This window comes from Pseudomonas izuensis (assembly GCF_009861505.1).
Lineage (GTDB): Bacteria > Pseudomonadota > Gammaproteobacteria > Pseudomonadales > Pseudomonadaceae > Aquipseudomonas > Aquipseudomonas izuensis.
Map to the genome: position 1 here is coordinate 73,751 of NZ_WTFT01000009.1, position 229,307 is coordinate 303,057.

The following is a 229,307-nucleotide window of genomic DNA, read 5'->3' on the forward strand; positions in this document are numbered from 1 at the left end:
CGCTGTAAGAGCGGAACCATAGGTGGCCGTTACCGCAGGAATGGATATGTACTCGGTCAGCAAAAGGCAAGTCGGCTGTCAGGCCGCCTTCGCGAGCAGGCTCGCTCCCACAATTGGATCGGATCTATCCGCAAAATACTGGCCAATCGTTATACCGCCATCGCGGGCAAGCCTTGCTCCCACAACGAATATCCGATAACCGCCCAATAAAAATGCCCCGATCTCTCGACCGGGGCATTCTTTTTAACGCAGCTTATATATAAATCGCTGAAGCCTTAGTGCGAAACCGCCCCACTCGCCCCCAGACCGGTCTGCGAGCGAACGAATTGCGGGAAGAACAGCGCCCGCTCATTGTCAGCCGCCGTCGACTTGTCGGTGATCGAGAAGAACCAGATCCCGATAAAGGCAATGATCATCGAGAACAGCGCCGGGTACTCATACGGGAAGATCGCCTTCTCGTGATGCAGGATCTGCACCCAGATGGTCGGGCCGAGCACCATCAGGCCCACGGCACTCACCAGGCCCATCCAGCCGCCGATCATCGCGCCGCGGGTGGTCAGCTTTTTCCAGTACATGGAAAGCAGCAGGACCGGGAAGTTGCAGCTCGCCGCGATGGAGAACGCCAAGCCCACCATGAACGCAATGTTCTGGCTTTCGAACAGGATGCCCAGCCCGATCGCCAGCACCGCCAGCGCGATCGTGGTGATCTTCGAAACGCGGATTTCATCCTTCTCGTTGGCCTTGCCCTTCTTGATCACGCTGGCATACAGGTCGTGGGACACCGCCGATGCGCCGGCCAGGGTCAAACCGGCAACCACTGCCAGAATGGTCGCGAACGCCACCGCCGAGATAAAGCCCAGGAAGATACTGCCACCGACCGCGTTGGCCAGGTGCACCGCCGCCATGTTGTTACCGCCCAGCAACGCGCCAGCAGCATCTTTAAAGGCCGGGTTGGTGCTGACCAGCAGGATCGCGCCGAAGCCGATGATGAAGGTCAGGATGTAGAAGTAGCCAATGAAGCCTGTTGCGTACAGCACGCTTTTACGAGCTTCTTTCGCGTCACTCACGGTGAAGAAGCGCATCAGGATATGTGGCAGGCCAGCGGTACCGAACATCAGTGCCAGACCGAGGGAGAACGCCGAGATCGGATCTTTCACCAGGCCGCCCGGGCTCATGATCGCTTCAGCCTTCGGGTGAACCTTGATGGCTTCGGAGAACAGCGTGTTGAAGTCGAAGTTGACGTGCTTCATCACCATCAGCGCCATGAAGGAGGCGCCGGACAGCAGCAGGACCGCCTTGATGATCTGCACCCAGGTGGTCGCCAGCATGCCGCCGAACAGCACGTACAGACACATCAGAATACCGACCAGGATCACCGCAACGTGGTAGTCGAGACCGAACAGCAGCTGGATCAGCTTGCCGGCACCCACCATTTGCGCAATCAGGTAGAACGCCACCACCACCAGCGAACCGCAAGCGGACAGCGAACGGATCTGGGTTTGCCCCAGGCGGTATGACGCCACGTCGGCAAAAGTGTATTTACCCAGGTTACGCAGGCGCTCGGCGATCAGGAACAGAATGATCGGCCAGCCCACCAGGAAGCCGATCGAATAGATCAGGCCATCGTAGCCGGAGGTGAACACCAGCGCGGAAATACCCAGGAAGGACGCCGCGGACATGTAGTCACCGGCAATCGCCAGGCCATTCTGGAACCCGGTGATCTTGCCACCCGCCGCATAGTAGTCGGCTGCCGACTTGTTGCGCTTGGAGGCCCAGTAGGTAATGCAAAGGGTTGCACCGACGAACACCACGAACATCAGGATCGCGGCAACGTTGAGCGGTTGTTTGTGTACTTCGCCGGTCAGGGCATCAGCGGCCCAGGCGCCAGGTGCAAAGGCTGCGATGCTCAAAAGAGCCATTAGACGCCGGATCATTGCTGAGCCTCCTTGAGAATCGCATTGTTCAGGTCGTCGAATTCGCCATTGGCGCGTCGTACGTAAATACCGGTCAGGACGAAGGCTGAAACAATCAGCCCGACACCGATCGGTATGCCCCAGGTAATCGAAGACTCGGGACTGATCTTCGCCCCCAGCACTTGCGGCCCGTAAGCAATAAGAAGGATGAATCCGGAGTAAAGCCCTAGCATGATCGCCGAAAGTATCCAGGCGAATCGTTCCCTCTTGCTAACCAGCTCCTTGAAGCGCGGGCTGTTTTGAATCGAGAGGTAAATGCTGTCGTTCATTGTTTTTATCCTCGCAGCACAGATTGAGTTGGAACGGTATCCACTCTATGCGGCTGCGGGGCAGGTTCCAGACGACCTTAGTCTTAGAACCACATGGCGTTTTCGCCAATTTCAAGCATGCACAAAACAACTGTAGGAGCGAGCCTGCTCGCGAAGGCTTTGTGTCAGCTGACATCTCTGTCAACTGGCAGGCCGCTTTCGCGAGCAGGCTCGCTCCTACAAGGTAAAGCGAGGTGGCTATTATTTAGTCCAGTCGGCTACACGCTCAGGGTGCTTGGCAACCCAATCCTTCGCCGCGGCGTCAGGCTTGGCGCCGTCCTGAATGGCCAGCATGACCTGACCGATTTCGTCCTTGGATTCCCACTGGAAGTTCTTCAGGAACTTGGCCACTTCCGGCGCCTTGGCCTCCAGGCCTTTGCTGCCGATGTTATTCACGGTTTCAGCCGCGCCGTACACGCCTTTCGGGTCTTCGAGGAAGCGCAGTTTCCACTTGGCGAACATCCAGTGCGGCACCCAACCGGTCACGGCGATGGATTCGTTTTTCTTCTCGGCACGGGTCAGCTCGGCGATCATGCCGGCGCCGGAACTGGCCTTGTTTTGATACCCGGTCAAGTCATAGTCCTTGATGGCCTGATCGGTCTTGATCATCACACCCGAACCGGCGTCGATGCCGACGATGCGTTTCTTGAAGCTGTCGTCGGTTTTCAGGTCTTCGATGGTCTTGGCTTTAACGTACTCCGGCACGATCAGGCCGATTTTCGCGTCCTTGAAGTTCGGGCCGTAATCGACGACCTGGTCCTTGTTCTTCGTCCAGTATTCGCCGTGGGTCACCGGCAGCCAGGCCGACAGCATGGCGTCGAGTTTACCGGTGGCCACGCCTTGCCACATGATCCCGGTAGCGACCGCTTGCAGCTTCACGTCGTAACCGAGTTTCTGTCTGATCACTTCTGCGGCCACGTTGGTCGTGGCGACGCTGTCCGACCAGCCGTCGACATAACCGATCGTCACTTCCTTGCCGGCGGCACTGGCCACGGTAGAACTGATCGCCAGCACCAAAGCGGCACCTGCGCCCAAGAGTCGTCGCATCTTCATCGTTACTTCCCCGAAAGTGCTGCGCTCGACGGATGCCGAGTCGCTTAAACGTATTGTTATGGTGCACAGCGCCCCCATCACGCCTCACCGCAAACTCTTTCGATCATCAGCGCGATTTATCAACGAGGGTACTGACGCCTTCGATAATCAACCTGACGCTCATCGCGACCTGCTCTGCCAGCGACCTCAAGGCATCGAGAAACGACATCAGAACGCCATTAAACTGTTGTTCAACAACGGTGCTGGCCGATCCGCCCGAACTTTGCATGTCAAAATCATGCAGGCCCCCAAGCGCGGGGCAAATGCAGGTAACATGCGCCGCTTTGCTCCCAGACGGCCTGACCATGCCCGCGACATCCCGCTTTCCTTTTTCGGCTTATCTTTTCGCCTGCCTGCTGGGGCTGTTTGCCCTTGGCGGCTTCTGGTATGGCATTGGCAAACCGGTGATCCTGCCGGACGCGGCCAGCGCGACGCACAAGCTGCAATGCGCCTCCTACACCCCATTCGACAAGGACCAGTCACCCTTCGATGTGCCGTTCAACTTGCGCCCCGAGCGCATGGACGCCGACCTCGCACTGCTGGCCAAAAGCTTCGAATGCATCCGCACCTACTCCATGTCCGGCCTCGGAGCACTGCCCGACCTGGCACGCAAGCACGGGTTGAAGCTCATGATCGGCGCCTGGGTCAACAGCAATCCGGTAGACACCGAGAAAGAAGTCGACCTGCTGATCGCCTCGGCCAACGCCAACGCGGACGTGGTGAGCGCGGTGATCGTCGGCAACGAAACCCTGCTGCGCAAGGAAGTCACCGGCGCCCAGTTGGCCAGGCTGATCAACAAGGTCAAAAGCCAGGTCAAACAGCCCGTCACTTATGCCGACGTCTGGGAGTTCTGGCTCAAGCACCCGGAAATCGCGCCGGCTGTGGATTTCCTGACCATTCACTTGTTGCCGTACTGGGAAGATGACCCGTCGAACATCGACGCGGCCCTGCAACATGTGGCCGAAGTACGCCAAGTGTTCGGCAACAAATTCGCGCCCAAGGACGTGATGATTGGCGAAACCGGCTGGCCGAGTGAAGGCCGCCAGCGCGAAACCGCCCTGCCTAGCCGGGTCAACGAAGCCAAATTCATTCGTGGTTTTGTCACCATGGCCGAGCAGCACGGTTGGCACTACAACCTGATCGAAGCGTTCGACCAACCGTGGAAACGCGCCAATGAAGGTGCTGTCGGGGGTTACTGGGGATTGTTCGATGCAGATCGCCAGGACAAGGGCGTGCTGGCCGGCCCCGTGTCCAACGTACCTTATTGGTCGCAGTGGCTGATGGTGGGCGGTTTGATCTTCCTCGGCACGCTGATCCTCGGCGGTCGTGTGCGCAACACCCGCGCAGCGCTGGTTCTGCCGTTGCTGGGGGCACTGGCGGCTTGCTCGATCGGCGCCTGGGGTGATCTGGCACGGGTTACAACCCGCTTTACCAGCGAATGGTTGTGGGTCGCTTTGTTGACGGCGCTGAACCTGTTGGTACTGGCTCATGCCGCACTGACACTGAGCCCTCGAAACGGATGGCGTGGACGAGCCTTCAATGCCCTCGAACGTCGGTCAGGCTGGTTATTGGCGGTGGCAGGGTTTGCCGCGGCGGTGACGATGCTGGAGTTGGTGTTCGACCCGCGCTATCGCAGTTTTCCAAGCGTGGCCTTCATCGTACCGGCGCTGGTCTACCTGTGCCGCCCGGTGAGCGTGCCACGCCGGGAAATCGCCCTGCTGACCTTCATCATCGGCGCGGGCATTGCGCCGCAGTTGTTTCGTGAAGGTTTGGAGAACCAGCAGGCCTGGGGCTGGGCGCTGGTGAGTGTATTGATGGTGGCTGCGTTGTGGCGCAGTTTGCGAGTTCGCAAGGCGTAATTTTCAGCGAGCCTGCTGGCCTCTTCGCGGGCAAGCCTTGCTCCCACAGGATTTAAGTCGCACACACTTTGTGCGATCGACACAATTCCTGTGGGAGCAAGGCTTGCCCGCGAAGGCGAACTATCAGGCGCTACGGGATGCCCTGACCAACCGCAACCCCGCAATCACCACCGCAAACACCGCCAGCGTCGTGTTGTACAACGCCAGTGCCGGAAACCCGAGCACCAGCGCCAGCACCGCCAGCCCCCACCCTGCCCGTCCTGGCAGCACAAAGCCGATCACCGCCGTTGCCAACGCAGCCCAGCCCAAAACCGCAAAGTGAATCAACAGGCCCAGGTTCGAACGGACCTGGCATTCCCAGCGGTTCGCCTCATCCACGCAGATGCCCACCCACTGCGCATCTTCCATGAACCCATAACGCGCGCCATAACTGGCGGCCAGCCATAACGGCAGCAAAACAAGCAGCAGAATCACCGGCAGACGACGGGACATGAAGCACTCCAATTAAGCGAAAACGGCGGCCAGCTTAATCGCCCGGCCACCTTAAGCAAGCGCTAACAACAGTTAACTGGCCATCCAAACGCTGCAAAGTGTATCGTCCAGCTACTATTACTTTCGAGTTCAGGCCAGTTTGGTGCCGATGCGTGGCACTTTGGCGCAAATCCAGTGGTCATAGCCTGCGAACTTCATTCGGCACCATCCTCTAAGGGATCCAGTCATGCTCCGTTCCTTGCGCTTTGCCGCCCTGTTTGGCGGCCTTATCTTGAGTGCGTCCGCGCTGGCGCGGGATATCGACGCCGCCAGTTATGGCTATCCGCTGACCAACCCGTTCGAGGCAACCATCGCCACGACGCCGCCGGATTTGCGCCCGGAACTGCCGCTGGACGATGACATCAATCAATCGGATCGCAGCGTCACGTTGCGGCCTGAGCGTCAATTCGACTTGCCCGACAACTTCTGGCCGGTGAAAAAACTCACCTATCGCATCGCCTCCCAGGATAAAGCCGCACCGCTGATCTTCCTGATCGCCGGCACCGGTGCGCGCTATGACAGTAACCTGAACGAATACCTGAAAAAGCTTTACTACAAGGCCGGCTATCACGTGGTGCAGTTGTCATCGCCCACCAGCTTTGACTTCATGAGCGCCGCTTCGCGCTTTGCCACCCCCGGCATCACCAAGGACGACGCCGAAGACATGTACCGGGTGATGCAGGCGGTGCGGGCGCAAAATCCGAAACTGCCGGTCACCGATTACTACCTGACGGGCTACAGCCTCGGTGCACTGGATGCGGCATTTGTGGCGCACCTGGACGAAACCCGCCGCAGCTTCAATTTCAAGAAAGTGCTGCTGCTCAATCCTCCGGTCAATCTCTACACCTCGATCACCAACCTGGACAAGCTTGTACAAACGGAAGTCAAGGGCATCACCAATACGACCACTTTCTATGAGCTGGTGCTGAACAAACTGACCCGCTACTTCCAGCAGAAAGGCTACATCGACCTCAACGATGCGCTGCTCTACGATTTCCAGCAGTCCAAGCAGCACCTGACCAACGAACAGATGGCCATGCTCATCGGCACCTCGTTCCGTTTCTCCGCCGCCGACATCGCCTTCACTTCGGACCTGATCAACCGCCGCGGCCTCATCACTCCACCGAAAACGCCTATCACCGAAGGCACCAGCCTCACGCCCTACCTCAAGCGTGCGTTGCAGTGCGACTTCGACTGCTACATCACCGAACAGGTGATCCCGATGTGGCGCGCCCGCACCGACGGCGGCAGCCTGCTGCAACTGATCGACCAGGTGAGTTTGTATGCACTGAAGGACTACCTGCACGACAGCCCGAAAATCGCCGTCATGCACAACGCCGACGATGTGATCCTCGGCCCCGGGGACCTCGGTTTCCTGCGCAGGACCTTTGGCGATCGCCTGACCGTTTACCCGCTGGGCGGCCACTGCGGCAACCTTAACTACCGCGTCAACAGCGACGCCATGCTGGAGTTCTTCCGTGGCTAAATACCTCCTGCTTATCGCCGCGTTACTCTGCGCAACCGCCGCCAATGCCGACAACAGCAAAGCCAACGCTCCCGTGGTCATCGACGGTGACGGCTTCAAGGAGCCACTGAGCAAACTCAAGTTCAACCCGGGGCTGGATCAGCGCGAGTTCGAACGCTCGACCCTCAGCGCACTGAACGTCTACGACCCGCTGGAACAGTGGAACCGCCGCGTTTACCACTTCAATTACCGCTTCGACCAATGGGTGTTTTTGCCAGTGGTCAATGGCTACCGTTACGTCACCCCGAGCTTCTTGCGCACGGGTGTCAGCAACTTTTTCAACAACCTGGGCGACGTGCCGAACCTGTTGAACAGCCTGCTGCAATTCAAGGGCCAGCGCTCGATGGAAATTACCGGGCGCCTGTTGCTCAACACCACCATCGGCATCGCCGGCCTGTGGGATCCGGCCACCGCCATGGGCCTGCCGCGCCAGAAGGAAGACTTCGGACAGACCCTGGGTTTCTATGGTGTTCCAGGGGGTGCCTACTTCGTGTTGCCGATCCTCGGCCCGTCGAACCTGCGTGACACGGGCGGTCTGATCGTCGATTTCAGTGCCGAGTCGGCCATCAACTTCCTCAACGTTGCCAATGTCAGCGAAAACCATCCGGAAATCTGGATTCTGCGCGGCGTCGACAAGCGCTACCAGACCAGCTTCCGCTATGGCCAACTGAACTCGCCGTTCGAGTACGAGAAGGTGCGCTACGTCTACACCGAGTCGCGCAAGTTGCAGATTGCCGAGTAATTCCGGCGACCACAAAACACTGTAGGAGTGAGCCTGCTCGCGATTGCGGTGTATCAGTCAACATCAAAGTTATCTGACACACCGCAATCGCGAGCAGGCTCACTCCTACAATTGTTACGCGTTTCTGCAGGACTCTGATCTTAGCCCTTAATAGCTTTCCAGACTTTGCCGACCGCCATCACCCCCACCAGCACCACCGCACCCGCCACAATCCCCGCCACCGCATTCAACAAAGTCGGCACGATAAACCCGGCACCACCCGCCCCTGCGCTGACACTTTCGATCCAGTGATGCACCACCGGCACACCGTGGGTCAGGATCCCGCCACCCACCAGGAACATCGCCGCCGTGCCGATCACCGACAGGCTTTTCATCAGATACGGTGCCGCACGCAAAATCCCGCCACCGATGCTCCTGGCCATCTGCCCGGGCTTCTGAGTCAGCCATAGCCCCAGATCATCGAGCTTGACGATGCCTGCCACCAACCCGTAAACGCCGACGGTCATGACGACGGCGATGCCCGACAGCACGACGACTTGCTGGGTCAGCGCAGCATCAGCCACGACGCCAAGGGTGATGGCGATGATTTCCGCCGAGAGAATGAAGTCAGTGCGGATCGCGCCCTTGATCTTGTCCTTTTCAAAAGCCACCAGATCCACCGCCGGGTCCGCCACCGCCTCGACGAGTTCGGCATGCTCGGCTTGATCCTCGGCCTTGCTGTGCAGAAACTTGTGGGCGAGTTTCTCGAATCCTTCGAAGCACAAATAAGCGCCTCCGACCATCAACAATGGCGTAACCAACCACGGAATGAATGCGCTGATGGCCAACGCCGACGGCACCAGGATCAGCTTGTTGATGAACGAGCCCTTGGCAACCGCCCAGACCACCGGAATTTCCCGCTCGGCACGCACGCCGCTGACCTGCTGGGCATTGAGCGCCAGATCGTCGCCCAGCACGCCGGCGGTCTTCTTGGCGGCCATTTTGGTCATCAACGCCACATCGTCCAGCACAGCGGCAATGTCGTCGATCAGCACCAGCAAACTGCTTCCTGCCATGAATCGGGTTCCCTTCTTGAATGAATGGCGTGCAGCATAGCGCGGCCGGGCGCGGCACGGAGCATTCTTGAGCGCCGCCGGAGGCCGGTGCTACCATGCGCAACCGCCAGTACAGGCAAGGAACCACCTGGTTTATGAGCACAATCCGCGAGCGCAACAAACAACTGATCCTGCGTGCCGCCAGTGAAGAATTTGCCGACAAGGGCTTCGCTGCAACCAAAACCAGCGACATCGCCGCCAAGGCGGGATTGCCCAAGCCCAACGTCTACTACTACTTCAAATCCAAGGAAAACCTCTACCGCGAGGTCCTGGAAAGCATCATCGAGCCAATCCTGCAGGCCTCGACGCCGTTCAACCCCGACGGCGTACCCAGCGAAGTCCTGAGTGGCTACATCCGCTCGAAAATCCGTATTTCCCGTGACCTGCCGTTTGCCTCCAAGGTGTTTGCCAGCGAAATCATGCATGGCGCCCCGCACCTGAGCGCCGACCTGGTCGAACAGCTGAATGGCCAGGCCAGGCACAACATCGATTGCATTCAGACCTGGATCGACCGCGGCCAGATCGCCCCCATCGACCCCAACCACCTGATGTTCAGCATCTGGGCCGCCACCCAGACCTACGCCGACTTCGATTGGCAAATCACCGCCATCACCGGCAAGGCCAAGCTGGATGAAGTGGACTATGAAGCGGCGGCGCAGACGATCATCCGGCTGGTACTCAAGGGGTGTGAGCCGGATCGGTAGACCGCAGTGTGCCCATCGCGAGCAGGCTCACTCCTACAGGGAAATGCATTCCAATGTAGAAGTGAGCCTGCTCGCGATCAAGGCGACACGGTTTCAACTCAAACCCAAATGGCATCCCACAGCGGATAGTCGCCAATCTTCTCCACCAAGCCTGCCCTCAATGGATTGGCCACGACATACCGAGCCAACTTCACCAAATCCTCCTCCCGCCGCAGTGCCCGATCATGAAAACCTCTTTGCCAGAGGCTGGTATTTCGACCGGTAATCCGCCGCACCGCTTTGGTACTCATAGATTTGGTCCTTTGCATCAGCTCACTCAAAGATCCCTGCTGCAACTCAATCAACCAATGAAAATGGTCCGGCATGACCACCCAGGCCAGTGAGTTCGCAAGGCCAAGCTTCTGTGCATTTCGAAATTCATCGACGACCAACCTGCCCAAGGCGAAGTCCTTGAAAAACGGTGTCCTGTGAAATGTGTTGGTGGTCAGCAGATAAATTCGACTGGCTTCGGCATAGCGCCCGACTCGCAATCGGTGTGCAGCAGGTAAATCCGGCATTCCTTAGCCCCCCAGATCAGGTCATGAGAAGGCTAGTTCTGTGGATTCAAGTTGATTGGATAAACTTTTGGCTGGATGTGTCTGGTAGATAGATATCGCGAGCAGGCTCACTCCTACAGGGTTTCAGCTGTTCAGACATTTTGTGTCTGACACCGATCCTGTAGGAGTGAGCCTGCTCGCGATAGCGGTTAATCAGTCACTGAAGATCAAGCAGCTACCCCCGCATCCGCCCTCAACCCCAACGCCTCGATCGCATTGATCGCGCACTGCTCGTCAACATCCGACAGATCCCCGCTGATCCCCACCGCCCCTAGCACGTTCCCGCCCTGATCGCGAATCAGCACACCACCCGGTGCCGGCACGACACTGCCCTGCCCCAGGCTGTTCAAAGCGGCGATGAACGCCGGGCGTTGTTGTGCGTCCAGCGCCAGCAGGCGCGAGCCTTTGCCCAGCGCGATGGCGCCCCAGGCCTTGCCGATGGCGACCTGCGGGCGCAGCAGGCTGGCGCCGTCTTCACGTTGCAGGGTAATCAGATGCCCACCGGCATCCAGTACTGCGATGGTCAGGGGCGCCGCGGAAATCGCGCGCCCTGCGGTGATGGCCTCGTTGACCAGGTTGACTGCGAATTTCAAGGTTAAAGCGCTCATGGTGCCGTCCTCATTTTGTTTTTTGGAAAGCCGGTGGACTGCTTCTTTGCGCCGCAGTCCGATGCAACAAATAGAACACAATGAATTATTTTTTTGTATACAATAATTATCGAAAAGCGCCACATGCGACGAAAAGCCACAGTAGATCGGGCTTCCGACGAATGAAACAACCGCTTGAGAAAATGGATTGACCTGCGCCGTCCGCCGTGAATACACTCTGCGCAAAGCCACTTGTATACAATTACAAAACGTAAAGAGGCACAAAACCATGAGCAAAATGAGAGCAATCGAAGCCGCCGTTCTGGTGATGCGCCGTGAAGGGGTTGATACCGCTTTTGGCATCCCGGGTGCTGCCATCAACCCGCTGTACTCCGCCCTGCAAAAGGTCGGCGGCATTGATCACGTCCTCGCTCGCCATGTTGAAGGCGCGTCGCACATGGCCGAGGGCTACACCCGCACCAAAGCCGGCAATATCGGCGTGTGCATCGGCACCTCCGGTCCGGCCGGTACCGACATGGTCACCGGGCTGTACAGCGCCTCGGCCGACTCGATCCCGATCCTTTGCATCACTGGCCAGGCGCCCCGCGCCCGCATGCACAAGGAAGACTTCCAGGCCGTCGACATCACCAGCATCGTCAAGCCGGTGACCAAATGGGCGACCACTGTTCTGGAACCGGGCCAGGTGCCTTACGCGTTCCAGAAAGCGTTCTATGAAATGCGCTCCGGCCGTCCAGGCCCGGTGCTGATCGACCTGCCGTTCGACGTGCAGATGGCCGAAATCGAATTCGACATCGACGCTTATCAGCCGCTGCCACTGGCCAAGCCGAGCGCAACCCGCATTCAAGTTGAAAAAGCGTTGGCCCTGCTCGATCAGGCCGAGCGTCCATTGCTGGTGGCCGGTGGCGGCATCATCAATGCCGATGCCAGCGACCTGCTGGTGGAATTCGCCGAACTGACTGGCATTCCAGTGATTCCGACCCTGATGGGCTGGGGCACCATTCCTGACGATCACCCGCTGATGGTCGGCATGGTCGGCTTGCAGACTTCGCACCGCTACGGCAACGCGACCCTGCTCAAGTCCGACGTGGTGCTGGGTATCGGTAACCGTTGGGCCAACCGTCACACCGGTTCGGTCGACGTCTACACCGAAGGCCGCAAGTTCATTCACGTCGACATCGAAGGCACTCAAATCGGCCGCGTGTTCACCCCGGACCTGGGCATCGTTTCCGACGCCGCTGCCGCGCTGACCGTGTTCATCGAAGTCGCTCGTGAATGGCAAGCCGCCGGTAAACTGAAAAACCGTAGCGCCTGGCTGCAAGACTGCCAGCAGCGCAAGGCCAGCCTGCAGCGCAAGACCCACTTCGACAACGTGCCGGTCAAGCCGCAGCGGGTTTACGAAGAGATGAACCAGGTGTTCGGCAAGGACACTTGCTACGTCAGCACCATCGGTCTGTCGCAGATTGCCGGCGCGCAGTTCCTGCACGTCTACAAGCCGCGTCACTGGATCAACTGCGGTCAGGCCGGCCCGTTGGGCTGGACCATTCCGGCGGCGCTGGGCGTGGTCAAGGCTGACCCGACCCGCAAGGTTGTCGCACTGTCGGGCGACTATGACTTCCAGTTCATGATCGAAGAGTTGGCGGTGGGCGCGCAGTTCAAGCTGCCGTACATCCATGTGGTGGTGAACAACTCGTACCTGGGGCTGATCCGTCAGGCACAGCGCGGTTTCGAGATGGACTACTGCGTACAGTTGTCCTTCGATAACCTGAACGCTCCGGAACTCAACGGTTACGGCGTCGATCACGTCGCGGTTGCCGAAGGTCTGGGCTGCAAGGCACTGCGGGTTTTCGAACCGGCGGACATCGCCCCAGCCCTGCGCAAGGCCGAACAGATGATCGAGGAGTTCAAGGTTCCGGTGATCGTCGAGATTATCCTGGAGCGCGTGACCAACATTTCCATGGGCACAGAGATCAACGCCGTCAACGAATTCGAAGACCTGGCGCTGGTCGGCAACGACGCACCGACGGCGATTTCGTTGCTCGATTAACTTATCACTCCCCCTGTAGGAGGCGGCTTGCTGGCGATGGCGGTGAATCAATCAACATTGATGTAACTGACAGTTCGCTATCGCCAGCAAGCCGGCTCCTACAGAGGGCAGCTGACTCAAATTTGGGAGACCACCATGCCGCGTTTCGCAGCCAACCTGTCCATGCTGTTCACCGAACAGGACTTTCTTGCCCGTTTCGAAGCGGCCGCCAAGGCCGGCTTCAGTGGTGTCGAATACCTGTTTCCCTACGATTTCAGCTCCGCCGAAATCAAAGCCAAGCTCGACGCCAACGGCCTGACCCAAGTGCTGTTCAACCTGCCGGCCGGTGATTGGGGCAAGGGTGAGCGCGGTATCGCCTGCCTGCCGGACCGGGTCGAAGAATTTCGTGCCGGTGTCGATCTGGCGATCGCTTACGCGCAAGTACTGGGCAACACCCAGGTCAACTGCCTGGCCGGCATCCGCCCGCAAGGCGTCGACGATGCCACCGTGGAAAAAACCTTCGTTGCCAACCTCAAGTACGCGGCCGACAAGCTGCAGGCGGCAGGCATCAAACTGGTGATGGAAGCGATCAACACTCGCGACATCCCCGGCTTCTACCTGAACAACACCGCGCAAGCCCTGTCGATTCGCGAGCAGGTCGGCAGCGCCAACCTGTATCTGCAATACGACATTTATCACATGCAAATCATGGAGGGCGACCTGGCCCGCACCATGGCCGCGCACCTGGGCGAGATCAACCACATCCAGTTGGCCGACAACCCTGGGCGCAATGAACCTGGCACCGGTGAAATCAACTACCGCTTCCTGTTCGAACACCTGGACCGCATCGGTTATCAGGGCTGGGTCGGTTGCGAATACAAGCCGCTGACCACCACCGAAGTAGGCTTGGGCTGGCTCAAAACCCATAACGCGATCTGACACAGAACCCTGTAGGAGCGAGCCTGCTCGCGATGAGGCCCGCACATTCAACATTGATGTTGTCTGGGCCACCGCTATCGCGAGCAGGCTCACTCCTACAAAAAGCTATGCACCTATTTGCTTGAGCAAGACAAAAACAAGAGGATTTTCTCATGGCTAAAATCGGATTTATCGGCACCGGCATCATGGGCCACCCAATGGCGGCGAACCTGCAGAAAGCCGGTCACAGCCTGTTCCTGTCCGCGCACCACGACGCTGCGCCTGCCGACCTGGTCGCCGCTGGCGCCGTCGCCCTGGCGAACCCGAAAGAAGTCGCGCAAGAAGCCGAATTCATCATCGTCATGGTGCCGGATACCCCGCAGGTCGATGACGTGCTGTTCCGCGCCGATGGCGTTGCCGCCGGCGTCAGCAAAGGCAAGGTCGTGATCGACATGAGCTCGATCTCGCCCACCGCCACCAAGGCCTTCGCCGCAAAAATCAACGAAAAAGGTGCGCAGTACCTTGACGCGCCAGTGTCCGGTGGTGAAGTCGGTGCCAAGGCCGCAACCCTGAGCATCATGGTCGGCGGTGATGCCGATGCCTTCGAACGCGCCCTGCCGCTGTTCCAGGCCATGGGCAAGAACATCACCCTGGTCGGTGGCAATGGCGACGGTCAGACCGCGAAAGTGGCGAACCAGATCATCGTTGCGCTGAACATCCAGGCCGTGGCCGAAGCCCTGCTGTTCGCTTCGAAGAACGGTGCCGATCCTGCCAAGGTGCGTGAAGCGCTGATGGGCGGTTTCGCTTCCTCGAAGATCCTCGAAGTACACGGCGAGCGCATGATCAAGGGCACCTTCGATCCGGGCTTCCGCATCAGCTTGCACCAGAAGGACCTGAACCTGGCCCTGCAAGGCGCCAAGGAGTTGAACATCAACCTGCCGAACACCGCCAACGCCCAGCAAGTGTTCAGCACCTGCGCGGCCATCGGTGGCAGCAACTGGGACCACTCGGCGCTGATCAAGGGCCTGGAGCATATGGCGAACTTCTCGATTCGCGATAAGAAGTAAGTCCCTGCCCTCGCCCCTGTAGGAGCAAGGCTTGCCCGCGATTGCATCGCCTCGGTGCAGCAGAAACACCGCAGCGTCTGCATCGCGGGCAAGCCTTGCCCCCACAGGGGCTATGCAAGCCTCGACATCCCAATAACAAGAATTCCGGGAGCCCGCCATGTCGGTCGATCCGCAACAATTCCTGCGCGAGCTGTTCGCCACAGCCATCGACGCGGCCCATCCGCAGCAAGTCCTCGAAGCCCATCTGCCTGCCGATCGCAGCGGTCGGGTGATCGTTATCGGTGCCGGTAAAGCCGCGGCCGCCATGGCCCAGGTGGTCGAGCGCTGCTGGCAGGGTGAAGTGTCCGGTCTGGTGGTCACGCGCTACGGTCACGGCGCCCCCTGTGAAAAGATCGAAGTGGTCGAAGCCGCGCATCCAGTCCCCGATGCAGCCGGTCAAGCCGTCGCCAAACGGGTGTTCGAACTGGTCAGCAACCTCAGCGAAACCGACCGCGTGATCTTTCTGCTGTCCGGTGGCGGCTCGGCGCTGCTCGCCCTTCCGGCCGCCGGCATCACCCTGGCCGACAAGCAGTCGATCAACAAAGCCCTGCTCAAATCCGGTGCCACCATCGGCGAGATGAACTGCGTGCGCAAGCACCTCTCGGCGATCAAGGGCGGGCGCCTGGGCAAGGCCTGCTGGCCTGCCACCGTGTACACCTACGCGATTTCCGATGTACCGGGTGACCTCGCCACGGTCATCGCCTCCGGCCCCACCGTGGCCGACCCGAGTACGTCGGCGGAAGCCTTGGCGATTCTCAAGCGCTACAACATCGACGTACCCGCCTCCGTGCGCACCTGGTTGCAAAACCCGGAATCGGAAACCGTCAAACCCGGTGACCCGAGCCTGGCTCGCAGTCACTTCCAGTTGATCGCACGTCCACAGCAATCCCTTGAAGCAGCGGCCGTGAAATGCCGTCAGGCCGGATTCAGCCCGCTGATTCTCGGCGACCTGGAAGGCGAGTCCCGCGAGGTGGCGAAAGTCCACGCCGGCATCACCCGTCAGGTGGTGCAGCACGGTCAGCCGTTGGCGGCGCCTTGCGTAATTCTCTCCGGCGGTGAAACCACGGTCACCGTGCGCGGCAATGGCCGGGGCGGACGCAATGCCGAGTTCCTGCTGAGCCTGACCGACAGCCTCAAGGGCCTGCCCGGCGTCTATGCGCTGGCCGGCGACACTGATGGTATCGACGGCTCCGAAGACAACGCCGGCGCCATCATGACCCCGGACAGCTACGCCCGCGCCACCGCCCTTGGCTTGAGCGCCAGCGACGAGCTGGACAACAACAATGGCTACGGCTATTTCGAGGCGCTGGACGCACTGATCGTCACCGAGCCGACCCGCACCAACGTCAATGACTTCCGCGCCATCCTGATTCTCGAGAGCCCTAAACATGACGCCTGATAAAAAGGTCAAAATCCTCGCCACCCTGGGTCCGGCTATCAACGGTATCGACGACATCCGTGAGCTGGTGCAGGCCGGGGTCAATATCTTTCGCCTGAACTTCAGCCACGGCGATCACGCCGATCACGCCCAGCGCTATCAGTGGATCCGTGAAGTCGAGCGCCAGTTGAATTATCCGCTGGGCATTCTGATGGACCTGCAAGGTCCGAAGCTGCGGGTTGGCAGGTTTGCCGAGGGCAAGGTGCAACTGGTCCGCGGCCAGGCCCTGCGCCTGGACCTGGATGTCACGCCGGGCGATGAACGCCGGGTCAACCTGCCGCACCCGGAGATCATCGCCGCGCTGGAGCCGGGCATGGACCTGCTGCTGGACGACGGCAAGCTGCGACTGAGGGTGGTCACCAAATACGCCGACGCCATCGACACCACGGTACTCAACGGTGGCGAGTTGTCGGACCGTAAAGGGGTTAACGTGCCGCAAGCCGTGCTCGACCTGAGCCCGCTGACCGCCAAGGATCGCCGCGACCTGAACTTCGGTCTGGAACTCGGTGTGGACTGGGTGGCGCTGTCGTTCGTGCAGCGTCCGGACGACATCCGCGAGGCCCGTGCGCTAATCGGCGACAAGGCTTTTCTGATGGCCAAGATCGAGAAGCCCTCGGCCGTTGAACAACTGCGGGAAATCGCCGAATTGAGCGACGCGATCATGGTCGCCCGCGGCGATCTGGGCGTGGAAGTGCCGGCCGAAAGCGTGCCGCAGATTCAGAAGAACATCATCAGCACCTGCCGCCAGCTCGGCAAACCGGTGGTGGTGGCAACGCAGATGTTGGAGTCAATGCGCTTCTCTCCGGCGCCCACCCGCGCCGAAGTCACCGATGTGGCCAACGCCGTGGCCGAAGGGGCGGACGCAGTGATGCTGTCGGCGGAAACCGCATCCGGTGAATACCCGCTCGAAGCCGTGCAGATGATGAGCAAGATCATCCGCCAGGTGGAAAACGGCCCGGACTATCAGGCCCAGCTCGACGTCAGCCGGCCGAAAGCCGAAGCCACGGTATCCGATGCGATCAGTTGCGCGATCCGCCGTATCAGCAACGTGCTGCCGGTGGCGGTGCTGGTGAACTACAGCGAATCCGGCACCTCGAGTTTGCGGGCGGCGCGGGAACGGCCGACGGTGCCGATCCTCAACCTGACGCCCAATCTGCAAACCGCGCGTCGCTTGACCGTGGCCTGGGGCGTGCACTCGGTGGTCAACGATCGACTGCGTCAGGTGGATGAAGTGTGCTCGACAGCGCTGGAAATTGCCCAGGCTCAGGGCATGGCGCAGCGTGGCGACACATTATTGATCACCGCGGGTGTGCCGTTTGGGCAGCCGGGGTCGACTAACTCTTTGCGTATCGAGACGTTGATCTAGAGCGCCCATACCGGCCTCTTCGCGAGCAGGCTCGCTCCCACAGTTGATTTGTGTACACCACAAATTCAATGACTGAACAAAGATTCATTGTGGGAGCGAGCCTGCTCGCGAAGGCGGCGACACGGTCTAACTGACTTTTTAGAACTGCCATGCCTGCCAATCACTTCAACACCCACTGCCCCGACTGGGCCGAGGCTTTGCTCAACGGTTTCAGTCAAATATTCCTTCAGCGCCATCCGCTCTGCGGCTTGCTGTGCCTTTCAGCCATCCTGTTCACGGCGCCGGCGCTGCTCGGCGGTGCGTTGCTCGGCGGTGTCGCCGGATTACTCACCGCCCAACGGCGCAACTATGCAAAGGCCGATCGCCAGGCTGGCTTGTTCAGCTACAACGGCGTGTTGCTTGGCCTGTTGCTGAGTCTGTACTTCCCGTGGTCGGCGGTGATGCCGCCGCTGATTCTGGCTGCCGGCGGCTTGAGTGCGATGATCACTCAACAGTGGCTCAAGCGCACCCGCGTCAACCAATACGTGCCCGCCTACACCGCGCCATTCGTGGGCCTGAGCTGGTTGCTGCTGTGTTTCGCCACGCCATCGCTACCGACACCCCTGATCGAAATGAACACACCGAACCTGTTGGCCGCATCGCTCATGGGGATTGGCCAGGTGATGTTCCTCGACCATCCACTGGCCGGGGCGATGATTGCCGCCGGTTTGCTGATTGCCGATCGCCGTGCGTTCTGCTGGGCACTGATGGCCTCGATCCTCGGCCTCGGCTCCAGTCTGCTGCACCACGAGACCGGCACCGCCCTGCTCGGGCTGGGTGGCTACAATGCCGTGCTGGCCGCCCTCGCCTTCAGCGCGCAACGCCAGCAACCGTGGCTGCCACTGCTTGGCATCGTATTGGCGCTGTTGCTGACGCCCATCTTTGCAGCCGCTGGTCTGGCCACGCTTACCGCACCGTTTATTCTCGCCTGCTGGCTGATCCGCACCGGCATTCAGATGTTCGGCAAAACCACGGTTGACACCGCGCCTTGCGCTCACGGGGACAATCAACCTAGGCTGCGCTGATCTTCGAGTCAGGCGTTATCCATGGACAGCAGCAAACACTGGCGTGAACAGCTTTACGTCATGATTTTCCAGAGCGACACCAAGGCTGGCCGGCGTTTCGATGGCATTTTGCTGTTGATCATCCTCGCCAGCCTGGTGGTCGTGATGCTCGACAGCATCAACACCATTCACCAGAACTACGCCGATGTGCTGGCGTACATTGAATGGGGCTTCACGGTCATCTTCCTCGGCGAGTACATCCTGCGGCTGTACTGCTCGCCCAAACCGCTGCGTTACGCCTTCAGTTTTTATGGACTGGTGGATTTGCTGGCGATCGTACCCGGCATCCTCGCCCTCTATTACGCCGATGCGCAGTACCTGCTGATTATCCGGATCATCCGGATGCTGCGGATTTTCCGCGTGCTCAAACTCAGCCCTTACCTCAAACAAGCCAATTACCTGATGTCGGCGCTGCGCGGCAGCAAGCAAAAGATCGTGGTGTTCCTGGTCAGCGTCTGCACCCTGGTGACGGTATTCGGCACGCTGATGTATGTGATCGAAGGCCCGGAGCACGGTTTCACCAGTATTCCCAAAGGCATCTATTGGGCGATCGTGACCCTGACCACCGTCGGTTTCGGCGACATCGTGCCGAAGACGCCGCTGGGCCAAGTGATTTCGTCGCTGGTAATGATCACCGGTTACTCGATCATTGCCGTGCCGACCGGGATCTTCACCGCCGAACTGGCCAACGCCATGCGCGGCGAACAGCTGCAACACGACTGCCCGGTATGCCGGAAAAACAGCCATGAACATGGCGCCGCGTTCTGCTCCCGTTGCGGCAATGCATTGTTCAAGAAAATGGAATAAGCAAAGAGCTTTTTAATCTTTAAAGGCCTATGCGAGCCCGGCTATAGTCGCTGGCAAAATGGTATCCCTCTCTACACGTTACCCCCCTGTAGGAGCGAGCCTGCTCGCGATGGTCTTTAACGATAACGTGGGCTGTCTGAATGCCCGCGTTGTCTTGACGTTTTTCGCGAGCAGGCTCGCTCCTACAGGGGGCGGCAGCTCCTACACACATAGAACAAGGAATTCGCAGTGAAAAAACTCTTTGGCGCCTCACTTCTGGCCGCTGGCCTGGCTCTGACCAGCATGGCTCAGGCCGCACCGACCCTGCTTAACGTTTCCTACGACGTGATGCGCGATTTCTACAAGGACTACAACACTGCGTTTCAGAAACACTGGCAAGCCGAGCACAACGAAAACATCACCCTGCAAATGTCTTTCGGCGGTTCCAGCAAACAGGCACGCTCGGTCATCGACGGCTTGCCCGCTGACGTCATCACCATGAACATGGCCACCGACATCAATGCCTTGGCGGACAACGGCAAACTGGTCCCGGACAACTGGGTCACACGCCTGCCGAACAACAGCGCGCCGTTCACCTCCGCCACCGTGTTCATCGTGCGCAAGGGCAACCCCAAAGCCCTGAAAGATTGGCCGGATCTGCTCAAGGATGGCGTACAAGTCATCGTGCCGAACCCGAAAACCTCGGGTAACGGTCGCTATACCTACCTGTCGGCGTGGGGCTACGTGCTGAAGAACGGCGGCGACGAAAACAAGGCCAAGGAGTTTGTCGGCAAGCTGTTCAAGCAAGCACCCGTGCTCGACACCGGCGGCCGCGCCGCTACGACCACCTTCATGACCAACCAGATCGGCGATGTGCTGGTGACCTTCGAAAACGAAGCGGAAATGATCGCCCGCGAATTCGGTCGCGACCAGTTCGAAGTCATCTACCCAAGCGTCTCCGCCGAAGCCGAGCCGCCGGTGTCGGTGGTCGACAAATCGGTCGACAAGAAAGGTACCCGCGCCGCCGCCGAGGAATACCTGAAGTACCTGTGGTCGCCGGAAGGCCAGGAAATCGCTGCGGCCAACTACCTGCGTCCACGTGATCCGGCGGTATTGGCGAAGTACACCGACCGCTTCCCGAAAGTAGACTTCCTGTCGGTCGAGAAAACTTTCGGCGACTGGCGCACCGTGCAGAAAACCCATTTCAATGATGGCGGGATTTTCGATCAGATCTATGCGCAGTAAGCGCTGAAAATGAAAAGGCGACCTGAAGAGGTCGCCTTTTTTGTTGGTAAAACACCGAACTACTGTAGGAGCGAGCCTGCTCGCGATGGACGTCAACGATAACCCTGGGAGACTGACGCCCCGCGGTGTCCTGTCGTCTATCGCGAGCAGGCTCGCTCCTACAGGGTTCAGCTCAGGTTGCCGCAAAAAATGGCCTGGTGACCATCCGCCGGGCTTTCACGCACCACCAACGCATAGCCCCCCGCTCGAAGCGTCTCGACCGCTACCGGTGCACTTTTCCAGAAATACTGCATCGACGCTTGCGAATAGAACCGCGCATTCGGACCGTCGTTCATGTCATAGGCCGGTTTTGCACCCAGGCTCCCACAGCTTCCCTGATAGATGTAGGCCTGCAAACGGCCTGGCAATGCGCTGCCCTGGGGTTCGCCACTGACAGCAAACCAGAACACGGTTGCATGACCATCGGGTATCATGATTGGCCGGGCGATATTCCCGGCATTGATGGAAGTAGCGTTCAGGGGAACGTTAGTGACTTGACTGTCGGGCACTGTCGAGCACCCGGAGATCGTCCCAACCGCTACCACCAACGCCAGCGAAGATACGATTTTCATCGTGAGACTCCCGCTTTGTAAGGACGCGTTGAAGTGATCCCCCTGTAGATTTTAGCTGGCACGCGAAAGCTGGCATTTCTTCGGATGGTCGGTCGCCTGGTGAGCATTACATTGGCGGTGTCACCCCATCCTTACCTGCCGAAATCGACTGTGCCGTGAGCGCTCCATCCGCACTTTGAGTCACGAACGTGACAATTTTCACGCCCACCTTCAGCAAGCTGCGATCCCCTGGCACCAGGTTGACGATAGGGACATCTTCCGGCACCAGAATTTTCTGCTGGCCACCCTTGTAGTTGACGGTCAACACCCGGCCATTGCTGACGACCAGATCACCGACGCTGCCGTTGGTCATACTGCTGCCCTTGGCCAGATCAAAGGGGCGATGGCCGTCGCCACTGCCCGCCAGTTCCGGCGGAAAGACATGGACCTCCAACGCCTTCAGGCTGCCATCCTCTTGAGGAATGGCTGCCGAACCGATGTAGCTGCCGGGCTTGATGTCTTCGATGTTCGCCACGGTAACCGCGCGGATTTTGGTGTCATTGGTCAGGTTGATGACCACATTTTCGCCACTGTTGGCGTGGACTTTCAGAACGTCCGGGCTCACGCCGGTAATCTCGCCACGTACGCCAATGCGCATGCCGGGTGCATCTTGTGCCTGGGCCGGGCCTGCGGTGAACAAGCCGATCAGGGTGACCATTGAAACGCCGCGTATAACGTGACGAAACATCGGATTCATGGGAGTGACTTCCTGTGATGAAACGTGAAAAGAGAACATAAGCACGCTATCGAACAAGATGTAAGTGAATGTATCATCAGCCCCTGAAATTTTGACGCAACGCTCATCGGCGAACGGCACGCGCGTTCGTCACTCATTCCGCAATGGAATGATTGCTATCACTCCAATCTCTCTTCTGCCGTATTGGCCAGGCCATTAGCCTGCGCGCATTCCCTTTTGTTCAGCGAGACACGTTATGAACCCAGCGACCCAGGTGCCCCACGGCGCCGCAACAATGACCCGAGGCATGGTGCTGCTATTCGCCTTCTGTTGCGGGGCGATCGTGGCCAACATCTACTACGCGCAGCCGATCATCGGCCTGATCGCGCCGGACGTCGGCCTGAGCAACACCCTGGCCAGCTTCATCGTTTCGCTGACCCAGATTGGTTACGCGTTGGGCCTGTTCTTCCTGGTGCCCCTGGGTGACCTTCTGGAAAACCGCCGATTGATGATCATCACTACCGTGGTGGCAATTGCCAGTCTGCTGGGCGCAGCCTTTACCGATCAGCCGAATGTATTTTTGCTGATCTCGTTGCTGGTGGGATTCAGTTCGGTGTCGGTGCAGATCCTGATTCCGCTGGCTGCACACCTGGCGCCGGAAGAGTCTCGCGGCCGCGTGGTCGGCGGGATCATGGGCGGTCTTCTGTTGGGAATCCTGTTGGCACGACCAGTGTCCAGTGTGGTGGCCGATCACTTTGGCTGGCGCGCGATGTTTGTGATTGCGGCGCTGTTAATGGCAGCGATCAGCATCGTGCTGGCGGCGACCATTCCCAAGCGCCAGCCTGATCACAGTGCGTCCTATGGACAGTTGCTCGGCTCGCTGTGGACGCTGCTGCGCCAGCAACCCGTGCTGCGACAACGCGCGTTTTACCAGGGTTGCATGTTCGCCACGTTCAGCCTGTTCTGGACCGCGGTGCCGCTGGAGCTGGCGCGCAATCACGGCTTGTCGCAATCACAGATCGCAATTTTCGCGCTGGTCGGCGCCATTGGCGCCATCGCCGCGCCCATCGCCGGTCGCCTCGCAGACGCCGGCCATACGCGCATCGCTTCCTTGCTGGCACTGCTGTTCGCCAGCCTGAGCTTCCTGCCAGCGTTCATTCATCCGGCCTACAGCGTTATCGGTCTGGCGGTGACCGGCGTGGTACTCGACTTTTGTGTGCAGATGAACATGGTCCTCGGCCAACGCGCGGTCTACGCCCTCGATGCCAAAAGCCGCAGCCGCCTGAATGCGTTGTACATGACCAGCATCTTTATTGGCGGTGCGTTTGGCTCTTCGGTGGCCAGTGCGGTGTATGAACAGGGCGGCTGGCTGTGGATCGTGGTGGTGGGTAGCGCGTTTCCACTGGTGGCGTTGGTGCGGTTTTTGATTGTTTCAGAGAAGCGTTCGCTGGCGACTGCGTAATTCCTAAAAAGCATCGCGGGCAAGCCTTGCTCCCACAGGTTATGCGTTAACCCTGTGGGAGCAAGGCTTGCCCGCGATGACGGTGTTGCTGACACCCCTCAATACCGAGCCAGCTTCTCCATCGCCGCATCCGCCAGAAACGACGAACGGCTTTTGACGTTGTGTTCCCGCACATACCGGTCGATGCGCTGAATCACATAGCCCGGCAGCGTCACATTGACCTTCTCGGTCTTGCCCATATAGGGCGAAATGTCGATTTCGAGCAGACCCCAACCCATTTCGACGAAATCGAGATTTCCAAGATGGTCAGCCATGGATGTCGGCATCGGAATCGGCTCTCCACTCGCCGCAATCTCTTGCAGCATGATGTGGGCAATCTCGACCGCCGCATTGTAGGCATCTTCAAAGGTATCCCCGGCGGTTACCGCGCCTGGAATATCGGGGATCTGAATACCGATGGCGGTGTTCTCATCGCCCCACTCGATACAGATTGGATATTGCATTATGGATCTCCTGCGTAACTGGCCAGCGGGCAAAAAAGCCCGGCTCGCCTCCTGATGCTCTTGACCGTCCCCACCGGCAAATCCTTTTTCGGGTGAGGAACGGGAATCGTGTATGGGTTGTAGCGGTGAATGAAGAGGTGATGACTGCCAGTGACCCTGTCCAATGTCCAACCTGCCTCTATCAACTCCTTGATCAGTAACCTGCTCTGCACCACCAGCCTCCTTGCTCCGACCCGAATAAAAGTAACTCCAGAGTTATATTTACTCAAGCATAGAAATTGGCGACGCGACGACAGGTTGGTTTACCGCGTGTGAAATGAGGAGGCTTCTGAGGTTCATAACTCACCTGACAACATCAATCCATTTTGGGAGTGGGTCTGTTCGCGGTGGAAATTTTGTGGATACCTTTCGACAGCTGAGAAAAACGTCGGACATTTCCCAATTTTTTGTGCAAAGCGCTCCTTCAGAAGACGCGTCTGTCAGACGTATTACATGCGAGCGGCAGCTGTTTAATCGCGTTTAGTTTCACTTCCTGTAAGCCACGCAAGCTTGCGTCGTTGCCTACGGTTACGCCAGACTCCGCCGGCTTGTGCAGCCTGACCACGGGTTCTATCGTTGCCCGGCCACTGCTCATCAGTGGTCGGGTTTAGCGGCCTGCGGTTCATCGTTGCACGTGCATCCATTCCAAAGGTGTTCTTCCAAACCTGCGGCTTGATGGTGGCTGTACGTAGGGCGCCTTCGGGCGCGCCGGCTTTGCAACATTCCCCGGTCCGCTAACCTGCGTGCAGCTGCCTCCCTCTTCGTTTTAGCGGCGACGGGGATGGCACCCAAAGGGAATGTTGACATGACTAAAGTAACGCCCGATCCCCCCAATGCGGACGACGCATCCCCACACCAAAACCCCAATACAGAAAAGCCCGACGACGCTCTCCTCTCCTACGCCGACATCCGAGCCCTCCCGCGCACACCTTGCAAGACATACAGCGTCAACCCGCAAGTCGACGTTCACTCCCTGCTTGGTGGTGTCAGCGAAACGTTGGCCTCAGCCTGTGTGATCACCATGGACCTGGCAGACCAGGAAACAGGACCCAGCCGCAACACCCTGCTGGGCGTTCACCTGATCATGAGCGTGGCGGAAATCTCGGTGAACCATGCACTGGACCTACTCGACCCCGCTGAGTAATTCGGCCACAGAGGCCAGCTCCCACAGGTTATCGTGTCGACTGCAATATTCATGAACGACACAAAATCCTGTGGGAGCGTGCGATGCGGCGACCCGACTTGCCTGCGATGGCGTCAGGTCAGCCAGCATCTAAATTGAATGCTCCAGCCTCTTTGCGAGCAATCCCGCTCCCACACTGAATCTGCACAAGGACTTGAGATGGATCGTTTGGCCGCAATGGAAACCTTTGTCTACGTGGTGGAAACCGGCTCGTTTTCCGCGGCAGCACGGCGCCTGAATATCGGCCAGCCCGCCGTGTCTAAAACCATTGCTCAGTTAGAGGCGCGGCTTGCCGTCCGGCTGTTGCTGCGCTCGACCCGAGGCCTGACGCCCACCGAAGCCGGCCTGGCTTTTTTCGAGCGCGCCAAGCGCGCCATCGAAGAAGCCGATGAGGCCGACAATGCCGCTCGCGGTACTGCCAGTGGTCTGAGCGGCAACCTGCGCATCTGCGCCGCCGTGACCTTCGGCCGGATGCACATCGTTCCTCACCTCGGCCCGTTTCTTGAGCAGAACCCTGAATTGACCATTGACCTGATACTCGACGATCGCAACGTCAACCTGGTGGAGGAAGGCGTCGATGTCGCTCTGCGCATGGGCTCCCTGAGCGACTCCGGCCTCACCGCCCGCAAAATCGCCGAATGCCGGCGCGTGGTACTGGGCACACCAGCCTATTTTGAAAAACAGGGCGAGCCCGCCTGCCCGGCAGACCTGAGCCAACACCAGGCAGTTGTCTATAGCCTGGGCGGAGGTGCCAATTGGCAGTTCAACAAGGGTGGCGAAGCACAACCGGCAACCATCAGCGGCCGCATCCGCGTCAATGCCGCTGAGGCGCTGCGTGAATCAGTGCTGGCTCACCTCGGACTGACCATCGCGTCGCAGTGGATGTTTGCGCCAGAGCTGGCCAGTGGCATGGTCAGAGAGGTCATGAGCGATTGGGCGTTGCCGAATCAAGACCTTTGGGCGGTGTTTCCGACGGGAAGAATGGCCAGCGCGAAGGCGCGGGCGTTTGCCGATTATGTCCAGGCCTTGATGGCGGCCAACACCAGCCAGAAAGCGATGATGCTTCTCGCCGAGCAGGCTAAGGCGTTGAAGATGGGTTATGAGTAAGGCGGTCTGCGTTCAGATCACCTGTCCATCAACCCCCACACTCACATTCCTCGGCAATTCACCACGATGTTCGATCAACCACGCATCCAGCGTATGCCCCACATGGGTCAATACCGCCGACTCAGGTTGCAATTCTTCAATGCACTGCAAGGCCAGGTTCAGGTCATTGTGATTACGCGGTGCCAGTGGCTGCGGCGGCATTGAGCAGTCGAGGACCAGCAAATCCAGTGGCTGACGTTTCAGCCAGGCCGTAGTGGCTGGTGGCAGGCCCACGGTGTCGGTCAGGTAGGCGATGCGCCGCCCCTCGCCTTCGAGCAGATAGCCGAGGGTCGGTCTGGAATGCAGCAGGGGCAATGCTGTGACACTCAACGCGCCGAAAGAACGGGTTTCAAACGCCTCGAACGGCTGGCTGAAGTCGAGAATCCCCGGATGCTTGTAGAGGTCCGCCAGGCCTTCCGGGTCCGCTGGTCCGTGTACCGGAATCACCAGCCCCTGACCCCAACGCAGATGCAGCAAACCCTGGGCATGGTCAGCGTGGTAGTGGGTCTGGAAGATGCCGGTGAAACTGCGCGGCGGGAAGCGTTCGGTTAGGTTTGGCAGGCCGCTGTCGATCAGCCAGCGCTGATCGCCGCATTCGATCAATGCGCAGCAGGGTTGTCGTCGCCAACGTGCATCGATGCCCGCACGTGCACAGGCCTGACATTCACAGCCGTACACCGGCACTTGCCGGGCATCGCCAGTGCCCAACAGCGTCAGGCGCATGGGTTGGACTCGTCGATGCAGGCCAGCAGGCCTTCGACTGTACGTTCCAGCGGCCCGGAATTGTCGAGCAGGTGCACGGTCGGGTCTTCGGCGATCAGGCGTTCGCCAAAACGGGCATTGCGCGCCAGCCGCTGGTCGATCTCGGCCACGGACTCACGCCCCCTCGCCAGCAGGCGCTGGCGCAACACGGCCTCGTCCACGGTCAACAACACCACCAGCACGTTCGGATAGCGTTCGCGGGTTTGCGGTAGATGCCCGCGCGAGCCATTGACCAGCACGTCGTCCCCTGCCGCCAGCCAATCGTCGATCTCCCGCGGGATGCCGTAGGCCAGGCCATTGGCCTGCCAGCTCAGGGCAAATGCGCCCTGGGCCTGCATCTCGGTGAACTGTTGCATGCTGACACCCAGCGCCGCTTCCCCCACGGCTTCCGCCGAACGAGTGATGACCCGCCGCACGATGCGGCAGCCGCGTTCGGCCAACCGCGTGCGTGCGGCATCGAGCAGGCTGTCCTTGCCCGAACCGGAAGGACCGATGAGATAGATCAACCTGCCTGACATCAAAACACCCTCTTCGCTTGTCGCCATACTTGCTGGATCACCGGCAATCCATCCTGACTGCGTGCCTGCACCAGATCGGCACGCAGACCCGGAGCGATTTCGCCGCGATCACTCAGTCCTGCGGCATGGGCCGGGGCCAGGCTGACCATGCGCATCGCTTCGGGCAGGCCGATCCGCTCGCTCTGCGCCGCCAGTGCAAAGGCGGCCTGCAACAGGCTCGCCGGATAGTAGTCACTGGACAAGATGTCCAGCAGCCCTTCTGCCGCCAGGTCAGCGGCCGCCACGTTACCCGAGTGCGAACCGCCGCGCACGATGTTCGGCGCGCCCATCAACACTTTCATGTTCCGCTCCTTGCAACCGCGCGCCGCTTCGGCAGTGGTCGGGAACTCGGCGATGGTCATGCCGTAGCGCGCCGATTCCTCGACGTGGGCCAGGGTCGCGTCGTCATGACTGGCCACCGACAGGCCGAGCGCCAGGCAATGCTCGACAATCGCGGCCCGATAGCGGTCGCTGTACTCACGAGAGTTGGCCATTTGCAAAGTGATGAATTCGTCCATCTGCGTGGTCGTCAGGTGATATTTGCCCATGTAGTACTCACGGTACTTGGACTCCAGCACAAATTGGCGCTGACCCGGCGAATGGTCCATCACCGACACCAGTTGCACCAGCGGATGCTCCACCAGATCGCGGAACACAGTCAGGGTATCCGGGTGACACAACTCACAGCGCAGGTGCAGGCGGTGCTCGGCGCGGGTCAGGCCGGCGTCGGAGGCACTGGAGATCGCTTCGAGCATCGCCGGCAGTTTCTGCATGCGGTTGCCCTTGGGATTCACGTCGCCGATGGACACCGCGTCGAACACCGTGGTGATGCCCGCCGCGACGATCTGCGCATCGTGGCTGAGCACCGCCGAGCGCGACGGCCAGTCCACGCCGGGGCGCGGGGTCATGTGTTTTTCCAGGTTGTCGGTGTGCAGCTCGACAAGGCCCGGCAGCAGGTAATCGCCGTTGAGATCCTGGGCCTGGGGCAACCGGCTCGGGCCTTCGGCCACATCAGCGATCACGCCATCGCGCAGCAGTACGGTGCCGTAGAACACGCGGTCAGCGGTGACCAGTTGGGCATTGCTGAGGATCTGTTCAACGGGCATTGGCGTATTCCTCTTGGTTCACTGCGGCAGGCGTCATGTCGAGATGGCGGTCGGCAACCGCCTCGCGGGCGATGCGATCGTGGAAGATGCCGATCAGCGCGGCACCGGCTTGCTTGGCTTCGTTCATCAGTTCCAGCACCACCTGACGGTTGTTGTCGTCGAGTGAGGCCGTCGGCTCGTCAAGCAACATCACTGGCCACGCCACCATGAAACCGCGGGCGATGTTGACCCGTTGCTGCTCGCCACCGGAGAAGGTGCCCGGTGCCAGTTGCCACAGGCGTTGCGGAATGTTCAGGCGAGTGAGCAGCAGTTCGGCCCGGGATTGCGCCAGGTGTCTGGACCAGCCACGGGCCAGGGCCGGCTCCATCACCACGTCCAGGCACGCCACCCGAGGAATCACCCGCAGGAACTGGCTGACATAACCCAGGGTGCGTTGGCGTACCTGAAGAATGTCCCGGGGCTCGGCGCCCACCAGCTCTAGCCACTGGCCGTCGTGCTGTACGCGAATGCTGCCGCCTGCCGGCAGGTAGTTGCCATACAGGGTGCGCAACAAGGTGCTTTTACCGGCGCCGGACTGGCCGTGCAGCACCAGGCATTCGCCGCCCGCCACGCTGAAATCCACCCCGCGCAGCACGTTGAGAACCACGCCGTTCTGCTGATGCAGGGTGAAGGTTTTCGAGAGGTCACGGACCTCGATCAAGGTATTCATCATGGCTGCAACACCGAAGACACCAACAGTTGAGAGTAAGGGTGCTGCGGATCGTCGAGGATCTGGTCGGTCAGCCCGGTTTCCACCACCCGCGAGCGACGCATCACCATCAGCCGGTCCGCCAGCAACCGCGCCACCGCCAGATCGTGGGTGACGATCACCACCGCCAGATCCAGCTCACGCACCAGCCCCCGCAAGAGGTCGAGCAAGCGCGCCTGCACCGACACATCGAGGCCACCAGTCGGTTCGTCCATGAACACCAGGCGCGGGCTCGACACCAGGTTGCGGGCGATTTGCAGGCGCTGCTGCATGCCGCCGGAGAAGGTCCGGGGCAAGTCGTCGATGCGCTGGGGATCGATTTCCACCTGGCTCAACCAGTCCAGACCCGCTCCACGCAGTTGCTGGTAATTGCGTACGCCTTGGGCCATCAAGCGCTCGCCGATGTTGGCACCGGCTGAAACACCCATGCGCAAACCATCCCGCGGGTTCTGTTCGACGAAGCCCCATTCGGTGCGCAGCAAGGTGCGGCGTTCGGCTTCGCTGGCGCTGTACAAGTCGAGCCATTGGCCCTGCTTGTCGCGGTAACCGATGCGACCGTTTTGTGGCGGCAGGCGCCCGCTGAGCAGCGAAAGCAAGGTCGATTTGCCTGAACCGGACTCGCCGACAATCCCCAGCACTTCGCCGGGATAGAGGTCGAAACTCACGTCCTGACAGCCCTTCTCCGGGCCGTACAACAGCGACAGGTTTCGCACTTGCAGCAAGGGTTCGGTGGACACGGACAGTTCGTTTTTCAGCGCCTGGTTCATTGGCCCTGCTCCTGCTGGCTGACGCGCTGGGCGCAGTAATAGGTGTCGGAACAGACAAAGCTCTGGGTGCCGGCGTCGTCGAGGATCAACTCGTCGAGGAACGACTCGTGGCTGCCGCAAATGGCGCAGCACTCGTCCCATTGCTGGGCTTCGAAGGGGTGGTCCTCGAAGTCGAGGCTGACGACTTTGGTGTACGGCGGTACCGCGTACAGGCGCTTCTCGCGGCCGGCGCCGAACAACATCAGCGCCGGGCTCATGTCGAGTTTCGGGTTGTCGAATTTGGGGATCGGCGAGGGGTCCATCACATAGCGTTCATCGACCATCACCGGGTAGGCGTAGGCGGTGGCGATGTGACCGAAGGTGGCGATGTCCTCGTAAAGCTTGACGTGCATGACCCCGTAATCGTTGAGGGCATGCATGGTCCGGGTCTCGGTTTCCGACGGTTCGATAAAGCGCAGCGGCTCGGGAATCGGCACCTGATAGACCATGATCTGATCGGCGTGCAGCGGCGTTTCCGGGATGCGGTGGCGAGTCTGGATCACCGTCGCGTCCGGGGTGATTTCGGTCGTCGCGACGCCGGCAGTGCGGGCGAAGAAGCGGCGGATCGACACGGCGTTGGTGGTGTCGTCGGCGCCCTGGTCGATGACCTTGAGCACGTCATCATCCCCAAGAATTGCCGCGGTCAGTTGCATGCCGCCGGTGCCCCAGCCGTAAGGCAACGGCATCTCGCGACCGCCGAACGGCACCTGATAGCCGGGGATCGCCACGGCCTTGAGCAAGGCGCGGCGGATCATGCGTTTGGTCTGTTCATCGAGGTAGGCGAAGTTGTACGCCGCATCGCGTACCGGCGCCTTCAGGTCATTCATGGCTTTGTCCTTCGGCAGGCTTGCGCAGTTTGCGGATCAGTTCCAGTTCGGCCTGGAAGTCCACGTAGTGAGGCAGTTTGAGGTGCGAGACGAAACCGGCGGCCTCGACGTTGTCGCAGTGCATCAGCACGAATTCTTCCTGCTGCGCCGGGGACTCGATCTCTTCGTTGAACTCCTTGGCGCGCAGTGCGCGGTCGACCAGCGCCATGCCCATGGCCTTGCGCTCGGCATGACCGAAGGCCAGGCCATAGCCGCGGGTGAACTGCGCCAGCTCCGTGGACGAGCCGACGAACTGGTTGACCATCTCGCACTCGGTCACTTCAATGCTGCCCAGGCAGATCGGGAAACCCAGCTCTTCAGGATCGATCCACACCTCGACATCACCGATGCGGATTTCCCCGGCGAACGGGTGGTTGCGGCCATAACCGCGCTGGGTCGAATAACCCAGTGCCAGCAGGAAACCTTCATCGCCACGGGCCAGCGCTTGCAAGCGTTCGGCACGGCTGGCGGGCAGTTCCAGCGGATCGCGGGTAATGTCGGCGATGCTTTCGTTATTGTCGGATTCGTTCTTGATCAAGCCTTCCTGCGCGAGCAAACCGAGGACTCTCGGGCAGGCATCAAGAATGGCATTCGGGGTGGTTTGCGGCCCCGGATATTCGCCTTCGGCCAGCAGGGCAAAGTCGAGCAGGCGATGGGTGTAATCGAAGGTCGGCCCCAGCAGTTGTCCGCCGGGCACGTCCTTGAAGGTGGCGGACAGGCGTCGACTGAGCAGCATATTCGACGTGTCGATCGGCAGGCTCGGGCTGAAGCGCGGCAACGTGGTGCGATAGGCGCGCAGCAGGAAAATCGCCTCCACCAGATCCCCCGCTGCCTGCTTGATCGCCAGCGCAGCGAGTTCTTCGTCGTACAGCGAGCCTTCGCTCATCACCCGCGCCACCGCCAACGGCAGTTGCTGGCGGATCTGTTCAACGCTCAATTCAGCGACCGAGGTATCGCCCCGGCGCTTTTTCGCCAGCAGGCGGTGTGCATTGTCGATGGCCTGTTCGCCACCCTTCACGGCTACGTACATCAGACTGGCTCCTGTGCGATGCGGGTGCTGCGCGGCAGGCCGATCAGGTCATGATCGGCGGCGAAAAACAGATCCAGCCCACGAGGGAATTCGTTGCGGCGTTCACGTTCGCCCCAGAAACCATCGGCCACCGGCAACGCGACGGTGTGCTCGGTTTCGATCCCCGGCCCGCGCCAGCTCAACCTTGCCCCGCCAGCGAGGCCGGGCAACTGAACCAGCAAGGTGCAGGACTGATCGGGGTAGCGATCGTTACCGTGGTCGAAGCCGCTGAGGTCTTGCAGATCGTCGGCGGCGAGTAAGGCAAAGCGTGCGTCTTCACGTTTAGCGGTCAGCGGGCAGCCACAGTGGAACGCCAGGTTGGCGCGGATCAGCGGCGTGTCGAACGACGGCGCCAGCCACAGCGGCGTGTCCACATCCAGCAGCGCCAGGCACAGGGCGTAGGTCGCAGGCATAAGACCTTCCAGGCTCGGCGTGGCGTGCAGGGTCTGGATCAGACCGGGGCCGGCCAGTGCCTTGAGTGCCGCGCGAAAACCGCGCTGGGCATCCAGCACCGGGTCGGCAAACGCCGGTTGCAACAACTGTGCGCTCATCAGTTTTCTCCTCGCACGAGGGTGAAGAATTCGACTTTGGTGGCGGCGGTGTCCGCCTCTTTTTGCGCGCGACGTTCGGCCTGGGCGTTGGCCAGCGGCGTGATCACCTGATCGAGCCAGTGGCGCTGCTGCGCGCCTTGCAAATGTGCGTCGGCGAGCGCCGCCAGTTCGGCGTGGACCTTGTCGCGACCCGCCAGGTAGCTGTAGCCGGTGCGGCCATCGGCCAGGCGCACCACGCAACGGGTCACGCTCATTTCGCCGACATTGAATGGCGCGCCGTTGCCGCCCATGCGGCCACGCACCAGGGTCATGCCGATTTCCGGGGCGCGGATCAGTTGGTATTCAACATCCCGCAGCGCCGCTTCGTGGGGCTGCAATTCGCTGCGACGGGCGCGGGCCAGCACGCCGATCCAGTGCTGGCGCGCAGTGTGAGAAGCAGGGTTCATCGGTTGGTTCTCCATCAGGTGATGACCTGGTACTGGAAGCGATCCGAGCGGCTGGTGGACTGCGCGAGCTCCACCGCACGGCCGTCGCGATCGCGGGAAAGGGTGAACACACTCAGCGCCGGCAAGTGCCGGGGCATCATCAGCAGCGCGGCTTCTTCGCGGTTGGGCAAGCGGGCGCCGATCAGGCTCTGGGTGCGGGTCAGCGGCAGATCGCGTTCACTGAGGTACTGACGCAGGGAGCCGCCGGTGTAGTCCGCCAGCAACGGTGCGTGGCTGGCGCAGTAGCGATGGCGGATCAGGCTGACCGGTTGCCCGTCGAGCTTGCGCAAGGTCTGCAATTCGATCATCGGTGCCATCTCGGCAAGCCCCAGATGCTGCGCTTCTTCACGGCTGGCGAAGCAGTAACGGCGCTTGAGCAACACCGCCTCGACACCCAGCCCCTGGGCGGACAACGACTGGCTGTAGGCACTGTCGGCAGCCATCGGATAAATCAACGGGCGCTCCAACACCTGGGTGCCCTTGCCCTGGCGGCGCAGCAGGCTGCCTTCGAACACCAGTTCATCGATGGCGCGGCGCAGGGTGTGGCGGTTGACGCCGAAGCGCTCGGCCAGTTGAACCTCGGCTGGCAGGAAGTCTCCAGCGCTGTAGTCCGCCAGTTCCCGGCGCAGGATGTCGGCCAGTTCGCGGTACACCGGTTCGTCTTGTCTAGACAACTGCATGCTTAAAAAAAAGCGCCCTGGGGCACCCCTCCGAAGATCAGATGAACTGCTTGCGCAGGCGTTGCGACAGGATGTCGATCAGGCTGACGACGACGATGATCACCAGCAGCACGGCGCAGGTTTGAACGAACTGAAAGGCGCGGATGTTCTCCCAGAGGATCACGCCGATGCCGCCGGCACCGACCATTCCCACCACCGTCGCCGAACGCACGTTGGCTTCGAAGCGGTACAGCGCATAGGAAACCCACAGCGGCATCACTTGTGGAATCACACCGTAGATCACCTCTTGCAAGGCGCTGGCACCGGTGGCGCGAACGCCTTCGACGGGACCTGGATCAATCGCTTCCACCGCTTCGGCGAACAGCTTGGCGAGTACGCCAGTGGTGCTGATCCACAGCGCCAGGACACCGGCGAACGGCCCGAGCCCCACCGCCACCACGAACAACATGGCAAAGACCATTTCGTTGATTGAACGGAAGGCGTCCATCACCCGGCGCAACGGTTGGTGAATCCACCAGGGGGTGATGTTTTCCGAGCAGAGAATGCCCAGCGGCACCGAGCAGACAATCGCCAGCACCGTGCCCCAGAGGGCGATTTGCACGGTGACGATCATTTCCTTGAGGTAGGCGCGCCATTCATGGAAGTCCGGCGGGAAGAAATCCGCGGCGAAAGTCGCCATGTTTCCCGAATCGCGGTACAGCGCCAGCGGGTTCATTTCGGCGCCGTGCCAGGCCCAGGCCAGCAGGACCAGAAACAGCCCCCAACCGGCGTATTGCGGCCAGGTACGCTTGCCGACAGCTTCAGCGTGGAAAGTGGTCATAAGGGTTCTCTAAATATGCCTGGTACAAAAACCTGTAGGAGCGAGCCTGCTCGCGATGGTCGTCAACGATGACGCGGGAAACCGGGATATATGCGGTGCCCTTACGTTCATCGCGAGCAGGCTCGCTCCTACAGGGGGTTAGCCGTTGGTTGCGGTCTTTTTGTCAGTCTTCTCGAGCAAGGTGATGCGCTCTTGCAGCTTGGCCAGCTCGGCATCGATGTCGGCGAGTTTCTTCGCCTTGTCCGCCGCTTCGAGCTTGGTGTCGGCACTGATCGTGGTGCGCTGCTTGAACAACTCAAGCTGACGGATCGGCAGCAGCTGGTCGTCGCTGGATTTCAGGAACTTGCCCAGTTGCATGCCCGCGAGCACGGCTTTCTCGGAATCGGTGTCGCCGTAGCTGAAGATGAAATCGCGGATCTTCTGCTTCTCGCTGTCGCTCAGGGCTTTGCTCCACACCAGCGGGTCGGCGGGGATCAGCGGCGATTTCCAGATCACCTTGAGCATCGCCGCCTTGTCAGGCTGGGTGACTTCCAGGCGATCCCAGCTTTCGGTGTTGAAGGTCGCCACGTCCAGTTGCCCCTTGGCCACGCTCAAGGCGTTGACCTCATGGCTGGAGTTGAGGGTGCGTTTGAACGCGGTGGCCGCATCGACGTTGTTCTTGGCGAACACGTAGTAGCCCGGCACCAGATAGCCCGAGGTGGAGTTCGGGTCGCCATTGCCGAAGGTCAGGTTCTTGGCGTTTTTCAGCATGTCGTCGACGGAGTTGATCGGGCTGTCCTTGCGCGCGATCAACACGCTCCAGTAGCCGGCAGCGCCACTGGCGGCCGCGGTCTGGGCGAAGACTTCGCCGTTGGAACGGTCCACCGCTTCAATGGCGGCCTTGTTGCCCAGCCAGGCGACGTCAACCTTGTGGAAGCGCATGCCCTGGATCAGGCCGGCATAGTCGGAGGCGAAGGTGGCGTTGATTTTCAGGCCGGTTTTTTTCTGCATGTCATCGAGAAACGGCTGCCAGATACTCTTGAGGTTCTGCGATGACTCGGTGGACATGATGCCGAAGTTGATGGCTTTTTCTTCAGCCTGGGCGGTGCCCAGTACACAGGTGGCGAGCAATGCTGCGCCAGCAAAAACGCGACCGATACGGTTCAACATGGAAAGGTTTCCTGAGGGTGAACGGTTGGGAATCGAGGGGTGTTTACGCGCGCGCCAATACCAGCCGGGGCGCGGCTTCGGCGGTGCGAATCTGGTCGGAACACATCAGGCTGGTGTCGATGTCGGCACCGTACAAATCATTGAGGAACTGACTGCTCAACTCGGCGGCGCGGCCATCGAAATGAATGCGTCCGCCCTTGAGCGCCACGGCACGCGGGCAATAGCGCGTGGCGTAGTCGACTTGATGCAGGGTGACGACCACGGTCTTGCCGTCCCGGCGGTTGATATCGGCGAGGATCTCCATGACCTTGCGCGCCGACTCCGGGTCGAGCGAGGCAATCGGCTCATCCGCCAGAATCACTTCGGCACGCTGGGTCAGCGCCCGGGCAATCGCCACGCGCTGCTGCTGGCCGCCGGACAGGGTCGAGGCGCGCTGCGCTGCCAGATCGGCCAGGCCGACGCGATCCAGCGACTCCAGGGCAAACTGTTTTTCCTCGGCATTGAACAGGCACAAATTGCCGCGCCAGCGTGGCATGCGGCCCAGGCAACCGAGCAGCACGTTGTCGAGTACGCTCAGGCGATTGACCAGGTTGAACTGCTGGAAGATGTAGCCGATATCGGCCCGCAAGCGCCGCACCTTGCCATTGAGCCGTCCGCTGGCCTGCACTTCCCGCCCCAGCACCTTGACGCTGCCGCCGTTGTTGCGATCGCAACAGGCCAGGCCCGCGAGATGCCGCAGCAAGGTGGATTTGCCGGAGCCGGACGCGCCGATCAGCGCGACCATCTCACCGGACGCGATGGTCAGCTCGAGGTCGACCAATGCGGTTTTACGCGCAAAGGTCTTGTTCAGATGATCGACATGGATAGCTGCGTTCATGGGCTTCTCTGTCTGGTTGAACGGCCGTCCGTGGCCGTATTTGAGTTCAACCGACTTTAGGCACGGGGCATGTCAGCCCTATGACTCGCACATGTCGCTGGATTAACTATTTGATGAAGGTTTTGTGAAAGGTTGAGACGTGCCCCCTGTAGGAGCGAGCCTGCTCGCGATGGAGGCCAACGATGACGCGTGCTGCCTGAATGCGCGCGTTGTCCGGACGACCATCGCGAGCAGGCTCGCTCCTACAGGGAAACGCGCGCCCGCAAACGCGGCGCTACAAAATCAAGAAATGCACGCAGCTTCAGTGGCAACGGGGTTTGCCCCTTATGCACGAGGCTGACCGGCAAGGGCGACGACTCGTAGGGCTCGAGCACTACCCTCAGGGCGTCTTTGCCAAGGGCGTCTGCAACCTGATAGGACAACACCCGTATCACGCCCACCCCAAGCATCGCCGCATCGATGGCCGCTTCCGCCGTATTGACGGCCAGCCGCGAACGAACCCGCACGGACGTCTGCGATTTGCCCGTCTCGAACACCCAGGCGCCGACAGACTCGAGGACCTCGAAGGTAATGCAGGCGTGTTCGGCCAGATCCGCAGGCCGGGTGGGCACACCATGGGTCGCCAGATAATCCGGGCTTGCGCAGACTACGCGGCGCACCGCTCCCACCTGCGTGGCCATGAGCGAACTGTCGGGCAAATCGCCAATACGCACCGCGGCGTCGCAGTGTTCTTCCATCAGATGCACCACGCGATCGGTGAGCATCAGGTTGATCTCGATCTCGGGATAGTGCGCAAGAAATTCGGCAACCACCGGCACCAGATGCAAGCGTCCGAACACCACCGGCGCCGTAATCACCAGCTCACCTTTGGGCGAGGCGTATTCGCCGGTCGCCATGCGCTCGGCTTCACCGATGTCCTCAAGAATGCGCCGGCACGCCGCCACATAAGAAGCGCCGGCTTCGGTCAGTGACAGTTGCCGGGTGGTGCGATGCAGCAAGCGGGTATTGAGGTGCGACTCCAGCTCCGCCACTTTGCGGCTGACGGTGGCCAGCGGCATGCCGAGCCTGCGCGCGGCGCCCGACAGACTGCCGGCATCGACCACGGCGATCAGTACAGACATGGATTCAAGGCGGTTCATGGCGCTCTATCAAATTATGGAAGGATGATTCCCGATCCTAGGGGATTATCTACATTTATGCGAATGCGTAAGGTGGGGCACTCAACTCCCGCGCGCGATATCCCGTCGCACCTGCCGGAAGCCAACCCTGGAGAGTGCCGTGAGCGCCCTGCCCCTATCCTCCGAAAGCACAACAGCACCCGCGCTGGCGTCACGCGGGAAGATCATCATGATGGCGATCATCGCTGGCGCGGTGATCACCAACATTTACTGCACCCAACCGATCCTGCCGTTGATTGCGTCGGACTTGGGCCTGGACCTGACGACAGTCGATCTGGTGGCCGGCGCGGCGCTGCTGGGTTTCGCCACCGGGCTGGCGCTGCTGCTGCCCATGGGCGACCGTTTTGATCGGCGCAAACTGGTGCTCGGTCAGATTGCCCTGGCCTTCTGCTTCGCCATTGCGGCAGCCGTCTCGCCCAGTGTCGGTACGTTGATTGCCGCGTCCTTCGGCCTCGGCATCGTCAGTTGCGTGCCCCAGCAGTTGGTGCCTTTCGCTGCGGTCATGTCAAAGCCCAGCGAGCGTGGGCGTAACGTCGGCACGGTGGTCAGCGGCATCATGGTCGGCATCCTGCTCGGGCGCACCATCGCCGGTGTGGTGGGTGAGACCTTGGGTTGGCGTGCGGTGTATGGCGTGGAAGCGGCGTTCATGATTCCGGTGTGGTTCGCTGCGGCTGCACTGCTGCCGCAAGGCGTGCCGAGCACCAATCTGTCCTACCCGCGTCTGCTCGCTTCGCTATGGCCGCTGATGCGTGACAATGCGCCGATTCGCCAGTCGATGATCGTCCAGGCGCTGTTGTGGGCCTGCTTCAATGCGTTTTGGGTGAACCTGGCGGCGCTGCTGGCCCACGGTCCCTGGCAGTTGAACAGTGCCTGGGCAGGCGGCTTCGGCATCATCGGCGCCGCCGGTGCGCTGGCTGCGTCGCTCGGCGGTCGCGCTACCGACCGGTTAGGCTCGCGCAGTGTTATCGGCGCCAGTATCGGTATTGTCACGCTGGCCTACCTGCTGCTTTCCGGTGCGCAAACCTCGATGGCATTGTTGGTGCTCGGCGTGATCGTGCTGGATATCGGTGTGCAGTCGGGACTGGTGTCTAATCAGACTCGCGCGTTTGCGGTGGATCCGAAAGCACAGGGCCGCATCAATAGCCTGTACATGACGGCGACGTTCTTTGGTGGGGCGGTGGGTGCGGCGGTCAGCGGCTGGTTGATGACGCGCTATGGTTGGTCCGGCATCGTGGTTTTTGGTGTCGTCCTCGGGCTCATTGCACTGGCCATCCACTGGATCGGCGCGCCTCGCCAGGCAGCCGCAAAGTCGACCTGATTTTTGCGGCTGCAACCAATCCCTTGTGGGAGCTGGCTCGCCAGCGATGACTTAATGTCAGGCGATGCATTTCTTGATGGTGTACATATCCATTCCTGCGATAACGGCCACTTATGGTTCCGCTCTTACAGCGGGTCACTTGGAAATCGGAACGCCGCCCGGCCCCAAGTAACCAAACGCTCTTGCCCCACCACTCGGTGCCTCGCTTAGGCTCGGCATGCCCTCTCTCCGGCATTGCTCCGTGGGTCGCCGCGATGGGCCGTCCCTGGCCCAGCGCGGCTAAACCGGCGTCCTGCCGGTTTCCCCACTGCGCAACGCCTGCGTTCGGCCAGCGTGGTTTAATGGGGCGCCCAGATCAAAAACCAAGCGAGGCGGCCTGACAGCCGACCTGACTTTGGCAAATGCCCCGATCCCCTGTAGGAGCGAGCCTGCTCGCGATGGGCGTCAACGATAACGCGTGCTGTCTGGATGAACGCGTTGCCTGGGCGTCCATCGCTGGCAAGCCAGCTCAGGGGATCGAGTACATCCCCGAAACTCAGGTCGGCTCATAGGCCGCCTCGCCAGCAAGCCGGCTCCTACAGACATCTGCTGCAAGCAAGGTTGAGCGGTGTTTCTGTGCCCACAAAAAAGGCGACCCTCGAAGGTCGCCTTTTGCGTTACTGCCCGAACTGTCGCCCCAGACCGCCCGGCACGCCGTGAATATCGGTCTCTTCCCACGGTCCTTTCGGGCTGATCGACCGGCTCCAGCCGTTATCCCAGCGGTAATAGGTCCGCTGGCGATAGAAGGTATTGGGCTGATCGTCGAGCACATAGACCCCCAGTTTCGGGTCCCAATGGCTGTTGCCCCCCGGTGGCGGCGCGAAGCTCGCGGAGGTGCGCGGCAGCGGTTTGGCGGGTTTGGCCGGGATGCCCGGTTTGCTCGGACTGGGCGAGGTAGACGGCGTGGGTTTGGGCTGCGAAGGCGGAATCGGCGGCAGGTGCGTCGACTCGGGCTGTTGGACCGCACAAGCGCTCAGCCCCAAAACAACGCTGAGCAAAGTGATACGAGCAATGGCGGTCATGGTGGCGTTTCCTGTCATTTGTCCGGGCTGTCGATGGTCAGTGTTTGCGGCGCGGTGGTGCTGCTGGCCAGTGGCTGGCTGCGACCGATCCACTCACCTGCTGTCGGTTTGCCAGCACGGGAGATGCGCGCAACCAGTTGGACTTCAGGAAAGTTCGACAGTTTCAATTGCGGCATCATCGCATCGGCATCGCCCAGTTCGACGGTGGCCGGCAGGTCGGCCACGGTCAGGCGCTTGGCCGCCAGGGGTGCAGGTGGGCCGGAAGTGGCGCGGGCGAAAATGAACACGCTGTCACCGGGCTGGACCTTGGCCTTGAGGTCGGCCGCCAGATCCACCTGGACCTTGAGCAACGCGCCCGCCTTGGCCACCGGTGCCGGGGCCACCTTGCCACCGCTGGCCAGCAGTTTTTCGGTAGCACGGGCAATACCGCCCTGCAGTGCGATGCGGGATTGGTCTTCCGGTGGCAATTGCTCCAGCAGGCGATTCCAGTAATCGATCGCCTCCTGATAACGCTGGCCTTCGAACGCTGCGATACCCAGAAGACCGAGGCTGGTGACTTCCTTGGGATCGGCTTTCAACGCTTCATCGGTCAGTGCCTGAGTCTTGTCCGACCACTGCTTGCCATCGGCGAAGTACTGGGCCTGGGCCCATTGTCCCAACAGTTCAGGCTGGCGCCCGGCCAGGTTGACGGTTCTTTCGAAGACCTTCGCCGCGTCGGCGGGACGATCCTGAGTCATGTAGGTGCGCCCCAGGAAGTACAGGGCCTCGGCGGAGTCCGGCTGCGCCGCGACCGCACGCTCCAGGCGCCGGGTCATCTCTTCCATCGACTGTGGCGCCTGGGCGAATTCCCGGGTCAACTCGACTTTGTCACTGGCACCAAAATGCAGGTACAAGCCCAGGCCCAACACCGGGACGAGGATCGCCGCCAGCAACGGCGCCGGCTTGCCCAGTCGTGATACCCGTGGCGCAGCAACGCCTTCGGTATCGGCGAGCAACTCACGGGCGGCTTCGGCGCGACCGGCGTCCATTTGCGCGGCATCGAGAACGCCTTCTTCCTGCTGAGTCTGCAACTCAGCCACGCGTTCCTGATACAGCGCCACGTTCAGGGCAGTACGATCCTCTTCGAGCTGGGCGCGACGACTGCGCAGGACGGGGATCAGCAGAAAACTCAGGGCCACCAGAAGCAGCAAACCTGCAGCGAGCCAGAAATCAATCATTCTTGGTTTTTATCCAACAGGTGGTCGAGGCGCTCGCGCTCCTCGGCAGAAAGCGAGCCCGGGGTGCTGACGCGTTGTACGCGACGGCGGCGGACAATCACCGCGATGATCACAAAACCGCCCAGCAGCAGGCCGGCGGGACCGAACCAGAGCAATGCGGTCTTGGCATTGAGGGCCGGTTTGTAGCGGACGAAATCACCGTAGCGATCGACCATGAAGTCGATGATCTGCTGGTTGTCCTTGCCCTCGCCGAGCATGCGGTAAATCTCTTTGCGCAGGTCGGCGGCAATGGGCGCATTGGAGTCGGCGATGTCCTGGTTCTGACACTTGGGGCAACGCAGCTCCTTGGTCAATTCACGAAAACGCTCGCGATCACCTTCCTTGGCAAACTCATAGGTATCGATGGCCGCATGCGCCACCCCGGCCATGCTCAAGCCCAACACAACAGCGGCGAGCCAGCGCTTCATGGTTTGACCTCATCGACCAGTGCCTGATATTTGGCCGCCAGTTTTTCCCGCCAGACCTGTTCGTCGATCACCCCGACGAACTTGTCGCGGATGATGCCCTTGGCGTCGATGAAGAAGGTTTCCGGTGCGCCGTACACGCCGAGGTTCAGGCCCAGGGTGCCTTGATCGTCGCGGATGTTCAGTTGATACGGATTGTGGAATTCGTTCAGCCACTTCAAGGCGTCGGCGTTGACGTCCTTGTAGTTGATGCCGTAGATCAGCACACCCCTTTCGGCCAGCTTGTTCAGTACCGGGTGCTCGACCCGACAGGAAATGCACCAGGTCCCCCAGACGTTGACCAGCGCCGGTTTGCCAAGGATGTCGGCGCGGGCCAGGGTCTTGTCGCCCTGCACTGCTGGCAGGGAAAACTCGGGGAAGGGTTTGCCGATCAACGCCGAGGGCAACTCGGCCGGGTCCAGGAACAGACCGCGATACAGAAAAACAGCGACCACCAGAAAAATCGCCAGTGGCAACAGCATCAACCATCGTTTCATGCAGTGGCTCCACTCATGCCCAGTGCTTCACGCACACGGCTTGTTACCTTGACCCGATAACGCCGATCCAGCGCCGCCAGCAAGCCGCCAAGGCCGGTGAGCAAGCCACCGAACCAGATCCAGCGCACGAACGGTTTGACGTGGACGCGCACCGCCCAGGCGCCATCGCCCAGCGGCTCGCCCAGGGCAACGTAGAGGTCACGGGTGAAACCGGCGTCGATCCCGGCTTCGGTCATCATCGAATTCTGCACGGTATACAGGCGTTTTTCCGGATGCAGCACGCTGACTTCCTTACCATCGCGGATCACCCGGATGGTGCCCTTGTCGGAAGTGAAGTTCGGGCCTTCGAAGTGCTTGGCGCCTTCGAACACGAAGTGGTAACCGGCCAGGTCCATGGACTCACCCGGTGCCAGGCGCAGGTCGCGCTCGGCACTGTTCTGGCTCGACAGCACCACGCCGAGGGCGCAGACCGCGATGCCCAGGTGCGCCAGCTGCATGCCCCAGTAGCTGCGGGTCAGGGTCGGCAGACCTTTGATCAGGCCTTTGTGGCGAGTCTTGTCGAAGATGTCCCGCACGCCGGCCAGCAATACCCAGGCCGCGAGCATGAAGGTTGCCAGTACCGCCCAGTTGAAATCGCCGTAAGCGACGCCGGCCACCACCGCCAGCGTAGCGCTGCCGAGCAGTACCGGGGTCAGCATGTTCATCAACCATTTCACCGGGGTGTCTTTCCAGCGCACGATCACGCCGACCGCCATCACCAGCATCAGCAACGCCATCAACGGGATGAACAGCGCGTTGAAGTACGGCGGGCCGACCGACAGTTTGGCGCCGGTCATCGCATCGAGAATCAGCGGGTACAAGGTGCCGAGCAGGATCATCGAAGCCGCCACCACCAGCACCAGGTTATTGCCCAGCAACAGGGTCTCCCGGGACCAGAGGTTGAAGCCGACCTGGCTCTTGACCACCGGCGCCCGCAGGGCGAACAGCGTCAATGATCCGCCGACCACGAACAACAGGAAAATCAGGATGAACACGCCGCGCTCGGGGTCCGAGGCGAAAGCGTGAACCGACGTCAGCACGCCGGAACGCACGAGGAAGGTACCCAAAAGGCTCAACGAAAATGCAGCGATGGCCAGCAACACGGTCCAGCTCTTGAACACCCCGCGTTTTTCCGTGACCGCCAGCGAGTGAATCAGGGCAGTGCCCACCAGCCATGGCATGAAGGAAGCGTTTTCCACCGGGTCCCAGAACCACCAGCCTCCCCAGCCGAGTTCGTAATAGGCCCACCACGAGCCAAGGGTGATGCCGATGCCGAGGAAGGCCCAGGCAACGATGGTCCACGGACGCGACCAGCGCGCCCACGCGGCATCCAGGCGTCCCCCCATCAGCGCGGCGATGGCGAAGGCGAAGGCCACCGAGAAACCGACATAACCCATGTAGAGCATCGGCGGGTGCACGATCAGGCCGATGTCTTGCAGCAGCGGATTAAGGTCAGCGCCATCGCTGGGTATTTGCGGCAGGATACGTTTGAACGGGTTGGAGGTAAGGATCAGGAACAGCAGGAAACCGGTGCTGATCATGCCCATCACTGCCAGCACCCGTGCCAGCATCACCTGCGGCAACTGGCGGGAGAACACCGACACCGCAAAAGTCCAGCCACCGAGGATCAACGCCCAGAGCAGCAGCGAACCTTCGTGGGCGCCCCAAACGGCGCTGAACTTGTAGTACCACGGCAAGGCACTGTTGGAGTTGCTGGCCACATAAGCGACGGAAAAATCGTCGGTCATGAACGCATAAGTCAGAACACCGAAAGCGAACAGCAGAAAGGCAAACTGGCCCCAGGCTGCCGGTTGGGCCAGGCTCATCCACAAACGGTCACCGCGCCAGGCACCGAGCAACGGCACCACGGCCTGAACCAGCGCAAAGCACAGCGCCAGAATCATGGCCAAATGGCCCAGCTCTGGAATGAAAATGCCGGAAGTCATCGATCAACCCTCCTTAGCGGGTGTTGGGGCGGATTGACCACTGTCTTTCAACGCCTTGGTCACTTCCGGGGGCATGTACTTCTCGTCGTGCTTGGCCAGCACTTCATCGGCCACCACCACGCCATCGGCATTGAGCTTGCCCAGGGCGACGATGCCCTGCCCTTCGCGGAACAGGTCAGGGAGTATGCCGCGATAGGTGATGGTCACGGACTTGTTGAAGTCGGTGACAATGAACTTCACGTCCAGCGAATCACTGGAACGTTGCAACGAACCTTTCTCGACCATGCCACCGGCGCGAATGCGCGTGTCCTGCGGGGCTTCGCCGTTGGCGATCTGCGTCGGCGTGTAAAACAGATTGATGTTTTGCTGCAGGGCGCTCAAGGCCAGGCCAACGGCAGCGCCGACCCCGACCAGAATCGCAAGAATGATGGTAAGACGCTTTTTACGCAGCGGATTCACTTGCCGTTCTCCCGGCGCAGACGACGCGCCTCTTGTTGCAGATAACGCTTGCGGGCCAGGATCGGCGCCGCCACGTTGAGGGCCAGCACCACCAGGCAGATGCCGTAGGCCGACCAGACATACAGGCCGTGATGGCCCATGGCGATGAAGTCGCCGAATGACGCAAAACTCATCGAGCGACCTCCAGGCTGTTCTGTACTTCGGCCTTGACCCAGCTGGCCCGCGCCTCGCGCTTGAGCACTTCCAGACGCATGCGCAGCAGCAACACCGCGCCGAAGAAACAGTAGAACCCCAGCGCCGTCAGCAGCAGCGGCAGCCACATTTCGGCAGGCATCGCCGGTTTTTCGGTGAGGGTGAAGGTCGCGCCCTGGTGCAGGGTGTTCCACCACTCCACCGAGTATTTGATGATCGGGATATTGATCACACCGACAATCGCCAGCACCGCGCAGGCCTTGGCCGCGCTGTCACGATTGCTGATGGCGTTGCCCAGCGCAATGAGACCGAAGTACAGGAACAGCAGGATCAGCATAGACGTGAGTCGTGCATCCCAGACCCACCACGAGCCCCAGGTCGGTTTGCCCCAGATCGCCCCGGTGACCAGCGCCACCGCCGTCATCCAGGCACCGATGGGCGCCGCGCATTGCAGGGCGACGTCGGCCAGTTTCATTTTCCACACCAGCCCGACGACACCGCACACGGCCAGCATCACGTAGATGGACTGCGCCAGCATGGCCGCCGGAACGTGAATATAGATGATGCGAAAGCTGTTGCCCTGCTGATAATCGGGCGGCGCAAAGGCCAGGCCCCAGATCACGCCAATGCCGATCAGCAGCAACGCTGCAATGCTCAGCCACGGCAACAGTTTGCCGCTGATGCCGTAGAACCACTTGGGTGAGCCGAGCTTATGAAACCAGGTCCAGTTCATTACTGTTTCCAATCACGGTTGCTGCCCGTTATCACGAGGCAGCCAAAGGGTCTTTACTGGTCAATTTTTAACCAGACCTCATTATTCGCCGACGCTGATCTTCAGGCCAGCGGCTATTGCAAAGGGTGTCAGGGTTATCGCCAGGGCGGTCAGGCTACCCAGCCACAACAGATAACCGGTCGCCGGCATGCCCTGCAAGGCCGCCTGCAAGGCGCCACTGCCAAGAATCAACACCGGGATGTACAACGGCAGAATCAGCAATGCCAGCAACAGGCCACCGCGCTTCAAACCGACGGTCAATGCCGCACCCACCGCACCGAGCAGGCTCAGCACCGGTGTACCGAGCAATAAGGAAAGCAGCAACACCGGCAGACAGGCGGCAGGCAAACCGAGCATCAACGCCAGCAAGGGAGCGAGCAAAACCAGTGCCAGGCCGGAAAACGACCAGTGTGCCAGCACCTTGGCCAGAACCAGAAGAGGCAGGGGGTGCGGCGAAAGGACCCACTGTTCCAGCGAGCCGTCTTCGAAATCACTGCGGAAAAGCCCGTCCAGCGAGAGCAAAACCGATAAAAGGGCCGCCACCCAGACCAGTCCCGGGGACAAGGCTTGCAACAATTGAGACTCGGGACCGACCGCCAACGGAAACAGCGAAACGACAATGGCAAAAAACACCAACGGATTCGCCAACTCCGCGGGGCGGCGGAACAACAGACGGGCCTCACGGGCGACCAACAGGCCGAACACACTCATACGGCCCATTTCCCCAGATCAATGTCGCGATAGCCAGCCGGCATGCGGCTCAGCGTGTGGTGAGTGGTCAATACCACCATGCCACCGCGTTCGCAGTGGCCGGCCAGGTGTTCTTCCAGCTGCGCCACGCCTTGCTTGTCGAGGGCGGTGAAGGGCTCATCGAGAATCCACAACGGCGGGCTATCCAGATACAAACGCGCCAAGGCGACACGACGCTGCTGGCCAGCGGACAGGGTATGGCAGGGAACATCTTCGAACCCGCGCAATCCGACAGCCGCCAGGGCCTGCCAGATCGCGTCATGGGAGGCCGGTTGATGCAGGGCACAGAGCCAGCTCAGGTTCTCCTCCGGCGTCAGCAAGTCCTTGATCCCCGCCGCATGGCCGATCCACAGCAGGTTGCGCGCCAGCTCCGTGCGCTGTTCGTTGAGTGGCTGGCCATTGAGCAACACTTGACCGGCCGTCGGGTGCATCAGCCCCGAAAGCAGACGCAACAGGCTGGTCTTGCCACTGCCATTGGGGCCGCTGATCTGTACCATTTCGCCACTGGCCAGTCTCAAATCGAGATTTTCGAAGAGCAGCCGAAGGTCTCGCTCACAGGCAAGGGCAACGGTTTGCAGGACAGGACTGGTCAAGGGTTCACGGGCCTTATCGGTTCAAGTCGGCTCTGGCGCGGCCGTTAAAGAGAGCAGAATAGTTGTATTGGCGGCTCCGACTAGAGAGCTGCGTCAAATAATTGCAATGTTTCCAGCACTCTGTATACAACGCGGCGGCATTATACATGCCATTTCCTACTCCAAAGAGCGCATTTTCCCAAGGTTGTGACCGCGTATGACAGGCGAAATCAACATCCTCCCGCTTCCGCAGACCACCCCGGCGGCCACGCGCTCGCTGGCGATCAGTGGCGAGTTGTTGAAGCTGCTGACGCCCATCGAGGGCCTGATCACCACCGGCCAGAATGCCAGGGCCGAAGTGCTGTCACTCAAGCAGGCGGATCAGACTTTTCAGCTGTTGTTGAAGGTCACTCTGGAAAGCGGGCGCCAGACCACGGTTCAGGCCACCAGCAATCTGCCGTTGGCGCAGGGAACCAGCATCGCCGTCACCCAGCCTTCGGCGGGCAATCTGGCCATCACCGTGCAACAGGCCCTCGCCTCCAGTGTTGCCACCCTCACCCGCCTCGATACCGCGCAACTGCCGGTCGGCACGCTGTTACAGGGCAAGGTGCTGACCTCCCAGGTGTTGCCGCAAGTGCCGGGGCAACCGACGGTGTTTCGCTCGATGGTCAGCCTGCTCAATACCGCCCTGAGCGGCAGCACCTTGAGCATCGACAGCCCGCAGCCGTTGCGTATCGGCACCTTGCTCAGCGCCCGGGTGCAGGACACCCAGACCTTGAAGTTCGTGCCCTTGAGCAACCGCCAGGAGCAATTGGCGGTGACCCAGCAATTGGTCAGTCAATCCAGCCGTCAGGGCTCGCTGGATGGCTTGCTCACGCTGTTGCAAAACCTGCCACCGTCTGACCAGACCTCCAGCGACTTGCGCGCGGCCGTGGACAGGCTGCTCGCTGGCCTGCCGGACGTCCAGCAACTGAGCACACCCAAAGGCCTGGCGCAGGCGCTGGCCAACAGCGGCGCCTTCCTCGAAACCAAACTGCTGACCGGTCAGAACCCCACGCTCGCACCCGACATGAAAGCCGATCTGCTGAAATTGATCGCGCAACTGACACCGGGGCTGCCGGCCAGTACCAATCTGAGTGCGATCATCGCCGCCAACACCCTGGCCCAGGCCATGCCGAGCTTCGTGCGCAATGCCCTGGGCATGCTCGGACAGGTCAGCGCCAAACCCTCACCGACCGACTTCCCATTGCCCGAGCGCCTGCTGCAAAGCGCCGAAGGCGAAGACGATCTCGAACACCTGCTGCGTCTGGCGGCGGCAGCGGTTTCACGCTTGCAGAGCCATCAACTGTCTAGCCTGGAGCAGAGCGGCGTGACCAGTGACGGTCGCCTGATGAGCACCTGGCAACTGGAAATCCCGATGCGCAACCTGCAGGACATCGTGCCGTTGCAGATCAAATTCCAGCGCGAAGAAGCGCCAGAGAAAGAACAGCAACATGAACGTCGCGACGAGCAAGAGCCCAGGCAACAACTGTGGCGTGTCGAGCTGGCGTTCGACATGGAGCCGCTGGGGCCGATGCAGATTCAGGCACAGCTGATCAAGGGCAGCCTGTCCAGCCAGTTATGGGCTGAACGGCCGTACACCGCCAGCCTGATCGAAAACAACCTGGCCACACTGCGCCAACGCCTGCTGGCATCGGGCCTGAACGTCGGCGATCTCGATTGCCATCACGGCAAACCACCCCAAGGCCCGCAAACCCGTCTTGAACAACGCTGGGTCGACGAAACCGCATGAAAAACCCCAACGCCCCACGCCAGGCCATCGCCCTCCAATACGACGGCACCCACGCCCCTACCCTTACCGCCAAGGGTGATGAAGAACTGGCTGAAGAAATCCTGCGAATCGCCCGCGACTACGAAGTGCCGATCTACGAAAACGCCGAGCTGGTGAAGCTGCTGGCGCGCATGGAGCTGGGGGACAGCATTCCGGAGGAGTTGTACCGCACGATCGCGGAGATCATCGCGTTTGCGTGGAATTTGAAGGGCAAGTTTCCGGCGGGGCAGGATCCGGATGCGCCCGTGCTCGAGAAAGACATCACCGATCGCGGGGATGACTATTGAGGTTTCGAGGACGCCTTCGCGAGCAAGCTTTGCTCCCACGGGATTGAGGTGTTCGCGGATTATGTGAACACCACCAATCTGTAGGAGCAAAGCTTGCCCGCGATGAGGCCGGTACATTCAACATAGACGGCGCCTGATACACCGCCATCGCGAGCAGGCTCGCTCCCACAGGGGATTGGCGGTGATCACAGATTCTGTGTCCACCCCGATCCATTGTAGGAGCGAGCCTGCTCGCGATGGCGATTTCAGCCGAACTGCAACATTCAGTTCCTGTGAAGCTTACTCATCAACTCCGCCTCAGCCTGGGTCAAGCCGCAGGACTGGGTCAGTTCGTCGACGCTGGCGCCCATGCCCACCAGTCGCGCCGCCTGGGCGAACGACAGGCTGGTAGGGTCGCGTTGTTCCACGCGGGCGAGCCGGTCCGGCAACGGCGCGACGATCGCGCGCAGTTCGTGCAGGTCTTCACCCATGCGCACATTGCCGTTCTGGTAGTCATCGACCCGTTTTGCCAGGTCCTTGATGCGCTGATCACGCAGCGCATCTCCCTGGGCCTGTTGCGCGGCGATCTTGCGTTGATCGCGAATGTACGCCAGAAACATCGCCAGCGTGCCTGCCCAGAACAGGAACAGGACAATGACCGCAACCTCGAGAATCAATCAGATACTCTCCAGTTCCGACCATTCTTCTTCGCTCATCATCTTGTCCAGTTCGACCAGGATCAGCAGTTCGTTGTTCTTGTTGCACACGCCTTGAATGAACTTGGCGGACTCTTCATTACCGACGTTCGGCGCGGTTTCGATTTCCGACTGACGCAGGTAAACCACTTCGGCCACGCTGTCGACCATGATCCCGACCACCTGTTTGTCGGCTTCGATGATGACGATACGGGTGTTGTCGCTGATTTCGGCATTCATCAGGCCGAAGCGCTGACGGGTGTCGATCACGGTGACCACGTTACCGCGCAGGTTGATGATGCCCAGCACGTAGCTCGGGGCACCCGGCACCGGGGCGATTTCGGTGTAGCGCAGGACTTCCTGAACGCGCATCACGTTGATGCCGTAGGTTTCGTTGTCCAGCTTGAAGGTTACCCATTGCAGGATCGGATCTTCGGACCCTTTTGCCGCCGTCGCCTTATCATTCATACCCTGACCCCTCGAAAAACCGCCGTGGCGGTGTGTGTTCTGTGCTGCGGCATTTGAATGCCGTCGCGTGTTTGTTGTGCAGTGTTCATTTCAACTTTGGGGCGGGCTTGCTGCCGCCCATGTGCTTTGCCCCACCGCTGGCGATCAACTCGGCCAATTCGGATACGTCGAGCAACGCACACATGTGTTCAATCACCGTGCCGGCCAGCCATGGCCGTTGACCACGATGGCTGCGCCACTTGATTTCGTTCGGGTCCAGGCGCAACGAGCGGCTGACCTGATGCACCGCCAGCCCCCACTCGTAGCCCTGAACGGAAATGACGTATTGCAGGCCCTGGCGGAAGTCATCGCGATAACGGTCGGGCATGACCCAACGCGCGGTGTCCAGAACCTTCAGGTTGCCCGCCTGGCTCGGCAGGATGCCGAGGAACCACTCCGGCTGGCCGAACAGCGGCGTGAGCTCATGGCCGGCCAAAGGATAAATCGACCCCAGGCACACCAGCGGCACCGCCAGCGTCAATCCGGCAACATCGAACAACAGGCATTCGAACGGTTCGGCTGCCCAGGCTGGACGACCGTCGGTTTCCACCGGTGGCGGCGTGTTGGCGGGTGGCAGGTGAACCTCGACCACCGGAAGCACCAGCGCTTGGTGAACTTCGACAACCGCTGGCTCCGGTGCTGACTCCACCTCGGCGGGTGGAGGCACCAGCGCTTGCAGCAACGGAGCGATGGTCGATACCGGCGCCAGGACAGGTGCCGGTGCTTCGACTACGACAACGGGTGTCTTCGCTACCGGCGTGACCGCTGGAGCGGGAGCGGCCACGGCTTTCTGCGCATCCCGGGCCTGTTCTTCGAGCACTGCCGCCTGGAATTCGTCCAGCGCGGCTTCGACCTCGACCACCTGGGGAGGCGCTTCGACTGAGGGTGCAAACTCCTCGGTGATGTCCTGCAGCAAGCTTTCCAGATAAGACTGAAGCGCCAGTTGCGGGCGGGAAGTGGTTTTCAATGGCCGGTTCATGTGCGCACCCCACGGCTATGGCTCATCTCACGCCACCTGCGGAACGAGTTGTGCCGCCAGCAGATGCTTGAGCAACGCACGATAGGCGAGTACGCCGCGGCTCTTGCCGTCGAATTGCGAAGGCGTCAGCCCCGCACGGCTGGCATCGCGCAGGCGCGTGTCCACGGGAATGTAGCCCTGCCAGATCTCTTCCGGAAACTTGTCGCGCAGCACCCGCAGTGTGCCGAGGGACGCCTGCGTGCGCCGGTCGAACAGGGTGGGCACGATGGTGAACGGCAAGGCCTGCTTGCGTGAACGGTTGATCATCGCCAGGGTGTTGACCATGCGTTCCAGGCCCTTGACCGCCAGGTGTTCGGTCTGCACCGGGATCACCAATTGCTGGCTTGCCGCCAGGGCATTGACCATCAGCACGCCGAGCAACGGCGGGCTGTCGATCACCGCGTAATCGAAGTCCTGCCACAACTGCGCCAGGCTCTTGGCGATCACCAGGCCCAGGCCACTCTGGCCTGGCGACTGGCGCTCAAGGGTGGCCAGCGCGGTGCTCGATGGCAGCAGGGAAATGCGTTCGTCGCTGGTGGACAGCAGCAATTGCCCAGGCAGGCCTTGCGGCACGCTGCCCTTGTGCAGGAACAGGTCGTAGTTGCTGTGTTCCAGGCTGTCGGGGTCGTAGCCGAAGTAGCTGGTCATCGAGCCGTGGGGGTCCAGATCGACCACGACCACGCGCTTGCCCGCCTCGGCCAGCAAACCGGCTAAAGCGATGGAGGAAGTGGTTTTACCGACACCACCCTTTTGATTGGCGACTGCCCAGACTCTCATTCGGATTGTTCCACCCGGCCAACCATAAGGAATCGGCCGAGAAATTGCTCAACGTGTTAATGCCGGTGACGGAGAATTGACGGCGCTCTCTCGTACCGGCGACTTGACCTGGGTCGGTGCAGTTTGTGTGCCAGCACGCTTCAAAGCGGCATCCGGTGTGGTATGGGCGGTTCCGGTCCCGGTCAGGCTGCGGCGCACGTCAAGATTGCGTGACACCACCAGCACCACGCGACGGTTGCGCGCCCGCCCTTCGGCCGTAGCGTTGTTGGCCACCGGCTGGAACTCGCCGTAGCCGACCGACGCCAGACGACCGGGGTTCACCCCCTGCATCGCCAGCATGCGCACGATGCTCGCCGAGCGGGCCGACGACAGTTCCCAGTTGGTCGGGTACTGCGCGGTACGAATAGGCTGATCGTCGGTAAAACCTTCGACGTGGATCGGGTTGTCGAACGGCTTCAGAATGGCCGCGACCTTATCGATGATGTTGAACGCGATGTCGCTGGGCATGGCATCGCCGCTGCCGAACAACAGGCTGGAATTGAGTTCGATCTCGACCCACAACTCATTGCCACGCACGGTCATCTGATTCGAGCTGATCAGGTCGCCGAACGCCGCGCTGATGTCGTCGGCAATGCTTTTCAGCGGATCGCTGGCTCCGGCGATACCGGCGTCGACCTGCTCGGCATCCTTGACCAGCGGCTTGGCCGGGGTCACGGTCTTCGGGCGCTCGTCACCGATCGGGATCGGCTTGAGGGCGCGTTCGGTGTCGGAGAAGACCCCGATCAGCGCCTCGGAAATGATCTTGTACTTGCCTTCGTTGACCGAGGAGATCGAGTACATCACCACGAAAAACGCGAAGAGCAAGGTGATGAAGTCGGCATAGGAAACCAGCCAACGTTCATGGTTTACATGCTCTTCATGCTGGCGACGACGTGCCATGAGGTTATTCCCTTAATCCATGAAGCCCTGAAGCTTCAACTCAATGGAGCGAGGGTTTTCACCTTCGGCGATCGACAGGATGCCTTCGAGCAACATTTCGCGATAACGCGACTGGCGCAGCGCAACGGATTTGAGTTTGGCGGCAATCGGCAGCAGCACCAGGTTGGCACTGGCCACGCCATAGATGGTGGCGACGAAGGCCACGGCAATGCCGCTGCCCAGTTGCGATGGATCGCCGAGGTTGCCCATGACATGGATCAGGCCCATCACCGCACCGATGATGCCGATGGTCGGCGCATAACCGCCCATGCTTTCGAAAACCTTGGCCGCTTCGACGTCACGGCTTTCCTGGGTGTAGAAATCCACTTCCAGAATACTGCGGATGGCTTCGGGTTCGGCGCCGTCCACCAGCAGTTGCAAGCCTTTGCGCGAGTAGCTGTCCGGCTCGGTGTCGGCCACCCCTTCCAGCCCGAGCAAGCCTTCCTTGCGTGCGGTCAGGCTCCAGTTGACGACGCGATCGATGCCGCCGGCCAGGTCGACACGCGGTGGAAACAGAATCCACGCCAGTATCTGCATGGCCCGCTTGAAGGCGCTCATCGGCGATTGCAGCAACGCCGCGCCGATGGTCCCGCCGAGTACGATCAAGGCTGCCGGGCCGTTGGCCAGCGCCCCGAGGTGCCCACCTTCAAGGTAGTTGCCGCCGATGATGGCGACAAACGCCATGATGATGCCGATAAGGCTGAGAACATCCATCAGATACAGGCCTCGACCAGGTGCTTGCCGATGTCGTCCAGGCTGTACACCGCGTCGGCGAGCTCGGCTTTGACGATGGCCATCGGCATGCCGTAGATCACGCAGCTGGCTTCATCCTGGGCCCAGATCGAACTGCCGCCCTGTTTCAACAGGCGCGCGCCTTCGCGGCCGTCGGCGCCCATGCCGGTCAACACCACCGCCAGAACTTTGTCACCGTAGGTTTTCGCCGCCGAACCGAAGGTGATGTCCACGCACGGTTTGTAGTTCAAACGCTCGTCGCCCGGCAGGATTTTCACCGCGCCACGACCGTCGATCATCATTTGCTTGCCACCCGGTGCCAGCAACGCCAGGCCCGGACGCAGGATGTCGCCGTCCTCGGCTTCCTTGACGCTGATGCGACACAGTTTGTCCAGACGCTCGGCGAAGGCCTTGGTGAAGGCTGCCGGCATGTGCTGGATCAGCACGATCGGTGCCGGGAAGTTGGCCGGCAATTGAGTCAGTACCCGCTGCAGGGCAACCGGGCCACCCGTGGATGTGCCGATGGCCACCAGTTTGTAGGCTTTGCGCTTGGGTGCCGGCGACGAGGGTGCGGCGGCGTGAATACGCGCCGGGATCGGCGCCGGACGCACAGGCGCGCTACCGCCATAACTGCCGAGGCTGGAAGGCGCAGGTGCTGGTGCAGGAGCCGCTACAGGCGCCGGGGCACTGTAGGCGCTGACACGACGGTTGCTGCGCGCGATGCTGAGAATCTTCTCGCACAGCAGTTGCTTGACCTTCTCGGGGTTGCGCGAGATGTCTTCGAAATTCTTCGGCAGGAAGTCCACCGCACCGGCGTCCAGCGCATCGAGGGTCACCCGGGCGCCTTCGTGGGTCAGCGAGGAAAACATCAAGACCGGGGTCGGGCAGCGCTGCATGATGTGCCGCACCGCCGTGATGCCGTCCATCATCGGCATCTCGTAGTCCATGGTGATCACGTCCGGCTTGAGGGCCAGCGCCTGATCGATCGCCTCTTTTCCGTTGGTCGCCGTGCCGACGACCTGGATATTCGAATCCGCTGAAAGAATTTCCGAGACGCGGCGGCGGAAAAACCCCGAATCGTCCACCACCAGGACCTTGACTGCCATAAACACTCCGTTAGACGCAGCGGGGTATCAGTCGCCCCGCTGCGCCAGAATCAAATACGCCGTGTGGCGTAACGCTTGAGCATGCTCGGAACATCGAGAATCAGCGCAATGCGACCGTCACCCGTAATGGTGGCGCCCGACATGCCCGGGGTTCCCTGGAGCATTTTGCCCAATGGCTTGATGACCACTTCTTCCTGACCCACCAGTTGATCGACGACAAAGCCGATCCGCTGGGTGCCCACCGAAAGGATCACCACATGGCCTTCGCGCTGCTCTTCGTGAGCGGCGGAGCTGACCAGCCAGCGCTTGAGGTAGAACAACGGCAGCGCCTTGTCCCGCACGATCACCACTTCCTGGCCATCCACCACGTTGGTGGTCGACAGGTCGAGGTGGAAGATCTCGTTGACGTTCACCAGCGGGAACGCGAACGCCTGGTTGCCGAGCATGACCATCAGGGTCGGCATGATCGCCAGGGTCAACGGCACCTTGATGACGATCTTCGAACCCTGGCCCTTGGCGGAGAAAATGTTGATCGAGCCGTTGAGCTGGGAAATCTTGGTTTTCACCACGTCCATGCCCACGCCACGACCCGACACGTCGGAGATCTCGGTCTTGGTCGAGAAGCCCGGGGCGAAAATCAGGTTGTAGCACTCGGTGTCGCTCAGGCGGTCGGCCGCGTCCTTGTCCATCACACCGCGTTTTACCGCGATGGAACGCAGGACGTTCGGGTCCATGCCTTTACCGTCATCGGAGATCGACAGCAGGATATGGTCGCCTTCCTGCTCTGCCGCCAGGATGACCTTGCCGCCACGGGCCTTGCCCGAGGCTTCGCGCTCTTCCGGCGACTCGATGCCGTGGTCGACCGCGTTGCGCACCAAGTGGACCAGCGGATCGGCCAGGGCCTCGACGAGGTTCTTGTCGAGGTCGGTTTCTTCGCCGACCAGTTCCAGAATGATTTCTTTCTTAAGCTGGCGAGCCAGGTCGCGAACCAGGCGCGGGAAGCGCCCGAACACTTTCTTGATCGGTTGCATCCGGGTCTTCATGACCGCGGTCTGCAGGTCGGCCGTGACCACGTCGAGGTTCGACACGGCCTTGGACATGGCTTCGTCGCCACTGTTGAGTCCCAGGCGTACCAGACGGTTACGCACCAGTACCAGTTCGCCGACCATGTTCATGATTTCATCGAGACGCGCGGTATCGACCCGCACGGTGGTCTCGGCTTCGCTGGCCGGCTTTTCCGCTGGCGGTGCCGCCTGGGCACGCGCGGGTGCCGGAGCGGCAGCTGCCGCCGGAGCTTCGGCTTTCGGCTCGGGTGCCTTGGCCGCAGGTGCAGGCGCTGCTGCCTTGGCGACAGGTGCCGCCACCGGAGTGCTGGCGCCGGTGACGGCTCCCGATGCGCTGCCGACTTCGGTGAATTTGCCTTTGCCGTGCAATTCGTCGAGCAGCGATTCGAATTCGTGATCGGTAATCAGGTCGCTACCGGCTGCGGCGGCCGTTGGCGCAGCAGGCGTCGGCACCGAAGCAATCGCCGATTCCAGAGCTTCCACGGCAAAGTTGCCCTTGCCATGCAATTGGTCGAGCAGCGCTTCGAATTCGTCGTCAGTAATGTCGGAGCTGTCGCCCGCAGCTTTCGGTGCTGGCGGCGCGGCAGGTGCCGAAGGGGCCACCACCGCATCCACGGCGAACTGGCCTTTTCCGTGCAACTGGTCGAGCAACGACTCGAACTCGGCATCGGTGATTTCGTCGCTGGCAACGCCATCGGCGGCAGGTGCTGGAACAGCCGCCGGCGCCTCGGCCTGAGCCTTGACGGCGTTCAGCGAGTCCAGCAGTTGTTCGAATTCATTGTCGGTGATGTCACCCGATTCGCTTTGTGCGACAGGCTCTTCAATCACCTCGGCAACAGGCGCAGGTGCAGCCTCGTCAGCCGTTTGCGGCTCGGCCAGACGGGCCAATGCCGCGAGCAATTCAGGTGTGGCAGCCGTGATCGGGCTGCGCTCGCGGACTTCGCTGAACATGCTGTTCACCGCGTCCAGTGCTTCGAGAACCACGTCCATCAGTTCCGAATCGACGCGACGCTCACCCTTGCGCAGGATGTCGAACACGTTCTCGGCGATGTGGCAGCACTCCACCAGCTCGTTGAGCTGGAGGAAGCCGGCGCCCCCTTTTACAGTGTGAAAACCGCGAAAAATTGCATTGAGCAAGTCCGCATCATCCGGACGGCTTTCCAGCTCGACCAGTTGCTCGGACAGTTGCTCTAGAATCTCGCCGGCCTCAACCAGGAAATCCTGAAGGATCTCTTCATCGGCGCCGAAGCTCATTAATGGTGTGCTCCTAACAGGTTTAAAAACCCAAAAAACCTAAAATTCCAAACCCTAAAAACCCAGGCTGGATAGCAAATCGTCCACATCGTCCTGACCGGACACAACGTCTTCTCTTTTATCGGCATGAATCTGCGGACCTTCACCCTGAGAGAGATGTTTTTGTGGATCTTTTTCGGCAAGCATCGCATCACGGTCGTGTTCGATGCCCGCAAAGCGGTCCACCTGGCTGGCCATGAGTACGAGCTTGAGCAGGTTGCTTTCAACTTCGGTGACCAGTTGGGTCACACGCTTGATCACTTGACCTGTGAGGTCCTGATAATCCTGGGCAAGCAGGATGTCATTGAGATTGCTCGACACCGCGCGGCCGTCCTCGGCACTGCGTGTCAGGAAGCCGTCGACCCGGCGCGCCAGTTCGCGGAACTCTTCAGCCCCGACTTCGCGACGCATGAACCGTCCCCAGTCGGTGCTCAGGGCCTGGGCTTCTTCGCTCAGGCGACTGACCAGCGGCGTGGCGTTTTCCACCAGGTCCATGGTGCGGTTGGCCGCGGCCTCGGTCAGCTTGACCACATACCCCAGACGCTCGGTGGCATCGGTGATCTGTGACACTTCCTCGGCTTGCGGCATGTGCGGGTCAATCTGGAAATTGACGATCGCGCTGTGCAACTCGCGGGTGAGCTTGCCCACTTCCTGATACAGGCCGCGGTCACGGGTCTGGTTGAGCTCATGGATCAATTGCACAGCATCGCCGAACCTGCCTTTTTCAAGGCTCGCGACCAGTTCGACGGCGTGTTTTTTCAAGGTCGATTCAAAATCGCCCTGCGAAGATTCGTTATGCCCCATAGCTCCCCCGTGGCGCAGTTCAACCGATGCGTTCGAAAATCTTCTCGATTTTTTCTTTCAACGCCTGGGCCGTGAAGGGTTTGACCACATAGCCGTTTACACCGGCCTGGGCCGCTTCGATGATCTGCTCGCGCTTGGCTTCAGCGGTCACCATCAGCACCGGCAGGTGCTTGAGCTTTTCATCGGCACGCACGTGGCGCAGCAGATCGATACCGGTCATGCCAGGCATGTTCCAGTCCGTTACCAGAAAGTCGATGCTCCCGCTGTTGAGTACCGGAATGGCGGTAGTGCCATCGTCGGCCTCGACCGTGTTGGTGAACCCCAGGTCACGCAACAGGTTTTTTATGATCCGCCGCATCGTTGAGAAGTCATCAACGATGAGGATTTTCATGTTCTTGTCCAATTCGACCTCCAAGCAGACTAAAACGCGCCCAGCACCTGGACGCGCCATTTCAATCAATCTGGCAAAGCACTCGATGACTGTCTGGAGTACAGCGGATCGAGACCGGCGCGGTTCATCACCCCACCAGCCACGTCGCAGTGCCCCCACACTGCCTTCAGCGCGCTCGCCACTCTCCCAAACGCCCCCGCAAACGGGCCGCGCACTGGCTGTGTAACTGGCTGACCCGAGATTCGCTGACCCCCAGGACCTCACCGATTTCCTTGAGATTCAACTCTTCGTCGTAGTACAGCGCCAACACCAGTCGCTCACGCTCCGGCAAATTGGCAATCGCGTCCGCCAGCGCCGCCTGGAAGCGTTCATCTTCCAGATCGCGTGACGGTTCGAGATGAGCACTCGCGCCATCCTCGTGCAGCCCTTCGTGTTCGCCGTCCTGCAACAGATCGTCGAAACTGAATAACCGGCTGCCCAGGGTGTCGTTCAAAATCCCGTAATAATCGTCGAGACTCAATTGGAGTTCGGCCGCAACTTCGTGATCTTTAGCGTCACGGCCGGTTTTAGCTTCAATCGAGCGAATGGCGTCGCTGACCATTCGGGTATTGCGGTGGACCGAACGTGGCGCCCAGTCCCCCTTGCGCACTTCGTCGAGCATGGCGCCGCGGATACGGATGCCCGCGTACGTTTCGAAACTGGCGCCTTTGCTGGCGTCGTATTTGGTCGACACTTCAAGCAGGCCGATCATCCCGGCCTGGATCAGGTCTTCGACCTGGACGCTGGCCGGCAGGCGCGCCAGCAAGTGGTAGGCAATGCGTTTGACCAGTGGCGCGTAACGCTCGATCAGCTCGTACTGCGCGTCACGCGCCGACTTCTTGTAGAGGTTGTAACCGCTGGCTGTCATAGCACCGGTCCTGCCGTCTGTTGCACGAGGCGCTCGACGAAAAACTCCAGGTGCCCACGCGGGTTGGCCGGCAGCGGCCAGGTATCGACCTTTTGTGCGATTGCCTTGAAGGCCAGCGAGCACTTGGAGCGCGGAAAGGCTTCGTAGACGGCACGTTGTTTCTGCACGGCCTTGCGCACGCTTTCGTCGTAAGGCACGGCGCCGACGTATTGCAGGGCCACGTCGAGGAAACGGTCCGTGACCTTGGTCAACTTGGCAAACAGGTTGCGACCTTCCTGCGGGCTCTGCGCCATGTTCGCCAGGACGCGGAAGCGGTTCATGCCGTAATCGCGGTTGAGCAATTTGATCAACGCGTAGGCGTCGGTGATCGAAGTCGGTTCGTCGCAGACCACCAGCAATACTTCCTGCGCCGCGCGCACGAAGCTGACGACCGAGTCACCAATCCCCGCAGCGGTGTCGATCACCAGCACGTCGAGGTTGTCGCCGATGTCGCTGAACGCCTGGATCAGGCCGGCATGCTGCGCCGGGCTCAAATGAACCATGCTCTGGGTGCCGGACGCGGCCGGCACGATGCGGATGCCGCCCGGCCCCTGCAACAGCACGTCGCGCAGCTCGCAGCGGCCTTCGATCACGTCGGCCAGGGTACGTTTGGGTGTCAGGCCCAGCAGAACGTCGACGTTCGCCAGCCCCAGGTCGGCGTCCAGCAGCATGACGCGCCGGCCAAGCTCAGCCAAAGCCAGGGACAAGTTCACTGACACGTTAGTTTTCCCGACGCCACCTTTGCCGCCGGTCACCGCGATCACCTGTACGGGATGCATGCTGCCCATGTTATTTCTTTACCTTGTCTTGCATAGACGGAGGCCACATTACTGGCTGCGCGTTCGCAAATGGAACAATGCATGGCAGACCATCGATGTAGGTACAAAAACTATTCATTTTCACCTCAGCCTACCTGTTTGGTCGGGCTGTGGTAGATATCAGCGAACATGTCAGCCATGGCTTCTTCGCTGGGCTCTTCCTGCATTTGCACGCTAACGGCCCGACTGACCAGTTGATGACGACGCGGCAGATGCAAATCATCCGGAATCCGCGGTCCGTCGGTCAGGTAGGCCACCGGCAATTCATGGCTGATGGCCAGGCTCAACACCTCGCCCAGGCTCGCCGTTTCATCCAGTTTAGTCAGGATGCAGCCAGCGAGCCCGCAACGCTTGTAACTGTGATAAGCGGCGGTTAGAACCTGTTTCTGGCTGGTGGTTGCCAGGACCAGGTAATTTTTTGACTTGATGCCACGCCCGGCCAGGCTTTCAAGCTGCATGCGCAGGGCCGGATCGCTGGCTTGCAGGCCGGCGGTATCGATCAGCACGACGCGTTTGCGCAGCAGTGGATCCAGTGCCTGCACCAGCGATTGCCCCGGATCGACGTGGGTCACCGACACATTGAGAATCCGGCCCAGGGTCTTGAGTTGCTCCTGGGCACCAATACGATAGCTGTCCATGCTCACCAGCGCGATGTTCTGTGCGCCGTATTTAAGCACGTAACGGGCGGCCAGCTTGGCCAGGGTGGTGGTCTTGCCCATGCCGGCAGGGCCGACCATGGCAATCACACCGCCCTCTTCCAGCGGTTCGACTTCCGGTGTAGCGATCATCCGCGCCAGGTGTGCCAGCAACATGCGCCAGGCCTGGCGGGGCTCTTCGATGTCAGTGATCAGCGCGAGCAAATCCCGCGACAACGGACCGGACAGGCCAATGCGTTGCAGGCGGCGCCAGAGGTTCGCCTGGTCCGGGCGGCTGCCTTGCAGCTGATTCCACGCTAAAGAGCCCAGCTGAACTTCAAGCAGTTCCCGCAGGCCGTTGAGTTCGAAGCGCATCGAGTCGAATACGCGCTGATCAACCGCAGGCGCAGCAACAGGAGCCGGCGCAGGGCGACGGGGCTCGGCGTAAGTCGGTTCGATCAGCGGCTCGGCGGCGGTGAGCGGCAGGCCGGCGAACAACTGGCGATTGGTAGCGTTGTCGCTCTCGCCCTCGCTGCGCAGGCTCAATTCGGCCTGGGCGGTGACGATCCGCGACTGAGTCTTGCGCAGCTCGTCTTCGAGTTCCATGTTCGGAACGCGCGGAGCCAGCGCCGACAGTTTGTAATCCAGGGCAGCCGTCAGCTCGACACCACCGGCGATCCGGCGGTTGCCAATGATGGCGGCATCGGCGCCCAGCTCATCACGAACCAGTTTCATGGCCTGACGCATATCGGCGGCGAAAAAACGCTTAACTTGCATAAACCACTACCTCAGCCGTTGGGCCCTACTGTCGCAACGATGGTCACTTGCTTGTTGTCAGGTATTTCCTGATAGGCCAACACATGCAAACCCGGGACTGCCAGCCGGCCAAATCGCGAGAGCATCGCGCGAACCGGACCGGCCACCAGCAGAATCACCGGTTGACCTTGCATCTCCTGACGCTGAGCCGCATCGATCAACGAGCGCTGCAGCTTCTCGGCCATGCTTGGCTCCAGCAGAACGCCCTCTTCCGAGCCTTGTCCTGCCTTCTGCAGACTATTGAGCAATATTTGTTCCAACCTTGGCTCCAGCGTGATGACTGGCAGCTCCGAGTCAGTGCCTACAATGCTTTGCACGATGGCGCGGGAAACGCCGACGCGTACCGCGGCCACCAATGCGGCAGTATCTTGACTCTTGGAAGCGTTGTTGGCGATGGCTTCGGCTATGCTGCGAATATCGCGTACCGGCACCTGTTCGGCCAACAAGGCCTGCAAAACCTTGAGCAATTGCGACAGAGACAGCACGCCAGGCACCAGTTCTTCGGCCAGTTTCGGCGAGTTTTTCGCCAGCAATTGCATGAGTTGCTGCACTTCCTCGTGACCAATCAGCTCGCTGGAGTGCTTGTACAGAATCTGGTTCAAGTGGGTCGCCACCACGGTGCTGGCATCGACCACGGTATAGCCCAGCGATTGCGCCTGGGCACGCTGGCTGATTTCGATCCATACCGCCTCCAGCCCGAAAGCCGGGTCTCTGGCGGTGATGCCGTTGAGAGAGCCGTAGACCTGCCCCGGGTTGATCGCCAGTTCGCGGTCCGGGTAAATCTCCGCTTCCGCGAGGATCACCCCCATCAGGGTCAGGCGATAGGCACTCGGCGCCAGATCGAGGTTGTCGCGTATATGCACGGTCGGCATCAGGAAGCCCAGGTCCTGGGACAGCTTCTTGCGCACGCCCTTGATCCGCGCCAGCAATTGACCACCCTGGTTGCGGTCCACCAGCGGAATCAGGCGATAACCCACTTCCAGGCCGATCATGTCGATCGGGGTCACGTCATCCCAGCCCAGCTCCTTGGTTTCCTGCGCGCGGGCCGGCGATGGCAGCAGCTCTTGCTGACGCTTGACCTCTTGCGCCGCGTGGACCTTGATGGCGTTCTGCTTCTTCCAGAACAGGTACGCGCCACCCGCCGCCAGCGCCGCCATGCTCAGGAAGGACACGTGCGGCATGCCAGGCACCAGGCCCATCACCGCCATCAAGCCGGCAGCCACGGCCAGCGCCTTGGGCGAGGCGAACATCTGGCGATTGATCTGCTTGCCCATGTCTTCCGAACCGGAAGCACGGGTCACCATGATCGCCGCCGCAGTGGACAAAAGCAGTGATGGCAATTGCGCCACCAAACCGTCACCAATGGTCAGCAATGCGTAAACCTTGCCGGCATCGGCGAAGGACATGTTGTGCTGGAAGATACCGACGGCCATGCCGCCGATCAGGTTGATGAACAGAATCAGCAGGCCGGCGATGGCGTCACCGCGCACGAACTTGCTGGCACCGTCCATGGAACCGTAGAACTCGGCTTCCTGGGCGACTTCGACACGACGGGCCTTGGCCTGGTTTTGATCGATCAGACCGGCGTTGAGGTCGGCGTCGATGGCCATTTGTTTGCCGGGCATCGCGTCGAGGGTGAAACGCGCGCTCACCTCGGAAATCCGCCCGGCGCCCTTGGTCACCACGACGAAGTTGATGATCATCAGAATCGCGAACACCACGATACCGACCACGTAGTTACCGCCGATCACCACCTCACCGAAGGCCTGGATCACCTTGCCGGCGGCAGCGTGTCCGTCCTGACCATGAAGCATGACCACCCGCGTGGATGCCACGTTCAGCGCCAGCCGCAGCAGCGTCGCTACCAGCAAAATGGTCGGGAACACCGCGAAATCCAGTGGCCGCAGGGCGTAGACGCAGACCAGCAGCACGACAATCGACAAGGCGATGTTGAAGGTGAAAAACACGTCCAGCAGGAACGGCGGGACCGGCAACATCATCATCGCCAACATGACCAGCAGCAACAGCGGCACGCCCAGATTGCCTCGACTGAGGTCTGCCATGTGCGTGCGTGTACTGTTGAATAACTGAGAGCGATCCACCGGTAATCCCCGTGCCTTTAAAGCAAACTTTTGACGCCTGAAGCGGGCGCACGGGGGCTACTGCAAGAAGCTTTCCAACTTTTGCGGGGGGTTGAAATAGAGGGGTTTACATGAAGATTTGTGTTGCCCGGACGGGCCTCATCGCGGGCAAGCCTTGCTCCCACAGGTTTTGTGGACGACACAATATTGTGGGAGCGAGGCTTGCCCGCGATGAGGCCGGAACTGACAACGAAAGAATCAGGGATCGCGACGCAGATCAGGCGGAATCGGCAAATCATCCTTCAGCGGATCCGGCCGCTTGCCCTTGCCGGCTTTGTACTGGCGAATCTGATAGACATACGCCAGCACCTGCGCCACCGCCAGATACAACCCACCCGGAATCTCCTGCTCCAGCTCCGTGGAGTAGTAAATCGACCGCGCCAGCGCCGGCGATTCCAGCAGCAAAATTTCGTTGGCCACCGCGATTTCACGAATCTTCAGCGCCAAAAAGTCACTGCCCTTGGCAATCAACATCGGCGCACCGCTCTTGTCCGGGTCGTACTTGAGTGCCACGGCGTAGTGAGTCGGGTTGGTGATGACCACGTCGGCGTCGGGAATGGCGGCCATCATCCGGCGCTGGGACATTTCGCGTTGCAGCTGGCGAATCCGCTGTTTGACCTCTGGCCGTCCTTCCTGGTCCTTGTGCTCGTCGCGCACTTCCTGCTTGGTCATTTTCAGTTTGTTGATGCTTTCCCACAACTGAAGCGGTACGTCCACCGCGGCAATGATGATCAGCCCGCAGGCCATCCACAGGGTGCTCCAGCCGACCACTTGCAGGCTATGAGTGACCGCTCGATCCAACGGCTCATGGGCGATGCGCAGCAGGTCGTCGATGTCTCCCGACAACACCACCAGCGCCACGAACAGGACAATGAAAAACTTCGCCAGGGCCTTGAGCAGCTCGGTCAAGGCCTTGGCCGAGAACATGCGCTTGAGGCCCGCGCCGGGGTTCATGCGGCTGAATTTGGGGGCCATGCTGCCGGCGGAAAACAGCCAGCCACCCAGGGAGATCGGACCGATCAACGCGGCCAGCAGCAAGGTGATCATCACCGGCTGAATCGCCAGCAAGGCAATCTTCCCGGAATGCAGCAGGTAGGTGCTCATCGAGCGTTGGTCCAGCACCACGTCCCGCGACAGGGAAAAATTCAGGCGCATCAGGTCCATCAGGTCCTGGGCCAGCGCGCCACCGAAAATCAGCAGCGCGCCAGCACCGGCAAGCATGATCGCCAGGGTGTTCAGCTCTTTGGAGCGCGCAATCTCGCCCTTCTCACGGGCGTCCTTTTTCTTTTTCTCCGTGGGGTCTTCTGTTTTGTCCTGACCGCTTTCGCTCTCTGCCATGACTCAGCGCGCCTGTGCCAGTTCGCGTAAAAACTGCAAGGCCTCGCTGGCCAGCGGTTGATACTGATTGAGAATGTCCGCCAGCCCGACCCAGACGATAAACAGCCCGAGTACCAGGGTGAGCGGGAAGCCGACGGAGAAGATGTTCAGTTGCGGTGCCGCCCGGGTCATCACGCCAAACGCGATGTTGACCACCAGCAGCGCAGTGATCGCCGGCAGCACCAGCAGCAGCGCCGCGCCCAGTACCCAGCCGAGCTTGCCGGCCAGTTCCCAGAAATGATTGACCATCAAGCCGCTGCCCACCGGCAGCGTGGTGAAACTCTCGGTGAGCACTTCGAAGACCACCAGATGGCCGTTCATGGCCAGGAACATCAGGGTCACCAGCATGGTGAAGAACTGCCCGATCACCGCCACCGACACGCCGTTGGTGGGGTCGACCATCGAGGCGAAGCCCATACCCATCTGGATGGCGACGATCTGCCCCGCCACCACGAAGGCCTGGAAGAACAGTTGCAGGGAGAAACCGAGTACCGCGCCGATGAGGATCTGCTCGGCAATCAGCAGCAGTCCGCTCAAGTCCAGCGCATTCACCGGCGGCATGGGCGGCAGCCCCGGGGCGATGACCACCGTAATGGCCAGGGCGAAATACAGGCGAATGCGCTTGGGCACCAGTGAGGTGCCGAACACCGGCATGACCGTCAGCAAGGCGCCGATGCGGAACAGCGGCAACATGAAGCTCGCCACCCAGGTGCTGATCTGGGTATCGGTCAGCTGAAGCAGCGACGACATGGCCTAGCCGATGACCTGCGGAATACTGCCGTACAACTGCAGGATGTACTCCATAAAGGTCTGCACCAGCCACGGGCCGGCCACGATCAGCGTCACCAACATCACCAGCAGGCGCGGCAGGAAGCTCAAGGTCTGTTCGTTGATCTGGGTGGCAGCCTGAAACATCGCCACGATCAGGCCCACCAGCAGACTCGGGATCACCAGCACCGCCACCATCATGGTGGTCAGCCACAGGGCCTCACGGAAGATATCGACGGCGACTTCAGGCGTCATGGCGATACACCACCAAAACTGCTGGCCAGGGTGCCGATGATCAGCGCCCAGCCATCGACCAGCACGAACAGCATGATTTTGAATGGCAGAGAAATGATCAGCGGCGACAGCATCATCATCCCCATGGCCATCAGCACACTGGCCACGACCAGGTCGATGATCAGGAACGGAATGAAGATCATGAAACCGATCTGGAACGCGGTTTTCAGCTCCGAGGTCACGAACGCCGGCACCAGAATGGTCAGCGGCGCCTGGTCCGGGCTGGCAATGTCGGTGCGCTTGGACAGGCGCATGAACAGCTCCAGGTCGCTGGTGCGCGTCTGGGCGAGCATGAAGTCCTTGATCGGCACCTGGGCCTTGGCCACCGCGTCCTGAGCGGTCATTTTTTCCGCCAGATACGGCTGCAAGGCGTCCTGATTAACCCGGTCGAACACCGGCGCCATGATGAACAGGGTCAGGAACAGCGCCATGCCCGTGAGGATCTGGTTCGACGGCGTCTGTTGCAGGCCCAGGGCCTGGCGCAGGATCGAGAAGACGATGATGATCCGGGTGAAACTGGTCATCAGCATGACGAACGCCGGGATGAAACTCAGCGCAGTCATGATCAGCAGGATTTGCAGGCTGACCGAATATTCCTGGGCGCCCTGTGCGTTGGTGCCCAGGGTGATCGCCGGGATCGACAGCGGATCGGCGGCGAACGCCAGCGGCGCGGCCAGCAGCAGGGCCAGCGTCAAGACGATGCGTAGCGCACCCATTACTTCTTATCCTTCTGATCCTTGCCGAGCATCTTCAACAGATGCTGGGCAAACTCCGGAGTAGCTTTGTCGGCGGTGGCCGGCACTTCAATCGGCTCTTTAAGCACATGCAGCGCGGTGATCGTGCCTGGGCTGAGACCGAGCAGGATCTGCTCGTTACCGACCTGCACCAGCATCAAGCGGTCACGCGGGCCGAGGGCGCGGGAACCGATCAGCTCGATCACCTGCCCCTTGCCGGCGGGGCCTGCCTGCTGCACCCGGCGCAACAGCCAGGCGAGGAAGAAGATCAACCCCAGTACCAGCAGCAAGCCGAACACCAGCTGCGTCAATTGCCCGGCCACGCCGCTGTTGACCGCCGGTGCGGCGGCGGCAGTAGCGGCTGTCGCAACAGGCTCGGCCGCCAGCACGCTGAACGGCAACGCCAACAGACCCCAAAGAAGCTTTTTCACTCAGCGCAACTTCTTGATGCGTTCGCTTGGGCTGATCACGTCGGTCAGGCGGATGCCGAACTTCTCGTTGACCACCACCACTTCGCCATGGGCGATCAGCGTGCCATTGACCAGCACGTCCAGCGGCTCACCGGCCAGGCGATCGAGCTCGATCACCGAACCCTGGTTGAGTTGCAGCAGGTTGCGAATATTGATGTCGGTGCTGCCGACTTCCATGGAAATCGACACCGGGATATCGAGGATCACGTCCAGGTTCGGCCCTTCCAGGCTGACCGGATCGTTGTTTCTCGGCACGCTGCCGAATTCTTCCATCGGCAGGCGGCTGGAGCCCGGAACGCCGGAATCGGCGGCCAGCAGGGCATCGATGTCGGCCTGGCCGGCATCACCGGTTTCTTCCAGGGCCGCGGCCCATTCGTCAGCCAGCGCCTGGTCGTCCTGGGTATTCATATCGTTAGCCATCAATTTGTCCTCGACGAGCAACTGCTCGATCACAAGCAGTCATTTCAAATAGGGTTGGAGTACCGGTCAGCGGCGCTCGATCGGCTCGATCACCTGCAACGCGAGGTTGCCTTTGTGCGAGCCCATCTTGACCTTGAAGGCCGGCACGCCGTTGGCGCGCATGATCATGTCTTCCGGCATTTCCACCGGGATGATGTCCCCCGGCTGCATGTGCAGGATGTCGCGCAGCTTCAATTGGCGGCGGGCCACGGTGGCGCCGATCGGCACGTCGACATCCAGTACGTCCTGACGCAAGGCATTGACCCAGCGCTCGTCCTGATCGTCGAGGTCCGACTGGAAGCCGGCGTCGAGCATTTCGCGCACCGGCTCGATCATCGAATACGGCATGGTCACGTGCAGATCGCCGCCACCGCCATCGAGTTCGATGTGGAAGGTCGACACCACAATGGCTTCGCTCGGACCGACGATGTTGGCCATGGCCGGGTTCACTTCCGAGTTGATGTACTCGAAATTCACTTCCATGATCGCCTGCCAGGCCTCCTTCAAGTCGATGAAGGCCTGCTCCAGCACCATGCGCACCACGCGCAATTCGGTCGGGGTGAATTCCCGCCCTTCGATCTTGGCGTGACGGCCGTCGCCACCGAAGAAGTTGTCCACCAGCTTGAACACCAGTTTGGCGTCGAGGATGAACAGCGCTGTACCGCGCAGCGGTTTGATCTTGACCAGGTTGAGACTGGTCGGCACGTACAGCGAGTGCACGTATTCGCCGAACTTCATCACCTGCACGCCACCGACCGCCACGTCCGCCGAACGGCGCAGCATGTTGAACATGCTGATGCGCGTGTAGCGGGCGAAACGTTCGTTGATCATCTCCAGGGTCGGCATGCGTCCGCGGACGATGCGATCCTGGCTGGTCAGGTCGTAGCTTTTGACGGTGCCGGGTTCGGCAATGTTATCGGTCTGTACCAGACCATCGTCCACGCCATGCAACAGCGCGTCGATCTCATCCTGGGACAGCAGGTCCTGCACGGCCATGTCGTGTTCCTACTGCAGTACGAAATTAGTGAAAAGCAACTGTTCGACGACCACTTTGCCGAGTTCTTTCTGCGCGACTTCCTGGACGCTGGCCGTGGCTTTCTGACGCAACATTTCCTGGCCGACCGGCGAGGCGAGCGTGGCGAAGTCCTGTCCGGAGAACAGCATGACCAGGTTATTGCGGATCACCGGCATGTGGACCTTGAGCGCGTCCAGATCTGCTTGATTGCGCGCGAGCATGGTGATGCTCACCTGCATGTAGCGCTGACGGCCGTTCTGATTGAAGTTGGCGACAAACGCCGGCGCCATCGACTCGAAAATCGCCGGCTGCTTGCCCACCGGAGCGATTTCAGCCGCGGCGACAGGCTTGCTCTGGGCGCTGTGCATGAAGTACCAGGTCGCCCCCACGGACACACCGATCGCCAGCAGCAAGGCCACCACGATCAGGATAATCAGCTTGAATCTGCCTTTGGTTGCGGGGTCTTTTACTGCTGCTTCGCTCTTCGCCATGCCAATAATCCGTCACTATTCGGGTTTTCACAGTCGCACGGATAGGCAAGAGCAAGTGTTATGCCAGAACGGTTGGGAGGTATTGGTGGCCGATCAACTGTAGGAGCTGGCTTGCCAGCGAAAGCGGTACATCAGCCGACATTTGAGTTGACTGACGCGCCCTCTTCGCTGGCAAGCCAGCTCCTACAGGGGGGAATTGTGTTTGATCAGGCGTAGTAGTCGACGGCGCTGGAGCCGATCACGCTGGTCACCGGGGCGGCGACTTCGGCGACGCCCTGTACGGCTTCGTCATCCATGCTGTCGAGGCGGCCACCGCTGGCACTGGTTCGCCCGCTTTGTCGCTGTTGAGCCTGCTCCTGCCCCTGCTGCGAACCCCGGGACTGGTCGGACACGTTGACGTCAACCTGGCCCATGCCCTGGTGCGCGAACATGTCACGCAAGCGATGCATCTGACCGTCCAGTGCTTCGCGAACGCTCGGATGCGCACTCATGAATGTCACCTGGGTCTGCTGGTCCGGAACCATGTTCACCCGAATGTCGAGGCGCCCCAGCTCGGCCGGTTGCAACTGGATATCCGCCGCCTTGAGATTGGCGCTGGACAGGTACATGACCCGATTCACGACTTCCTCGGTCCAGCCGCTCTGATGCATGGCAATCGGCTGGTTCACCGGTACCGCGTTGGCAGTTTTCGGCGTGGCGGCCTGGGTCAGCGCCGCCAGACGGTTGGCGAAGTCGTCGACCCGGGTATCGCTGCTGGCAGATTTGAGATCCTTGAGACCGTCGTCGATCAGGCCGCTGAACGCCTTGTCGCCACCCCGGCTGGTGCTGTCCTTGCTGGTTTGCACATCAAGCATGTTGGCCATGCCCGCGGCAAAGTTCTGCGCCGGGGTCTGCTCACCATCGGCCTGCGCCTGGGCAGGCGTTGGTGCGGCTTTGGGTTGTGCCTGGCTGGACGCGGAAACGTGGCCGCTCTGCTCCATGGCCAGGCGCACCGCGGGCAGCGCGTCGAGCGGATCGGCTTCAGGGTCGAAATCGGTGTCGGTGGTGGCGACTGCTGGCGTTGTTGCGGCGACAGCCGCGGCAACCGGTGCCTGGTCCGGTTTCGGTTCGGCTTCCACCACGGGCGTCGTGGCCGGGACTGGCGCGGTGACAACTGGCTGAACGGGCTGAAGCAAGGCAGGATCGAGCGCCGGATCAACAGGCGCGGTGTCAACGACCGGTGTCTGGGGGGTGTCCACCGGATCCTCGCTCGCCGCCTTGTCATCAGCCTGCGCCGGTTTGTCGGCGGGCAAGGTTTTGCCGCTATCGGCAACGACCGGTTCCGGGGCGGCAGATTCGTCGTCGGCGACATCCTTCTTGCCGGTACCGTCCGGGGCTTTGTCACGTACCGGCCTGGCCGAACCATCAGCTGCTACGTCAGGTTTGTTCTGACCCTGCTTGGCATACACTTGAGCGAAGCTTGCGGCCTTGTCCCCGGGCTCGGCGGGCAGCGCCGTGGAATTGGCGGAGGCGGCCTGAGTCTTGGCCTGCGCGGCGGCCTGAAGAAGAATGTTAGGGGTAACGGGCATTTAACGGTCTCCGCTGCACTGGGATCGTAGGTACAGTTGGGAGAGTTGACTGCAAAGGTCGCGCCAGTTTTGCTCGAGTGTGATCAATAAGGCCGAACTGTCGTGATGGCCGAGAGAGAACGCTGCCGTTCTTCTTCATAAAGTGGCCGGACAAGGGCGAACTCACGGGCAACATCAGCGATCAGGGCTTCAATGCCTGAAAGGTTTCGCGCCTTGGCCCGTTGCTCCAGATCATGACACAGCCCGGCCAGGCGAGTGGCGCCCATGTTGCTGCTGCTGCCCTTGAAGCTGTGCGCGGTCTCGAGTATCTGCGTGGCGTCGGCCGCCACGGTCAATTGCTGCAACCGTTCTTCGGAGTCTGCGAGGAAGGTCTCGACCAATGTCGAAAACTCATCCTCCATGACGTCCCGCAACGCGCTCAGCACGTTTGGGTCCAGATGTGTGTCAGCCACTTGTTCACTCCTTGATCAAGAATGCGCGGATTATGCCAGAGCCTTCCAGAAAAACTCCACGCGGGCACTTCGACCATCGTCGGACCAACTGGCGTTACGCCCCAACTGACGGATCAGACTGACGCCGCGTCCCGACAAACGGACAGGATCAATCGGACGCTCCATCACCCGATCGACATCAAATCCCACGCCGCTGTCCTCGACGCGTATCACCAGGCAACCACCCTCGCCTTGCGGCGTGACCTCCAGATGCACTCGCACATAACCGTCCTGCAGGTCGTCCAGACGTGAATTGCGCTGTTGGTAATAACGGGCGAAACCCGCGAGATCGCGCTTGAGGCTGGAATCCAGCCCCAACACGCCATGTTCCAGGGCGTTGGAGTACAGCTCTGCCAGAACGCTGTACAAGGCCCCGCTCTGCGTCCGCAGACCGTGAACCTCGAGTAGCAGTTGCAACAGGTATGGCAGCGGATTGAAACGCTTGAGCGTGGCGGCACGAAACTCGAAGCTCACCGACCAATCCAGCGGACAGGACTGACCACTGTCGGAATAGACCGGAACGGGCGGACTCAGGTGAGCCGGATCCAACAGGCTGATTTCAACCATGCTGACATCGTCCCGGGCTTCACCGCGAAAATCCCGTAGCGCCTGCTCGATTTCCTCGAACAACGCATCGGGCTGACAATTGGCCGCGAACACTCGCTGCAACCGCTGCACGCCAAACAGCTGATCATTGGCATCGCAGGTATCGATCACCCCGTCGGACAACAAAAACACCCGATCACCGAGCGCCATCGGAAACACTTCGGTGCGGTCATCAAAGGTTTGCGGGCTCAACACGCCAAGGGGCAAATGCCGGGCCGACAGCGGTGTGCGCTCCCCCGTGGCGATGCTGTGCAGATAGCCATCCGGCATGCCGCCGTTCCAGACCTCCACCGAGCGACGCTGGAAGCTCAGGCACAGCAGCGTTGCGCAACAGAACATGTCTACCGGCAGGATGCGTTTGAGCTTGGCGTTCATCTCGCGCAGGGTTTCCGCCAACCCATAGCCCTTGGCAGTCATGCCGTAGAAGACTTCGGCCAGGGGCATCGCGCCAACCGCAGCCGGCAAGCCATGGCCGGTAAAATCACCGAGCAGCACGTGCATGTCACCCGCCGGGGTGAACGCGGCCAGCAGCAAATCACCGTTGAACAGCGCATAAGGCGATTGCAGATAGCGAATGTTGGGGGCATTCAGGCAGCCGGAATGGGCCACCTTGTCGAACACGGCCTTGGCCACCCGCTGCTCGTTGAGCAAATAGTCGTGGTGCCGGGCGATCTGGTCACGCTGCTGCAGCACGGTCGCCTGCAGCCGCCGCAATCGGTCCATCGCCTTGATCTTGGCGGCGAGGATCACCTGGTTGTACGGTTTCGCCAGAAAGTCGTCACCCCCGACCTCCAGGCAACGGGCCAAGGCTTCGCTTTCGGACAGCGAGGTGAGAAAGATGATCGGTACCAGGGTTTCCCCGGCCAGTTCCTTGATCTGTCGGGCCGCTTCGAAACCATCCATCACCGGCATCATCGCGTCCATCAACACCAGTTGCGGGCGTTGCTGGCTAAACGCCTCGACCGCTTCGGCACCGTTGGCAGCCGTCAGCACCTGATGGCCCTGGCGCCGGACGATACTCGACAACAGCATGCGATCAGCCGCGCTGTCTTCCGCGATCAATATCGTCAGCGATTCGAGTGCAGACTGCACGGCGATCAACTGATGTCGAACAGTTTGTCGAAATTGGAGATAGCGAGGATTTTCCTCACGTCGGAACTGCTGTTGACCACGCGGATATCGGCGTCGTCGCCGCCGGCGTGATCGCGCAACAGCAGCAGCATGCCCAATGCGGAACTGTCGAGGTAGGTCGCCTCTTTCAGGTCGATCACGACCTCTGCGAGATCCTTGTCTTCGTAGGACTCTCGAAATTCCTGGTGCTTGGCGAAATCGAATCGTCCCTTGACCGATATCGTCAGTTTTTGCCCATCCGGGGAGATTTCAGAAATGACTGACATGTCGTGGCGTCCTTGTCATGGGTAAACCTGCTTGTACAAGGTTTAGCAGTTGGTAGAGGTTGGGGCAAGGTTCGAAATTTGTGGTGCCCGCGATGAACGATAACGCGGACTCAATACTGACTCTGACGCGGCAAGCGCTGGGACAATTCATCCAGCAGCTTCTGCTCGCGCTTGTCCTCCAGCGCCCGCGCTTCATCCATGTACCGCTGAACCAGCTTGCGCAAGCCTTCGACCCGGGCGAACGCCTGCTGCCAAGTGTCCCGCGCCTTGTTCAGGTTGTTCTGGTGCCAGGCTAGGCTCTGGCGCTGCTGATCGATGGCCGTGCCCAATTGTGCGAGGAAACCCTGATACCCCAGCAGCCATTGGCCCGATACGCCGCCGCTGCCGCGTACGATCCACTGTTCCTGATAGTCGAGACGAAAGGCTTCGAGGTCGTCTAGCTTGCTTTGCGCCAGACGCACCTGCCCCTGGAAATGACCCAGGCGCTGGACCGCGGTTTTCTCGGCCTTCTCGGCCATTTCCACCACGGGCGCCAGGCGCCCTGCCCGAGTCTGGGCCATGATCGGTTAACCGCCCGCCGCAGGCGCGAAGATCGACGCGAGATACGCTTCGCTTTCGCCCAGGCTGATGCTGTCGTTGAGGCCCTGACGCAGGTACTTGACCAGTTGCGGTTGCAGGGAAATCGCCAGGTCGGTTTCGCGATCCCCGCCGGCGACGTAGGCGCCAACACTGATCAGGTCCCGGCTCTGCTGATAGCGCGACCACAATTGCTTGAAATACTGCGCGCGGGTCATGTGCTCCGGCGACACCACCGCCGGCATGACCCGGCTGATGGACGCCTCGATATCGATGGCCGGGTAGTGCCCTTCCTCGGCCAGCCGCCGCGACAGCACGATGTGCCCGTCGAGCACGCCTCGCGCCGAGTCGGCAATCGGGTCCTGCTGGTCATCGCCTTCGGACAGCACGGTATAGAACGCGGTGATCGAACCGCCGCCCTTCTCGGCATTGCCGGCCCGTTCCACCAGTTTCGGCAACTTGGCGAACACCGACGGCGGATAGCCCTTGGTTGCCGGCGGCTCGCCGATGGCCAGGGCGATTTCCCGCTGGGCCTGGGCGAAACGGGTCAGCGAATCCATCAGCAACAGGACGTTTTTGCCCTTGTCGCGGAAATACTCGGCGATACGCGTGCAGTACATGGCCGCGCGCAGACGCATCAGCGGCGCATCGTCCGCCGGCGATGCCACCACCACCGAACGCTTGAGCCCTTCTTCACCGAGGATGTGCTCGATGAATTCTTTAACTTCACGACCCCGCTCACCGATCAGCCCGACGACGATAATGTCGGCCTCGGTAAAGCGGGTCATCATGCCCAGCAACACGGATTTACCGACACCGGTACCGGCAAACAAACCAAGCCGCTGGCCGCGACCGACCGTCAACATCCCGTTGATGCAACGGATGCCCACGTCCAGCGGCTCACTGATCGGCTCGCGCTTGAGCGGGTTAATGGTCGGGCCGTCCATCGGCACCCAATCCTCGGCCTTCATCCCGCCCTTGCCGTCCAGCGCACGACCGGCGCCATCGAGCACCCGCCCGAGCATGCTCATGCCCATGGGCAAGCGACCACTGTCCAACAGCGGGACCACCCGGGCGCCGGGCGCAATACCGGCAACACTGCCGACCGGCATCAGGAAGACCTTACTGCCAGAGAAGCCCATGACTTCGGCTTCGACCTGCACTGGGTGATAGCTGTCGTCGTTGATGACCATGCAGCGACTGCCCATGGCCGCGCGCAAGCCTTCGGCTTCGAGGGTCAGGCCGACCATGCGCAGCAGGCGGCCTTCGAGGATCGGTGCGCCTTCCAATTGCGTGGCCTCGGCATAACTGCTTAGGCGCTTGGCGAAACTGGTGCGTTCAAGGCGCATCGGGAATGTCCGCGGCCGGCTTGCTTTCGATGGGCAGTTCAAGGCTCACGTCCGGCGCGGCCGGGTGCAGTGCCTGTTCGTGCAACTGATCGAACAGCTTGTCCATCACCCGCACGACGCGGGTCTCCACCGTGGCATCGATCCGGCTGTGCTCGGTCTCGACCCGGCAGCCACCCGGCAACAGCGCCTCGTCCTCGACGATGCGCCAGGTTTCTTCATGGCGCTCGCGCAGGGCTTTGACCTGTTGGAAATCCTGCGGATTGATGTACAGCCGCACATTGCCCACGCCCAACGGCAGCAGCTTGAGGGCTTCGCGCATGACGTGTTCGATCTGGGTCGAGTCGATGGCCAGTTCGCGCTGGATCACCTGTTTGGTGATGTGCTGCACGAGGTCGACCAGGGACTTTTCAATCAGTGTGTCCTGTTCGGCGATGGGCTCGAACAGGTGCGCCATCAATTGCTCAAGCCCCGCGATCTTGGCCGCCAACGCCACTTCGGCTTCCTGGCGAACCTTGAGCGTGGTGCTGTGGAATCCCTCTTTCTCGCCCACCGCGAAACCTTCGTTGTAGGCTTCCTGGCGAATGCTTTCGAGTTCTTCGAGGGTCAGTGGCTGGACTTCCTCCAGCGGCACTTCTTCCATTTCCGGCGGTTCGGGTTCCGGCTCCGGCTCCGGCTCGGGTGCCGGCGGGTCGAAGCTGGGCAGCGCCCAGGTATCGAAACCACTGACATCCCTGGCCCGGATCAGGTCAGTGGGTTCATCATCATGCTTGGCCATGGTGTTAAATCATTTCCTCGCCGCCTTTGCCGCCGAGAACGATTTCTCCGGCTTCGGCCATACGACGGGCGATGGTGAGGATTTCCTTCTGCGCGGTTTCCACGTCGCTGACGCGAACCGGGCCCTTGGCTTCGAGGTCGTCGCGCAACAGTTCGGCCGCACGCTTGGACATGTTCTTGAAGATCTTCTCTTTGACGTTTTCGTCCGAACCCTTGAGGGCCAGCACCAGCACGTCGGAGGACACTTCGCGCAGCAATGCCTGGATACCGCGATCGTCGACGTCGGCCAGGTTGTTGAACACGAACATGAGGTCTTCGATCTGACCGGACAGGTCTTCGTCGACTTCGCGGATCGAGTCCATGAGCTGGCCTTCGATCGAGCTGTCGAGGAAGTTCATGATGTCGGCCGCGCGCTTGATACCACCCAGGGTGGTGCGCGAGGCATTCGAGTTGCCGGAGAACTGCTTCTCGAGAATCTGGTTGAGTTCTTTCAAGGCAGCCGGCTGTACGGTGTTGAGCGAGGACACCCGCAAAATGATGTCCAGGCGCACCTTGTGGTCGAAGTTGCCGAGCACTTCGCCGGCCTGGTCCGGATCGAGATACGCCACCACGATCGCCTGGATCTGCGGGTGTTCGTAACGGATCACATCGGCGACGGCGCGCGGTTCCATCCATTTCAGGCTGTCGAGACCGCTGGTGTTGCCACCCAGCAGGATGCGGTCGATCAGGCCGTTGGCCTTGTCTTCACCCAGGGCCTGGGTGAGCATTTTGCGCACGTAATCATCGGAGCCGACGCCCAGGCTGGTCTGGTCGCCGACGATGTCGACGAACTCGCTCATCACCTGCTCGACCTGCTCGCGGTGCACGTTACCCATCTGGGCCATGGCCACGCCTACACGCTGGACCTCTTTGGGTCCCATGTGGCGCAGCACCTGGGCGGCGTCGGTAGAACCCAGGGACAGCAGCAAAATCGCGGCTTTGTCGACCTTGGTCAGTTTGGCGGCAATGGCTCGGTTATCACTCATCTGCGTTAATCCACTCTTTCACGACCTGGGCCACACGACCCGGGTCTTCAGCCACCAGACTCTTGATTGCGTTCAACTGAGCGTCATAACCTTCGCTCGGGCTCGGCAGCAGGATACTGGTCGGGCCACCGAGGCTGACGCGGTCGTTGGCCAGTTCGCCGTCCAGGCCGCCCATGCCACCCAGTTCGACGTCGCTGCCGATACCCGCCAGCTGCTTGCCTTTGCCGCCACCGGTGATGTTGTTGAGCACCGGACGCAGCACGCCGAACACCAGCACCAGAATGAACAAGACGCCCAGCACTTGCTTGACGATGTCCCAGAACCACGGCTGGGAGTAGAACGGAATGTCGGCAATCACTTCGCCACGGTCGGCGGAGAACGGCATGTTGATCACGCTGACGCTGTCGCCACGGCTGGCGTCGAAACCGACCGCATCCTGGACCAGGCGGGTGAAGCGCGCCAGTTCATCGGTGGTCCATGGCGCGCGGGTGGTTTCGCCATTGGCCGGGTTGACCTTGACCTGATCATCCACCACCACCGACACCGACAGGCGATTCAAACGGCCCTGCTGCTGCTTGGTGTGGCTGATGGAACGGTCGAGTTCGAAGTTCTTGGTCGATTGGGAACGCTTGTCCGCCGGGTACGGCGCCAGCATTGGCTGACCGGTGGCCGGGTCCATGATTTGCTGGCCGTTGGCATCGATCAATGGCTGGCCTGGCTGCACCATGCCCGCCGACGCTGTGGCGCCACCGGTGGTTTGCGGCGCGGAAGCCGGCGACGGTGGCTGGTTGCTCAAGGCACCCGGCACACCTTGCGGGCCATTGCTGGCGGTGCGCTGTTCATTGACCGACTGCTCGCTGCGCAACGCCGGTTGGTCCGGGTTGAACTGCTCGGAGGTCGATTCGACGGCACTGAAGTCTACATCGGCAGACACTTCAGCCTTGTAGCGGTCGTTGCCCAACACCGGTTGCAGGATGTTGTGCACACGCTGGGTGAGCATGCTTTCCATGCGACGGCTGTAGTCGAATTGCTTGCCGGCCATGGTCAGTTCGGAGTTCTCCGCCTGATCGGAGAGCAAGTTGCCCTTCTGGTCGACCACGGTGATCTGCGACTTGCTGAGTTCGGGAACGCTGGTCGCCACCAGGTTGATGATGGCCACGACCTGGCCTGGCTCCAGCGAACGACCGGAATAGAGTTCAACCAGAACCGAAGCGCTTGGCTTGCGCTCATCGCGCACGAACACCGAACTCTTCGGAATCGCCAGGTGCACGCGAGCACCCTTGACGTTGTTCAAACTGGAGATGGTCCGGGCCAGTTCGCCTTCGAGGCCACGGCGATAACGGGTGGCTTCCATGAACTGGCTGGTACCCAGGCCCTGGTCCTTGTCGAGAATCTCGAAACCGATGTTGCCGTCGCTGGGAGTGACACCAGCGGCCGCCAGTTTCAGGCGCGCACGGGACAAATCATCGGCCTTGACCAGCAAGGCACCGGAATTGGGTTCTACGGTATAGGGAATATCGGCAGAGGCCAGGGTGTCCATGACCTGTTTGGCGTCCATACCGGCAAGGCTGCCGTACAGGGGACGGTAGTCCGGTTGCTGGGACCACAACACCACGGCAAAGCCAATCGCCACGCTCGCGGCCAGGCCGACCAACAGGCCCACCTGACGCAACATGGTCATCTCGGAAAGGTTTTCCAGGAAAGACAACCCGAACAGCGGCGGTTTGCCGTCTATCGGTGTGGCCTTGGCCGGAACGTTATCGGCGACTGCTTCTGCCATGACTCAATCTCGTCCTTAAACCGGCATCTGCATGATGTCTTGGTAAGCCTGAACCAGCTTGTTGCGTACTTGGGTCAACGCCTGAAAAGACACACTGGCCTTCTGCGAGGAAATCATCACGTCCGTCAGGTCGACGCCGCTCTTGCCGATTTCGAAGGCATTGGCCAACTGACTGGACGCCTGCTGGGTATCGTTCACTTTATTGACGGCCTGGCCGAGCATGTCGGAAAAGCTGCTGCCATTCAGTTCAGGGACGGCGGCAGTCGATTTCGGCGCAGACATCGCATCCATTTGCATGGAACGCATGTCCAGCATCAACCGATTGAATTCAATACCTTGGCTCATGGTCTCTCTCTTTGACGAAGCTACGTCGATGGCGACCCGCAATTTTTTTGACACTCACTCGGCGGGTAGTGAGGTGTTAGCAACAAGGGTGCCAGCTCCGTGGCTGCGTCCTACAAAAGCCATTCGCTGCGTTGCCATGACCGTGAATTGCCGCAAATCCATTGTGGGAGCGAGCCTGCTCGCGAAGGCGGTGTGACAGACACACAAATGTCGACTGACATTCCCTCTTCGCGAGCAGGCTCGCTCCCACAGTGGTTTGACCAGCGTCAACTTTCAGGTGGCGAACAGGTAGGCTTCCACGTCCATTCCGGCGTCGCGCATCTGTGCCAGCTTGTAACGCAAGGTCCTTGGGCTGATGCCAAGCTTTTGCGCGGCCTCCTTGCGGCGGCCACGCTCGGTGCGCAGGGTGTCAATAATCATCTGGAACTCGCGGCGACGCAGGTCATCGCCCAATGCCCCGGCAGATTCGGCTTCAACCTCCACGGCCCGCGCCGGCACGAGTGTCGGCAACGGCGCACAGGCAACCGGCCCGGACAGACAGAAATCCTGGGGCTGGATCAAACCGCCCTGCTGCAGGATCAATGCGCGCTGAATCGCGTTGTCCAGCTCGCGCACATTCCCTGGCCACGGATACCCGATCAGGCACGCCTGCGCCTCGGGTGACAACCGTGCCGCGGCATGCTTCATTTTATTGACGTGTTTGGCCAGCAGGCGCTCGGCCAGCGGCAGGATGTCGGCGGTGCGCTCGCGCAGCGGACGCCAGGCCAGCGGAAACACCGACAGGCGATAGTAGAGGTCTTCACGGAAACGCCCCGCTGCCACTTCACCGGCCAGGTCACGGTTGGTGGTCGCGACCACGCGAATGTCCAGGGCGATCGGCTTGCGCGCCCCTACCCGCTCGACCTCGCGCTCTTGCAGCACACGCAGCAGTTTGGCTTGCAGGCCGAGGGGCATTTCGGAAATTTCATCGAGCAGGAGGGTCCCGCCATCGGCTTGTTCGAACTTGCCGGCCTGCGCCGCGATGGCGCCGGTGAACGAACCTTTTTCGTGACCGAACAGCGTGGCCTCCAGCATGTTGTCCGGGATGGCCGCACAGTTGATCGCGATGAACGGCTGGCTCGCACGATGGGAGTGCTGGTGGATGTAGCGCGCCAGCACCTCCTTGCCCGTCCCGGATTCGCCGGAGATCAACACCGTGGAATCACTGCGCGCCACCCGCGCGGCCAATTCCAGCAGTTGCGCACTGGCCGATTCGAAGGCTACCGGCCCTTCGCTGTCGGCGGTGCCGAGGCTGCCCAGGGCATGGCGCGCGACCAGATCGAGCAAGGCCCTGGGCTCGAACGGCTTGACCAGATAATCCGCCGCGCCCTGGCGCATCGCATCCACTGCCCGCTCCACGGCACCGTGAGCCGTCATCAACAACACCGGCAGTTGCGGCTGGCGCGCCCGCAGCAAGGCAAGCAACTGATGACCATCCATGCCCGGCATGTTGACGTCGCTGACCACCAGATTGAACGCTTCGGTTTCGACCGCGACCAAGGCCTCTTCTGCCGAACCAACACTTTTGTAATCGTGGCCGGCGAGCAACAGCGTATCGGCCAGAGCTTCGCGCAACGCCCGGTCATCCTCGACCAGTAGAACCTTGATACCCATGACCTTCACTCCGCTCCCTGAGCGCCACTGAACAACGGCAGGATCACCTGCGCACAGGTGCCGCGACCGAGCCGCGAGCGCAAATGCAATTGTCCCTGATGGGCACGGGCAACCGCCTTGACCACGGTCAGGCCCAGACCGGTTCCGGTGGCCTTGGTGGTGAAAAACGGCTCGCCCAGACGCGCCAGCACGGCGCGGTCGATACCGCTGCCGCTGTCGCTGATGCACACGCGCAGGTTGTTGTCGCGGGTATACAGATGAACCTTCAAGCGCACGTCACCGGCGCTGGCTTGAATGGCGTTTTCGATGAGATTGAGGAGGGCTCCGACCAGGGTGTCGCGATTGCACAGCAACTCGCCGACATGGCTGTCGCACTGCCAGCGGATCGGCAACGCCTGCACATGGGTCAGCGCCGACGCCTGCAGCGTTTGCATAAGTTGTCTGGGGGTTATGCGGTCGGTCAATGGCAGCTCACCGCGGGCGAACACCAGCATATCGCGCACTTGATGCTCGAGCTCATGCAGGCGCTCCTTGAGGCGCCCGGCAAAACGCTGCTGGGTCTCGACGGGCAGTGCCTGCTCGGTCAAATGGCTGGCGTAAAGCAAGGCGGCGGACAAGGGGGTGCGAATCTGATGAGCCAGCGAAGCAACCATCCGGCCCAGGGACGACAAGCGCTCGTGCCGTGCCAGTTGATCCTGAAGATGACGGGTTTCAGTCAGGTCATTCAACAGCACAAGTTGACCCGGTTCGGCATCCAGCGAACGCGTGGCAATCGACAGGCGCCGCCCATCCTTGAGGGAGATTTCATGACCGTCGTCTTCGCGAGGCGCAAAACAGCGGGCAATGACGTGACGCCACAACTCACCTTCGAGCGGCAGACCCAGCAGTTCGCAGGCCGCCGGATTGGCTTCGCGCACGATGCCCTGAGCGTCGATGACGATGACGCCACCAGGCAACAGGTCGAGCAGATTTTGCAGACGGTTGGCCAGGCGTTCTTTTTCCGCCAGCTCCTGCATGCGTTGAGCACTGACCACAGCCAGCTCGCCCTTGAGCTCGGTGACCCGGGCTTCGAGCATGCTGTAGGAACTGGTCAATTGGTTCGACATCTGGTTGAACAGGGCGAAAGCCTGCTCGAGGCCAAGCCGGCTTGCCTGCTCTACGGACGACGGTTGCCCCAAGGTATCTGGAACAGGAGACATCTGGGCGGCTTGGGGCATCGTGCTCTCTCGCTTGGCTGACCGTCAGTGAAACGGAACGTTGCGAGGGACGTAGCAATACCCGTGCCTAAAAAAAACAGCTTATAAATGAAGAGGTTGAAAAACAGGCGTCAATCATCCGCCTGTTCATCTCCGTCACGACGGCTCATGCCGTACTTGCGCATCTTTTCCACCAGCGTGGTACGGCGGATACGCAGCCGTTCGGCAGCACGCGCCACGATACCGTTGGCATCATCCAGCGCCTGCTGAATCAGCCCCTGCTCCAGACCGCCAAGGTAGTCCTTCAGATCCAGGCCTTCCGGCGGCAGCATGGCGCTGGCGGTGAAGTCCGGGGTATGACCATTGATGGCCACCCGCTCTTCGAGATCGCTGCGCAGGCTGTCGACCATTTGCTCGTCTTCATCGTCGACGTAACGGAATTTCTTCGGCAGTTCGACCACGCCGATCACCCCGTACGGATGCATGATCGCCATGCGCTCCACCAGGTTGGCCAGCTCGCGGACGTTGCCCGGCCAGCCATGACGGCACAGGGACATGATGGCCGCGGAGTTGAAGCGGATCGAACCACGCTTCTCGTGCTCCATGCGCGAGATCAACTCGTTCATCAGCAACGGAATGTCTTCGACGCGCTCGCGCAGCGGCGCCATCTCGATCGGGAACACATTCAGGCGGTAGTACAGGTCTTCGCGGAACGTGCCGATCTCGATCATGCTTTCGAGATTCTTGTGGGTCGCCGCAATGATGCGTACATCGACGCTCTGGGTCTTGTTGCTGCCCACGCGCTCGAAGGTGCGCTCCTGCAACACGCGCAGCAACTTGACCTGCATCGGCAGTGGCATGTCGCCAATTTCATCGAGGAACAGGGTGCCGCCGTTGGCCAGCTCGAAACGCCCGGCGCGACTGGTGATCGCTCCGGTGAAGGCGCCCTTCTCGTGACCGAACAATTCGCTTTCCAGCAGCTCGGCCGGAATCGCCCCGCAATTGACCGGCACGAACGGCGCTTCACGGCGCTTGGAATGGTAATGCAGGTTGCGCGCGACCACTTCCTTGCCGGTCCCGGACTCGCCCAGGATCAACACGCTGGCATCGGTGTCGGCGACTTGCTGCATCATCTGGCGGACGTGCTGGATCGCACGGCTGGTGCCGACGAGGCTGCGGAAAAGATTGGGTTCGCGATGACGACCGCGTTCGCGGGCCTGGTCATACATCTCGCGGTAGACCTGGGCGCGGTGCAGCGAGTCGAGCAACTTGCTGTAGCTGGGTGGCATTTCGAGGGTCGAAAGCACACGGCGACGCTGGTCCTCCGGCAGGTCAATGGAAGAATTATCGCCCATTAACAAAACCGGAAGGAACTCATCCCATGTCGAGAGTGTCTTTAGCAAGCCCAGAAGCGCCCCAGGAGCATTGACCGTCCCGATGAGGACACAGATTACTTCGCGACTAGATGACAATGAGCCGACAGCCTGCTGCCAATCGTGGCTCCCGCAGGGCAAATTTTCTTCGCCGAGAAAATTTAAAATCACCGCCAGGTCGCGGCGGCGGACGCTATCGTCATCTATCAGCAGAATTTTGGTTTCACGCCACATGCAATAGCAACTTCCCTAGTCAACTCAATGCCCAAAATGCTGGGGCAAGCTACACGCTTGCAGGCAAGATCATGCCTGAAGACGACTGAAATCTGGAACCAGCCACTAGTTAAGTCAAAAAACCGTGCACAGTCAAATTTATGGCGCACTATGTTTGGATTAACCGGGGATTAATTAACCAAACAGATGGTAAACCTTTGCAGCCTTCTGTGCTTGGGAGATCTGCGACATCTCATCGACTATCGCCTGCCTCTCCCCTGTCGCCGCTTCAAGAAGCTGCTTGTACACCCCCAGCAATTCCTCAAGATTATCGCGCAACTCGACTTCGCTCACCGAAGACTCACTCATGACATCCTCCATGCAGGAACGGCAATCCAGGTCCAATTGACCAATGGCTTCCCAGTTTCGCTCGGCCAATGCATCGACCAGGCCGGCGCGCGCTTGTTCGATTCGCTGCAATACAGGACTCATGGTGTTCTCCTTAAAACTGCGGACCCGGTGTAGCAATAGCGTCCCAACCGTCTTTGACGGTGCGAAGCAAATCGGCGACTTCGTCAAGGATCACTGGATCTGTCTTGAGGTTGGCCTCGGTCAAACGCTTCATCATGTAGGTGTAGAGGTTATCCAGCTCACCCACCGATTCGGCCTGGTTTTCCAGATCCAGTCCCTCACGCAGACCACCGATGATGCCGATGGCCTTGCCGATCAGTATCCCTTTGTTCGGGATATCCTTGCGCTCCATGGCACCCTTGGCCTGAGCGATACGATCCAGACCACCCTCCATCAGCATCTGCACCAGACGGTGGGGGCTAGCTTCGGAAGTCTGCGCCTGGGCGCCAATCTTCTGGTATTGGCGAAGGGCTAACATTGGATTCATGTTGTACCTCATCTGAATTCTTTGGTTCGTATAAACAGCGTATCGACGATGCGTCAAAAAACTTTAGATGCCTATGCAAAAAGCCCGGAACGTTCAAAACGTTGCCGGGCTTTTGGCGCTAACGGATGATCAGCTGTTCTTCTGCTGCGCAGTGATGGCTTCGAACATCGACGTGATGTTGCTGGCCGTGGCCTTGAGCTTACCGACCAGGGTGTCCATGTCGTTGTACTTTTTGGTGAGCACGGCCGTCAGCGTTTCTACACGACGATCGAGCGCCTCCTGATCGGCAGCCAGCTTGGAGGCTGTCTTGTTCAGACTGGTGCTGCGCTGATCAAGAATGCCACCGGTTTGAGTGAACGGAGTGATCGCCTTGGTCATGCGCGACAGCAGGCCGTTAGTGCCTGTGAACATCTCCTGGACCTCACCGCCGAGTTTCTTGTCATTCATCGCGACGTTGAATTTGGTGCTGTCGAAATCCAGTGCACCGGTCTTCTGGTTGGTGGTGATCCCCAACTGCGCGAGTACCGTGAGCTTGTCGCCGGCACCGGTTTCCGACAGAGGTCCGCGAATGGTGGACAGAATCGAGCGACCCAGCGCATCCCCCGTCAATGCCGCCGAAACCGGATTGCCATTGGCATCGACCGAAGGCGTGGTCAACTTCGTGATGCCATTGACGATGGCATTGTAGGAATCAACGAATTTCTGGATCGAAGCCTTCAGGCCATCGTTGTTGCTTGCCACGGAAACCGTCGTCGAACCCGTAGCCGTCAGGTTCAGCGTCAAGCCGGAAACGGCCTTGTCGACCGAATTGGTCTTGCTGGTCAACGCCATGCCGTCAATGGTGAAGTTGGCATCGACAGCCAGCGCCCCGATGGTGCCGGCGGACGTGAGGGACATCGGAGAACCGCTGGTGCCGATGACGTTACTTCCATCGATGGCCAGCTCTGCAATACCGCTAACGGAAATATCCGAGCCCGCCCCGGTATTGGTCGATCCCAGTACCAGGCGCGAACCAAAGGAGTCGGTGACGATGTTGGCACTGACGCCCGCGAGCTTGAGCGAACTGTCAGCGTTGATCGAGTCACGGACCGATTGCAGTGTTGCACCGCTGCCAACACTGACGTTGTAGTTTTTGCCGCTCTGACTGATGGTCAGCGTGCCCGCGTTAATCGCGCTGCTCGCACCACCCACAAAAGCAGCGCTGGCCACTTTGGACGAAGTGGCGAGATTGCCGACGTTAACGTTGTAGGTACCGCCCACGGCCGTGTTGCTGGCGGTAGCCGTCAGGATTTTCACATCGGCGGAAGTCGCGGCATAGCCTGGAAACTGCGGGCTGGTTGTGCTGCCCAGATCAGTCATGGACTTGTTGAACGCAGCCATCAAGGACTTCAAGGTGCCGATACCGGAGATGCTTGCGGTGTTAGCCGAAGTCCCACGGGTAATCTGACCTTGCTTGGCCGCTTTATCAGAATCGACCAGTGCCTTGACGATAGCCGTGGTATCGAGGCCGGAACCTAAGCCCAGACCCGGTAAAATTGGACTTGCCATGTAGATCTCCCTTCAGTGTCTCGCCGGTCTTTTGACCACTACAACGCCCAAAAGAACATAGCAACAAAATTCGTGCCAGCGATCAGACTTTCGCGCTGAACAACAGGCTGCTTGCATCATTCAAACTATTGGCCAGTTTCAGGACTTCTTCGTTGGGGATCTGGCGGATCACCTCACCGGATTCACTGGCAATCACTTTGACTACAACTTTGCCGGAGGGCTCATCAATCGAGAACTCCAGGTTACGCTTGACCGATTGCACGAACTTTTCGATTTCCTGAACGGCCATCTTCAGTTTTTCCTGCTCGACCTGATCGCTCTTGCTTTCATCCTTGACGGCACCCACGGGTGCGGATTCTGCCAGAGACTTATGCGCAGGCTTATCAGCAACAGTTGTCGTCGCCTGCTGGGGCGCCGGATAAGACAAGTTCAGCTTGACGCTCATATCCATGTCCATCACCTCTTAAAGTAAAAAGCGAGAGAGCACGACAAGCGCACTCCCCCGCCAAAAACTAACCCGGCTATTACTGAAGCAGTTTCAGTACAGCGGATGGCAGTTGGTTGGCTTGAGCCAGGATCGAGGTGGAAGCTTGTTGCAGAGTTTGTTGCTTGGTCAGCTGTGCAGTTTCAGCAGCGAAGTCGGTATCTTGTACGCGACCCAGTGCAGCACTGGCGTTTTCGTTGATGTTCTGCAGGTTGGAGATGGTGCTGGTCAGACGGTTTTGGGCAGCACCCAGGTCCGCACGGCTGGTGTTGATGGTTTTCAGTGCAGCGTCGATGGCGACGATTGCAGCGGCGCTGCTGGCTTCTGCAGTGGCGCTGTCGTTACCGGTGATGGCTACGGCGCCGGAGTCAACGCTCAGGGTGGCAGCATCGAAGCCGCTGTCCAGAGTGATGGTGATCTGGTTGGTTGCGCCAGTGTTGGAACCGACCTGGAAGGTCATGGTGCCAGCAGTGCCGTCGATCAGGTTCTTGCCGTTCAGGTTGGTCGACTTGGCGATACGAGTCAGTTCGTCCGACATGGTTGCGAACTCTTTGTTCAGAGCAGCGCGGTCGTCGGTACCGTTGGAGTCGTTTCGGGATTGAACAGCCAGTTCACGCATACGCTGCAGAATGTTGGTCTGCTCTTGCATCGCGCCTTCAGCGGTCTGAGCGATCGAGATACCGTCGTTGGCGTTTTTGATCGCCATGGTCTGACCACGGATCTGCGAAGTCATACGGGTAGCGATTTGCAGGCCGGCGGCGTCGTCTTTGGAGCTGTTGATTTTCAGGCCGGAAGACAGGCGAGTCATCGAAGTCGACAGAGCATCAGAAGCCTTGTTCAGGTTTTTCTGTACGTTCAACGATGTAACGTTAGTGTTTACGGTTAAAGCCATGACGAATTCCTCGTTGGTTGGGTACTGCGGCTTCCGGCCCTGGCAACCGCCGGGTATGGCCTAGAGAACCTTCGTAATAGTTATCGTCGGGTTTGCAACTTGCTTTAGGGGATTTTCAAAAAAAACTGCCATCACGTTGCCACCCCCCGTAAACAAAGGGCTTGGTGGCAATCGAGCAGCAAAAAAATGACGTCATGGAAATGCCGGCGACAGATTGGCGAGGGCTCGCCCGCGCCGGCAGAAGGGAAATTGTTTAAAAGGACAGACTGTCCGTCAGCAACTGGACCAATTCATATTCCAGATAGTCTGCCAGCGCCAACCAGTTTTGCGCTTCCTGACATTCCAGCAGGCTACCGAGCAAGGCCAGCCACTGCCGCTGAACGCCTTCAGGCGCAACGTCGAAGGACGCCTGTATTGCAGTGGCCAGCTCGATCATCGCCAGGCCGGCTTCCACATCACGCCCCAAACGGAACATCACGGCGCAGCGTTGTGCCTCGCTGACAAAGGACTCGACTGCACTCATACCGCCAGCTCCGGATGAAACGACGTGCCAGCGATCATCGCCCCGGCCCGACTGCTGTTATAGAAACGCACCTGAGGATGGCCGGCGATAAATCGCTCCAGTTCGCACAGGTAACTGCGGAAGTTGAGCTGGGTCTTGATGCGCTGCCCGTGACCATCGAGCACCCAATGCCTGGCTGCACCGAGTTGCGGCCCGAGGTCACCGTCGCCCCAGCCGGCATGAGTCTTGTCTCCCGGGAAGGCGAAGTCGGCACCGAACAGGGTAATGTGCGCCGCGCCGATTTTCACCGCCAGGTCCACTGCCGGATGGATGACGCTGCCACCATGATGGAGTTCGCCTCGTGGTAACTGGCGACGCAAGGACTGGTACATCGGGCTGGCGGAATAAGCGGCATACCGTTCGCCCTGCCAGGCCTCCACAACGTGCGGATCGACCATGGGCATATAAACCAGGCGGATATCCGACGTGCCTTCGGGCGGCAGATGCCGAGCCGAGATGCGCTGATCGATGCTGACCACAATGTCAGGGTGAATCCCATGGTTGAGCAGCGGTCGGTAGGCGGTATCGACACAGATGAACAAGGGCCTGTCCGCCTGATTGCGCAGCGCCTTTAATGCTTCGAAATGAAGCTCCAGGCTCGGCCCGGTGGCGATGACAAATACGTCCTGCCCTTGCCGCGTACCAAACAGTTCAGCCACATCGCCATCGGCCGGCAGCCGTTTCAGGCTGGCCTGCAAACGCTCGACGATCTCCGGCGCCTGGGGGTCGAATTCCCGATTATTGAAGGTCAGGTGAGTTTCGCTGATCAACCGGTCGCGAATCTTGGCATTGAAGTCATCCGCCAGCACCAGCTCAGATGGCAAGGCGAAATAAGGCAACTGAATCTCGGGCAGATCCCCCGCAAAAAGCAGTTCCACTCGAGGATCACTGAGCCAGGACCGCTGATCGATCAGTTGCAGCACCAGCGAAAACACCGCGCCATTGAGGATGTGCACGTATAAACGCTCGAGCCCGGTACGCTGCAGTAAATCCATGGGCAGATCGCCAAGGCCCGTTCCGTAGACGTGCAGCATCTGGCTGCCGGCCGGCAGGCTGTCGGCCTGAAGCCTGGCCTCTCGGGTACGGTCATGACGGCTGGTCAGCTGGATCCCGTTGATGCTCAGGGTCGAGCCCAGGCCTTCTACCAGATCAGCCTGCAACGCATTCGTGTCTTCAATCAGCAAACGCGCATACAGCGCCGGCCAGCGGCGCTGTATGACTTGCGCGTTGCGCTCAAAGAACTCGCTCATGGGGCCTCGCTTTTCATTGGGGCAAAAAAATAGCGCTCAAGGTACACCTTGAACGCTTTTTTTGTGCCTGATTTTTATGGCCTGGGTGCCAGTGGCTCAAGGGCGATAGATGATCGCCGAACCCCATGACAACCCGACACCGAAACCACTGATCGCAATGCGATTCCAGTTGGAGTCCAGCACGTGCTTCTCCAACAGCAGCGGGATGCTCGACGACACCGTGTTGCCCGTCTCGACCATGTCTTTGACAAACTTGGCAGGGTCGCCTTCGAAGCGGCGCGCCACGGCATCGACGATCGCCGCACTGCCCTGGTGAATGCAGAAGGCATCGATATCATCAGGGTTCAGCCCGGATTCATCGAGCAATTGGTGCAAGTGCGCCGGGACTTTGAGCAGCGCGAAGTTGAAAACCTGACGGCCGTTCATGTAGAACACCCCGTCCGTGACTTTCAGGTGCGGCGCACCGGAACCGTCGGTACCGAACTTGGCCTTACCCAGCTCCCACACGGGCTCTTCACCCATCCAGGTCACCGTGGCGGCATCGCCAAACAGCATGGTGGTGTTGCGATCTTCCGGGTCGACGATCTTGGAGTATGGATCGGCGGTGATCAGCAAGCCATTCTTCAGGCCTGCGGCCTCCATGAAGCCTTTGAGCGCGTAAATGCCATAGACGTAGCCGGAGCAGCCCAAGGAAATATCGAACGCCGCCACGGTCGTTGGCAGGCCCAGCTTGTCCTGCACGATGGCCGCCGTGTGCGGCAGGCCTTCTTCGTCGCCGTTCTGGGTAACGACGATCAGCGCGTCAATGGATTCACGTTTCAAATCGGGATTGTTGGCGAACAGCGCGTTGACTGCTTCGACACACAGGTCCGAGGTTTCCTGCCCGGCGTCCTTGCGCGGCAGGAAGGCCGAACCGATCTTGCCCAGGATGAATTCTTCATCCTTTTCGAATTTTGCACCTTGTGCGTAATTGTCCACGCCGGCTACAGGAACGTAGCTCGCAATGCTTTTTATGCCAATCATTACGGCTTCCCAATAATAAACAGCCCAATACCACCGCTCGCAAGGAATCGAGGGGCGCCGACAAACAGAGAAAAGCGTCGCCCCCAAGGCAGCGACAAACGGGAAGAATAAAAGGCCATCACTGGGCCAAACAGGCACCAGGCGCCACCTTCCCGAGCAATACAATACAGTGAAGATGCCCGTTATGACTCGCAGGTCACTCTATTTTGCCGAATCAACCCCGAATGGGGTTATTCGACAAGGGGCCAATCCAGCGGCGTGCCACGCTTGATGGCATGGCGGGCGCGGCGTCCCAGAAGGGTTTGCGCGTGCTTGGGGGCCAATCCCAGGCCTGGACGGATAGCGCGCAGGTTCTCGGTGGTGAAGGGCTCGCCGGCAGCCATGTCCCGTGTGACGTACAGCGAACGGCGAAACACCAGGGACTTGCGTTCGGCTTCGGTAGCGCCGTACTGCACCTGCCCCATGGCCTGCCAGGCGCGTTCGGTTTCAATCACCAGGCTGGCCATTTGCTCAGGTTCCAGCGAAAAACTGGCATCCACACCGCCGGCTGAACGGTCGAGGGTGAAATGCTTCTCGACCACCGTCGCCCCCAACGCTACCGCCGCCACCGACACCCCGACGCCCATGGAGTGGTCGGACAACCCCACCTGGCAGCCAAACAAATCGCGCAGATGTGGAATCGTGCGCACATTGCTGTTGGCCGGCGTCGCTGGGTAAGTGCTGGTGCATTTGAGCAACACCAGATCCTTGCACCCGGCCTCACGGGCGGCACGCACGGTTTCGTCGAGTTCGGCGATGCTGGCCATGCCAGTGGAGATAATCAAGGGTTTACCGGTCGCAGCGACCCGGCGAATCAAGGGCAAGTCGGTGTTTTCGAAACTGGCGATTTTGTACGCCGGCACGTCCAGGCTCTCGAGGAAATCCACCGCGCTGTCATCGAACGGCGTGGAGAAAGCCACCATGCCCAACGCCTTGGCGCGGGCGAAGATCGGCGCGTGCCATTCCCATGGCGTGTAGGCCTTCTCGTACAGCGCATACAACGAAGTTCCCGACCAAAGGCTGTCTGGATCCTTGATAAAGAATTCGCCTTCGCACAGGTCCAGCGTCATGGTCTCGGCGGTATAGGTCTGCAGCTTCAAAGCATGCGCGCCGGCCTTGGCCGCGGCCTCGACGATCTGCAACGCCACCTCCAGGGACTGATTATGGTTGCCGCTCATCTCGGCAATGATGAACGGCGGCGCGTCAGCGCCGATCAAGCGGTTGCCGATCTTGAAACTGGTCATGGGCGGTGATCCTTCAATACGCGCGTGAACGCGCAAACACTCTGGGTGAAACCGGCTTCGCGAAAGGTCTTCAGCGACGGCTGGTTGGTCGACAGAATCTCGGCGGCAAGGGTATCCAGTTGCGGCCAGCGGGCGGTGACAAAGTCTTCGCCCCGTGACAGCAGTGCGCGGCCCCAGCCCAGCCCGAAACGGCCTTCGAACAGGTAAATCGAAACCTTGGCTTCATGACCATCCACGTCATAGCGCAACACACCGATCGGCCCGTCTTCGGTTTCGGCGATCAGCAACAGGCGCCGGTCATTTTTCAAACTCGCGGCCAGCCAGGCTTGATGCGACGGCCAGTCAATGACGCCAGAGTCCAGCGATGAATGCCGCACCGCCTCCGCATTGCGCCCTTCGAACAACAACTGCGCATCCTCAAGCGTCGCCGGGCGCAGTTGCAAAACCGCCCCGACCAGCGCTGCGGCCACACGTTGCGCACCACGGCCGTCAACCAGTTGCCGTGAACGATCGGCCAGGCTCTGGCGAAGCCCCTGGTTGCCCGCGATAAAAGCGACGGCCTGACGCAATTGCTCGACGCTGACGTGCTCGCGCGCGCCGAGGAACACATGGGCCCCGCAAGCACCCATCACCTCGCCGTTGGCCTGCTGGTTGTTCGACACCGCAATGCAGATCGTCGGCAGCCCCATGGCCGCCCTCTCCCAACTGGTGCCACCACCGGCACCGATAAACAAATCCGCTTCGGTCATCAGCCTGTAGAAGTCGCTGACAAAACTGTGCAGGCGCCAGTTGGGACGATCGGTCGCCAACACCCGCATCTGTTCCCAGGCCGGATTGTCGGCACCGGCGACGAAATCAACCTCCAGCTCATGGAAATCAGCCAGCGCTAACATCGCGTGGTGGGTCTGCAGCGCCACATCGAACCCGCCGAAATTGACCAGTACCCGCCTGACCCGAGGCTTGATCTCGATGGCCGGGCAGCGAAACTCATCGCGCAGCATGGCAAAGCGTGGGCCCAACAGTGTCCGGCAACCCAATGGCAGCAACGAGCCATAGGCCTGTGGCGTGCCTGACAAGTTCTGATTGAGCAACAGATCGACGTCGTACCGACGGGTCGCGAGATCGTCCACCGCAGCGATGCGAGGTGCCAGGCGACGCGCAGCCGTTTGCCAGTGATGGTCGAGGCCATAGTGATCGACCAGTATCCAGTCAAACACCGAATGATTTTCCAGCAGATGAGCCAACGCATCGAGATCCGCCTGCCAGGGCAATAAGGATTCGATGGCCTGTTGCGGGTCTTCATCAGGATAGCGATCGGGCAGCGCGAAAGTTTCAAAGCCTTCGGCTGCCAGACTGTCCAGCCGATGCCCCGGTAACTGGCGACAGGCGAAAGCCACATGAGCCCCATGTTTGCGCAAGGCCCTGGCCAGTGGCAAGCAGCGGGCAATATGACCGCTGCCAATGGTCGGCGAGGCATCGGAGCGAATCAGCACTCTCATTGCAGCTCACCGCCTCTTTTCAGCGCGTCATAAAGGTATTCGGCGCGCGTCCAGTCTTCTGCGGTGTCGATGTCCTGCACCAGGTGACGCGGCAGAATCACCGGCAGGCTCGCGGGCGAAAACAACGCGTCGCCGCGCAACCAGGCTTCGCTGCGCCCCCAATAGAACTGTCCGGCGTCCTGATACGCCTCGCACAGATCCTGGGAGCGCGTATGGCGAAACTCCGGGTAGAGCGCGGTCAAGGCACCTTGCGCGTCGAGGGTCAGGGCACGTTGCACCGGGAAGCCGAAACCGGCCACGGAAAACGCGAATGACTTGTCCGGATGCTGCATCAGCAACTCATATCCCTGACGCAGAAAACGCGCCTGCAACAGTGGCGCGGTGGCGTAGAGGCAACAGGCGAAATCGAACGTCTCGAGCTGTTGCAAGGCATGGGCGATCACCGCCGCCGTACCGGTGAAATCATCGGACAACGACGCCGGCCGCGTGAAGGGCACTTCGGCACCATGGGCCCGCGCGACCTCGGCGATCTCGGCGTCGTCGGTGCTGACGATCACCCGGTCGAACAGCGCCGACTCCAGCGCTGTGCGAATCGAGCGAACGATCATCGGCACGCCGTCGAACGGTTTGAGGTTCTTGCGCGGAATTCGTTTGCTGCCGCCCCGGGCCGGAATAATCGCAACGCAGCTCAAGACTCTTTACTCCTCAAGGACCAGCCGACGCAGGTGCTCGACCACGTGGTCCTGTTGTTCATCGCTCAGCAACGGGAACAGCGGCAGGCTGATGGCCTGCGCGTAATAATGCTCTGCCTGCGGGAAATCACCCTCGGCAAAACCCTGCTCGCGATAGTACGGCTGTAGATGCACCGGAATATAGTGCAGGTTCACCCCGACGCCGGCCGCCCGCAAGCCTTCGAATACCTGGCGATGACTCAAGTTGATGGCATCCAGGTGCAACCGCACGACATACAGATGCCACGCCGATTCGGCCTCGGGCTGAGCGCCGGGAAGGGTCAATGGCAGATCCGCCAGCAACCGGTCGTAACGGGCCGCCAGTTCGCGACGACGCTCGATGAACCCCTCAAGCTTGCTCAATTGCGACAAGCCAAGGGCTGCTTGCAGGTCGGTGATCCGGTAGTTGAAGCCCAGTTCCACCTGCTGGTAGTACCAGGGGCCGTGGCTGGCCTCGCTCATTTGCTGCGGATCGCGGGTCATGCCGTGGCTGCGCAAACGTTGCAGACGCTCGGCCAGCTCCGGCCGATTGGTCAACACCATGCCGCCTTCGGCACTGGTGATGATCTTCACCGGATGGAAACTGAACACGGTCATCGCCGCGAACTCGCCACAACCCACCGGCCGCCCGGCATAGGACGCACCGACCGCGTGGGACGCGTCCTCGATCACGGTAAAACCGTAGCGCTCAGCCAGTTCGGCAATGCGGCGCATGTCGCAGCTCTGCCCCGAGAACGCCACGGCCACCAACACTTTGGGCAGGGTCCCGTCGCGCTCGGACTGCTCCAGCTTCAACGCCAGTGCATTGGCGTCGAGGTTCCAGGTCAGTGGGTCGATGTCGACAAAATCCACATCGGCGCCGCAGTAACGTCCGCAGTTGGCCGAGGCCAGAAAGGTGTTCGGCGTGGTCCACAAACGGTCGCCCGGCCCCAGTCCGGCGGCCAGACAGGCAATGTGCAGCGCCGCCGTGGCGTTGCACACCGCCACGGCAAAATCCGCCTCGCAACGTTCGGCCATCGCCTGTTCGAAACGCTCGATGGTCGGCCCCTGGGTCAACCAGTCGGACTGCAGCACGGTGACCACCGCATCGATGTCCGCCTGATCGAGGCTTTGCCGACCGTAGGGAATCATGCCGACAGCCCCGCATGCAGCTCGGCGATCTGGCCGACCGAGAGAAACTTCGGATTGGTATCGGAGCGATATTCGAAGTCTTCGCCGACAGGTCGGCCCCGCTCGCCCAGGTTATCCACGGCGAAATCCACGTCGACGCTGGTGAAACGGATCGACGGCTGAATCGTGTAGTGATCGGCGAACTCCAGGGTCATGCGCGCATCATCCAGCGGCACCATCAGTTCATGGAGCTTTTCTCCCGGACGAATGCCAACGTTTTTGTGCGGCAGGTGCTCGGCCATGCCCAGGGCCAGATCGACAATGCGAATCGACGGGATTTTTGGCACAAACACTTCGCCACCGTGCATGCGGGCGAAGCTGTCGAGTACGAACTGCACACCGTGGTCCAGGGTGATCCAGAAGCGGGTCATGCGCTCATCGGTGATCGGCAGCTCTTTGGCGCCCTGCGCAATCAGATGGCTGAAGAACGGCACCACTGAACCCCGCGAACCGGCGACGTTGCCGTAGCGAACCACGGAAAACCGGGTTTGCTGTTCACCGGCAATGTTGTTGGCGGCGACGAACAGCTTGTCCGAAAGCAGCTTGGTCGCGCCGTACAGATTGATCGGGCTGGCGGCCTTGTCGGTGGACAGCGCCACGACTTTCTTCACGCCGTTGTCGATGGCGGCGGCAATGATGTTTTCCGCGCCATTGACGTTGGTGCGAATGCACTCGGTCGGGTTGTACTCCGCCGCCGGCACTTGCTTGAGCGCAGCGGCGTGCACCACGTAATCGATGCCCCGCATGGCCTGGCGCAAACGCTCGGCATCGCGCACATCACCCAGGAAGTAACGCATGCACGGTGCGTTGAACGTCTGCTGCATCTCGTACTGTTTCAGCTCATCGCGGGAGAACACCACCACGCGCTTGGGCTGGTATTGCTCCAGCAAACGGCGGATGAAGTTACGCCCGAACGAGCCGGTGCCGCCGCTGATGAAAATGGATTTACCGTTGAACATGCCTTGAGTCCTATTACCTGTCAGCCAGGCTTAAGCGAGCAACTGCGCCCAGTTCACACTGGAAGCTTCGCGAAGGGTAAAGCCCTTGCCGGTCAGGGCCAGGTTCTGGTTGTAGGCGGCATCCTGCGCGAAGCGTGCCTGCCATTTGTCACGCAGGGCTGCGGCCAATTGAGGTTCATCAGGCAACAGTCCCGGATGGAGCAACTGGGCTTGCGGGCACCAGACGGTCAGGTAGCCGGCGTCGGCGACTTTCAGGCACAGGTCGATATCGGCAAACGCCTCGTCGAAATGTTCTTCGTCCAGGCCGCCTACCGCCTGGTACACATCCTTGCGGATCATCAGGCAGGCACCGGACACCGCCGAATAGTTCTGCTCGACCTGATGGCCGAACAGATAGCCCTTGGCGTCTTTGCGTTCGCCGACAAACGCCGAGCCAACCAGACCATTGAGACCGAGAATCAAACCGGCCTGGGTCGTCACGCCACGAATATCCATCAGTTTGGCGCCGACGATACCGACCTCCGGACGCTGCCCCTGGTTAAGCAGGGCGTCGAGCCAGTTGGCGTTGAACACTTCAGCCTCGGCCGACAGCAGTACCAGGTATTCACCCTTGGCTTCGTTGACCGCCAGGTTGTGCAGCGCCGAAGCGCTGAGGCGCTGACCGCTGCGCAAGATACGAATACGCTCGCCCTTGCCTTCCAGGCTGCTCAACCAGGCCAGCAGCTCAGGTGACTGGCTGTGGTTGTCGGCGATCAATACTTCATGACGCTGATATCGGGTGCGTTGCAGCACGCTGACCAGGGCCCGTTGCAGAGGCTCCAGATTGTCCTGGCTGTGCAGGATGATCGAGACCTGCGGACGCTCGGCGTGCTGGTAATCGATTTGCCAGGTCTGCGGCAACGTCGAGCTGACTTGACCGCGGTAGCCACGGTTCGCCAGATGGCGCGTGAGCACCCGGCGCTCCTCGCTGTTCTCCTCTTCGACCGGCGCATTGGCTATCAGCAATGGCTCGGCCAGGTGCGCCAGACCGTTCAGGCCGCCGTCTTCAATCAAACGCAGCAATAGGTCGAACTCCAGCGCGGCAGGGAACTCTGGCGAGTAACCTTTGGCTTGAACCAGCACATCACGCTTGATCAACCAGTGCCGCGCCATCAAGGACGGGACGGTTTGCAGCAAATCGAGGTTCACTCCCGGACGGAATACATCCGTCAGGGCACCATTGGCCTTGCGCTGGATTTCGTCCATGGCCACTGCACGGATACCTTCTGCCCCGAGCAATTCCAGGCTGGCACGCAGCAAGCCGCCGGGGGTCAGTTGATCACCGGCCTCAGCCAGCAGGATCCAGTCGGCGCTCGACTGATTCACCACCTGGTTGATGCGCTCTACATAGTTCGTGGTGCTGACTTTGACAAAGTGCACGGTGTCGCGCACGGACGTGGAGGCCGGCAACTCGCCCGTGGTGAAGACCATGACCTTGAAGGCCCGGCAATGTCCATTGACCAGGCTGTCGAACGTCGCCTGCAACTTGAACATGTCCGCTTCCAGGTCCAGCAGCACGATGCCGAACTGCGGCCCGCCATCGTGCGCGGCCAGGTGGCTGGCGATCGCGGGTAACTGCCCGGCTTCGGGATTGCGTGCGTCGAGCCAGTCGAGCAGGCGGCCGGACGGCATCTTCTTGAACAGCGCGCGCTCGTCCTGCCTTGGCAACGAATCCAGACGCTCGGCCCAGGCCTGCAGCTTGATCCCTTCGGCCTCTTCCTCGGTCCCCATCAATGATTGGGCAAGACCCTTGACCACCGAACGGTTGAACCGGTTGAGTCCGTAGGCCTCCCACAGACGGGCACGCAGCGTGCGCTCATTGTCATTGGGCTGGACCCGCATCAGCTCGGTCTGGCGAAGCAGGATGCCTTCCAGCTCCTGAAGCTGCAAACGACCGGCGGGCATGGCGTGCAGCAAAAATTCGAACTCGGTCAGCAGGTCGAACATCGGTTTGTTGTAGAACGGCATTTCGACGAACTGCTGGGGCGCGAACGAACGAACGGGCTCACACCCCGGCTCGGTCCACACTGAACGGAAAATCATATTGCCTTTGAGCGAGCGGCCTTCGAGCAGGCACTCGGCCATGGCGGCAAAACTGTCCAGCGCAATCTGTTTGACCCGGACCGGATCCCGGTCGCCCAGTTGCGTCGGCAAGGACGCCAGGAACTCGGCAAACTGGTCACGCTCGGCAACCGATTTTGCGTCCTTGAATGTCAGCACGGTCAGGACGTTGGTGTTGTGATCCGAGGCGCCATAGTTGATTTCGCGCACGGCAAAAGGAATCGGTAGCACCCGCGCCTTGGCACAAGCCAGCAGGAAGTATGTATGACCAATTTCCTGCCACTCGAAACTGGTTCCGGCCGGTAACAGGCTGTACCACTGTTGCAGCAGATCGGTGCGAGTCACGGCATAGAACGGCGGCAGGAACTGGCCCATGAATTCCATGAGCCGAACCTCAGGCTGCTGCGCGTTGTAGTCTTCCTGGACGCGCTTGTCGCGACGGTAGTAATTCACTTCCGTGGCGCGTGCCAGGTACATCATCCCGTAGCCATGGCACAGGCCGTAGTCCGGGTTGGCTTCGAGAAATTCCAGCGACTCGGTCAATGCGCCGTGCAGCAGGAAATCGTCATCGGCGGCAAACACCATGTAGGGCGTGGTGACCTGATTGACGCCGTAGGTGATTTTGTCCTGGAAGCCCTTGTAGGTGTACTGCGGCAAATGGCGATAGTCGACCGACGGGAAATCCGCGGCCATGTGCTCGTCGCCTTCGACCGAGGAGTCCAGCACCAGCACCGAGCAGGGATAGTTGCTGTAGTACTGCAAGGTACGTCGCAGGAACGCGTTCCGGTTGTGGGAAATCACCACCACCGTCAACCGCTCGTCCAGCGGCGCGACATTGTTTTGAGTACTGTTTTGCACTTGCATCTGTCTATCCCCACAACCGGCCAATCGCCAGGAACCTGAACTGTTTTTGATTAACGAACGCGACGCAGGTAGCCGTCCGGCGCCACGGAGATCAGCAGCTTGTTTTGCATTTGCTGGTCGATTTCGAAGTCCTTGTTTTCCTCCAGGTACTTCCACACCGCCGTCTTCGGGTTATCGCCCGGGCCCCACGGACGGTCCGGAAAGAAGTCGGCCGGCATGTCTTCAACCACGGTGTCCATCACCACGCAGTAGCTGTCCACGGAAACCAGGGGTGCGTACAGGCGCAACTCTTCCAGCACGTGGTCGTGGGTGTGGTTGGAGTCGAGTACCAGGATGACTTTCTTGCCTTCGGCGGCGGCGCGCACCTGGGCGGCAATGGCCGGGTCGATGCTCGAGCCTTCGATCATCTTGATGCGCTTGCTCATCGGGTGGCTTTCGATGGCTTCGCGGTTGTGCGCACGGATGTCCAGGTCAATGCCCAGTACTTCGCCGTGACCTTGCAGCTCCAACAGCGAGGCGTAATAGATGATCGAGCCGCCATGGGCGATGCCGCATTCAATCACCAGGTCCGGTTTGACCTGCCAGATGATTTCCTGCATCGCCATCATGTCTTGCGGCAACTGAATGATCGGCCGCCCCATCCACGAAAAGTGGTAGCTGTATTTGTGCTTGGCCGATTCGTTGAAGAAATCCTTGGCCAGACCCACGAGTTTCTGATCGTCGCCCTGACGGGCGATTTCTGCCTGGCACTCGGCTTCGAAGGCTTTATTGATGGTGTTGTCGGTCATTTTAGAATCTCAATAGTCACTGGAACGAAGCGCTGTCGACGGCGTGATAGACGTAGCGTCCATCGGTCATCCGCCTGATTTCTTCGAGGTAGTTGGAATTCATCACAAACAGGTTGGCACCTTCAGGCAAGGCATCCATGGCTTCTTGCGGCGAAGACACGCGCACGCCGCTCAAGGGCAGGTAGCGCCCTTGCTTGGCCGGGTTGATGTCCACTACGCGATCCACCGCCACACCGGCCCGCTGCAGAAACAGCGAATAGATCACGCCTTTGGACGACGCCCCCCAGATCGCCGAACCCTGCCCGGGTGCGGCCTGGATGATCTGCACCGCACGCTCGAGGCTGGCGGTGAAACCCTCGGGCAACACCAGGCGTGGCACCGGTTGCTCCGGGGTCAGGCGCAATGTGGCCAGGTCGGCGACGACGTACAGGTACTGGCCGCCAAACAGGTGGCCGGCCTCATGCACCGTGCCGAACATCCGGCGCAGATCATCGAGGCGGAAATAATTGACGTGTTCGTAAAACAGGTCGAACCAGGCACGGTGCTCAAGAATCCAGTCGAAGCACGGCACTTCGATGTAGATCTGCCCGCCCTGATTGGCCTCGGCCATCTGGGCCAGAAAACCCACCGGGTCCTGGATGTGTTCCAGCACATGACGCAGCACGATGGCGTCCGCCGCCAGACCGAGGCCACGGGTGAAGGGCGCCTTGATCACATCGGCGTTATCGCCTTCGTAGGCCGGATCGATACCGGTGATGCGGTAGCCCAGACCTTTGAGCAGTTCCAGGAAATAACCTTTGCCGCAGCCGACCTCGATCAGTTCCTGGCCCTTGAAGTGACGGCCAATGATGCCTTCGACATCGCTCAGGTGCTTCTGGAACTGGCCGGAGTGCGCCTGCTCGTTCTGATAGTCGGCATCGTAGCTGAGCTTGTCGGCGTCGAACGCCGCGTTGAAGATCAGACCGCTGCGCTCATCCTGCACCAGCAACATGTCGGCACTGGCCGACGCTTTGGCCGATTCCGGATCGGCAAAGGTGCGGTTCTGCAACACCGGCAGGCCGGTGACCCGATACAACTCGTGCCTCATTGCTCTGCTCCCAATAACTGTTGCAAGCGCTCGGTCACCGCCCAGAACGCCAGCGGTTCGTGGGTCGGATACGGGTAGTGGCCGAGGTTCAGGCCGATAGTTGCGCCGCGTTCACGCAAGCGCCGTTCGACCAGCGCCCGCACCGAAACCGGTTGGCCGCTGGCGCAGTTGATCGTGCCGTCGAAATCGCGCTTGTGCAGGATCGCGGCGAGGTGCGCGGTGGCCGTTTCAATCGCCAGGAAGTCCCGCAGCTGTTCACCCGCCGACATGTCGAACGTCACGTCGCCGGCGTCGATCGCCCGGTCCAGCGCCGCCAACAGGCTGTTGGGGTTCTGCCCGGCGCCGTGCAGATAAAACAGCCGCGCCCACTGCAGCGTGAACGGATGCTCCTGCTGCAGATTTTGCAAAAACAGGTGCAGGGTGTGTTTGGCCAGACCGTAGGGATTGGCCGGCTGCGCCTCGCTCTGTTCGCTCAGCGGACCACTCTGCATGCCGTACTCGAAGCAGGTTCCGGTCACCAGCACCTGCTTCACGCCCGCCCTTACCACGCCTTTGATGAAGCGGTAGTCGGCCATCAGGTTGTGCTCGAAATGGAACAGTGCCCGATAGTTCGGCAACCCCGGCCAGGCCAGGTGCGCCAGTGCATCGACGCCCTCGGTCAGTGCGCCGATATCCAGACTCGCCGCGTGAATATCCGCGCTCACGAACTCGACGTCATTGATCCACGGCATGCTCGCGGCGGTTTGCACATTGCGCGCGACCGCTCGCACCGTGCAGCCACGGGCCAACAATGCCGCAACCAAATGGCGACCGACAAACCCGGTGGCCCCGGTGACCAGAACCTTCACAGCACGGTCAACTCAGGCACGGCGATCACGAAACGGCCATCCCACTGCCGTACTTGCGCGAGTTGCCGGCTGACTTCGTGCAGCAGGTTCCACGGCAGCACCAGGACGTAGTCCGGTTTTTCGATATCGATCTGCGCGGGCGAAACGATTGGAATGCGGCTGCCCGGCAAATATTTGCCCTGCTTGTGCGGGTTGGCATCGGCGACCCAGGCCAGCAGGTCCGGCTTGACCCCGGCGTAGTTGAGCAAGGTGTTGCCCTTGGCGGCGGCGCCGTAGCCGACCACACGCTTGCCATCGGCCTTGGCCTGCAACAGGAAGCGCAGCAGCTCGTGCTTGATGCGTTCGGCGGCCGGCGCGAGGGTTGTGTAGTAATCGGGGGTCTTCACCCCGGCGTCGAGTTCGGCCTGCAACTGTTGCCGGACCGCCGGTTGCACCTGACGACGCTCGCCATCCTGACGCTGGACGAAAACCCGCAGCGAACCGCCATGGGTCGGGAGCCGGCTGACGTCGAATACTTCCAGGCCATTACGCTCGCACAACGTCTGCACGGCGGTCAGCGACAGATAGGAATAGTGCTCGTGATACAGCGTGTCGAATTGCTGTCCGGCCATCAGCGTCAGCAGTTGCGGGAACTCGAATGTCGCCACGCCCGTCGATTTGAGCAGGGTCGCGAAACCACCGAGGAAATCATTAATGTCCGGGACATGCGCCAGCACGTTATTGGCGGCCATCAGGTCGGCGCCCCAGCCTTCGCTGTTCAACAGCGAGGCGGTGTCGCGACCGAAAAACAACTCGCGAATCTCCAGGCCTTTCTCCCGTGCCGCTTGCGCGGTGCTGCGGGTCGGCTCGACACCCAGGCAAGGAATCCCGCGCCCGGCGACGTACTGCAACAGGTAACCGTCGTTGGCGGCAACCTCCACCACACGGCTGTCGGCGGTAAGGCCGAAACGCTCGACCATCTCGCCCACATATTGCTCGGCATGGGCCAGCCAGGTGCTGGAGAACGAACTGAAATAGGCGTACTCGGCATCGAACAGGCTGTCGGCACGGGTGTAATCCTCGGTCTGCACCAGCCAGCACTGCTGACACACCGCGACCTTCAAGGGCACCCACTGCTCGGCTTGCTCCAGCTGATCGGCACGCACATAAGCGTTGGATGGCGGCGAGGTGCCGAGGTCGATCAGCGGCAAAGTCAACGGAGTCCCGCATCCACGGCAATTCATACACGCACTCCAGCAAAGTGTTCATCGAGCAAGGGATGGCTGGAATCCCGCGCCGACAGATTATTGACAGGCAACGGCCAGGCAATCGCCAGCCGTGGATCGTTCACCGACAACCCGCCTTCGTGCGCAGGCGTGTAATCGTTGCTGTGCAGATAAAGCAGCTCGGCATCGGTACTCAGGGTCTGGAAGCCGTGGGCGAACCCGGCCGGGATCAGCAGGCTGCGCCCATCGCCGGCGCGCAGGTGCTCGGCGTGCCAGTGCAGGAAGGTGTCGGAGTCGGGGCGCAAATCCACCGCCACGTCCCAAACCTCGCCACGCAGGCAGGTGATCAACTTGGCTTCCGGCGCATGGGCGTTCTGGTAATGCAGGCCGCGCACCGTGCCGCGTTCGCGGGTGCAGGAATGGTTGATCTGACGGATATGAAACGCCTGGCCGAAGGCGTTCAGGCTGCCCTCGCAAAACAGCCGGGCGAAGTGCCCGCGCTCGTCTTCGAAGCGTTTGTGCTGCACGCTGAACAGCCCGTCCAGCGGCAATGCCTTCAACTGAAATTCGCTCACAACGCGCCTCGGTACAGGTTCAACTGGCTCAAGGTGATGGCGCGCATGTCATCGCCGTTCTGCCACGCCAAATGCCAATCCAGGGTCTGGGTCAGGCATTGCTGCAACGACCAGCGAGGTCGCCAGGCCAGCAATTGACGGGCGCGACTGCTGTCCAGGCGCAGCAGGCCGGCTTCATGCAAGTCACTCGGCTCGATGCGCAGCCCGCGGGCTTGCGGCCAGCGATGGGCGAGCAACTCGACGACTTCGCCTACGCTGCACATGTCCGCCTCACTCGGGCCGAAGTTCCATGCACCAGCGAATTGCGGGCCTTGCTCATACAGGCCGGCAGCCAGTTGCAGATAACCGGCCAGTGGCTCAAGCGCGTGCTGCCATGGACGCACGGCATGGGGGAAACGCAGGGTCACGGGCTCGTTCGCCGACCAGGCCTTGAGCACGTCGGGAATCAAACGCTCCGGCGCGAAATCACCACCGCCCAGCACGTTGCCGGCGCGGGCCGTGGCCAGGGCCAGGCCATGCTCGGCATGACGCTCGGCCGGGAAGAACGAGGCCGCGTAGGACTGTGCCAGCAACTCGCAGCAAGCCTTGCTGCTGCTATAAGGATCGTGTCCGCCCAGCGCTTCGTTCTCGCGGTATGGCCACAGCCATTCCTGATTGGCGTAGACCTTGTCGGTGGTCACCAGCACACAGGCACGGACGCCGCCGACCTGGCGGATGGCTTCCAGCAGGTTGAGGGTCCCCATGACGTTGCTGGAGTAAGTACCCAACGGGTCGCGATAACCCTCGCGTACCAGTGGCTGGGCCGCCAGGTGCAGGACGATTTCCGGTTGGGTCTCGGCGATCAGTTCCAGCAAGGCGCCGAGGTCACGCAGGTCGCCTCGCTGATCGTTGATGCCTTCGTGCACGCGCGCCAGTTCGAACAGGCTCGGCTCGGTGGACGGATCGAGGGCAAACCCGCTGACCTCGGCACCCAGGCTTTGCAGCCACAACGTCAACCAACTGCCCTTGAAACCGGTGTGGCCGGTGACCAGAACCCGCTTGCCGCGCCAGAACTGCGGGCTCAGTCCCATTGCTTCCATGGGGCCTCCCCGCTCTGCCACAACGACTCCAGGTGGTTCTTGTCACGCAGGGTGTCCATCGGATGCCAGAAGCCTTCGTGCTGGAAGGCCTGCAACTGCTGTTCGCTGGCCAGCTTCGTCAGCGGTTCGGCTTCCCATGAGGTGTGATCGGCGGCGATGTAAGGCAAGACCTTTGGCGAAAGGACAAAGAAGCCGCCGTTGATCCAGCCGCCGTCGCCACGCGGCTTCTCGGTGAAACCCAAGACCCTGTCGCCATCGCGCTCCAGGGCGCCATAGCGTCCCGGCGGCTGCACCGCGGTCACGGTGGCGAGCTTGCCATGGCTCAGGTGGAAGTCGACCAGCGCACCGATGTTGAGGTCCGAAACGCCATCGCCGTAGGTGAAACAGAACGCTTGCTCGTTTTCCAGATAACGCGAGGCGCGACGCAAACGCCCGCCGGTCATGGTTTCTTCACCGGTGTCGATCAGCGTGACGCGCCATGGCTCGCTGTAGTTCTGGTGAACATCCATGCGGTTGTTGCACATGTCGAAAGTGACGTCGGAGGTGTGCAGGAAGTAGTTGGCAAAGAAGTCCTTGATCGCATAGCCCTTGTAGCCAAGGCAGATCACGAAATCATGAATCCCGTGAGCGGAGTACTGCTTCATGATGTGCCAAAGAATTGGCTTGCCGCCGATTTCAATCATTGGCTTAGGCTTGAGGTGCGACTCTTCGCTGATCCGCGTACCGAGACCACCTGCCAGAATTACTGCCTTCATCCTCTCCCCTCTTGTTCTTCACAGGGCTCAACCAAGCTTCATCAAGCTTTTGCAGGCCGCCGGGCTAAAACATTGGCCGTGTCCGGCGCGTGCGGACTGGCCGCAAGCGCTCGTTTTATGGCGATATAGGGACGACTTGCAGGAAGCGCGCCAGCTCTTAAGGCAGGCGGCCAGGCAGGGTACAGGCGGCGCTCTTGATGAACCTTCAGGCATAAAAAAACGCAGCCGAGGATGAGTCGACTGCGTTTTTTTGTGCGTTGCCTGAAAGGATCAGTCCGGCAACCAACCCCACAACCAATGCTGGAGGTTATCGCCGCGCAGCATGAAATCGCGGTGCACTGCCTCGCGCAGTTCATCGCCCATGCGATAGCTGGCATCGGGATCGGCCAGGTGCATGCGGATCGCCTGCAACCATTCCTCGGTGCTGTTGCTGTAGACCCTGGTGCACGGTAAGTGGCCGCGATAGGCCGCGGTGTCGGTGCAGATCACCGGATAACCGCAGGCACCGTACTCCAGCAGGCGCAGGTTGCTCTTGCAGTCGTTGAAGATGTGGAACTCCAGCGGCGCCAGTGCCAGGTCGAGGTTCAGGCTCGCCAGTTTGTACGGGTAGCCTTGAAAGCCGGTGGTGGAATGAAACTCGTGAATGTAGGGCCGCAACGCCTCCGGGCACATGCCAAAAAAGACCCACTCGACGTCATTCGCCAGCTCCCGTACGACCTCGGCAATGATTTCCAGATCGCCGGTGTGGCTGGTGCCGCCGCCCCAGCCGACACGGGGTTTGCGCGACGTTCGGCGCTGGCTGGTCAACGTGGCCCAAGGGACCGGCGAGAGCATGTTGGGCACCACGCGAATATCACTGTGCATGCTCGACAAGGCATCGGCCAACGGCTGGGTAGTGACCACCACGCGATCGCACAAAGCGATGCCTTCGCGCAGCATCTGCTCGGTGTTCACCGGTTTGTTACGGGCATGGGTATTCTTTTTCGGCGCGCTGACAACGTAGTCGTCGAGTTCGAAAATCCGCAGGGCGCCGGAGTATTTCTTCATGCGCAGAATGTCACCTGCCGCGCCTTCGCTATAACGCCCTTGCAACACGATGGTGTCCGGCCCCAGGCGCTCGATTTCCACGGTCGACGGCGACTCGTAAGCCACTCTGGCGATCACCCGGCCCGCCGCCTGAAGTTCTTCCAGCGGTGCAGTCACCCGGTAAATGCCGACCGCCGTGCTGTTGACCGGCAGGCCCAGGACCAGCGGCAAGGCGCGGGTGCAAAACGGGTTCCAGTTGTGGCGCAGCGAAGCCTCCAGGCTGAAGCTGGAAACGCCGAGGCTGAGTGCCGGACTGTAGGCCGGATCCCTGGCGATTTTCGGCAGCCACTTGCAGTAGAACGCTTCCTGCTCCAGCTCCTGCTCCAGCCGTGCCGGCACAGCCTCGCGGGGCGCCAGTACGACACTGGCGTAAGGTGTCCAGACCACCAGGTAACCGGCCTTGCTCGCCCGCAAACACAGATCGACGTGGCTCAAATCCAGGCTGAACGTCCTGTCGTCAAAGCCTCCCACTTCGTCGAGCGCCTGCTTGCGCACCATCAGGCAGTGATTGCTCACGGCACTCCAGTTCTGAGTGACATGCAGGCGCTGCATGTAGCCACGGGACCCGGCCGCCTCGCCCTGGAACGGCGAACCCACCGGGCCCGCCAGCCCGAGTATCAAACCGGCACTGACAATCGTGCCCTCGGGGCTGAGAATCCGCGCACCGACCACGCCCACTTCAGGACGCCGGGCATGATTGAGCAATTCGTCCAGCCAGTCGCCGTCGCCAATCACCGCTTGCGCACTGAGCAGCAACAGGTACTCGCCACGCGCCTGCTCCGCGGCAAAATTGTGAATGGCGGCGTCATTGTCATCACCGGCGTAACGCAGTACCCGCAACATCGCGGCCCCCATTTGCGCCATGGCCGCCAGCCAGTCGAGCATGGCCTGGTCATCGGTCCCGCTTTCAACGATCAGGATTTCATACTGGGTGTAAGCGGTGCGCTCGATCACGCTTTCAATGCAACGCTGCAAGGCGTAGAGCGAATCCGCTGTGCGCACGATGATCGACACCAAAGGCCGGGCTCCGTGCGAATAATCGATGCGATTGATCAACGGCAGCGCTTCATGCCGGATAGCATGGGCCACGCCCAAACGGTCCAGGTGCGCACTGACCATCCCGGCATTGCGATCGATCACCGCAGGCAACGACAACCAGTTGGCGTAGGTCAGGCTCGATTCAACTTGTATTTCGGCGATGTGCTCGATGGTCTGCGGACCGGCTTCCTCCACCAGACGCCACAACAGGTCATGGGGCGCCAATTCGCCATGGGCCGGATCGAACCCGCCCAGCGCCATGAAACGCTGACGTTCGAACGCCAGGGTGCGCCCGACGTAAGGATAGGCACGCATCAGATCGAGGTTGAAGTCCGGTTTGAACACCGGATCGATGGACTCCCCGTCGAACAGCGCACCCTCGTCGCTGTAGGCACACAGGATGCCTGGAGAACCGGCAATCCGTTCGGCCAGAATCAGTAGCGCAGACTCGCGCAAGGTGTCGCCGGCCCGAAGCAGATAGAACCAGTGGGCGCCCTCCAGTTGCGGGACGACCGCATTGAGCTGCTGCGCCCACTCGGCGTGCCAGGGCAACTGCACCACGCGCTCACCGGCGACATCACTGGCGTCGGACAGCACGACCACCGCTTGCGGCGCATAGAGCTGGGATTCGATGCTCTGCAGCGTGGTTTTCAGTGCGGCACTGTCGGCATCGCTGTCGATCACGATCGGCACGATTTGGGGCTTGAACGCCCAGGTGTCGATACGCTGCGGCATCAAGCGCCGCTCGACGTCCGAGAACCTGCGGACCGCCAGCCATTCGCGGTAGAAATCGGCGTAACTGCCACTCTCCCCACCCACCCGGCCATTCACCACGGTGTTGCGGTTGCCCAGAATTCGCACAACGCACAACTCTTCCCAGGCATGAGGCTGATCGCTGATTTTCGCCAGATCGATGAAGCGCACCCACCCCGAAGCCGGCGCCGACTCGCCACTGCGAGCCGCCAGCATCTGAGTCAACCAGCTCCACTCCTGAAGGGTGGCCTTGACCATCTCCGGGGTTTTGCTCAGACGCTCCGGGTACAAGCGCTCTGTACTGAGCACGGTATTGAGCGAAACCAGATTGCCGCGACGCATCAGGCACACGAACAAGGCGAAATCCAGCATGGCGACAAACCCGGCGCCTTCCTGGATCAGCGCTGGCAACAGCTCCAACACATCGGCGCGGCGCATCAGGGTCGAGCTGAAATTACCGACGAAATTCTTCGGCGTGCCTTCGAAGATCGCCAACATGTCCTCACCCTTGAACAAGGCGTCATTTGGCGAGAACCGGCAGTTGTCGACCCGCGATGGCAGGATGAAGTTGCCGGCGTCACTGAACATGCGCAGAGCGAGCACCAGATTGACATCGGCATGATCGATCAACACCTGCGCCTGCAAGGCAATGCTGGGAGAAAACAGGCGATCGTCGTCGCACAAGACCTTGATGAACTCGCCCCGAGCCTCTTGCACGCAACGCAATACGTTCTTCTGCAGACCCAGACGCTGAGGATTGCGCAGGTAGCGAACCGGGTGAGCCTGCTGGGTAAACGACTCGACAATATCGCGAATCTCATCGCCCATGGAGTCGTCACACACGACGATTTCGATGGGCTGATAAGTCTGCGCGAGCGCACTCTCGAGCGCCTGGCTGAAGAAACGCGGGTTGAACGCAGGGATAACGATGCTGACGAGGGGATGTTGATTCACGGCGGGAAACTCTCGAGCGGCGGGTTTCTACCCTTTCGGGTAGAAACTCCGGAACCGCTTAGGAAAAGACGGCTGGCAACTCGACAGGCGCAAACTCAGACTTTGTTGAACAAGCCCAACTGAGCAATCTTGCTGAAGGCCAGTTGCGAGGCCTGCAACATGGTCTGTTGCAACGTCAGGCGGGTCATCACTGCGGCGGGATCGGAGTCGCGAATCGCCGATTGGGTCTGGGTGTTGGCCAGCACCAGGCTTTGATTGGTGTCCATCTGATTCTCCAGCGCCTGGCCACGACCACCGACCGAACTCAAGGCGCTGGACAGCTGATCGGTACCGCTCGCCAGGTTGGCGATGCCCGAGGCCAGCGAGGCTTGCAGCTTCTGGGTGGCAATCGCGTTGCCGTTGGTGGGCGTATTCAACGCCGTTTTCAACTGGCTCACGGTGTCCAGAATGTTCTGGGTTTCGTGCGTGTTGACGGCCACACTGAACTGATCACCGGTATCGGGCACAGGGGCGGCGGTGAAGGTGAAACTCACGCCCGACGCCGTGGCAACGCTACCGGCCATGGTGCCGCTGGACACCGGCTTGCTGTTGGCGGTCAGGGGGGCTGCGTACAGATCGAAGTCGGTCGCCGAAGTGAACTTGATCACCGCTGCCCCCGACGGAAAACTGGCGTGGTAGTCGGCGGCGTTGGTGATGCTGCTGGTGGTCACCTGTGCGGCCGTCGGGTTGCCCGGGCTGCGGGTAGACGTGAACGTGTCAGGCTTGGCGGCCAGGGTAAAGGAGTGTCCTGGCAGCACCGCACCGGGTACGTCACCGGCGCCCAGGTTGATGTTCAGCGTCAGGTCGACACCACGGAAACTCACACTTTGCCCGGTCTTGCTGGTCGGATCGAATGCGCCGCCCTGGCTGGCTTCGGCCGTCACATCATTGCCGGCAGCGTCGGTGATCTTCAGTTGCGTGCCGCTGACGAAGTCCACGGTGTAGGGCTCGCCGCTGCGGAATTTGTTGTTGTAGCTCACGTTCGACGACACCTGGCCATTGGACAGGGTCACGCGCCCGTCATCCACGGGTGGCGAAGTCATCGTGACCTGGCTGCGACTGGTGTTGAGTGCCTGCTGGAACGCGTCCCAGCCTGTACTGTTGGTGGCCATCGACATCGTATCGCCAACGGCCAGGTCAAGGGTCACCTGGTCGCCGTTGTAGCTGTAGGTGCCGTCGTTGTTGCGCGTGAATGGCACGGTGTCGCCCTTGGAACCGGCGAAGATGTATTTGCCATTCTCATCCTTGCTGTTCATCAGGCTGAGCAGTTGCTCTTCGATCTGCCCCAGTTCCGAAGCGTTGGCCTTGCGGTCCTCATCGGTGTAACCGGCGTTACCGGCACTGACGGCCAGTTCCTTGGCGCGCTGCAGCACATTGTTGATGCTGGTCATCACCGCTTCGGTCGCCCCCAGGGTCCCCTTGATGGTGGTGGCATTGGCCTGGTACTGATCAAGCATCGAAGCCTGCTGGCCCAACTGCAGCAGGCGCGAGGCACCCACCGGATCATCGGCGGCGGTGTTGACGCGAACGAGGCTGCTGGCCTCTTCGCTGCTCTTGACCACGTTGGCGAAGTTACGCTGGTAGTTCGCAGCCGAGGACTCGTAAAACTGGGCGGTAGAAATGCGCATGGGCTACGACTCCTTAAAGACTGTTGATCAGTGTGCTGAAGATTTCCTGCGCAGCCTTGATGATCTGCGAAGACGCGGTGTAGTACTGCTGATACTTGACCAGGTTGCCGGTTTCTTCGTCGAGATCGACACCCGACAGCGAATCACGAGCGCTCTTGGCGTTCGCCAGGATGGCGTCGGTCGCCGCGCTGTCGAGCTTGCCCTGAGCGGCCTTGGCGCCGACACCCTCGACCAGTTTGCCGTAGGCATCGGTCAGGGAAATGCCCTTGCTGGCGGAAGCGGTGTCCACGGTCTGCGCGGTTTGCAGGCCGGCCAGTGCGGTGCCGTTACGGTTGTCCAGCGTGCCCGGCTGACTGAGCGAGACGTTGATCGCGGCGCCTTTAAGAGGCGCGCCGGCGATGGTCATGTCGAAGTTCGCGGTGTACTGGGTCGCGGGCGCCGGCGGGATCGGTGCACCCGTGGCATCCTTGAGCGGGATGCTCAGGCTCAGGGTGTTGTTCTCGCCGGGCTTGATGGTGCCACTGCTGATGACGCCGCCGTTGGCATCCAGGAACTGATAGGTCTGGCTGGTACCGTCAGCAGATACGTCACCAAACACCACCTTGGTCGGCGTGGAGTTTTTCAGGCCGTTCTGCATCGCGGTGGTGGTGGCTGGGTCGTAGATGTCGAACTTGGTGGTCAGGGTCGGTTGACCGCTGGCCGGAATCGTCAGTGTGCCGCTGGAGCCCGGCGCAATCGCTGCGCCCAGGGGTGCCGCGATGGCCAGACGCTTGGAGTCGGTCATCTCGGTCTTGATGTTCGTCGCCGCATTGCGGGTCGGGGTGATCTTGAAGGTATCGCCGGCGGCAGCGGTGTCACCGGGAGCGGGAGTGCCGCCCGTGAGCGTCAGGGAGAAACCGTCAATGACCGGCGGCGGCGTCGTCGTTGTGTTGAAGGCGCCCATGGGCGTGTTGTCCGGCAGACGCTGAACGGTGTAGTCGGTGGCGCTGGTGAACGTAACCTTGTAATCATTGATGGTCAGCTTGCCGCTGTCCTCGATGCTCACATTGAAGTTACCGGTACCCGGCGAATTGCCGATGGTCGCGATACTGCGCTGAGACATCTGGGCCGCACTGTTGATGCTGTTGAACAGCGTCGAACCGAAGTCACCGTTCTTGTCGATGCCCTGGGCCTGAAGGGTGTTCATCTGATCGGCAACGACCAGGGCCACGCGCCCCAATTCGTTCATGGCCGGGTCCAGCACGGTGCTGCGATAACGCAACAGACCGCCAATCTCACCACCGGTCATGATCGCCGTGATGTCAATGGTGCTCGAGCCGCGATTGAGCTGCAGCGCCAGACGACCCGGATCGTCCTTGCTCGGCACCGCCTCGAGTTTGTTTACCGTGTTGCCCATGACCAGCGGCTGTCCGCTGCCCAGGTAAATGTCGAGGCTGCCTTCACGCTCCACCACTTGCGCACCGGTGAAGGTCGACAGTTGGCGCACGGTTTCGTTACGGGCGTCGAGCAGCTCGTTCGGCATGCCGCCGGTACTGGAAACTTCGGAGATCTTCTGGTTCAACTGCGCCACGGTTGCGGCCAGCTTGTTAACCTGATCCGCCATGTTCGTCAGGTTGCCGTTGATATTGGCATTCTGCTGGGACAGCTGCGCGGACATCGAATTGAAGCGGTTGCTCAAGGCCTGGGCATCGCTGAGCAGCAATTGACGGGAAGCGTCGTCACCGGGTTTGGCATTGACGTTCTGCACCGAGGCAAAAAACTTGGTCAGTGCGCCGTTCAAGCCGGTGCCGCTGTCCGAAAGCAGTTTGTCCAGCGGCGTCACCTGGCCCAGGTACGCGGCCGAGTCACTGTTGAGCGAAGTGGTGGTCTGCAACTGCGCATCGAGGTAGCTGTTGTACACCCGACGCACATCGGCCAGCGTGGTGCCGGTGCCGATGTACACATTGCCGAACTGCTGCGAGGCCTTGGTGCCCTGCACTGTTTGCTGGCGTGAGTACCCGGCGGTGTCGACGTTGGCAATGTTGTTGCCGGTGGTCATCAACGAGGATTGGCCAGCGGCCAGACCCGACATTCCGATGTTGAGCAAACTCATGGTTCAGACCTTATACCTTGTGTCTATAAAGGCGTCGTGGAAGCGCCCGCCGCGGCGTAGTTCTGGTAGCTCGTCATCTGCCGGGCTATCTGCGAAATCTTGCTTGCGTAGTTCGGGTCGGTTGCGTAACCGGCCTTTTGCAACTCGCGTACAAACTGTTCCGGGTTATCGGCCGACTTCACGACATCTTGATAACGATTGTTCGATTGCAGCAACGTCACCAGGTCGTGGAAGCTGTCCTTGTAAGAGGCGTAGGAACGGAACTCGGCCGTCTCCTTGACCATCTCGCCGTTCCTGAATTCGCTGGTGATCGCCCGCGCCGAATCGCCCTGCCAACTGCTGCCGGTCTTGATGCCGAACAGGTTGTGGCTGCTGCTGCCATCCTGGGCGCGCATGACCGATTTGCCCCAACCGGTTTCCAGGGCAGCCTGAGCCACCAGGTAACGCGGATCGACGCCGATGCGGTCGGCGGCTTCCTTGGCCATCGGTAGCATGGTGTTGACGAATTCGTCGGCGGAACTGAAGGCCTTCTTCGCCGGCGCCAGGGGAATCTGGGCGATGGCGCGACCGTGAATCTGCAAGCCACCGCCAACAGCGGACTGGGCATTCGCCAGCCAGTCGCCATTGAACAGAGCGCCCGTGCCGGTCGGCGTGGTGCGTTCCGGCAATGGGGTCTTGTTGACCGCCGCGACCGCCGCCGTGGTGGCCGGCGAGGCGGAAGGCACCAGGCCTGCCAGCAGCCGATCCGCCAGTTTCGGCGGCAATGCCAGGCGACGCTGATTGATCATTGCCATGTCATTGCGGTGCGTACCCTCGCCTGTCGGTGCCTTGACCGAACGCGAAGCCCACAGCGGACGCTCGCCATTGACCCGCGACAGCGGCCCGTTGGTGGCCACCGTACCGGCGGCCACTGGCGTTTGCGCGGCGGCCTTGGCGGCCTCCTGCTTGGCGGCAGACAGGGCGGCCGCTTCACCCGGTGCCAGCGGCTTGCTCTTCGACATCTGCCGCATCAGCACGTCCGCCAGGCCAATACCACCACCCTCGCGGGACATGGAAACGGCCAGTTGCTGGTCGTACATTTCCTGATACTGCTTGGCTTCAGGCGTGTTGAGGGGGTTGTCCTTTCCCAGCGCTTCGGTGGCCGAGCGCATGGACTTGAGCATCTCGCCGAGGAACAGCGATTCGAATTCCTGCGCGACCTTGCGCATGTTCCCGTCACTGTTCTTGTCGCCGACCTTGAGCTGATTCAGCCGGTTCAGGTCGGAAAACGCACCCGAATCGCTGCTGCTGACCCGACCGCTCTTGTACATATCCATGTTCGCCGTCCTCAGATCACAATCAGGTCGGCCTGCAAGGCGCCGGCCTGTTTCAGTGCTTCGAGGATGGCCATCAGGTCGCCCGGTGCTGCGCCGACCTGGTTCACCGCACGCACGATTTCGTCGAGGGTGGTGCCCGGACCGAACTTGAACATCGGCTTGGCTTCCTGCTGGGCGTTTACCCGCGAGCGCGGCACGACCGCCGTCTGGCCATTGGACAGAGGGCCGGGCTGGCTGACGATCGGGTCTTCGGTGATGGTCACGGTCAGGCTGCCGTGGGTGACGGCGGCCGGGGACACCTTGACGTTCTGCCCGATCACGATGGTGCCGGTGCGGGAGTTGATGATGACTTTCGCCACCGCCTGGCCCGGATCGATTTCAAGGTTCTCGAGGATCGACAGGTAGTCGACACGCTGGCTCGGGTCCAGTGGCGCGGTGACACGAACCGAACCGCCATCGATGGCCTGGGCCACGCCCGGGCCGAGCATGTCATTGATCTTGTCGACGATGCGCTTGGCCGTCGTGAAGTCGGAACGGTTGAGGTTCAGGGTCAGGCTGTTGCCCTGGTTGAAACCGCTCGGCACCGCTCGCTCGACCGAAGCACCACCGGGGATGCGACCGGCCGACGGAACGTTGACCGTAATCTTCGAACCGTCACGACCTTCGGCATCGAAACCGCCGACCACCAGGTTGCCCTGGGCCACCGCGTAGACGTTGCCGTCGATACCCTTGAGCGGCGTCAGCAACAACGTACCGCCGCGCAGGCTCTTGGAGTTACCGATGGACGAGACCGTGATATCGACCTGCTGACCCGGCTTGGCAAACGCCGGCAGATCGGCACTGATCGACACCGCCGCGACGTTCTTCAACTGCACGTTGCCCGAACCCGGCGGCACCTTGATGCCGAACTGCGAGAGCATGTTGTTGAACGTCTGCAGGGTGAATGGCGTCTGGGTCGTCTGGTCGCCGGTACCGTTAAGCCCGACCACCAGGCCGTAACCGATCAACTGGTTGGAGCGCACGCCGGAAATGCTGGCGATATCCTTCAGGCGCTCGGCTTGAGCGTTGAAAGCCGCGGACAGCATCAAAGCGGCAACGATGAGACTTCTGAAATTCAACGTAGCCACCTAGAAAGGGAACAGCGGGCTGAGGAAGAAACGGTCGAACCAGCCTGGCTGACTCGCATCGGCAAACGAACCGGTGCCCGAGTAGGTGATGCGCGCATCGGCGACACGGGTCGACGACACGGTGTTGTCGGTAGAGATGTCATCGGCGCGAACCAGGCCGGCAATCCGCACCAGCTCATCGCCGGTGTTAAGGGTCATCCACTTCTCGCCGCGCACCGCGATGATGCCGTTGGGCAATACATCGGCAACGGTCACGGTGATCGAGCCGGTCAGGGTATTGCCCTGCGCCGCCTTGCTGTCGCCCTTGGTCGCGCGGTCGCCTTCATACGCGGCGTTCAGGCTCAGGTCGCCATCCCCGAACGGGTTGTTGGTGTTGGGCGTGGAGCCGAACAGCGAGGTCAGGCCGATGCTGGTCTTGCTGTTCTTGCCAATTTGCGAGTTGGCGTTTTTGCTGGCCTGGGTCTTCTCGTTCAGGGTGATGGTGATGATGTCACCGACCCGGAACGCCTTGCGGTCGCTGTACAGGTTCTGTTCGAAACCGGCCTGATAGATCGAGCCGTTGTTCGCCGCCGCCGGCAACGGCGTGCGTGGCAACACCGGGGCGTAGTAAGGGTCATTGGGCTTGGGTGTCGCAGGCACGCAACCTGCGAGCGCAGCTATCCCACTCAGTGCCAGAACAGATACATAGCGTTTCATGACCCTACCTCACGGTGTTGCAGGCGGCCTCATGGCCGCCTCATAGACTTGATTACAGATTCTGCGTTACGAACGAGAGCATCTGGTCGGCGGTGGAGATCACCTTGGAGTTCATCTCGTAGGCTCGCTGAGTGGTGATCATGTTGACCATCTCCTCAACGGTGCTGACGTTGGAGGTTTCCAGGGTGTTCTGCAGCGTGGTACCGAAACCGGCCAGGCCCGGGGTGCCGACTTGCGGTGCACCGCTGGCGGCGGTTTCCAGGAACAGGTTGTTACCCACCGCCTGCAGGCCGGCCGGGTTGATGAAGTCGGCGGTTTGCAGGTTGCCGATCACCTGGGCAGCGGGGTTGCCGGCCACGGTGATGGACACGGTGCCGTCGCGGCCGACGGTGAAGGTCTGGGCGTCGTTCGGAATGACGATGGCCGGCTCCAGGGCGAAGCCGCTGGCGTTGACGATCTGGCCATTGGAGTCCAGGTGGAACGTACCGTCACGGGTGTAGGCCGTGGTGCCGTCCGGTTGCAGGATCTGGAAGAAACCACGACCGTCGACGGCCATGTCCAGTGGCTGATCGGTGGTTTGCAGGCTGCCGGCGGTGAAGTTTTTCTGGGTGCCGACGATGCGCACACCGGTACCCAGTTGCAGACCCGACGGCAGTTCGCTGTCCTGGGTCGACTGGGCGCCAGGCTGACGCTTGATCTGGTAGAGCAGGTCCTGGAACTCGGCGCGGTCACGTTTGAAACCCGTGGTCGACACGTTGGCCAGGTTGTTGGAAATGGTGGTCAGGTTGGTGTCCTGGGCGGACAGACCGGTTTTGGCAACCCATAGAGCCGGAAGCATTCGATTCTCCTCGTGCGCCTGTTTTACGGCGCGACGTTCTGGTAATTAGCTGATCTGCAAGACCCGAGCCATGGCCTGGTCGTCTTCTTTGGCGGTGTTCATCATCTTGATGTGCAGCTCGAACTGCTTGGACAAGGCCAGTACCGAGGTCATTTCGTCCACGGCATTGACGTTGCTCGACTCAAGGAAACCGGACACCAGCTTGACGTTGGCATCGGCTTGCGCCGGCTTGCCGTCCTTGGTGTGGATCGATCCGTCCAGGCCCTTGGTCATGTTCTTGATGTCCGGGTTGACCAGTTTGATGCGGTCGACTTCCGCCATGACGCGGGGACCTTCGCCCATCGCCCGGATGCTGATGGTGCCGTCCTCGCCCACTTCGATCTGCTGCTCGGGCGGTACGGCGATCGGGCCGCCATTGCCGATCACCGGCATGCCGTTGCCGGCGCGCAGCACACCCAGGGCGTCAACCACCAGGCTGCCGGTGCGCACGTAGCTTTCACCGCCATCAGGGTTCTGCACGGCCAGCCAGCCGTTTCCTTGCACGGCGACATCGAGGTCGCGGCCGGTTTCCACCAGGGCGCCCGGGGAGAAGTCGGTGGCCGGACGTTCGGACATGGCAAACGCACGCGCCGGAAAGCTGTCACCGAACACCGGCATCGAACGCGCCTGCTCCAGATCTTTCTGGAAACCATTGGTGGAGATGTTCGCGAGGTTGTTGGCATGAGCCTTTTGCGCCAGTGCATTCTGGCTGGCGCCGGTCATTGCCACGTAAAGGTACTTGTCCACACTCTTTCCTCTGCCTGCCGGACGTTTGCCGCCCACTGCTGTACTGATCAGCCACAAGCAATTTGCAGACCAATTTGATTTCGGCGATGCGAGACCCCGTAAACAAAGGACTTGAGGGGTTCTGAGGGGATCAGGGGGATTGTGTCGGAGACGAAAAACCGGCGGTGTCATGCCGGTGGGTGGCAAGGCTTGACCTGGGTGATGACCACTACCGCTATCGCGAGCAGGCTCACTCCTACAGTTGATCGCGTATTCCCTGTAGGAGCGAGCCTGCTCGCGATGAGGCCGGTATTAACAAAGTAAGCCCTCGGCTATGACTCGCTCTTGCCAACCTCATACTCGCGCAACTTGTTGGCAATGGTGGTATGGGATACCCCCAACCGCTTGCCCAACTGCCGGCTGCTTGGATGCTCGGAATACAACCGCTCCAGCACCGCTTTCTCGAAGCGCCCGACAATCTCGTCCAGCCCGCCTTCCAGGGAAAAATCGCCAAGCGGCTGGCGCACGCCATAGTCCGGCAGACGAATATGCTCGGCCTTGACCGTCCCGCCGTCGCACAGGGAAACCGCCTGGAACAACACGTTCTCCAGTTGCCGCACGTTGCCCGGCCAATGGTAATGACTGAGCCGGTCCATGGCCGCCGGGGCCAGTTTGGGCAGCGGACAACCAATCTGTCGGCTGGCCTGATCGAGGAAGTGTTCCACCAGCGGCGGCAAACCGTCGAGGCACTCGCGCAGCGGCGGGATGTGCAGCGACAGTACATTCAAGCGGTGATACAGGTCCTGGCGGAACTCGCCGCGAGCACACAATTCGGACAGGTCGACCTGGGTCGCACAGATCACCCGCACATCGAGGTAGACCTCTTCATCGCTGCCCACACGACGGAAGCAACCGTCCTGCAAAAAGCGCAGTAATTTCACCTGCAAGCGCGGGCTCATTTCGCCAACACCGTCGAGAAACAGCGTACCGCCCGCCGTCAGCTCCAGCAGCCCGAGCTTGCCTTCGGCCCGCGCCCCTTCGAAGGCACCGGGACCGTAGCCGAACAGCTCGGTCTCGGCCATCGACTCCGGCAGACCCGCGCAGTTGAGCGCCATCAACGGCGATTGCCCGCGGGGGCTGGCCAGATGGCAAGCCCGCGCCAGCAACTCTTTGCCGGTGCCGGTTTCACCTTCTATTAATAGCGGCGCGTCGAGCGGAGCCATACGCCGGGCCTCACGGACCACGGCCGCCATCACTTTCGAGCTCTGGAAGATGCTGTCGAAGCCACGCAGCTCCTGTTTGCGCACGTTGTAGATGCGCTCGCCTACCCGATCCGCGCGATGCAGCGTCAGCACCGCACCGGCCATGGCCTCGCTGTCGTCGTGCTCCGATTGCAATGGCGCGATGTCGGCCAGAAACACATCACCCTTGACCTTGACCCGCAGCCCGTTGATCCGCGACTTGTTGGCACGCACCAGTTCCGGCAAATCGAAATCTTCGGCATAGCGCGACAACGGAATCCCTGGCACTTCATCGACACGTACGCCGAGCAACTGCGCCGCTGCACGGTTGGCCGCGACGATGGAGCCGCCCATATCAATCGACAGCACCGGGAACTCCAGGGCGCCGAGCAAGGCGTTGAGTTCCATGTGCCGACGCTCGCTGGGCATCAACCCTACGCGCTTGACACCGAAGACCCCGGCAATCGCCTCGAATTTCGGACGCAACGCCTGGAACTGGATGTTGATCAGGTTGGGACAATGCAGGTAGATCGCATTGCCGTGCTCGCCCCCCACCTCCCCGCGGGCGACGTTGATGCCGTACTCCACCAACAGATTGAGAATGTCGCGCAGGATGCCGATGCGGTTCTGGCAGTGGACTTTGATACGCATATAAAGGCCCGAAAAAACGGTGAATGAGGTGCGCAACCTTGTAGGAGCGAGCCTGCTCGCGATAGCGGTTCGTCTGATACATCAATGTTGGATGCGACGACGCTTTCGCGAGCAGGCTCGCTCCTACAGGGATTATTTTCTGCTGAGGCGCTCAGATAGTCGTCAAGATTATGTGACAGATGAACGGCTTTTCCCACCTGCCAATCTCAACATCTACGCGACAACCGGCAATACGTAACGAAAACTTTACGATTAATCAGGCGTTTTCCTGCGCAAGAGGCGGAACAGCGGCTGCAAAGCGGCGAACAATGGATTATTCCTAGGTCCATAGCAGTACATAACAAGAACGAATCCCCCTAGCAGGAGAGCAGCATGAAGCAGACGCAATACGTGGCTCGCGAGCCCGATGCGCATGGTTTTATCGACTACACCGCTGAAGAACACGCGGTGTGGAACACGCTGATCACCCGCCAACTGAAGGTGATCGAAGGGCGTGCGTGCCAGGAATACCTGGACGGTATCGAAAAACTCGGTCTGCCCCACGACCGCATTCCGCAACTGGGCGAGATCAACAAGGTCCTCGGTGAGACCACCGGCTGGCAGGTTGCGCGCGTTCCCGCGCTGATCCCTTTCCAGACCTTTTTTGAATTGCTCGCCAGCAAGCAGTTTCCAGTGGCGACCTTTATTCGTACCCGCGAAGAGCTGGACTACTTGCAGGAGCCGGACATTTTCCATGAGATCTTCGGCCACTGCCCGCTGCTGACCAATCCCTGGTTCGCTGAATTCACCCACACCTACGGCAAACTTGGCCTGCAGGCTTCCAAGGAAGAACGCGTGTACCTGGCGCGCCTGTACTGGATGACCATCGAATTCGGCCTGCTCGATACCCCGCAAGGCCAGCGCATCTACGGTGGCGGCATCCTGTCTTCGCCGAAAGAAACCGTGTACTGCCTGTCGGACGAACCTGAGCATCAGGCGTTCGATCCACTGGAATGCATGCGCACGCCGTACCGCATCGACATCCTGCAGCCCCTGTACTTTGTCTTGCCGAATCTCAAGCGCCTGTTCGACCTGGCCCACGAAGACATCATGGGCATGGTCAAGCAAGCCATGCAGATGGGTTTGCACGCACCGAAGTTTCCGCCAAAACCAAAAGCCGCCTGAACCGCTGCTTTTACGATCAAGTGAGTCTGTCAGTAATTTGCGCTTTGCTTTAGCGTGAGCACACTGGCGACCGATTTCCATTTTTTCGATTTCAGGAATTCATCATGTCCACATTGAACCAAGCCCACTGCGAAGCCTGCCGCGCCGATGCCCCACAAGTCAGCGACGAAGAACTGCCGATCCTGATCAAGCAGATCCCGGACTGGAACATCGAAGTACGCGACAGCATCATGCAGCTGGAAAAAGTCTTCCTGTTCAAAAACTTCAAGCACGCACTGGCGTTCACCAACGCTGTCGGCGAAATTTCCGAGGCTGAAGGTCATCACCCTGGCCTGCTGACCGAGTGGGGCAAAGTCACCGTGACCTGGTGGAGCCACTCGATCAAGGGCCTGCACCGCAACGACTTCATCATGGCTGCACGCACTGACGAAGTGGCCAAGACTGCAGAAGGACGCAAGTAATGCACTTCGACGCCATCGGCCGGGTGCCCGGCGATCCGATCCTCGGTCTGATGGAGGCCTATGCGCAGGATCCGAATCCGCGCAAGTTCGACCTTGGCGTCGGTGTCTACAAGGATGCCCAGGGCCTGACGCCGATTCTTGAGTCGGTGAAACTGGCCGAGGCGCGGCTGGTGGATGGCCAAAGCACCAAGACCTATATTGGCGGCCATGGCGAACCGGCGTTCGGCAAGGTCATCAATGAGTTGGTGCTCGGCGCTGATTCGACGCTGATCCGCGACAAACGTGCCGGCGCCACCCAGACCCCGGGCGGCACCGGTGCGTTGCGCTTGAGCGCGGACTTCATCGCCCAGTGCCTGCCGGGCCGCGGCGTGTGGTTGAGCAATCCGACCTGGCCGATCCACGAAACCATTTTCGCCACGGCCGGGGTGAAGGTCAGTCACTACCCGTACGTCGGCAGCGACAACCGTCTCGACGTCGAGGCGATGCTGGCAGTGCTCGACCAGGCGCCCAAGGGCGATGTGGTGCTGCTGCACGCGTGCTGCCATAACCCGACGGGGTTCGATCTGTCCCATGACGATTGGCGCCGGGTGCTGGACGTCGTGCGTCGCCGCGAACTGTTGCCACTGATCGACTTCGCCTACCAGGGCTTTGGCGATGGCCTGGAACAGGACGCATGGTCGACCCGGCTGTTTGCCGCCGAGTTGCCGGAAGTGTTGATCACCAGTTCCTGCTCGAAGAACTTCGGCCTGTACCGCGACCGCACCGGTGCGTTGATTGTCTGTGCGAAAACCGCGGACAAACTGGTGGATATTCGCAGCCAACTGGCCAACATCGCCCGCAACCTGTGGTCGACGCCGCCGGACCATGGTGCCGCCGTGGTGGCGACCATTCTTGGCGATCCGCAGCTGAAACAGCTGTGGACCGACGAAGTGGAAAACATGCGCTTGCGCATTGCCCAGCTACGCAGCGGTCTGCTGGAAGCGCTTGAACCCCATGGATTGCGCGAGCGCTTTGCACACATCGGCGTGCAGCGCGGAATGTTTTCCTACACCGGCTTGACGCCGGATCAGGTCAAGCAACTGCGAGATCACCACAGTGTGTACATGGTCGGCACAGGCCGGGCGAACGTGGCCGGGATTGATGCCACGCGTCTGGATTTGCTGGCTGAGGCGATCGCCAAGGTCTGCATATAACCCTGTAGGAGCGAGCCTGCTCGCGATGGACGCCAGAACACCGCGGGGTGTCAAACACCCTGCGTTATCGTTGACGTTTTTCGCGAGCAAGCTCACTCCTACAGTTATTTCGACCTGTCTATACAAGCCCATCCGTCGAAACAAATGGATATAAAAGTCTGTTTGTCATTTCCCGTGCTGTATCCTTAGCAAGCTTTCTAAAAGCGCGGATCTACCAGATCTGTCAACAGACTTAGCGAGGAGCGCGACTATGCACGAGATTCCTAATCTCCCCTTCCCAAGCCTGCACGTACCTGAGCAGACAACCACGCAACAAGCCGGTGCCCAAAAGCCCCAGCCGAAAGAAGCCACTGACAGCCGCCAGGCTGACAGCGAAGACTGAAACACCCGCCGTACAGACCGTGTGGAAAGCGCTAACATGCGCTTTCCACACTGCCTGAACCGTGAGCCCTCCCCCCATGACCGATGAATTCAGCGAAGAGCAAGCCAGCGTTCTGATCGGCACCGCCGAGAAAATGATCGAGATCTGGAACCGCCTCTCTCCCGAAAAACAAGCTGCATTACTCGCCCGCTTCGGCAGCGAAGAAAATGCGCTCGCCGCCCTGGTCACCACGCAACTGGTAGCGCCCGCCAAGCCCTGACGGATCCGTCAGGCAAATAGTTTTACTTTTTACCCTCCACGAACGCTTGCACCGTTATCATAAGCAGCCTATCTAATCCTGCTTTCCCGTGGACCTCTCCCCATGTCAGAAAACCAGCGCCCCCTGGCGGTCACGCTGCAAGTTGTCTCCATCGTCCTGTTCACCTTCATCGGCTACCTCAATATCGGCATTCCCTTGGCGGTATTGCCCGGCTACGTCCACAGCGACCTGGGCTTCGGCGCGGTGATTGCGGGTCTGGTGATCAGCGTGCAATACCTCGCCACCCTGCTCAGCCGTCCCTACGCCGGGAAGATCATCGATAACAAGGGCAGCAAACTGGCAGTGATGTATGGCTTGGCCGGTTGCGGCTTGAGCGGCGTGTTCATGCTCATTTCAGCCTGGACCCAAAGCCTGCCGATGTTGAGCCTGATCAGCCTGCTGATTGGCCGCCTGGTGCTCGGCAGCGCGGAAAGCCTGGTGGGTTCCGGCTCCATTGGCTGGGGCATCGGCCGGGTCGGTGCGGCGAACACCGCCAAGGTCATCTCCTGGAATGGCATCGCCAGTTACGGCGCATTGGCGGTCGGCGCTCCGCTGGGCGTATGGCTGGTCGGTCAACTGGGCTTGTGGAGCATGGGCGTGAGCATTGTGCTGCTGGCCATGCTCGGGCTGCTGCTGGCCTGGCCAAAAACCGCCGCGCCCATCGTGGTCGGTGAGCGCTTGCCTTTCATGCATGTGCTCGGGCGGGTGCTGCCCCACGGTTGCGGCCTGGCGTTGGGCTCCATCGGTTTCGGCACCATCGCCACGTTCATCACCCTGTATTACGCCACCCAGCATTGGGATAACGCAGTGTTGTGCCTGAGCCTGTTCGGCGCCAGTTTCATCGGCGCTCGGCTGTTGTTCGGCAATCTGATCAACCGTTTGGGCGGTTTTCGCGTGGCGATTGCCTGCCTGTCGGTGGAAACCCTGGGCCTGTTGCTACTGTGGCTGGCACCCGATGCCCACTGGGCACTGGCGGGCGCGGCGTTGAGCGGCTTTGGCTTCTCCCTGGTGTTTCCGGCGTTGGGTGTTGAAGCGGTGAATCTGGTGCCTGCGTCCAGTCGCGGCGCGGCCGTCGGGGCCTATTCGCTGTTCATCGATTTGTCACTGGGGATCACCGGGCCATTGGCCGGTGCGGTCGCAGCGGGGTTCGGTTTTGCGTCAATCTTCCTGTTCGCCGCGCTGGCCGCGATCAGCAGCCTGATGCTCTGCATTTACCTGTACCGGCAGGCGCCGAAGCACCGCGAAGCCCGCGGCTAGAAATCCACCTTGCCGCGCCCGGCCTTGATGTTGCCGCGCTTGCTCTTGGATTCGAGTCGACGGGTCTTCGAACCGAGGGTCGGCTTGGTCGGGCGGCGCTTCTTTTCGACCTTGGTGGCACTGAGTATCAACTCGACCAAACGCTCCAGCGCATCGGCGCGGTTCTGCTCCTGGGTCCGATATTGCTGGGCCTTGATGATCAACACGCCTTCGCTGGTGATGCGACTGTCACGCAGCGCCAGCAGCCGCTCCTTGTAGAACTCGGGCAAGGACGAGGCCGGAATGTCGAAGCGCAGGTGCACGGCGCTGGAGACCTTATTGACGTTCTGCCCTCCGGCGCCCTGGGCGCGGATGGCCGTCAACTCGATCTCGGCATCCGGCAGCTGCACGTTGTTGGAAATCACCAGCATGGCAAATCACTACCTCAGGTCTATGCGTCATCTAAACAAAAATGCCCGTATCTGGCGATACGGGCATTTTTGTTTAGCCAGGGTGCTTATTCAGCAGCCGGCTCTTGCGGCTTGCGGCGCTTGAGCGGGGCCATGCCGTCCTTGCTGACCAGCGACGGCGCTTCGGCCTTCGGACGGTTGGCGCTCTTGCGCTTGGTCGGGGTCTTGGCGGCGACTTTTTTCTTGTCGCCCTTGGCGTCGGTCTTTTTCTTCTTCACACCGACAGCCTTGCCCGAGGCCTTGACCTTTTTCGGTCCGCCGTAGGTGCCTTTGACTTCCTTGATGGTGCGGCGCTCAAAGCTTTGCTTGAGGTAGCGCTCGATGCTCGACATCAGGTTCCAGTCGCCGTGGCAGATCAGCGAGATGGCCAGGCCATCGTTGCCGGCGCGGCCGGTACGACCGATACGGTGCACGTATTCGTCACCGCTGCGTGGCATGTCGAAGTTGATCACCAGATCCAGGCCATCGACGTCCAGGCCGCGTGCAGCAACGTCGGTCGCCACGAGGATCTTCACCCCGCCCTGCTTCAGACGGTCGATCGCCAGCTTGCGATCCTTCTGGTCCTTGTCGCCGTGCAGCACGAATGCCTTGTATTCCTGTGCCACCAGGCGCCCGTAGATACGGTCAGCCATGGCCCGGGTGTTGGTGAAAACGATGGCCTTCTGATAGGTCTCGTTGGCCAGCAACCAGTTGACGATCTGTTCTTTGTGCTGGTTGTGGTCGGCGGTGATGATCTGCTGACGGGTGGTTTCGTTCAGCTGGCTGACCGCGTTGAGCTGCAGGTGCTCAGGGTTGTTCAGCACCTTGGCGACCATCTCGCGCAGGCCCGAACCACCGGTGGTGGCGGAAAACAGCATGGTCTGCTGACGGTTGGTGCATTCGTCCACCAGACGCTGCACGTCTTCGGCGAAACCCATGTCGAGCATGCGGTCGGCTTCGTCGAGCACCAGCACTTCGACTTCCTTGAGGTCAAGGTTGCCGGCATTCAGTTGCTCGATCATCCGGCCCGGCGTACCGATCAGGATGTCCGGCACCTTGCGCAGCATGGCGGCCTGGACCTTGAAGTCTTCACCGCCGGTGATCAGGCCGGACTTGATGAAGGTGAACTGCGAGAAGCGTTCAACTTCTTTCAGGGTCTGCTGGGCCAGTTCGCGGGTCGGCAGCAGGATCAGGGTCTTGATGCTGACGCGGATTTTGGCCGGGCCGATCAGGCGGTTGAGGATCGGCAAAACGAAGGCGGCGGTTTTGCCGCTGCCGGTTTGCGCTGTCACCCGCAGGTCACGTCCCTGGAGCGCCAGCGGAATAGCCGCTGCTTGCACAGGCGTTGGCTCGACAAATTTCAGTTCGGCCACGGCTTTGAGCAGGCGTTCGTGCAGGGCGAATTCGGAAAACACGGGTGCTACCTCGAAGAAATACAAAAAATCAGCTGCATAGGGTAACGGTTTCGAGCGCGTAGGCCGAGTTTCTTTATGCAATCGACAGCAAACAGTGGCTTTTTTGTTGCCTGATTTGTCCCGGAACGTAATACAAAGCGTCTTAAATGCTCTAATCGCCCGTCGCGCCTTACAGAAGAATCGTTTCTCCCATGGATATCAAACAGCTCTGGCTCAACGCCCAAGACCTTTGGGGTGCCCTCGATCAGCACCCGCTCCTGCATGCCAGCCTGGCATTGGTCGTGCTCTTGGTGATCGCCCTGGTGCTCGGACGAGTGGCACGCTACCTGATCCTGCATGCCAGCCGAATGCTCGGTCGTCAGCCTGCCTTGCACTGGATCAACGACTTTCGCCACAACAAGGTGTTCCAGCGCCTGGCGCAGATGACGCCGTCGCTGGTGATCCAGTTCGGCCTGCACCTGGTGCCGGAGCTGAGCAAAACCGCGATGATCTTCCTCGGCAACGTGGCGCTGGCGTTCACCATCCTGTTCCTGATGCTGGCGGTGAGCGCGCTGCTCAGTGCCTTGCTCGACATCTACGCCCGCACTGAGCACGCGCGCACCCGCTCGATCAAAGGCTACGTGCAACTGACCAAGATGGTCTTGTACGTGTTCGGGGCAATCATCATCGTCGCCACCCTGATCGACCGCTCGCCGTTGCTGCTGCTATCGGGTCTGGGTGCCATGTCGGCAGTGATTCTATTGGTCTACAAGGACACCCTGCTGTCCTTCGTTGCCAGCGTGCAATTGACCAGCAACGACATGCTGCGGGTCGGCGACTGGATCGAAATGCCACAGGTCGGCGCCGATGGCGATGTGGTGGACATCACCCTGCACACGGTGAAGGTGCAGAACTACGTGTGAGCTTAGACGTACTGGACAGATATCGTGAGCTGGACTTAACTGGACAGACACCTTGATGAGTGTCCTTCCATGTCGCAATCAGGCAGATATCAAAAGGTAGTTCTCACCAACCTGACCATTTGGGAACGCTGCTCAGAAGGTGGCCGAGATGTTTCTGTCAAAAACACGAGCGATAGTCCCGAGCCTCCTGATTACCAAGTTCAGCCGCTCCCTCACTGCCCGCAATCCCTCACTCGTCATTTCGTGATTCTTCAACCGGACGGCAGCATCTGGCGGGATGGGTCTTTGTATCTCTTCGAAAAAGCTCTTCGGGGCGCCAAAGACACAACTCTTGCCAATATTGGTGGGGATCTAACTCATTTCGCCAATGAAATGAGCCGAGCAAATAAAGACTATCTAGATTTTGCCGGCCCGTCATTTAACAGGCCTACGTATTACTATAGACAGCAGCTAAAAAAATTAATATCGAAGGGCGCTTCAAGAAAAACGCAAAATAGAAAAATTTCCACCATGGTTGGCTTCTATCGTTTCAAGACGAGCAAAGGTTTTAAGCCCTCCCAAGATATGTGGCAATCTACGACTAAAATCATCTCTCGGCCGGATCGTCATGGTTTCCAGCATGCGTTTGAGGTGATATGCACAGACCTGACCTTCCCCATAAATTCAAACAACAATTTCGACTGCATACAAGATGGCGGCAACTTATATCCGATCGCCCGCGATGATCAAAAAAACTTACTGATCGCACTGAGACAATTAGCAAACCCAGAAATGTTGTTCATCCATATCATCGCGATGACAACGGGAATGCGGATTCAAACAATTCTTACCCTTCGCATAAAATCAATAAAGCAAGACATCAAAATAAACGAAGAGGATATTCTTTTTCCAGTCCCGACTGGACCGGACACTGGAGTAGACACCAAGCGGGACAAATCGGGAATGGTCCTTATGCCTGGATGGGTACACCAATTACTGACAACGTATCTGGACTCAGAACGAGCTGCTCATAGAAGAAAACAATCCGAACTGGAGGACAATGGACATCAATATCTTTTTTTAACACGAACAGGAAATCCCTACTACATTGCTGAGGAAGATAAACATATCTACGTCTCATCTGAAGCAGGCTCAGCGGTTAGACAGTTTCAAACGCGTATCAACGGAAAACTAAAACAGATAGGACAACACTTCAAATATAGATTCCACGACCTACGGGCGACATTTGGAATGAATCTACTTGAAGACCACATTGCTAAAAATCAAAAAATAGTAGAGAAAATCGGTATTACATCTTACCTACAACTACACGAAATGGAAATTATAGACATGATCAAATCAAGAATGAATCATAGCAGCATTGAAGTTACCCAAGGATATCTTCGTTACAAACAAAATCACGATCTTGTAGGTCGGGCTCAAACAGAGTTCGAATCACACTTGCGAGATCTCGCTACGGAGCATTGGAATAAGCATGAAACCAATTTCCCGGAACGTGATGATTATTGATCCAAAAATTTTAGAGGCTGATCAAGCTCACCAGCTTATTTCTGAGTCGTCAATAGAGCTTGTCGCTCTTTCATTCCAATCCGACTTGATAATCGACATTGGCGCAATGTGCTACGCAGGAAATCTCAACACTAAGCGTTCTAGCATCCGACTGGTCTCTAGCGAGGATTTTAGACCTGAGCGCAAAACACCACTGAAACAATGGCTGATCGCTAAAACGATCAAATTTTATCATGGGCAACGAATTGCTACTTTTTATGGTGAAGTGACGATAATGCGCCATTTCATCTCTTGGTCGGATGCAAATGGATATCACAATGTTCTGGCAACAGCCGAAGCATATAAATCTGCGTTGCAGAACTACTGCCTGAGCATGCAACCCGAAGTCAACAATGGCAAATTGGATAGAAAAACTGGCAGGTTAAAGCAGCGAGAAATACAAAAGTCGGGACGCCAACTTTTCCCCAACACGTCGATTAACTTTGAAACCGACATACCCGCTGTGTGGTCTGAATCGTCCAATGCAAATCCAACGCCGACTCCAAGCGAAGCGGACTTCGGCGAAACCATAGTCATGTGCATGGCGATATTCGATCAATTCACTCACTTCTTAGTCAACGGCTTGAAATTCCCATTTGCAGTGACATTCCCCAATACTAGCGGAGTATTGACAGCGTCGGAATACATTCTAATAACACCTACGGTCGCAAATTCTAGGAAAGCTCGTTCATCGGTTACGTGGGATTACAGTGTCCCTCGTATTCGAAGTTACGGTGAAATTGTAGCATTGAGTAAAGGCGGGACTAAAAGTGTCGCTGGTATGCTGACCAAAGCACATGAACTTCAAGCTAATGCAAATGATGACTTGTTTCACACCACTCGTAGGTGGATCTTGCAGCAGGCACATGACGCTTTTCTTACGCTTTTTGTTGCTAACACTGGTATTAATGAATCCCCAGCTAAAGAATTACCGTGGAGCGACGACTATACTATTGAGGACGATGAACAGGTTGGGTTCGCGGCTATCAAATATCGGGCCAATGGAAAATCGATCACGCTCTCGATTAAGAAAAGTTTCATTCCCTTATTCAGAAAGTATCTTATCCTTCGAAAGTTTGTGAGTAAGCACTTTAATGGCCCTAACCTTTTTTTTCACGTGGATGGAAACAACGGAAAAGTGCATAGCGTACTAAGGAATTCTTCGCTGATTAGATTTGGCTATACAGTTAGAACCTTCATCGACCCAAATTACCCGATGCTAAACTACCGAGAACTTAGGAAATATAAGACCGTATACTTGCTGATGAAGGGTTATTCCGTACCCGTCGTCGCATCAGTAATGCAGAATTCGCCACAAACTGTGGCGAAAAGTTATTCAGATATACACGAGCGCTCGGGCATTGATGAAATTTACTCGATGCTAACTATGCTTCTTGAGGCCCTTGAGAACTATGAACATAAGGAGACACCAGCGGGTGCGTGTAGGTCGATAGACGATCCGTTAGCCCTCAGGCTGATTCCTGTTGGATACGAGCCAAATTGCAAGGACTTCTCTAGCTGCATTTTCTGCCATCACTTTGGTACGCATGTAAATGAAGATGGCATCAGAAAAATACTCAGCATGCGCTACGTTATACAAGAGCGCCTAACATTATGCACTGACGTTGAACACTTCGTGCAAGTGCATGGGGATGCCATCAACCGCATAGACCTGATAATGGCTAGCTTATTGGATGCTCGTCCGGGGATAAAGGCATTGGTTGACAAAGTCTCATCCGAAATCGAAAACGAGTACAAGCTTACTGGCTACTGGAATCGCCAGCTTTATCGCATTCAAAAATTGAGAGGGGCAGAGTGATCATGCCGCAAAAAAAACCCATAATCGCAGCTAAAGATTTCGTCACTCTCATCAACGATGCATACTTGGGCATGTCTTTCTCTCGCATAAACTCAAATATGATTGTTTCGCGAGACGGTTCTGGAAATATCCTTTCGTTATTCATACACGACACATGGCTATTTCCGCTTCTCGCGTTTATGGCAAGAGATAACTATGTATTTTCATTCGATGCTTGGCGTAACAATGCGAAATTTAACAATGAAAATATAGACCTCTGCAAGAAAATCTTTATCATGCTTCTTTATTTCCCTAAGAGCAAAAGCAAAAAACCTGCGCGTCTAAGTACCATGCGGCCGTATATGCATCTTTTACGTATGATTTGCTCATTCGCCGACCGTCTCCAGATTGGGATACTAGACCTAGTTGAAGATGATAATCTTCTCTCGAACTTGCTGGATACATGCCCGAGCACGGCTTTGGTCCAATTGCGCACTATGATGACCAACCTTAACAAAATTGACCTATCGGAAAAAGGGTTTACTTTTAGCGGTCACGCAGTGGCCACAGTCAAGGCAAAAGCTAAAACGTTCAACAGAGAGTCATCCCAACACCCTGTCATTCCAAGCAGGATACTTTGGTTAAAATATTGCCACCAGAAAGAAGTTCTCACAGAGTTTCGCTCACACCAACAACAGCTAATTGAATTAATAAACAAAGCATGTGCCAATCCCTACTATGGTCGTGACTACGCGTACCACAAAGAGTACAAAAAAAAGCGCAGTGACATCCATCCGGAAATCCAGGAGAAGTTAAAAAAAGAAGGCCGATCATTCAAAGTCGCTGTTGCAGAGCACGGCCTTGAAGGTCTTGCGGAAAAGTACAAGTGGGAAAAGATCTCTAGCGTCAGCCACTACTTGTCTCTTGTACAGTTTTGCGCCCGGTGCCACATTCACTTGTTCACACTGATGCGTGAAAGTGAGGCCATAGGGCTGCAACGAGACTGTTTACTTCCAGCCAAAGGGTGGAACAATGAGGCAGTATATCTCGTCGGCGAAAGCACCAAACTTCACAGCCAACCTTTCAAATACAAATGGATAACAATTCCAAAAATCGAAGAGCCAATTGAAATTCTGCATACAATTAATGCACTCATCGCGCCTTATGTTCATTCTGACATGTTAAAGAAAAGTCTTTTTGTGAGCCCTGCGCGTTTACCCATTGCCAATAGCTGCTCCAATTCACAAGAAAACATCCCACGTGTGTGGCTAGACGATGAAATGCCGGATGTTTTGATAACCGAAGAGGATCTTGAGGAACTCGAATTGATCGAACCATGGAGGAATTGGAGGACGGATCCAAAATTCCGTATCGGAACTCCTTGGCGGCTTACATCGCACCAGTACCGCCGATCGATTGCAGTTTTTGCGGGTCAATCTGGGCTTATGTCTTTGCCCGCATTGAAAAGATTGCTTCAGCACCTCACAAAGTTGATGAGCACCTACTATGCACGCGGTTGTTCAATAAACAATTACATGATGAATTTGCTAAACCCTGAGTTAGCGGATGAAATCAAAGCGGCAAAGAGGCATGCCGATGCCGCATTGTATATTCGAGATGTCGTGCATTCCGCAGAATCTCTTCTGGGGGCTCAAGGCTCGCGCCTTATGGATTCGAAGATTAATGTGTGGATCCATCAGCCCCCCGAAGAAACCGCCCGAGAAATTCTGAAGGGTGTGCGATCCTGGTCACCCTCCCCTGTGGGAGGCTGCACATTCAACGGCCCCTGTGATCGAAGAGCACATGGGAATTTTTTATGGTGTCCCTATTGCTCTAATTGTGTTGGTAAACTTTCGGTAATTGATGAAACCATTGAAGAAATCAAATGGGAAATCTCAGAACTTGAGCCTGGCACATTAGAACACAATGCTGAACTTATGAACCTCCAGGACTGGCTGAGCATGCGCGCCATTATACACAAGGCGTAGTTCGTTCCTAGTGCACATTGATAAACGAAGGATATAAATATGCTTACAGATTATGAGGATTCACAGACACTAAAACCCTATTACGAAGCGTTGTTGCGACTCGTATTAGGCATCCCCCAACGGGTCCCTGTTGGCACCAAGATATCACTCAAATCTGTAGCTTTGGAAGCAGGTAAAACTGAAGGAAGCATCAAGAAATCTCGCGCTGTTTTCTCTAACTTAATAACCGAAATCAAATCTCAAGCAAAGAAGCAAATGGAAAGCTTAAAGCCAGGTTCATTAGAAGTACGCTCAGCAAAATTAAAGACAGGCAAAGCAAAAAGCGAAGCTGCTGAATATGAGGAAAAATACAAAGCTGCACTTGGCCGTGAATTAATGCTTTTAGTACAATTAGAAAAACTGGAACAGCAAATAAGCAAAATTCAGAACGTCACTCCGATTAAAAAACGCTGAGATCGAGTCAACTGAAGGACACAGATCACGACTCTTTCGCGCATTATGCAGCCAGGTTTCATCTATTAGATGCGCATATCATAGGGCTTCGCTTGTATTTCATACATTGCCTAAGTTGCGTTGCCGTTCCAGCCCATGGTCGGCTGCTTGCGCCTCAAAAAATAATGCGCTGCCGTTCTTCAGTATAGAGGCCCTTGGCCGACTTAGTCCCTACAGCCATCAACGCTCTTGGGATCTACGTATCATGGATAAACGCGCGCCCTCGGATGTTTTGCTTTCAAGTACGGTCACCGTAGCCGACTACCGTGCTTTCAAACGAGCAAAGGACAAGGTAAGAATCGCTGATTTCGTGTACCAACGATTTCAGGAGCGCTATCTCAAACCCTTCGAGTCTAAGGAGCATAAGCACGGTTTTGCGATGATGGCATGTGCGTGCCTGATGATCGAAATGCTAGAGGCTTTCTGGACTGGCTCCGCAAAGTCGGGTCTCAGCGGAGTTGCTTTCAGCCACTTCTTCGACCGTGTTGATCATTTTTCATCCCTGCGAGAGCACGGCAGACTCTTCTACAAGCACGTCCGTTGCGGAGTCATGCACCAAGGCGAAACAACCGGAGGGTGGCGAATTCGAAGGGATACGTCTCAACTGTTTGACGCGGAAAACTTGGTGATCGATGCCACACGATTTCTATCTGCGCTCGAAGAATCGCTTCGCGAGTATTGTGATTTGCTCAAGGCGTCGCCTTGGGAAAGCGAGGTTTGGAGCCGTCTCCAGATGAAAATGAGGTTTATCTGCGCGGGCGCATTGGTACCGCCTGAGTATCTGGATGTGCCAGTAGCGCCCTAATGCGTTTGCACCACTGGCCGATGGCTCGTCGAAGGGAAAGAGGCCGAGCGGCTCATCCATTCATCCCCTTGAGCCTTGCTCCCCCGGCGGGACACTAAACTCGTATGAGCAAGGGGGAGGAAGCCCATGACCCGAAAAAAATCACAGATACGACCTAAAGACCCAAGGGTTAAGCCGCACACGTGCTCATCGAGCCAGGTCCATTCTGTAGCGCCATTGAAGCCTACGAAGCTTTCCCTGGAGAGCCTGCTAGCAGAAACTCCCGAGAACAATCGAGACGAAGCCTGGGAAAAAATGGCACCGGAGGGAAAGGAATTTTAGCTCGGTAGGATGACAGCCCTGTGGAGCCTTCGGCATCCAATTCGCCAGATCCGTCCGATGCGCGAGCGACCCTGTAGGCAGACGAAATCTGTTCAAGAGATCGGCTCAGAACCCATCTGTAAAGAAACCCCATTTACCGACCAATTCATTTATTGCGAGCGAAATCCTCGACTCAGCCATCAGCTCCGCAGGCGTATAACTCAACGCCACCGCAACCGCCATAGCAAACTCATTCAGCTCTCCTGGTTCGAATGGCCAGACTTGAAGTTTCACCAGCGTCGAGTCGTTGTGACCGTATTCTTCAACAACCTCTATCGTGCCCTCCAAAAGTCGATAATTCGTGAGCGATATGGCCATGGTTTTTTGAGGGTAATCCGCCAACCGCGTGCGCGAATCCAAAAACGTGTCCCCAGCTTCGGCTAGCGCGGGATGGCTGAAAGCACGGACGATCAACGACTTCAACCTCGGCGACGACACAAGACTTCGCACATACCTCAAATCCACAGGACCTTGGCTAAATTCCCATTCCAGTTCGCGGCGCAAATGATCCTGTAGGTTTGGTTGGGCAGCCATCACCACGCACGTCGCGCGGACTAGCTGCGAAGTCATACCCCAACCCCATGCTCAAGCCGTTTGAGCATTAGATAAATCGCTTGGCACCCCTCCTCCGTCGCCAGCATTTCGCTGGGTCGCCGACCTGCAAAGGCAGTGCGTTCTTCCTGCACCCAAAGCACCGCGCGAGTACCAAAAAAAGCCAAAATTGAATCCACGGCTCGCATGTAGCTAGCGATGTAGTTTTCATCCGCCAGATGGGGGGCAATCTGATGTTGATGCCCCGGCTCGGAATGTTTGCCACACCGAGCGACGAGCCAACCTTCAAGACTTGCCACTTTGCCAGGCTCGCCGCAAAGCTCACAGATGTAGCCTGACGCGAGCTGCGCAATTTCGAAAACTGAACCAATACCTTCATCGGCTCCGCTGTGGTAGATCCGCAATTGACCAAACTTCTCTTTCGCCTGCGTGACCAAAACGTCGAGCGCGTGCAACTCAGCACGCCGTTGGACCAACCGCAAACTCGCTTCAATGAGATCCGCCCACCCGTCATTGCATTCAAAACCAAACGTTGCTTGACCTGAAAACTCATGAGGAAAAAGAAGTGCACGATACTCAGCGGCAAGGTGCCTTTCGATGAAATTATTCATCTGTCCTCGACTCCTTGGACCACAAAAGCTCTCGGGGTTGTCCGCGCAGCTCTGATGGATAAATCTGCCCATCCATCACTTCGTATAAGAGCCGCTCATCGACTGTATAAATCGCAGAAAGCTGCTCCATCAACCAGCAACCCCTCTTGTTCAACCAAGGCGGTGATACCAGCTGTACCTGGTGGATAAATTGCTCGGGGCTGTCTTTGGAAGACAGGTCCAGTAGGAAACGTACGGTCGAAACCATGAACTGTTGATGCGAGGAAATTTGTTGGTCAACGGTTTCGTACGTAACGAAAAACCACTCATCGTTCGCCGTTTGTGAAATGTAAGCCCACCGTTGCGCCCCTTCCTCCAACACGAAAAACGGATTCTGCAATCGGGCTTGCGCGTGGGTTTCGAACATATTATGTCTCCAGAACATTGCAATGCGTACTATAGTACGCTGCTAACATTTTCTCAATGTGGCCATATACTCCTTTTTCGGAGTGCCGCATGCGGGAGCTGAATGAAGCGTTTGGACAGGCCTTAAGGGATTTGCGACTCAAGGCCAATCTCGCGCAGGTTGATTTTCCACCGAAAGTCAGCAGGGAGCACGTCAGTCTCCTTGAGCGCGGGCTGCGTTCGCCCAGCCTGGAAACAATCGACAATCTGGCCGAGGTTATGGGCATCTCGCCCTTGGCGCTTGTGCTCCAGTGCTATCTCTACCGCGATCAATCCCAAAGCATCGAGACCCTGATAGGGAAAGCATTGAGCGAGGTCAGAATGGAAATGATTGCTGTCGCGCCCCAAAAAAAGGACGGTGACTCGTCATAAGCTACTCGCCGATTGCGTGGACTCTCCCGTACCAGCCCCCAGCCTTCTTAGTACGAATCTACACGCCCCCCAAGCAAGCACTTCTACACACAGGTAGTGAGGTGAGTGCGATTTGCTCGCTCTCTTGCTTATTGGCCCTTAATTTCCTGAGACCTCATACACGCTGCGCCTGAACCGTTTGAGATGCGAGGATGTCGCGGGAAGCGTACTTATTGTCCAATGAGGCCAGACATGTCGATGTCTGCATTCACGGCTGTGGGTTCGAGAGTTAAAGACATAGAAGGCAATCGAAAACTGTCAGACAGATTCAATCGAGACCAACTCGAAGTACTTAAACTTGCGTTTTTTCGCCTCTGCCTTCGCTTCCTGCTCAGCAATGAGGCTACTCAGAGTGCTCGCCTCGTAAACAAGCACCTCGGCCTTGCCCTCAAATTCCGACATTACACGGAGCGTCACCCTTAATTTCGGCGAGCGAGAAGTCGTAGCCCGTCGGGCTTTCGATACATGTTGTTGATCTGAAGTAACCCGCAGATCCTCAGCCACGGAGGTAACCTCACTGATCGTGGTGCCGAAAAGCGCACGGCGCATCTCTTCTTCGCTCAGGTTCTCTTTCATGCAGATGTCTCGTGTGCTTTGCAGATTGACGAATAGGAAATGGTGAAAAAAAGAACATACCGTTGTGCTTCAAGAGTGGCAGCCCAATCGATCAGGTCCATTCGACGCATTCTAACTGAACCAATGAGGTGACTTCACCGAGGGTAGAAGATCTTCTCTTTTGGTAGGCTTTGTTTTACCGGCACTGTCCAAGCGTGGACTGCTCACATCTCAGCATCACGGATGAATAATGGCCTTATTTTCTCAAGATCAACTCGAAGCGATCGCAAATGCCTTAGGCGACACAGAAACGGGCCTCACTGGTGCTGAAATAGAGCTTTTCTTTGCTTCCGCCAAAATGAATGACCCTGGAAAAATCACAAAACGCATCAGGATTTATAACGCGTTTGTCGAGAGCCAAAATGCCAAGCGTAACCGCACTCATGTGTTGGAATTTATACGCCTTGCCATGAAACCAGCCCGATATAGTCGATCTCCAGAACGCTTCGAGCCGATGCGAGCACTCGTCAACCAAGCTCTCGCATTCGCCTCGCTCATGGTGGACGAAGCAGGAACACTTGTATCAGCGGAGGCGGTGCAAACCCTACCTGAGGCCCAGCGCAGAGCACGCGATCTGCGTGCCGACCTTGAGGGCCGAGGAGTTCATCCCGACGTTCTCAGGTTTTGTCGCTCAGAACTGTTAGCAGATAACTATTTCCACGCAGTTCAGGAAGCAGTGAAAAGCGTTGCAGCAAAGATGAGAGAACGTACAGGTCTGACCGATGACGGTGCGCCGCTGGTAGATCGAGTGCTAGCTGGGGATCCACCTCTTCTCGCCATCAATCCACGCTCAACTGTAAGTGAAAGAAGCGAGCAGAGTGGATTTGCAAATTTGGTTCGAGGCACATTTGGGATGTTCCGCAACCCCGTTGTTCATGAAGCTCGAATACATTGGGATATGACGAAAGAGGACGCGGAAGATTTGCTTACAATCGTTTCGCTTATCCATCGGCGCCTGGACAAAGCCTATATGCCGCCGAGGCTCTGAAAGAACCATGCACACGGAGTTCCAAATTAGCGCACCAGTGAAGACGATTTCTCTATGACTCACGGCCATTAAGCCGACATATCGTCGTTGATGGCTTCTCGGATCAACTTGGCCTCCGCTACGCTGGTATCGCGGGGTAAAACGATGCCATTTTTCACAGCAAGAATTTCGGCCATGACGCTAACCGCGATTTCCGCAGGTGTCTTGCTACCAATATAAATTCCGATAGGTCCGTGCAAGCGTTTGAGTGAGGTTTCCGTCTCCCCAAAATGCTCTATTAGGCGCTCCCGACGCAGTTGACTATTACGACGCGAACCAATGGCACCAATATAAAACGCAGGTCCCCGCAGCGCCTCTATCAAGGCAAGATCGTCGAGCTTCGGGTCATGGCTGAGAGCGATGATGCAGGTTCTCAAGTCAAACGAGAAGTCACGAACCACGTCATCCGGCATGCCGACTATGCGCTCGACTCCGGTCACCGACCAGGTCTCTACATATTCGGGTCGCGGATCGCAGACCGCTACTTTGAAACCATTGAATTGCGCCATGGTAGCTAAGTACTCAGCCAGCGCACCGGCACCGATTATGAGCATTCGATACCCCGGACCGAGCGTGTTGAGCATCTGCTGGCCGTCGAAACTGAACTGCTCCGGTGTAGCACTGTGCTCCAGTGTCACCATGTTGGAGTTCAGTACCAGACTGCGACGCATAAGACGTCCAGCGTCGAGGTGAGATAGCAACTCATCCAGCAACTGCCAGGACGGGCAGAATTCGAGGATCAACTCCAGCGTCCCTCCACATGGCAATCCGAAGCGATGCGCTTCGTCAGCGCTGACGCCGTAACGCACCACCTCAGGTGGCCCCTCCCTCAAACCCGTGCCGCCATGAGCGGCGGTATGTCGGTGGATCAGGTCCTCCTCAATGCAGCCCCCGGACACGCTCCCTATCACCCGACCGTCGTTACGCAAAGCCATCATTGAGCCAACCGGCCGTGGCGACGAACCCCAGGTTCGCGCTACAGTCGCCAGCAGAACACGTTCTCCGGCAGCGAGCCATTCCTGAGCGGAGCGAAGAACTAGCAAATCGATGCTTTCCATCGGGCTCTCCTTACCGCATTTGCAGAATGATCGGGCTGCTGCTAGCTGGGTCGGTGTGTTCACGCAGCTTGCTGGCCGCCTGCGCGTCAACCGCACCGCTTTGGTTTCCCCACATGCTGCGTACAAACGTAAGCACCTCGGCAATCTGCTGATCCGAAAGCTGCTCCCGGAAAGCTGGCATGCGATAGGCGTCTGGCACACCAGCGGCAACGATACGCTGCGAGCCATTGAGGGTGATATTGATCGCCGAGGCGCTCTCTTCGGCGAGTGCTGACGTAGCCCCTGCCACAGGCGGCATCCATTCGGCCTGCCCCTTGCCTTCCATTCCGTGACAAGAAGCGCAGCGGGTGACATAGGTATGGGCGCCGGGCATATCCAGTAGGTCTGCGGCAGACTCCGCCCGATACTGCCAGGGGGGGCCGTCGCGTTTGCTGTCGCCGGGCAGTGACTTGAGATAGCGTGCAATCGCGGCCAGATCCTCGTCACTCATGAACTGCGTAGAGTTGTTGAAAGCCTCGGTCATCGAACCAAAGACGACGGTGTGTTTGTTGCGACCGGTCTTCAGGAACTGAACAATTTCCGGCTCGCTCCAGCGCCCCAAGCCCGTATTGTGATCGTCCCGCAGACTAGGTGCGTACCAGCCGTCGAGCAAGGCACCGGCAAGGAACGGCGAGCCGGATTCATCCAGCGCTTTTTCATTAAATGCCAGCCCCCGTGGGGTATGGCAGCTGCCGCAATGGCCCGCCCCCTGAACAATGTAAGCACCACGGTTCCATAGCTCATCTTCTGCCGGTTTCACTACATAGGGAGTGGTGTCGGCAAAGACGCCATTCCATAGCGCGATAGGCCAACGCATGTTAAGTGGCCAAGGTATCGCGCTTGGGATATTGGCCTGCCGGACCGGCGCCACGCCTTTCATAAAGAACGCATACAAGGCGCGCACATCATCTTCGCTGAGTTTCGCATAGGATGGATATGGCATCGCTGGATACAGCCGCCTCCCACCGGGCGCGATGCCTTGGCGAACGGCGCGGTCAAATTCTGTGAGGCTGTAGCCACCAATGCCGGTTTCTCGATCCGGGGTGACGTTGGTGGCGTGAATCGCGCCCAGCGGAGTTGCCATTTCCAGACCTCCGGCAAAGGGGGCGCCGCCCGGCACACTGTGACAGGCCACACAATCGCTGAGCCGGGCAACATATTCGCCACGGGCGACCAGCGCCGGGTCAATGTCAGCCACTGCCAATTGTTCATTCTCTAGACGTGAGGAGGGCTCGTGGGTGACATACCAAGCCAGCAGGCCCGCCGCGACGAGGCACGGCAGCGCCAGCCAACCAGCAGTTCTTGCGAATCGGCTATTCTTCATTTGTGCTCCGGCGCAGGTCAGGTAAAGGTGTATCGGCTCAAGGGCATGCTGCGAATGCGCTGCCCCGTCAATGCCGCTACCGCATTGGCCACGGCAGGCGCCACAGCTGGCAAGGGCGGCTCGCCGATGCCGCCCATTTTTTCCCCGCTCTCAATAACGCGCACATGTACCCTTGCCATCCGAGAGGGCGGCAAAATCGGATACAAGTCGTAGTTACGTGCCCGAGGCTTACCGTCGATATAGACCGCCTCTTCTACAAGCACCTGAGACAACCCCAGAGCCACGGCCCCGTTGACCTGGGCCTCGACAATCGCCGGGTTGACGATGCTACCCGGATCAATCGCCTGCCAAATGTCATGAACTTTGACCTGCCCCTGCTCAATCGACACCTCTGCGATCACTGCCGTCTGCGTACCGAATGGTGACGCCATGGCTACCCCTCGGGCACGTTTACTGCCATCTTCGGTCGTATACGGACCACGCCTCCAACCTCCTGACAATTCACCCACGGCATTGAGCAGGTTCGTTAGACGCTGGTTGTCACGCAGTAAATGCAGGCGCAGCGCGAACGGGTCTTTACCGCCCTTATCGGCAAGCTCATCGAGAAAGGCCTCATAGAAAAAATCATTGAGCGAGTTGCCGACCGAGCGCCAGTAGCCCAGCATGACCGGGCCCTTGATATAAATCTGGGCGATTCGTTTGTGTGTAATGGCGTACGCCTTACCCGACAATCCCTCAAGAGCAGTTGGGTCCAGCTTTTCTCCCTGCTTGCCAGCGAGTGCCTCGGTCGGACCTTCTGTTGCACTGATCGCTTCGATTGCCAACGGCCAGCCGTCATTGTCCAACGCAGCGCGAAAATTGACCGCTGCGACGGGGCGGAGTACATCCCTCAAAAACTCCTCTTCCCGACTCCAGATCAGTTTGACCGGGCGCCCAACTGCCTTGGCCAAGGCGATGGCCTGAGGATACGGACTGGCCGATTCATACAGAAAATGCCGCCCGAAAAACCCACCCAAAAGTGGCGAGTGGAGCGTAATCCTCGAAGGGTCGAGTCCGGTCCGTTTAGCTATATCAGTCCGGAACATGTCCGGTGCTTGGTTAGGCAGCCAGACCTCCAGGGAACCGTCAGGATTGAATCGCGCCAGAGCCGAAGGCGGCTCTAGTTGGGCATGATGCAGATATTGGTTGTGATAAGTAGCTTCGACCTTTGTTTTGGTGTTAGCCAGCATTGAGGTCACATCGCCTTCGTTTTCGTCGTCACGGGCAGGGCCCTTTGCAGCAGCCAGACGCTTGAAATAATCGTCGGTGGAAAAGTCCGCAGGCATTGCTCGAACTGTGGAATCGGCGGCCGGTTCCTGCCAGTCGACCTGAACAGACTCAACTGCGCGCTTGGCATGCCACCAGCGTTCGGCCACCACCGCTACGGCTCCAGGCAGGCGATGCACTGAATGGACACCCTTCATAGCCTTGACCTGCTCCTCGTTCCGTAAATTACCTACCGTCATGCCTAGGCGAGGAGCATGTTGCACAGCGGCATGCAGCATGCCGTCGACCTTCAAATCGATGGTGTAGAGCGCCTTACCGGTGGACTTGTCATAGGCGTCAAGACGCTTCACCGGTTTACCGATCCAACGGAACTGGCTTGGGTCGCGCAGTTGCACGCTGGTGGGATCCGGTACGGGCAGATCCATGGCGCGCTCCGACAATTCGCCATAGGCGATGGAGCGACCTGATGCTACATGCAGCACCTTGCCGGGTTCGGTAGATAGCTCCCCTACCGGCACCTTGAGCGTTTCTGCCCCTGCCTGTAACAACATGGCCCGCGCCAGAGCCCCAAGGCGACGCATGGTCGGATAGCTCATCCGCACTGACATGCTGCCACCGGTAACCCGCATGCCATTTTCCATCACGACATAGACTTCACCAGGCGGAGCGCACTCAACTAGGAAGGTGGCGGGGTCGGCGTCCAACTCTTCACCCACGATCTGCGCCATCGCGGTAAAGGTGCCCTGCCCTCCCTCAATGAACGGACACAGCAGGCGTATGGTGTTGTCAGGTCGAATTTCGAGGAAGGCAGGAACTTGCGTTCCGCGTTGGGCAGATGCGACGGCAGCTGCCTGCACCCTAGCTGAACCTAGCGGTAGACCGAAGCCCAGCACCAAAGCGCCCACAGCGGTCCCAGTCAGAAAGCGGCGGCGGGACACGTTGATCGGGCCAGTCAAGGGATTGCCCACGAGCTGTTCAACTGAATCGAGGCGAACGTTCATCAAGCATCTCCCTTCTGCGCGGGCTGGCCAGCGAGATCATGCACGGCAGCATGAATGGCGTTGTATGTACCGCAGCGACATAGATTGACCATTGCCGCCTCAATCTGCTCATCACTTGGCTTGGGGGAACGTTTGAGCAGCGCCGTAGCCGCCATCACCTGCCCGGATTGGCAGTAACCACACTGGGCCACCTGATGCTCGACCCAAGAAGCCACCACACGTTTACCGACCTCATCTGACTCGATTGCCTCTATGGTGGTCACCTCACGGCCAACCACACCGGCGACCGGCGTAACGCAGGAGCGCACCACGTTGCCGTCTACCAGCACAGAACACGCCCCGCACTGAGCTAACCCGCAGCCGTATTTGGTGCCGGTCATGCCTAGGTCATCACGGATCACCCACAGCAAGGGAGTGTCGGCGTCAGCATCGACCTGATATGTCTTCTGGTTGATTCGTAGTTCCATGGCTCACCCACTGATCATCGGTTGATGTGCGTTTTTTGGTTTTTTATAAACGGTGATGCAATGCAGCACCGGTAGAAACTGATGTCCGTTTATCCTTCAGCAATGACCTCGGATGGCTCGCCGCGCATTCGCGCGATATCGCGTCTGGGCGCAGCACCGAATAGTCGGCCGTATTCGCGGCTGAACTGCGACGGACTTTCATAACCCACGGCAAATGCTGCTCGCGACACATCCAGCCGCTCGCTAAGCATCAGACGTCGCGCTTCGTTCAAGCGCAGCCATTTTTGGTATTGCAATGGGCTCATGGCAGTGAGTTGGCGGAAGTGGTGATGAAACGTCGCCGCACTCATTTGTACCCGAGCTGCCAGATCATCGATGCGCAGGGGCGTGGTGTAATTGAGCTTGAGCCAGTCGATGGCCTTGGCGATGCGATAGCCCTGGCCATCGACCGCTGTAATTTGCCGAAGGCGCGAGGCCTGATCGGTATGCAGCAACCTATAGTGGATCTCACGCAAGACCAGCGGTGCTAGAACTGGAATCGCCTCCGACTCATCAAGCAATGCCAACAGGCGACCGATTGCACCTTCTAGCGCAACGCCCATGCTGCCGATGCCGACGCCTTTGTTCATAGCCCTGTCGCGTGTCACCGGAAGACTGCCTTTTGCAATCAATTCGGCCAGCATCGAGATATCTAGCTTTAGCACCAGCCCTACACAGGGTTGTTCCGGGCTAGCCGTGAGCACTTCGGAGTTTGCTGGCAGGTCCAGTGAAGTCACCATAAAGCCCGATGGGTCATAGGTGTAGCCTTCCCCCCCGACCCACAAGCGTTTTTCGCCACGAGCAACCAGAATTAGGCTCGGCTCGATCATGCAGGCCGCAGGCGGCGCAGGATGGTCGCGGCGAAACAACGAAAGACCGGCAACCGATGTGGCGTAGTCCCCTGGCTGGGTCAAGCGCGGGTCAATAATCATCGCCAAGGGCGATGCTTGGCATGAACTGGCGTGAATCATGGTGGCAGGCTCCTGTTGGCCGAACTCTAGCCCGCAATCCAGGCGTTTGATATCCACGTCCCCGCAAGGCCAGAGGATTGGGCAAGTATTCAATAGGATCGCGCTACGTTGCAGAGGTAACCGTCAGGACAATGGGTCAATCTGATACAGGAGAGTCCCATGCAATTCTTCGCTTACGGTGCCCGCGCGGGCGACAAACCCCTTGAATCTCTGCGCATCAACAGACGCACTCCCGGCGTCGAAGATATTCAGATCGAAATCGCTTACTGCGGTATTTGCCACTCGGACCTGCACCAGGTGCGTGCTGAGTGGGAAGGCACACAGTTTCCTTGTGTCCCCGGTCACGAGATCGTTGGCCGTGTAGCGACGGTCGGCTCGCAGGTCACCGACTTTTCGCCAGGTGATCTGGTCGGTGTCGGTTGCATTGTCGACAGCTGTAAGCACTGCGATGAATGTGAGGCGGGCTTGGAGAACTATTGCGACGGCATGATCGGTACCTACAACTTTCCTACCCCTGATGCACCAGGTTGGACACTCGGCGGTTATTCTCAAGCCATCGTTGTGCATCAGCGCTATGTGCTGCGTATTCGCCACCCTGAGGCCCAGCTCGCAGCGGTTGCTCCTTTGCTGTGCGCGGGCATTACCACTTGGTCACCATTGCGCCACTGGCAAGCCGGTCCCGGCAAGAAAGTGGGCATTGTTGGTATTGGAGGGCTAGGCCACATGGGCATCAAACTGGCCCACGCCCTTGGCGCGCACGTGGTCGCGTTCACCACATCCGAATCCAAACGTGAAGCGGCAAAAGCCCTGGGCGCTGACGAAGTGGTGATTTCAAGCGATGCACAGCAGATGGCCGCGCACTTGAAAAGCATTGATCTGATCATCAATACCGTGGCGGCACCTCATGATCTGGACGCTTTGTTGGTGTTGCTCAAGCGTGACGGTGCCATGGTACTGGTCGGCGCCCCGGCTTTGCCGCACCCATCGCCCAACGTCTTCAACCTGATCATGAAACGCCGCACGCTAACGGGCTCAATGATTGGCGGCATTCCTGAAACGCAGGAGATGCTGGATTTCTGTGCCGAGCACAGCATCGTTTCGGATATCGAGCTGATCCGCGCCGAACAGATCAACGACGCATACGAGCGGATGCTCAAAGGTGACGTGAAATATCGCTTCGTGATCGACAACGCCACCCTGGCGGATTGAGAGAAACCGTGTACGGGCCGTAATGGCCCGGACGCGCAATCGAAGTTGCGCTATTGAGTCACACGATCAAAAGCGAACGCCCCAGCCTGCCCATTAGAGGGCTATCGCTACCACCGCACTCACCGCTACAGGTCTATTCCAATGTCTTCCCATCACACCGAAAAGCACCGTTGGGGCGCCGTGCTGGCCATGTCGCTGGCCGCCTTCGCTCTGGTAGCCTCCGAATTCATGCCTGTCAGCTTGCTAACACCAATTGCGTTAGACCTACAAGTTACTGAAGGCCAAGCGGGCCAAGGTATTTCCGTGTCCGGCGCATTCGCCTTGATCACCAGCTTGGTCATCGCTGCCATAGCTGCGCGCGTCGAGCGTAAACGACTTCTCCTGTGCCTGACCTTGCTGATGATGGTATCGGGCACAGTGGTTGCGGTCGCGCCAGGCTATCCCTCATTCATGCTCGGGCGCGCCCTCATCGGCGTTGCCATTGGTGGTTTCTGGTCACTGTCAGCGGCCACCGCAATGCGCTTGGTGGCTCCAGCACAAGTGCCACGTGCACTGGCCATCGTCAATGGGGGCAACGCGCTGGCTACCGTGATCGCAGCACCGTTGGGGAGCTATCTTGGCTCGCTGATAGGGTGGCGTGGCGCTTTCTTCTGCATCGTGCCGGTAGCTGCCCTCGCCGCACTCTGGCTATTGCTGACCCTGCCGTCATTCAAGAGCGAACACAACACGAGTAGCGGCAATGCTCTGCGATTGATGAAACAAAGGCCGGTAGCGCTAGGCATGATCGCAGTAAGCGTATTTTTCATGGGGCAGTTCATGCTGTTCACCTACCTGCGGCCGTTTCTCGAAACAGTAACCAGCGTCGATGTATCGACGTTATCACTAATGTTACTTGGGCTGGGCATCGCAGGCTTCGTCGGTACATTTCTGATCGAAAAATTCATCGGCGATGGTCTGTACCGCACTCTGACGATCATCCCTTTGCTGATGGCGGGCATAGCTCAGGCACTGGTGACGTTTGGTTCCGCGCCAGCATTGACCGCAGCCTTGCTGGGTATGTGGGGCCTGGTGGCCACTGCCGCTCCTGTGGGGTGGTGGACTTGGCTGGCCCGGACACTACCAGACGATGCTGAGGCGGGAGGTGGATTGATGGTCGCCATTGTGCAGTTGGCGATATCTGGTGGGGCAATCATCGGAGGTATCGCCTATGACCTCAGCGGTTATCGAGCGACCTTTGAGTTGAGCGCGGCGGTTCTATTGGTGGCAGCAGCTTTCACTTGGCTCGCTGGTCGCGAGGCTTCAAATGCGTCATCTCAAATGTCGAACAATGCCGCAACATGATGTTTTTCTAGAGGTGCAGGAGATTACTCTTTCCTCGTTCGGCTCGCTTAACCGTCAACTACGCTGCGCGGAAGTGAACCAGAGGGCGTTAGCTCGATTTACCAGGAGCGGCGGACGAAAATCAGCTTGTCACGATCATTTGGCAGCTTCCGCACCCTAGTCGACATTGTCAGACGCTATTGACCAGAAGCAGCCGTTCTACGTGATTGGTTCAGTCCTCAATGAGCGTCCCATCGCCTGGGTAACGAAGCGCTTCGACCAATAGCTTAAATGCAGCCGATGCTTGAAGACGACTGGGATAGTAGAGGTGGAAACCTGGAAATGCCGGGCACCATTCCTCCAGCACTCGAATCAAGCGACCGTCGTCGATGTGATGCTGGACTAAAGTTTCTGGGAGATAAGCAATGCCCGCATCGCCCAGACAGGCGTCGAGGGTCTGATAGACCCCGTTGACCACAAGCTGCCCACCAACCTGTATTTTTTGAACCTCACCAGCCCTTTCAAACTCCCATGAGTACAGGCCGCCATATGTTGGAAACCGCATGTTGATGCATTTATAGCTGGTCAAATCATTCGGTAGCTTGGGTATCGGGCTTGTTTTGAAAAAAGCGGGAGAGGCAACCACGGCCATGCGCATATCGGGGGCAATACGCGTTGCGATCATTCCATCTGCAACTTGGTCGCCATACCGAACGCCTGCGTCGTACCGCTCTGAAACGATATCGACCAGCCCGTAGTCGCAATTGACCTCAACGTTGATATCTGGGTACTGAGCCAAAAAGTGGGACAGTACCGGCCACAGAACTGTATGAAAGCTAAAGTCAGCAGCGGTTATGCGAATAGTCCCAGCAGGCTTGTCCCGAAGACCGAGGAGTGTTTGGAAATTTTCCTCCATCGCATCGAAATGGGGGCTCATACTTTCATACAAGGCCCGGCCTGCTTCAGTAAGAGTGACTTTGCGCGTCGTACGCGTGAGTAGACGCAAGCCTAAACGCGCCTCGAAAGATTTTATAGCGTGACTCAGGCCGGATTGGGAGACACGAAGCTGAGCAGCGGCTTTGGTAAAACTCCGCTCTCGTGCGACAGCGATAAATATCAGCAGGTCGTTTGCGTTTTCACGCAGCATCCCTCATCTCCCGTTTCACAAATGATCACCTTCGTACATTGGTGGCAAACATGCACTTACCAGCGAAACTCTACTCGCCCACCAACTCAAACGTCACTTCGATTCGACCGGGGATGTCAAACATCTCAACGCCCTGATCGACCTTGGCAATCAGAATACTTCCAGGAGAGGGAATGGTTTTGCCGTCATGTCGGTAGAACACAGCGATGTCGGGACCAGGCGACCAGAGGATCACCTCACCTACTGCATAAGTGCTGGATCGTGGTCCTGCTGTAGAGATTGCTCTAGGCAAGCCAGCCGCTTTCTCTCGCCCAAATAGATCGTGCATGGTGAGAGTAATTGGCAGGAGAGACGTGAAGTCTCTCGCCGTACTATTGTCGGCCAGCGTTGCGATGATGGATTTTCCATTTGCAGAAATACGAATTTTCATGAGGCTACCTGAGTGCTGACTCCGCATACCCTGCTCTGGATGACCGGAAGGTCCAATGTGGGTCGTATCAGCGAGTATTACCGACCCGAGCAGAAGACCGATGATCAATGGGAGCAAACACTTAAATACCCATTTCGCAGGGTCGTTGCTCATATGAACCTTCCAAACGAAGTCGGGGAAGAATGGAAGGTCATTTTAGAGTACGGAAGCAGCGCACATTAGCCGCCACCATGAGTTGTACTAATGCATGAAATTCATCAAATCGCCTCCTACCTCTCGACCACACCCTCGATCAAATAGACGTCTGCCTTCGCAGATCTTTGACGAATCTTTCTCAGCTCCGTGTACTCCGGTGAGTTGTACCAGGCTTGTGCTTTCTCAACGCTATCGAATTCGATAACTACACGCCGACGTTTCGGGGCGTCTCCCTCCAAAGAGATAGTCCTGCCCCCGCGTACAATGAAGTGGCCTCCATAAGGTTTGAACGTCGATTCAACATTGGCACTGTAGGGCTTAATACCTTCAGGATCTGTTACCTCGAACTCCGCCACGTAATAGACATGGGGAGGAACCGCTGCTGCTTGCGCTGCATACACTGGACTGCTGCCCGTCGACAAAAGTGCCAGCCCCGCCAGTGTTCCTATCATGACCTTTGAGAGATTCATATGCTCATTGCTCCAACTGATACTCGACTGATTAATTCCGACGCTGTCCCAGCAGATGGGCTCCAAGCGCTATCAACGACAGCACTAGCCCCAATGCACACACGGCTGACCATCCAGCATGCGCCCAACCGAGGCTCGCAAGAAATGCACCCAACGATCCGCCTAGAAAGATGCTGGTGACGTACAAGGTATTGATGCGATTACGGGCAGCGGACTCCAAACCAAGGATGGTGTTCTGGCTTGAAACGTTGGCAATAGAAAGGCCGAAGTCCATCAAAATCACTCCGATCACTAAACCTCGTAGCGAGATGTCAACAGCAAATACCACATAAGCAAACAGGCAACATCCGATACCAAACAAACGCCCATTAGCACTGCCAAATCGCTCGATGATGCGTCCGCTGAGATTCGCCGCAATCACACCGACGATACCGACGATGCCGAATGAGCCTGCCACTGCCGCCCCCATCTCGAAAGGAGGACTAGCCAGCAGCAATGCCAACACTGACCAGAACGCAGTGAATACACCAAACAGGCAACCTTGGATAAGGCACGCGCTACGCAGCGGCGCATGTTGCCGGAGCATTTGCCACATCGAAGTAAAAAGAGAGAGGTAGCTCTGCTTGGCTTTTGGAGCCGACTTAGGGAGAGCCTTACCAAGCGTAAGCGCAAGGCTGATAGCTACGAAGCTTGCGACAAAAAACATCGTTCTCCAACCGTATGCCTGCCCGATAAATCCGCTCAACGTCCGGGCGGCTAGAATGCCTGCAAGCACACCGCTAAATACAATTCCCAGTGCCCGCGCACGCTGGGGCTCTTGAACAATGTCTGCCGACATTGGCAAGAGGATTTGAGTAATAACCGCGCCGAATCCCAGAACTCCGCAGGCAACCGCCAACAGAACCAGTGAGGGTGCTATCGCACACGCAAATGCTCCCACAGCCATGACGCATGCGAGGACGACGGATAACCGTCGACGATCCACCAGATCTCCCAAGGGTAAGATGCTCACGAGGGAAACGGTGTAACCCACCATTGGTGCTACTGCGACCCACCCAATGCGTGCTGAAACATCGAAAGTGCCAGCTATTTGAGCTAGTAAAGGCTGGGCATAGTACAGATTCGCTACCGAGGCCCCCGCACATACAGCAAGTACGAGCAGCAGACCTCTTGGGAAAGCGGCTTCCGAGGCTAGCTTTCTAGACTCGCCGGAAGATCCAGCGCCAACCGACATCAGGGTGCCTTGGCGCTAAGCTGTACCGGCTGAGTCTCGATTAGCTCCCTAGACAAAATCATGTCCTTTGTCGTGGCTACGTACTTCTGGAAGTGAGCAGATGCGATATGGCTACGATAGGCCGCATCATTTGCGTAAATCTCAAAGAAATGAAGACGATTCGGATGGTCTTTTTCGGCAACACAATAGATCGATAAAACGCCCGGTTCCAGACGCACTGAATCGGCCATTTCCTCTTTGACAGCTGCTTGATAAGCGTCCAGTTGAGCAGGGTCGATAACAATCTGTGCGATCCGCACAACTTTGTCACTTGGCTCAGCACCATAGGCTGTCTGCCCTAACAGGCATGACAGTGCAAACACACCTAGAAAGGCTGACATCCGCATTCAATTCACTCCTGTTCAAGATTGACGCCAAGGATTCTACAGCGTCAGCCCTTAAGGCATTCATGAGCGCAGCAGATAACTATTATCAAATGACTACCTCAGGTATCAGCTCCTTCCCGCAAAGACTTCCTTGAATACGGGCATCGCAGAGAACACATTTGGCCAGCCTGCGTGAAACGCCAACTGATTAAGCACTTCCGAAGCTTGCTGCTTTGTAAGTCCATTATCCAATGCACGATTGAGGTGGTATGGAATCTGTGCGACCTGACCCGCTGCTACCAAGGCGGTTACTGTTACGAGACTTCGATCACGCGGGGCCAGTCCCGGTCGAAGCCATAGATTGCGGAACAGATAGTCTGTCGTGTTCTGTACGACGCCTGGAGCAACCTCACCGAAATTGGCAGCCACAGTCGTAGCGCGCTTTTTCTCACCCTCCTCATCAAGTGGGAGCAACGCATCATGGATAGATGGCAGAGCCTCTTGCTTGACGCCATTGCGGCTAAACACTTCCTTCGTAGGCAGGATCGCCGCTAGTGCATTGCCCCAGCCTGCGTAAAACGCCAGATGCGTAATGATTTCCGAGATTTCGGCTGGCTTCACCCCGTGCTTCAGAGCCGCCTCCAACGTGGTGCTGAGCTGAACGGACTGACTGCGTGCAATGACCACGGCAAGGGTCACGACGCTACGGTCCCGGGCGGAAAGCTCCACGCGATCCCAAAGTTCACCCTGTACAACACATTCATTGAAGTGACGCAGCGCCGGCGATACGGCATCGACATCTTGCGAAGTCGGTACAACGGACGTACCAGTCATGAGTTGTTCTCCAGAGACGGTGGTGGATAGAAATAGTTGAGGCTGATCAATGGCTGTGTTCATGCGACGCAGACGTAGGGCCGACGTTGTATTCCTCATCCGTCACCTTTTCCATCCACACCACGGCTACGCCATTCAGCGCTTCTTGAACAGCGATGTGAGTCATCGAGGTGGTGGCCGATGCGCCGTGCCAGTGCTTATGCCCTGGCGGGCACCAAATGACGTCACCTGCGCGGATCTCCACAATCGGTTCGCCTTCACATTGGGTCCAACCACAACCAGCGGTGACAATGAGGGTCTGGCCCAAGGGATGGGTGTGCCATGCGGAGCGGGCACCTGGCTCAAACGTGACACTGGCTACAGAAACCCGTGCAGGTTCTGGAGGGAAATTCAGAGGATCAATTCGCACAGTGCCCGTGAAGTAAGCTTCTGGGCCTTTTGCCGAAGCCTGCGAGCCAACACGTTTCAGTTCCATATTTGTTTCTCCTCAATCAGTAAAGTCATTGGAAGGTGGGCTGGAAGCCAGCTACGAGTTATCCAGCAAACAACTCAGCTATGGACTTACTTTAAGAGCATTCGATACCTATGATTAGATGGCAAAATCGGCATGCACTTATGCTAAGGAGCATCAATGCGAGAAAATCTGAATGATCTCTTGGCCTTTCTGACCGTAGCACGTGAGCGAAACTTCACCCGTGCAGCAGCCCAACTGGGTGTTTCACAATCGGCACTGAGTCGAACCATCAGCGCTCTGGAAGCCCGAATGGGATTACGGCTCCTGACGCGCACTACGCGTAGCGTTTCACCCACTGAAGCAGGACGGAGAGTCCTCGCGGCAATCACTCCGCGCTTCGAAGAAATCGACGCAGAATTGGAAGCGCTAAGCGACCTGCGAGACCGGCCAACCGGCACTGTCCGGATCACCACCACTGACTACGCCACACAGACTTACGTCTGGCCACGCCTCAAGTCGCTGTTGCACGAGTACCCGGACATCCGGGTTGAGCTGATCAATGATTACGGGCTTTCGAACATCGTTGAGAAAAGCTACGACATCGGTATTCGACTAGGGGATCAAGTCGAGAAAGACATGATCGCAGCACGTATCAGTCCAGACCTCACCATGGCTATTGTTGGGGCGCCCGGTTATCTGAGCGAACGCGGTCCCTGCGTCACCCCCCAAGATCTGGTCCATCACAACTGCATCAATCTACGCTTGCCAACGCGGGACTCGCTAATGCTCTGGGAACTGAGCAAAGGAGGCCGGGAGTTGCAGGTTCGGGTCGATGGGCAATGGGTTTTCAACAGCACTTACCAAATGCTTGAAGCTGCACTTGAAGGATTCGGTCTGGCGTACCTGCCGTTGGAACTTGCGAAATCCTACGTCAATGCAGGTAGGCTCGTATGTGTGCTGGAGGACTGGTTTCCGACCTATCCTGGGTATCACCTTTTTTACCCCAGTAGGCGGCAGGTATCACAAGCGGTTTCCCTAGTCGTGCAGGCGTTGAAGGCCATAGACACAACAATTCAGAATTGAAGAGCCGACATCATGACCGCGCTCTCTGAATACGGGGCTTAAGAGAATAATTAACGCCACAGCGACTATTGCTGAGTAGCACTCATAACTGCATTCAGTATTTGAGCATTATCGGCAGATTCACCTTCGCATAGGCTCAACAGTTACAGACGCATTGGCTGACCCACTCCCACGCAGACCGAAGCAACGACTCCTGGAAAAGCAATTTGACATCTACCCCCAGCATTCGCGCGACGAATCCAGTGTCCGATTAATGAAACAGGCACACTCTGTCTTTGCATCAGAAGTCGAAAGTGCCGGAGAGCCTCAAGTCAAAGCAATTCAGTTTTCGATGCAGCTGTTGGCGCGGTACTCATGGACATATCGGAGGCTTCGTAATCTTTCATCGCAAGCGCGCGGTCATTACATTCAGCCTCAGCGTCCATACTCACCCACATGCCCACCCAACTCAGCGATAAACAATTATGAGCCATCGTGCCTACGGAGCCGTCAATGCAACTCAGCCGTGTGAATTTGGCAGACATTGTTTACTTCCTTGCCATTGCTCGACATAGCAGTTTCAGCCGCGCGAGCATTGATGTGGGTATCAGTGCGTCCGCACTGAGTCATGCCATGAAAGGACTGGAAGCAAGGCTTGGAGTCCGACTCTTCAACCGGACCACTCGGAGCGTGACGCTGACGGCGGCGGGAGAGGAATTACAAGGTTTGGTCAGTGCGCCAGTCAACGACATCGGCCAGGCGTTGGAGACTCTAAATCGTCTACGTGACGAGCCTGCTGGCCGTATTCGCCTGAACGTTCTGAGCGATGGTGCAAAATTGCTGCTGGGACCTGTACTACCGGTCTTCGTTGAGCGTTATCCGAACATCGAAATCGACCTCACGGTGACCAACAAAATGATCGATGTGATTGGAGACGGCCATGACGCTGGTATTCGATTCGGCGGAACTGTTCCGACCGACATGATTGCTCAACGATTGTCTCCCGATATTCGCTGGTCAGTAGTAGGTACGCCAAACTATTTTGAACGCTTCGGAACCCCGGCCCACCCAACAGACTTGATGCATCATCGCTGCCTTCGCGTGCGCTTGGGAAACGCCCGGATCTATCATTGGCAGTTTGCAAAAGATGACCAGATTCTGGAGATAGATGTTCCTGGCACAATCACACTGGATGAGTCGCGAGTCGGGATTTCCTTAGCGACTCACGGAGCGGGTTTAATGTATGTACCTGCTGCAATTATTGCTCCCCAAATTGCAGAGGGGACGTTGTGCGAAGTGTTAGCAGATTGGTCGCATGTTGATCCAGGATTCCACCTCTACTACTCAAGCTTCAGGCAACTCCCTGTTGGACTCCGTTTGCTGATTGAGTTGATCCGAGAAATGCAACCGATGGGCCCGCTCCCCTGAGCCTAGCGCAGGCCCCTTAGCCCCCCCCCTTCAGAACTCGCGTCCATGAACAGGCTTCAGTCAGCCTACGGTGTAACCACCATCAATGGCCAATGATTGGCCTATGACAAAACTCGATCCTGGGCTGCACAACCACAGCACAGCATCGGCTACCTCGCTAGCTTCACCCAAACGCCCGATGGGTTGAAGCTTCATGAGTTCCGCCATTGCTTCAGGCTGGGTTTCAAGCATCGTTGAAACCATTGGCGTGTTAATGATCCCCGGGCACACCGCATTGATACGGATACCTCGTGCGGCATATTCCAACGCCGCGCTCTTGGTCATGCCCAAAACGCCGTGTTTGCCTGCGTGATAAGCCGAACGCCCGCCAATTCCTACCAGCCCGCCGAGCGAGGAACAATTCACGATGGCGCCACCAGTTTCTTGTTTGCGCATTTGAAGCAACTCGTACTTCATGCAGCTCCAGACACCGCGCATGTTCACAGCATTAACCGCATCAAACTCCTCCCCGCTTGCATCAGCTACTTCTGCAACAGGAGACTGGATACCTGCGTTATTGAATGCAAAATCCAACCGACCGTAGGCAGCGACTGCATGTTCCACCATGGTCTTGACCTGAAGCTCATTGGCGACATCACAGCGAATTGCCATGGCATCGAAGCCCTCAGCGACCAGGGCGCGTGCTTCATTGACAGCAGCCTCCTCATTGAGGTCAGCCAATATTACTTTGGCACCTGCGACCGCGAAGGCTCTGGCAGTCGCTAATCCCATACCAGATGCGGCTCCAGTAACAAGAGCAACTTTGTTGGGGAAGGCGTAAGTGACAGATGAGTTCATTTTGAAGACAGCCTTAAATGGGGAAAGTAAGCGCTAACCTCTAACGTCAAGCGGCCGGAGCTTGACCGGATGTATCCAGCCACCAGCTACTGACAATCAGGTTCAGCAAAAGAGTTGAGCGTTTGCCTCTAAGTCTTCTGGCGTTTAACAAAGACTTCGTTAAACACTGGGACTGCTGAAAAAGCGTTAGGCCAGCCAGCGTAGAAAGCGAGCTGGGTCAGCATTTCAGACGCCTCTATTTGCGTCAGCCCATTGTCCATAGCGCGGTTAAGGTGATAACCAACCTGTCCAGTCTGCCCGTTGGCAACCAGCGAGCTGACGGTGATCAAACTTCGGTCTCTTGGGGCAAGGCCAGGGCGCAGCCACAAATCGCGAAACAGCGCAGAGGTGGTGTACTGAACCAGACCGGGTGATACGGGCCCCACGATCTTGTCGACTTGAGCTACACGTACTTTCTCAGTGGTCTCATCAAGGGCAAGCCGATTTGGCGACACAGGTGCCAGTTGATCAGGTCCAATGCCTCGTTTTAGGAACACTCCCTTGGCAACCAAGATCGTGGCCGTGGCGTTACCCCATCCAGAGTAAAACGCAAGATGATTGATAGTTTCCGACAACTCCAGTGGCTTAACACCATTATCTAGGGCCCGGTTGAAGTGGTACGCCATCTCAACGGTTTGACCACGAGCAATTAGCACAGCCACAGTAACCAAGCTTCGGTCACGGGGGGACAATCCAGGACGTTTCCATATCTCACCGAGGAGCAACGAGTCCGTGCTTTGAGCGAGTGCAGGTGATACCGCTCGTGCATCGTCAGGGGTTGGGACCGACGGTGTCCCTGAGGTTATGGAATTCCTATCAGGAGTTGCGCAGGCGGCCAGAGATAACGACAGTAGTGTGAGGACAAGCTTACGAATAGTCATCGTGCAGCCTCGTACTGCGCATCTGTGACAGGCTCAAGCCACTCGACGTTTTTGCCGTCTAGAGTTTCCTGAATCGCCATATGCGTCATGCCAGTAGTAGCCGTCGCACCATGCCAATGTTTAACCCCAGGAGGCGTCCAAATCACGTCGCCCGGCTTGATAATTTGCTTGTCACCACCAGCTTGCTGAATCCAGCCCATACCTGCTGTAACCACCAGAGTCTGGCCTAGCGGATGCGTGTGCCACATGGAACGGGCGTTTGGTTGGAACGTCACATAACCCGCAGAAACTCGCGAAGGGGCACGCGCTGGAAACAAAGGATCAATACGGGCGCTGCCTGTGAAATTGGAGGGGGCGCCAATGAGCGAGGCCTGCTCACCATTCCTGACGATGCTCATTGTCGCTTCGCTGTCTGCCGCCGTAGCGGTAAGAGGCCCCCCAAGCGTTGAGGCGATCGCGAATAAAGCTGCGAGTGTTCTCATCATTAAGCTCCTGCCTGCGAATCGGGTCAGCACTCAACTTAGTCTATGAGCGACACAGCGACTACCACCCCTTCGTCTCACGAAGTTATGAGCGACATTCATCAATACAGCTGTTTTGGTTCGAAAATCAACGCCACGCTCTTTGATGAATGCTGCTCAACAGTTCGTCCTTGTTTTCACCATATTACGGGAGTGATTACTGAGTTAGCGTGAACGGCGTTACCACCTAAAAAACCTAATCACTTATCTCCAATGTGCTACTGCGACTGCTCTGGACACCTTCAGAAGCAGCGATGCGGAGACGCTTTGGCGTTTCCGCAGACTGTCTCTGCCAAGAGAAAAGCTCTTATGTAGCCATGCAGATAGCGAGCATCGGCGCAGGCTGAAGGAGCCCTTATGAACTGGGAAAAATCAGAACTGGAAAAAATCATCAAGGCCGACGATCTACACATAGCCCCTTTTCGATTTGACGGGCGAACTTACGGCACACCTACCTGGATCTGGTGTGTCGAGGTCGATGGAAGTCTATATGTGCGCGCCTACAACGGTGTCCAGTCGAGCTGGTATCAGGCAGCAACGGAACGCAAGACGGGACAGATTGTTGTTATGGGAATCGCATGTCCGGTGCAATTCGAGACCGTCGAAGCATCGTTGAATGGCCGTGTAGATGACGCATATCGGGCCAAATACGCAGCCAGCCGATACCTGTCCTCAATGATCAGCGAACGCGCTAAAGCGACGACGTTACGTCTTTTACCGTTGAACAAAGGTTTTAGATTTCCCCATGAGTGAATTGGACATTTCATCCCAACCGAAAGACAACCTTCGCCTGAATGATCAAGCTCAGGATCATGGCCTGAGGATCCTGCTCATCCTGAGCATGTTGATGGCGTTTGCCTCCATTTCGACTGACCTGTACCTACCCGCAATGCCTATGATGGCGGCAGCCCTCCATGTCAGCGGAGGAACGCTGGAGTTAACTGTCACCGGCTACCTCATCGGCTTCAGCACCGGACAATTGGTTTGGGGGCCGGTCAGTGACCGATTCGGTCGCAAGCTGCCGGTTGCCGTCGGGTTGGTGCTGTTCATCATCGGTTCGGCAGGATGTGCTTTGGCAACTGACGGCACGCAGATCATCACTTGGCGTGTAGTACAGGCACTAGGAGCTTGCGCCAACGTAGTGCTGGCACGCGCCATGGTTCGGGATCTTTACCAGGGCCGCAAAGCGGCCCAGAAGATGTCCACGCTGATGACAATCATGGCCATCGCCCCCCTCGCGGGCCCGACTGTAGGTGGACAAATTCTGAGGTTGGGATCGTGGCAAGCCATTTTCTGGGTACTGGTGCTGATCGCCGTCGCAACCTTGATCAGCTTGGTGATGCTCCCTGAAACGTTGCCCCACAGCCGTCGAAGTGCCGCATCCCTGAAGGAGATCATCGCGAGATACGGCAGATTCTTTGGCGACCGTCGCTTTGTTGGCTACACGGCAGCAGGAGCATTCTTCTACGCGGGAACGTTCGCCTACATCGCAGCATCCCCATTTGCATACATCACCTATCACCACGTTTCGCCGCAGATATACGGAGTGCTTTTTGCGGCGGGGATCATCGGAATGATGGTCACTGCACAGGTCAATGCCAGGCTGCTCGACCGTTATGACACACAAACGATGATGATGGTGGGCGCACTAATGTCAGCGTGTGCGGGGTTGTTGCTAGCGCTCGATACTTGGTCCGACTGGGGCGGATTAGCTTTGATGATTTTCTCGTGCCTGTTATTCGTCGCAGCCACAGGTCTCGTATTGGCAAACTCAATCGCTGGAGCGTTGAATCGCTTTCCACAATCGAGTGGGTCGGCTTCAGCTCTCGTGGGCTTCCTTCAGTACGGCTCAGCCATGATTGGATCGGCCATGGTCGCCATCTTCGCAGATGACACTCCATGGCCTTTGGGTGCTGTACTTGCCGCGTGCGGGGTCGGCTGTGCTCTATGTGCATTCTGGGTACGGCGCATGGAGAATGCGACGCTACCTGAGTAATCTTTGGTTCTTGCCGAGGTTGAATAGCAGGACATTGGTGTTCAACCTCGGGGCTTAGTCGATAAGGGCTATCGCTCCTTCTGTATGGGCTGCGCTGCAACCATCTGCGCCGACCATCCCCCACCCAACGCGCGTATCAGTTGGACCGTTGCCCGGCGCTGCCGGGTATTCAAGTCCAGTGCACTGCGTCGCGATTGAAGGTTCGCAGTCTGTGCCGTGACCACCTCGATATAGCTCACCGCGCCGTCGCGATAGAGGTTGTTAGCCAAATCAAGAGCACGCTGGGTTGCAACAACTGCCCGCTGTTCGTCGCTCGCAGCCTCCCCGTATCTGTTCAGCGACGAGAGCTGATCTTCCACTTGCTGAAAAGCCGACAAAACGACACCTCGATACACATGCCCTTCCTGATCAAGTACCGCTTCTGCACGGGCTATTTCCGCTTTTCGACGGCCACCATCGAAGAGACTGACCAGTAAGCCGGGACCGGCTGCCCAAAAAATATTCGGGGCGGAGAGAAAGTTACCGAAATCGTCGCTCTGATATCCGCCTATCCCGCTCAATCGAACGGAGGGGAAATAGGCCTTGCGCGCTACGCCGACACTGGCATTGGCCGCTGCAATCCGATGCTGCGCTGCCGCGATGTCTGGACGGCGTTGCAACAAGTCGGAGGGTATGCCCAACGGAATCACAGGGACGTCACCGGCAAGCAGTTTTGGCTCCAATGAGAAGCTCGAAGCATTCGCCCCCACCAAGGCAGCAATAGCATGTTCAAGCAATGCGCGTTGAGCCTGAACCTGATGTAGCTGCGAACCCGCAGTCTCAAGTTGTGCCTGTGCTCGGGCAAGATCCAAACCCGATGCGACGCCTCCTCGATGACGCTCGGCAGCCATGGACGCCGCCCGCGCGTATGCACTTTCAGTTTCTTGCAGCAGGCTGATCTCCTTATCGGCCCCTCTCAATGCAACCACTGTATCTGCGAGTTGAATTTGCAGCGCCAAACGCGCCGACGCAAGATCGGCCTGAGCGGCCTGCTCTTGGGATACTCCTGCCGCGACTTGCTGGCTTACGCGCCCCCAGAGGTCGATTTCGTAATCAAAATTCAGAGCAAGAGTGGCACTGCTGTAATTATCTGGGGATGATTCACCGCGTAACGGTCGACGCTCCGATTGACGATTGCGAGCCCCGTTTAGGCTTGAGTCAACAGACGGCATGCGTGCGGCCCGAATGGTATCGGTGGTCGCGCGTGCTTGCTGATAACGCGCCAGTGCGCTTCCAAGATCGGGGCTGTTGGCGATCAACCGCGCCTCCAGGCGATCAAGTTCAGGATCCTTGTAAATGGACCACCATTTTTCCTGGGCCAACGGAATGGATGTGGCAGAGACATCGCCCCTTTTTTCCTTGTAATTGTCTGTGATCGGTACCTGTGGCAACGGGGGTTGTGGGGCAGACGCGCATCCGGTCAACACAGCGAGGGTTGCAATGACATACGCCCCTCTCATGGCTTAGCTCCTTCGGTTTCAGCGACGGCTATACGGACGGGATCGCCATTGGCTATCCCGTCCGGTGGGTTATTGATAACCCGATCCGACTCCTGCAAGCCTGCCAACTGAATGATATTTCCAAAGTCACGGGCGATGGTTACCTGCCGCAGTTGTGCAAGACCATCATTTCCGACTGCCGCCACCTGAACACCAGATTTACCAAGAATAATTGCGCTCGGTGGCAAGCCGAACTGCTGCGCCACGGAACTCTGCCCATCAAATCGCACCAACGCGAAACCACCCGGCAACAGCTCACCAGAAGGATTGTCCACCGTGAGCTGCACTCTCATGGCCCCCGTTCCTGTATTAATCGCTTGGGCAAGCGACTGTACGGTTGCAGAGTAAGTGTGGTCCGGCCTCTCAGGTACGCTGAGCTTTGCTGGGCTCCCCTCCTGAATATTGGCAACCTGCCGTTGCGGCACATCCACATACACTCTTATTCGACGTGTATCCGAGACGACAAATAGCTCACTACCTGAGTTCATCCCACCATTGATCAATGCCCCTACATCGGTGTTACGAGCCGTGATGACACCATCAAACGGCGCAACAAGACGCTTGAATTGCTGCTGGGCCAGCAAGCGCTCGACGTTCGCAGTCAGTGCGCTTACTTCAGCTTTTTTCGCTTGAAAATCAGCCGCCCGCTCTTCGGCTTCCTGCCGCGAAACAGAGTCGCTGGCAAGAAGTGCTTGCCAGCGCTTCGCAGTAGATTCGGCTAGGGAGGCATCGCTACGTGCACGTACTAACTCTGCACGAGCCTGGAGGATCTGTTGGTCGAGATCTGGCGTTTCGATCTCAGCCAATACCTGACCAGCCTTAACCTTGTCGCCAATATCGACCATCCAACGCTGGAGATAGCCACTGACTCGGGCATGAATCGGTGCTCGGGACCAAGCTTCGATACGGGCGGACAGCTCAATCGTCGATGCAGGTACAGCTGTGGGAGAAATCAAAGCAACAGATTTGGTGCTCTGGACATGGGCTCGACTCTCCAGCGCCTCAGCACGAGACCAACGTAAAAACAGGCCGGTGATCACCACGACGAGAGCGATACAGATAAGGATCAACGCAGCCGGGCGGCGCAAGATGTGGACGGATTCAGTACTCATATCAAGCAACTCCAGAGACAGACAACGCTTGCGCAGATTTGGCGCGACTTGAGTTACGCCCGTGCACAAGGCTGAACAGCACAGGCACAAACATCAGAGTGGCGATGGTGGCGAAGATCAGACCGCCAATGACCGCTCGACCCAACGGAGCGTTTTGCTCACCGCCCTCGCCCACGCCAAGCGCCATCGGCAACATTCCGATAATCATCGCCAGGGCAGTCATCAACACGGGACGGAAACGGACAAAGCCAGCCTCCAGGGCGGCAGCCACTGGGTCGCCGATTAGTTCGAGCTGTTCACGGGCGAAACTGACCACAAGGACACTATTGGCAGTGGCCACCCCCATACACATGATTGCCCCCGTGAGCGCAGGCACTGATAGCGTCGTGTCTGTGGCAAACAGCATCCAGACGATGCCCGCCAGCGCAGCGGACAAACCGGAAACGATGACTGCCGGATCCAACCAGGACTGGAAATTCACAACGATGAGCAGATAGATCAGGACAATGGCGCCGATCAACCCGAATAGCAGTCCGGAGAAGGCTTTCTCCATGGTCTGTACCTGCCCGAGAAGATGCACGGATGAACCTTTCGGCACATCATCCTCCGTATCGGCCAACACCTTGCGGATATCTGCGGCAACAGCAGCAAGATCTCTGTCCTGTGTAGCAGCATGGATCTGGACCATTGGCTGAATGTTGTAATGGCTCACAAGTGCGCTGCCAGTGGTTCGCTCAAAACGTGCAACACCTCCCAACGTTGTACCCGCAGGTGAAACACCGTTCCCTACAGGAAGATTCGAAAGCGCCGCTAGCGAGTCGAGATCGTACTGAGGGGTCTGCATCACAATGGAATAACTCACTCCATTAGCGGGATTGAGCCAGTAGGTCGGCGCGACCTGGCTGCTACCTGCAAGATTGATCACTAGACTGTTGGCGACATCGCGCGTGTTCAGCCCCAGCAGCCCTCCCTGCGCCCGATCAAAATCGATGTTGAATTTGGGCGCCATGTTCGATTGCTGAATGCGGGCATCCGCTACACCTGGAATTGCGCGGATACTTTTGAGTAAGCGCTGCGCGTAACCGAAATTCGCCTCAATGTTCGCCCCCCTCACCTGTATATCAATCGGTGCGGGTGCGCCGAAGTTAAGGATCTGGCTGACGATATCAGCGGGTGGGAATGAAAACGTCGCATCAGGAAAACGCTCAGGTAGGATCTCGCGTAACTGCCGCACGTAATCGGCAGTAGGGCGGTGCCCGTCTCGTAATGCGATTTGGAAGTCGCCATCCTGTGAGCCCATTACGCCCGTGTTGTTGTAGGTCGTATTGGTAGGGCTATTCGGCAAGCCGATGTTATCAACCAACGTCTCAATCTCTTCGGAGGGGATGACCTCACGAACTGCTCGTTCAATGTGCGCAAAGCGTGCGGCCGTTTCCTCTACTTGTGTGCCTACTGGAAGACGGACATGCATCAGCACCTGCCCAGAGTCGACCGTAGGAAAGAAATTCGCGCCGAGGAAAGGCACCAAGCCGAAGGAAAGCATTACGACTGCGGCGAATCCGACGAGAAAGGCTTTGCGGGTAGCCAATGCCCGCTCAAGCAGGTCGCGATAGCCACCACGAAAGCGCTCAAAGCGTTTCTCGAAATCACGTTGAAACCGAACCAGCGGGTTGCGCGACTGGGTCACGGCGTGCGCATCTGCGTGGATGCCTTCGCTCATTGCATGGGGCTTCAACAGATACTTGGCCATTGTTGGAACCAAGGTCCGTGACAAAATGAAAGAGCACACCATGGCAAAAATGACCGACAACGCCATAGGTACAAACAGGAAGCGTGATACGCCTTCCAGGAAGAACATCGGCACAAATGCTATGCAGATACAAAGGAGCGAAACGAACGCTGGGGTGACGATTTGCCGAGCACCGTCAAGGATCGATGTTTCTACATCCTTACCCTGTTCGAGATGCCAGTTAATGTTTTCGATGGTGACTGTTGCATCGTCCACCAATATGCCGATGGCAAGCGCAAGCCCCCCTAGGGTCATCAAGTTCAATGTCTGCCCGAGCGCGGAAAGCGCCAGGATTGAACCGAGGATCGACAGTGGAATCGAAATTGCGATGATGATCGTCGAGCGCCAACTCCCCAGAAATAGCAAAATCATGATGCTCGTCAGAACAGCCGCGATAGCACCTTCGAGCGCCACTCCCTTGATTGCAGCTCGAACGAAAACAGATTGATCATTGATCGCCAAAACCCGCAGTGAGTCGGGGAGCGCTCCGCGCATCTGATCCAGCTTCTCGCGGATGCCGTCTACGATAGACAGCGTGGAGACAGATCCGTTTTTCAAGACAGAGAGCAAGACAGAGCGCCCACCGTCAACGTGCACGATGTTCGTCTGCACGGCGCTGCCATCGCGCACGTCCGCAACATCACGCATGAAAATAGTGGATCCGTTGACGAACTTGACCGGAATACGACCAATATCCTCAATCAGGGTTGGTGCGCTATTAAGCTGTAGCGTGTATTCCAGCCCCCCGATTTTTTGAGTACCAACTGGGATAAGGACGTTGTGCACGGCCAATGCGGCCGCGACATCCTGGGCCGAGAGACCTCGCGCCTGAAGAGCTTCCGGTCTGACATCGATTTGGACTTGACGCTGCTTACCACCGTAAGGCCACGGAACCACAGCGCCAGGTACTGTGATGAGCTGAGTACGTACATCATTGGTCGCGACATCGAAAAGCGACTGCTCAGATAGGGTCCACACTATTTCCATGCCTCGTGCGTTATTAACGTCAGTAGTCGTGAGATCCAATACAGCCAATTTTTTAGTACCGAACCCGGCCCAACGAAATTCGTTGATCAGAATGTCCATCAAAATCACAAATTATGGACATATTGAAAAATTTCTTAACTTATTGATTTGGATAATTTTTTGTGTCCATGTCCATGCCTAAGCTCACTAATACAGAACTTCGACAAGACCATCGTTTCCATCCCGACCTGGCGCCTGATGTCCGAGTCGTTCAAGAACTGGCGTGGCATGCAGCAGTCCGGTGGTCGACGGATCAAGCGCAGCCTGTTCATCGACGCCAGCGGTGTGCGTTTCATCCGCGATGACGAAGAGCAGAAACTGTCCCAGGTGCATTTACTGACTGACTACATCAGCCGCAAACAGGCTGAACTCAAGGCCTGGAATGAAGCCCAGGGCAACGTCGCGGCCATGTCGGCCAACCGTCGGCGCATGACCAACATCGGGACATTTCGCGCCTATGCCCTGGCGTACCTGAAGAGTCACCCGGAGGTCCAGCCGAACATGACCTGTATGGTTCGGCAGATGCAGACCACGGCCCAGGGCGTTCCACTGGAAATCTACTGTTTCACCCGCACCACGGCGTGGGCCGATTACGAGCGAATCCAGGGGGATATTTTCGACTACCTGCTGGCGGTGCTGCCGGAGTTCGGGTTGAGCCTTTATCAGCAGCCCAGCGGCACGGATTTGCGCGCCGGCTTGCTGCCGGCGGTCCTCGGCGCCAGCCATATTCCCGAGCCGGAAAAGCACATCATGTAGCACCGGTCTTGCGGCGCGCATGATCAATGGCGCCCATCCGGTCATAACTTATCAAGAACCCACTGTTGAACAGCGGCTGTATCGTTTATATCCCCGTCAAAAACGAACCGGGGGTCATAACTTTGATTATTGCCTCGCGTTCGGCCTCTCCATACTTTTAACGGTAGCCAGAACCGGGCGCCACTCGGCAGCGTTTGAGCGCCTATATCGATATAAAGCGTATCGGCGCTCGTAGGTAACCCAAAATGAACAACCCCCGGAACAGCAAGCACGACGTCCGCAAAATCCAGACAGGCACTCGCGCAAAATGAGTCAGTCACCAGTGCAAGCTGACCTTTGAAACCCTGGTCATTGGCGCCTCTTGCTCCCTCTTGATCAACCGAAGAAGTGCCCGGCTGTCGCAACCAGTCTTTTTTCTCGTGAAGGGCAGATTCCATCGATCGGGTTAAACCGAAAACAAACCTATACGGCTCACTGTTTTTCCCATAGTCGCTTTCCATGGCAGTGAGCGCTTTATTGAGCGTTGAGAGTGCAAAAGGCGAAACACGCCACATCGCATACGCATGAGAGGACTCATCCAGGCTTTTTGCCCGTTGCGGGCCTAATAGAGCAGACAGTATTTCAGCCCCCACCAAACTGTTACCGCCGCGATTACCTCGTGTATCGAGCACAACCAGCTTGGCATCATCGATACGCTTGATGGCGTCGAGCATTTTATCGAGGGAAGCATTCTCGGCGGCTGACGGCATGAAGTTTGATGCCTGTATCCAGTACCGCCCTCCCCCCAAATTCTGGAGCGTTTGGGGTGGTTGCGGCTGGCGCAAAAAGGCTGCCAATTGCCCGTGATCTTCTTGCCATAACAGAGGAAAGTGTTGCCTGACGCCATTCGGGAGAACAACCAGACAACTTTTTGACAAGGTCCTCGCCAGCACGGGGTAGCTGGCATCATCGACCGTCAACTGCTTAGCCAAATGCAACCAGGTCGACGTTAGATCAAGCCTGCGATCAATATAAGGAGACAGTTCACTCTCCAGAATCTCGCGGACTGATTTGTTATCACAGGCTATAACCTCGGAATCTAGCGGCGGTAACGGTACAGGCCAATTTTTAGCAACGTGCTTTACAACGAATCTCTGCCCCTGCAGATCCAGAAGAAAGCCTGCCCAGGAAGATTTCCCTGGATTGTTTTGACTCAGGCCAACATGTCCGTCCTTGAAGCCGGCAATGTAAAAATCAAGGACGGCTTGGGAGTCTTTCCGTGAGTCGACACGTTTGGACAGCTCACTCGCTTTCAGAAAGCCCTGTTCAACCCAGTCTGTAAACGCCTGGTTATTACTGTCCAAGACGCCAGGATGAGCAGTGACGATCAGTTGCCGCATGACCAGAAGGTCATCGATCGTTGATTGTTTCCAATCTTTTGTACGCGCTTGTTCAGCCAACACAGCTTCTGGCGTAGACACCATCAAGCCAGCCCACAGGCAGACACCCACAGCCATTTTTTTGCACGCATATTTCATGCTGCCATTCCCTTGGTTCTTCCGCTGTCCATGGCTTACCAGCCTGCTTGCGGGTCCAACTGCCGCACCCTGCGGCAGCGCCTACACGAATTTGGCTACGCGCCGGATGCCCAAACGACTGATCCACACCGCTAGCAGAATCACACCACCGCCAAGGAGCAACCGTCCCAGTTCTTCATGCTGATTCCAGATCAGCAGATTGATCAGCAATCCGACCGGCACATGCAGGTTGTTCATCACCGCCAATGTTCCGCCATTGACCAGGCACGCGCCTTTGTTCCACCAGTACAGCCCCAAGGCAGTCGAGACCAGGCCGAGGAACAGCAGCACGCCCCATTGCAGCGGCGCTTCAGGCAGGAAGTTCTGTTTACCGAACAACAGAAATGCCGGCAATGCCACCGCCAGTGCGCCCAGATAGAAGTAGCCGAAGCGCCGATAATGCGGCAGGTCGCTCGGGTGCCGCGCCACCAGATGCTTGTAGAGCACCTGCCCGGCGGCGTAGGTGAAGTTGGCCAATTGCAGCAGCAGGAAACCCATGAAGAAGTCCGGGTTGATCCGGTCATAACGAATCACCGCCGCGCCCGCGACCGCCACCAGTGCAGCGATCAATGCCCAGGTATTGAAGCGGCGATTGAGCGCATCCTCGATCAGGGTCACGTGCAACGGCGTGAGGATGGTGAACAGCAACACTTCCGGCACCGTCAACACACGGAAACTCAAGTACAGGCAAACGTAGGTCACACCAAACTGCAACGCGCCGATCAGCAACATGCCGCGCATGAAGGCCGGCTCCACCGAGCGCCAGCGCGTCAGTGGAATGAACACCAGCCCGGCCAGCAGCACGCGCACCAGTACCGCGAAGTAACTGTCGACATGGCCGGCGAGGTATTCGCCGATCAGACTGAAGGAAAACGCCTGGATCAGCGTGACAAAAAGTAGATAGCCCATGCTCGCCTCGTTTCGAATGGCGGCGACGATAGCGGTTTTTGCCGGTGATCGCACTAAACCCTGTAGGAGCAAAGCTTGCTCGCGATGGCTGAGTGTCAGTCGACAACGATGTGACTGACCCACCGCTATCGCGAGCAAGCTTTGCTCCTACAGGGATAGGCAAGATCATCAAATCGCAGGCAAAAAAAAGCCCGATCTCGCTAAAGCGTTCAATCGGGCCAGGGCACTCAGGAGCAATAAGTGCAAAGGGAGGTTCGATGCGCGTACAGGCTTGAAGGGTTGCGCCAGGTCACTAGACCATCCAGCGATTATCTGGCGATTAACCGGTCAGGCCACCTGCGAAAGCTTGGCATTGGCCTGGTTCAGACCCTTCTCCTGGAAGCCGCCGCCCAGGTTCATGCCTTCGGCGTGAATGAACGTGACGTCGTGGATGCCGATGAAGCCCATGACCTGACGCAGGTAGGGTTCCTGGTGATCCGATGGCGCGCCGGCATGGATGCCGCCGCGAGCGGTCAGCACATAGGCGCGCTTGCCGTTGAGCAAACCCTGGGGACCGGTTTCGGTGTACTTGAAGGTCACGCCGGCACGCAGCACATGATCGAGCCAGGCTTTGAGGGTGCTCGGAATGGCGAAGTTGTACATCGGTGCGGCCATGACCAGTACGTCGGCGGCCAGCAATTCGTCGGTCAACTGGTTGGAACGTTCCAGGGACAGTTGTTCGATGTCACTGCGCTGATCGGCAGGTTTCATCCAGCCACCCAGCAGATTGATGTCCAGGTGCGGCACCGGGTTGACGGCCAGGTCACGAACGGTGATCTGGTCCTGCGGATGCGCGGCTTTCCACTGGTTGATAAAGGTCTGGGTCAGTTGACGGGAAACTGAGTCTTGCTGACGGGCACTGCTTTCGATGATCAGAACGCGGGACATGGGATGTAGGCTCCATCTGAGAATGCTGTAAGTCGATGGAGTGAAGGTTAAACAGAGTCATATCGATGAAAAAGCGCAAATAACTGCTATAACCCATCAATAAATTCGTTTATAAGCGGAGCATAGCCAGCTGACCTGCTCCGCTGGGGGTCATTTCGGCTTGCAGGTCATGCTGATGTACAGCTTGATGATTTTGCGATTGAACTTGGCTGACAGGTCGGCGCTTTTGCCGGCATCCAGATTAACCCTGCGCGTCTTTGGCGATTCGGGGCCATTGCGGAACACCACCGCGCATTCGGCAGCGATATCACCGTAGTTGTTCACGGTGATCGAACCCAGATCGTAATCGGAGGCGTAAGTGGTGTAGTCGATCTTCAGGCCATTGAGTTCTTTTTGTACGTCGATCGGATAAGCAAACGCAGTCAGCGGCAACATCGCCAGCAGCACAAAACCAATTTTTTTCATTCAGCAGTCTCCAATAAGAACTGCGCAGCTTAGGACAAGAGGAGCTCCACATGAAAGCGCCCCGCGTGACCCTTGATCAATGGCGAACGCTTCAGGCCGTGGTCGACCACGGTGGTTTCGCCCAGGCCGCCGAAGCGCTGCACCGCTCGCAATCGTCAGTCAGTTACACCGTGGCGCGCATGCAGGACCAGCTCGGCGTGCCGCTGTTGCGCATCGACGGGCGCAAAGCGGTGCTCACCGAAGCCGGTGGCGTGCTGTTGCGCCGATCCCGGCAACTGGTGAAACAGGCCAGCCAACTGGAAGACCTGGCTCACCACATGGAACAAGGCTGGGAAGCCGAAGTGCGCCTGGTGGTCGACGCCGCTTATCCCAGCGCCCGCCTCGTCCGCGCGCTGACCGCGTTCATGCCGCAAAGCCGCGGCTGCCGGGTGCGCCTGCGCGAAGAGGTGTTGTCAGGCGTCGAGGAAGTATTACTGGAAGGCGTAGCCGATCTGGCCATCACCGGCTTGAGCATCCCGGGTTACCTGGGCGCGGAATTGAGCGATGTCGAATTCGTCGCGGTCGCCCACCCCGAACATCCCCTGCACCGCCTGAACCGTGAACTGAATTTCCAGGACCTGGAAAGCCAGATGCAAGTGGTGATACGCGACTCCGGTCGCCAGCAACCACGAGATGTCGGCTGGCTCGGCGCCGAACAACGCTGGACCGTCGGCAGCCTGGCCACCGCCGCCACCTTCGTCAGTAGTGGCCTGGGGTTCGCCTGGTTGCCCAGGCATATGATTGAACGCGAACTTCGAGAAGGCACGCTCAAGCTGCTACCGTTGGATCAGGGTGGCAGCCGCAACCCGAGTTTTTACCTGTATTCGAACAAGGACAAACCGCTCGGACCAGCCACGCAGATTCTCATCGAACTGCTGCGCACTTTCGACACCGCGCCGCTGGACGCACCTTTCGCGGCCCCTGAACAAGCCTGACACGGAGTGTACCCATGGCCTATTTCGAACACGAAGGTTGTAACCTGCACTATGAGGAATATGGCCACGGCACGCCGTTGCTGCTGGTCCACGGCCTGGGTTCCAGCACGCTGGACTGGGAAAAACAGATCCCCGCGCTGGCGACGCGCTACCGGGTGATCGTCCCCGATGTACGCGGTCACGGTCGCTCCGACAAACCTCGCGAGCGCTACAGCATCGCCGGGTTCAGCGCCGATCTAGTCGCACTGATCGAGCATCTGAATCTCGGCCCGACTCATTATGTGGGCTTGTCCATGGGCGGCATGATCGGCTTTCAACTGGCCGTGGATCAGCCGCAACTGCTCAAGAGCCTGTGCATCGTCAACAGCGCGCCCGAAGTCAAACTGCGCAGCCGCGATGATTACTGGCAGTGGTTCAAACGCTGGAGCCTGATGCGCGTCCTCAGCCTGCGCACCATTGGCGAGGCGCTGGGCGGCAAATTGTTCCCCAAGCCCGAGCAGGCGGATTTGCGACAAAAGATGGCCGACCGCTGGGCAAAAAACGACAAACATGCTTATCTCGCCAGCTTCGATGCAATCGTTGGCTGGGGGGTTCAGGAACGACTGTCGAAGGTGTCCTGTCCAACCCTCATCGTCAGCGCCGACCGTGACTACACACCGGTCTCGCTGAAGGAAAACTACACAAGAATGTTGCCCGATGCGCGGCTGGTGGTGATCGCCGACTCCCGTCACGCCACGCCGCTGGACCAGCCCGAACGCTTCAACCAGACACTGCTCGAGTTTCTCACCGCAGTCGATACCACCACACTCAGGATCACTGACCCATGCTGAAAAAAATCGCCCTCGCCGCCGGCTCCGTTCTGTTTGCCGCCAACCTGATGGCGGCAACGCCTGCCACGGCGCCGCATGTCTTGCTGGAAACCACCAATGGCCCGATCGAAATCGAACTGGACCCGGTCAAGGCCCCGATCAGTACCAAGAACTTCCTTGATTACGTGGACAGCGGCTTCTACAACAACACGATTTTCCACCGCGTGATTCCGGGCTTCATGGTCCAGGGCGGCGGCTTCACCCAACAAATGCAGCAAAAAGACACCAAGGCGCCGATCAAGAACGAGCACAAGAACGGTTTGGCCAACGTTCGTGGCACCTTGTCCATGGCCCGTACCTCGGTGCCGGATTCGGCCACCAGCCAGTTCTTCATCAACGTCAAGGACAACGATTTCCTCGATCAGGGTGACGGCTACGCGGTGTTCGGCAAAGTGGTCAAAGGCATGGACGTGGTCGACATCATCGTCAATTCGCCCACCACCGTTCGCGCTGGCATGAAGGATGTGCCGGCCGACCCGGTGTTCATCAAGTCGGCCAAACGCATCGACTAAGACTAAGCTGGACAAGGATGTCCGAGCTTTTTCCGGTTTAACCGGCAAGGCTCAAACCGTTTAAAGGAGTGCCCGTTCGCGGGTGGAAAACCGATGCTTTATCGCCGTTTTGAAAAACTGATCGACATCTTTCGCGATGCCCCGACAGCCGCTCCCCCGGACCGGGTCCTGCCCTTCTATACCTATTACCTCAAGCAGGTCTGGCCGAGTTTCGTGGCCCTGCTGATCGTCGGCCTGTTCGCAGCCCTGATCGAAGTGGCGCTGTTCAGCTACCTGAGCCGCATCATCGACCTGGCACAGGGCACCCCAAACGCCAACCTTTTCAAGGAGCACGGCGTTGAACTGGCCTGGATGGTGGTGGTAGCGCTGGTCCTGCGTCCGGTGTTCGTCGGGCTGCATGACTTGCTGGTGCACCAGACCCTGAGCCCCAGCATGACCAGCCTGATCCGCTGGCAAAACCACAGTTACGTGCTCAAGCAGAGCCTGAATTTTTTCCAGAACGACTTCGCCGGGCGCATCGCCCAACGCATCATGCAGACCGGCAACTCCCTGCGCGATTCGGCCGTGCAAGCGGTGGATGCGCTATGGCACGTGCTGATCTACGCCATCAGTTCGCTGGTGCTGTTCGCCGAAGCCGACTGGCGCCTGATGATCCCGTTGCTAACCTGGATCATTACCTTTATCAGCGCCCTCTACTACTTCGTACCCCGGGTCAAGGATCGCTCGGTGGTTGCTTCCGATGCTCGTTCCAAACTCATGGGGCGGATCGTCGATGGCTACACCAACATCACCACCTTGAAGCTGTTCGCCCACACCCATTTCGAGCAGCAATACGCCCGGGAAGCGATCAAGGAACAAACCGAAAAAGCCCAACTCGCCGGCCGTGTCGTCACCAGCATGGACGTGGTCATCACCAGCATGAACGGCCTGTTGATCGTCTGTACCACCGGACTGGCCTTGTGGCTGTGGACACAGTCGTTGATCAGCGTGGGCGCGATTGCCCTGGCCACCGGGCTGGTGATTCGTATCGTCAACATGTCCGGCTGGATCATGTGGGTGGTCACCGGCATCTTCGAAAACATCGGCATGGTCCAGGACGGTTTGCAAAGTATTTCGCAACCGGTCAGCGTGACCGACCGCGACCAGGCCAAACCGTTAACCGTGGCCCGTGGCGAAGTGCGCTTCGAGGACGTGGACTTTCACTACGGCAAGCAGAGCGGGATCATCGGCGGGCTCAACCTGACGATCAAACCCGGTGAGAAGATCGGCCTGATCGGCCCGTCGGGCGCCGGCAAGTCGACACTGGTCAACCTGCTGCTGCGCCTTTACGACGTGGAAGGCGGGAAGATTCTCATCGATAGCCAGAATATCGCCGATGTCAGCCAGGAAAGCCTGCGCGAACGCATCGGCATGATCACCCAGGACACGTCCCTGCTGCATCGCTCGATCCGCGACAACCTGCTTTACGGCAAACCCGATGCCACCGACATCGAACTCTGGGAGGCGGTGCACAAGGCGCGGGCCGATGGTTTCATTCCCACCTTGTCGGATGCCGAAGGCCGCATCGGTTTCGATGCCCATGTCGGTGAACGCGGGGTAAAACTCTCCGGTGGCCAGCGCCAGCGGATCGCCATCGCCCGTGTGCTGCTCAAGGACGCACCGATCCTGATCATGGACGAAGCCACGTCGGCACTGGATTCGGAAGTCGAAGCAGCGATCCAGGAGAGCCTGGAAACCCTGATGCAGGGCAAAACCGTGATCGCCATCGCCCACCGGCTTTCGACCATCGCCCGGATGGACCGCCTGGTGGTATTGGAAAACGGCAAGATCGCCGAAACCGGCAACCATGCCGAACTGCTGGCCCTGGGCGGTTTGTATGCGCGGTTGTGGCAGCACCAGACGGGTGGGTTTGTCGGGATCGATTAACTTTGTGCTCACCACATTTCCCTGTAGGAGCGAGCTTGCTCGCGATGGTGGGTCAGGCACCGCGGTGTCGACTGATACACCTTCGCGAGCAAGCTCGCTCCTACAGCGGGTGTGATATTCAGGATTGTCGGTAAGGCAACGCCATCCGCGCATCCTCGGCATAGGCCAGTACACCCACCCGTTCCTGATGCAGGAAATCTTTGACCGCGGCTTTCAAACCCGGATGACGCAGGTAATGCCATGAATGGGTGATCACCGGTTCGAAGCCGCGAATCAATTTGTGCTCACCCTGGGCCCCGGCGTCGAAGCGCTGGAAGCCGTTGGCAATCGCGTAGTCCATGCCCTGGTAGAAACAGGTTTCAAAGTGCAGGCGATCGAACTCCGCCAGGCAGCCCCAGTAACGGCCATAGAAACTGTCGCCCCCTACCAGACTGAACGCCATCGCCACCGGCCGTGCCCCTTGTTTGGCCAATACCACGCGTATCGACTGCGGCATGCGCTCGGCCAGCAAGCTGAAAAACGCTCGCGTCAGGTAGGGTCGTTGCCGACGCACCGCGTAGGTATTGGCGTAGCAGGCATAGACAAAATCCCACTGCACCTGGGTCAGTTGCCGACCTTCAAGCCATTCGAACTCAAACCCCTGCCCTGCCACTTGCTCGCGCTCTTTGCGCATCTGTTTGCGTTTGCGTGAGCTCAGGGCATCGAGGAAATCCTGGAAGTCCCGATAGCCGCGATTGTGCCAGTGATACTGACAGCCGATGCGTTGCAACCAACCCGGTTGTTCGGCCAATGCGGCATCGGTGAACGGGTCGGTGAAATTGATGTGGGCGCTGGAGAGTTGTTCGATCTCCAGATAGCCCGGCAGGCTTTTCAATAATTCAAAACCGTCTTCCACGCTCGCTGCCAGCAAACGCGGACCGCTGACCGGGCTGAACGGCACGGCGGTCAGGAGCTTGGGGTAGTAGTCAATGCCGGCGCGCTCACAGGCATCGGCCCAGGCGTGGTCAAACACGTACTCGCCGTAGGAGTGCCATTTACGGTAGCTGGGCAATGCCGCGATCAGCCGATCGCCTTCGACATGCAGCAAATGTTCAGGCTGCCAGCCGGAATGGGGACCCACGCTGCCGCTGTCTTCCAGTGAGCTCAGGAACGCGTGACACAGAAACGGCTGAGTCTCGGGCACCAGGGCGTCCCACGTGTGCGGGTCGATTTCGGACAGACTTTGCAGGCGTTGCAACGGCATCACCATCCTCACTTATTCGTGGTGTGAAAGCCCCGCGAGTATCGCCTATCGCCATCCATTGCACACGATCAAATCGACGACAGCGCTCTAGCTCAATAGTTCGGGACGACTTTGTATCGTCATCGACATGCCATCACATTGCCACCGCTCTGTCATAAACCATCGCGATACTGGCGCCTGTTTTTAGAGCGCCGGGTTATACCCGGTCACTGTTTTCCGTCCATCAATGGTCGGTTGTGCCCTGGATGGCTCAGTCATCCACTCTCATCTTCGGAGATTGATATGCGTCTTGCTTCCACGAAAACTGCGGCGGCCCTGTGTGGTGGCCTGCTGCTGGCCATGAGTGTTCCGGCCAGCGCCGCAGTCGACGCCAAACTGCTCGACATGCTTAAGGCTAACGGCTCGATTACCAACGCGCAGTACAGCGAACTGCAAGCCGAGCTGGCCAGGGACCAAAAAGACCAGCAAATCGCCCGTCAGGCTCAGCAAGAGACCAATGAGCAGATCGCGGCAACCGCGAAGAAAACCAATGAGCTGAGCACCTTCGACCAGAAACTGGCCTGGGCTGCCAAGACCCAATTCAAGGGCGACGTGCGTTTCCGTCAGGAAACCGTCAAGAACGATGGCGTTCCAAACAACAAAGACCAGGATCGCCAGCGCATTCGTGTCCGCCTGGGCGCCTACAGCGAAATCAACCCGCAAGTCGATACCGGTATCCGTATCGCCACCGGCAACAACGACGACCCACGTTCCACCAACCAGAGCCTGGACAACTACTTCGACAAGAAGCAGATCTGGCTGGACCAGGGTTACGTGGATTACCACCCAGACGCCATCAAAAACCTGCACGTGGTTGGCGGCAAGATGCCACAACAATGGGTGAGCATGGGCGACATCATCTGGGATAGCGACATCAGCCCGGAAGGTCTGTCGCTGTCGTACAAGTACCCGCTGAGCGGCAGCACCGAGCTGTTCGGTAGCGCCGGTCACTACACCCTCAAGGACAACGTCGACGGCGAGGGCGTGCAGTTCAAACACGACCTGCGTCTGTACGCTGGTCAGTTGGGCGCCCGCTTCGGCATCACCGACAACCTGAAACTGACCCTGGGCGGCAGCATCTACAGCTACGACAACGATGACAACATCACCCCGGTCCCCGGCGTCATCCCAGGACAACTGGCCATCAACGGCAACAGTCCGAACGAACAGTTCAAACTGTATGAAGGCTTCGGTCAGCTCGACATCGGTGGCCTGGCAGTACCGCTTTCGTTGTACGGCCAGTACGTCAACAACAACGATGCCAGCAACGATCAGGACACTGGCTGGCTGGCTGGCGTCAAGACCAAGTTCTACGGTTTCGCAGTGGACTACAACTACCGCGACGTACAGCGTAACGCCGTGGTGGGTGCCTTCACCGACTCCGACTTCGCCAACGGCTTTACCGGTTCGCGCGGCAGCAAGCTGAAAGTGAGCTACGAGCTGGACAAGAACTTCGCCCTGGGTGCCACGTACTTCATGGCGACCTCCGACCAGACCAACGCCAACATCAACAAGAAAGATTCGGACATCAACACCCTGCAACTGGATGCCGAAGCGAAATTCTGATTTCCCGCTATACGGCTCGGGCAAGGAAGCCCGAGTCGCTTTTACAGCCTGGCGTTGGTCTGACGGTCCCCATCATCCGTCCGCCAGATCAACGCGAGTCTGTTTTCTTCTTCCCCCTGCGTAATCCCTCCTGAAATCAGCGACGGTCTTCGACCCGGGCCTGACTCTTGCTCCAGTCGGTTAACAAACTGTACGCCACCGCCAGCAACGTCGGACCAATGAACAGACCGATGAAGCCAAACGCAATCAACCCGCCGAACACCCCCAGCAACACGATCACCAACGGCAAATTCCCGCCGCGGCTGATCAGGTAGGGCTTGAGGACGTTGTCCACGCCGCTGATGATGAATGTGCCCCAAATGCCAAGGAACACCGCCAACCCGTACTCCCCTTTCCAGACCAGCCATGCCGTGGCCGGTATCCACACCAGTGGTGGCCCCATGGGAATCAGGCTTAGCAGGAACGTGGCGATGCCGAGCACCAGCGCCCCCGGCACCCCGGCAATCAGGAATCCGATCAGCGCCAGCACCGCCTGGGCCGCGGCCGTGCCGATCACCCCGTTGACCACCCGCTGCACCGTGCCCGCCACCAACTCGATGTAATAACCGGCACGGTGGCCGATCAGGCGCTCCAGCAAGCTATGAACAAACGCCGCCAGCCGTGGCCCGTCACGGTAGAAAAAGAACACGAAGACAATGCTCAAGGTCAGTTCGAGAATACCGCCGCCAATCTGCGCACTGCGCGCCAGCAACCAGTTACCGACCTGGCCGAGATAGGGCTTGAGCGACACCATCATGGCCGCGCCCTGCTGGTCGATACTGTTCCAAATTTCCACCAGACGCTTGCCCACCAACGGGATGCTGCCCAGCCAGACCGGGGCCTCCGGCAGGCCATCGACCTGTACATCCTTGATGAACGCCACCGCATCACGGACATGATCGGCCAGGTTGAACCCAAGCCACACCAATGGCGCCGCCACCAACACCATCCAGCCCGCGGTCAATAACGCTGCCGCCAGGGATTCGCGGCCATTGAGCCAACGGGTCAGCAGGCGCATCAACGGCCAACTGGCAAACGCCAGCACTGCCCCCCAGAACAACGCAGACCAGAACGGCGCCATCACCCAGAAACTCGCACCAAACAGCACCACGAGCAGGATCTGCACCAACAGCCGATCGTTATTGATCATTTGAAATCTCGAATAAATCAGTCAGCAAAAGAGTAGGCGAACGCTTTGACAAGCGTTCACCTGATAAAGCTTATCGCAGCAGTTCAATGTGCAGGCCAGAGCCTTCAACACGACCGGTTTCCGTCCGCGCCGCACGCACGCCCTGGTCGATCAACGCCTGGCGCCAGGCTTCGGCATTCGCTCCGGAAACACTGACCCGCAGCGTTGTGTCCAGATTCAGGCCACGGGAGATCAGGCGCAACCAGGTGTCATCCGGCGCCTGGGTCAGGTTGGGGAAATCGAGTTCGCCGGTGCTTTTGAGTTCACGCAGCAAGGTCGCGGAGGTCGGCAGCAGAACACCCAGCGGTGCGGCAGCGTCGAATTGTTCAACGTGCAGGTAGGCTTTGCGATTGCCGCGGGTGATGCTGTAAAGCGCCACCAGTGTGTTGTCTTTCGGTGCCGCCAGGCGCAACAGCAGGTACGCCTGTTCGTTGTCCGAGCCGTAGAGTTTGGCGTTGCCGAACACCTCGTTGGCCCACAGGCTGCTCTCGCCGCAATCACGGGCCTGGCACCAGAACAGCAACTGGGCGTCCTGCTTCTGCAAGGCTTCGCGAGCAGCGGTGAAGGCGTCGATGGACGAATGTTCCGGCGGCAACTCGTAAGTCACCGACGTGGTGCTGCCACGGGCACTGACCTGGCCATCGAAGCGCAACTGGCCGCTGATCTTGCGGATCGAACCGAGCGGATAAATCCGTTCGAGTTCGGCTGCCGGGCGATAGTCGATGATCTGTGCATCGGCCATGCGTGGCAGGATCGGCAGGTCCTGACTGCCAGGTAGATCAGCGGCAAACAACAGGGGACTGAAACTGCACAGCGCCAGCAGACTGAGGGAACGCATCGATAGACTCATCGGATCAGCATGGCCTGGGCACCCTTGACGACGCTGGCGTCATCGGTGCGTTCAGGAATCAGCAAACCGCGCTGCACCGCAGGCCGCGCTTCCAGGGTCGCCATCCAGCGTTGTAACGCCGTCAGTCCATCCACCGAAACACCGGACCACTCGTAGCCTCGCACCCAGGGGAACGTCGCAATGTCGGCGATGCTGTACTCGCCGGCGAGAAACTCGACGGTTTGCAGGCGCGTATCGAGCACTTCGTAGAGGCGTCGGGTTTCATGCTGATAGCGGTCGATGGCACCCTGGAGCTTTTCCGGAAAGTAACGGAAAAACACGTTGGCCTGGCCCTGCATCGGGCCGATACCGCCCATCTGGAACATCAGCCACTGCAACGCGACCGAGCGCCCCTTGGGGTCGGCGGGCAATAACTTGCCGGTCATTTCAGCGAGGTAAATCAGGATGGCGCCGGATTCGAACACGGCGAAATCGCCGTTGGCGCGATCGACAATCGCCGGGATCCGGCCATTGGGGTTGATCTTGAGGAAGTCCGGGGACTTCTGTTCCTTCTTGTCGAAACTCAAGGCATGCACGGTGTAAGGCAGGCCGAGTTCCTCGAGCACGATAGAGACCTTGTGGCCATTCGGGGTCGCAGCGGTGTACAGATCTATCATGGTTGTCTCCCATTTCAACCCGCCCAGCCTCGACAGTTGCCCGGTGCAAGTCAAGGAATGGCGAAGAACCGATTGAAACAGTCTGCGACAAGATCGGCACCGGGCTCGTCATTCAGGTGCAAATGATGGCCGCCTGGCAGCTGTTCACGGCTAAAGGGTAGACGCTCCAGCAATTCGGGATGTTTGGCGAGCATGCCATCGGCGGCAACCACCAGTTTTGCAGGGCAAGCGACGCGCTGGACGAAGGCCATGGCCTGTTCGGTGGTCAGCCGCAGTGGCGATGGCAGCGTGAGGCGATTGTCGGTGCGCCAGGTGTAACCGCCCGGCACCGGCATCAAGCCACGCCGGGCCAGCAACTCGGCGGCTTCGCGGCTGACCGCGACCAGCCCCTTCATGCGCGCCTCGATGGCCCGTTCGAGGGTGCTGTAGACCGGTTTGCTTTTTTCCCGCAGGTCCAGTTGCGCCTGCAGGGCCATGCCCATGCGCTCGGCAGCATTTTCGCCTTTATCTGTAGGAGGAATGACGCCGTCGATCAACGCCAGATGCGTGACACGCTCCGGCAATGACCCGGCAATGATCAGCGAAGCGATCGCCCCCATGGAGTGTCCCATCAGTGCAAACCGTTTCAAGCCAAGCTGTTCGGCGACTTGCAACACATCGTGGGCATAGTCCCACATGGCATAGCCGGCACCGGCCGGGCGATGCCCCGAATGACCGTGGCCGGCCATGTCCAGGGCAATGATGCGCAGGCCTTTGAGCTTCCGCGCCAGCCGGGCGAAGCTGTTGGCATTGTCGAGCCAGCCGTGCAGGGCAATCACCGGCAAACCGTCTTCGGGGCCGAACAGGTGTGCCGCCAACTCGATGTGCGGCAGGCTCAGGCGGATTTCTTCGACAACGTTGCTCATGCGCAATCCTGCTGGCGACCGTCCCAGCGACTGAAGAGATTTTTCAGCATTGCGGCGGTGTCCTGGGGGCGTTCGAGGGGAAACATGTGGCCCCCTGGCATGGTCAGGGTTTCGCCCAGCGGCATGCGCCCAACGGAACTGGCTTGATAGCGCATCACCACCCGGCTCTTGCGGCCGCGAACCAGCGCCAACGGCACTTTCAATTGCCCGGTTCGGCCAGGGCTGGTGTGGGGTACGCCACGGTAAATGCTGATTTCCGTGGCCGGGTCGAAGCGCAGGCGCAACTTGTCGCCGACCTGCTGCAAACCGTATTGCAGGTAGGCGTCGAAACACTCCGGGTCGAAACCGCGAAACAGGGTTTTGCCGGAGAAATAACGACGGGCGCTTTCGAGGTCGGCGAATTCTTCGCGTCGCCCCAGGGTACGGCCAGCGGGCGTCAGTTTGTCGATGAAACCAAAGCGCTTGGCCGCACGGATCACCCATTGATCGGCACGGGACAGTACCGGCGAGTCGAGCATGACCACGCCGCGATACAACTCGGGGCAACGCAACGCTGCGTGCAGATGCAGTACACCGCCGAAGGAATGGCCAACGCCCCAGACCGGCTCGGTCTGTTGCTGCACGTGATGGATCAACTCATCCACCAGGTTGTACCAGTTGTCATCCGCCGGGAAACGCGGGTCATGGGCATGCTGCTCCAGATGCGACACCTGATACTCGGGCGCCAGCGTCGCGAACAATTTGCCGTAGGTGCCCGAAGGAAAACCATTGGCGTGGGCGAAAAATATCTGTTGCGACATAACCGGCAAATCCATGAGCGAGATCAGGCGTTGATTGTCCGTAAGACCGCGTACTACAGCAATGACCGTAACTGACAGGAATGATGACAGTCCGGCCATGGTGATGACCGATCCCTGTACTGACTGTAGGAGCGAGCCCGCTCGCGATGGACTCAAGAACGCCGCGGGGTGTCAGGCTCCCGGCGTTATCGTTGGCGACCATCGCGAGCAGGCTCGCTCCTACAGAGTATGGGGTCAACGGGCAGGCGGATTTTCGCCCAGCGGCACCACTGCCATGGTCAACCTCGACACGCAACTGGCCTTGCCCTCGTCGCTGGTCAAACGGATATCCCACACATGGGTCGTGCGACCGATATGTATCGGCTTGGCCACTGCCGTCACCCGCCCGCTGCGCAAGCCACGCAGGTGGTTGGCGTTGATTTCGAGGCCCACGCAGTAAAACTTGCTGGCGTCGATGCACAGGTAGCTGGCCATGGAGCCGACGGACTCGGCCAGCACCACCGAAGCACCGCCATGCAGCAAGCCATAAGGCTGGTGGGTGCGGTGGTCGATGACCATGCTCGCGGTCAGGGATTCATCATCGAAGGCTTCGAAGCGGATATCCAGCAATTCGCCGATGGTGTTTTTCTGGATTGCGTTCAACTGTTCAATGTTGGGAGTGGTACGCCAAAGGCTCATCGCTGATTTTCCTTGTTGGTTTATGCGTGCCTCAATCCTGCCACAGCACCGCTTCGCTATGCTCGCTCCATTCTTCGAAGCGCGCGCCATAGGCGGCCTCGATCACGTTGCGCTTGATCTTCAGGGTCGGCGTGAGGAAGCCGTTTTCCACGGCCCAGCTGTCCTTGACCACCACCAGCCGCCGCAATCGCTCGTGCTTATCGAGGACCGCATTGACCTCTTCCAGCAGTTTTTCCAGGCTGGAGCGCAAGCCCGCGCGGGCCGCTTCCCCTGCATCCTGCTGCCCCACCGCCGAGAGCACGCACAAGCCCAGCGGCGCACTCAAGCCATCGCCCACCACGCACACCTGCTCGATGCGGGAATGCACCGCCAGGCGGTTTTCGATGGGCGCCGGCGCCACGTACTTGCCTTTGCTGGTCTTGAAGATTTCCTTCAGCCGTCCGGTCAGGCGCAGGTTGCCTTCGGCGTCTTCCTCGCCTTTGTCGCCAGTGCGCAGGAAGCCGTCCTCGGTCAGGGTATCGGCGGTTTTCTGCGGTTCCTTGAAATACCCAAGCATGGTGGCGCCGCTACGCACCAGCACCTCGCCCGACTCATCGATTCGAACCTCGACCTCCGGGCAGGGTTTGCCGATCCAGCCGGGTTTGTTCTGGCCCGGCAGACAGATGTGCGAGTAGCCACAGCTTTCCGTCATGCCATAGACCTCCAGCACGTCCAGTCCGAGTTTGCGATACCACAGCAGCAAGGTCTGCGGCACGGGAGCGGCGCCCGACAACGCCACACGCAAGGCGTCGAGGCCCAGCCCGGCGAGCACCTTGTGCCCGACCCGCTTGCCGATGATCGGCAGGCCAAGCAGGAAGTCGAGGCGTTTTGCCGGGATCTTGCTGTACACACCCATCTGGAATTTGGTCCAGATACGCGGTACGCCGAACAGCGCCGTCGGCCGGGCGCGACGCAGATCGGCGAGGAAGGTATCGAGGCTTTCGGCAAAGAATACGGTCTGCCCGGTATAGATCGACGCCAGTTCGACGAACATCCGCTCGGCAACGTGACACAGTGGCAGATAGGAAAGCAGTCGATCCGATTCATTCAAGCTGAACAATTGCGTGCCGTGAGTGGTGGCGAATCCCAGATTGCCGAAGCTGTGCATCACCCCTTTGGGCATGCCGGTGGTGCCGGAGGTATAGATGATGGTCGCGAGTTGATCGGCGCCGGGTTTCGGGTCGTCCTGAATCGGCGAACTGCGTTGCAGATCGGCCCAGCTGAAATCGAAGTCCCCCGGCGGATGCAGCGGCAGGCTGATGGTTACAAGGTCCGGGCTGACCCCACGGGACATGCCGGGCCAGTCGTCGAGCTTGCCGATAAAGGCCAGCGCCGCTTCGGAGTGCTCCAGCACCTGGGCCACCGACTCGGCCGTCAGGTTTGGGTACAAGGGCACTGAAACATGCCCGGCCATCCAGATTGCCAGGTCGGCAATGATCCAGTGCGCACAGTTTTTCGAGATCAGGGCGATGTGACTGCCTTGGGGCAATTCCCGCGCCCGCAGCCAGTGCGCCGCGCAGCGGGCCTGATAACCGACGTCGGCCCAGGTCAGGGTCTCGACCTGGCCGTTACCGACAGGCTGGACCAAAAAGCGCTGGCGCGGATGGCGCGCCTCCCGCTCGTAGAACACGTCCAACGGCAAACGAAAAGCAGCAGACATGCGACTCGCTCCTTTGTTTTTGTTGTGGAGCAAGCGTAGCCAACCAAGCAAGTGCTTGGTTAGCTATTTCAGACAATTTTTTTTCAAACACCGCGATCCCTGTAGGAGCGAGCTTGCTCGCGATGGACTTCAGGACACCGCGTCCATCCAGACTGCCAGCGTTAACGCTAACGAACATCGCGAGCAAGCTCGCTCCTACAAAAACAAAAGCAATAACAGTTATGGGTGCTTGATGCTGTTGAGCTTCATCGCCCCGATCAGCAGCTCATTGCTTTCCAGCTCGGCCAGGCCGGCGGTACTGACTTTTTCCGGCGGATGGCCAGCGCCATGTTGCAGGTAACTGAGCAGATTCCCCACCAGCGGATTATGAGAAACCAGCAGTACATTGGTCACCGACTTCAGTTGATCGGTGACCCTGTCGGGATCGAAATCCGGGGTCAACCACTCAACGGTGCGGATTTCCGGTTCGAAACCCAGAGCATCTTTTACCAGGTGCGCGGTCTGCTGCGCTCGCATGTAAGGACTGGCATAAATCGCTGTCAGCGGCTGGCCAACCAGGTTGGCGGCTGTACGCAGCACTTCTTCACGACCGTTGGCCGTCAGTTCCCGCTCCGAATCGTGGGGCTTGGAGCCGTGTGGTTCGGCTTCACCATGACGCAATACCCAGAGTTTCATAGCTTGGGTTCCTCATCTCGGGCCGGATGCGGGGCTGGCGCCACGACATGCGGTGCCTCACCTTCCGGCGTACGCGGCGTCGGCCAATCGGCAAACGGCCAGGGCTTCTGGTCGCTGTGAAAACTGCCGAAACGACCGATCTGCGCCAGGAACTGGCTCAGGCTGTCGCCGAAGTTCATCAGGCTGGCGCTCGGGGCGCCATAGATCAAACGATAGATCAATTGCACCAGCACCACGGCGCCCAGGATGAACTGCGCCACTTGCCAGACCAGCACAAAGACGACCATCCAAAGCACCCGCAGCAGGATGGACTCGTATTTGGCTTCTACTTTTTGATCACTCATGTCTCGCTCCGTTCCTGTTGCGTTGAGGGCTCAGTTGAAGCCGCTGGTGGAAATAAAGTCGACGTCGGTCTTCGGTTCGCCGCGCATCAGCAGGCCGATCACCTGTTCAAGCGTGCGCCCTTCGAACAGGATAGCGTGCAGCCCGGCGACCAGCGGCATGTACACGCCCACTTCCTGGGCCTTGGCCTTGAGCACCTTGAGGGTATTCACACCTTCGGCCACTTCACCCAAGCGGTTGACCGCTTCCTCCAGGCTCAAACCCTGGCCGAGGGCGAACCCGACCTGATAATTGCGACTTTTTGGCGACGAACAGGTGACGATCAAATCGCCCACGCCTGCCAGGCCAAGGAAGGTCATCGGGTTGGCGCCCTGGTTCACGGCGAAACGGGTCATCTCCGCCAGGGCCCGGGTGATCAACATGCTCTTGGTGTTCTCGCCCATGTCCAGCGCCACCGCCATGCCGGCGATGATCGCGTAGACGTTTTTCAACGCCCCGCCCAACTCCACGCCGAATCGGTCGCCACTGGCGTACACACGAAAGGTACGGCCATGCAGCACGGCTTGAACCCGTTCACAGAGTTCTTCGTCCTCACTGGCCACCACCGTGGCGGTCAACGCATGCTCGGCGATTTCACGGGCCAGGTTCGGCCCGGACAACACGCCGATGCGCGCTTGCGGGGCGATCTCTTCGAGGATCTGGCTCATCAGTTTGAACGTGTGGGCTTCGATGCCCTTGGTCAGGCTCACCAGCAGCTTGCCCCGCAGCCGTTCGGCGTGCGGCGCCAGCACCGAGCGCAACGCACTGGAAGGCAACGCGACGAAACTCAGGTCGCACGCCTCCAGCGTGGCTTGCAGGTCGGTGACCGCCGTCACGCCGGGCAGTATCTTGATGCCTTTGAGGTAGCGCGGGTTCTCGCGATTGACCCGGATGGCCTCGGCCTGTTCGGGGTCACGCATCCACTGCAGGACTTGATGACCGTTTTCGGCCAGCAGGTTAGCCACGGCGGTACCAAAACTTCCGCCTCCCAGGACCGCAATCGGGCGCTGTTCAGTCATATGCAATCCGTTAATCCAATACCAGTGGCGATGTCGGCATTATACGGAGCCCCCCAGTGGCGGCCAGCCCCCGTGTCAATTACCCGCGCATGAGCGAAGAAGTCCAATAAAACCGAGGAAAGTGCTGACATCGTGACTGGAAAAGTCACCCGGCTCGGTTAACATGCGCGCCAATAATTAATAACAAGGACGTGTTGTGTCATTGGGCTCGCCTTCACCCCGCTCGCCACTGGTACTGGCGCTGGTCTTCAGCTCGCCATTGCTCGCTGACGACCTGTTCCTCGACAGCGATCCGTTGCCGCAGGTGCTCACGGCCACACGCCTGAAACAGTCGCCGGCCGCGGTCCCGGGCAGCATGACGGTGATCGACAATGCCCTGATCACTGCCAGTGGCGCCCGGGATATCAGCGAGGTGCTGCGCCTGGTGCCGGGCATGATGGTCGGCAATATCAGCGGCAATCAGGCAGTGGTGAACTATCACGGGACCAATGCCACCCAGGCACGGCGCATGCAGGTGCTGATCGATGGCCGCTCGGTCTATCGTGCCGGACTGTCCATCGTGGACTGGAGCGACATCCCGGTGGCCATGGAAGACATTGAGCGCATCGAGGTATTCCGCGGTCCGAACACCGTCAGCTATGGCGCCAATGCCCTGATGGCGGTGGTCAATATCATCACCCGCCATCCGGCCGACAGCCACGGTACGCGGATGAAAGTCACGCGTGGCCAACGTGGCATCGACGACTTTTATGCCAGCCAGGGCGTAGGTTGGGATGACGGCGATTTGCGCCTGTCGTTGTCTGGCCAGCAGGACGATGGTTTCGACACCGATCGCAACGGCGCCGATTACCACGATAGCCGCCGATTGAACCGGTTCAGCCTGGACGTCAGCCAGGCGCTCAGCGAAAGGCAAAGCATCGATTGGCAATTGAACGCCAAGGAAGGCAGCAACCAGCGGCCGTATACCTACCGCCCGGTGTTTTCCGGGATTACCAATTCTGGTAACAATTCCGACGTCACCGCCAAGGACTACGCTGGCTCGCTGCGCTGGAACCTCGACATCAATCCCGACCACAGCCTGTACATCCAGGGTACGGCCCAGCACTGGGACCGCCAGCAAACCTGGCGTGCCTGTGATGCCGAGGTCTCGTTCAGCCCGCAGTTGACCGAACTCTGGCAACTCAATCCGAACTACACCGAACGCCTGGCACGCAACATCGAGCAATTCATCGGTCCCGGCGCGCCCGCCGGCGATCCTGCCCAGCAGGCATTGGCCAATCAGGTACTCGACCAATGGCGCAACGGTGCTCGACAGACGGTTTGCGGCGACATCGATCAAAGCACCCGGGAAACACGCTACGATCTGGAACTGCAAGATACCCTGAGCCTGTCCGATAGCCTGCGCCTGGTCAGCGGCCTGAACTATCGTTACGACCGGGCAGACTCCGAGACCTACTTCAATGGCACCCTCGACGACACCACCTGGCGGACATTCGGCCAACTCGAATGGCGTGCCAGCGAACACTGGCTGCTGCAGGGCGGAGCCATGTTCGAAGACTCCCGCTTGATCGGCAGTTCGCTGACCCCGCGGATAGCGGTCAATTACCTGATCAATCCGCGCCACGGTTTGCGCGCGGTGTACTCCGAAGCCATCCGTACTCCTGACATGTTCGAGAACAGCGTCAATTGGAGTTACCAGGTCACGAAGCTGCAGCCCGGCGCGTATGGCCAGTCCAGCGCCCGCTATTTCGTCAAGACCCGCGGCCCCGGCAACCTTGATCCAGAACACATGCGATCCCGGGAACTGGGCTACAACGGCTACTTTGCCGAATGGGGGATGGCCGTCGATGTGAAGCTGTTTCATGACGAAATCACCGGAATGATCAGCGAGCCACTACGCAACAATCAGTACATTGCGAGCAACGCCAATTCGGCACGCTTTTCGGGCGCTGAAACCCAGTTCGACTGGAGAATCGGCAATGCCGACCGACTACGCCTGACCTATGCCTACGTCGATGCCGACGCGAGCAACCCGCTGGACGCACAACAGACCGCTCGCAACAGCGGTTCCGCCGGTTGGCTGCGGGATTGGGGCCATGGCTGGAACAGCGCACTGTTCTACTATGGCGACGACGCCCTCAACGACTATCGCTTCGAACGTGTCGACACACGCATCGCCAAACGCATCGGCCTGGGCAAGGCGAGCCTGGAGCTAGCCGGCGTGATGCAGCAACGCCTCGACAACCAGCCCACCACTTTCGTCGACAACAATTACGATGAACGTCGGGTGATGTATTTCAGCGCGGAGCTGGTCTTTTAAGATGAATCATTGTCCGCCACGCAAGATGCCAGGTGTTGGCCACCTGCTGGCGATGCTGTGCCTGGTGATCAGTGGCTGGCTGGCTTGCCTGTCAGCCGGCGCCGCGGACATCCTGTTGACCGGCGCCGAAGACAGCCCGGGCGTGCAATCCTTCGTCCAGGCCCTGCGCGCATTGCGCCCTGGCGATCATGTACGGTTCCAGCCGCTGGCCGACATGCCATCACCAGGAAAAATCGCGGACGATGTCCGTTTGATACTGCTCGACCTGCCAAGCCTTGACTGGCGCCTGCAAGACGCCCAGGGCCCTGCGACACTGGTGCTGCGTATCAGCCGTTTGCAAGCGCGCCAACACCTGGGCGACAGCGTGCCCCCACACCTCAGCCTGTTGTGGAGCGACCCGCCGCTGGAGCGCCAATTGCGCCTGACCCGAACGCTCCTGCCCCAGGTCAAGCGTGTCGGCGTGCTATATGACAGTCACAGCGAATTTCTGTTGAAAGAGCTGCGCCGGGCCGCTTATCCGCTCGGGCTCGAGGTGGTCACCGAGCGTTGGGACAACATCCAGGACAGTCGTCCATTGCAAACCTTGCTCAATAGCAGTGATGTGTTGCTGGGCCTCGATGACCCCGATCTGTACAACCCGAAAACCGCAAAAAACCTGCTGCTCAGCAGCTATTCGCGACAACTGGCGCTGATCGGCCCCAACGCCGGGTTCGTCAGGGCCGGGAGCCTGGCCAGCACCTACAGCGATCAGAGTGATTGGCTGGCGATTCTCGATGAATTGCTCGACCAGCCACCCGCCACGTGGCCGCGTACGCACTACCCGCCTCGCTTCAAAGTCTCAAGCAACCCGCAGGTGGCGCGTTCATTAGGTATTGAACAGATAAACGAAGCCTCTGTCGCAACACTGTTGGCTGAAAGAGAACGCCGTCCATGACCTTCCGTCGCCGTTGGGACATCAACACCCGCACCCAGTTGATCAGTCTGGGCCCTGCCCTTTTGCTGACCTTGCTGCTGATCAGCTTCTTTACCTTCGTGCGGATCCAGGACCTGCGCCAGGAACTCAACCACACCGGTCAACTCATCGCCAACCAATTGGCCCCGGCCACCGAATACGGGGTGATTTCCGGCAACAACGAGGTGCTGGAAAGTCTGCTCAAGGCCACCTTGGCCACGCCCAACGTACGGTTTCTGGAAATCCAGGACAATGACAACCGGATTCTGGTGTATGTCGAGCAACCGTCGGCCAGCCATACCCACCCGCATCAGGTCGAAGTGTTCCAGGCGCCGGTACGGCTGCAGCGGATCCCGCTGCACAATGATTTTTTCCAGGACAGCAAAATCGCCACCAGCGGCCCCGCCGAGGATTACCTGGGCCGGGTGATCGTCGGCCTGTCCAGCGATGCCTTCAGTCAACGCCAGCAGGAAATTCTATTCAAGGCCGCGATTCTGGCGCTGTTCGCCCTGCTGTTTACCTTCGTCCTCGCCCGACGCCTGGCGGGAAGCCTGTCGCAACCGATCCGCGACATCGGCAATGCGGTCAAGGCGATCCAGGACGGGGACTACAAAACGCCGCTGCCCATTGTTGACGACACCGAACTGGGCGCCTTGTCGCAACACATCAATAACCTGGCCAGCGGTCTCGAACAGGCCAGTCGCGAACAGCACCAGGCCATGGCGCAACTGATCCAGACCCGTGAAGAAGCGGAAAAAGCCAACAATGCCAAGTCCGACTTCCTTGCCATGATGAGCCATGAACTGCGCACGCCGATGAATGGCGTGCTGGGCATGTTGCAGCTGCTGGAAACCACCGAGATGACCCCGGAGCAAGTCGAATACGCGGCGCTGGCGTCGGAGTCCACCGAGCATTTGCTCAAAGTCATCAACGATATTCTGGATTTCTCGCGCATCGAGCGCTCGGAACTGGAACTGGAACACATTCCGTTCAACCTTGCCGACTTGATCGGCAGCTGCGCCCAGTCGTTCCAGCACAGCGCCGCGCAACGCGGGCTCGATCTGCAATTGCAGATTGCGCAAGACATGCGCGAGTTGCAGGTCCAGGGCGACCCGACGCGGATCCGGCAGATTCTGGTCAACCTGATCGGTAACGCCCTGAAGTTCACCGAGCAGGGCCGCGTGTCTATCGAACCGCAGTGGCAGTCGCTGGATCATGAACTGGTGTGGTTCACCTGCACCGTGCGCGACAGCGGGATCGGCATTGCGACCGAAAACCTGGAATTGATGTTCAACGCGTTCCAGCAGGCCGACAGTTCTATTTCAAGACGTTACGGTGGCACCGGCCTGGGCCTGCCGATTGCCCGTACCCTCGCCGAGCGCATGGGCGGCACCCTGCGCGCCCAGAGCGAAGAAGGCCGTGGCTCGGTATTCACCCTGGAAATCCCGCTGGCGCTTTATCAGCAGCCACTCCAGGTTCCAGTCCCGCGGGCACCGACAGGCAATGGTGATGGCGATGGCCGCAATGTGTTGCTGGTCGAAGACAATCCGGTCAATCAGACGGTCATCGAAGCCATGTTGCGCAGCCTGGGCTTTACTGTCAGCGTCGCCGCCGATGGCGCACAGGCGGTGCGCAGTGCCGAGAGCCTGATTTTCGAAGCGGTTCTGATGGACTGTCGATTACCGGTCATCGATGGCTACGAGGCCACCCGACAGATTCGCCAACTGCCTGGTTGCACCGACTTGCCGATCATTGCCCTGACCGCCAATGCCTTGCAGGGCGATCGCGAAGCCTGTTTGTCGGCGGGGATGAACGATTATCTGGCCAAGCCCTTCAAACGTAATGATCTTCAGCAGATTCTGCAGCGCTGGGTGCAGTAGTACAGGCCTTTCGAGCATCTGCGACTGGCGTGAAAGGCGAAAGTGCGGCAGTCTTAGGCACCCGAACAGGCCCGAAAAGGGGCTTGAATAATAATTTCAGTGCACAAGTGTACATTCATGTCCTTGGTGCTGTGACTTTCACCACAACGCAATAGTCTATGAGTAGGCTGCCGGTTCGAGGCATGAACGCTTCGATCGGCCGGGAAGATTTGCCCCACCTGCCGCATGGGACTATTGAGGAGCTCGCATGACCAAACAAAACGCCTTTACCCGGGAAGACCTGCTGCGCTGCAGTCGCGGTGAGCTGTTCGGCCCAGGTAACGCGCAACTGCCCGCCCCGAACATGCTGATGGTCGATCGCATCACCCTGATCAGCGAAGAAGGTGGCAAGTACGGCAAAGGTGAATTGGTCGCCGAGCTGGATATCACTCCGGACCTGTGGTTCTTCGCCTGCCATTTCGAAGGCGATCCGGTGATGCCGGGCTGCCTGGGCCTCGACGCCATGTGGCAACTGGTCGGCTTCTTCCTCGGCTGGCAAGGCTTGCCGGGCCGTGGTCGCGCCCTGGGTTCGGGCGAAGTGAAGTTCTTCGGCCAGGTCCTGCCGACCGCCAAGAAAGTCACCTATAACATTCATATCAAGCGTGTCCTGAAGGGCAAGCTGAACCTGGCCATCGCCGACGGTTCGGTAACTGTCGACGGTCGCGAAATCTACACCGCCGAAGGCCTCCGGGTCGGCGTATTCACCTCCACTGACAACTTCTAAGGGTTATTCGCATGCGCCGCGTCGTTATCACTGGTCTGGGCATTGTTTCGTGCCTGGGCAATGACAAAGAGACCGTCTCCGCTAACCTGCGTGCAAGCCGCCCTGGCATCCGGTTCAACCCGGAATATGCCGAAATGGGTCTGCGTAGCCAGGTTTCCGGCTCCATTGACCTCAACCTTGAAGAATTGATCGATCGCAAGATTTATCGCTTCGTCGGCCACGCAGCGGCTTATGCCTACCTGGCCATGAAAGACGCCATTGCTGACTCCGGCCTGACCGAAGAGCAAGTGTCCAACCCACGTACCGGTCTGATCGCCGGTTCCGGTGGCGCGTCCACGCTGAACCAGATGGAAGCGCTGGATATCCTGCGCGAAAAAGGCGTCAAGCGCGTCGGCCCATACCGTGTGACGCGGACCATGAGCAGCACCGTTTCCGCTTGCCTGGCCACCCCGTTCAAGATCAAGGGCCTGAACTACTCCATCGCTTCTGCCTGCGCCACCAGTGCTCACTGCATCGGTACCGCCATGGAACAGATCCAGATGGGCAAGCAGGACATCGTATTCGCCGGCGGCGGTGAAGAAGAGCACTGGAGCCAGTCGTTCCTGTTCGACGCCATGGGCGCCCTGTCCAGCAAGCGCAACGACACGCCGGAACAAGCCTCCCGCGCCTACGACGCCGACCGTGACGGCTTCGTCATCGCCGGTGGTGGCGGCATGGTCGTCGTCGAAGAGCTGGAGCACGCTCTGGCCCGTGGCGCGAAGATCTACGCGGAAATCGTCGGCTACGGCGCGACTTCCGACGGCTACGACATGGTTGCCCCGAGTGGCGAAGGCGCGATCCGCTGCATGCAGCAGGCGCTGTCCACCGTCGACACCCCGATCGACTACCTGAACACCCACGGCACTTCGACCCCGGTCGGCGATGTCGCGGAAATGAAAGGTGTGCGTGAAGTGTTCGGTGACAAGGCGCCGGCCATCAGCTCCACCAAGAGCCTGTCGGGTCACTCCCTGGGCGCCGCCGGCGTCCACGAAGCGATCTATTGCATGCTGATGATGGAAGGCAACTTCATTGCCGGCTCCGCCAACATCGACGAGCTGGACCCGGAAGTGGCCGACCTGCCGGTGCTGACCAAGACCCGCGAAAACGCCACCATCGACACCGTGATGAGCAACAGCTTCGGTTTCGGTGGCACCAACGCCACCCTGGTACTGAAGCGCTGGCAGGGCAAGTAATACCCCGCCGCTGAGCCGCACAAAAAAACGCCCCGACTGGTTCGGGGCGTTTTTTTCGCCTGAAGAAAACCTCGCGGCAAATATAAACCCCTGTGGGAGCTGGCTTGCCAGCGATGACGCCGGCACAGCCAATATCACCATAGCCTGACACATCGCAATCGCTGGCAAGCCAGCTCCCACAGGGGTCTATGCCACTTCCAAACATGAAGCTTTTGTCATGAAACCCAACGCTCTGCGACTGAATGTCGCGGATTTCGCGGGCTGCAGGACTGTTTCCATTTTTGTAAAAAACCCTTTCCAATCCTTAGCATTTACTTAGCAGGCTAACAAAATCTATAAAAGAGTCCTGCACATGCCTTGCTGCAGATAACAGAGATTGGAGCTAGCAGATGACTGTAAAAGTAACTGAACGCGACGATTCACATAAATCCCATGAAGGCGTAGCCGCCGGTATCCGGATCTGGGATGTGTACCAACAAGACCTGCTGGTCGGGATGTTCCATTCAGAGAAAGACGCCCACAACTACAAGGCCGAACTGGAAGCACAGGAGCAGCAACGGGAACGTCGCTCCGCATAAACAATGACAGCATTGAAAACGACAAACCCCGCCATGAGCGGGGTTTGTCGTTGTTGCAGTCTTCAGTCAATCACCACATCAAATCATCAGGGATCTGATAAGCCGCGTACGGATCGTCTTCGGCAGCGACTTCTTCAGTCTTGACGTTCATCTGCACGATGCGCTGCGGATCGCGTTCCTGGATCTTCAGGGCTGCTTCCCGCGGGATGACTTCGTAACCGCCGGCATGGTGCACGATGGCCAGCAAACCGTTGCTGAGCTGGTTGCGCATCAGCGTGTTCACCGAGAGGCGCTTGACCTTCTTGTCGTCGACGAAGTTGTAGTAGTCCTCGGTCGTCAACTTCGGCAAGCGCGTGGCTTCGATCAATTGCTTGATCTGCGCGACACGGGCCTTGGCCTCGGCTTTTTCCTGCTGCTGGCGGTTGAGTTCCTGATCGCGCTTGACCTTCTCGGCCATGGCTTCCTGGGCTGCACGCTGCTGGGAATCATCGAGTTCGATCTGGCCCTTGTGGGCCAGGCGTTGTTGTTTCTGCTTGTCTTTGCTGACCTGCTTGGCCTGCTTCTGGTTGACCAGCCCTGCTTTGAGCAACTGGTCGCGAAGGGAAATGCTCATGGTGCTTATTACTCACTTAGGCAACTGCTCAACCGCAGCTGGGCACATTCTTTTCCTGACGTTTGGCTTCGCCCCATAAGGCGTCCAACTCTTCGAGGGTGCAATCTTCCATGGGACGGTGGGTGTCGCGCAATGCCTGTTCGATAAAACGGAAGCGTCGTTCGAACTTGCTGTTGGCGCCACGCAGTGCGGTTTCCGGGTCGACCTTGAGATGGCGCGCCAGGTTGACCACGGAAAACAGCAGGTCGCCGACTTCATCGGCAATCGCCGCCGGGTCGTTGTCGGCCATCGCTTCGAGTATTTCATCGAGTTCTTCACGGACCTTGTCCAGCACGGGCAAGGCATCGGGCCAGTCGAAACCGACCTGCCCTGCGCGCTTTTGCAACTTGGCCGAACGGGACAACGCGGGCAATGTCGCGGGGATGTCATCGAGCAAGGACAGTTGTTGCGGGGCGTCGGACTTCTCCGCGCGCTCTTCGGCCTTGATCTCTTCCCAACGCTGCTTGACCTGCTCTTCAGTCAGACGCGGGACATCCAGCGGCGCATACAGATCACCGGTGGGGAATACATGGGGATGACGACGGATCAGCTTGCGGGTGATGCTGTCGACCACGCCATCGAATTCGAAGCGCCCTTCTTCCCGGGCCAACTGGCTGTAATAAACCACCTGGAACAGCAGATCGCCCAGCTCACCCTGCAAGTGATCGAAGTCACCGCGCTCGATGGCATCGGCGACTTCGTAGGCTTCCTCAAGGGTGTGCGGGACGATGGTCGCGTAGGTTTGTTTGATGTCCCACGGGCAACCGTACTGCGGGTCGCGCAGGCGGTTCATCAGGTGCAATAAATCTTCAAGGCTGTACATCAATCATCTCGCTTGATGACCTGTAGGAGCAATGCTTGCTCGCGATGGCGGTGTGTCAGGTAAATCGCTATCGCGAGCAAGCTTTGCTCCCACAGGTTCCGGTTGCATCAGCATCCGTTGCGTATATTTCAGGGCGTTCGGTTACGCCGCGTTTCGATGATGTTCGGCAATTGGGAAATCCGTCCCAGCAACCGCCCCAGTGCATCCAGCCCCGGAATCTCGATGGTCAGGGACATCAGCGCCGTGTTGTCCTCCTTGTTCGAGCGGGTGTTGACCGCCAGCACGTTGATCCGCTCGTTGAGCAGCACCTGGGAAACGTCACGCAACAGCCCCGAACGGTCGTAGGCACGAATGACGATGTCCACCGGATAGGTGAGCACCGGCACTGGCCCCCAGCTGACCTGGATGATCCGCTCCGGCTCACGGCCGCCCAATTGCAGCACCGAGGCGCAGTCCTGACGGTGAATACTCACGCCGCGACCCTGGGTGATGTAACCGACGATCGCATCCCCCGGCAGCGGCTGGCAGCAGCCCGCCATCTGGGTCATCAGGTTGCCGACGCCCTGGATCTGGATGTCGCCGCGCTTGCCCGGTTTGTAGCCAGTGGCCTTGCGCGGAATCAGTTCCAGCTGTTCATTGCCGCGTTCCGGCTCGACCAGTTGCTGCGCCAGGTTGACCAGTTGCGCCAGGCGCAAGTCGCCGGCACCGAGCGCGGCAAACATGTCCTCGGCGGTTTTCATGTTGGCCTTGTCGGCCAGCTTGTCGAAATCCACCGCCGGCAGGCCGAGGCGATTGAGTTCACGTTCAAGCAGGGTTTTACCGGCGGCGACGTTCTGATCGCGCGCCTGCAACTTGAACCAGTGAACAATCTTCGCCCGTGCCCGCGAGGTGGTGACGTAACCCAGGTTCGGGTTCAGCCAGTCGCGGCTCGGGGTGCCGTGCTTGCTGGTGATGATCTCGACCTGTTCACCGGTTTGCAGGCTGTAGTTGAGCGGCACGATGCGCCCGTTGATCTTGGCGCCGCGGCAGTTGTGACCGATTTCGGTGTGCACGCGGTAGGCGAAATCCAGCGGCGTCGCGCCCTTCGGCAGGTCGATGGCATGACCGTCCGGGGTGAAGATGTAGACGCGATCAGGTTCGATATCGACCCGTAGCTGTTCCGCCAGGCCACCGATATCGCCCAGCTCTTCGTGCCATTCGAGGACCTGACGCAGCCAGGAAATCTTCTCTTCGTAGTGATTGGAGCCGGACTTGACGTCGGTGCCCTTGTAGCGCCAGTGCGCACAAACGCCGAGTTCGGCTTCCTCGTGCATCGAGTGCGTACGGATCTGCACTTCCAGCACCTTGCCCTCGGGCCCGATCACCGCGGTGTGCAGCGAGCGGTAGCCGTTTTCCTTGGGGTTGGCGATGTAGTCGTCGAACTCTTTCGGGATGTGTCGCCACAAGGTGTGGACGATGCCGAGCGCGGTGTAGCAGTCGCGCATTTCCGGCACCAGCACGCGAACGGCACGCACGTCGTAGATCTGGCTGAACTCCAGACCCTTGCGCTGCATTTTGCGCCAGATCGAATAGATGTGTTTGGCCCGGCCGCTGATGTCGGCGTCGACGCCGGTGGCCTGCAACTCGTTTTTCAGCTGGCTCATCACGTCGCTGATGAAGCGCTCGCGATCCAGTCGCCGCTCGTGGAGCAATTTGGCGATCTGCTTGTACTGGTCCGGCTCCAGGTAACGGAAGGACAAATCCTCCAGTTCCCACTTGATATGACCGATACCCAGGCGATGGGCCAATGGCGCGTAGATGTCGAACACTTCGCGGGCCACGCGGTTGCGTTTTTCGTCATCGGCGGTTTTCACCGCACGAATTGCGCAGGTGCGTTCGGCCAGTTTGATCAGGGCGACGCGAACGTCGTCGACCATGGCCACCAGCATCTTGCGCAGGTTTTCCACCTGGCCCTGGGTGCCCATCACCATGGATTTGCGCGGGCTCAGGCTGTCGCTGATCGCCGCCATGCGCTGCACGCCGTCAATGAGCTTGGCCACCACGGGACCAAAGCGCTGACTGACCGCCGGCAACGGAATCTGGCCTTCGCGCACGCCGCGGTACAGGACCGCCGCGACCAGCGAATCCTGATCCAGCTTGAGGTCGGCGAGAATCTCGGCGATTTCAAGGCCGGTGCGGAAACTCGAGTTGCCTTCTGACCACAAATTCTTTGCCGCATTGGCTTGTTGCTCAGCCTCGCGAGCGTACTCGCAGGCTTCCTTCAAGGCTTCGCGATCCAGTGCCAGATCGACACTGACCGCATGATCGAGCCATGCCTCGAGATTGATACTGCCGTCGGTGTTGATCGGCTGGTGTGCTCTCACCTGTACCATCTTGCTTACCTTCCCTACGACGCAGATTCAATGCGTCAGAATCGCTGACCTTCGTTGCCCATGAGCCCACGTCGGGCTGGTGCGCGGCTGCACGGGCGGGCCAGTCGGACCAGACGAGCCTTCCTAGCTCGCTTCAAATAACGCCATGGCCTCGACATGTGCCGTTTGAGGAAACATATCGAGAATCCCGGCACGTTTTAACCGGTAGCCCTGCTTGATCAATTCGACCGTGTCGCGCGCCAGAGTTGCCGGGTTGCACGACACATACACCAACCGTTCGGCGCCCAGGGACTTGAGCTTGCGCACCACCTCGAAAGCACCGTCACGCGGTGGGTCCAAGAGTACCGCAGAAAAGCCTTCGCGCGCCCATTCGGCATCAGCCAGAGGCTGGGATAAATCGGCCTGAAAAAACTGCGCATTATTCAGATTGTTGCTGACAGCGTTCGCGGCTGCCCGCTCGACCATCACCTGCACACCTTCCACCGCCACCACTTCGCGAACGGCCTGGGCCAACGGCAAGGCAAAGTTACCCAGGCCGCAGAACAGATCGAGCACTCGCTCATCCGCCGTCGGCTTCAACCATTCCAGAGCCTGGGCCACCATGGCTTCGTTGACCCCGGCGTTGACCTGGACGAAATCCCCGGGCCGATACGCCAACTCCAGGTTCCACTGTTCCAAACGATAGCCCAAGGATTGACCGGCCTCGACCGGTTGTGGTTCACCGTCGCCATGCAGCCACAACTGGGCTTCATGGAACGCGCAGAAATCCTTGAGGATCGTCAGGTCGGCCTCGGACAGCGGCGCCATGTGCCGCAGCAAAACCGCTAGCGATGAACCGCTGAACAACTCCACATGCCCGAGTGCCTGGGGTTTGCTCAAGCGCCGCAACATCTCCGGCAAGCGGGTCATGATCGGTTGCAAGGGCTGTACCAGCACCAGGCATTCATCGATAGCGACGATATCCTGGCTGCCGGCGGCGCGGAAACCGACTTCGAGATTCTTCGCCTTCATGTCCCAGCGCACCGCCACCCGGGCGCGACGGCGGTAAGCGAATTCCGGACCGCTCAAAGGCGCGGCCCATTCTTCGGGCTCGACGCCGGCGACCCTGGACAATTGCTCGGCGAGCATGCGCTGTTTCAGGGCGAGCTGTTCACTGTGAGGCAGATGTTGCACGCTGCAACCGCCGCAGCGGCCGGCATGGGCGCACGGCGCCGGGCGGCGCAGTTCGCTGGCTTTGAACACCCGCTCGGTACGCGCCTCGACCACTTTACCGTGGGCACCGAGCACCCGCGCCTCGACTTCCTCACCGGCCAATGCGCCGATGACGAACCAGGTGCGACCTTCGAAAAACGCGATACCGCGACCGTCGTTGGCCAGGCGCTCGATGGTCAGGCGCTGCTTTTTGCCGGTCGGGACTTGCGGGGCCTTGCTGCCGCCCGCGGGCTGGAAGCGCAGGCCTCTCTCATGCTTGGCCATCAGTTGGGCGCGTCGAAAATGCCGGTCGACAGGTAACGGTCGCCACGGTCGCAGATGATCGCGACGATCACCGCGTTTTCAACTTCTTTGGACAGACGCAGCATGGCTGCCACGGCACCACCCGACGACACGCCGCAGAAGATACCTTCCTCGCGGGCCAGACGACGGGTCACGTCCTCGGCTTCGCTTTGGGCCATGTCGACGATGCGGTCAACGCGATCAGCCTGGTAGATCTTCGGCAGGTATTCCTGGGGCCAGCGACGGATACCCGGAATGGCCGAACCTTCCATGGGCTGCAGACCGATGATCTGCACATTCTCGTTCTGCTCTTTCAAGTAGCGCGAGACGCCCATGATGGTGCCGGTGGTGCCCATGGAGCTGACGAAATGGGTGATGCTGCCTTCGGTCTGGCGCCAGATTTCCGGGCCCGTGCCGGTGTAGTGCGCCTCGGGGTTATCACCGTTGGCGAACTGGTCCAGCACCTTGCCGCGACCTTCCGCTTCCATGCGCTGGGCAAGGTCACGGGCGCCTTCCATGCCTTGCTCCTGGGTGACCAGAATCAGCTCGGCACCGTAGGCGGTCATGGCGGCCTTGCGTTCGGCACTGGAGTTGTCCGGCATGATCAGGATCATCTTGTAACCCTTGATCGCGGCGGCCATGGCCAGCGCGATCCCGGTATTACCCGAAGTCGCTTCGATCAGCGTATCGCCGGCGTGAATCTGCCCGCGCAACTCGGCGCGAGTGATCATCGACAGCGCCGGACGGTCCTTGACCGAACCCGCCGGGTTATTCCCTTCGAGCTTGAGCAAAAGGGTATTGCTGGTTTCGCCGGGCAGGCGCTGCAAACGGACCAGCGGAGTGTTGCCGACGCAATCGGCGATGGTTGGGTACTGCAAGGTCATGGCGTATTCGCAATCCAGACTGCGGGGGCGACTATCATACCGGCAAACCTTGGAAGGCCATATCACGCAAAGTATGGTGCTTATGGTTTATGGGAATAAGCGGCTGATTCAGCCCTCTTCTGTTTGTGCGACATTCAAGGCATAGAACTCATGCAGCTTGGCCTGCAACAACTGTTTGTCCGGCAGTTGGACCTGATACTCCGCGATCAGCGCTGGTGACAGGCTGCGGTTAAGGGCGTACTCGACGACCTCGTCATCCTTGCTGGCACAAAGCAATACACCGATTGCAGGGTTTTCATGAGGTTTACGTACTTCGCGATCCAGGGCTTCCAGATAGAAGCCCAACTTACCCAGATACTCCGGCTCGAAACGCCCGACCTTGAGCTCGATGGCCACCAGGCAGTTGAGACCCCGATGAAAGAACAGCAAATCCAGCGCAAAATCACGCCCGCCGACTTGAACCGGGTATTGGGAGCCGACAAAGCAGAAATCGCGGCCCAGTTCGCTCAAAAACTCCTTGAGACGCGCCAACAAGCCCTGATGCAGATCAGTTTCGGCGTGGACGCCGGGCAGGTCGAGAAACTCGACCATGTAGGCGTCGCGGAATATCTCGAGTGCTGAGGGGTGGGTTTGTTTCAGAACTGCAGAGGCTTTGGCCGGCTGGGTCACACTGCGTTCAAACAGCGCAGCTTTGAACTGGCGCTCCAGCTCGCGCTTCGACCATTTCTCCTGAACGGCCATTCGCAGATAAAATTCGCGCTCTTCCGGTCGTTTGCATTGGCCGAAGATGATCAAATTGTGTGACCAGGATAATTGTCGCGCCAGTGGTGCGACTTTTAACTCGGTGCGGTAGGTCTCATAAAACTGGCGCATGCGGAACAGGTTCGACCGAGTAAAACCACGTAGCCCCGGTTGAGTCTGAGCCAAATGCTCGGCCAATTGACCAACCACGGAATCACCCCATTCGGCTTTCTCCAGCTTGCGGCTGATATAAGCCCCAACCTGCCAGTACAACTCGATCAGTTGAGTATTGACCGCCTGCAGAGCCTGTCGCCTGGCACTTTGAATCAGGGCAAGCACTTCATTGAAGCGGTCGTCGGTTGTACTGCCGGGCACCTGAGATACGGTCATGCATGACTCCTTGAACATGAGTAAAAGCGTGAGCTTAAACCGCCAAGGACGCTTGAAATGACCGGTGATACCCTTTGGGAAAAGTCGTACAGAATCTCGGGAACGCTCTGGCAAATTCACAGTGCTTGTTGTTGGGAGGCCTCTTCGCGAGCAAGCCCGCTCCCACAGGATCCCGAGATGATCAGATGATTTGTGGTCGACACATATCCACTGTGGGAGCGGGCTTGCTCGCGAAGGCGCCGTCAAATACACCACCATCATTGGCAACCAACCGCATATTCATCCGCAACCCCGCCCCAGTGTTCTGCGCCCAAAGCCTCCCACCCTGCCGCTGCACCGCATTCCTGGCAATACTCAACCCCAACCCAAACCCGCCATCCCCCGGTCGCGAACCGTCGAGGCGGGTGAAGGGCAAGAAGATCCGTTCCAGATCCGCTTCCGCCACACCACCACCCTGATCCTCCAGCCACAGATGCCAATACTTGCCATCACGTCGCCCACCTAGCGTGACCACACCGCCCTCAGGGGAATGGCGAATCGCATTGCGCAGCATGTTTTCCAACGCCTGAGCCAGCGTATTGAGATGCCCGCGCACCCAGCAGGATGAGTCCACCGAGCACTGCAATTGCCCGCCCGGCCAGCAGCTTTCATAGCAGGCGTTTTCCGTGAGCATCTCCCACAGTGCCTGGACCTGGATCGCTTCGTCGGGCAAGCGGGTGCGTTCGGTGTCGAGCCAGGCCAGTTGCAGGGTGTCTTCCACCAGCCGCTGCATGCCGTCGACCTCACGGCCGATGCGCTCGCGCAATGGCTCCAGATCCTGCTCGCTTTCACTGGCAACCCGCAGGCGACTCAGTGGCGTGCGCAATTCATGGGACAGGTCGCGCAGCAATTGCTGCTGCAAGGTCACGGTACTTTGCAGGCGTTCAGCCATGTGATCGAACGCCCTGCCCAGTTCGCCCAATTCATCGGAACGATTGGTGGTGCGACTCGACAACCGGACATTCAATTGATCGGCGCGCCAGGCATTGGCTTGCGCACGCAGGTGATTGAGCGGCACGACCAGTACGCGGTACAGCCCAACGCACAACAATAAAGTGAACAGCCCTGGAATGACCCCATTAGTAATCACGCGCCAGAACACTTGATAGCGCCCGGGTATAAAACGTTCGGGCAGTTCGATCACCAGGCTGCCGGCAGAGGGGTCGCGGGGAAACGGCACGCGCATCCAGGGCCGGCCTTTCTTGTGAATGGGCCAATCCAGGCCGCGCAGGAAGGTCAGGTGCTCGATTTCCTTTTCCGTCAGCGGTTGGCTGCTCAAGGATTGCAAATCCCCGCCGATGACACCGACCCAACTCTTTTCGCGCTGCTGCATGCTTTGCAACCAGCGATCGACGCCGTCGCGCTGGCGTTGCCGCCATGCCCGGTCGGCTTCGGCGGCATAGCGTGTCAGGGTGCCGCGAGCCTCATCCGACAGGAACTGGTTGCGCTCTTCCATGTACCGGCCCCAGGACCAGCTCAACCAGATCATCAGCAGACAGAACGCCACCAGCAGGCAGGCCAGCTTCCAGAACAGCGAGTGCCGCCCCGGCAACTTACATTTCATCGCCGGCACTCAGGATGTAGCCCTTGCCCCACACCGTGCGCACTTCGCGTTCGGTGTAGCCGACGGCCTTGAGCTTGCGACGGATCTGGCTGATATGCATGTCCAGGCTGCGGTCATGGGCCGCGTAGCCCCGTTGCAGCACATGCTGATAAAGGAAGGCTTTGCTCAACACTTCATCGCCGTTGCGATTCAGGGTTTCCAGCAACCGGTACTCGCTGCGGGTCAGGCCAGCAGCGAGTTCGCCGTAGAACACCTCGAACAGTCCATCGTCGAAACGCAGGCTGTCCGCCACCGGGGCAACGGCCGTCTGTGTCGGACGACGGTCCAGTGCAACCCGGCGCAGTATCGCTTCGATGCGCACCCGCAACTCGATCATGCTGAAAGGCTTGGGCAGGTAGTCATCGGCCCCCAGGCGAAAACCGCTGACGCGATCCGCCTCGGCACCCAGCGCCGACATCAGCAACACCGGCGTGGAATGACTCTGGCGCAGTTGAGTCAGCACCGAGAGCCCGTCCAGGCCGGGGAGCAGAATGTCCATCAGCACCACGTCGAAAGGTTGCTGAAGTGCAGCGTCCAGTCCTTCCCGGCCGTTCTGACACCAGGTCACCTGAAAGCCGCTACGGCCCAGATGCTCGTGAACATAGGCACCGAGTACGAGGTCGTCTTCGATGGAGAGGATACGGGGATGGCCGGACGTGATGGGAGTCATGAGTATCTGCAAATAATTCTCAGTTGATAATTATTCAAGATTGCGCCGCACAGGGCAACCCACGGCTTTGCCTCGCACTCAAAAGTGCCGAGCCGACCGATGAATGACGACGTCAATTTTACGAGGATTGACCGCCTGCAAATCGCTACACTGCCCAGGTGACGCGTGCCGGACGCACGTGCGGGTCTATAAATAGCTGGATGCGGGAGAGAGGCGTGCTCAAGAACCTGGGAATTAAAGGCCGCGTGCTGTTGCTGACCCTGTTGCCAACCAGCCTGATGGCATTGGTGCTGGGGGGCTATTTTACCTGGATGCAGCAATCCGACCTGCAAGCCCAACTCATGCAGCGCGGCGAGATGATCGCCGAGCAACTGGCGCCGCTGGTGGCACCGGCCATGGGCCACAAGAACACCGAACTGCTGGAACGGATTGCCACCGAATCCCTGGAACAACCGGACGTGCGTGCCGTGACCTTTCTCGCGCCTGACCGCACGCCGCTGGCCCATGCCGGTCCTATCATGCTCAATCAGGCGCCCATGGGCGATGGTTCGCAGATGTTGCGCCGCAGTGGCAGCGATGCGACACGTTATTTGCTGCCCGTGTTCGGCAAACATCGCAACCTGGCCGGTGACGTGATTCCCGATGAAGCCGACCGCCTGCTGGGCTGGGTCGAACTCGAACTGTCCCACAACGGCATGCTGCTACGCGGCTACCGCAGCCTGTTTGCCAGCCTGATGATGATCGCTGCGGGCCTCGGGGGAGCGGCGCTGTTGGCATTGCGCATGGGGCGCACGATCAATCGACCCTTGAGCCAGATCAAGCAAGCCGTGGCCCAGCTCAAGGACGGTCATCTGGAAACCCGCCTGCCGCCCCTCGGCAGCCAGGAGCTGGATGAGCTGGCGTCCGGCATCAACCGCATGGCCGGCACCCTGCAGAACGCCCAGGAAGAATTGCAGCACAGCATCGACCAGGCCACCGAAGACGTGCGCCAGAACCTGGAAACCATCGAGATCCAGAACATCGAGCTCGATCTGGCGCGCAAGGAAGCCCTGGAGGCGAGCCGGATCAAGTCCGAGTTCCTCGCCAACATGAGCCATGAAATCCGCACGCCGCTCAACGGCATTCTCGGTTTTACCCACCTGCTGCAAAAAAGCGAGCTGACCCCGCGCCAGCTCGACTACCTGGGCACCATCGAAAAATCCGCCGACAGCCTGTTGGGGATCATCAATGAAATTCTCGACTTCTCGAAAATCGAGGCCGGCAAACTGGTGCTGGACCATATTCCGTTCAACCTGCGCGACCTGCTGCAGGACACGCTGACCATCCTCGCCCCCGCCGCCCACGCCAAGCAGTTGGAGCTGGTGAGCCTGGTTTACCGCGACACGCCGCTGTCGCTGGTGGGCGATCCGTTGCGGCTCAAACAGATCCTCACCAACCTGGTCAGCAACGCGATCAAGTTCACCCGCGAAGGCACCATCGTTGCCCGCGCCATGCTGGAAGATGAAAACGAAGACAGCGTGCAACTGCGCATCAGCATTCAGGACACCGGCATCGGCTTGTCGAACCAGGACGTGCGCGCGCTGTTCCAAGCGTTCAGTCAGGCCGACAACTCGCTGTCCCGGCAACCTGGTGGCACGGGCCTGGGGCTGGTGATTTCCAAGCGGTTGATCGAACAAATGGGCGGTGAAATCGGCGTCGACAGTACGCCGGGCGAAGGTTCGGAATTCTGGATCAGCCTGAGCCTGCCGAAAACCCGCGACGACGCCGAAGACCTGCCCGGCCCGCCGCTGTCCGGTCGTCGCGTGGCGGTGCTGGAAAATCACGAGCTGGCCCGCCAGGCGCTACAGCACCAACTGGAAGACTGCGGTCTGGCCGTCACCCCGTTCACCAACCTGGAAAGCCTGACCAATGGCGTGACTGTGGCTCATCAGACTGATCAGGCGATCGACCTGGCGGTACTGGGTGTCACCAGCAACGACATGCCGCCGGAGCGCCTCAACCAGTACATCTGGGACCTCGAACACCTGGGCTGCAAAGTGCTGGTGCTGTGCCCGACCACGGAGCAGACGCTGTTCCACCTCTCGGTGCCCAACCCTCACAGTCAGCTCCAGGCCAAACCGGCCTGCACCCGCAAGCTGCGGCGGGCGCTGTCCGATCTGGTCAACCCGCGCCAGACCCGCAGCGAACCCGGTGAACCGGTCTCCAGCCGTGCGCCGAAAGTGCTGTGCGTCGACGACAACCCGGCCAACCTGCTGCTGGTGCAGACCCTGCTCGAAGACATGGGGGCCAAAGTGCTGGCGGTGGAAAGCGGATACGCCGCCGTCAGGGCCGTTCAGGTCGAGACGTTCGATCTGGTGCTGATGGACGTGCAGATGCCCGGCATGGACGGACGCCAGAGCACCGAGGCAATCCGCCAGTGGGAAAGCGAGCGGCATTGCACGCCGCTGCCGATCGTCGCCCTCACCGCCCACGCCATGGCCAACGAGAAACGTGCGCTGCTGCAAAGCGGCATGGACGACTACCTGACCAAACCGATCAGCGAGCGGCAACTGGCGCAAGTGGTGTTGAAGTGGAGTGGCCTGGCGCTGCGCAACCAGAGCCCGGATCGCTCCGGCGACAGCCACGGCGGCGCCTACGAGCTGCAGGTACTGGATCACGAAGAAGGTTTGCGCCTGGCCGCCGGCAAGGCCGATCTGGCCGCGGACATGCTCGCCATGCTGCTGGCATCGCTGGAAGCAGACCGCGAAGCAATCCGCCAGGCGCAGGAAAGCCACGACCACAATGCCCTGATCGAACGGGTTCACCGCCTGCATGGCGCCACCCGTTATTGCGGCGTACCGCAACTGCGCGCGGCCTGCCAGCGCAGCGAAACCCTGCTCAAGCAAAAGGACCCGAAGGCCTTCGGCGCGCTCGAGGAGCTAGACCGCGCGATCAACCGCCTGGCCGCCCAGGCGCGGATCAATGCCTGACGCAGCGCAATTGGACTGTGAATCCTAAACGCTAAACTAACCGCACCCCTTGTAGGAGCTGGCTTGCCAGCGAAGGCAACCTTGAGAACAACGCAAAATTTGAGGCCGCCTTCGCTGGCAAGCCAGCTCCTACAGGATCGGGGTAGGCAGCAAAACGTGAGTTTTCCAGGAGGACCGCATGCGCACGATTCTTTTCAGCAGCCAGACCTACGACCGCGACAGTTTCCTCGCCGCCGACCAGCCGGCCGGTATCGAATTGCACTTTCAAGCAGCGCGACTGAGCCTCGATACGGCGGCGCTGGCCGAGCATCACGAGGTGGTCTGCGCCTTCATCAATGATGACCTCAGCGCCCCGGTGCTCGAATGCCTGGCTGCCGGCGGCACACGCCTGATCGCCCTACGCTCGGCCGGTTACAACCATGTCGACCTGGCAGCGGCGAAACGCCTGGGAATGGCGATTGTGCGCGTACCGGCCTATTCGCCCCATGCCGTGGCCGAGCACGCGGTGGCGCTGATCCTGGCGCTGAACCGCCGTTTGCACCGCGCCTACAACCGTACCCGCGAAGGCGATTTCAGCCTGCACGGGCTGACCGGTTTCGACTTGGCAGGCAAGACCGTCGGCGTGGTCGGCACCGGGCAGATCGGCGCGACCTTCGCCAAAATCATGAATGGCTTCGGCTGCCAACTGCTGGCCTACGACCCGTATCCCAACCCGCAGGTCGAAGCCTTGGGAGCCCGTTACCTGAGCTTGCCGCAACTGCTGGCCGAATCGCAGATCATCAGCCTGCATTGCCCGCTCAACGAACAGAGCAAGCATTTGATCAACCGCGAATCGCTGGCGCACATGCAACCGGGCGCGATGCTGATCAACACCGGCCGCGGCGGCCTGGTGGACACGCCTGCGCTGATCGACGCATTGAAGGAGGGCCGCCTGGGTTATCTGGGGCTGGACGTGTACGAAGAGGAGGCGCAGTTGTTCTTCGAGGACCGTTCCGACTTGCCCTTGCAGGACGATGTACTGGCGCGACTGCTGACCTTCCCCAACGTGATCGTCACTGCACACCAGGCCTTCCTGACCCGCGAAGCCCTTGGGGCGATTGCCACCGTTACTTTACAAAACATTGCCGCCTGGATGGCCGGCATACCCGAAAATCGTGTCGAGGGCGACTGAACCTGATCGAAGGTCATCTGCCCGCGCCATGCTGCGCGTATGCCCGTGCTAGCATATCGCGCATATTTGGAGGACCCATGGTCGAACACGATTTCCGCTACAGCCTGATGAACCCGCAACACACCCTCACCGAATGCCGCGCCCTGGTGCCGGGGCGTTATCAAGTCACCGGCAACGGCGGCTCGATTCGCAACAATGACGTGCTGGTCGTGACCCTCAAGGGTGCCAAGGACTTGTCCATGCGCCTGACCGTCGAAACGGTTCGCCACTTGATCAATCCGCCCGGCCAATGGGTCGCGGTGGCCAGTGGTCCGGTGTTCGGCGAACTGGCGATCCATACCTGGCAAGTGAATTGCGACAGCTGCGCCAAGGAGTTGAGCTTCGAGTTCGCGGTCGACGCCAAACTGGGCAACAAGGCTGAAAAACCTGCCGCCACTGCGCGGATTGCCGAATTGGGCTGGAAGTCCGTTGGCGAGAAACACCTTTGCCCGAAATGCCAGGAGCCTGCGTGATGAAACGCCTCGCTCTGGCCGGCATGGTCGGTGCAAGCCTGCTGGGTTGCGCCGCCGAGCCTGTGCAATTGCAACAAAACCGCAGCTACATCCTGGAGTGGATCGGCGAACGGCCGTTGATGGATTACAGCCACCTGACCATCACCCTCGGTGAAGATGGTCGCGCCTATGGCAACGGCGGCTGCAACCACTGGTTTGCGCCCTACACTCTGGAAGGCAATAAACTGAGCTTCGGCAAGATCGGCAGCACGCGCAAACTCTGCGCGCCGGCGCTGATGGAACAGGAAAAACGCTTCCTTCAGGCTCTGGAAAACGTGCAGCGCTGGGACGTCTCCTCGATCGAGCAGATGCGCTTCTGGCCTGCCGAAGGCAAGCCGCTGCGCTGGTGGCTGGAAGAGGGCTGATCACCGATTCATGTGGGAGCACAGCTTGCTGGCGATGGCGTCCCTGAGATCGCTATCGCGGGCAAGCCTTGCTCCCACAGACTCTCAATTCTTGGCCTGCAACGCCTCCAGCTTCGCCATCACCCCCGCAGCCGTCTGCTCGCCCACCAACTGCTCCCGCACCTTGCCCTTGTTATCGATGATGTAGGTCACCGGCAATGCCTCACTGCGGGGCAGTTCGAACAACTCGGCAGGGTCCTGCGCCAGCACAGTGAATTTGATCCCGAGTTTCTCGCTGGCACTTTTCAGCTCTTCGCCCTGCACATTGTCGAAGTTGACCCCGAACACATCGATTTTCTTGTCTTTGAGCTGACCGGCCAGGGTGTTCAATTCCGGGATCTCGGTGCGGCACGGGCCGCACCATTCGGCCCAGTAGTTGAGCACCAGCCATTGTTTGTCCAGGCGCTCGGAGGCGACCTTCTGCCCGTTCTGATCGATCCCGTAGTCGTTACCGCAGCCCCCCAGCATCAACGCCCCGATGATCGCCAATGCCGCTGCCAGTCGCCTTGTCATGTCGTGATCCTTGTCGAAAAAAGAATACTGCCGCGACCCATTGCCACCCAAGGTTCTGGATTACGCGTTGCACAGTTAGAATAGCCGCCACCTCACACAAGATGCGACCCGCTCATGACCGATCTGACGCTTTATCACAATCCGCGCTGCTCGAAATCCCGCGGTGCGCTCGAACTGCTCGAAACCCGTGGCCTGACCCCGACCGTGGTGCGCTATCTGGAAACCCCGCTGGACGCCGCGCAAATCCAGAGCCTGCTGACCAAGCTGGGCATCAGCGCCCGGCAACTGCTACGCACCGGTGAGGACGAGTACAAGACCCTCAACCTGGCCGACAGCAGCCTGAGCGAGGCGCAATTGATCGCCGCCCTCGCCGCCCACCCGAAACTCATGGAGCGACCGATTCTTGAGGTCGGCGACAAAGCCGTCATCGGCCGGCCGCCGGAGCAGATCCTGGAGCTGCTGCCGTGAGTGCGCCGTATATTCTGGTGCTGTATTACAGCCGCAGCGGCTCGACCAACGAAATGGCCCGGCAGATTGCCCGTGGCGTCGAACAGGCCGGCCTCGAAGCGCGCCTGCGCACGGTGCCGGCGATTTCCACCGAATGCGAAGCCGTGGCCCCGGACATTCCGGACGAGGGCGCGCTCTACGCCAGCCTCGACGACCTGAAAAACTGCGCTGGCCTGGCCCTGGGCAGTCCGACCCGCTTCGGCAACATGGCGGCGCCCCTCAAGTACTTTCTCGACGGCACCAGCAACCTGTGGCTGACCGGCGCCCTGGTGGGCAAACCGGCCGGCGTGTTCACGTCCACCGCAAGCCTGCACGGCGGCCAGGAAACCACCTTGCTGTCGATGATGTTGCCGTTGCTGCACCACGGCATGCTGATCACCGGTCTGCCCTACAGCGAGTCAGCGCTCCTGGAAACCCAGGGCGGTGGCACGCCCTACGGTGCCAGCCACCACGCCGGGGCTGATGGTAAAAGCGGTCTGGACGGGCACGAAGTGGCGCTGTGTCGCGCACTGGGCATGCGCCTGGCCAAGACGGCACAGAAGCTGGAGGGCTGAGGGTGGCCAAGAAGCCGAAGATCCTGCCCGCCATCGCATGGCTCGAACCCCGTGTTCGAGCCATGCGTGTCATCAGTCTGTTGTGTTTTTTCGGTCTGGTGGGGTTGCTGTGTATCTACTACCCGCTGGTAGCCGACCTGCACGGCGCCCGGCCCTGGGTGATTTTGCTGATCGAGCTGGTGCCGCTGCTGTTGTTGGCGCCCGGCATGGTGGTTGGTAGCCCGCGCGGGCATTCATGGATGTGTTTTGTGGTGAACCTGTATTTCATCAAGGGCGCCCTGGCCGCGTACGACCCGAACCGGCAGATGTTCGGTTTGCTGGAAATGGGCGCGAGCCTGGCGGTGTTCTGCTCGGCGCTGTTGTTTGTGCGTTGGCGGTATCAGTTGAATCGCAAACTGGCTGGCGAGGGCGAGATTTCCGTCGCCTGACCGGACGCCTTCGCTGGCAAGCCAGCTCCCACATGGATTGCAGCGATCACATTTTTTGTGAACGACATGAACCCTGTAGGAGCTGGCTTGCCAGCGAATAAGGCGACGCGGTCTCAGTGATTGACGGTGTACGCCAGCATCATCGAGATCTGGCTCATCGGCCGTCCGCCGCTTTCTTCATGCCACCGGTTGAACACCTCCTGCACCAATGCCAGGTCGCGCAAGCTGCTCGGCACCTTGTCGATGATGCCTTGTGCATTCAACGCCGCCACCACGTCATAGCTCGGTACGAAAGTGTCCTTGCCGACCATCCGCAGAAAACGCGGCGCCGACAGACCGCCCAATTGATGGCCGCGTTTCTTCAGGAACGTCCACAACCCGACGATATCAGTCACCGGCCAATCGGCGATCATAGCGCCGAAGCTGCCCTTTTCATGGGCCACATCCAGTACGAACTGCGCATTGCGCGGCACGCTCTTGAGCTTGCCCAGGTGGCGGATGATCCGCGCGTCCTGCATCAGGCGCTCCAGGTGTTCGGCGCTCATCAGCACGACTTTTTCCGGGTCGAACCTGAAGAACACCTCCTCGAAGGCCGGCCACTTGGCATCCACCAGGCTGTGCTTGAGGCCCGCGCGAAACACACGCAGCGCCATGGTCGACAGGTAACGATCGTCGGTGATGTCGCGCAATTGCGCCGGGGTCTTGGGAACGGGCAGATGGGCTTCCAGTTCAGCGGCCGAACCGAAGCGGTTCAAGCAGTATTCATTCAGCCACTTGTAGTCGCGCATGCCCTCTCCTGAGGAATAGACAAAAAACCTGTAGGAGCTGAGCTTGCTCGCGATAGCGGTGTATCAGTCGACAAATCCGTTGAATGACACACCGCTATCGCGAGCAAGCTCAGCTCCTACAGTTTGATCAGAGGTTTACGACGTTGACGAAGCGCGAAGCCGCCGTCTCGTCGATCTTGAGGCTGGTGAAGTCGAACAGGTTGCGATCCGCCAGTTGCGACGGGATCACGTTCTGCAGGCTGCGGAAAATGCTTTCGGTACGGCCCGGGGTCTTGCGTTCCCAGTCCTGCAACATTTCCTTGACCACCTGGCGTTGCAGGTTTTCCTGGGAACCGCAGAGATTGCACGGGATGATCGGGAATTGCTTGAGGTCCGAATAGGCCTGGATGTCTTTTTCGCTACAGTAGGCCAGCGGACGGATCACCACGTTGCGACCATCGTCGGCCCGCAGTTTCGGCGGCATGGCCTTGAGCGAACCGTTGAAGAACATGTTCAGGAAGAAGGTCTCGACGATGTCGTCGCGATGATGTCCCAGGGCCATCTTGGTCGCGCCGATTTCATCGGCAAAGGTGTAGAGCGTGCCACGACGCAGGCGTGAGCAGAGCGAGCAAGTGGTCTTGCCCTCAGGAACAAGCTCCTTGACCACCGAGTAGGTGTCTTTCTCGACAATGTGGTACTCGATGCCCAGCTCCTTGAGATAGGCCGGCAATACGTGCTCGGGGAACCCCGGCTGCTTCTGGTCCATGTTCACGGCCACGATGTCGAACTTGATCGGTGCGACCTTCTGCAGGTGCATCAGCACATCGAGCATGGTGTAGCTGTCCTTGCCACCGGACAGGCAGACCATGACCTTGTCGCCGTCTTCAATCATGTTGAAATCGGCGACAGCCTCACCAGCCTGGCGGCGAAGGCGCTTTTGCAGTTTGTTCTGGTTGACCGTAAGAGTGCCCATGACGCGAAATCCGTGAGGTGTGACGAAAGGCGGGCATTTTACGCAAAAACCCCGCCAGGGCGAAGCGCCCTGACGGACCGCATCCCCATGGTCAGATGCAACCGCGATTACCCGTGTCATTTACAGCGCAATTTGCTCTAAGCCCCTTCACCTTGTAAGGGAAACTCCTTCCTATACTGCGTCATAAGGTCGCATTCTAATCCAGACCTATTACTTACTTGGCCGCATTGGCCCGTAGGCGCTCCACTGGGGGGCGACGGTAAAAACAAGAGGAGTGACTGGCATGATCCATCACGTAGTGGGGCTCTTCACCCACCCTGACCAGGAATGGAAAGAAATTCGTGGCGACCAGGAGGAAAGCATCAGCCACATGTACTTGACCCACACGCTGATTCTGGCGGCAATTCCAGCAGTATCGGCGTTCATCGGCACCACGCAAGTCGGTTGGGTTATCGGCAGCCGAGCGCCAGTGATGTTGACGATGGAAAGTGCACTATGGATGTCGATCATGTCGTACGTGGCGATGCTTGGCGGCGTTGCGGTAATGGGCGCGTTCATCCACTGGATGGCCCGCACCTATGACGCCAACCCGAGCCTGGCCCGCTGCGTCGCTTTTGCAACCTATACCGCGACACCGCTGTTCATCGGCGGTCTGGCGGCACTGTATCCACACTTGTGGCTGGGGATGATCATCGGCACCGCAGCGATCTGCTACACGGTCTACCTGCTGTATGTCGGGCTACCGACGTTCATGAACATACCAACTGACGAGGGATTCCTGTTTTCCAGTTCCGTACTCGCCGTAGGCCTTGTGGTGCTGGTGGCCATCATGGCGTTCACCGTAATTGTCTGGGGACTCGGCGTGGGGCCGGTCTACACCAATTAATATCACGTCACCTAAAACTAGATCTGCCAACACAGGCCGCCGCAAGGCGGCCTTTTAATGCTTGAACAACTGGAACGGCTACGACCATTCGGCGCTTGAGCGATTCGCAAGGCCTGGGGGTTGCGGCATACTCGACGTCTCTGGAGATCCATCAAGCATGCCCGAGCAACTCAATTCCCGCGTCGAAGACTGTTTCCAACAAGCCGAATCCTTTTTCAAACGACCTTTCAAACGCCCCGTGGTGAGCCTCAAGCTGCGCGGACAAAAAGCCGGCGTTGCGCATTTGCACGAGAACCTGCTGCGCTTCAACCCGCAGTTGTACCGGGAAAACACCGAAGATTTCCTCAAGCAGACCGTGGCCCACGAAGTCGCGCACCTGATCGCCCATCAATTGTTTGGCGACCGCATCCAGCCCCATGGCGAAGAGTGGCAATTGATCATGCGCGGTGTGTATGAACTGCCGCCCAATCGTTGCCACACCTACGACGTCAAACGCCGCAGCGTGACCCGCTACATCTACAAATGCCCGTGCGCCGACAGCGATTTCCCGTTTTCGGCACAGCGCCATAGCCTGGTGAGACAGGGGCGGCGGTATTTGTGCCGGCGCTGCCGCAGTACGCTGGTGTTCAGTGGGGAAATGCGGGTCGAGTAGTTGGGTGACTGCGCTGGCCTCATCGCGGGCAAGCCTTGCTCCCACAGGTTTCATTGTCGTTCACAAATTTTGTGATCAAAGCTGATCCCTGTGGGAGCAAGGCTTGCCCGCGATGAGGCCGGTATAGGCGCTAGAGAATCACCCTGGCTCGCCGCAACTCATCAATCCGCTCAAGACTGAACCCCAACTCCCCCAACACCTGATCCGTGTGTTCCCCCAACGCCGCGCCAATATGCCTGGGCTCTGGCAAACCTTCTGAAAACTTCAACGGACAAGCCATCTGCGCCTGCGTCGAACCATCGCCCCGTGGCACTGCAGTCACCAGTTCCCGCGCCCGCAACTGCGGATGCCGCACCGCTTCGCGCAGGCTCAATACCGGCTCGACACAGGCGTCCAGCTCGGCAAATAACGCACACAGTTCGGTAAAGTCATGTTTTTCAAACTCGACCTTCAACGCATCCTTGAGCTTTCTCTGCTGCGCCGGTTGCGGCGACAGGCCCAGGCTCGCCAGCTCTTCGAGCCCCAACGCCACACACAACTGCTTCATGAAGTCCGGCTCCAGGCTGCCCACCGATAACCAGCGCCCGTCCCGCGAGCGGTAGTAATCGTAGAAGCTGCCGCCATTGAGCATCTGGTCTTCCCGCCCCGGCTCGACGCCACAGGCCAGATACCCGGCACCGGCCATGGCGTTCAGGCTGAATGCACAATCGGTCATGCTCACATCCAGATGTTGCCCCTGCCCGGTGTGCTGCCGGGCGATCACGGCCGCCAACAGACCGATCACGCCGTGCAGCGAACCACCGGCGATATCCGCCACCTGCGTGCCCAAGGGCAGCGGTCCGCTGTCGGCGCGGCCGGTGTAGTTCGCCAGCCCGGCCAGCGCCAGATAATTAATGTCGTGGCCGGCGCGATCCTTGTAGGGGCCGGTCTGGCCATAACCGGTGATCGACACATAAATGAGCTTCGGATTGATCGCCTTCAAGGCTTCATAGCCCAGCCCCAGGCGCTCCATGACACCGGGACGAAACTGCTCGAGCACGATGTCGTAGTCCTTGAGCAATTGCTTGATAACGTCCAGCGCCTCAGGCTGCTTGAGGTCCAGGGCCACGCTGCGTTTATTGCGATTGAGGTAGGCGTGGCTGGCCGATACCCCGTGATCGTGGGGCGGCAGCACGCGCAACAGGTCCATGCGGGTCGGCGATTCGATGCGCAGCACCTCGGCGCCCATATCCGCCAACAACAACGAGGCGAACGGGCCGGGCAGCAGGGTAGAGAAATCCAGTACCTTGAGTGATGCCAGTGGACCGAGCATGAATATTCTCCTTATATGATGCCCCTCAGACTAGGCAGCTGAACGTGACGGAGCAATCACCTTATGCGCCAGTGACGCTGACAGTTGCGCTCAAGTCGCAGGCAATAAAAAACCCGCCGAAGCGGGTTTTTCATTACAACAAGACTTACTTGGCGTTAGTCGGGGTTGCCCCTTTGACATGGCCCAGAACATCGTCTTTAGGCTCATCAGCAATACCGCGACCGCCGGAGGCCAGTTCAGCGTGCATCACGTCGGTGTCCAGCTCCTTGACCCACTTGGCCACCACCAGTGTGGCAACGGCATTACCGATCAGGTTGGTCAGGGCACGAGCTTCGGACATGAAGCGGTCGATACCGAGGATCAGCGCCAGGCCGGCAACCGGGAGATGACCCACCGCGGACAGGGTGGCCGCCAGTACGATGAACCCGCTACCGGTCACGCCCGCAGCCCCCTTGGAGGACAGCAGCAACACCACCAGCAGGGTGATCTGATGCGTGATGTCCATGTGCGCGTCAGTTGCCTGAGCAATGAACACGGCCGCCATGGTCAGGTAGATTGCCGTGCCGTCGAGGTTGAACGAGTAACCGGTCGGGATCACCAGACCCACGACGGATTTCTGCGCGCCCAGACGCTCCATCTTGATCAGCATGCGTGGCAACACCGATTCCGAGGAAGAGGTGCCCAGCACGATCAGCAGTTCTTCACGGATATAGCGAATCACTTTCAGCACGCTGAAACCGTGCGCGCGGGCGATACCGCCGAGCACGATCAGGATGAACAGGACGCAAGTGATGTAGAAGCAGGCCATCAGTTGGCCCAGTTGCACCAGCGAGCCGACACCGTAGGCACCGATGGTGAACGCCATGGCACCGAAGGCACCAATTGGCGCGAGCTTCATGATCATGTTGATGATGTTGAACATCACATGGGCGAAGCGATCGATGAAGTCCAGCAGCGGCTTGCCGTAGGCACCCAGGCGATGCAGGGCGAAACCGAAGATCACCGAGAACATCAGCACTTGCAGGATGTCGCCCGTGGCGAACGCACCGACGATGGTTGCCGGGATGATGTTCATCAGGAAGCCGATAACGCTCTGGTCAGCGCCTTGTGCCACGTAGGTCGCCACTTTCGAGGCATCCAGGGTGCTCACATCGATGTGCATGCCAGCGCCTGGCTGCACGATGTTGACCACGACCAGGCCCACCAGCAAAGCAATGGTCGAAACGATTTCGAAGTACAGGAGTGCGTAACCGCCGGTCTTGCCGACCGACTTCATGTCCTGCATGCCCGCGATACCGCTGACGACGGTGCAGAAGATGATAGGCGCGATGATCATTTTGATCAGCTTGATGAACCCGTCACCCAGCGGCTTAACGGCCACACCGAGCTGTGGATAGTAGTGACCGAGCAAAATACCGATGACAATTGCAACGATCACCTGGAAATACAGGGATTTGTACAGTGGCTGACGAGTCGTCATTGCAAAGTTCCTCAAGAGTGCGCGGTGACAACATCCATCCGTTGCCCACGACACCTCATTTGCGAACCCTCCTGCACTGGAGGGATTTGTTTTTTCGAGCTGCGCGACGGCAAGCATCTGCCGGTTGTATCGCAAAGCCCGTGCCACCTTCCGTGAATCCTCCTACAAGCCTTTTGATATCAGGCGTTGCAGGTTTTTCCTTGCTGGCTGGCGGTTGCGCCACAGTGGCGGATTTCCGCCCATTGACCAAATCGGGTCGTACAATCTGGCGGATATCCGCCTTGTTCATCCGTTGCAACCGCAGCTACCATCCATCGCTCAATGGACGGATTTGCCTGCTATGCGCGAACGCACCATCGCCAGTCATTTCGCCCGTGCGGTCCTGCGCGGTGCGCAACGGCACGGCTACGACTATTCGGACCTGTTGCAGCAATTGGGGATCAGCCCCGAGTTGCTCGAAGAGCCGCGGGCGCGCATTGGTCCGGAGTCATTCACCCGACTGATACAGGCTCTGTGGCTGGCACTGGACAACGAATACCTCGGGTTTGGGCAAGCGCCGAGCAAACCCGGTAGCTTCGCGATGATGTGCCATGCCGTGATTCATTGCCGCAATCTGGAAAAGGCACTCAACCGCGGCTTATTGTTTTATAGCCTATTCCCTGACGCCCCGCGCCTGACCCTGACGCGCGAAGACGAAATGATTCGCCTGAGCCTGGACGATTCGCAGCTCTGGGATCCGGACCATTTTCTCACCGAATACCTGCTGGTGATCTGGCACCGGTTCGGCAGTTGGCTGATCGGTCAGCGCATTCGCCTGGAGCAGGCGACGTTCAGCTACCCGCGACCGGAACACGGAGCCGAGTACGATTTGCTGTTCTCTTGTGCACTGAGCTTTTCAACCGCAAAGAGCGCGGCACAAAAGAACAGCGGGGCGCAAAGCAGCCTGCTGTTTCACAGTCGCTACTTGAACATGCCGTTGCTACAGGACGAACGCACCCTCAAGCATTTCCTTGAACGCTCGCCTTCCGACCTGCTGGCGCGCCCGGATGATGGCCATAGCCTGACCAGCCAGTTGCGGCGCTTGCTCAGCCGCGACAGTGCTCGCTGGCCGGACCTGGACGCCGTGGCCACGCACCTGCACATCAGCCCGCAGACGCTGCGCCGGCATTTACGCGAGGAAGGCAGCAGTTTTCAAGAGTTGAAGGACCAGTTGCGCCGCGACATTGCGATCTATCACCTGAGCCGCAACGATCTGCCCTTGCAGCAGATTGCCGAGCAGCTGGGGTTTTCCGAGCCTTCGGCGTTTCATCGGGCGTTCAAGAAGTGGACGGGGTTGACGCCGGGGGCTTATCGGGCGCAGGAAAGTTGAGATTTGCGGTGGATTGACTGGCCTCTTCGCGAGCAGGCTCGCTCCTACAGGGGATATTCAGTGCGACATAGATCCATTGTGGGAGCGAGCCTGCTCGCGATGGCGTCCGCAAGAGCAACACTAAACCACCGGAAACTGAATCCTGAACGCCGCCCCACCCATGGGTGAATCCCCCAGCGTCAGTTTGGCGCTGTAGCTTTCGATGATGTCCTTGACCACCGCCAGGCCAATGCCCTGCCCCGGATGCTGTCGATCCAGGCGCTCGCCACGTTGCAGGATTCGTGCGCGCTGATCGGGCGGCACGCCGGGACCGTCGTCCTCGACGCACAATTCGATACCGCCCAGGGTCTGCCGCACGCTGATACGCACTTCGCCCAGGCACAGGCGATAAGCGTTCTCCAGCAAGTTGCCCATCATCTCCAGCAAGGCCCCCTGCTCGATCGGCACGTAACACTCTGGCGGCAAGTCCAGGGTCACCCGCACGCGCTTGTCGCGGTAGACCTTGTCCAGCGTGTCGCAGAGACTTTGCAGCACCGGACGCAGTTGAACCTGATGACGCACCAGACCGCTTTTACGCAGGCTGGCGCGCTGCAATTGATAGCTGATCTGCTGGCTCATGCGCTCGATCTGGGTTTGCAGCACCCAGGCCTGATCGCGATTTTGGGGGCGTTGCGCCATGTCCTCGCTGACGCCTTGCAGCACCGCCAGCGGCGTTTTCAGGCTGTGCGCCAGATCGTCGAGGGAATCGCGGTAACGGCTGCGCTGTTCGCGCTCGCTGTGCAGCAAGCGGTTCAGGGAGCCCGTCAGGCGCAAGAGTTCGCGGGGATGTTGCTCGCTGAGGCTTTCGCGGGCACCACTTTCGATTTCGTCCAGTTCCTGGCTGAGCCGGCGCAACGCCTGCAAGCCCCAGGTCAGGCCGATCCACAGCAACGCCAGCAGCACCAGCAACGCCGCGCCGAAGCCCAGGTAGAGGTTTTCCCGCAGGCCTTCGAGGGTCAGCTCGTATTCGCGTACCGGTTGCAACGCGACAATGCTGAACGCCGCGCTCTTGCCCCCCAGCAGCTTGACCTCGACGTCATAGACGAAGAACTCCTGGCCATTGGCTTCTCTGATCCTGGCGAACTCGTTACCGCGCCCGTCATAACGCGGTTTGTAATTGAGCATCTCTTCCTGAGTGGCCTTGGAACGCCAGACCAGGTGACCTTCGCGGTCATAGATGTAACCGAGCAAACGGCTGTCGGTCAGGTTGAAGCGCTCGTCGGGCAATTGCGCCGGCATCTGCAAGTGGTTGTTTTCCACCCGTGCGGCGGAGATCAGCGTCGTCACGTCGGAGGCCAGGCGTTGTTCAATGGAGTCTTGCAGCGCCAGGCTGAACGCACCCTGCATCGCCGGCAGCAGCGCCAGCATGAACAACACCGCCAGCAGTGTGGCGGCGAGCATCAAGCGGACACGAAGGGAACGAATCAAGTGCAGCGCTCATTGAACAGGTAGCCGAGGCCGCGAACGGTATCGATCGGCTTGAACCCGACCGGCCCTTCCAGTTTGCGGCGCAGACGGCCGACCAGCACTTCGATCACATTCGGATCGCGCTCGTCGTCATCCGGGTACAACTGCTCCATCAGGCGGTCCTTGGCCACTACTTGCTGGTGATGGCGCATCAGGTACTCGAGGATGCGGTACTCGTAGGCCGTCAGCGCCAGCGGCTGATCGTCCAGGGATGCCTGTTTGCGATTGAGGTCGAGCACCAATGGCCCGGCGACGATGGTCGACTGGGTAAAACCGCTGGAGCGGCGCAACAAGGCATTGAGCCGGGCGTCGAGTTCTTCGAACTGGAACGGTTTGACCACATAGTCGTCGGCGCCAGCGGCCAGGCCTTCTACCTTGTCCTGCCAATTGCCGCGCGCCGTGAGGATCAGGATCGGAAAGGTCTTGCCCCGCGAGCGCAACTGACGGATCAGATCGAGGCCGCTCATGCCCGGCAGGCCGAGATCGATTACCGCCAGGTCATGGTTGAATTGTTCGGTCTGATACAAGGCCTCCTCGGCATTGGCCACGGACTCGACCACATGCCCGCTTTCCGTCAGGCGGGTTTGCAGGTGATGGCGCAACAGCGCTTCATCTTCGACGACCAGCAATTTCATAACGTTCTCCTGCTGATCAACAGCTCCAGAGGCACAACCTTCAATAAAGGCACGTGTTGCGATGACTGATATCACGACGGCTTGCTGATAGTCGTCAAATCGTAGCGGCCCATGAGGTCCTCCTGACGAAGTTTAATGCCATTGTGCGAGACCGACACGTTGTCATACGTGGCGTAGTCACTATTCTGACTGCCTTGCCTGGCCAGATGCACGCTCCAGGCACTGTCATTGCCGACCACACCACCCACGCTCGAATAACTCAGCACACCGGACTTTTTGACCTTGTCGCTGGTCTGTCCAGAAGTAAGCCTGGTGAAATTATCGTCGGTCGCATGGGCGGCAGCACTGACGCCCAGGACGGTGAACGCCAGAAGCAGGTTTTTCAAGCCAGTCATAGGGAGTTTCCTCATGCGCTGTACGCTTTTTGGTAGCGGCAAGGTTACTGATCCCGCGCTGAACTCCCCCTGAACGCAATCTGAACCTAAGCTGAATCAACCCGATCCGGGTGCTTCGATGAAAGTGTCCCGATAATTTTCGACAGGAGATTAACCATGCGCATGTTCCTCGCTGTCCTCTTGCTGGCCTTCAGCGGGCTCAGCCACGCCGCCATCAAGACCCAGGAAATCCCCTACCAGAGCGCCGACGGCACGAAACTGATCGGCTATTACGCCTATGACGACGCGATCAAGGGCCCGCGCCCCGGCGTCGTTGTGGTGCATGAATGGTGGGGGCTCAACGATTACACCAAACGCCGCGCCCGCGACCTCGCCGGCCTGGGCTACAGCGCTTTGGCCATCGACATGTATGGCAACGGCAAAAACACCGAACACCCCAAGGACGCCATGGCGTTCATGCAGGCGGCAACGCAAGACAGCGCGGCGTCCAGTGCGCGCTTTCAGGCCGGGCTCGACTTGCTGAAGAAACAAGCGCAAACCGACCCGAATAAAGTGGCTGCCATCGGCTACTGCTTCGGTGGCGCCGTCGTGCTCAATGCTGCGCGTCAGGGTATGCCGCTGGCCGGTGTGGTGAGTTTCCACGGCGCGTTGGCAACCAAAACGCCGGCGACGCCCGGCAGTGTGAAAGCGAAAGTCCTGGTCGAACATGGCGCGCTGGACAGCATGGTGACGCCCGATAACGTGGCTGCCTTCAAAGCCGAGATGGACAAGGCTGGCGCCGACTACAAGTTCGTCAGCCTCGACGGCGCCAAGCACGGCTTCAGCAATCCTGACGCCGATCGCTTGAGCCATGGCGATCACGGCGGGCCGGACATTGGTTACAACAAGGCGGCAGATGAAAAGTCGTGGGCGGATATGCAGGCGTTCTTCAAGAAGATCTTCAGTTGATCAGTTAAACCGCAGTGCGGCTTTCGCGAGCAGGCTCGCTCCTACAGGATCAGCGGTGAGACACAAATCCAATGTGGGAGCGAGCCTGCTCGCGATGGCTGCACCGCCGATCTGAACCTTTGCACTACCCAGTTTCAGGGCAACCCGGCAAAATGCCCGACATGAATCCAGTCCCCGCCCTGCCCGCCTGCTGCACGCCCCTCGATGCCCACTGGCCGCTGCCGTTTGTGCTGCCGGATGCGGTGCTGTTGAGTACCCACTTCAACCCTTCGCAACTGCTCAGCGATGATTTCCAGCGCAGTGCCATCGAAGCGCCGGCGAGTATCCAGCGCTCCGTCGCGAAACGGCAGGCGGAGTTTCTCGCCGGACGGATCTGCGCGCGGGCCGCCTTGCAACAACTGGAAGGCCTGAGCGTCAGCCCGGCCATCGGCGAAGACCGGGCACCGGTCTGGCCGGCGCATATCACCGGTTCCATTACCCACAGTACCGGCCGGGCCGCGGCAATCGTCGCCAGGAAAAACCATTGGCGCGGCTTGGGCATGGACCTGGAAAACCTGCTCAATGCCGAACGCGCCGAACGCCTGGCCGGGGAAATCCTCACCCCACCCGAGCTCCAGCGCATGGCCGCCGGGCATCGCGATCAACTGGCGTTGCTGGTGACCCTGACCTTTTCGGTAAAGGAGAGCCTGTTCAAGGCCCTCTATCCGATCGTTCAACAGCGTTTCTACTTTGAACACGCCGAGGTGCTGGAGTGGACCGAGGCGGGTGAAGTGCGGTTGCGGCTGTTGACGGATCTGTCGAGTGAATGGCGCAACGGCACTGAGCTGGATGCGCAGTTTGGGGTCAAGGATGGGCAGTTGTTGAGCTTGGTCAGCATCAGGGCCTGAAGTGTTTCGGCGCCTGCCAGGCCGCCATCGCGAGCAAGCTTTGCTCCCACAGGCTTTGTGCCGGTCAAACTAAACCTGTGGGAGCAAAGCTTGCTCGCGATGGGGCCCGAACAGACAACAAATAACTCAGCGCTTCTCCTGATTCCTCGGCCAACTCAAACTGAAACAGGCCCCGCCCAGGCTTTTGCTCTTGCCAATCAACGCCCGCCCGTCATGCCAATGAATGATGCGCCGCACAATCGACAGGCCCAAGCCATGCCCGCCTGATGCACGGGTCCGACTGTCATCGAGACGCAGGAACGGGGTGAAGATTTTCTCCCAGGCCAATTCCGGTACGCCCGGCCCATCATCCTCGACATCCACCCGACAGCGTTGCTGCCCCACCTGATAACTGATGGTCACCCGTGAATGCGCATGACGCATGGCATTGCTGACAAGGTTCTGCAGTGCCCGATGCAAATAACGCGGCTCGGCCTCGACCCAGGCATCGTCGCAATCGGCGGCCGACAGGCACAAGCCACGCTGCACCGTGACATCGGCACGCAACGGCGCCAGCTCCCCGATCACCTGATTGACCAAGGCATCCAGGTCGACGCGTTGAAAATTCAGTGCTGGCGAGCCTTGCTCCAGCCGCGCATAGGTCAACATCTCGTCCACCAGACGGTCGAGGTCCTCGATGTCGTGATCCATGCCCTCGCAATACTTTTCCAGGGCTTGCGGCGTGGTCGCCGAACCAATCATTTCCAGGCCAAAACGCAAGCGCGCTACCGGCGTGCGCAGTTCGTGGGACACGGCGCGCACCAATTCCCGCTGGATTGCCAACAGTTGCTGCAAGTGCTCGGCCATGCCGTTGAACGCCGACGCCAGCCGCCCCACCGAGTCCGCGCCCCGCGCCGGTACGCGGGTTTCCAGGCTGCCCTTGGCGATGCGCGTGGCGGCGGCTTCCAGTCCGCGCAAGCGGCGCTCCAGTTGGCGCACCAGCAGGTAGACGATCAAGCCGATCAGGGTCAGGCCCAGCGCCGCGATCAGCACCAGCCACTCCGGCGGATAAGGATTCATCTGATACAAGGGCCCGATTTCCAGCACCCACGGCGTGCCGACCATGCCGGCGAACACCCGGACCGAATCGCCGCCCTTGCCCAGCGCCATCACCGTGTCGCCTTCGGACACCCGGCGACTCTGGTCTTCATCCATGTCGGCGTCTTCCACCGTGACCAGCCGCAAGTCGAAACCAAAGCCCTTGTCCTGCTTCAATTGCGCCAGGCGCACCGGTTGCTCGCCTACCGGGTAGCGCACCAACTCATCGGTCAACAGGTAAATCGTCGCCCGGGCCAATTGCTCGCTGATCTGCTGGACCTCACCGGTGAGCACCAGCTGTTCCTTGTCACTGACCAGACGGTAAACCTTTGCCGCATGCGGACCGGTCTGCTCCACCAGCGCCTGGCCATGCAGCACGCGGGTACGCTGCGTGAGATCGAGGTCGGTCTGGTTGAAGGTTTTCAGCGCCAGCGGAATCCCCAGCAGCCGTTCCCACACCACCAATGCCCGGTGGCGCTCGGTTTCGTTCATCGGTTGCAGGTTGTCGGCCATCAGCGAAAACGTGCCGTGGGCCAGGCGTTCGCGATATTGCTCGCCGCGCACCTGGTTGAGCATGTGCAGCGCCAGCACACCGAGCACTGCCACCAGAATCAACGCGGCGCACATGCCGCCATAGATGCGCAGGAAGATCGAGTTCACAGGGACGAATCTACGCAGGCCTCGGGAACGAACAGGTAGCCTTTGCTGCGGACGGTCTTGATCAGGCGCGGATGCTCCGGGTCATCGCCGATTTTCGGCCGGATGCGCGAGATGCGCACGTCGATGGAACGGTCCTGTCCGTCATAGCCGATACCGCGCAGCGCGGTGAAGATTTCTTCCCGGGAGAGAATGCGGCCGGCGTTGGCCACCAACAACCAGAGCAAATCGAACTCGGCGCTGGTCAGCTCGATGCCGTTGTCGTTCAGCCAGGCCTCACGCAACGCGTTGTCCACCACCAATGGGCCGAATTGCAGCCGGCGTTGTTTTTCCGGGACGACCTCGGGTGTTTCACTGCGTCGCAACAACGCCTGGATGCGCGCCAGCAGCAAGCGCGGACGCACCGGTTTGCATACGTAGTCGTCTGCGCCCAGGTCCAGGCCGAGGATCTGGTCGGTGTCGTCGGTACGCGCGGTGAGCATCAGGATCGGGCCGTCATAGCGGTCGCGAACCTTGCGACAAATGCTCAAGCCATCTTCGCCAGGGAGCATCAGGTCGAGGATCACCAGGTCTGGCTGCTCCTTGATGATGCGCGCCGCCGCCAGGGCGCCATTGCCCTCGATCGACACACGCAGGCCATTGGCTTCCAGGTAATCGCGAGTCAGTTCGGCCAGACGCTGGTCGTCCTCGACAATCAATACCTGCCAGGCTTCTTGCTCCACGGGTGACCTCTACTTGCCAATTTCTCTAATAAGGAAGTATCCACCCGTCTTTTTGTAATGATGGGGGTGGATAAATTGCCTGGATGCTGGCCGATTGTATAAACGTCGCCCGCACAGAACACAAGCTGGTAAATGCGTTCGGACAAGACGTTTTTTTGTGATAGGGTTCGCGCCCTTAAAAATCTGTCCAGCCGTTTTCGATCGTTGAAAAATGATGAAAAAAAGCCCGGTCCAGCAGCATCGCGGCCTACACGCCAATTCGCTCTTTCACACACAATTTACGCACAGGTTTATCCACAGGTAGTACGTTGCAATCCCCCCCCAAAACGCATTATCTTGTAGCCAAGCGCCAAAAAAACCCTAGATGTAGGGTTTTGCGCAAAAAACCAAACACAAACCGGACACCAATTTCAAGCGCTTTTCTTGCCACTGTCCGGTTGAACCAAACGTATTTTTAAAAGACCAAACCGCGCGTGCGGATGGCTACTGTATTTCGGCCCAAAAGGGTGAAAACGGTACGGGTGTTGCAGTCCCAACTGTCACCTTAAAGGACCCCGATCTCAGGCCCGTGGCATGAGATCAAAGACTTCGGCATGGAAGCGGCGCCCAATCGCACCCTTCCTACTGTCCCGAAGTTGTTATGCCCGGCATTCGCCGGTTGTAGTGCTTCTGGACGGAACGGTGGGCACCGACATGGTGCCCAAACAAACATAGAGAACGTGGAGACACCCATGCAAACCGACACAACTCGCGAGAACCCGCAGGGCACCTTGCCGCAGGCCGCTGATTCGAATTCGGATCTGTCCGCCACTGCGCCGGGCCAACTGCGCGTGATCAAGCGTAACGGCACTGTCGTTCCTTACACCGATGACAAGATCACCGTCGCCATCACCAAAGCGTTCCTCGCAGTTGAGGGCGGCACCGCTGCCGCTTCGTCGCGAATCCACGACACCGTTGCCCGCCTGACCGAACAGGTCACTGCCACCTTCAAGCGTCGCATGCCATCGGGCGGCACCATCCACATCGAAGAAATCCAGGACCAGGTCGAACTGGCCCTGATGCGCGCCGGCGAGCAGAAAGTCGCTCGCGACTACGTGATCTACCGTGACTCCCGCGCCAAAGAGCGCGCTTCGCACGCTCCAGCCGAGGAAGCGGTCAACGCTCACCCGTCGATCCGCATCACCCGCGCCGACGGTAGCCTTGCTCCACTGGACATGGGCCGCCTGAACACCATCGTCACCGAAGCGTGCGAAGGCCTGGAAGAAGTCGACGGCGACCTGATCCAGCGCGAAACCCTGAAAAACCTGTACGACGGCGTGGCCCTGAACGACGTCAACACCGCCCTGGTGATGACCGCCCGTACCCTGGTTGAACGCGAGCCGAACTACTCGTTCGTCACCGCTCGCCTGCTGATGGACACCCTGCGTGCCGAAGGCCTGGGCTTCCTCGGTGTGGCCGAGAGCGCCACTCACCACGAAATGGCCGACCTGTACGCCAAGGCCCTGCCTGCCTACGTCGCCAAGGGTATCGAATACGAATTGCTGAACCCGGTTCTGGCCGAATTCGACCTGGAAAAACTGGGCAAGGCGATCAACCACGAGCGCGATCAGCAGTTCACCTACCTGGGCCTGCAAACCCTGTACGACCGTTACTTCATCCACAAGGATGGCGTGCGTTTCGAACTGCCGCAGATCTTCTTCATGCGCGTGGCCATGGGCCTGGCAATCGAAGAGAAAGACCGCGAAGCCCGCGCCATCGAGTTCTACAACCTGCTGTCGTCCTTCGACTACATGGCATCGACGCCGACCCTGTTCAACGCCGGCACCCTGCGTCCACAGCTGTCGAGCTGCTACCTGACCACCGTGCCGGATGACTTGTCGGGCATTTACCACGCGATCCACGACAACGCCATGCTGTCGAAATTCGCCGGTGGCCTGGGCAACGACTGGACGCCGGTTCGTGCACTGGGTTCGTACATCAAGGGCACCAACGGCAAATCCCAGGGCGTCGTGCCGTTCCTGAAAGTGGTGAACGACACCGCCGTCGCTGTTAACCAGGGTGGCAAGCGCAAGGGCGCTGTCTGTGCCTACCTGGAAACCTGGCACATGGACATCGAAGAGTTCATCGAGCTGCGCAAGAACACCGGTGATGATCGTCGTCGTACCCACGACATGAACACCGCCAACTGGATCCCTGACCTGTTCATGAAGCGTGTCTTCGATGACGGCAAGTGGACCCTGTTCTCGCCATCGGAAGTACCGGACCTGCACGACCTGACCGGCAAGGCCTTCGAAGAGCGCTACGAGTACTACGAAGCCCTGACCGAGTACCCGGGCAAGGTCAAGCTGTTCAAGACCATCCAGGCCAAAGACCTGTGGCGCAAGATGCTGTCCATGCTGTTCGAAACCGGCCACCCATGGCTGACCTTCAAGGACCCGTGCAACCTGCGCAGCCCGCAGCAGCACGTCGGCGTGGTCCACAGCTCGAACCTGTGCACCGAGATCACCTTGAACACCAACAAGGACGAGATCGCCGTTTGCAACCTGGGCTCGATCAACCTGCCGAACCACATCGTGGGCGGCAAGCTCGACACCGCCAAGCTGCAACGCACTGTGAATACCGCCGTGCGCATGCTCGATAACGTGATCGACATCAACTACTACTCGGTGCCGCAAGCGAAGAACTCCAACTTCAAGCACCGTCCGGTCGGTCTGGGCATCATGGGCTTCCAGGACGCGCTGTACCTGCAGCACATCCCTTACGGTTCCGACGCCGCCGTCGAGTTCGCCGACAAGTCGATGGAAGCGGTCAGCTACTACGCGATCCAGGCTTCCTGCGACCTGGCCGACGAGCGCGGCGCCTACGAGACCTTCCAGGGTTCGCTGTGGTCCAAGGGCATCCTGCCGCTGGACTCGCAACAGATCCTGATCGAAGCCCGTGGCCAGAAGTACATCGACGTTGACCTGAACGAAACCCTGGACTGGGCACCTGTGCGCGCCCGTGTGCAGAAAGGTATCCGTAACTCCAACATCATGGCCATCGCACCGACCGCGACCATCGCCAACATCACCGGCGTTTCGCAGTCGATCGAACCGACCTACCAGAACCTGTATGTGAAATCGAACCTGTCGGGCGAATTCACCGTGATCAACCCGTACCTGGTTCGCGACCTCAAGGCTCGCGGTCTGTGGGATTCGGTCATGATCAACGACCTGAAGTACTACGACGGTTCCGTGCAGCAGATCGAGCGCATCCCGCAAGAACTCAAAGAGCTCTACGCGACCGCCTTCGAAGTGGACACCAAGTGGATCGTTGACGCGGCAAGCCGTCGTCAGAAGTGGATCGACCAGGCTCAGTCGCTGAACCTGTACATCGCCGGCGCTTCGGGCAAGAAGCTGGACGTGACCTACCGCATGGCTTGGTACCGTGGTCTGAAAACCACTTACTATCTCCGTGCCCTGGCCGCGACCAGCACCGAGAAGTCGACCATCAACACCGGCAAGCTGAACGCTGTTTCCAGCGGCGGCAACCACGGTGAAGATTCGGTCCTGGCAGCACCTGCCGGTCCTGCTCCAGTGCCGAAGGCTTGCGCCATCGACGAGCCGGATTGCGAAGCTTGCCAATAAGCTGAGCCGGTAGGCGCTCAAAGGCGCTTACCTGAAACCCCCGATTAGTCCTCTGGATTGGTCGGGGGTTTTCTTTTGCCCTTTGGAAAACGGTGCCTGGCCTGACGCCTTCGCGGGCAAGCCACGCTCCCACAGGTTCTGTGTCGCTCACAAAACAAATGAACGCCACAGACCCTGTGGGAGCGTGGCTTGCCCGCGAAGAGGCCCGTTCTAACAACACAAGTTTCCTATTTTTGGCACACATATTCCGAGCACAAAAAACCCCTCTTGCGAGGGGTTCTTTATGCTGCAGTACCCGGCATCAGGTCATCTGAATAATGGTCTGCATGATGGTGCTTTGGGTGGAGATGGTCTTGGCGTTCGCCTGGTAGTTGCTTTGCGCCTTGATCAGGTCGACCAGTTCACTGGTCAGGTTGACGTTGGACTCTTCCAGCGAGTTCGATTGGATCTGCCCCAGGGTACCGGTGTTCGGTGCATCGTAGCCCGGGATACCCGACGAGTAAGTTTCTTTCCAGCTGGTGCCACCTACAGGCTGCAAACCCTGTTCGTTGGTGAAACTGGCGAGCGAGATCTGGCCGATGGCCTTGGTCTGGCTGTTGCTGAAGTTGGCGAGCATCACACCGCTGGTGTCGATGGTCAGGTTGGTGATCTGGCCCGTCGCGTAACCGTTCTGCACAGGAATCGAACGCGCGGTGTCAGCGTTGAACTGTGTGGTATTGCTCATGGAGATCGTTATACCGGCCGGGTCGGCGGCGGCGCCGTTGGCTGCCCACACACCATTGGTCACGGTACCGGGAATCCAGCCGGAGACCTTCAGGTCAGGGCTGACGATCGGCGCAGGGACCGCTGGAGTGGTCACCGAAACCAGCTTGCCGGAGGTGTCGAACACCATGGTCGAAGGAACCGGCGGCGAAGCTGCAAGCGTAGGGTCGCTGCCATCCGGGTTGCGGCCATCGATCAGGGTGTAGGTTTGCCAGGTGTTCGCACCGGTCTTGACCATGAACTGATCCATGGTGTGCTGGTTACCCTGAGTGTCGTAAACCGGGGTGCTGAACTGCTTGGTGAAGGACGCCTGCTTGCTCGGGTCGAACGGGTTGGCAACCTGGTCGATATCCGGCGCCGTGGAATTGAGGTTGATCGTCGACGAAACGCTGGTGGTGGTTTTCGGCGCCAGGTTCGACGTGTCAATGCGCAGATCGGTCAACACGCCATTGAGGATCTTGCCATTGGCATCCACACCATAACCCTGCAGACGCGCAGAGCCATCGGTGTTGGTGACGTATCCGTCCTTGTCGACCTTGAACGTACCGGCACGGGTGTAGGACAGCGAGCCATTGCTGTTCAGCACGAAGAAACCGGAACCGTTGATACCCATGTCCAGCACGTTGCCCGTGTTGTTGATGTCACCCTGGGTAAACTGTTGGGAAACGTTGGCCAGGCGCACGCCGTTACCGGTGGTCTTGCTGCCGGAACCCAGTTTGGTGGCCGAGTAAACGTCTTCGAATTCTGCACGGGACGATTTGAAACCGGTGGTCGCAACGTTGGCGATGTTGTTGCCGGTCACGTCCAGTTGTTTGTTGGATGCATAGAGACCGCTAAGGCCGATATTGAAAGACATATTCCACTCCTTTGTGCCGTGTTAGTCGGCCCTACATACCAATGGTTTGTACTTTGGACAGGGCGATGCTGCCCAGCCCGGCGAGGTTGAGCATCAATTCACCACCGGTCTGGCTGATGGTCACGCTGCTGACGGTCGCCGGCAGGTTCGTCACCAGGGAGGTCGCCTTGCCGTCGTAGGTCGCGGTGGCGTTGAAGGTGTACGTACCAGCCTTGGCCA

At 59.2% G+C, this 229,307-nt stretch carries 219 protein-coding genes and 4 pseudogenes (1 of these 223 cut by a window edge); 63 read left to right on the forward strand and 160 right to left on the reverse strand.

Annotated elements, in window-relative coordinates:
• Positions 1–275 precede the first annotated feature (275 nt).
• The 4 genes from GPL81_RS09050 to GPL81_RS09065 all read right to left on the reverse strand — a co-directional run bounded on the left by GPL81_RS09050 (position 276) and on the right by GPL81_RS09065 (position 3,602).
• A complete protein-coding gene (locus GPL81_RS09050) occupies positions 276–1,934 on the reverse strand; it encodes a cation acetate symporter (protein WP_096509633.1) in 1,659 nt (552 codons plus the stop codon).
• The gene (locus GPL81_RS09055) at positions 1,931–2,242 is read right to left on the reverse strand and encodes a DUF485 domain-containing protein (protein WP_110746318.1); all 312 of its coding nucleotides are present in this window, start codon (positions 2,240–2,242) and stop codon (positions 1,931–1,933) included. Before GPL81_RS09055 ends, GPL81_RS09050 begins: the two co-directional genes overlap by 4 nt.
• A gap of 240 nt (positions 2,243–2,482) precedes the next feature.
• Positions 2,483–3,334, reverse strand: coding sequence for a glycine betaine ABC transporter substrate-binding protein (locus GPL81_RS09060; protein ID WP_160106457.1), 852 nt, complete (start codon positions 3,332–3,334; stop codon positions 2,483–2,485).
• A 106-nt stretch (positions 3,335–3,440) separates the two neighbouring features.
• A complete protein-coding gene (locus GPL81_RS09065) occupies positions 3,441–3,602 on the reverse strand; it encodes a hypothetical protein (protein ID WP_246218911.1) in 162 nt (53 codons plus the stop codon).
• Between the two features lie 34 nt (positions 3,603–3,636).
• Between GPL81_RS09065 and GPL81_RS09070 the strand changes: the two genes are divergently transcribed.
• On the forward strand, positions 3,637–5,232 hold the full coding sequence (locus tag GPL81_RS09070) for a glycoside hydrolase family 17 protein (RefSeq protein WP_160106459.1): 1,596 nt from the start codon (positions 3,637–3,639) through the stop codon (positions 5,230–5,232).
• 123 nt (positions 5,233–5,355) lie between these two features.
• Here the strand turns inward: GPL81_RS09070 and GPL81_RS09075 are convergent, their stop codons facing one another.
• Entirely contained in the window at positions 5,356–5,724 is a 369-nt protein-coding gene (locus tag GPL81_RS09075) for a hypothetical protein (protein WP_160106460.1), read from the reverse strand.
• Between the two features lie 226 nt (positions 5,725–5,950).
• Between GPL81_RS09075 and GPL81_RS09080 the strand changes: the two genes are divergently transcribed.
• Together GPL81_RS09080 and GPL81_RS09085 are read left to right on the forward strand one after the other, a co-directional pair.
• Positions 5,951–7,249 (forward strand): serine/threonine protein kinase, encoded by a 1,299-nt coding sequence (locus tag GPL81_RS09080; RefSeq protein ID WP_160106461.1) that lies wholly within the window; start codon positions 5,951–5,953, stop codon positions 7,247–7,249.
• Positions 7,242–8,030 (forward strand): MlaA family lipoprotein, encoded by a 789-nt coding sequence (locus GPL81_RS09085; protein ID WP_160106462.1) that lies wholly within the window; start codon positions 7,242–7,244, stop codon positions 8,028–8,030. Before GPL81_RS09080 ends, GPL81_RS09085 begins: the two co-directional genes overlap by 8 nt.
• Positions 8,031–8,170: 140 nt before the next feature.
• Here the strand turns inward: GPL81_RS09085 and GPL81_RS09090 are convergent, their stop codons facing one another.
• A complete protein-coding gene (locus GPL81_RS09090) occupies positions 8,171–9,085 on the reverse strand; it encodes a DUF808 domain-containing protein (protein ID WP_160106463.1) in 915 nt (304 codons plus the stop codon).
• A 134-nt stretch (positions 9,086–9,219) separates the two neighbouring features.
• On the opposite strand from GPL81_RS09090, the gene GPL81_RS09095 reads away from it, so the two are divergent.
• Entirely contained in the window at positions 9,220–9,828 is a 609-nt protein-coding gene (locus GPL81_RS09095) for a TetR/AcrR family transcriptional regulator (protein ID WP_160106464.1), read from the forward strand.
• 98 nt (positions 9,829–9,926) lie between these two features.
• On the opposite strand, the gene GPL81_RS09100 is transcribed toward GPL81_RS09095, so the two are convergent.
• Positions 9,927–10,385 (reverse strand): REP-associated tyrosine transposase, encoded by a 459-nt coding sequence (locus tag GPL81_RS09100; RefSeq protein WP_160106465.1) that lies wholly within the window; start codon positions 10,383–10,385, stop codon positions 9,927–9,929.
• A gap of 206 nt (positions 10,386–10,591) precedes the next feature.
• Entirely contained in the window at positions 10,592–11,032 is a 441-nt protein-coding gene (locus GPL81_RS09105; protein ID WP_160106466.1) for a GlcG/HbpS family heme-binding protein, read from the reverse strand.
• Positions 11,033–11,300: 268 nt separating this feature from the next.
• Here GPL81_RS09105 and gcl point away from each other — a divergent pair, with 268 nt between their 5' ends.
• The 8 genes from gcl to GPL81_RS09145 all read left to right on the forward strand — a co-directional run bounded on the left by gcl (position 11,301) and on the right by GPL81_RS09145 (position 21,017).
• Positions 11,301–13,076 (forward strand): glyoxylate carboligase, encoded by a 1,776-nt coding sequence (gene gcl, locus GPL81_RS09110; RefSeq protein WP_160106467.1) that lies wholly within the window; start codon positions 11,301–11,303, stop codon positions 13,074–13,076.
• 135 nt (positions 13,077–13,211) lie between these two features.
• Positions 13,212–13,994, forward strand: a complete 783-nt coding sequence (gene hyi / locus GPL81_RS09115) for a hydroxypyruvate isomerase (RefSeq protein ID WP_160106468.1) — start codon at positions 13,212–13,214, stop codon at positions 13,992–13,994.
• A gap of 152 nt (positions 13,995–14,146) precedes the next feature.
• Positions 14,147–15,040: a 2-hydroxy-3-oxopropionate reductase gene (locus tag GPL81_RS09120; protein ID WP_160106469.1), complete on the forward strand. Its 894-nt coding sequence runs from the start codon at positions 14,147–14,149 to the stop codon at positions 15,038–15,040.
• Positions 15,041–15,197: 157 nt separating this feature from the next.
• A complete protein-coding gene (locus GPL81_RS09125) occupies positions 15,198–16,478 on the forward strand; it encodes a glycerate kinase type-2 family protein (protein WP_160106470.1) in 1,281 nt (426 codons plus the stop codon).
• On the forward strand, positions 16,468–17,883 hold the full coding sequence (gene pyk / locus GPL81_RS09130) for a pyruvate kinase (protein ID WP_160106471.1): 1,416 nt from the start codon (positions 16,468–16,470) through the stop codon (positions 17,881–17,883). The genes GPL81_RS09125 and pyk overlap by 11 nt, the downstream gene beginning before the upstream one ends.
• Positions 17,884–18,032: 149 nt before the next feature.
• Complete coding sequence (locus GPL81_RS09135) at positions 18,033–18,947, forward strand: urea transporter (RefSeq protein ID WP_160106472.1); 915 nt, start codon at positions 18,033–18,035, stop codon at positions 18,945–18,947.
• Between the two features lie 21 nt (positions 18,948–18,968).
• Positions 18,969–19,793 (forward strand): ion transporter, encoded by an 825-nt coding sequence (locus GPL81_RS09140; RefSeq protein ID WP_160106473.1) that lies wholly within the window; start codon positions 18,969–18,971, stop codon positions 19,791–19,793.
• Positions 19,794–20,021: 228 nt separating this feature from the next.
• Complete coding sequence (locus GPL81_RS09145; protein ID WP_160106474.1) at positions 20,022–21,017, forward strand: sulfate ABC transporter substrate-binding protein; 996 nt, start codon at positions 20,022–20,024, stop codon at positions 21,015–21,017.
• A gap of 167 nt (positions 21,018–21,184) precedes the next feature.
• Here GPL81_RS09145 and GPL81_RS09150 read toward each other — a convergent pair whose 3' ends face one another.
• Both GPL81_RS09150 and GPL81_RS09155 read right to left on the reverse strand, forming a co-directional pair.
• Positions 21,185–21,628 carry a hypothetical protein gene (locus GPL81_RS09150; protein ID WP_160106475.1) on the reverse strand — a complete coding sequence of 148 codons (444 nt, stop codon included), beginning with the start codon at positions 21,626–21,628 and terminating at the stop codon, positions 21,185–21,187.
• Positions 21,629–21,734: 106 nt separating this feature from the next.
• On the reverse strand, positions 21,735–22,364 hold the full coding sequence (locus GPL81_RS09155) for a hypothetical protein (protein WP_160106476.1): 630 nt from the start codon (positions 22,362–22,364) through the stop codon (positions 21,735–21,737).
• A gap of 235 nt (positions 22,365–22,599) precedes the next feature.
• Here GPL81_RS09155 and GPL81_RS09160 point away from each other — a divergent pair, with 235 nt between their 5' ends.
• Complete coding sequence (locus GPL81_RS09160; RefSeq protein WP_160106477.1) at positions 22,600–23,805, forward strand: MFS transporter; 1,206 nt, start codon at positions 22,600–22,602, stop codon at positions 23,803–23,805.
• Positions 23,806–23,903: 98 nt separating this feature from the next.
• On the opposite strand, the gene GPL81_RS09165 is transcribed toward GPL81_RS09160, so the two are convergent.
• Positions 23,904–24,308, reverse strand: coding sequence for a type II toxin-antitoxin system HicB family antitoxin (locus tag GPL81_RS09165; protein ID WP_160106478.1), 405 nt, complete (start codon positions 24,306–24,308; stop codon positions 23,904–23,906).
• A complete protein-coding gene (locus GPL81_RS09170; protein ID WP_160106479.1) occupies positions 24,308–24,520 on the reverse strand; it encodes a type II toxin-antitoxin system HicA family toxin in 213 nt (70 codons plus the stop codon). Before GPL81_RS09170 ends, GPL81_RS09165 begins: the two co-directional genes overlap by 1 nt.
• A 632-nt stretch (positions 24,521–25,152) precedes the next feature.
• Between GPL81_RS09170 and GPL81_RS09175 the strand changes: the two genes are divergently transcribed.
• Both GPL81_RS09175 and GPL81_RS09180 read left to right on the forward strand, forming a co-directional pair.
• Positions 25,153–25,491, forward strand: coding sequence for a DUF6124 family protein (locus GPL81_RS09175; protein ID WP_160106480.1), 339 nt, complete (start codon positions 25,153–25,155; stop codon positions 25,489–25,491).
• A 198-nt stretch (positions 25,492–25,689) separates the two neighbouring features.
• On the forward strand, positions 25,690–26,637 hold the full coding sequence (locus tag GPL81_RS09180) for a LysR family transcriptional regulator (protein ID WP_160106481.1): 948 nt from the start codon (positions 25,690–25,692) through the stop codon (positions 26,635–26,637).
• A 12-nt stretch (positions 26,638–26,649) separates the two neighbouring features.
• Here GPL81_RS09180 and phnP read toward each other — a convergent pair whose 3' ends face one another.
• From phnP to GPL81_RS09250, 14 genes are all read right to left on the reverse strand, one after another.
• Entirely contained in the window at positions 26,650–27,399 is a 750-nt protein-coding gene (gene phnP / locus GPL81_RS09185) for a phosphonate metabolism protein PhnP (RefSeq protein WP_160106482.1), read from the reverse strand.
• The gene (phnN, locus tag GPL81_RS09190) at positions 27,390–27,956 is read right to left on the reverse strand and encodes a phosphonate metabolism protein/1,5-bisphosphokinase (PRPP-forming) PhnN (protein ID WP_160106483.1); all 567 of its coding nucleotides are present in this window, start codon (positions 27,954–27,956) and stop codon (positions 27,390–27,392) included. Before phnN ends, phnP begins: the two co-directional genes overlap by 10 nt.
• A complete protein-coding gene (locus tag GPL81_RS09195; RefSeq protein ID WP_160106484.1) occupies positions 27,956–29,101 on the reverse strand; it encodes an alpha-D-ribose 1-methylphosphonate 5-triphosphate diphosphatase in 1,146 nt (381 codons plus the stop codon). Before GPL81_RS09195 ends, phnN begins: the two co-directional genes overlap by 1 nt.
• Complete coding sequence (phnL, locus tag GPL81_RS09200; protein WP_160106626.1) at positions 29,091–29,810, reverse strand: phosphonate C-P lyase system protein PhnL; 720 nt, start codon at positions 29,808–29,810, stop codon at positions 29,091–29,093. Before phnL ends, GPL81_RS09195 begins: the two co-directional genes overlap by 11 nt.
• A complete protein-coding gene (gene phnK / locus GPL81_RS09205; protein WP_160106485.1) occupies positions 29,810–30,616 on the reverse strand; it encodes a phosphonate C-P lyase system protein PhnK in 807 nt (268 codons plus the stop codon). Before phnK ends, phnL begins: the two co-directional genes overlap by 1 nt.
• Positions 30,613–31,482, reverse strand: a complete 870-nt coding sequence (locus GPL81_RS09210) for an alpha-D-ribose 1-methylphosphonate 5-phosphate C-P-lyase PhnJ (RefSeq protein WP_160106486.1) — start codon at positions 31,480–31,482, stop codon at positions 30,613–30,615. Before GPL81_RS09210 ends, phnK begins: the two co-directional genes overlap by 4 nt.
• Positions 31,475–32,551 (reverse strand): carbon-phosphorus lyase complex subunit, encoded by a 1,077-nt coding sequence (locus tag GPL81_RS09215; protein WP_160106487.1) that lies wholly within the window; start codon positions 32,549–32,551, stop codon positions 31,475–31,477. The genes GPL81_RS09210 and GPL81_RS09215 overlap by 8 nt, the downstream gene beginning before the upstream one ends.
• Positions 32,551–33,141 (reverse strand): phosphonate C-P lyase system protein PhnH, encoded by a 591-nt coding sequence (gene phnH, locus GPL81_RS09220; protein WP_160106488.1) that lies wholly within the window; start codon positions 33,139–33,141, stop codon positions 32,551–32,553. Before phnH ends, GPL81_RS09215 begins: the two co-directional genes overlap by 1 nt.
• Complete coding sequence (gene phnG / locus GPL81_RS09225) at positions 33,141–33,587, reverse strand: phosphonate C-P lyase system protein PhnG (RefSeq protein WP_160106489.1); 447 nt, start codon at positions 33,585–33,587, stop codon at positions 33,141–33,143. Before phnG ends, phnH begins: the two co-directional genes overlap by 1 nt.
• Positions 33,588–33,601: 14 nt before the next feature.
• Positions 33,602–34,306, reverse strand: a complete 705-nt coding sequence (gene phnF / locus GPL81_RS09230; RefSeq protein ID WP_160106490.1) for a phosphonate metabolism transcriptional regulator PhnF — start codon at positions 34,304–34,306, stop codon at positions 33,602–33,604.
• Positions 34,307–34,343: 37 nt separating this feature from the next.
• Positions 34,344–35,126: a phosphonate ABC transporter, permease protein PhnE gene (gene phnE, locus GPL81_RS09235; RefSeq protein ID WP_160106491.1), complete on the reverse strand. Its 783-nt coding sequence runs from the start codon at positions 35,124–35,126 to the stop codon at positions 34,344–34,346.
• 138 nt (positions 35,127–35,264) lie between these two features.
• A complete protein-coding gene (gene phnD, locus GPL81_RS09240) occupies positions 35,265–36,275 on the reverse strand; it encodes a phosphonate ABC transporter substrate-binding protein (RefSeq protein ID WP_160106492.1) in 1,011 nt (336 codons plus the stop codon).
• Positions 36,276–36,318: 43 nt separating this feature from the next.
• Complete coding sequence (gene phnC / locus GPL81_RS09245; RefSeq protein ID WP_096509598.1) at positions 36,319–37,152, reverse strand: phosphonate ABC transporter ATP-binding protein; 834 nt, start codon at positions 37,150–37,152, stop codon at positions 36,319–36,321.
• 242 nt (positions 37,153–37,394) lie between these two features.
• Complete coding sequence (locus GPL81_RS09250) at positions 37,395–38,291, reverse strand: LysR family transcriptional regulator (RefSeq protein ID WP_160106493.1); 897 nt, start codon at positions 38,289–38,291, stop codon at positions 37,395–37,397.
• A 208-nt stretch (positions 38,292–38,499) separates the two neighbouring features.
• Between GPL81_RS09250 and GPL81_RS09255 the strand changes: the two genes are divergently transcribed.
• Positions 38,500–39,648 (forward strand): MFS transporter, encoded by a 1,149-nt coding sequence (locus GPL81_RS09255; protein WP_160106494.1) that lies wholly within the window; start codon positions 38,500–38,502, stop codon positions 39,646–39,648.
• A 656-nt stretch (positions 39,649–40,304) separates the two neighbouring features.
• On the opposite strand, the gene GPL81_RS09260 is transcribed toward GPL81_RS09255, so the two are convergent.
• From GPL81_RS09260 to ccmA, 10 genes are all read right to left on the reverse strand, one after another.
• Positions 40,305–40,709, reverse strand: a complete 405-nt coding sequence (locus tag GPL81_RS09260) for a hypothetical protein (protein ID WP_096509596.1) — start codon at positions 40,707–40,709, stop codon at positions 40,305–40,307.
• A 14-nt stretch (positions 40,710–40,723) separates the two neighbouring features.
• Entirely contained in the window at positions 40,724–41,926 is a 1,203-nt protein-coding gene (ccmI, locus tag GPL81_RS09265; protein WP_160106495.1) for a c-type cytochrome biogenesis protein CcmI, read from the reverse strand.
• Complete coding sequence (locus GPL81_RS09270; RefSeq protein WP_160106496.1) at positions 41,923–42,393, reverse strand: cytochrome c-type biogenesis protein; 471 nt, start codon at positions 42,391–42,393, stop codon at positions 41,923–41,925. Before GPL81_RS09270 ends, ccmI begins: the two co-directional genes overlap by 4 nt.
• Positions 42,390–42,926: a DsbE family thiol:disulfide interchange protein gene (locus GPL81_RS09275; RefSeq protein ID WP_160106497.1), complete on the reverse strand. Its 537-nt coding sequence runs from the start codon at positions 42,924–42,926 to the stop codon at positions 42,390–42,392. The genes GPL81_RS09270 and GPL81_RS09275 overlap by 4 nt, the downstream gene beginning before the upstream one ends.
• Positions 42,923–44,911, reverse strand: a complete 1,989-nt coding sequence (locus GPL81_RS09280; RefSeq protein WP_160106498.1) for a heme lyase CcmF/NrfE family subunit — start codon at positions 44,909–44,911, stop codon at positions 42,923–42,925. The genes GPL81_RS09275 and GPL81_RS09280 overlap by 4 nt, the downstream gene beginning before the upstream one ends.
• Positions 44,912–44,914: 3 nt before the next feature.
• Entirely contained in the window at positions 44,915–45,370 is a 456-nt protein-coding gene (ccmE, locus tag GPL81_RS09285) for a cytochrome c maturation protein CcmE (protein ID WP_096509591.1), read from the reverse strand.
• A complete protein-coding gene (gene ccmD, locus GPL81_RS09290) occupies positions 45,367–45,543 on the reverse strand; it encodes a heme exporter protein CcmD (protein WP_057398391.1) in 177 nt (58 codons plus the stop codon). Before ccmD ends, ccmE begins: the two co-directional genes overlap by 4 nt.
• On the reverse strand, positions 45,540–46,295 hold the full coding sequence (locus tag GPL81_RS09295; RefSeq protein ID WP_160106499.1) for a heme ABC transporter permease: 756 nt from the start codon (positions 46,293–46,295) through the stop codon (positions 45,540–45,542). The genes ccmD and GPL81_RS09295 overlap by 4 nt, the downstream gene beginning before the upstream one ends.
• A gap of 81 nt (positions 46,296–46,376) precedes the next feature.
• Entirely contained in the window at positions 46,377–47,045 is a 669-nt protein-coding gene (gene ccmB / locus GPL81_RS09300) for a heme exporter protein CcmB (protein ID WP_160106627.1), read from the reverse strand.
• Positions 47,042–47,677, reverse strand: coding sequence for a cytochrome c biogenesis heme-transporting ATPase CcmA (gene ccmA, locus GPL81_RS09305; protein ID WP_160106500.1), 636 nt, complete (start codon positions 47,675–47,677; stop codon positions 47,042–47,044). Before ccmA ends, ccmB begins: the two co-directional genes overlap by 4 nt.
• Positions 47,678–47,873: 196 nt before the next feature.
• On the opposite strand from ccmA, the gene fliK reads away from it, so the two are divergent.
• A complete protein-coding gene (fliK, locus tag GPL81_RS09310) occupies positions 47,874–49,448 on the forward strand; it encodes a flagellar hook-length control protein FliK (RefSeq protein WP_160106501.1) in 1,575 nt (524 codons plus the stop codon).
• Positions 49,445–49,774 (forward strand): EscU/YscU/HrcU family type III secretion system export apparatus switch protein, encoded by a 330-nt coding sequence (locus GPL81_RS09315; protein WP_160106502.1) that lies wholly within the window; start codon positions 49,445–49,447, stop codon positions 49,772–49,774. The genes fliK and GPL81_RS09315 overlap by 4 nt, the downstream gene beginning before the upstream one ends.
• Before the next feature lie 263 nt (positions 49,775–50,037).
• On the opposite strand, the gene GPL81_RS09320 is transcribed toward GPL81_RS09315, so the two are convergent.
• From GPL81_RS09320 to GPL81_RS09640, 65 genes are all read right to left on the reverse strand, one after another.
• Entirely contained in the window at positions 50,038–50,430 is a 393-nt protein-coding gene (locus GPL81_RS09320) for a DUF2802 domain-containing protein (protein WP_160106503.1), read from the reverse strand.
• Entirely contained in the window at positions 50,431–50,916 is a 486-nt protein-coding gene (locus tag GPL81_RS09325) for a chemotaxis protein CheW (RefSeq protein ID WP_007980742.1), read from the reverse strand. It lies immediately after the preceding gene.
• An 85-nt stretch (positions 50,917–51,001) separates the two neighbouring features.
• Positions 51,002–51,934, reverse strand: coding sequence for a CheW domain-containing protein (locus GPL81_RS09330; protein WP_160106504.1), 933 nt, complete (start codon positions 51,932–51,934; stop codon positions 51,002–51,004).
• Between the two features lie 27 nt (positions 51,935–51,961).
• Complete coding sequence (locus GPL81_RS09335) at positions 51,962–52,750, reverse strand: ParA family protein (RefSeq protein ID WP_096509583.1); 789 nt, start codon at positions 52,748–52,750, stop codon at positions 51,962–51,964.
• Between the two features lie 48 nt (positions 52,751–52,798).
• On the reverse strand, positions 52,799–53,689 hold the full coding sequence (gene motD, locus GPL81_RS09340) for a flagellar motor protein MotD (RefSeq protein ID WP_160106505.1): 891 nt from the start codon (positions 53,687–53,689) through the stop codon (positions 52,799–52,801).
• 12 nt (positions 53,690–53,701) lie between these two features.
• Positions 53,702–54,442, reverse strand: a complete 741-nt coding sequence (locus GPL81_RS09345) for a flagellar motor protein (protein WP_160106506.1) — start codon at positions 54,440–54,442, stop codon at positions 53,702–53,704.
• Positions 54,442–55,566 carry a protein-glutamate methylesterase/protein-glutamine glutaminase gene (locus GPL81_RS09350; protein ID WP_160106507.1) on the reverse strand — a complete coding sequence of 375 codons (1,125 nt, stop codon included), beginning with the start codon at positions 55,564–55,566 and terminating at the stop codon, positions 54,442–54,444. The genes GPL81_RS09345 and GPL81_RS09350 overlap by 1 nt, the downstream gene beginning before the upstream one ends.
• 50 nt (positions 55,567–55,616) lie before the next feature.
• Positions 55,617–57,884 (reverse strand): chemotaxis protein CheA, encoded by a 2,268-nt coding sequence (locus GPL81_RS09355; RefSeq protein WP_160106508.1) that lies wholly within the window; start codon positions 57,882–57,884, stop codon positions 55,617–55,619.
• 54 nt (positions 57,885–57,938) lie between these two features.
• A complete protein-coding gene (locus GPL81_RS09360) occupies positions 57,939–58,727 on the reverse strand; it encodes a protein phosphatase CheZ (protein ID WP_096509578.1) in 789 nt (262 codons plus the stop codon).
• A 19-nt stretch (positions 58,728–58,746) separates the two neighbouring features.
• Positions 58,747–59,118, reverse strand: coding sequence for a chemotaxis response regulator CheY (locus tag GPL81_RS09365; protein WP_003183998.1), 372 nt, complete (start codon positions 59,116–59,118; stop codon positions 58,747–58,749).
• Between the two features lie 166 nt (positions 59,119–59,284).
• Positions 59,285–60,025, reverse strand: a complete 741-nt coding sequence (gene fliA / locus GPL81_RS09370) for an RNA polymerase sigma factor FliA (RefSeq protein WP_007894214.1) — start codon at positions 60,023–60,025, stop codon at positions 59,285–59,287.
• Positions 60,022–60,852 (reverse strand): flagellar synthesis regulator FleN, encoded by an 831-nt coding sequence (gene fleN / locus GPL81_RS09375; RefSeq protein ID WP_008001746.1) that lies wholly within the window; start codon positions 60,850–60,852, stop codon positions 60,022–60,024. The genes fliA and fleN overlap by 4 nt, the downstream gene beginning before the upstream one ends.
• A gap of 116 nt (positions 60,853–60,968) precedes the next feature.
• Positions 60,969–62,294 (reverse strand): flagellar biosynthesis GTPase FlhF, encoded by a 1,326-nt coding sequence (gene flhF / locus GPL81_RS09380; protein ID WP_096509577.1) that lies wholly within the window; start codon positions 62,292–62,294, stop codon positions 60,969–60,971.
• An 11-nt stretch (positions 62,295–62,305) separates the two neighbouring features.
• Positions 62,306–64,396 carry a flagellar biosynthesis protein FlhA gene (gene flhA, locus GPL81_RS09385; RefSeq protein WP_372237768.1) on the reverse strand — a complete coding sequence of 697 codons (2,091 nt, stop codon included), beginning with the start codon at positions 64,394–64,396 and terminating at the stop codon, positions 62,306–62,308.
• Between the two features lie 276 nt (positions 64,397–64,672).
• Complete coding sequence (gene flhB / locus GPL81_RS09390) at positions 64,673–65,812, reverse strand: flagellar biosynthesis protein FlhB (protein ID WP_160106510.1); 1,140 nt, start codon at positions 65,810–65,812, stop codon at positions 64,673–64,675.
• A 3-nt stretch (positions 65,813–65,815) separates the two neighbouring features.
• Entirely contained in the window at positions 65,816–66,601 is a 786-nt protein-coding gene (gene fliR, locus GPL81_RS09395; RefSeq protein ID WP_160106511.1) for a flagellar biosynthetic protein FliR, read from the reverse strand.
• Between the two features lie 3 nt (positions 66,602–66,604).
• The gene (fliQ, locus tag GPL81_RS09400) at positions 66,605–66,874 is read right to left on the reverse strand and encodes a flagellar biosynthesis protein FliQ (RefSeq protein ID WP_096509573.1); all 270 of its coding nucleotides are present in this window, start codon (positions 66,872–66,874) and stop codon (positions 66,605–66,607) included.
• A complete protein-coding gene (gene fliP, locus GPL81_RS09405; protein ID WP_096509572.1) occupies positions 66,871–67,629 on the reverse strand; it encodes a flagellar type III secretion system pore protein FliP in 759 nt (252 codons plus the stop codon). Before fliP ends, fliQ begins: the two co-directional genes overlap by 4 nt.
• A complete protein-coding gene (fliO, locus tag GPL81_RS09410) occupies positions 67,629–68,078 on the reverse strand; it encodes a flagellar biosynthetic protein FliO (protein WP_160106512.1) in 450 nt (149 codons plus the stop codon). The genes fliP and fliO overlap by 1 nt, the downstream gene beginning before the upstream one ends.
• Entirely contained in the window at positions 68,079–68,537 is a 459-nt protein-coding gene (gene fliN, locus GPL81_RS09415; protein WP_096515226.1) for a flagellar motor switch protein FliN, read from the reverse strand.
• Between the two features lie 66 nt (positions 68,538–68,603).
• Positions 68,604–69,572: a flagellar motor switch protein FliM gene (fliM, locus tag GPL81_RS09420; RefSeq protein WP_096509570.1), complete on the reverse strand. Its 969-nt coding sequence runs from the start codon at positions 69,570–69,572 to the stop codon at positions 68,604–68,606.
• A 9-nt stretch (positions 69,573–69,581) separates the two neighbouring features.
• Positions 69,582–70,082, reverse strand: coding sequence for a flagellar basal body-associated protein FliL (gene fliL, locus GPL81_RS09425; protein ID WP_160106513.1), 501 nt, complete (start codon positions 70,080–70,082; stop codon positions 69,582–69,584).
• Between the two features lie 206 nt (positions 70,083–70,288).
• Complete coding sequence (locus GPL81_RS09430) at positions 70,289–71,650, reverse strand: flagellar hook-length control protein FliK (protein WP_160106514.1); 1,362 nt, start codon at positions 71,648–71,650, stop codon at positions 70,289–70,291.
• A gap of 83 nt (positions 71,651–71,733) precedes the next feature.
• Entirely contained in the window at positions 71,734–72,102 is a 369-nt protein-coding gene (locus tag GPL81_RS09435; RefSeq protein ID WP_160106515.1) for an Hpt domain-containing protein, read from the reverse strand.
• 30 nt (positions 72,103–72,132) lie between these two features.
• Positions 72,133–73,839: an ATP-binding SpoIIE family protein phosphatase gene (locus GPL81_RS09440; RefSeq protein ID WP_160106516.1), complete on the reverse strand. Its 1,707-nt coding sequence runs from the start codon at positions 73,837–73,839 to the stop codon at positions 72,133–72,135.
• Positions 73,840–73,844: 5 nt separating this feature from the next.
• Entirely contained in the window at positions 73,845–74,144 is a 300-nt protein-coding gene (locus tag GPL81_RS09445) for an STAS domain-containing protein (protein ID WP_160106517.1), read from the reverse strand.
• A 110-nt stretch (positions 74,145–74,254) separates the two neighbouring features.
• Positions 74,255–74,704, reverse strand: coding sequence for a flagellar export protein FliJ (fliJ, locus tag GPL81_RS09450; protein WP_160106518.1), 450 nt, complete (start codon positions 74,702–74,704; stop codon positions 74,255–74,257).
• A gap of 6 nt (positions 74,705–74,710) precedes the next feature.
• Positions 74,711–76,069 carry a flagellar protein export ATPase FliI gene (gene fliI / locus GPL81_RS09455; RefSeq protein WP_096509564.1) on the reverse strand — a complete coding sequence of 453 codons (1,359 nt, stop codon included), beginning with the start codon at positions 76,067–76,069 and terminating at the stop codon, positions 74,711–74,713.
• Positions 76,059–76,844, reverse strand: a complete 786-nt coding sequence (gene fliH / locus GPL81_RS09460) for a flagellar assembly protein FliH (protein WP_160106519.1) — start codon at positions 76,842–76,844, stop codon at positions 76,059–76,061. Before fliH ends, fliI begins: the two co-directional genes overlap by 11 nt.
• 4 nt (positions 76,845–76,848) lie before the next feature.
• Positions 76,849–77,868: a flagellar motor switch protein FliG gene (gene fliG, locus GPL81_RS09465; RefSeq protein ID WP_096509562.1), complete on the reverse strand. Its 1,020-nt coding sequence runs from the start codon at positions 77,866–77,868 to the stop codon at positions 76,849–76,851.
• Positions 77,861–79,648, reverse strand: a complete 1,788-nt coding sequence (gene fliF / locus GPL81_RS09470) for a flagellar basal-body MS-ring/collar protein FliF (protein WP_160106520.1) — start codon at positions 79,646–79,648, stop codon at positions 77,861–77,863. Before fliF ends, fliG begins: the two co-directional genes overlap by 8 nt.
• A gap of 15 nt (positions 79,649–79,663) precedes the next feature.
• Positions 79,664–79,993 (reverse strand): flagellar hook-basal body complex protein FliE, encoded by a 330-nt coding sequence (gene fliE, locus GPL81_RS09475; RefSeq protein WP_084320560.1) that lies wholly within the window; start codon positions 79,991–79,993, stop codon positions 79,664–79,666.
• Positions 79,994–80,266: 273 nt separating this feature from the next.
• Positions 80,267–81,646, reverse strand: a complete 1,380-nt coding sequence (locus tag GPL81_RS09480) for a sigma-54-dependent transcriptional regulator (RefSeq protein ID WP_160106521.1) — start codon at positions 81,644–81,646, stop codon at positions 80,267–80,269.
• Positions 81,647–81,651: 5 nt separating this feature from the next.
• Entirely contained in the window at positions 81,652–82,845 is a 1,194-nt protein-coding gene (locus GPL81_RS09485) for a sensor histidine kinase (protein WP_218585643.1), read from the reverse strand.
• Positions 82,846–82,973: 128 nt separating this feature from the next.
• Positions 82,974–84,449 (reverse strand): sigma-54 dependent transcriptional regulator, encoded by a 1,476-nt coding sequence (locus GPL81_RS09490; protein WP_160106523.1) that lies wholly within the window; start codon positions 84,447–84,449, stop codon positions 82,974–82,976.
• 174 nt (positions 84,450–84,623) lie between these two features.
• Positions 84,624–84,920, reverse strand: coding sequence for a flagellar protein FliT (gene fliT / locus GPL81_RS09495; RefSeq protein ID WP_096509558.1), 297 nt, complete (start codon positions 84,918–84,920; stop codon positions 84,624–84,626).
• A gap of 10 nt (positions 84,921–84,930) precedes the next feature.
• The gene (fliS, locus tag GPL81_RS09500) at positions 84,931–85,326 is read right to left on the reverse strand and encodes a flagellar export chaperone FliS (RefSeq protein WP_096509557.1); all 396 of its coding nucleotides are present in this window, start codon (positions 85,324–85,326) and stop codon (positions 84,931–84,933) included.
• A 129-nt stretch (positions 85,327–85,455) separates the two neighbouring features.
• Positions 85,456–86,874 carry a flagellar filament capping protein FliD gene (fliD, locus tag GPL81_RS09505; RefSeq protein ID WP_096509556.1) on the reverse strand — a complete coding sequence of 473 codons (1,419 nt, stop codon included), beginning with the start codon at positions 86,872–86,874 and terminating at the stop codon, positions 85,456–85,458.
• A gap of 82 nt (positions 86,875–86,956) precedes the next feature.
• On the reverse strand, positions 86,957–87,325 hold the full coding sequence (locus GPL81_RS09510) for a flagellar protein FlaG (RefSeq protein ID WP_160106524.1): 369 nt from the start codon (positions 87,323–87,325) through the stop codon (positions 86,957–86,959).
• 73 nt (positions 87,326–87,398) lie between these two features.
• A complete protein-coding gene (locus GPL81_RS09515) occupies positions 87,399–88,250 on the reverse strand; it encodes a flagellin domain-containing protein (RefSeq protein WP_096509554.1) in 852 nt (283 codons plus the stop codon).
• Between the two features lie 253 nt (positions 88,251–88,503).
• Positions 88,504–88,773, reverse strand: coding sequence for a hypothetical protein (locus tag GPL81_RS09520; protein WP_160106525.1), 270 nt, complete (start codon positions 88,771–88,773; stop codon positions 88,504–88,506).
• On the reverse strand, positions 88,770–90,062 hold the full coding sequence (locus GPL81_RS09525) for a motility associated factor glycosyltransferase family protein (RefSeq protein WP_160106526.1): 1,293 nt from the start codon (positions 90,060–90,062) through the stop codon (positions 88,770–88,772). The genes GPL81_RS09520 and GPL81_RS09525 overlap by 4 nt, the downstream gene beginning before the upstream one ends.
• 96 nt (positions 90,063–90,158) lie before the next feature.
• Positions 90,159–91,085, reverse strand: a complete 927-nt coding sequence (locus GPL81_RS09530) for a ketoacyl-ACP synthase III (RefSeq protein ID WP_160106527.1) — start codon at positions 91,083–91,085, stop codon at positions 90,159–90,161.
• Between the two features lie 230 nt (positions 91,086–91,315).
• The gene (gene pseI / locus GPL81_RS09535) at positions 91,316–92,368 is read right to left on the reverse strand and encodes a pseudaminic acid synthase (protein ID WP_160106528.1); all 1,053 of its coding nucleotides are present in this window, start codon (positions 92,366–92,368) and stop codon (positions 91,316–91,318) included.
• The gene (pseG, locus tag GPL81_RS09540; protein ID WP_160106529.1) at positions 92,365–93,867 is read right to left on the reverse strand and encodes a UDP-2,4-diacetamido-2,4,6-trideoxy-beta-L-altropyranose hydrolase; all 1,503 of its coding nucleotides are present in this window, start codon (positions 93,865–93,867) and stop codon (positions 92,365–92,367) included. The genes pseI and pseG overlap by 4 nt, the downstream gene beginning before the upstream one ends.
• Entirely contained in the window at positions 93,864–94,559 is a 696-nt protein-coding gene (pseF, locus tag GPL81_RS09545) for a pseudaminic acid cytidylyltransferase (RefSeq protein ID WP_160106530.1), read from the reverse strand. The genes pseG and pseF overlap by 4 nt, the downstream gene beginning before the upstream one ends.
• 6 nt (positions 94,560–94,565) lie before the next feature.
• A complete protein-coding gene (gene pseC / locus GPL81_RS09550; protein ID WP_160106531.1) occupies positions 94,566–95,729 on the reverse strand; it encodes a UDP-4-amino-4,6-dideoxy-N-acetyl-beta-L-altrosamine transaminase in 1,164 nt (387 codons plus the stop codon).
• Entirely contained in the window at positions 95,726–96,727 is a 1,002-nt protein-coding gene (gene pseB / locus GPL81_RS09555) for a UDP-N-acetylglucosamine 4,6-dehydratase (inverting) (protein WP_160106532.1), read from the reverse strand. Before pseB ends, pseC begins: the two co-directional genes overlap by 4 nt.
• A 30-nt stretch (positions 96,728–96,757) precedes the next feature.
• Positions 96,758–99,691: a TIGR00180 family glycosyltransferase gene (locus GPL81_RS09560; RefSeq protein ID WP_160106533.1), complete on the reverse strand. Its 2,934-nt coding sequence runs from the start codon at positions 99,689–99,691 to the stop codon at positions 96,758–96,760.
• A gap of 50 nt (positions 99,692–99,741) precedes the next feature.
• Positions 99,742–100,479, reverse strand: a complete 738-nt coding sequence (locus tag GPL81_RS09565; RefSeq protein ID WP_096509544.1) for a cephalosporin hydroxylase family protein — start codon at positions 100,477–100,479, stop codon at positions 99,742–99,744.
• Positions 100,480–100,495: 16 nt separating this feature from the next.
• Positions 100,496–101,566 (reverse strand): class I SAM-dependent methyltransferase, encoded by a 1,071-nt coding sequence (locus GPL81_RS09570; protein ID WP_160106534.1) that lies wholly within the window; start codon positions 101,564–101,566, stop codon positions 100,496–100,498.
• A complete protein-coding gene (locus GPL81_RS09575) occupies positions 101,563–102,414 on the reverse strand; it encodes an NAD-dependent epimerase/dehydratase family protein (protein ID WP_160106535.1) in 852 nt (283 codons plus the stop codon). The genes GPL81_RS09570 and GPL81_RS09575 overlap by 4 nt, the downstream gene beginning before the upstream one ends.
• Positions 102,411–103,637 carry a class I SAM-dependent methyltransferase gene (locus tag GPL81_RS09580; RefSeq protein WP_160106536.1) on the reverse strand — a complete coding sequence of 409 codons (1,227 nt, stop codon included), beginning with the start codon at positions 103,635–103,637 and terminating at the stop codon, positions 102,411–102,413. The genes GPL81_RS09575 and GPL81_RS09580 overlap by 4 nt, the downstream gene beginning before the upstream one ends.
• Positions 103,634–104,194 carry a dTDP-4-dehydrorhamnose 3,5-epimerase family protein gene (locus GPL81_RS09585; RefSeq protein WP_160106537.1) on the reverse strand — a complete coding sequence of 187 codons (561 nt, stop codon included), beginning with the start codon at positions 104,192–104,194 and terminating at the stop codon, positions 103,634–103,636. Before GPL81_RS09585 ends, GPL81_RS09580 begins: the two co-directional genes overlap by 4 nt.
• On the reverse strand, positions 104,191–105,273 hold the full coding sequence (rfbG, locus tag GPL81_RS09590; RefSeq protein ID WP_160106538.1) for a CDP-glucose 4,6-dehydratase: 1,083 nt from the start codon (positions 105,271–105,273) through the stop codon (positions 104,191–104,193). The genes GPL81_RS09585 and rfbG overlap by 4 nt, the downstream gene beginning before the upstream one ends.
• Positions 105,255–106,028, reverse strand: coding sequence for a glucose-1-phosphate cytidylyltransferase (gene rfbF / locus GPL81_RS09595; protein ID WP_096509538.1), 774 nt, complete (start codon positions 106,026–106,028; stop codon positions 105,255–105,257). The genes rfbG and rfbF overlap by 19 nt, the downstream gene beginning before the upstream one ends.
• 270 nt (positions 106,029–106,298) lie before the next feature.
• Positions 106,299–109,859 carry a glycosyltransferase gene (locus GPL81_RS09600; protein WP_160106539.1) on the reverse strand — a complete coding sequence of 1,187 codons (3,561 nt, stop codon included), beginning with the start codon at positions 109,857–109,859 and terminating at the stop codon, positions 106,299–106,301.
• Positions 109,860–109,954: 95 nt separating this feature from the next.
• Entirely contained in the window at positions 109,955–111,526 is a 1,572-nt protein-coding gene (locus GPL81_RS09605) for a flagellar hook-associated protein 3 (protein WP_160106540.1), read from the reverse strand.
• A gap of 13 nt (positions 111,527–111,539) precedes the next feature.
• The gene (gene flgK, locus GPL81_RS09610; protein WP_160106541.1) at positions 111,540–113,618 is read right to left on the reverse strand and encodes a flagellar hook-associated protein FlgK; all 2,079 of its coding nucleotides are present in this window, start codon (positions 113,616–113,618) and stop codon (positions 111,540–111,542) included.
• Between the two features lie 23 nt (positions 113,619–113,641).
• The gene (flgJ, locus tag GPL81_RS09615) at positions 113,642–114,934 is read right to left on the reverse strand and encodes a flagellar assembly peptidoglycan hydrolase FlgJ (RefSeq protein WP_160106542.1); all 1,293 of its coding nucleotides are present in this window, start codon (positions 114,932–114,934) and stop codon (positions 113,642–113,644) included.
• 11 nt (positions 114,935–114,945) lie between these two features.
• On the reverse strand, positions 114,946–116,019 hold the full coding sequence (locus tag GPL81_RS09620) for a flagellar basal body P-ring protein FlgI (RefSeq protein ID WP_172901659.1): 1,074 nt from the start codon (positions 116,017–116,019) through the stop codon (positions 114,946–114,948).
• A 42-nt stretch (positions 116,020–116,061) separates the two neighbouring features.
• Complete coding sequence (gene flgH / locus GPL81_RS09625) at positions 116,062–116,757, reverse strand: flagellar basal body L-ring protein FlgH (RefSeq protein ID WP_096509532.1); 696 nt, start codon at positions 116,755–116,757, stop codon at positions 116,062–116,064.
• 52 nt (positions 116,758–116,809) lie between these two features.
• Complete coding sequence (flgG, locus tag GPL81_RS09630) at positions 116,810–117,595, reverse strand: flagellar basal-body rod protein FlgG (RefSeq protein ID WP_096509531.1); 786 nt, start codon at positions 117,593–117,595, stop codon at positions 116,810–116,812.
• A gap of 45 nt (positions 117,596–117,640) precedes the next feature.
• Positions 117,641–118,381 (reverse strand): flagellar basal body rod protein FlgF, encoded by a 741-nt coding sequence (locus tag GPL81_RS09635; RefSeq protein ID WP_096509530.1) that lies wholly within the window; start codon positions 118,379–118,381, stop codon positions 117,641–117,643.
• A 311-nt stretch (positions 118,382–118,692) separates the two neighbouring features.
• Positions 118,693–120,252, reverse strand: coding sequence for a sigma-54-dependent transcriptional regulator (locus tag GPL81_RS09640; protein WP_096509529.1), 1,560 nt, complete (start codon positions 120,250–120,252; stop codon positions 118,693–118,695).
• 372 nt (positions 120,253–120,624) lie between these two features.
• Here GPL81_RS09640 and phhA point away from each other — a divergent pair, with 372 nt between their 5' ends.
• The 6 genes from phhA to GPL81_RS09665 all read left to right on the forward strand — a co-directional run bounded on the left by phhA (position 120,625) and on the right by GPL81_RS09665 (position 125,007).
• On the forward strand, positions 120,625–121,416 hold the full coding sequence (phhA, locus tag GPL81_RS09645) for a phenylalanine 4-monooxygenase (protein WP_046816881.1): 792 nt from the start codon (positions 120,625–120,627) through the stop codon (positions 121,414–121,416).
• 104 nt (positions 121,417–121,520) lie between these two features.
• Positions 121,521–121,877, forward strand: coding sequence for a 4a-hydroxytetrahydrobiopterin dehydratase (locus tag GPL81_RS09650; protein WP_003222798.1), 357 nt, complete (start codon positions 121,521–121,523; stop codon positions 121,875–121,877).
• Positions 121,877–123,070 carry an amino acid aminotransferase gene (locus GPL81_RS09655; protein WP_160106543.1) on the forward strand — a complete coding sequence of 398 codons (1,194 nt, stop codon included), beginning with the start codon at positions 121,877–121,879 and terminating at the stop codon, positions 123,068–123,070. The genes GPL81_RS09650 and GPL81_RS09655 overlap by 1 nt, the downstream gene beginning before the upstream one ends.
• A 250-nt stretch (positions 123,071–123,320) precedes the next feature.
• Positions 123,321–123,452, forward strand: a complete 132-nt coding sequence (locus GPL81_RS31710) for a hypothetical protein (protein WP_256658579.1) — start codon at positions 123,321–123,323, stop codon at positions 123,450–123,452.
• Between the two features lie 76 nt (positions 123,453–123,528).
• Positions 123,529–123,711, forward strand: coding sequence for a hypothetical protein (locus tag GPL81_RS09660; RefSeq protein WP_096509527.1), 183 nt, complete (start codon positions 123,529–123,531; stop codon positions 123,709–123,711).
• 102 nt (positions 123,712–123,813) lie between these two features.
• A complete protein-coding gene (locus GPL81_RS09665; protein WP_160106544.1) occupies positions 123,814–125,007 on the forward strand; it encodes an MFS transporter in 1,194 nt (397 codons plus the stop codon).
• Here GPL81_RS09665 and arfB read toward each other — a convergent pair.
• Together arfB and GPL81_RS09675 are read right to left on the reverse strand one after the other, a co-directional pair.
• Positions 125,004–125,417: an alternative ribosome rescue aminoacyl-tRNA hydrolase ArfB gene (gene arfB / locus GPL81_RS09670; RefSeq protein ID WP_096509525.1), complete on the reverse strand. Its 414-nt coding sequence runs from the start codon at positions 125,415–125,417 to the stop codon at positions 125,004–125,006. The two genes, GPL81_RS09665 and arfB, sit on opposite strands and share 4 nt — an antisense overlap.
• Before the next feature lie 86 nt (positions 125,418–125,503).
• Entirely contained in the window at positions 125,504–126,850 is a 1,347-nt protein-coding gene (locus GPL81_RS09675) for a DEAD/DEAH box helicase (RefSeq protein WP_096509524.1), read from the reverse strand.
• A gap of 191 nt (positions 126,851–127,041) precedes the next feature.
• Between GPL81_RS09675 and GPL81_RS09680 the strand changes: the two are divergent.
• The 6 genes and pseudogenes from GPL81_RS09680 to GPL81_RS09705 all read left to right on the forward strand — a co-directional run.
• Positions 127,042–127,746: pseudogene (locus GPL81_RS09680) on the forward strand (mechanosensitive ion channel domain-containing protein); the annotation flags it as partial.
• A 75-nt stretch (positions 127,747–127,821) separates the two neighbouring features.
• On the forward strand, positions 127,822–129,261 hold the full coding sequence (locus GPL81_RS09685) for a site-specific integrase (RefSeq protein ID WP_246218912.1): 1,440 nt from the start codon (positions 127,822–127,824) through the stop codon (positions 129,259–129,261).
• On the forward strand, positions 129,227–131,119 hold the full coding sequence (locus GPL81_RS09690) for a hypothetical protein (protein ID WP_160106545.1): 1,893 nt from the start codon (positions 129,227–129,229) through the stop codon (positions 131,117–131,119). The genes GPL81_RS09685 and GPL81_RS09690 overlap by 35 nt, the downstream gene beginning before the upstream one ends.
• 2 nt (positions 131,120–131,121) lie before the next feature.
• Entirely contained in the window at positions 131,122–133,086 is a 1,965-nt protein-coding gene (locus GPL81_RS09695; RefSeq protein WP_160106546.1) for an integrase, read from the forward strand.
• Between the two features lie 39 nt (positions 133,087–133,125).
• On the forward strand, positions 133,126–133,539 hold the full coding sequence (locus GPL81_RS09700) for a hypothetical protein (RefSeq protein WP_160106547.1): 414 nt from the start codon (positions 133,126–133,128) through the stop codon (positions 133,537–133,539).
• A 244-nt stretch (positions 133,540–133,783) separates the two neighbouring features.
• Positions 133,784–134,383, forward strand: coding sequence for a hypothetical protein (locus GPL81_RS09705; RefSeq protein WP_160106548.1), 600 nt, complete (start codon positions 133,784–133,786; stop codon positions 134,381–134,383).
• A 426-nt stretch (positions 134,384–134,809) separates the two neighbouring features.
• On the opposite strand, the gene GPL81_RS09710 is transcribed toward GPL81_RS09705, so the two are convergent.
• From GPL81_RS09710 to GPL81_RS09720, 3 genes are read right to left on the reverse strand one after another with little or no spacing between them, the layout of a single operon-like run.
• Positions 134,810–135,313 carry a hypothetical protein gene (locus tag GPL81_RS09710; RefSeq protein ID WP_160106549.1) on the reverse strand — a complete coding sequence of 168 codons (504 nt, stop codon included), beginning with the start codon at positions 135,311–135,313 and terminating at the stop codon, positions 134,810–134,812.
• A complete protein-coding gene (locus tag GPL81_RS09715; RefSeq protein ID WP_160106550.1) occupies positions 135,310–135,906 on the reverse strand; it encodes an MbcA/ParS/Xre antitoxin family protein in 597 nt (198 codons plus the stop codon). The genes GPL81_RS09710 and GPL81_RS09715 overlap by 4 nt, the downstream gene beginning before the upstream one ends.
• Positions 135,899–136,312, reverse strand: coding sequence for a hypothetical protein (locus GPL81_RS09720; RefSeq protein ID WP_160106551.1), 414 nt, complete (start codon positions 136,310–136,312; stop codon positions 135,899–135,901). The genes GPL81_RS09715 and GPL81_RS09720 overlap by 8 nt, the downstream gene beginning before the upstream one ends.
• Before the next feature lie 89 nt (positions 136,313–136,401).
• Here GPL81_RS09720 and GPL81_RS09725 point away from each other — a divergent pair, with 89 nt between their 5' ends.
• Positions 136,402–136,722: a helix-turn-helix domain-containing protein gene (locus GPL81_RS09725; RefSeq protein WP_160106552.1), complete on the forward strand. Its 321-nt coding sequence runs from the start codon at positions 136,402–136,404 to the stop codon at positions 136,720–136,722.
• Positions 136,723–137,019: 297 nt separating this feature from the next.
• Here the strand turns inward: GPL81_RS09725 and GPL81_RS09730 are convergent, their stop codons facing one another.
• Entirely contained in the window at positions 137,020–137,337 is a 318-nt protein-coding gene (locus GPL81_RS09730; RefSeq protein WP_160106553.1) for a hypothetical protein, read from the reverse strand.
• A 229-nt stretch (positions 137,338–137,566) separates the two neighbouring features.
• Here GPL81_RS09730 and GPL81_RS09735 point away from each other — a divergent pair, with 229 nt between their 5' ends.
• On the forward strand, positions 137,567–138,364 hold the full coding sequence (locus GPL81_RS09735) for a TIGR02391 family protein (protein WP_160106554.1): 798 nt from the start codon (positions 137,567–137,569) through the stop codon (positions 138,362–138,364).
• A gap of 68 nt (positions 138,365–138,432) precedes the next feature.
• Here the strand turns inward: GPL81_RS09735 and GPL81_RS09740 are convergent, their stop codons facing one another.
• From GPL81_RS09740 to GPL81_RS09760, 5 genes are all read right to left on the reverse strand, one after another.
• Positions 138,433–139,461: an XdhC family protein gene (locus GPL81_RS09740; protein WP_160106555.1), complete on the reverse strand. Its 1,029-nt coding sequence runs from the start codon at positions 139,459–139,461 to the stop codon at positions 138,433–138,435.
• Between the two features lie 10 nt (positions 139,462–139,471).
• Positions 139,472–140,824, reverse strand: coding sequence for a c-type cytochrome (locus tag GPL81_RS09745; RefSeq protein ID WP_160106556.1), 1,353 nt, complete (start codon positions 140,822–140,824; stop codon positions 139,472–139,474).
• 17 nt (positions 140,825–140,841) lie between these two features.
• The gene (locus tag GPL81_RS09750) at positions 140,842–143,091 is read right to left on the reverse strand and encodes a xanthine dehydrogenase family protein molybdopterin-binding subunit (RefSeq protein WP_160106557.1); all 2,250 of its coding nucleotides are present in this window, start codon (positions 143,089–143,091) and stop codon (positions 140,842–140,844) included.
• The gene (locus tag GPL81_RS09755) at positions 143,091–143,558 is read right to left on the reverse strand and encodes a (2Fe-2S)-binding protein (protein ID WP_160106558.1); all 468 of its coding nucleotides are present in this window, start codon (positions 143,556–143,558) and stop codon (positions 143,091–143,093) included. The genes GPL81_RS09750 and GPL81_RS09755 overlap by 1 nt, the downstream gene beginning before the upstream one ends.
• 89 nt (positions 143,559–143,647) lie before the next feature.
• Positions 143,648–144,568, reverse strand: coding sequence for an AraC family transcriptional regulator (locus GPL81_RS09760; protein ID WP_160106559.1), 921 nt, complete (start codon positions 144,566–144,568; stop codon positions 143,648–143,650).
• 159 nt (positions 144,569–144,727) lie between these two features.
• On the opposite strand from GPL81_RS09760, the gene GPL81_RS09765 reads away from it, so the two are divergent.
• Both GPL81_RS09765 and GPL81_RS09770 read left to right on the forward strand, forming a co-directional pair.
• Complete coding sequence (locus GPL81_RS09765; protein ID WP_160106560.1) at positions 144,728–145,777, forward strand: NAD(P)-dependent alcohol dehydrogenase; 1,050 nt, start codon at positions 144,728–144,730, stop codon at positions 145,775–145,777.
• Positions 145,778–145,918: 141 nt separating this feature from the next.
• Entirely contained in the window at positions 145,919–147,118 is a 1,200-nt protein-coding gene (locus GPL81_RS09770) for an MFS transporter (protein WP_160106561.1), read from the forward strand.
• Between the two features lie 211 nt (positions 147,119–147,329).
• Here the strand turns inward: GPL81_RS09770 and GPL81_RS09775 are convergent, their stop codons facing one another.
• The 7 genes from GPL81_RS09775 to GPL81_RS09805 form a co-directional block, all read right to left on the reverse strand.
• Complete coding sequence (locus GPL81_RS09775) at positions 147,330–148,244, reverse strand: LysR family transcriptional regulator (protein ID WP_160106562.1); 915 nt, start codon at positions 148,242–148,244, stop codon at positions 147,330–147,332.
• Between the two features lie 70 nt (positions 148,245–148,314).
• The gene (locus tag GPL81_RS09780) at positions 148,315–148,674 is read right to left on the reverse strand and encodes a cyclophilin-like fold protein (RefSeq protein ID WP_218585639.1); all 360 of its coding nucleotides are present in this window, start codon (positions 148,672–148,674) and stop codon (positions 148,315–148,317) included.
• A gap of 269 nt (positions 148,675–148,943) precedes the next feature.
• Complete coding sequence (locus tag GPL81_RS09785) at positions 148,944–149,339, reverse strand: DUF1330 domain-containing protein (protein ID WP_160106564.1); 396 nt, start codon at positions 149,337–149,339, stop codon at positions 148,944–148,946.
• Between the two features lie 31 nt (positions 149,340–149,370).
• A complete protein-coding gene (locus GPL81_RS09790) occupies positions 149,371–150,573 on the reverse strand; it encodes an MFS transporter (protein ID WP_160106565.1) in 1,203 nt (400 codons plus the stop codon).
• The gene (locus tag GPL81_RS09795; protein WP_160106566.1) at positions 150,573–150,959 is read right to left on the reverse strand and encodes a putative quinol monooxygenase; all 387 of its coding nucleotides are present in this window, start codon (positions 150,957–150,959) and stop codon (positions 150,573–150,575) included. The genes GPL81_RS09790 and GPL81_RS09795 overlap by 1 nt, the downstream gene beginning before the upstream one ends.
• A 105-nt stretch (positions 150,960–151,064) precedes the next feature.
• The gene (locus GPL81_RS09800) at positions 151,065–151,772 is read right to left on the reverse strand and encodes a carboxymuconolactone decarboxylase family protein (protein ID WP_246218913.1); all 708 of its coding nucleotides are present in this window, start codon (positions 151,770–151,772) and stop codon (positions 151,065–151,067) included.
• A gap of 46 nt (positions 151,773–151,818) precedes the next feature.
• A complete protein-coding gene (locus GPL81_RS09805) occupies positions 151,819–152,247 on the reverse strand; it encodes a (R)-mandelonitrile lyase (RefSeq protein ID WP_160106568.1) in 429 nt (142 codons plus the stop codon).
• A 156-nt stretch (positions 152,248–152,403) separates the two neighbouring features.
• Here GPL81_RS09805 and GPL81_RS09810 point away from each other — a divergent pair, with 156 nt between their 5' ends.
• Both GPL81_RS09810 and GPL81_RS09815 read left to right on the forward strand, forming a co-directional pair.
• Positions 152,404–153,309: a LysR family transcriptional regulator gene (locus GPL81_RS09810; RefSeq protein ID WP_160106569.1), complete on the forward strand. Its 906-nt coding sequence runs from the start codon at positions 152,404–152,406 to the stop codon at positions 153,307–153,309.
• 492 nt (positions 153,310–153,801) lie between these two features.
• The gene (locus tag GPL81_RS09815; protein WP_160106570.1) at positions 153,802–154,716 is read left to right on the forward strand and encodes a LysR family transcriptional regulator; all 915 of its coding nucleotides are present in this window, start codon (positions 153,802–153,804) and stop codon (positions 154,714–154,716) included.
• A 60-nt stretch (positions 154,717–154,776) separates the two neighbouring features.
• On the opposite strand, the gene GPL81_RS09820 is transcribed toward GPL81_RS09815, so the two are convergent.
• From GPL81_RS09820 to GPL81_RS09830, 3 genes are all read right to left on the reverse strand, one after another.
• On the reverse strand, positions 154,777–155,553 hold the full coding sequence (locus tag GPL81_RS09820; RefSeq protein ID WP_160106571.1) for an SDR family oxidoreductase: 777 nt from the start codon (positions 155,551–155,553) through the stop codon (positions 154,777–154,779).
• Positions 155,554–155,681: 128 nt separating this feature from the next.
• Positions 155,682–156,473, reverse strand: a complete 792-nt coding sequence (locus tag GPL81_RS09825) for a carboxymuconolactone decarboxylase family protein (protein ID WP_160106572.1) — start codon at positions 156,471–156,473, stop codon at positions 155,682–155,684.
• Positions 156,470–156,955, reverse strand: coding sequence for a (R)-mandelonitrile lyase (locus GPL81_RS09830; protein ID WP_178122580.1), 486 nt, complete (start codon positions 156,953–156,955; stop codon positions 156,470–156,472). The genes GPL81_RS09825 and GPL81_RS09830 overlap by 4 nt, the downstream gene beginning before the upstream one ends.
• Positions 156,956–157,351: 396 nt before the next feature.
• Between GPL81_RS09830 and GPL81_RS09835 the strand changes: the two genes are divergently transcribed.
• Together GPL81_RS09835 and GPL81_RS09840 are read left to right on the forward strand one after the other, a co-directional pair.
• The gene (locus tag GPL81_RS09835) at positions 157,352–157,747 is read left to right on the forward strand and encodes a DUF2255 family protein (RefSeq protein ID WP_160106573.1); all 396 of its coding nucleotides are present in this window, start codon (positions 157,352–157,354) and stop codon (positions 157,745–157,747) included.
• Positions 157,740–158,990 carry a multidrug effflux MFS transporter gene (locus GPL81_RS09840; RefSeq protein WP_160106574.1) on the forward strand — a complete coding sequence of 417 codons (1,251 nt, stop codon included), beginning with the start codon at positions 157,740–157,742 and terminating at the stop codon, positions 158,988–158,990. Before GPL81_RS09835 ends, GPL81_RS09840 begins: the two co-directional genes overlap by 8 nt.
• A gap of 68 nt (positions 158,991–159,058) precedes the next feature.
• Here the strand turns inward: GPL81_RS09840 and GPL81_RS09845 are convergent, their stop codons facing one another.
• Genes GPL81_RS09845 through GPL81_RS09855 form a run of 3 tightly spaced genes read right to left on the reverse strand, consistent with a single transcriptional unit; the run spans position 159,059 to position 164,515 of the window.
• Positions 159,059–160,489, reverse strand: a complete 1,431-nt coding sequence (locus tag GPL81_RS09845) for an efflux transporter outer membrane subunit (RefSeq protein WP_160106575.1) — start codon at positions 160,487–160,489, stop codon at positions 159,059–159,061.
• The gene (locus GPL81_RS09850; protein ID WP_160106576.1) at positions 160,486–161,640 is read right to left on the reverse strand and encodes an efflux RND transporter periplasmic adaptor subunit; all 1,155 of its coding nucleotides are present in this window, start codon (positions 161,638–161,640) and stop codon (positions 160,486–160,488) included. The genes GPL81_RS09845 and GPL81_RS09850 overlap by 4 nt, the downstream gene beginning before the upstream one ends.
• A 1-nt stretch (position 161,641) precedes the next feature.
• Entirely contained in the window at positions 161,642–164,515 is a 2,874-nt protein-coding gene (locus tag GPL81_RS09855; RefSeq protein ID WP_218585640.1) for an efflux RND transporter permease subunit, read from the reverse strand.
• A gap of 90 nt (positions 164,516–164,605) precedes the next feature.
• Between GPL81_RS09855 and GPL81_RS09860 the strand changes: the two are divergent.
• Positions 164,606–165,211, forward strand: a pseudogene (locus GPL81_RS09860) (mechanosensitive ion channel family protein); the annotation flags it as partial.
• 41 nt (positions 165,212–165,252) lie between these two features.
• Here GPL81_RS09860 and GPL81_RS09865 read toward each other — a convergent pair.
• From GPL81_RS09865 to GPL81_RS09880, 4 genes are all read right to left on the reverse strand, one after another.
• The gene (locus tag GPL81_RS09865) at positions 165,253–166,728 is read right to left on the reverse strand and encodes a S41 family peptidase (RefSeq protein WP_160106577.1); all 1,476 of its coding nucleotides are present in this window, start codon (positions 166,726–166,728) and stop codon (positions 165,253–165,255) included.
• Positions 166,729–166,809: 81 nt separating this feature from the next.
• Positions 166,810–167,676: a carboxylate/amino acid/amine transporter gene (locus GPL81_RS09870; RefSeq protein WP_160106578.1), complete on the reverse strand. Its 867-nt coding sequence runs from the start codon at positions 167,674–167,676 to the stop codon at positions 166,810–166,812.
• 327 nt (positions 167,677–168,003) lie between these two features.
• Positions 168,004–168,603, reverse strand: a complete 600-nt coding sequence (locus GPL81_RS09875) for an FMN-dependent NADH-azoreductase (RefSeq protein ID WP_096509520.1) — start codon at positions 168,601–168,603, stop codon at positions 168,004–168,006.
• A 150-nt stretch (positions 168,604–168,753) separates the two neighbouring features.
• Entirely contained in the window at positions 168,754–169,068 is a 315-nt protein-coding gene (locus GPL81_RS09880) for a 3-phosphoglycerate kinase (protein ID WP_160106579.1), read from the reverse strand.
• A gap of 50 nt (positions 169,069–169,118) precedes the next feature.
• On the opposite strand from GPL81_RS09880, the gene GPL81_RS09885 reads away from it, so the two are divergent.
• The 4 genes and pseudogenes from GPL81_RS09885 (at position 169,119) to GPL81_RS09900 (ending at position 173,349) form a co-directional block, all read left to right on the forward strand.
• Positions 169,119–170,042, forward strand: coding sequence for a PA3225 family LysR-type transcriptional regulator (locus GPL81_RS09885; protein WP_096509518.1), 924 nt, complete (start codon positions 169,119–169,121; stop codon positions 170,040–170,042).
• Between the two features lie 14 nt (positions 170,043–170,056).
• Positions 170,057–170,862: pseudogene (locus GPL81_RS09890) on the forward strand (alpha/beta fold hydrolase).
• 3 nt (positions 170,863–170,865) lie between these two features.
• Positions 170,866–171,423 (forward strand): peptidylprolyl isomerase, encoded by a 558-nt coding sequence (locus tag GPL81_RS09895; protein WP_160106581.1) that lies wholly within the window; start codon positions 170,866–170,868, stop codon positions 171,421–171,423.
• Positions 171,424–171,516: 93 nt separating this feature from the next.
• Positions 171,517–173,349 carry an ABC transporter ATP-binding protein gene (locus GPL81_RS09900; protein WP_160106582.1) on the forward strand — a complete coding sequence of 611 codons (1,833 nt, stop codon included), beginning with the start codon at positions 171,517–171,519 and terminating at the stop codon, positions 173,347–173,349.
• Positions 173,350–173,467: 118 nt separating this feature from the next.
• On the opposite strand, the gene GPL81_RS09905 is transcribed toward GPL81_RS09900, so the two are convergent.
• The gene (locus GPL81_RS09905; RefSeq protein WP_160106583.1) at positions 173,468–174,592 is read right to left on the reverse strand and encodes a GNAT family N-acetyltransferase; all 1,125 of its coding nucleotides are present in this window, start codon (positions 174,590–174,592) and stop codon (positions 173,468–173,470) included.
• Between the two features lie 282 nt (positions 174,593–174,874).
• Between GPL81_RS09905 and GPL81_RS09910 the strand changes: the two genes are divergently transcribed.
• Positions 174,875–176,197 (forward strand): putative porin, encoded by a 1,323-nt coding sequence (locus tag GPL81_RS09910; RefSeq protein ID WP_160106584.1) that lies wholly within the window; start codon positions 174,875–174,877, stop codon positions 176,195–176,197.
• 136 nt (positions 176,198–176,333) lie between these two features.
• On the opposite strand, the gene GPL81_RS09915 is transcribed toward GPL81_RS09910, so the two are convergent.
• From GPL81_RS09915 to GPL81_RS09960, 10 genes are all read right to left on the reverse strand, one after another.
• Positions 176,334–177,386: an AI-2E family transporter gene (locus GPL81_RS09915; protein WP_160106585.1), complete on the reverse strand. Its 1,053-nt coding sequence runs from the start codon at positions 177,384–177,386 to the stop codon at positions 176,334–176,336.
• A gap of 70 nt (positions 177,387–177,456) precedes the next feature.
• Positions 177,457–178,263, reverse strand: coding sequence for a DUF4892 domain-containing protein (locus GPL81_RS09920; RefSeq protein ID WP_160106586.1), 807 nt, complete (start codon positions 178,261–178,263; stop codon positions 177,457–177,459).
• 8 nt (positions 178,264–178,271) lie between these two features.
• Positions 178,272–178,931 carry a glutathione S-transferase family protein gene (locus GPL81_RS09925; RefSeq protein ID WP_160106587.1) on the reverse strand — a complete coding sequence of 220 codons (660 nt, stop codon included), beginning with the start codon at positions 178,929–178,931 and terminating at the stop codon, positions 178,272–178,274.
• A gap of 50 nt (positions 178,932–178,981) precedes the next feature.
• A complete protein-coding gene (locus tag GPL81_RS09930) occupies positions 178,982–179,836 on the reverse strand; it encodes an alpha/beta hydrolase (RefSeq protein ID WP_160106588.1) in 855 nt (284 codons plus the stop codon).
• Positions 179,833–180,636 carry an alpha/beta fold hydrolase gene (locus GPL81_RS09935; RefSeq protein ID WP_160106589.1) on the reverse strand — a complete coding sequence of 268 codons (804 nt, stop codon included), beginning with the start codon at positions 180,634–180,636 and terminating at the stop codon, positions 179,833–179,835. The genes GPL81_RS09930 and GPL81_RS09935 overlap by 4 nt, the downstream gene beginning before the upstream one ends.
• A gap of 234 nt (positions 180,637–180,870) precedes the next feature.
• Positions 180,871–181,314 carry a hotdog fold thioesterase gene (locus GPL81_RS09940; protein WP_160106590.1) on the reverse strand — a complete coding sequence of 148 codons (444 nt, stop codon included), beginning with the start codon at positions 181,312–181,314 and terminating at the stop codon, positions 180,871–180,873.
• A 31-nt stretch (positions 181,315–181,345) separates the two neighbouring features.
• A complete protein-coding gene (locus GPL81_RS09945) occupies positions 181,346–183,013 on the reverse strand; it encodes an AMP-binding protein (protein WP_160106591.1) in 1,668 nt (555 codons plus the stop codon).
• A 219-nt stretch (positions 183,014–183,232) separates the two neighbouring features.
• Positions 183,233–183,688, reverse strand: a complete 456-nt coding sequence (sixA, locus tag GPL81_RS09950) for a phosphohistidine phosphatase SixA (RefSeq protein WP_096509506.1) — start codon at positions 183,686–183,688, stop codon at positions 183,233–183,235.
• The gene (locus GPL81_RS09955) at positions 183,685–184,032 is read right to left on the reverse strand and encodes a DUF4389 domain-containing protein (RefSeq protein WP_096509505.1); all 348 of its coding nucleotides are present in this window, start codon (positions 184,030–184,032) and stop codon (positions 183,685–183,687) included. The genes sixA and GPL81_RS09955 overlap by 4 nt, the downstream gene beginning before the upstream one ends.
• Positions 184,033–184,062: 30 nt before the next feature.
• Positions 184,063–185,088, reverse strand: a complete 1,026-nt coding sequence (locus GPL81_RS09960) for an NAD(P)H-dependent glycerol-3-phosphate dehydrogenase (protein ID WP_160106592.1) — start codon at positions 185,086–185,088, stop codon at positions 184,063–184,065.
• Positions 185,089–185,284: 196 nt separating this feature from the next.
• Here GPL81_RS09960 and GPL81_RS09965 point away from each other — a divergent pair, with 196 nt between their 5' ends.
• The 6 genes from GPL81_RS09965 (at position 185,285) to GPL81_RS09990 (ending at position 192,813) form a co-directional block, all read left to right on the forward strand.
• On the forward strand, positions 185,285–187,408 hold the full coding sequence (locus GPL81_RS09965; protein WP_160106593.1) for a TonB-dependent receptor plug domain-containing protein: 2,124 nt from the start codon (positions 185,285–185,287) through the stop codon (positions 187,406–187,408).
• Between the two features lies 1 nt (position 187,409).
• Positions 187,410–188,342, forward strand: coding sequence for an ABC transporter substrate-binding protein (locus tag GPL81_RS09970; protein WP_160106594.1), 933 nt, complete (start codon positions 187,410–187,412; stop codon positions 188,340–188,342).
• Positions 188,339–190,240, forward strand: coding sequence for an ATP-binding protein (locus tag GPL81_RS09975; RefSeq protein ID WP_160106595.1), 1,902 nt, complete (start codon positions 188,339–188,341; stop codon positions 190,238–190,240). The genes GPL81_RS09970 and GPL81_RS09975 overlap by 4 nt, the downstream gene beginning before the upstream one ends.
• A gap of 247 nt (positions 190,241–190,487) precedes the next feature.
• Positions 190,488–191,003 (forward strand): 3-hydroxyacyl-[acyl-carrier-protein] dehydratase FabA, encoded by a 516-nt coding sequence (fabA, locus tag GPL81_RS09980; protein WP_003179264.1) that lies wholly within the window; start codon positions 190,488–190,490, stop codon positions 191,001–191,003.
• Between the two features lie 11 nt (positions 191,004–191,014).
• Positions 191,015–192,235 (forward strand): beta-ketoacyl-ACP synthase I, encoded by a 1,221-nt coding sequence (gene fabB, locus GPL81_RS09985; RefSeq protein WP_160106596.1) that lies wholly within the window; start codon positions 191,015–191,017, stop codon positions 192,233–192,235.
• Positions 192,236–192,624: 389 nt separating this feature from the next.
• On the forward strand, positions 192,625–192,813 hold the full coding sequence (locus GPL81_RS09990; RefSeq protein ID WP_160106597.1) for a hypothetical protein: 189 nt from the start codon (positions 192,625–192,627) through the stop codon (positions 192,811–192,813).
• A 70-nt stretch (positions 192,814–192,883) separates the two neighbouring features.
• Here GPL81_RS09990 and GPL81_RS09995 read toward each other — a convergent pair whose 3' ends face one another.
• From GPL81_RS09995 to GPL81_RS10030, 8 genes are all read right to left on the reverse strand, one after another.
• Positions 192,884–193,426 (reverse strand): DUF2058 domain-containing protein, encoded by a 543-nt coding sequence (locus GPL81_RS09995; RefSeq protein WP_096509498.1) that lies wholly within the window; start codon positions 193,424–193,426, stop codon positions 192,884–192,886.
• A gap of 28 nt (positions 193,427–193,454) precedes the next feature.
• Positions 193,455–194,288, reverse strand: a complete 834-nt coding sequence (gene mazG, locus GPL81_RS10000) for a nucleoside triphosphate pyrophosphohydrolase (protein WP_160106598.1) — start codon at positions 194,286–194,288, stop codon at positions 193,455–193,457.
• 128 nt (positions 194,289–194,416) lie between these two features.
• Entirely contained in the window at positions 194,417–196,660 is a 2,244-nt protein-coding gene (gene relA / locus GPL81_RS10005; protein WP_160106599.1) for a GTP diphosphokinase, read from the reverse strand.
• A gap of 123 nt (positions 196,661–196,783) precedes the next feature.
• Positions 196,784–198,136 (reverse strand): 23S rRNA (uracil(1939)-C(5))-methyltransferase RlmD, encoded by a 1,353-nt coding sequence (gene rlmD / locus GPL81_RS10010; protein WP_160106600.1) that lies wholly within the window; start codon positions 198,134–198,136, stop codon positions 196,784–196,786.
• Complete coding sequence (gene cysM / locus GPL81_RS10015; protein ID WP_160106601.1) at positions 198,136–199,038, reverse strand: cysteine synthase CysM; 903 nt, start codon at positions 199,036–199,038, stop codon at positions 198,136–198,138. Before cysM ends, rlmD begins: the two co-directional genes overlap by 1 nt.
• Before the next feature lie 108 nt (positions 199,039–199,146).
• On the reverse strand, positions 199,147–200,169 hold the full coding sequence (locus GPL81_RS10020) for a PDDEXK nuclease domain-containing protein (RefSeq protein WP_160106630.1): 1,023 nt from the start codon (positions 200,167–200,169) through the stop codon (positions 199,147–199,149).
• Positions 200,170–200,350: 181 nt separating this feature from the next.
• Entirely contained in the window at positions 200,351–201,772 is a 1,422-nt protein-coding gene (locus tag GPL81_RS10025; protein ID WP_160106602.1) for a sensor histidine kinase, read from the reverse strand.
• The gene (locus tag GPL81_RS10030; protein WP_160106603.1) at positions 201,762–202,481 is read right to left on the reverse strand and encodes a response regulator transcription factor; all 720 of its coding nucleotides are present in this window, start codon (positions 202,479–202,481) and stop codon (positions 201,762–201,764) included. The genes GPL81_RS10025 and GPL81_RS10030 overlap by 11 nt, the downstream gene beginning before the upstream one ends.
• 215 nt (positions 202,482–202,696) lie before the next feature.
• Here GPL81_RS10030 and GPL81_RS10035 point away from each other — a divergent pair, with 215 nt between their 5' ends.
• The 4 genes from GPL81_RS10035 to GPL81_RS10050 all read left to right on the forward strand — a co-directional run bounded on the left by GPL81_RS10035 (position 202,697) and on the right by GPL81_RS10050 (position 207,537).
• Positions 202,697–205,450, forward strand: a complete 2,754-nt coding sequence (locus GPL81_RS10035) for a response regulator (protein WP_160106604.1) — start codon at positions 202,697–202,699, stop codon at positions 205,448–205,450.
• 178 nt (positions 205,451–205,628) lie between these two features.
• Entirely contained in the window at positions 205,629–206,621 is a 993-nt protein-coding gene (locus tag GPL81_RS10040; RefSeq protein ID WP_160106605.1) for a 2-hydroxyacid dehydrogenase, read from the forward strand.
• A gap of 77 nt (positions 206,622–206,698) precedes the next feature.
• Entirely contained in the window at positions 206,699–207,133 is a 435-nt protein-coding gene (locus GPL81_RS10045; protein ID WP_084321985.1) for a hypothetical protein, read from the forward strand.
• A complete protein-coding gene (locus tag GPL81_RS10050) occupies positions 207,133–207,537 on the forward strand; it encodes an META domain-containing protein (RefSeq protein WP_121105496.1) in 405 nt (134 codons plus the stop codon). Before GPL81_RS10045 ends, GPL81_RS10050 begins: the two co-directional genes overlap by 1 nt.
• Before the next feature lie 84 nt (positions 207,538–207,621).
• Here the strand turns inward: GPL81_RS10050 and GPL81_RS10055 are convergent, their stop codons facing one another.
• Positions 207,622–208,089: a TlpA disulfide reductase family protein gene (locus GPL81_RS10055; RefSeq protein WP_160106606.1), complete on the reverse strand. Its 468-nt coding sequence runs from the start codon at positions 208,087–208,089 to the stop codon at positions 207,622–207,624.
• Positions 208,090–208,203: 114 nt separating this feature from the next.
• On the opposite strand from GPL81_RS10055, the gene arsC reads away from it, so the two are divergent.
• From arsC to GPL81_RS10070, 3 genes are read left to right on the forward strand one after another with little or no spacing between them, the layout of a single operon-like run.
• Positions 208,204–208,557, forward strand: coding sequence for an arsenate reductase (glutaredoxin) (gene arsC, locus GPL81_RS10060; RefSeq protein WP_160106607.1), 354 nt, complete (start codon positions 208,204–208,206; stop codon positions 208,555–208,557).
• A complete protein-coding gene (gene wrbA, locus GPL81_RS10065; RefSeq protein ID WP_007937544.1) occupies positions 208,554–209,150 on the forward strand; it encodes an NAD(P)H:quinone oxidoreductase in 597 nt (198 codons plus the stop codon). Before arsC ends, wrbA begins: the two co-directional genes overlap by 4 nt.
• A 2-nt stretch (positions 209,151–209,152) precedes the next feature.
• Complete coding sequence (locus GPL81_RS10070) at positions 209,153–209,578, forward strand: DUF2069 domain-containing protein (RefSeq protein WP_160106608.1); 426 nt, start codon at positions 209,153–209,155, stop codon at positions 209,576–209,578.
• 113 nt (positions 209,579–209,691) lie between these two features.
• Here the strand turns inward: GPL81_RS10070 and GPL81_RS10075 are convergent, their stop codons facing one another.
• Positions 209,692–210,366, reverse strand: a complete 675-nt coding sequence (locus GPL81_RS10075; RefSeq protein ID WP_160106609.1) for a DNA-3-methyladenine glycosylase I — start codon at positions 210,364–210,366, stop codon at positions 209,692–209,694.
• Between the two features lie 127 nt (positions 210,367–210,493).
• A complete protein-coding gene (gene ttcA / locus GPL81_RS10080; RefSeq protein WP_096509482.1) occupies positions 210,494–211,318 on the reverse strand; it encodes a tRNA 2-thiocytidine(32) synthetase TtcA in 825 nt (274 codons plus the stop codon).
• A gap of 283 nt (positions 211,319–211,601) precedes the next feature.
• On the opposite strand from ttcA, the gene GPL81_RS10085 reads away from it, so the two are divergent.
• Together GPL81_RS10085 and GPL81_RS10090 are read left to right on the forward strand one after the other, a co-directional pair.
• Positions 211,602–212,204, forward strand: coding sequence for a Yip1 family protein (locus tag GPL81_RS10085; protein WP_160106610.1), 603 nt, complete (start codon positions 211,602–211,604; stop codon positions 212,202–212,204).
• A 157-nt stretch (positions 212,205–212,361) separates the two neighbouring features.
• On the forward strand, positions 212,362–212,856 hold the full coding sequence (locus GPL81_RS10090) for a SprT family zinc-dependent metalloprotease (RefSeq protein WP_096509480.1): 495 nt from the start codon (positions 212,362–212,364) through the stop codon (positions 212,854–212,856).
• Positions 212,857–212,986: 130 nt separating this feature from the next.
• Here GPL81_RS10090 and GPL81_RS10095 read toward each other — a convergent pair whose 3' ends face one another.
• Both GPL81_RS10095 and GPL81_RS10100 read right to left on the reverse strand, forming a co-directional pair.
• A complete protein-coding gene (locus tag GPL81_RS10095; protein WP_160106611.1) occupies positions 212,987–214,168 on the reverse strand; it encodes a CaiB/BaiF CoA transferase family protein in 1,182 nt (393 codons plus the stop codon).
• Positions 214,169–214,313: 145 nt separating this feature from the next.
• Positions 214,314–215,648, reverse strand: a complete 1,335-nt coding sequence (locus tag GPL81_RS10100; RefSeq protein ID WP_096509478.1) for a dicarboxylate/amino acid:cation symporter — start codon at positions 215,646–215,648, stop codon at positions 214,314–214,316.
• 340 nt (positions 215,649–215,988) lie between these two features.
• Here GPL81_RS10100 and GPL81_RS10105 point away from each other — a divergent pair, with 340 nt between their 5' ends.
• Positions 215,989–217,017, forward strand: a complete 1,029-nt coding sequence (locus GPL81_RS10105) for an AraC family transcriptional regulator (RefSeq protein ID WP_160106612.1) — start codon at positions 215,989–215,991, stop codon at positions 217,015–217,017.
• Positions 217,018–217,137: 120 nt separating this feature from the next.
• On the opposite strand, the gene GPL81_RS10110 is transcribed toward GPL81_RS10105, so the two are convergent.
• The 3 genes and pseudogenes from GPL81_RS10110 to GPL81_RS10120 all read right to left on the reverse strand — a co-directional run.
• Positions 217,138–218,484 carry an ATP-binding protein gene (locus GPL81_RS10110; RefSeq protein WP_160106613.1) on the reverse strand — a complete coding sequence of 449 codons (1,347 nt, stop codon included), beginning with the start codon at positions 218,482–218,484 and terminating at the stop codon, positions 217,138–217,140.
• Positions 218,481–219,158, reverse strand: a complete 678-nt coding sequence (locus GPL81_RS10115; protein ID WP_096509475.1) for a response regulator transcription factor — start codon at positions 219,156–219,158, stop codon at positions 218,481–218,483. Before GPL81_RS10115 ends, GPL81_RS10110 begins: the two co-directional genes overlap by 4 nt.
• Positions 219,159–219,253: 95 nt before the next feature.
• Positions 219,254–219,553 (reverse strand): annotated as a pseudogene (locus tag GPL81_RS10120) (hypothetical protein); the annotation flags it as partial.
• Positions 219,554–219,709: 156 nt separating this feature from the next.
• On the opposite strand from GPL81_RS10120, the gene GPL81_RS10125 reads away from it, so the two are divergent.
• Together GPL81_RS10125 and GPL81_RS10130 are read left to right on the forward strand one after the other, a co-directional pair.
• The gene (locus tag GPL81_RS10125; RefSeq protein ID WP_160106615.1) at positions 219,710–220,501 is read left to right on the forward strand and encodes a dienelactone hydrolase family protein; all 792 of its coding nucleotides are present in this window, start codon (positions 219,710–219,712) and stop codon (positions 220,499–220,501) included.
• Positions 220,502–220,662: 161 nt separating this feature from the next.
• Positions 220,663–221,388 (forward strand): 4'-phosphopantetheinyl transferase family protein, encoded by a 726-nt coding sequence (locus tag GPL81_RS10130; protein WP_218585641.1) that lies wholly within the window; start codon positions 220,663–220,665, stop codon positions 221,386–221,388.
• A 126-nt stretch (positions 221,389–221,514) separates the two neighbouring features.
• On the opposite strand, the gene GPL81_RS10135 is transcribed toward GPL81_RS10130, so the two are convergent.
• Positions 221,515–223,125: an ATP-binding protein gene (locus GPL81_RS10135; protein WP_160106617.1), complete on the reverse strand. Its 1,611-nt coding sequence runs from the start codon at positions 223,123–223,125 to the stop codon at positions 221,515–221,517.
• Positions 223,122–223,844 carry a response regulator gene (locus GPL81_RS10140; RefSeq protein ID WP_096509470.1) on the reverse strand — a complete coding sequence of 241 codons (723 nt, stop codon included), beginning with the start codon at positions 223,842–223,844 and terminating at the stop codon, positions 223,122–223,124. The genes GPL81_RS10135 and GPL81_RS10140 overlap by 4 nt, the downstream gene beginning before the upstream one ends.
• Positions 223,845–224,575: 731 nt before the next feature.
• On the opposite strand from GPL81_RS10140, the gene GPL81_RS10145 reads away from it, so the two are divergent.
• Positions 224,576–227,470, forward strand: coding sequence for a ribonucleoside-diphosphate reductase subunit alpha (locus tag GPL81_RS10145; protein WP_160106618.1), 2,895 nt, complete (start codon positions 224,576–224,578; stop codon positions 227,468–227,470).
• 301 nt (positions 227,471–227,771) lie between these two features.
• Here the strand turns inward: GPL81_RS10145 and flgE are convergent, their stop codons facing one another.
• Positions 227,772–229,088 (reverse strand): flagellar hook protein FlgE, encoded by a 1,317-nt coding sequence (gene flgE / locus GPL81_RS10150; RefSeq protein WP_160106619.1) that lies wholly within the window; start codon positions 229,086–229,088, stop codon positions 227,772–227,774.
• 31 nt (positions 229,089–229,119) lie between these two features.
• A protein-coding gene (flgD, locus tag GPL81_RS10155) for a flagellar hook assembly protein FlgD (protein WP_096509467.1) crosses the window boundary here: on the reverse strand, positions 229,120–229,307 show its 3' portion. 535 nt of this gene lie beyond the right edge of the window; only the last 188 of its 723 coding nucleotides appear in the window; the start codon falls outside the window, past its right edge; its stop codon occupies positions 229,120–229,122.

Excerpts from the sequence above, each read along its gene's own strand:
- GPL81_RS09880 (WP_160106579.1), bottom strand. The coding sequence starts at position 169,068 with ATGAAAAAAATTGGTTTTGTGCTGCTGGCGATGTTGCCGCTGACTGCG.
- GPL81_RS09335 (WP_096509583.1), bottom strand. The coding sequence starts at position 52,750 with ATGAGAGTCTGGGCAGTCGCCAATCAAAAGGGTGGTGTCGGTAAAACC.
- phnP (WP_160106482.1), bottom strand. The coding sequence starts at position 27,399 with ATGCGCCTGACGCTGTTGGGCACTGGCGATGCCCGGCAAGTGCCGGTG.
- GPL81_RS10075 (WP_160106609.1), bottom strand. The coding sequence starts at position 210,366 with ATGCGCGACTACAAGTGGCTGAATGAATACTGCTTGAACCGCTTCGGT.
- GPL81_RS09805 (WP_160106568.1), bottom strand. The coding sequence starts at position 152,247 with ATGGAACTGAAACGTGTTGGCTCGCAGGCTTCGGCAAAAGGCCCAGAA.
- GPL81_RS09920 (WP_160106586.1), bottom strand. The coding sequence starts at position 178,263 with ATGCGTTCCCTCAGTCTGCTGGCGCTGTGCAGTTTCAGTCCCCTGTTG.
- phnC (WP_096509598.1), bottom strand. The coding sequence starts at position 37,152 with ATGAACGCAGCTATCCATGTCGATCATCTGAACAAGACCTTTGCGCGT.
- flhA (WP_372237768.1), bottom strand. The coding sequence starts at position 64,396 with ATGGCAGACCTCAGTCGAGGCAATCTGGGCGTGCCGCTGTTGCTGCTG.
- GPL81_RS09270 (WP_160106496.1), bottom strand. The coding sequence starts at position 42,393 with ATGAAGCGCTGGCTCGCCGCTGTTGTGTTGGGCTTGAGCATGGCCGGG.
- GPL81_RS10095 (WP_160106611.1), bottom strand. The coding sequence starts at position 214,168 with ATGCTCGGTCCACTGGCATCACTCAAGGTACTGGATTTCTCTACCCTG.
- GPL81_RS09280 (WP_160106498.1), bottom strand. The coding sequence starts at position 44,911 with ATGACTTCCGGCATTTTCATTCCAGAGCTGGGCCATTTGGCCATGATT.
- GPL81_RS09790 (WP_160106565.1), bottom strand. The coding sequence starts at position 150,573 with ATGTCGGTTGGCGCTGGATCTTCCGGCGAGTCTAGAAAGCTAGCCTCG.
- flhF (WP_096509577.1), bottom strand. The coding sequence starts at position 62,294 with ATGCAAGTTAAGCGTTTTTTCGCCGCCGATATGCGTCAGGCCATGAAA.
- phnH (WP_160106488.1), bottom strand. The coding sequence starts at position 33,141 with ATGAGCGCACAGTTGTTGCAACCGGCGTTTGCCGACCCGGTGCTGGAT.
- GPL81_RS09835 (WP_160106573.1), top strand. The coding sequence starts at position 157,352 with ATGAACTGGGAAAAATCAGAACTGGAAAAAATCATCAAGGCCGACGAT.
- GPL81_RS09785 (WP_160106564.1), bottom strand. The coding sequence starts at position 149,339 with ATGAATCTCTCAAAGGTCATGATAGGAACACTGGCGGGGCTGGCACTT.
- GPL81_RS10100 (WP_096509478.1), bottom strand. The coding sequence starts at position 215,648 with ATGACGACTCGTCAGCCACTGTACAAATCCCTGTATTTCCAGGTGATC.
- GPL81_RS09940 (WP_160106590.1), bottom strand. The coding sequence starts at position 181,314 with ATGAGCCTTTGGCGTACCACTCCCAACATTGAACAGTTGAACGCAATC.
- GPL81_RS09430 (WP_160106514.1), bottom strand. The coding sequence starts at position 71,650 with ATGCCCGTTACCCCTAACATTCTTCTTCAGGCCGCCGCGCAGGCCAAG.
- GPL81_RS09640 (WP_096509529.1), bottom strand. The coding sequence starts at position 120,252 with ATGCGTATCAAAGTCCACTGCCAGAACCGCATCGGCATCCTGCGCGAC.
- GPL81_RS09935 (WP_160106589.1), bottom strand. The coding sequence starts at position 180,636 with ATGTCGCAACAGATATTTTTCGCCCACGCCAATGGTTTTCCTTCGGGC.
- GPL81_RS09485 (WP_218585643.1), bottom strand. The coding sequence starts at position 82,845 with ATGTCTCCTGTTCCAGATACCTTGGGGCAACCGTCGTCCGTAGAGCAG.
- mazG (WP_160106598.1), bottom strand. The coding sequence starts at position 194,288 with ATGTACAGCCTTGAAGATTTATTGCACCTGATGAACCGCCTGCGCGAC.
- GPL81_RS09125 (WP_160106470.1), top strand. The coding sequence starts at position 15,198 with ATGTCGGTCGATCCGCAACAATTCCTGCGCGAGCTGTTCGCCACAGCC.
- GPL81_RS09825 (WP_160106572.1), bottom strand. The coding sequence starts at position 156,473 with ATGACTATTCGTAAGCTTGTCCTCACACTACTGTCGTTATCTCTGGCC.
- GPL81_RS09175 (WP_160106480.1), top strand. The coding sequence starts at position 25,153 with ATGACTAAAGTAACGCCCGATCCCCCCAATGCGGACGACGCATCCCCA.
- GPL81_RS09560 (WP_160106533.1), bottom strand. The coding sequence starts at position 99,691 with ATGCAAGTGCAAAACAGTACTCAAAACAATGTCGCGCCGCTGGACGAG.
- sixA (WP_096509506.1), bottom strand. The coding sequence starts at position 183,688 with ATGAAACTCTGGGTATTGCGTCATGGTGAAGCCGAACCACACGGCTCC.
- flgE (WP_160106619.1), bottom strand. The coding sequence starts at position 229,088 with ATGTCTTTCAATATCGGCCTTAGCGGTCTCTATGCATCCAACAAACAA.
- GPL81_RS10040 (WP_160106605.1), top strand. The coding sequence starts at position 205,629 with ATGCGCACGATTCTTTTCAGCAGCCAGACCTACGACCGCGACAGTTTC.
- GPL81_RS09345 (WP_160106506.1), bottom strand. The coding sequence starts at position 54,442 with ATGGATGTTCTCAGCCTTATCGGCATCATCATGGCGTTTGTCGCCATC.
- GPL81_RS10105 (WP_160106612.1), top strand. The coding sequence starts at position 215,989 with ATGCGCGAACGCACCATCGCCAGTCATTTCGCCCGTGCGGTCCTGCGC.
- GPL81_RS09100 (WP_160106465.1), bottom strand. The coding sequence starts at position 10,385 with ATGCCGGATTTACCTGCTGCACACCGATTGCGAGTCGGGCGCTATGCC.
- GPL81_RS09775 (WP_160106562.1), bottom strand. The coding sequence starts at position 148,244 with ATGCTGCGTGAAAACGCAAACGACCTGCTGATATTTATCGCTGTCGCA.
- GPL81_RS09650 (WP_003222798.1), top strand. The coding sequence starts at position 121,521 with ATGTCCACATTGAACCAAGCCCACTGCGAAGCCTGCCGCGCCGATGCC.
- GPL81_RS09660 (WP_096509527.1), top strand. The coding sequence starts at position 123,529 with ATGACCGATGAATTCAGCGAAGAGCAAGCCAGCGTTCTGATCGGCACC.
- gcl (WP_160106467.1), top strand. The coding sequence starts at position 11,301 with ATGAGCAAAATGAGAGCAATCGAAGCCGCCGTTCTGGTGATGCGCCGT.
- GPL81_RS09830 (WP_178122580.1), bottom strand. The coding sequence starts at position 156,955 with ATGAGAACACTCGCAGCTTTATTCGCGATCGCCTCAACGCTTGGGGGG.
- GPL81_RS09055 (WP_110746318.1), bottom strand. The coding sequence starts at position 2,242 with ATGAACGACAGCATTTACCTCTCGATTCAAAACAGCCCGCGCTTCAAG.
- GPL81_RS09915 (WP_160106585.1), bottom strand. The coding sequence starts at position 177,386 with ATGATCAATAACGATCGGCTGTTGGTGCAGATCCTGCTCGTGGTGCTG.
- phnL (WP_160106626.1), bottom strand. The coding sequence starts at position 29,810 with ATGAATACCTTGATCGAGGTCCGTGACCTCTCGAAAACCTTCACCCTG.
- GPL81_RS09605 (WP_160106540.1), bottom strand. The coding sequence starts at position 111,526 with ATGCGCATTTCTACCGCCCAGTTTTACGAGTCCTCGGCTGCGAACTAC.
- GPL81_RS09970 (WP_160106594.1), top strand. The coding sequence starts at position 187,410 with ATGAATCATTGTCCGCCACGCAAGATGCCAGGTGTTGGCCACCTGCTG.
- phnF (WP_160106490.1), bottom strand. The coding sequence starts at position 34,306 with ATGCAGTTGTCTAGACAAGACGAACCGGTGTACCGCGAACTGGCCGAC.
- rfbG (WP_160106538.1), bottom strand. The coding sequence starts at position 105,273 with ATGGAAGCAATGGGACTGAGCCCGCAGTTCTGGCGCGGCAAGCGGGTT.
- GPL81_RS09565 (WP_096509544.1), bottom strand. The coding sequence starts at position 100,479 with ATGACCGACAACACCATCAATAAAGCCTTCGAAGCCGAGTGCCAGGCA.
- fliE (WP_084320560.1), bottom strand. The coding sequence starts at position 79,993 with ATGAGCCAAGGTATTGAATTCAATCGGTTGATGCTGGACATGCGTTCC.
- GPL81_RS09360 (WP_096509578.1), bottom strand. The coding sequence starts at position 58,727 with ATGGGGCATAACGAATCTTCGCAGGGCGATTTTGAATCGACCTTGAAA.
- fliT (WP_096509558.1), bottom strand. The coding sequence starts at position 84,920 with ATGAGTCCTGTATTGCAGCGAATCGAACAAGCGCGCGCCGGCCTGGTC.
- motD (WP_160106505.1), bottom strand. The coding sequence starts at position 53,689 with ATGGCACGTCGTCGCCAGCATGAAGAGCATGTAAACCATGAACGTTGG.
- GPL81_RS09795 (WP_160106566.1), bottom strand. The coding sequence starts at position 150,959 with ATGCGGATGTCAGCCTTTCTAGGTGTGTTTGCACTGTCATGCCTGTTA.
- GPL81_RS09770 (WP_160106561.1), top strand. The coding sequence starts at position 145,919 with ATGTCTTCCCATCACACCGAAAAGCACCGTTGGGGCGCCGTGCTGGCC.
- fliI (WP_096509564.1), bottom strand. The coding sequence starts at position 76,069 with ATGCGCCTTGAACGCACCAGTTTCGCCAAGCGCCTAAGCAGTTATGCC.
- GPL81_RS09930 (WP_160106588.1), bottom strand. The coding sequence starts at position 179,836 with ATGAGCAACGTTGTCGAAGAAATCCGCCTGAGCCTGCCGCACATCGAG.
- GPL81_RS09520 (WP_160106525.1), bottom strand. The coding sequence starts at position 88,773 with ATGAGTGCAGTCGAGTCCTTTGTCAGCGAGGCACAACGCTGCGCCGTG.
- GPL81_RS09250 (WP_160106493.1), bottom strand. The coding sequence starts at position 38,291 with ATGAACCGCCTTGAATCCATGTCTGTACTGATCGCCGTGGTCGATGCC.
- GPL81_RS09525 (WP_160106526.1), bottom strand. The coding sequence starts at position 90,062 with ATGAGCGAGTTCTTTGAGCGCAACGCGCAAGTCATACAGCGCCGCTGG.
- GPL81_RS09070 (WP_160106459.1), top strand. The coding sequence starts at position 3,637 with ATGCAGGTAACATGCGCCGCTTTGCTCCCAGACGGCCTGACCATGCCC.
- GPL81_RS09155 (WP_160106476.1), bottom strand. The coding sequence starts at position 22,364 with ATGAATCCGATGTTTCGTCACGTTATACGCGGCGTTTCAATGGTCACC.
- GPL81_RS09955 (WP_096509505.1), bottom strand. The coding sequence starts at position 184,032 with ATGAGTGATCAAAAAGTAGAAGCCAAATACGAGTCCATCCTGCTGCGG.
- GPL81_RS09315 (WP_160106502.1), top strand. The coding sequence starts at position 49,445 with ATGAAAAACCCCAACGCCCCACGCCAGGCCATCGCCCTCCAATACGAC.
- fliP (WP_096509572.1), bottom strand. The coding sequence starts at position 67,629 with ATGGGTGCGCTACGCATCGTCTTGACGCTGGCCCTGCTGCTGGCCGCG.
- GPL81_RS09895 (WP_160106581.1), top strand. The coding sequence starts at position 170,866 with ATGCTGAAAAAAATCGCCCTCGCCGCCGGCTCCGTTCTGTTTGCCGCC.
- GPL81_RS09195 (WP_160106484.1), bottom strand. The coding sequence starts at position 29,101 with ATGCCCGTTGAACAGATCCTCAGCAATGCCCAACTGGTCACCGCTGAC.
- ccmD (WP_057398391.1), bottom strand. The coding sequence starts at position 45,543 with ATGAGTTTTGCGTCATTCGGCGACTTCATCGCCATGGGCCATCACGGC.
- GPL81_RS09570 (WP_160106534.1), bottom strand. The coding sequence starts at position 101,566 with ATGAGGCACGAGTTGTATCGGGTCACCGGCCTGCCGGTGTTGCAGAAC.
- GPL81_RS09740 (WP_160106555.1), bottom strand. The coding sequence starts at position 139,461 with ATGGAAAGCATCGATTTGCTAGTTCTTCGCTCCGCTCAGGAATGGCTC.
- GPL81_RS09295 (WP_160106499.1), bottom strand. The coding sequence starts at position 46,295 with ATGAACTGGACCTGGTTTCATAAGCTCGGCTCACCCAAGTGGTTCTAC.
- GPL81_RS09060 (WP_160106457.1), bottom strand. The coding sequence starts at position 3,334 with ATGAAGATGCGACGACTCTTGGGCGCAGGTGCCGCTTTGGTGCTGGCG.
- phnE (WP_160106491.1), bottom strand. The coding sequence starts at position 35,126 with ATGACCACTTTCCACGCTGAAGCTGTCGGCAAGCGTACCTGGCCGCAA.
- pseI (WP_160106528.1), bottom strand. The coding sequence starts at position 92,368 with ATGACCAGTTTCAAGATCGGCAACCGCTTGATCGGCGCTGACGCGCCG.
- GPL81_RS10130 (WP_218585641.1), top strand. The coding sequence starts at position 220,663 with ATGAATCCAGTCCCCGCCCTGCCCGCCTGCTGCACGCCCCTCGATGCC.
- GPL81_RS09215 (WP_160106487.1), bottom strand. The coding sequence starts at position 32,551 with ATGTACGTAGCCGTGAAGGGTGGCGAACAGGCCATCGACAATGCACAC.
- GPL81_RS09745 (WP_160106556.1), bottom strand. The coding sequence starts at position 140,824 with ATGAAGAATAGCCGATTCGCAAGAACTGCTGGTTGGCTGGCGCTGCCG.
- GPL81_RS09760 (WP_160106559.1), bottom strand. The coding sequence starts at position 144,568 with ATGATTCACGCCAGTTCATGCCAAGCATCGCCCTTGGCGATGATTATT.
- fleN (WP_008001746.1), bottom strand. The coding sequence starts at position 60,852 with ATGGGCAGCATGCATCCCGTACAGGTGATCGCGGTGACCGGCGGCAAA.
- GPL81_RS09350 (WP_160106507.1), bottom strand. The coding sequence starts at position 55,566 with ATGGCAGTCAAGGTCCTGGTGGTGGACGATTCGGGGTTTTTCCGCCGC.
- GPL81_RS09975 (WP_160106595.1), top strand. The coding sequence starts at position 188,339 with ATGACCTTCCGTCGCCGTTGGGACATCAACACCCGCACCCAGTTGATC.
- GPL81_RS09925 (WP_160106587.1), bottom strand. The coding sequence starts at position 178,931 with ATGATAGATCTGTACACCGCTGCGACCCCGAATGGCCACAAGGTCTCT.
- GPL81_RS09355 (WP_160106508.1), bottom strand. The coding sequence starts at position 57,884 with ATGAGCTTCGGCGCCGATGAAGAGATCCTTCAGGATTTCCTGGTTGAG.
- GPL81_RS09515 (WP_096509554.1), bottom strand. The coding sequence starts at position 88,250 with ATGGCTTTAACCGTAAACACTAACGTTACATCGTTGAACGTACAGAAA.
- GPL81_RS10025 (WP_160106602.1), bottom strand. The coding sequence starts at position 201,772 with ATGAAATGTAAGTTGCCGGGGCGGCACTCGCTGTTCTGGAAGCTGGCC.
- fliJ (WP_160106518.1), bottom strand. The coding sequence starts at position 74,704 with ATGGCCCAGACTCGGGCAGGGCGCCTGGCGCCCGTGGTGGAAATGGCC.
- GPL81_RS09490 (WP_160106523.1), bottom strand. The coding sequence starts at position 84,449 with ATGTGGCGTGAAACCAAAATTCTGCTGATAGATGACGATAGCGTCCGC.
- phnK (WP_160106485.1), bottom strand. The coding sequence starts at position 30,616 with ATGAACCAGGCGCTGAAAAACGAACTGTCCGTGTCCACCGAACCCTTG.
- GPL81_RS09710 (WP_160106549.1), bottom strand. The coding sequence starts at position 135,313 with ATGACTTCGCAGCTAGTCCGCGCGACGTGCGTGGTGATGGCTGCCCAA.
- GPL81_RS09530 (WP_160106527.1), bottom strand. The coding sequence starts at position 91,085 with ATGATTGGCATAAAAAGCATTGCGAGCTACGTTCCTGTAGCCGGCGTG.
- GPL81_RS09960 (WP_160106592.1), bottom strand. The coding sequence starts at position 185,088 with ATGACTGAACAGCGCCCGATTGCGGTCCTGGGAGGCGGAAGTTTTGGT.
- rlmD (WP_160106600.1), bottom strand. The coding sequence starts at position 198,136 with ATGGCCAAGCATGAGAGAGGCCTGCGCTTCCAGCCCGCGGGCGGCAGC.
- GPL81_RS09725 (WP_160106552.1), top strand. The coding sequence starts at position 136,402 with ATGCGGGAGCTGAATGAAGCGTTTGGACAGGCCTTAAGGGATTTGCGA.
- GPL81_RS09945 (WP_160106591.1), bottom strand. The coding sequence starts at position 183,013 with ATGTCTGCTGCTTTTCGTTTGCCGTTGGACGTGTTCTACGAGCGGGAG.
- GPL81_RS10115 (WP_096509475.1), bottom strand. The coding sequence starts at position 219,158 with ATGAAATTGCTGGTCGTCGAAGATGAAGCGCTGTTGCGCCATCACCTG.
- pseG (WP_160106529.1), bottom strand. The coding sequence starts at position 93,867 with ATGAGAGTGCTGATTCGCTCCGATGCCTCGCCGACCATTGGCAGCGGT.
- GPL81_RS10020 (WP_160106630.1), bottom strand. The coding sequence starts at position 200,169 with ATGACCGTATCTCAGGTGCCCGGCAGTACAACCGACGACCGCTTCAAT.
- GPL81_RS09820 (WP_160106571.1), bottom strand. The coding sequence starts at position 155,553 with ATGAACTCATCTGTCACTTACGCCTTCCCCAACAAAGTTGCTCTTGTT.
- GPL81_RS09685 (WP_246218912.1), top strand. The coding sequence starts at position 127,822 with ATGTCGCAATCAGGCAGATATCAAAAGGTAGTTCTCACCAACCTGACC.
- GPL81_RS09855 (WP_218585640.1), bottom strand. The coding sequence starts at position 164,515 with ATGGACATTCTGATCAACGAATTTCGTTGGGCCGGGTTCGGTACTAAA.
- GPL81_RS09755 (WP_160106558.1), bottom strand. The coding sequence starts at position 143,558 with ATGGAACTACGAATCAACCAGAAGACATATCAGGTCGATGCTGACGCC.
- fliM (WP_096509570.1), bottom strand. The coding sequence starts at position 69,572 with ATGGCCGTGCAGGACCTGCTGTCCCAGGATGAGATCGACGCGCTGTTG.
- GPL81_RS09445 (WP_160106517.1), bottom strand. The coding sequence starts at position 74,144 with ATGTCAGTCATTTCTGAAATCTCCCCGGATGGGCAAAAACTGACGATA.
- GPL81_RS09870 (WP_160106578.1), bottom strand. The coding sequence starts at position 167,676 with ATGGGCTATCTACTTTTTGTCACGCTGATCCAGGCGTTTTCCTTCAGT.
- GPL81_RS09480 (WP_160106521.1), bottom strand. The coding sequence starts at position 81,646 with ATGGGTATCAAGGTTCTACTGGTCGAGGATGACCGGGCGTTGCGCGAA.
- arsC (WP_160106607.1), top strand. The coding sequence starts at position 208,204 with ATGACCGATCTGACGCTTTATCACAATCCGCGCTGCTCGAAATCCCGC.
- GPL81_RS09325 (WP_007980742.1), bottom strand. The coding sequence starts at position 50,916 with ATGAATGATAAGGCGACGGCGGCAAAAGGGTCCGAAGATCCGATCCTG.
- GPL81_RS09720 (WP_160106551.1), bottom strand. The coding sequence starts at position 136,312 with ATGTTCGAAACCCACGCGCAAGCCCGATTGCAGAATCCGTTTTTCGTG.
- GPL81_RS09105 (WP_160106466.1), bottom strand. The coding sequence starts at position 11,032 with ATGAGCGCTTTAACCTTGAAATTCGCAGTCAACCTGGTCAACGAGGCC.
- phhA (WP_046816881.1), top strand. The coding sequence starts at position 120,625 with ATGAAGCAGACGCAATACGTGGCTCGCGAGCCCGATGCGCATGGTTTT.
- fliN (WP_096515226.1), bottom strand. The coding sequence starts at position 68,537 with ATGGCTAACGATATGAATACCCAGGACGACCAGGCGCTGGCTGACGAA.
- GPL81_RS09330 (WP_160106504.1), bottom strand. The coding sequence starts at position 51,934 with ATGAACCGGCCATTGAAAACCACTTCCCGCCCGCAACTGGCGCTTCAG.
- GPL81_RS09050 (WP_096509633.1), bottom strand. The coding sequence starts at position 1,934 with ATGATCCGGCGTCTAATGGCTCTTTTGAGCATCGCAGCCTTTGCACCT.
- GPL81_RS09075 (WP_160106460.1), bottom strand. The coding sequence starts at position 5,724 with ATGTCCCGTCGTCTGCCGGTGATTCTGCTGCTTGTTTTGCTGCCGTTA.
- GPL81_RS09765 (WP_160106560.1), top strand. The coding sequence starts at position 144,728 with ATGCAATTCTTCGCTTACGGTGCCCGCGCGGGCGACAAACCCCTTGAA.
- fabA (WP_003179264.1), top strand. The coding sequence starts at position 190,488 with ATGACCAAACAAAACGCCTTTACCCGGGAAGACCTGCTGCGCTGCAGT.
- GPL81_RS09700 (WP_160106547.1), top strand. The coding sequence starts at position 133,126 with ATGCTTACAGATTATGAGGATTCACAGACACTAAAACCCTATTACGAA.
- GPL81_RS09180 (WP_160106481.1), top strand. The coding sequence starts at position 25,690 with ATGGATCGTTTGGCCGCAATGGAAACCTTTGTCTACGTGGTGGAAACC.
- fliR (WP_160106511.1), bottom strand. The coding sequence starts at position 66,601 with ATGTCGTCGCTGCTTCAGCTGACCGATACCCAGATCAGCACCTGGGTG.
- fliH (WP_160106519.1), bottom strand. The coding sequence starts at position 76,844 with ATGGCCAAGCATGATGATGAACCCACTGACCTGATCCGGGCCAGGGAT.
- ttcA (WP_096509482.1), bottom strand. The coding sequence starts at position 211,318 with ATGGGCACTCTTACGGTCAACCAGAACAAACTGCAAAAGCGCCTTCGC.
- GPL81_RS10030 (WP_160106603.1), bottom strand. The coding sequence starts at position 202,481 with ATGACTCCCATCACGTCCGGCCATCCCCGTATCCTCTCCATCGAAGAC.
- flgG (WP_096509531.1), bottom strand. The coding sequence starts at position 117,595 with ATGCTTCCGGCTCTATGGGTTGCCAAAACCGGTCTGTCCGCCCAGGAC.
- fliF (WP_160106520.1), bottom strand. The coding sequence starts at position 79,648 with ATGGCAGAAGCAGTCGCCGATAACGTTCCGGCCAAGGCCACACCGATA.
- phnD (WP_160106492.1), bottom strand. The coding sequence starts at position 36,275 with ATGTTGAACCGTATCGGTCGCGTTTTTGCTGGCGCAGCATTGCTCGCC.
- GPL81_RS09275 (WP_160106497.1), bottom strand. The coding sequence starts at position 42,926 with ATGAAACGATGGTTGATGCTGTTGCCACTGGCGATTTTTCTGGTGGTC.
- GPL81_RS09260 (WP_096509596.1), bottom strand. The coding sequence starts at position 40,709 with ATGACCGCCATTGCTCGTATCACTTTGCTCAGCGTTGTTTTGGGGCTG.
- GPL81_RS09850 (WP_160106576.1), bottom strand. The coding sequence starts at position 161,640 with ATGAGTACTGAATCCGTCCACATCTTGCGCCGCCCGGCTGCGTTGATC.
- GPL81_RS09365 (WP_003183998.1), bottom strand. The coding sequence starts at position 59,118 with ATGAAAATCCTCATCGTTGATGACTTCTCAACGATGCGGCGGATCATA.
- GPL81_RS09900 (WP_160106582.1), top strand. The coding sequence starts at position 171,517 with ATGCTTTATCGCCGTTTTGAAAAACTGATCGACATCTTTCGCGATGCC.
- phnG (WP_160106489.1), bottom strand. The coding sequence starts at position 33,587 with ATGAACCCTGCTTCTCACACTGCGCGCCAGCACTGGATCGGCGTGCTG.
- GPL81_RS09690 (WP_160106545.1), top strand. The coding sequence starts at position 129,227 with ATGAAACCAATTTCCCGGAACGTGATGATTATTGATCCAAAAATTTTA.
- GPL81_RS09655 (WP_160106543.1), top strand. The coding sequence starts at position 121,877 with ATGCACTTCGACGCCATCGGCCGGGTGCCCGGCGATCCGATCCTCGGT.
- GPL81_RS09840 (WP_160106574.1), top strand. The coding sequence starts at position 157,740 with ATGAGTGAATTGGACATTTCATCCCAACCGAAAGACAACCTTCGCCTG.
- fliQ (WP_096509573.1), bottom strand. The coding sequence starts at position 66,874 with ATGACGCCTGAAGTCGCCGTCGATATCTTCCGTGAGGCCCTGTGGCTG.
- GPL81_RS09080 (WP_160106461.1), top strand. The coding sequence starts at position 5,951 with ATGCTCCGTTCCTTGCGCTTTGCCGCCCTGTTTGGCGGCCTTATCTTG.
- GPL81_RS10125 (WP_160106615.1), top strand. The coding sequence starts at position 219,710 with ATGCGCATGTTCCTCGCTGTCCTCTTGCTGGCCTTCAGCGGGCTCAGC.
- flgH (WP_096509532.1), bottom strand. The coding sequence starts at position 116,757 with ATGAAACGCTATGTATCTGTTCTGGCACTGAGTGGGATAGCTGCGCTC.
- GPL81_RS09810 (WP_160106569.1), top strand. The coding sequence starts at position 152,404 with ATGCGAGAAAATCTGAATGATCTCTTGGCCTTTCTGACCGTAGCACGT.
- GPL81_RS10085 (WP_160106610.1), top strand. The coding sequence starts at position 211,602 with ATGATCCATCACGTAGTGGGGCTCTTCACCCACCCTGACCAGGAATGG.
- GPL81_RS09780 (WP_218585639.1), bottom strand. The coding sequence starts at position 148,674 with ATGAAAATTCGTATTTCTGCAAATGGAAAATCCATCATCGCAACGCTG.
- GPL81_RS09910 (WP_160106584.1), top strand. The coding sequence starts at position 174,875 with ATGCGTCTTGCTTCCACGAAAACTGCGGCGGCCCTGTGTGGTGGCCTG.
- GPL81_RS09510 (WP_160106524.1), bottom strand. The coding sequence starts at position 87,325 with ATGGATATGAGCGTCAAGCTGAACTTGTCTTATCCGGCGCCCCAGCAG.
- GPL81_RS09715 (WP_160106550.1), bottom strand. The coding sequence starts at position 135,906 with ATGAATAATTTCATCGAAAGGCACCTTGCCGCTGAGTATCGTGCACTT.
- GPL81_RS09695 (WP_160106546.1), top strand. The coding sequence starts at position 131,122 with ATGCCGCAAAAAAAACCCATAATCGCAGCTAAAGATTTCGTCACTCTC.
- arfB (WP_096509525.1), bottom strand. The coding sequence starts at position 125,417 with ATGCTGGTGATTTCCAACAACGTGCAGCTGCCGGATGCCGAGATCGAG.
- ccmI (WP_160106495.1), bottom strand. The coding sequence starts at position 41,926 with ATGATTGATTTCTGGCTCGCTGCAGGTTTGCTGCTTCTGGTGGCCCTG.
- GPL81_RS09095 (WP_160106464.1), top strand. The coding sequence starts at position 9,220 with ATGAGCACAATCCGCGAGCGCAACAAACAACTGATCCTGCGTGCCGCC.
- GPL81_RS09995 (WP_096509498.1), bottom strand. The coding sequence starts at position 193,426 with ATGAGCATTTCCCTTCGCGACCAGTTGCTCAAAGCAGGGCTGGTCAAC.
- cysM (WP_160106601.1), bottom strand. The coding sequence starts at position 199,038 with ATGACCTTGCAGTACCCAACCATCGCCGATTGCGTCGGCAACACTCCG.
- GPL81_RS09865 (WP_160106577.1), bottom strand. The coding sequence starts at position 166,728 with ATGAAATATGCGTGCAAAAAAATGGCTGTGGGTGTCTGCCTGTGGGCT.
- ccmB (WP_160106627.1), bottom strand. The coding sequence starts at position 47,045 with ATGAGTGTGTTCGGCCTGTTGGTCGCCCGTGAGGCCCGTCTGTTGTTC.
- GPL81_RS09730 (WP_160106553.1), bottom strand. The coding sequence starts at position 137,337 with ATGAAAGAGAACCTGAGCGAAGAAGAGATGCGCCGTGCGCTTTTCGGC.
- GPL81_RS09160 (WP_160106477.1), top strand. The coding sequence starts at position 22,600 with ATGAACCCAGCGACCCAGGTGCCCCACGGCGCCGCAACAATGACCCGA.
- pseB (WP_160106532.1), bottom strand. The coding sequence starts at position 96,727 with ATGTTCAACGGTAAATCCATTTTCATCAGCGGCGGCACCGGCTCGTTC.
- GPL81_RS09665 (WP_160106544.1), top strand. The coding sequence starts at position 123,814 with ATGTCAGAAAACCAGCGCCCCCTGGCGGTCACGCTGCAAGTTGTCTCC.
- GPL81_RS09255 (WP_160106494.1), top strand. The coding sequence starts at position 38,500 with ATGATGGCGATCATCGCTGGCGCGGTGATCACCAACATTTACTGCACC.
- GPL81_RS09845 (WP_160106575.1), bottom strand. The coding sequence starts at position 160,489 with ATGAGAGGGGCGTATGTCATTGCAACCCTCGCTGTGTTGACCGGATGC.
- flhB (WP_160106510.1), bottom strand. The coding sequence starts at position 65,812 with ATGGCAGAGAGCGAAAGCGGTCAGGACAAAACAGAAGACCCCACGGAG.
- GPL81_RS09815 (WP_160106570.1), top strand. The coding sequence starts at position 153,802 with ATGCAACTCAGCCGTGTGAATTTGGCAGACATTGTTTACTTCCTTGCC.
- GPL81_RS10145 (WP_160106618.1), top strand. The coding sequence starts at position 224,576 with ATGCAAACCGACACAACTCGCGAGAACCCGCAGGGCACCTTGCCGCAG.
- GPL81_RS09150 (WP_160106475.1), bottom strand. The coding sequence starts at position 21,628 with ATGAAAATCGTATCTTCGCTGGCGTTGGTGGTAGCGGTTGGGACGATC.
- GPL81_RS10050 (WP_121105496.1), top strand. The coding sequence starts at position 207,133 with ATGAAACGCCTCGCTCTGGCCGGCATGGTCGGTGCAAGCCTGCTGGGT.
- hyi (WP_160106468.1), top strand. The coding sequence starts at position 13,212 with ATGCCGCGTTTCGCAGCCAACCTGTCCATGCTGTTCACCGAACAGGAC.
- pyk (WP_160106471.1), top strand. The coding sequence starts at position 16,468 with ATGACGCCTGATAAAAAGGTCAAAATCCTCGCCACCCTGGGTCCGGCT.
- fliD (WP_096509556.1), bottom strand. The coding sequence starts at position 86,874 with ATGGCAAGTCCAATTTTACCGGGTCTGGGCTTAGGTTCCGGCCTCGAT.
- GPL81_RS10090 (WP_096509480.1), top strand. The coding sequence starts at position 212,362 with ATGCCCGAGCAACTCAATTCCCGCGTCGAAGACTGTTTCCAACAAGCC.
- GPL81_RS31710 (WP_256658579.1), top strand. The coding sequence starts at position 123,321 with ATGCACGAGATTCCTAATCTCCCCTTCCCAAGCCTGCACGTACCTGAG.
- GPL81_RS09090 (WP_160106463.1), bottom strand. The coding sequence starts at position 9,085 with ATGGCAGGAAGCAGTTTGCTGGTGCTGATCGACGACATTGCCGCTGTG.
- GPL81_RS09120 (WP_160106469.1), top strand. The coding sequence starts at position 14,147 with ATGGCTAAAATCGGATTTATCGGCACCGGCATCATGGGCCACCCAATG.
- GPL81_RS10055 (WP_160106606.1), bottom strand. The coding sequence starts at position 208,089 with ATGACAAGGCGACTGGCAGCGGCATTGGCGATCATCGGGGCGTTGATG.
- fliL (WP_160106513.1), bottom strand. The coding sequence starts at position 70,082 with ATGGCGAAGAGCGAAGCAGCAGTAAAAGACCCCGCAACCAAAGGCAGA.
- GPL81_RS09735 (WP_160106554.1), top strand. The coding sequence starts at position 137,567 with ATGGCCTTATTTTCTCAAGATCAACTCGAAGCGATCGCAAATGCCTTA.
- GPL81_RS09065 (WP_246218911.1), bottom strand. The coding sequence starts at position 3,602 with ATGCAAAGTTCGGGCGGATCGGCCAGCACCGTTGTTGAACAACAGTTT.
- GPL81_RS09580 (WP_160106536.1), bottom strand. The coding sequence starts at position 103,637 with ATGAATTGCCGTGGATGCGGGACTCCGTTGACTTTGCCGCTGATCGAC.
- GPL81_RS09705 (WP_160106548.1), top strand. The coding sequence starts at position 133,784 with ATGGATAAACGCGCGCCCTCGGATGTTTTGCTTTCAAGTACGGTCACC.
- phnN (WP_160106483.1), bottom strand. The coding sequence starts at position 27,956 with ATGTCAGGCAGGTTGATCTATCTCATCGGTCCTTCCGGTTCGGGCAAG.
- GPL81_RS09165 (WP_160106478.1), bottom strand. The coding sequence starts at position 24,308 with ATGCAATATCCAATCTGTATCGAGTGGGGCGATGAGAACACCGCCATC.
- fliA (WP_007894214.1), bottom strand. The coding sequence starts at position 60,025 with ATGACAGCCAGCGGTTACAACCTCTACAAGAAGTCGGCGCGTGACGCG.
- flgJ (WP_160106542.1), bottom strand. The coding sequence starts at position 114,934 with ATGGATATGTACAAGAGCGGTCGGGTCAGCAGCAGCGATTCGGGTGCG.
- GPL81_RS09750 (WP_160106557.1), bottom strand. The coding sequence starts at position 143,091 with ATGAACGTTCGCCTCGATTCAGTTGAACAGCTCGTGGGCAATCCCTTG.
- GPL81_RS09800 (WP_246218913.1), bottom strand. The coding sequence starts at position 151,772 with ATGACTGGTACGTCCGTTGTACCGACTTCGCAAGATGTCGATGCCGTA.
- GPL81_RS09140 (WP_160106473.1), top strand. The coding sequence starts at position 18,969 with ATGGACAGCAGCAAACACTGGCGTGAACAGCTTTACGTCATGATTTTC.
- relA (WP_160106599.1), bottom strand. The coding sequence starts at position 196,660 with ATGGTACAGGTGAGAGCACACCAGCCGATCAACACCGACGGCAGTATC.
- rfbF (WP_096509538.1), bottom strand. The coding sequence starts at position 106,028 with ATGAAGGCAGTAATTCTGGCAGGTGGTCTCGGTACGCGGATCAGCGAA.
- GPL81_RS10045 (WP_084321985.1), top strand. The coding sequence starts at position 206,699 with ATGGTCGAACACGATTTCCGCTACAGCCTGATGAACCCGCAACACACC.
- GPL81_RS09875 (WP_096509520.1), bottom strand. The coding sequence starts at position 168,603 with ATGTCCCGCGTTCTGATCATCGAAAGCAGTGCCCGTCAGCAAGACTCA.
- GPL81_RS09990 (WP_160106597.1), top strand. The coding sequence starts at position 192,625 with ATGACTGTAAAAGTAACTGAACGCGACGATTCACATAAATCCCATGAA.
- pseC (WP_160106531.1), bottom strand. The coding sequence starts at position 95,729 with ATGATTCCCTACGGTCGGCAAAGCCTCGATCAGGCGGACATCGATGCG.
- flgK (WP_160106541.1), bottom strand. The coding sequence starts at position 113,618 with ATGAGTTTGCTCAACATCGGAATGTCGGGTCTGGCCGCTGGCCAATCC.
- fliK (WP_160106501.1), top strand. The coding sequence starts at position 47,874 with ATGACAGGCGAAATCAACATCCTCCCGCTTCCGCAGACCACCCCGGCG.
- fliS (WP_096509557.1), bottom strand. The coding sequence starts at position 85,326 with ATGAATCCAATGTTAGCCCTTCGCCAATACCAGAAGATTGGCGCCCAG.
- GPL81_RS09620 (WP_172901659.1), bottom strand. The coding sequence starts at position 116,019 with ATGCTGTCCGCGGCTTTCAACGCTCAAGCCGAGCGCCTGAAGGATATC.
- fliG (WP_096509562.1), bottom strand. The coding sequence starts at position 77,868 with ATGAGTGATAACCGAGCCATTGCCGCCAAACTGACCAAGGTCGACAAA.
- GPL81_RS09885 (WP_096509518.1), top strand. The coding sequence starts at position 169,119 with ATGAAAGCGCCCCGCGTGACCCTTGATCAATGGCGAACGCTTCAGGCC.
- GPL81_RS09905 (WP_160106583.1), bottom strand. The coding sequence starts at position 174,592 with ATGCCGTTGCAACGCCTGCAAAGTCTGTCCGAAATCGACCCGCACACG.
- GPL81_RS09210 (WP_160106486.1), bottom strand. The coding sequence starts at position 31,482 with ATGAATGACCTGAAGGCGCCGGTACGCGATGCGGCGTACAACTTCGCC.
- GPL81_RS09135 (WP_160106472.1), top strand. The coding sequence starts at position 18,033 with ATGCCTGCCAATCACTTCAACACCCACTGCCCCGACTGGGCCGAGGCT.
- fabB (WP_160106596.1), top strand. The coding sequence starts at position 191,015 with ATGCGCCGCGTCGTTATCACTGGTCTGGGCATTGTTTCGTGCCTGGGC.